We start from the raw sequence: 228,550 nt of genomic DNA, 5'->3' as shown, positions 1-228,550 counted from the left end.
GGAGAGCTGCACCAGCAGGCAATCGCGCAGATCGCGCGCGGCGACGCCGATCGGATCGAAACGCTGCACGCGCTTCAACACCGCCTCGACTTCTTCAAGGGTCACGTTCTCGTCGCCCAGGCTTTCCAGAATGTCTTCCAGCGGCACGGTGAGATAGCCGGTGTCGTCCACCGCGTCGACGATGGAGGTGGCGATGGCGGCGTCGGTATCGGAAAACGGCGTCAGATCTACCTGCCACATCAGGTAATCCTGCAGCGTTTGGGTGGTCTCGCCCTGATAGACCGGCAGCTCGTCGTCGCTGTAGTCGGTGCCGGTGCCGGACGGCGTGCCGGCGGTGTAGATCTCATCCCAGGTGGCGTCCAGCGGCAGCTCTTCCGGCATGTCTTTCTGTTCCAGCGCCTCGCGGGTATCGAGCCCCTCGGTTTCCTGGGTTTCTTTGGCGTCGATTTCGTCGTGCAGATCGGTCTGTTCAAGCAGCGGATTGCTCTCCAGCGCCAGCTGGATCTCTTGCTGAAGCTCAAGCGTGGACAACTGCAGCAGGCGGATCGCCTGCTGGAGCTGAGGAGTCATGGCCAGCTGTTGGCTGAGCCTGAGTTGCAAACCTTGCTTCATAGTTTTCTGTCTACTTCCGTTAACGGTGTCGCCCCGCAGGGCGCGCCGGCGCTTAGAGGCGGAACTCTTCGCCCAGATAAACGCGTTTTACCTGCTCGTCGGCCAGAATAGCATCCGGCGTGCCGTGGGCAATCAGTTTGCCCTGGCTGACGATGTAGGCGCGCTCACATACGTCCAGCGTCTCGCGCACGTTGTGGTCGGTGATCAGCACGCCCAGGCCGCTGTCACGCAGGTGCTCGATGATTTTTTTGATGTCGATAACGGAAATCGGATCCACCCCGGCGAAGGGTTCGTCCAGCAGAATGAATTTCGGGTTGGCCGCCAGCGCGCGGGCGATTTCGACGCGGCGGCGTTCACCACCGGACAGCGCCTGGCCGAGGCTGTCGCGCAGATGGGAGATGTGGAACTCTTCCATCAGCTCTTTGGCGCGGTCTTCGCGCTGTTCGCTGGTGAGATCGGGACGGATCTCCAGCACCGCCATCAGGTTGTCGTACACGCTCAGGCGGCGGAAGATCGACGCTTCCTGCGGCAGATAGCCGATGCCGCGGCGCGCGCGGGCGTGCAGTGGCAGCAGGCTGATGTCTTCTTCGTCGATCACGATGCGCCCGGCGTCGCGTGGCACGATGCCGACCACCATGTAGAAGGTGGTGGTTTTACCGGCGCCGTTCGGCCCGAGCAGGCCGACGATCTCGCCGGATTTCACTTTCAGGCTGACGTCTTCGACAACTTTACGGCCCTTGTAGGCTTTCGCCAGGTTTTCTGCGATGAGTGTTGCCATAAGTGATTAGTTACTCTTTTTTTGCTCGTTTTTGTCTTGCAACTGCGACGGTACCAGAACCGTTGTCACGCGTTTGCCTTTGTCGCTAAACGCCTGCATTTGCTGCTGTTGCACCAGATAGGTGATGCGATCGCCTTTCACGTTGCTGTCGAGCTGCTCCAGATAGGCGTTGCCCGTCAGGGTCACCAGCTGGGTCGCCACGTCGTAACGCACTTTCTGCGCGTGGCCTTTGACCGGCTTGCCGCTGTCCTGCATCTGGTAGAAGGTTACCGGGTTGCCGAACGCTTCAATATAGGTCTTATTCTGATCTCCGCCCGGGCGGGTGACCACCACCTTGTCGGCGCGAATATCGATGGTGCCCTGTTTGATCACCACGTTGTCGGTGAAGGTGCTGACGTTGCTCTGCATGTCCAACGACTGTTTGAGCGAGTCGATGCTGACCGGCTGGCTGGAGTCGGATTTCAGCGCCAGAGCGGGGGCGCTGGCGGCCAAAACTAAGCTGCCGAGCAACAGGTTACGGAGTTGGTTTTTGGTTCTGAATTTCATAGTTGGTCTTAACCTTATCAATCAGCTCAGCGGTTTTGGTCCGCAGGTTCCCACGCATTTTCATGCCGTTAGAGGTAAAATTGGTCCCGTAAAGCGTGACTTCGTCATCGGAGGTGACGTCCTGGGTGACCAGGTTTACCTGAGCGTTGTCCGTCTTAATTTTTTCCAGCTGCGAGGTGGTGGTCAGGCTGTTTACCTCGACGTGACCATACAGATACAGCATCCGGTCTTTAGTCAGTTTGGCGCGATCGGCGCGAACTGACCAGGTGGCCACCGCATTCTCATCGAACAGCGTCATTACCGGCTGGGTGAACCAGCTCAGTTCGCCGGCGGTGTAATACTTCGCGTCTTCCGCCACCAGTTTGTAATTCAGCTTGCCGGCCGGGTTGTACACCACGGTGACCGTGTGCTGGCTCTGGTAGGTCGGATCCTTATCGTTGACCGGGCCAGGGGCCGTGTCGTCGCTGAAGTCCGTCATGTTCCAGCCGATCAGCGCCAGAACGATCACCGTCAACAGGATGGTGATCCACAGTTTGGTTTTACTCATATCGACAGCCCTTTGGCGTCCTCCAGCTTATTTTGAGCCAAAAGAATGATGTCGCACAGTTCGCGCACTGCACCGCGGCCGCCGGCAATGCGGGTGACGTAGTGGGCGCGCGGCGTCAACAGCGGATGTGCGTCCGCCACCGCGACCGCCAGGCCGACCTGCGCCATCACCGGCCAGTCGATCAGGTCATCGCCGATATAGGCGACCTGATCCGCCGTTAACGACAGTTTATCCAACAGTTCGCGGAAGGCCAAAAGCTTATCGGACTGCCCCTGATAAAGATGGGTGATACCGAGCGTCTGCGCGCGGTCTTCCAGCAGCTTGGCGGAGCGACCGGTGATGATCGCCACCTCGATGTCCGAGGTTTTCAAGCAGCGGATGCCGTAGCCGTCGCGCACGTTGAACGCCTTCAGTTCTTCACCGTTGTTGCCCATGAAGATCAGGCCGTCCGACAACACGCCGTCAACGTCGCAAATCAACAGGCGGATGTTCCCGGCACGCGCCATAACCTCTTGTTCTACCGGCCCGTAGCAGGTTTCTACCATACCCATTCCGTTCTATTCCTTAATTAAACGACGCCGGCGCGCAGCATGTCATGCATATGTACCACACCCAGCAGTTGGTCGCCATCGGCAACCAGCAGCGCGGTGATGTGGCGTTGTTGCATCAGGTTCAATGCATCGACCGCCAGGATGTTGGGGCGCACCCGCACGCCGCCCGGCGTCATGACGTCGGCGATCTTCGCCTCGTGCAGGTTGATACCCATGTCGAAGACCCGGCGCAGGTCGCCGTCGGTGAAGATGCCGGCGATTTTCATCAGATCGTCGCAGACAACCGTCAGGCCCAGATTTTTGCGGGTGATTTCCAGCAGCGCGTCGCGCAATGAAGCGTCGGCGCTGACGTGGGGCATTTCGTCGCCGCTGTGCATGATATCGCTAACCCGCAGCAGCAGTTTGCGGCCGAGTGCGCCGCCCGGATGCGACAGCGCGAAATCTTCCGGCGTGAAACCGCGCGCTTTCAGCAGCGCGACGGCCAGCGCATCGCCCATCACCAGCGTGGCGGTGGTGCTGGTGGTCGGCGCCAGCCCCAGCGGGCAGGCTTCCTGCGGCACCTTGATGCACAGGTGGATATCCGCCGCCTTGCCCATCGAGCTTTCCGGATTATTGGTCATACAGATGAGGGTGATCTGTTGGCGTTTCAATACCGGGATCAGCGCCAGGATCTCGCTGGACTCGCCGGAGTTGGAGATGGCGAGCACGATGTCCTGCGGGGTGACCATGCCCAAATCGCCATGGCTGGCTTCCGCCGGGTGAACGAAGAATGAGGGGGTGCCGGTGCTGGCGAAGGTCGCGGCGATCTTGCAGCCGATATGGCCGGATTTGCCCATGCCCATCACCACCACTTTGCCGCCGCAGGCGGCGATCGTTTCGCAGGCGCGGGTGAAGTCTGCGTTGATGTAGCTGTCGAGCTGAGCCAGCCCTTCACGCTCTATCTGAAGCACTTCTTTGCCGGCCTGCTGAAAATCGAAGCCCGGTTGCAACTCAATGTTCGACATACTCATTCCCGTCGGTTTAGCCGAAAGTACTGAAAGGGTTAAAGAACAGCACCGCAAGATACGCAATAAAGCCGCATAATAACAGCGCGCCCGCCAGGTGGCCGATGCGGTGTTTGCGGCCAATGCACAGCACGCTAAGCAGCACGCTGGCCGCCAGCATCACCCAGTAATCGCGCTGGAAGGCGGCGGCGTCCACGCTACCCGGCGACAGCAGGGCGGGGACGCCCAGCACGATCACCGTGTTGAAAATATTGGAGCCGATGATATTACCAATCGCCATATCATCCTCGCCCTTCAGCGCTCCGGCGATGGAGGTGGCCAGTTCGGGCAGGCTGGTGCCGATGGCGATAATGGTCAAACCGACCACCAGTTCGCTCAGGCCGAAATAGTGCGCAATCACCGTCGCGTTATCGACCACCATTCTGGAAGAGAGCGGCAGAATGATAAACGCCAGCACCAGCCACAGCACCGCCACGGTGTTGCTGCTGTCCTGCGGCAGTTCGGCTATCTGCTCCATGGTCAGGCTGTCGCTGCCCTCGCGCTGCGCCAGCCGGGCGATTTTCAGCATCAGCAGGATGAAGCCGGCGGCGGCGGCCAGCAGCAGCACGCCGTCCAGCCTGCTCAGGGTGCCATCCATCAACACGAAACCGCACAATACTGTGACCGCTAACATCAGCGGCAGTTCGCGGCGCAGTATCTCGGAGCGCGCGGCCAGCGGGTGAATCAGCGCCGCCACCCCCAGGATCAATAAGATGTTGGTGATGTTGGACCCTAATACGTTGCCAACGGCCATATCTATCTGCCCGTTCAGCGCGGCGGTGGTGGACACGATCAGCTCCGGCAGCGAAGTGCCGATGCCGACGATGGTCATGCCGATGATCAACGGCGGTACGCCGAGCGAGCGGGAAATCACGGCAGCACCATAAACTAAGCGGTCTGCACCATACACCAGTAGAAATAAACCAACGATTAATAATGCTATCGCGAGAAACATGCAGGGTCCTTTGTCGGGTATTATCCCGGTTCGTTGGTTAAAGCCGTCAATGCGGCGGTATTGCTTGCCCTCCGTTGCGCGCGTTTGAGCCGCAGCAACGGTTTTTCCCGGCTAATAGTTGAACAGTTTCGTTTTTTTTCGTTATGGCGCCAATTTTGACCGGGTGGCGCGGAAAAGTAAAACCAATGGCACCATTGGTTGCGAAATGGCAGTAAGTTTTTGTAAAGATGAGACGGATTGCGCCCATTGCTTTAACATCACGGGTAGATTCAGCAAAAGATGAGTCGTAAAGGGTCCATTAACATGCTCCAAAAGGCAGATAATTTGGTCGAAGTGCGCGACATGAGCTTCTCGCGCGGCGACCGACGGATATTTGAAGACATCAACCTGACGGTGCCTCGCGGTAAGGTCACGGCGATCATGGGGCCATCGGGCATCGGCAAAACCACGCTGCTGCGCCTGATCGGCGGCCAGTTGGCGCCGGACAGCGGGGAGATTTGGTTCGACGGCGACAACATTCCCGCGTTGTCCCGCCGTCAGTTATACGACGCGCGCAAAAAGATGAGCATGCTGTTCCAGTCGGGCGCGCTGTTTACCGATTTGACCGTATTCGAAAACGTGGCCTACCCGCTGCGCGAGCACAGCAACCTGCCGGAGCCTTTGTTGCGCAGCACGGTGCTGATGAAGCTGGAAGCGGTGGGGCTGCGCGGCGCGGCCCAACTGATGCCCAATGAGCTTTCCGGCGGCATGGCGCGCCGGGCGGCGTTGGCGCGCGCGATCGCGCTGGACCCGGAGATGATCATGTTCGACGAACCCTTCGTCGGCCAGGATCCGATCACCATGGGGGTGTTGGTCAAGCTGATCGACGAGCTGAACCATGCGCTGGGCATTACCTGCATCGTGGTGTCGCACGACGTGCCGGAGGTGCTGAGCATCGCCGACTACGCCTACATCGTGGCCGATCACCGGGTGATCGCCGAAGGCACCACGCAGCAATTGCAGAACAATCCTGATGCGCGCGTGCGCCAGTTCCTGGATGGTATAGCGGATGGGCCGGTGCCGTTCCGCTATCCGGCCGGGGATTATCAGACCGAACTGCTAGGCTTAGGGAGTAAATAAGCTCATGTTATTAAGAGCGTTAGCGTCCTTGGGGCGCAGTGGCATCAACACCAGCGCCAGCTTCGGCCGCGCCGGGTTGATGCTGTTCAACGCGTTGATTGGCCGGCCGGAACCCGGCAAGCAGTGGCCGCTGTTGTTGAAACAGCTCTACAGCGTCGGCGTGCAGTCGCTGCTGATCATCATGGTCTCCGGGCTGTTCATCGGTATGGTGCTGGGCCTGCAGGGCTATATCGTGCTCACCACCTACAGCGCCGAGGCCAGCCTCGGCATGATGGTGGCGCTGTCGCTGCTGCGTGAACTGGGGCCGGTGGTGACGGCGCTGCTGTTCGCCGGCCGCGCCGGTTCCGCGCTCACGGCGGAAATCGGCCTGATGAAGGCGACGGAACAGATCTCCAGCCTGGAAATGATGGCGGTCGATCCGCTGCGGCGCATCGTGGCGCCGCGCTTCTGGGCGGGGCTCATCAGCATGCCGCTGTTGACCATCATTTTCGTGGCGATCGGCATTTGGGGCGGCTCGGTGGTCGGCGTGGACTGGAAGGGCATCGACAGCGGCTTCTTCTGGTCGGCGATGCAGGGCGCCGTAGAGTGGAAAAAAGATCTGCTCAACTGCCTGATCAAAAGCGTGGTATTCGCCATTACCGTAACCTGGATTGCCATTTTCAACGGGTACGACGCCGTGCCTACCTCTGAAGGGATTAGCCGGGCGACGACGCGTACCGTGGTGCATTCGTCACTGGCGGTGTTGGGATTGGATTTCGTGCTGACAGCACTGATGTTTGGGAATTGATTCGATGCAAACGAAGAAGAGTGAAATCTGGGTTGGGGCATTTATGCTGATTGCGCTGTGCGCCATCGTGTTTATCTGCCTGCAGGTGGCGAACCTTAAATCGATCGGCAGCGAGCCGACCTACCGCATTTACGCGACGTTCGACAACATCGGCGGCCTGAAGCCGCGTTCGCCGGTGAAAATTGGCGGCGTGGTGATCGGCCGCGTAGCGGACATCGAACTCGATTCGAAAACCTACACGCCACGCGTGGCGCTGGATATCCAGAAAAAGTACGACCAAATCCCGGATACCAGCTCGCTGGCGATCCGCACCTCCGGCCTGCTGGGCGAGCAATATCTGGCGCTTAACGTGGGCTTCGAAGATCCTGATATGGGCACCACCATCCTGAAAGACGGCGGCACCATTCAGGACACCAAATCAGCCATGGTTCTGGAAGACCTGATCGGCCAGTTCCTGTATAAAAGCGGCGGTCAGGACAGCGCCAAACCGGGAGACGCGGCCGCTGAGCCGGCTGCCGGCGCCACACCGCAACCCGCTGTTCCAAATCATTAAGAGAGGATACCTGCATGTTTAAACGTTTACTGATGGTGGCTCTGCTGGTGGTTGCACCGCTGGCGAGCGCAGCCGACCAAACCAATCCTTACAGCATGATGCAAGACGCGGCGCAGAAGACCTTCAGCCGTTTGAAAAACGAACAGCCGAAGATCAAGCAGGACCCGAACTACCTGCGCTCCATCGTCCACCAGGAACTGATGCCGTTCGTGCAGGTGAAATACGCCGGCGCGCTGGTGCTGGGGCGTTACTATAAAGAGGCGACGCCTGCGCAGCGCGAAGCCTACTTCACCGCCTTCCAGTCTTACCTGGAGCAGGCTTACGGCCAGGCGCTGGCGATGTACCACGGCCAAACTTATCAGATCGCGCCTGAACAGCCGCTGGGCAATGCCGACATCGTGGCCATTCGCGTCACCATCATCGACAACGGTGGCCGCCCGCCGGTGCGTCTGGATTTCCAATGGCGCAAGAACAGCAAAACCGGCTACTGGCAGGCGTATGACATGATCGCCGAAGGCGTCAGCATGATCACCACCAAGCAGAATGAGTGGGCGTCTACGCTGCGTACTCAGGGCATCGACGGCCTGACCAAACAGCTGCAGGCCGCCGCCGCGCAGCCTATCACGCTGGACAAGAAAAACTGATGTCGGCAGCGCTCAGCTTCGAATCAGAGCAGCAGACGCTGATCCTGCGCGGTGAACTGGACCGGGAAACGCTGCAGCCGCTGTGGCGGCAGCGCGACGCGTTGATGGCGGATAAAACCGCGATCGACGTGGCGCAACTGCAGCGCGTGGACTCCGCCGGGCTGGCGCTGTTGCTGCATTTGCAGGAAGAGCAGCGCGAGCGCGGCGTAGCGTTGAAAATTTTCGGTGCCACCGAGCGCCTGAAAACGCTGATCGCGCTCTACAACCTGCAGGCGATAATGCCTGTCGATACCGCCGGTTAGCGGCGTTTCACGACGCCCTTGCGTGGTAAAACGATACAAAGCCCCTGTTATGCAGGGGCTTTTTCTTTAGTTTAAGAAAACATCGTATTCCACTAAGATACTAGGCTGTTTATGATCCTTTAGCGGCAGAACTGGATACTATGGAAACCAACGAGATTAAAGACGTGCTGATGCAGGCATTGGCACTGGATGAAGCACATGTGACGGGCGACGGCAGTCATTTTCAAGCGATTGTGGTCGGTGAACTGTTCGCCGGCATGAGCCGCGTCAAAAAACAGCAGACGGTTTACGCACCGCTGATGGAATACATTGCGGACAACCGCATTCATGCCTTGTCTATCAAGGCGTACACCCCTGAAGAGTGGCAGCGAGACCGCAAACTCAACGGATTTTAAGGCTGTTTGCCCTGCCGGGCGGGCAGCTTCAGATTAGATAACAGAGAGTAGTCAGATGGATAAATTTCGTGTGCAGGGTCGGACCCGCCTGAGCGGTGAAGTGTCTATTTCCGGGGCCAAAAACGCCGCCCTGCCGATCCTGTTCGCCGCCCTGTTGGCGGAAGAGCCGGTCGAGCTGCAGAATGTCCCCAAGCTGAAGGACATTGACACCACCATTAAACTACTCAACCAGTTGGGTACCAAGATTGAGCGCAACGGTTCGGTCTTCGTGGACGCCAGCGGCGTGAACGAGTTCTGTGCCCCTTACGATCTGGTGAAAACCATGCGCGCATCCATCTGGGCGCTGGGGCCGCTGGTGGCGCGTTTCGGCCGCGGCCAGGTTTCCCTGCCGGGCGGCTGCGCGATCGGCGCGCGTCCGGTCGATCTGCACATCACCGGCCTGGAGCAGCTGGGTGCCGAGATCAAGCTGGAAGAAGGTTACGTCAAGGCGTCCGTCGAGGGCCGCCTGAAGGGCGCGCACATCGTCATGGACAAGGTGAGCGTGGGCGCGACCGTAACCATCATGAGCGCCGCGACTCTGGCGACTGGCACCACCGTTATCGAGAACGCCGCGCGTGAGCCGGAAATTGTCGATACCGCCAACTTCCTCAATACGCTGGGCGCGAAGATCAGCGGCGCCGGCAGCGACAAAATCACCATCGAGGGTGTCGAGCGTCTGGGCGGCGGCGTGTATCGCGTGCTGCCTGACCGCATCGAGACCGGCACCTTCCTGATCGCCGCCGCAGTTTCCGGTGGCAAAGTGATGTGCCGCAACACCCGTCCGGATACGCTGGATGCGGTGTTGGCCAAGCTGCGCGAAGCCGGTGCCGATATCGAAGTGGGCGAAGACTGGATCAGCCTGGACATGCACGGCAAACGCCCGAAAGCGGTCACCGTGCGCACCGCGCCGCACCCGGGCTTCCCGACCGACATGCAGGCCCAGTTCAGCCTGCTGAACCTGGTGGCGGAAGGCACCGGCGTCATCACCGAGACCATCTTCGAAAACCGCTTCATGCACGTCCCGGAACTGATCCGCATGGGCGCGCACGCGGAAATCGAGAGCAACACCGTAATCTGCCATGGCGTTGAGCAGCTGTCCGGCGCTCAGGTAATGGCGACCGATCTGCGTGCTTCCGCCAGCCTGGTGATCGCCGGCTGCATCGCCGACGGCGTGACCGTCGTCGATCGCATCTACCACATCGATCGTGGCTATGAGCGTATTGAAGACAAGCTGCGCGCGCTGGGTGCGAACATCGAGCGCGTGAAAGGCGAGTAAGTGATTCGCGCCGGCGCGGCTGCGTCGGCAGGATGAAAATCAAAGGGCCGGCTATCAATGCCGGCCCTTTTTTTAATTGCTGTCTTCCGGGAATTCACCCACCGTCATTTTCAATGTAATACGCTTGCCGTCGCGCAGCACGATGACCGGTATCTCGGTGCCCGGCCTGATCTCCGCCACCTGGTCCATGGTCTCCAGCACGGACACCGCCGGTTTGTTATCCACGTTGATGATGATGTCGTTGATCTGGAAACCGGCGCTGCTCGCCGGGCCGTTCGGCGTAATTTCGGTCACGATGATGCCCTGCAGGCGATCGATGCCGGAGTTGGACGAGCGCAGTGGAATAATCTCCTTGCCCTGAATACCGAAATAGCCGCGGATCACGCGGCCGTCGCGGATCAGCTTGTCCATGATTTTGGTGGCCAGTTCGATCGGAATGGCGAAGCCGAGGCCTTCCGGCGTTTCGCCATCGGTGATTTTGTCATAGGTCAGGGTATTGATACCGATCAGCTCGCCCAGCGAGTTGACCAGCGCGCCGCCGGAGTTGCCGCGGTTGATTGAGGCGTCGGTCTGCAGGAATGTTTGCCGGCCGGTGGTGCTCATACTGATTCGCCCGGTGGCGCTGAGGATACCCTGAGTCACGGTTTGCCCCAGGTTATACGGGTTGCCGATCGCCAGCACTACGTCGCCGACGTGGGCAACGCGGTTTTTGTTGGTCGGGATCACCGGCAGGTTGCCGGGATCGATCTTCAGCACCGCCAAATCGGTCAGGCCGTCGGAGCCGACCAGCAGCGCTTCGTAGCGGCGGCCATCCTGCAACACCACGGTGATCTGCTGGGCGTCTTTGATCACGTGGCGGTTGGTGATGATATAACCGCGCTCGTTCATGATCACGCCGGAACCGAGCGACAGCACGTTGGTGGCGCCGTTCAGGTTGCGGTTGTAGATGTTCACCACGGCGGGTGCGGCGCGGCGCACCGCCTTGTTGTAGCTCACCGGTGTTTCGTCGCTGGTATTCTCGGTTTTCTCTGCAAACAGGCCGTTGGAAGAGCGCAGCATGGGCAGGGCGACCAACAGCAGGCCGGCAACGATGAGACCGATAACGACGGAACGCAAGAGCTTAGCAAACATGGAGTTTTCGTGGTGTGGTGAACGATGTTCGGAGGATAGCATGAGTTAACCGGGCGCAGTATGTCACCGAGCCCGGTTTTTGCACAAATTAACGCAGCAGCAGATAAATGGTTTCGTTACCGCGCACGATATTGAGCGCCATCACCGGTGGTTTGGTTTCCAGCACCTTGCGCAGCGCGGTGATGCTGTCCACGCGCTGGCGGTTGACGCCGATGATCACGTCGCCTTTTTGCAAGCCGATCTGTGCCGCCGTCGAGCCTTTATCCACGTTCTCCACCTTCACGCCCTTGTCGCCAGTCGGCAGTGCGCCATTGCTGAGGGAAACCCCCTGCAGCGCCGGCGACAGCGTTTCGGCGTTGGTCGAGGCGCTCTCGCTGTTGTCCAGCGTGACCGAGACTTCCTGCGGTTTGCCATCGCGCAGCAGGCCCACTTTGAGGGTTTTGCCCGGTGCAGTGGTGCCGACTTTGGCGCGCAGCTCGGCGAAGCTGTTCACCGGCTTGCCGTCGACGGAAACCAGAATATCCCCGGCTTTGATGCCGGCCTTGGCGGCGGCGGATTTCGGCAGCACTTCGCTGACGAAGGCGCCGCGCTGCGCGTCGGTGTTGAAGGCTTTGGCCATGTCCGGGGTCATTTCACTGCCCTTGATGCCAAGCAGACCGCGTTTCACTTCGCCGAATTCAATCAGCTGCTGGCTCAGGTTCTGCGCCATATTGCTCGGAATGGCGAAGCCGATGCCGACGTTGCCGCCGCTCGGCGCCAAAATGGCGGTATTGATACCGATCAGTTCGCCGTTCAGGTTAACCAATGCGCCGCCGGAGTTGCCGCGGTTGATCGAGGCGTCGGTCTGAATGAAGTTTTCCAGCCCCTCCAGATTCAGGCCGGTGCGGCCCAGCGCCGAGATGATGCCTGAAGTGGCGGTTTGGCCCAGGCCAAACGGGTTGCCGACCGCCACGGCGAAGTCGCCGACGCGCAGCTGGTCGGAATCGGCCATCTTGATGGCGGTCAGGTTTTTGGTGTCGCTGAGCTGCAGCAGAGCGATGTCGGATTGCTCATCGCGGCCGACCAGCTTGGCGTCCAGTTCACGGCCGTCGTTCAACTGCACGCGGATTTTATCGGCGTTGTTGATGACGTGGTTGTTGGTCAGCACGTAGCCTTTGGCAGCGTCGATGATGACGCCGGAACCCAGCCCTTCAAACGGGCGGGAGCTCTGCTGCTGGCCGGGGAAATTGGGGCCGAAGAAGCGTCTGAACTCTTCCGGCAGCTGTTGACGCTGCACCTGGGTGCCTGCGACATGCACGCTCACTACGGCGGGCAAGACTTTTTCCAGCATCGGCGCCAGGCTCGGCAGCGGCTGCCCCTGAACAGCGACGGGCAGGGCCGCGTTGGCCACCGGTACAGCGCTGAGCGCCAGGCCGAGGCTCATTGCCAATGCACTAAGAATTAAAGACTTTTTCTTCATTGATGATAACTCTCTCAATACCTGCCGATGAAAATTTGATGATAAGGCAATCACCTTGTCATAGTGAAGGGTAAGACCGTGAATTTGCGTGCAAAGTTCAGTAAAGGTAATGCGAAGGAAGGTCAATAAGGCACAAAGGGGGAATAAACCCGCGGGTGGCCCCGCGGGCGAAGAAGGGATATCAGTCGCGGCGCGCGCTTTGGCCGCGCAGCAGGCCGGAGGCGCCTTCCGAATAGTCGCGCGGCATTTCCACCGGCGCCTGATCGTTGTCTGCTTCCGCTTCGGTCAGGCGATAGCGGAACGGGTTCTCCTGCATCGGCAGATCCGGCAGCAGGTTGTTGGAGCTTTTCGCCATGTGCTGATACAGCTGGCGATAGTCGCGAGCCATGTTGTCCAGCAGCTCGGCGCTGCGGGCAAAGTGGCCGACCAGCTCCTGACGGTACTCTTCCAGCTCGGTTTTGCTCTTGTCCAGCTCGTTCTGCAGGACTTGTTGTTGACGTAATTTACGGTTGCCAAAACGCATCGCCACCGCACCAATCACGATACCGACGACCAAACCAATCAGCGCATACTCCCAGGTCATGATGACTCCTATTTTGACTTCGTTGTTCCGCAGGGATTTTTCACTTAATAATATCCACTATAACCGTTAACCTTGTCCGAGTGGAATCCTGATGCGCTTCCACCTAATTTTTACAGGGTTTTCAGCGGCGCCCGCAGCGGGCATTTGTGGCGATAACGGTGCGAATCGGCATCAACTTGCCGCCAACGTTGGCTAAATAATTTCTAAGCGTTCTTAGGGAACATCGAACAGATGCAGGCACTATCACCGTTATCTCGCTACCAGCAGGCGCTGGACGCGGGGGAATATCAGGCCGATGAGGTTCAACGTCGGGCCATGACTCAACTGGATCGCATTTATCAGGCCCTGCTGCAAAAGCCCGCGGCGAGCGCGCCGGCCGGCGGGCTGCGCGGCAAGCTCAGCCGTTTGCTGGGCAAGGGCGGCGAAACGGCGCCGCAGCGTCCGGTGCAGGGGCTGTATATGTGGGGCGGCGTTGGGCGCGGCAAAACCTGGTTGATGGACATGTTCTTCCACAGCCTGCCGGGCGATCGCAAAATGCGCCTGCACTTTCACCGCTTCATGTTGCGAGTGCATGAAGAGCTGACCGAGTTGCAGGGGCGGGAAAACCCGCTGGACATCGTTGCCGACGGCTTCAAGGCCGAGACCGATGTGTTGTGCTTCGACGAATTCTTCGTGTCCGACATCACCGACGCCATGCTGCTGGCCACGCTGCTGCAGGCGCTGTTCGCGCGTGGTATCACGCTGGTGGCCACGTCGAACATCCCGCCGGACGATCTGTACCGCAACGGCCTGCAGCGGGCGCGTTTCCTGCCGGCTATCGATCTGATCAATGAGTACTGCGACGTGATGAACGTCGACGCCGGTATCGACTATCGTCTGCGTACCCTGACCCAGGCGCACCTCTACCTGACGCCGCTGAGCGACCAGACGCGCGAGACCCTGGATCGGATGTTCGTCAAGCTGGCGGGCAAGGCGGGGGAGGACGCGCCGGTGCTGCAGATCAACCATCGGCCGCTGCAGGCGATCCGTTCGGTGGACGGCGTGCTGGCGGTGGATTTCCACACGCTGTGCGAAGAGGCGCGCAGCCAACTGGACTACATTGCGCTGTCGCGGCTGTATCACAGCGTGATCCTGTATAATGTGCAGGTGATGGGGCCGTTGAAAGAGAATACTGCGCGCCGCTTCCTGGCGCTGGTGGACGAATTCTACGAGCGACACGTCAAGCTGGTGATCGGCGCCGAGGCGTCGATGTTCGAGATCTACCAGGGGGAGCGGCTGAAGTTCGAGTACCAGCGCTGCCTGTCTCGCCTGCAGGAAATGCAGAGCGAAGAGTACCTTAAGCTGCCGCATCTGCCCTGAGTCCGCCGGGCCTATCGCCGGTTGCCTGCCGCCGGCGATAAATTTATTTTCCATTCAAAAACCGTTCGATCTTTGTGAGCGACTTCTCTATAATCTTGCGACCCCACGTTACAACAAAGTTTTTTTTCCCAAAAACTTTATAGTGCCGGCAATGGCTATTCGAAGGGGTAGGTTTGCTGGACTTGTATGGTCGTGTGAGCCTCAACTGTTTTCGAGCGTTTGGGTGTTCACCAACGTGTAACTAATTATTGGGTAAGCTTTCTAATGAAAACTTTTACAGCTAAACCAGAAACCGTAAAACGCGACTGGTACGTTGTTGATGCAGATGGTAAAACTTTAGGCCGTCTCGCTACTGAACTGGCTCGTCGCCTGCGCGGCAAGCATAAAGCGGAATACACCCCGCACGTGGATACCGGTGATTACATCATCGTTCTGAACGCTGACAAAGTTGCTGTAACCGGCAACAAGCGTACAGACAAAGTGTACTACCACCACACCGGCCACATCGGTGGTATCAAGCAAGCGACCTTTGAAGAGATGATTGCCCGCCGTCCTGAGCGCGTGATTGAAATCGCGGTTAAAGGCATGCTGCCAAAGGGCCCGCTGGGTCGTGCTATGTTCCGTAAACTGAAAGTTTACGCGGGCACCGAGCACAATCACGCGGCACAGCAACCGCAAGTTCTGGACATTTAATCGGGATTAATGGCAATGGCTGAAAATCAATACTACGGCACTGGTCGCCGCAAAAGCTCCGCCGCTCGCGTCTTCATCAAGCCGGGCAACGGTAACATCGTTATCAACCAGCGCAGCCTGGAACAGTACTTCGGTCGCGAAACTGCCCGCATGGTAGTTCGTCAGCCGCTGGAGCTGGTCGACATGGTTGGCAAACTGGACCTGTACATCACCGTTAAAGGTGGTGGTATCTCCGGTCAAGCTGGCGCTATCCGTCACGGTATCACCCGTGCACTGATGGAGTACGATGAGACTCTGCGTTCTGAACTGCGTAAAGCTGGCTTCGTCACCCGTGACGCTCGTCAGGTTGAACGTAAGAAAGTCGGCCTGCGTAAAGCACGTCGTCGTCCGCAGTTCTCCAAGCGTTAATTTTCGCTGCCTCGGCAGTGCGATTTACGCAAAAAACCCGGTGCTTCACCGGGTTTTTTTATGCCTGAAATCCGCCGTCCCCGACTAAAATCTGTGGCATATCAGACAATTCAACATGAATTCGCCGCACCGCCCCCACAAAACAAGCAAAATCTGGTAAACTATCACCCACTTTTGCGCCTGTTCGCCGTGCAGTTGACCTCCTGAGCCGGTTTTTCATGGGCTCGGGTCGCGCTGCGTGCTGCCGGCCTGCGGCAAGATTATTCAGGATAGCAGCCTGTCAGTTGGCTATTCGCAGTATTTTCTAGATAACTTGGAGGTTTTCATGGCTGTCGCTGCCAACAAACGTTCGGTAATGACGCTGTTCTCTGGCCCGACCGACATTTTTAGCCATCAAGTACGTATCGTACTGGCGGAGAAAGGTGTCAGCGTCGAGATCGAGCAGGTCGAAATGGATAACCTGCCGCAAGATCTGATTGACCTCAACCCCTACCAGACGGTGCCTACGCTGGTCGATCGCGAACTGACCCTGTATGAATCCCGCATCATCATGGAATACCTGGATGAGCGTTTCCCGCACCCGCCGCTGATGCCGGTTTACCCGGTTGCCCGTGGCGAGAGCCGTCTGATGATGCTGCGCATCGAGAAGAACTGGTACTCGCTGATGGACAAGATCGAGAAGAGCAGCGGTCAGGAAGCGGAATCCGCCCGTCGCCAGCTGCGTGAGGAGCTGTTGGCGATCGCGCCTATCTTCGGTCAGACGCCGTATTTCATGAGCGAAGAGTTCAGTCTGGTGGATTGCTACCTGGCACCGCTGCTGTGGCGTCTGTCGCAGCTGGGCATCGAATTGAGCGGCGCCGGTTCCAAAGAGCTGAAGGGCTACATGACCCGCGTCTTCGAACGCGACGCTTTCCTGGCTTCCTTGACCGAAGCCGAGCGTGAAATGCGCCTGCAAACCCGGGGCTAAGCGCGATGGACATGTCTCAGATGACGCCGCGTCGCCCGTATCTGCTGCGGGCGTTCTACGACTGGCTGCTGGATAACCAGCTGACGCCGCACCTGGTGGTCGACGTGACTCGCCCGGACGTGCAGGTGCCGATGGAGTTCGCGCGTGACGGCCAGATCGTGCTGAATATCGCGCCGCGCGCGGTAGGCAACCTGGCGTTGGGCAACGAAGACGTGCAGTTTAACGCACGTTTCGGCGGCGTGCCGCGTCAGGTTTCGGTGCCGATGGCCGCCGTGCTGGCGATCTATGCGCGTGAAAACGGCGCCGGCACGATGTTCGAACCGGAAGCCGCCTACGACGAAAGTGAAGGCGTGTTCGAAGGTCTGGATAATGAGACGATCCCTTCGGAAACCCTGATGTCGGTGATCGACGGCGATCGCCCGGATACCGCGGAAGATAACGGCCCGGACGATGAGCCGCCACAGCCGCCGCGCGGTGGCCGCCCGGCGCTGCGCGTGGTGAAATAACCCCGCGCGAACAAACGAAAAAGCACCCCTGGGGGTGCTTTTTTTTTGCCCGGCAGAGGCGGATCAGCCTTTCAAAGCGGCAATGCAGGCATCGCGCGGCGCGCTGAGATCGCCAACGCGCACGGTGGACAAGGCGTGGGTTGCGCGCTGGCGGAAACTGGTGATGGCGGTGTCGCCTTGCACTTCCGGCGGCGCGGTGCAAATGTCATTGAGCGGCAGATCGTTGCCTTTGTTGAGCGCCTGCAACACCGCCGCCGGATTGTAGATCAGGGCGGCGGAGAGGGCCGATTTGATGCCGGCGGTAAAGCCGGCATTGCCGCCGCCGGCCAGCTTGGGCGCCAGGGCAATCCAGCTGTCGTCCCCCAGCCTGATGCTGTTTTCCACGGCGTTGAACTGCCCGGCCTTGCCTAACTGAGCCACGACCGGCCGCGCGCCGCGTGCTTCGATATTGTAACCGACCTCCTGCGAATCCAGCGCCATGGCCGAAGTGCTGAAACTGACGGCCAGCAGTGCGCCGGCCAACAGGGAAATGGAGCATTTCATGTTCGCTATCCTTATCTCGGTGTCAGGCGCAGCCGCGCCCCGCAATGGTGCTAACTCAATACTATAGCGCGTTGAGACGGTGAGGAGAGGGGAGGTTGTTACAAAGCGTGGCAGGCTAAAACAGAGGCCCGGCAACGTGCCGGGCCTTTGGCGGTACGGAAGGTTTACACTTCCAGGTAGTTCATGATGCCGTCTGCCGCCTTGCGGCCTTCGGCGATCGCTGTCACCACCAGGTCTGAGCCGCGCACCGCGTCGCCACCGGCGAAGATTTTCGGGTTACTGGTCTGGAACGCGTTGTCGCTGCCTTCCGGTGCCAGGATGCGGCCCTGTTTATCGAGCTGCACGTCGTGCGCCGCCAGCCAGTCCATGCGGTGCGGGCGGAAGCCGAACGCCATCACCACCGCGTCGGCGTCGATCACGTGTTCGGAACCCGGCACCTGCTCCGCCGCCTGACGGCCGTTGGCATCCGGCGCACCCAGCTGAGTGCGTACCATTTTCACCCCGGCCACGCGGCCGGCGCTGTTCAGTTCGATGCTCAGCGGCTGCAGGTTGAACTGGAAGTCTACGCCTTCTTCCCGGGCGTTCTTCACTTCGCGCTTGGAGCCCGGCATGTTGGCTTCGTCGCGGCGGTAGGCGCAGATGACCTGCGTCGCGCCCTGGCGCACCGAGGTACGCACGCAGTCCATGGCGGTATCGCCACCGCCCAGCACCACCACGCGCTTGCCCTCCATGCTGACGTAAGGCTCGTGCTGCTCGGTTTCATACCCCATCAGCTGTTTGGTGTTGGCGATCAGGAACGGCAGCGCGTCGTACACGCCCTGCGCCTCCTCGTTCTCCAGGCCACCGCGCATCGACTGATAGGTGCCGACGCCGAGAAACACCGCATCGTACTCGCTCAGCAAGGTCTCCATGCTGACGTCTTTGCCCACTTCGGTGTTCAGCTGGAACTCGATGCCCATCTCGCTGAAAATGCCGCGGCGTTTGACCATCACTTCCTTTTCCAGCTTGAAGGCCGGGATACCGAAGGTCAGCAGGCCGCCGATCTCGGGATGACGGTCATACACCACCGCTTTGACGCCGTTGCGGGTCAGCACGTCGGCGCAGGCCAGCCCGGCAGGGCCGGCACCGACGATCGCCACGCGCTTGCCGGTCGGCTGCACGTGCGACATGTCCGGCTTCCAGCCCATTTCGATGGCCTTATCGCTGATGTAGCGCTCGATATTGCCGATGGTGACCGCGCCGAACTCGTCGTTCAGGGTGCAGGAGCCTTCGCACAGGCGATCCTGCGGGCACACGCGGCCGCACACTTCCGGCAGGCTGTTGGTCTGATGCGCCAGGTCCGCCGCTTCCATGATGCGGCCTTCGTTGGCCAGCTTCAGCCAGTTCGGGATGTAGTTGTGCACCGGGCACTTCCACTCGCAATACGGGTTGCCGCAGGACAGACAGCGGTCAGCCTGGGCCTTGGCCTGGGTTTCCGAAAACGGTTCGTAGATCTCGACGAACTCGATTTTGCGGATCTTCAGCGGTTTCTTTGGCGGATCAACACGCTGCAGGTCGATAAATTGATAAACGTTCTGGCTCATTAATGACCTACCTCTTACTGCGCCTGCACCCGCAGCTCGGCTGCGGAACGGCTACGGTGACCCAACAGCGCTTTGACATCGCTGGACTTCGGTTTGACCAGGGCGAACTTCGGCGCCCACTCCGGCCAGTTGGCCAGGATCTCTTCCGCGCGGGAAGAGCCGGTCGCCTGCACGTGTTCGGTGATCAGGCCGCGCAGGTGCTCCTCGTGGATCGCCAACTGATCGACATCCAGCACTTCCACCAGTTCCGGGTTCACGCGCTTGCGGAACTCGCCGTCTTCGTCCAGCACGTAGGCGAAGCCACCAGTCATGCCGGCACCGAAGTTGATGCCGGTTTTACCCAGCACGCAGACGATGCCGCCGGTCATGTATTCGCAGCCGTTGTCGCCGATGCCTTCCACCACGGTGATAGCGCCGGAGTTGCGCACCGCGAAGCGTTCGCCCGCGCGGCCGGCGGCGAACAGCTTGCCGCCGGTGGCACCGTACAGGCAGGTGTTGCCGACGATGCTGGCTTCATGGCTGCGGAAGGCGGAGCCGATCGGCGGACGCACCGCGATGCTGCCGCCGGCCATGCCTTTGCCGACATAGTCGTTGGCGTCGCCGGTCAGGGTCAGCTCGACGCCGCCGGCGTTCCAGACGCCGAAGCTCTGCCCGGCGGTGCCGGAGAAGTGCGCCTTGATCGGATCGGCTGCCATACCCTGATCGCCGTGCACGTCGGCGATAGCGCCGGACAGCATGGCGCCTACGGAGCGGTCTGTGTTGCGAATGTCGAAGTAGAAGGTTTTACCCTGCTTCGCTTCGATATACGGCTGCGCCTGAGCCAGCAGCTCTTTGTTCAACAGGCCCTTGTCGAACGCCGGGTTGCTGCTTTCGGTGCAGTACACCGCTTTGCCCGAATGCGGCGTGGCGGTTTTCAGCAGCGGCGACAGATCCAGCTTGTTCTGCTTGGCGGAGATGCCGTCCAGCTCGGTCAGGAACTCGGTGCGGCCGATCAGATCCACCAGTTGGCTCACGCCCAGCTGCGCCATGATCTCGCGGGTTTCACGCGCGATAAACTGGAAGTAATTCGTCACGCGTTCCGGCAGGCCGTGGTAGTGATCGCGGCGCAGCTTGTCGTCCTGAGTCGCAACGCCGGTCGCGCAGTTGTTGAGATGGCAGATGCGCAGGTATTTACAGCCCAGCGCCACCATCGGCCCGGTGCCGAAGCCGAAGCTTTCCGCGCCCAGGATCGCCGCCTTGACGATGTCCACGCCGGTTTTCAGGCCACCGTCCACCTGCAGGCGGATCTTGTGGCGCAGGCCGTTGGCCACCAGCGCCTGCTGGGTTTCCACCAGGCCCAGTTCCCACGGACAGCCGGCGTATTTCACCGAGGACAGCGGGCTGGCGCCGGTGCCGCCGTCGTAACCGGCGATGGTGATCAGGTCGGCATAGGCTTTCGCCACGCCGGTGGCGATGGTGCCGACGCCCGGCTCGGACACCAGTTTCACCGAGATCACCGCTTTCGGGTTGACCTGCTTCAGGTCGAAGATCAGCTGCGCCAGATCTTCGATCGAGTAGATGTCGTGGTGCGGCGGCGGGGAGATCAGGGTCACGCCCGGCACCGAGTAACGCAGTCTGGCGATGTACGGAGTGACTTTATCGCCCGGCAACTGGCCGCCTTCGCCCGGCTTGGCGCCCTGCGCCACCTTAATCTGGATCACGTCGGCGTTCACCAGATAGGCCGGCGTCACGCCGAAGCGGCCGGAGGCCACCTGTTTGATGCGCGACACCTTGTTGGTGCGGTAGCGCGCCGGATCTTCGCCGCCTTCGCCGGAGTTGGAGAAGCCGCCGAGGCCGTTCATGGCGATCGCCAGCGACTCGTGCGCTTCCGGGCTCAGTGCGCCGATCGACATCGCCGCGGTATCGAAGCGTTTGAACAGCGACTCCGCCGGTTCAACCTGATCGACCGGGATCGGTTCGCCTTTCGGCGTGATGGCCAGCAGATCGCGCAGCATGGCGACCGGCCGCTCGTTCACCAGCTTGGCGTAGGCCTGATAGTCGCTGTATTCCCCGCTGTGCACCGCTTTTTGCAGCGAGTTCACCACGTCCGGGTTGTAGGCGTGGTATTCGCCGCCGTGCACGAACTTCAGCAGGCCGCCTTGCTCCAGCGGTTTGCGTTTCAGCCAGGCGCGCTTGGAAAGGTTCTGCAGATCCTGCTGGAAATCGCTGAAGCTGGCGCCGCCGATGCGGCTGACCACGCCCTGGAAGCACAGATCCGCCAGATCGCGATGCAGGCCGACCGCTTCGAACAGCTTGGAGCAGCGGTAAGAGGCGATGGTCGAGATGCCCATTTTGGACATGATCTTATACAGGCCTTTGTTGATGCCGTTGCGGTAGTTCAGCATCACGTCGCGGTATTTCTTGTCGATCGCCTGGCTGTCCACCAGCTTGGCCAGGGTTTCATAGGCCAGATACGGGTAGATGGCGGTCGCACCGAAGCCGAGCAGCACGGCGAAGTGGTGCGGATCGCGGGCGCTGGCGGTTTCAACGATCAGGTTGGCGTCGCAGCGCAGGCTTTTCTCCACCAGGCGGGTTTGCACGGCGCCAACGGCCATCGGGGCGGGTACCGGCAGGCGGCCGGGCGTGATAGCGCGGTCGGACAACACCAACAGCACCGCGCCTTCGCGCACCTTGCGTTCCGCTTCGTCGCACAGGGCGCGAATGGTCTGCTCCAGATCCTGCTGCTGCGGATCGAAGGTCAGATCGAGCGTCTCGGCGCGATAGTATTCGCCTTCCAGCGTGGTGAGCTGTTTGAAATCGGAGTACAGCAGGATCGGCGATTTGAAGCTCAGGCGGTGCGCCTGGCCTTCGGCTTCGCAGAACACGTTCATTTCACGGCCGATACTGGTGGCCAGCGACATGACGTGCGCTTCGCGCAGCGGATCGATCGGCGGGTTGGTGACCTGCGCGAACTGCTGGCGGAAATAGTCGTAAACGATGCGCGGCCGGCTGGAGAGCACGGCAAATGGGGTATCGTCGCCCATCGAACCGGTGGCTTCCTGGCCAATCTCGCCCAGTACGCGGATCACCTGATCCAGTTCTTCGCTGCTGTAGCCGAACTGTTTCTGATAGGTCTCGAGCTGCGCGTCGTCGAGCTCGCGGCTGCCGACCTGATCGTCCGGCAGATCTTCGAACGGCACCAGACGTTTGACGTTTTTCTCCATCCACTCTTTATACGGGTGGCGGCTTTTCAGATCGTTGTCGGTTTCCGCCGAGTGCAGGATGCGGCCGCTGCGGGTGTCGATCACCATCAGCTCGCCGGGGCCGACGCGGCCTTTTTCCACCACTTCGTCCGGCTGGTAATCCCAGATGCCGACTTCGGAGGCGCAGGTGATCAGCTTGTCTTTGGTGATGACATAGCGCGCCGGGCGCAGGCCGTTGCGATCGAGGTTACAGGCGGCGTAGCGGCCGTCGGACATCACGATGCCGGCTGGGCCGTCCCACGGCTCCATGTGCATCGAGTTGAAGTCGAAGAAGGCGCGCAGATCGCCGTCCATGTCCGGGTTGTTCTGCCAGGCCGGTGGCACCAGCAGGCGCATGGCGCGGATGAGATCCATCCCGCCCGCCAGCAACAGTTCCAGCATGTTGTCCAGCGAGCTGGAGTCGGAGCCGGTTTCGTTGACGAACGGCGCGGCGGCTTGCAGATCCGGGATCAGCGGCGTTTGGAATTTGTAGGTACGGGCACGCGCCCACTGGCGGTTGCCGGTGATGGTGTTGATTTCGCCGTTGTGCGCCAGGTAGCGGAACGGCTGCGCTAGCGGCCAGCGCGGCACGGTGTTGGTGGAGAAGCGCTGGTGGAACAGGCAAATGGCCGATTCCAGGCGCAGGTCCGCCAGATCGAGATAGAAGCGCGGCAGATCCGCAGGCATGCACAGGCCTTTATAGATCGTCACCAGGTTGGAGAAGCTGCAGACGTAGAAGCTGTTGTCCTGCACGCGTTTCTCGATGCGGCGGCGCGCCACGAACAGGCGGCGTTCCATATCGCGCGGGCGCCAGCCGGCCGGGGCGTTAACGAAGATTTGCTCGATGCGCGGCAGGGAGGAGAGGGCGATTTCACCCAGCACGTCCGGGTTGGTCGGCACTTCACGCCAGCCGACGATCGACAGCGTTTCGTTTTGTAGCTCTTCTTCCACGATGCGGCGGCTGAGGCGCGCTTCCTCTTCATTCTGGCTGAGGAACATCATGCCGACGGCGTAGTTCTTGGCCAAACGCCAGCCGCGCTCTTCCGCCACCATGCGGAAGAAGCGATCGGGTTTTTGCAGCAACAGGCCACAGCCGTCGCCGGTCTTGCCGTCGGCCAGGATCGCGCCGCGGTGCTGCATGCGGGCCAGCGCGTGAATGGCGGTACGCACCACCTTGTGGCTAGGTTCGCCTTCTATGTGGGCGATCAGGCCGAAACCACAGTTGTCCCTCTCTTGGGATTTATCGTACAACATATCGTGAACCTCCCCAGGCTCTGCGTGACTCTCACAACCTACTGCGAGGGGGCTTCCCAATTTCAGGCAGAAGTCCAATCAGCAAGTTAACCCCGCCAATCTGCTTTTCCGCCCTCCATCAATGGCCTCTCGTGACGGTCTCACAAGTGGTATAGGACTTGTTTTAAGAGGGAGTCTTCAATTACTGCATAAATATGACGAGACGTTTGCCCGTCCAGAAAGCTTCCAGCGGACTTCCAACTTAGCGAGAAAGAATTCGCAGGTCAAATGTGGGCTTAAGATAGATTCTTATCGAATTGATGATGTTTATTTATTTGAAAGATAAGGTGTTTAATGCGTTTTTGCACTATCGTGGGGCAACGCCGATCCCCACAGAAGTGTGAGCTGTCTCACTATAGTGCAACCCCTTAATCTCTGCACCATGCTAGTGCGGGGGTTAATGGCAGAATTTTATTCTATAAGATATTTCTTTGTTGATGTTTGTCACTGTTTTTCACCGCATTGTCATATTGCCGTTAACGGTTGCGCGACGATTAGAATAATTCATCAGAATTATAGTGAATTGATTTGCGTTTATGGTGAATAGTTATGCCTGGTGGCGCCTTGCGGGGAAAGCGTTGATCTCTGTCATCGCGGGAAAAGCCGTTTCTTATTAGCATCGCGGCTTTGAACACAGAGAATCACCAAGATTATGCAGTTGCCGCAATTAGTCAATATGTTTGGCGCAGATCTCCAGCGCCGCTATGGCGAAAAGATCCATAAACTCACGCTGCACGGCGGATTCAGCTGCCCTAACCGCGACGGCACGTTGGGGCGCGGCGGCTGTACGTTTTGCAACGTCGCTTCATTCGCCGATGAGGCGATGCAGCGGCAAAGTATCGCCGAACAGCTGGCGCGGCAGGCCGCGCGGGTCGACCGGGCGCAGCGCTATCTGGCCTATTTCCAGGCCTATACCAGCACCTATGCGGAGGTCGAACTACTGGCGTCGATGTATCGGCAGGCGTTGGCACAGAGCGAGATGGTCGGCCTGTGCGTCGGCACCCGGCCGGATTGCGTGCCGCCCGCCGCATTGGATCTGCTGACGGGATATCGCGAACAGGGTTACGAAGTGTGGCTGGAGCTGGGGCTGCAGACGGCGCACGATAAAACGCTCAAACGCATCAACCGCGGCCATGATTTCCGCTGCTATCAGCAGACCGCGCAACGGGCTCGGCAGCGCGGGCTGAAGGTGTGCTGCCATCTGATCGTTGGGTTGCCGGGCGAGACCCAGCGCGATCATCTGCTCACGTTGCAGCGGGTGGTGGAGTCCGGCGTGGATGGCATCAAGCTGCATCCGCTGCACGTCGTTACCGGCAGTACCCTGGCCCGCGCGTGGCGAGCCGGGCGTTTGTCCGAACTGGTGCTGGAAGACTACGCCGCCAGCGCCGGGGAAATGATCCGCCACACGCCGGGCGAGGTGGTGTATCACCGCCTGTCCGCCAGCGCCCGTCGGCCCACGCTGCTGGCGCCACTGTGGTGTGAAAACCGCTGGCGCGGCATGCAGGCGGTGGGCGCTTATCTGCAGCAATACGGCGGGCAGGGCAGCGCGCTGGATGAAAAGCGGCGCTACCGCCCCGGAATGCCACTCTGAAGTGCAATCTTTGCCACACTTCGGCGTTTGCCGCCTTATCTCACCGCTGTTTTACGGTATGATTCAAAAGATTGTGTCTGATGGGAGCCGCTATGAAGCAAATCCGGGTGTTGGCCCAGTACTACGTCGATTTAATGGTGAAACTGGGGTTGGTACGCTTCTCGCTGCTGCTGGCCTCGGCGCTGGTGGTGCTGGCGATGGTGGTGCAGATGGCGGTGACCATGCTGCTGCGCGGCGAAGTGGAAAGCATCGACGTGGTGCGTTCGATCTTCTTCGGCCTGTTGATCACCCCGTGGGCGGTCTACTTCCTCTCGGTAGTGGTGGAGCAACTGGAGGAGTCGCGCCAGCGGCTGGCGCGGCTGGTGGACAAGCTGGAGGAGATGCGCCACCGCGATCTGGAGCTCAATCAGCAGCTTAAGGACAATATCAGCCAACTGAACCAGGAGATCGCCGACCGTATCAAGGCGGAAGAAGAGCGCCTGCAGGTGATGGACAAGCTGACGGAAGAGATGGAACAGCGTGAACTGGCGCAGATTGAGCTGGGCCAGCAATCGGCGCTGCTGCGCTCCTTCCTCGATGCCTCGCCGGATCTGGTCTACTACCGCAACGAAGACAAAGAATTTTCCGGCTGCAACCGCGCGATGGAGCTGCTGACCGGCAAGAGCGAGAAGCAGCTGATCGGCCTGACGCCGTTCGACGTCTACGGCCAGGAGATCGCCGAAAAGGTCATTGAAACCGACGAGAAGGTGTTCCGCCACAACGTCTCGCTGACCTACGAACAGTGGCTGGTGTATCCCGATGGCCGCAAGGCCTGTTTCGAGCTGCGCAAGGTCCCGTTTTACGACCGGGTGGGCAAACGCCACGGGCTGATGGGCTTCGGCCGCGATATTACCGAGCGTAAGCGCTACCAGGACGCGCTGGAGAACGCCAGCAGGGAGAAGACCACCTTTATCTCCACGATCAGCCACGAGCTGCGTACGCCGCTTAACGGCATCGTTGGCCTGAGTCGCATCCTGCTCGATACCGAGCTGAACGACGAGCAGTTGAAATACCTGAAGACCATTCACGTCAGCGCCATCACCCTCGGCAATATCTTCAACGACATTATCGAAATGGATAAGCTCGAGCGGCGCAAGGTGCAGCTCGACAACCAGCCGGTGGACTTCACCGGCTTCCTGGCGGATCTGGAGAACCTCTCCGGCCTGCTGGCGCAGCCGAAAGGACTGCAGTTCATCATGGAGCCGCAGACGCCGCTGCCGCAGCAGATCGTGACCGACGGCACGCGCCTGCGGCAGATTTTGTGGAACCTGATCGGCAACGCGGTGAAATTCACCCAGCAGGGGCAAATCGTGGTACGCGTGCGGCGCGAGGCGCAGGAGAAGCTGGTGTTCGAGGTGGAAGATTCGGGCATGGGCATCCCTCAGGACGAGCAGGACAAGATCTTCGCCATGTATTACCAGGTGAAAGATCAGCGCGGTGGCCGCCCGGCTACCGGCACCGGCATCGGGTTGGCGGTCTCCAAGCGGCTGGCGCAGAGCATGGGCGGTGACATCACCGTGCGCAGCGAACAGGGGCACGGTTCTTGCTTCACTCTGACCATCCAGGCGCCGGCGGTGCAGGAAGCCGTCAGCGAGCTACCGGAGGAAGAAGAGCTGCCGTTGCCGGCGCTACATATCCTGCTGGTGGAGGATATCGAACTGAACGTGATCGTGGCGCGCTCGGTGCTGGAGAAATTGGGCAACAGCGTCGAAGTGGCGATGAACGGCCACGATGCGCTGGCAATGTTCGATCCGGACGAGTTCGATCTGGTGCTGCTGGATATCCAACTGCCGGACATGACCGGGCTGGACATCGCCCGGGCGCTGCGCGAACGCTACGCCGGGCAGGCGCTGCCGCCGCTGGTGGCCCTGACCGCCAACGTGCTGAAAGACAAAAAAGAGTATCTCGAGGCGGGCATGGACGATGTGCTGAGCAAGCCGTTGTCGGTGCCGGCGCTGACCCAGGTCATCAAACACTATTGGGATCATCAACCTTCTCACACTTCAAAGAAAACGGAGCACAAGGCGATGCAGATTAATGAGTCGTTACTCGATACCGCGATGCTGGAGCAGTACATGGATCTGGTTGGCCCGCAGCTGATCCACCAAAGCCTGGAGATGTTCGAACAAATGATGCCGGGTTATCTGGCGGTGCTGGACTCCAACATGACGGCGCGCGATCAGAAAGGCATCACCGAGGAAGGTCACAAGATCAAGGGAGCCGCCGGTTCGGTCGGTCTGCGCCATCTGCAGCAGCTGGCGCAGCAGATTCAAACGCCGACGCTGCCGGCCTGGTGGGATAACGTGCAGGATTGGGTGGATGAGCTGAAGCAAGAGTGGCGCAACGATGTGCAGGTACTGCGGGCTTGGGTAGAGAACGCTGAAAAAAAATGACCCCGACCTAAGCCGGGGTGCGCGAATATTGCGCCAACACCAGGGAAATTGTGAACCTGCGTATTGGTTTCAGTGTTCTGGTCGAGCAGGTTGTTGCGAATTCCTAAACATCATACAGCCAACAACATAGCAAATGTAAGCGCTCTTGTTAGAAGATTCATTAAAATGTGTGATGTAGATTAGTGTTTGTCAACTCCGAGCACGAACCAGTTGACAGCGACGACAGGAGTAAGAGTGATGAAAAAGGTGGGTGTAGTCCTCAGCGGCAGCGGCGTTTATGACGGTACGGAGATCCATGAAGCGGTGCTGACGCTGCTGGCGTTGGACCGTGCCGGCGCGCAGGCGGTGTGCTTTGCGCCTGATAAACCACAACGCCATGTTATTAATCACTTATCTGGTGAGGAGATGGCGGAGTCGCGCAATGTCCTGATTGAATCGGCGCGCATTGCCCGCGGCGCGGTGCAGCCGCTGGCGCTGGCGGAGGCCGCGCAGCTGGATGCGCTGATCGTGCCCGGCGGCTTTGGCGCCGCCAAGAACCTCAGCAATTTTGCCGAAGCCGGCGCGGAATGTTGGGTTGATGAAGATTTGGCGCGTCTGACGCGTGAGATGCATAAGGCCAGCAAACCAATTGGCCTGATGTGCATCGCGCCGGCGCTGTTGCCGAAACTGCTGGATCAACAAGCGCGGCTGACCATTGGCAACGATCCGGACCTGGGAGAAGTGATTGACGCCATGGGCGGCGAGCCGGTGATTTGCCCGGTGGACGATATCGTGGTGGACAGCGAACATAAAGTCGTGACCACGCCGGCCTATATGCTGGCGCCGTCGATCGCGCAGGCGGCCCTCGGCATCGATAAGCTGGTGGCGCGGGTGCTGGAACTGGCTGAATGAGAAAATCGCTCGGCGGATGGCGGTGGCTGCGCCCGTGGTATTGGCTGAAGCGCGGGGTCATCGCGATTCTCGGCCTGTGGGTGTTGGGCATTGTGGCCTTCGCCTTCCTGCCGGTGCCGTTTTCCGCCGTGATGGTGGAGAGACAAGTCAGCGCCTGGCTGAGCGGCGACTTCGGCTACGTCGCCCATTCGGACTGGGTGTCGATGGACGACATCTCGCCGCAGATGGCGCTGGCGGTGATGGCGGCTGAGGATCAGAAGTTTCCAGACCATTGGGGCTTCGACGTGGCGGCCATTGAAAAGGCGCTCAGCCACAACGAGAAGCGCCCGACGCGCATCCGCGGTGCGTCCACGCTGTCGCAGCAAACCGCCAAAAACCTGTTTCTGTGGGATGGCCGCAGCTGGCTGCGTAAAGGTCTGGAGGCCGGATTGACGTCGGGCATCGAGCTGGTGTGGACCAAGCGGCGCATTCTGACGGTGTATCTGAACATCGTCGAGTTCGGCGACGGGGTGTTCGGCGTGGAGGAGGCTTCACAGCGCTTTTTCCATAAGCCGGCCAAACGGCTGAGCGCGGCCGAAGCGGCGCTGCTGGCGGCGGTATTGCCGAATCCGCACCGCTTCAGGGCCGATGCGCCGTCCGGCTATGTGGTGCAGCGTCAACAGTGGATCATGCGCCAGATGCGGCAGCTGGGCGGGGAAGGTTTCCTGAAAGAGAACAAGCTGGATTAAGCGGGCGGGAACGGCACGGCGCCGCTCCCGCCAGAGCGGATTACTTCACATAGGTAAAGGCGGTGGTGACGTGCTTCACGCCGCTGACCTGGCTGGCGATCTGCGCCGCCGACTGCCCTTCCTGCTGCGTGACCAGGCCCAGCAAGAACACTTCGCCGTTTTCGGTGGTGACCTTCACGTTGGACGATTTCACCGTATCGCTGGTGAGCAGCTGCGAACGCACCTTGGTGGTGATCCAGGTGTCGGAGGACGCGGTGCTCAGGCTGACCGGCGTGCCCTGACGGATTTCGTTATACACTTCGGTCGTGCCTTCCACGCCCATGGCGATCTGCTTGGCGCGCGCGGTGAGATCGGCGTTAGGCGACTGGCCGGTCAACAGCACTTTGCCCTGATAGGCGGTGGCGACCACTCGGGCGTCTTTCTTCAACTGCTGGTCTTTGCTTAGGGCGCTTTCGACCCTGGCTTCCAGCGTGCCGTCATCCACCTGGGTCCCGACGCTGCGCGGGTCGGTGGCGGTTTTGGTCGCGACGGCCGCACTGCCGACGACGACGCCGGCGATACAGCCTTGCAACAGCAGGGCGCTGGACAGCACTGCAAATGTGGCTTTTAGCTTCATCTCAGTTCCTTAATCGTCCTGGTGGGGGAATAACGTATTGTCTATCAGGTCGCACAGGCAGTTTACGGTCAGCATATGCATTTCCTGAATGCGCGAGCTGCGGTGCGACGGGATGCGGATTTCGACATCCTGCTGGCCGAGCAGCCCGGCCAGCTCGCCGCCGTCGTAGCCGGTGAGCGCGACGATGGTCATATCGCGCGTGACGGCCGCCTCGACCGCTTTCACAATATCACGGCTGTTGCCGCGGGTGGAAATCGCCAGCAGCACGTCGCCGGTGTGCCCGAGCGCGCGCACCTGCTTGGCATACACTTCGTCGTGCAGCCGATCGTTGCTGATCGCCGTCAGCACCACGTTGTCGGCGTTGAGGGCGATGGCCGGCAGGCTGGGGCGCTCGGTTTCAAAACGGTTGATCATGCTGGCGGCAAAGTGCTGCGCGTTGGCCGCCGAGGTGCCGTTGCCGCAGCACAGGATTTTGTTGCCGTTGAGTAAGGATTGAACCAGCGTCATCGCAGCGCGGGAAATGGCGTCCGGCAACGCTTCCGCCGCCGCAATCTGGGTTTGGATGCTTTCGGTAAAACAGGCTTTAATTCTATCCAGCACGTTGTATTAATCCACTAAGTCAAAGGGCCGGTCTGCGCCGCAAAACCCCGATTAATCCGCATTGAAGGCGTTGGGTATCCATTCTAACTGGCTACCGGTAATGGCCAAAACATCAAAACGGCAAGATGATGTGTCAAAACTGGCTCCGCGCCCCGCCAGCCAGACGGCGGCAGCATGCAGCAGCCGCTGTTGTTTGCGAGAGGTGACGCTGGCGGCCGCGCCGCCGAAGGCGTCGTTGCGGCGGTAGCGCACTTCGACGAACACCCAGGTGGCACCGTCGCGCATGATGAGGTCGAGCTCACCGCCGCGCACCGCGACGTTGGCGGCGCAGAAGGTGAGCCCGGCGTGTTCCAGGTGACGGCGGGCCAGTAACTCATAGCCCGCCCCGGAGGCGCGTGGGTTCAAGAGACCGGCACGACCGTGCCCTGACGGTATTGCAGCCAAGGCAGCTTACGGTTGATCACGCAGTTCGGCGACGCGCTCAGCGTACCGGTGGTGCCGGAAACCTGGAAGCCCGGCAGCTGGCGCATTTCAGCAAAGTGGTTGGCCAATGTCCAGGCATCCATTCCCATCGCATACAGGCGCACCAGCGAGTAGTCGTTACGGAAGCGCGCGCTGGCCTGCTGCAACAGCTGAGGGTTTGAGCCGGCCAGCAGCGGGATATCGCTGAACTGCAGGCCTTCCATTTCCAGACGGAAGTCCGGGCCGGCGCCGGCCTGGTAGCTGCGCGAGCTGGCGTACATCGCCGGCTTGCCGCGCGAACTGGTGGCCATGTCGATCATCGGTTTAATCAGCGTCAGCTGGGACTGGGTAGCAACGATATACACCGCGTCGACGCTGCCGCCGGTCGCGGCGGGCACGTCGCTCGGCGGCGCCGGAATGGTTAGCCCGGCGATGGTGACGCTCTGCGGCGCCGGGGCGCTCGACATCGGCGTACCGGTCATGCGGATGCCGCCGCTGTTGACCATTTGGCGCAGCTCGCCGGCGGAGCCGATGTCCTGACGCAGTACGGTTTGCCCGCCTTGCTTCTGCCATTCCTGGTTAAAGGCCTTGGCGACGCGATCGCCGAAGGCGCCGCGCGGGACCAGCAACAGCGGTTGACGCTTCTGCTGTTCCCAGATGTGGCGGGCGGCGTCGCGCGCTTCATCTTCCGGCGACAGGGCGAAGTAACAGATGTTCAGGTTGTCCTTCGGCGTTTCCGGCTGGTTGAGCGCCAGTACGTTCAGCGTGGTGGTGCTGGCGGACAACTGATCGACGTTCTCTTTCAGCAGCGGGCCGACCACCAGGGTGGCGCCATCCTGCTGCGCCTGGCTCAGCAAGGCGGCCAGCGGTTGGCTGGTGGTGTCGTACACTTTGACCTGCGCGTTGGCGGCCTGCAGCGGCGTTATCGGCGCGCTGGACGGCGCAGTGGGTTGCGCGGCGGTCACGGCAGGCTGGCTCTCTTGCGCCGAAGGGCTGACCGCGCCGTTGGCGTTGATGTCGCCCGTGGCGGCCTGATCGGCCGGCGCCGTTTGGGCCGGCGCGCTGGCCGGTGGTGCGGCTTGAGGCTGCGGCGCCGGCATGGAACCGCCGTTTTTCGCCGCTTCGAAGCCTTGCTGGATGGCGTCGGCGAATACTTTCGCCTGGCCGTTCAACGGCAGCAGCAGGGCGATTTTCGAGGTGGAGGCTTGGGTGAAGTTCAGCACCTGGTTCAGGCGAGCCGGCAGCGTTTTGGCCGCCGGGTTCTTCGGATAACGGTTCTGCCAGTCTTTGATACCGGCCTTCAGCAGATCGGGATCCTGCTTATTGTCCTGATAGACGCGCAGCAGATCCAGCCAGCCTTGCAGCACGTTCTCGTCGGCGTTGATCACCAGGCTGTTCATCTCCTGCGGCGTCAGCTGCAGCAGCGCCTGCCAGGTCTGATCCAGGTTGTCCTGGTGCGGTTTGCCGGTCAGCAACGGCTCCTGAGCGATATAGGCGCGGATCAATGGCAGCGATGCTTTGCCCTGATTGGCGGCGATTTGCGCCTGGTAGTAGCGCACCTTCTGATTCGGCGACAGCGAACCGCTGTCCAGGTGGCCCAGCGTGCTGCGGGCGCTGACGTAGCTCTTGTTGGCGATCTGCAGTTCGGCAGTCAGCAACTGGCGTTCAGTCTGCTGTGCGCCACTGAGATTTTTCGGCAACTGGTTCAACTGGTCGCCGGCCTGCGGCAGTTTTCCTTCACGCAGCAAGGCGCGAATAGCAAGTAATTGCCAGTCAGCCTTGTTATCATCGCTGCTTTGCTGCAACTGCTGCAGGTAGTAATCGGAGCTGGCGCTCGCTTCGTCCTGTATATTGGCGGGCGGCGTTTGCGGGGCCCGACTTGGACAGCCTGCCAGGAAAAGGGCGGCCGCGATGACTGCAGTAAGTCGGACAGGCTTGGAACGCCCTGCTTTGGTACGAACGAATGTTGAGGAAAGCATACTGTATCCAGTGATGTTTTTTTCAAGATGCTCAATATTAAATCGGCAACCCGGATGAAACAATGAATCAACACCAACAATCAGTCATTTCTGCATCAACGCTGTATGTGGTGCCCACTCCCATCGGCAATCTGGGCGATATCACCCACCGCGCGTTAGAGGTACTGAAAAGCGTTGATCTGATCGCGGCGGAAGACACGCGCCATACCGGATTGCTGTTGCAACACTTCGCGATCAAGGCGCGTCTGTTCGCGCTGCACGATCACAACGAACAGCAAAAAGCCGATCAGCTGCTGGCGAAACTGCAGGAAGGCCAGAGCATCGCGCTGGTGTCCGACGCCGGCACGCCGCTGATCAACGATCCCGGTTATCACCTGGTGCGCCGCTGCCGCGAGGCCGGCATTCGCGTGGTGCCACTGCCGGGCGCCTGCGCCGCCACTACCGCGCTGTGCGCCGCGGGCGTTGCTTCCGACCGCTTCTGCTACGAAGGCTTCCTGCCGGCGAAAACCAAGGGGCGCAAGGATACGCTGATGGCGCTGGCGGAGGAACCGCGCACGCTGATTTTCTACGAATCCACTCACCGCCTGCTGGAAAGCCTGCAAGACATGGTCACCGTCTGGGGCCCGCAGCGCTATGTGGTGTTGGCGCGCGAGCTGACCAAAACCTGGGAATCTATCCACGGCGCGCCGGTGGGCGAACTACTGGCGTGGGTGCAGGAAGATGAAGTGCGCCGCCGTGGCGAGATGGTGCTGATCGTCGAAGGCCACAAGGCGCAGGAGGATGCGCTGCCGCTCGAGGCGCTGCGCACGCTGGCGCTGCTGCAAAAAGAGCTGCCGCTGAAAAAGGCGGCAGCGCTGGCGGCGGAAATCCACGGCGTGAAGAAAAATGCGCTGTATAAGCACGCGCTGGAGCAACAACAGCCGTAAAGCGGTTGACCTGCCGCTGCCGCGACGCTACTATCCGCGCCGGAGTTGACCAGACAGTCGCCGCTTCATTGCCGTCCTCTTCGGGGAGACAGATGGAGGGGAGGAAAGTCCGGGCTCCATAGGGCAGGGTGCCAGGTAACGCCTGGGAGGCGCAAGCCTACGACTAGTGCAACAGAGAGCAAACCGCCGATGGCCCGCGCAAGCGGGATCAGGTAAGGGTGAAAGGGTGCGGTAAGAGCGCACCGCGCGGCTGGCAACAGTTCGTGGCACGGTAAACTCCACCCGGAGCAAGGCCAAATAGGGGTTCACATGGTACGGCCCGTACTGAACCCGGGTAGGCTGCTTGAGCCAGTGAGCGATTGCTGGCCTAGAGGAATGACTGTCCACGACAGAACCCGGCTTACCGGTCAACTCCCTCGACAAAAGAAAACCCCGCGCAATGTCAGTTGCGCGGGGTTTTTCGTTTTCCGGCCGGTTTACACCGGCAGGTCAATCAGCAGTGCGCGCAGCGGCGTCTCGGCGCGGATCGTCAGGCGATTCTCCTCGCGCACGAAGGCGCCGTCGCCGCAGGTCAGGCGCTGCGCTTCGTGGCGCTCGCCGGTGGCGGCGATGGTGCCGTGAATCGACTGCAAATAGGCGCGTGGCCCGTTAATCGTCAGCGTTTGTTCTTCGCCCGGCTGCAGATCGAGATGGTGGATCCAAACCTGCTGGCGCAGCTGCAGGCTGCCCTGCGCGCCGTCCGGCGAGGCCAGCAGCAGGTTACCTGCCGCCGGCAGCGTCAGGCGCTGCACCCGCTCGTTGTTACGTTCCGGGCAGGCGTCCAGCCACAGCTGCAGGCGGGTCAGCGGCGTATCGCTGCTGACGTTTTGTTCGCTGTAGCTCAGGCCCGGCTGGGTGGCCAGCAGCAGCGCTTCGCCGGCTTTGGCGCGCGCGGCGTTGCCGTCGCTGTCGCGGTATTCCGCCTCGCCCTGCAGGATCAGGTTCAGGATATCCACGCTGGGATAGGTGCGCGGCTGGAACGACGCGCCCGGCGCCAGCACCTCCTGATTCAGCACCCGCAGCGACGCGTAGCCCATCAGTTTGGGATCGAAGTAGTGACCAAAGGAAAAGGTGTAGCGAGCCTGCAGCCAACCAAAGTCAGCTTGCCCGCATTGTTGTGCTGTTCTGCATGTAATCATGGCAATCGGCTCTCTAAATTCATTATCCAAATGGTAAGCATCTGGACGTCGGATTGTTAGCCAGTTAATCTGGTCGGCATATTCAAATTTCCTGACAGAGGGATGTGATGGCCAGAGATCGGGCGCTCACGCTTGAGGCGCTGAGAGTGATGGACGCGATCGACCGGCGCGGCAGCTTCGCCGCGGCCGCCGACGAACTGGGCCGGGTGCCGTCGGCGCTCAGCTACACCATGCAAAAATTGGAAGAAGAATTGGACGTGGTGCTGTTCGACCGTTCGGGCCACCGCACCAAGTTCACCAATGTGGGGCGCATGTTGCTGGAACGCGGGCGGGTGCTGCTGGAAGCGGCCGACAAGCTGACCACCGACGCCGAGGCGCTGGCGCGCGGTTGGGAAACTCACCTGACCATCGTCAGCGAAGCGCTGTCGCCGCCGAGCCTGCTGTTCCCGCTGGTGGACAAGTTGGCGCTGAAGGCCAACACCCAGGTGTCGATTTTCACCGAGGTGCTGGCGGGCGCCTGGGAGCGGCTGGAGCAGGGGCGCGCCGACATCGTGATCGCGCCGGACATGCATTTTCGCGCGTCGTCGGAGATCAACACCCGCAAACTGTACAAGGTGATGAGCGTTTACGTCGCCGCGCCGGATCATCCTATCCACCAGGAGCCGGAGCCGCTGTCCGAGGTGACCCGCGTGAAATACCGTGGCATCGCGGTGGCGGATACCGCCCGCGAGCGTCCGGTGTTGACCGTGCAGCTGCTGGATAAGCAGCAGCGTCTGACGGTGAGCACCATCGAAGACAAGCGTCTGGCGCTGCTGGCCGGGTTGGGGGTGGCGACCATGCCGTATCCGATGGTGGAGAAAGATATCGAAGCCGGGCGGCTGCGCGTGGTGGGGCCGGAATACAGCCGCGAAGCCGATATCATCATGGCCTGGCGACGCGACAGCATGGGGGAGGCGAAAGCCTGGTTCCTGCGCGAAATTCCGCGCCTGTTCGCGCAGCGCTAACATCGCTTGGATGACATCCCCTTGCCGGGCGGCAAGGGGATTTTTTTTGCCTTAGCCGAAGCGCTGGTCGCGGCCGTGCGGCTCGTCCAGATCCTGCGCCGGCCCGATGGAAATGATGCCGTGCGGGTTGATGGTGGCGTGGCTGCGGTAGTAGTGGTTGCGAATGTGCGGCAGGCTGACCGTTTCGGTGATGCCCGGCATCTGGTAGATGTCACGCAGGAAACCGTACAGGTTCAGGTAGTCGCTGATGCGGTGCTTATCGCACTTGAAGTGGGTGACGTACACCGGATCGAAGCGCACCAGCGTGGTCCACAGACGCAGGTCGGCTTCGGTCAGCCGATCGCCGGTCAGGTAGCGGTGTTGCCCCAGGATCTGCTCCAGGCGTTCCAGCGCGTTGAAGACCCCGTTGACCGCGTCGTCATACGCTTCCTGGCTGGTGGCGAAACCGGCCTTGTACACGCCGTTGTTCACTTGATCGTAAATCCAGCCGTTCAGCTCATCGATTTTGCCGCGCAGCTCGGCCGGGTAGTAATCGCCCGCGCGGGCGCCCACGCCGTCAAACGCGCTGTTGAACATGCGGATGATGTCGGCGGATTCGTTGCTGACGATGGTTTGCCGCTGTTTGTCCCACAGTACCGGTACGGTCACGCGCCCGCTGTAGTGCGGATCGGCACGCAGGTAGATCTGGTACAGGAAGTCGGCGTGATACAGCGGATCGCCGGTGGTTTCAGGAAAATCCTGGCCGAAGGTCCAGCCGTTTTCCAGCATCAGCGGGTGCACCACCGAGACCGGAATGATCTGCTCCAGCCCTTTCAGTTTGCGCATCAGCAGCGTGCGGTGCGCCCAGGGGCAGGCGAGAGAAACATACAGGTGATAACGGCCCGCTTCTGCCTGAAAGCCGCCCGTGCCGTGTTCGCCCGGCTGACCGTCGGCGGTCACCCAATTGCGAAACTGAGCGGTTGAACGTTTGAAACGGCCGCCGGTAGATTTCGTGTCATACCAGATGTCTTGCCAAACGCCATCGACGAGTTGTCCCATGGGAATCTCCTTGGTGTCCGAGTTAAAAAACGACAGGGCCCGGCATGCCGGGCCCTGAATGACAGTTTAGATTACCATTTCTTATTCAGAAGACGGTCGATGCTGAAGCCGCCCGGGCCTGCAACCGCCAACACGATGAAACCGCCGGCGATGGTCAGGTTTTTCATGAACATCAGCTGGTTTACGCCTTCTGCAAAGTCAGTGTGGAACAGCAGCGCGGTCAGAATGGTGAAACCGGCAGTGAACAGCGCTACGGTGCGGGTCAGGAAACCGAACAGGATCGCCAGACCGCCGCCAAATTCCAGCAGGATGGTCAGCGGCAGCAAGAAGCCAGGCACGCCCATCGATTGCATGTACTGTTGGGTACCGGCATAAGCGTCACCCATTTTGCCGTAGCCTGCCACGATAAACAGAATTGGCATCAGAATACGAGCAACCAACAAACCTGTATCTTCTAATTTTTTCATCATCTACTCCAAAGTGTTTTTGTGCGCCTGTTCGGCGGTAGTCATATCAACGGGCGGCGTAGCGGGTCTCTTACCCTGTCCGCTCCGTCTCAAATTGATGGAGTGAATGTTAAGCGGGAAGTGCTCAGGTTGTTAGCAAGTAAAACTGTCGTAATTTTTCAAAAAATCTGAATCTTTAGCGTGCTAATAAACTGACGCTTGTCAGCAGGTTGCCCGGCCCTCGGGATAAGCCGCGCTGTTTTAGGGGGAAAATGAGGGCGGAGCAACAGGATGTTTGAAGGAAAAGCGCGGCGCTTACTTGGCGGAGAAGGTCTTTTTAAACAGGCGGATAGCGCTCCATGCGCCGAAAGCACGGCGCGACCAGCGGATCATCTTGCTGGGGTGGCGGATGCCGTACAGCGCCATGACGCTGGAACCGAGCACCAGATAGCGGCGCAGGCCAAACACCGTCTGCCAGCCGCGGTCAATGCGTTCGGTCTTTTCCAGCCACAGAGACTTGTGTTCGGCCAGATCCAGGCGTTGCTGCTGGATCTGGCGAATCAGCCTCTCTTTTTTCCATTCCAGGTAGCGGCGGCGGCTCATGGCTCGCGCTCCAGTTCGGCGCGGTCGAGTTCCAACTGCTTGCGCGTCGCGCCGAGCAGCGTGGTGCGACGGGCCTTGACCAGCGTCCAGATAGTGCCGACCACGGCCAGGAACAGCAGCACGCCGGTCGTGGCGCCCAGCGCCACCAGCCGGTAGACCGGATCGATGGCCCAAAAGATCAGGATCAACAGGCTCATCAAACCGAAGGCGGTGAACAGCAGCGTCATACCGGCCATGATCAGCAGTTGAATGAGGTTGGCTTTCTCCTCCTCCAACTCGACCACCGCCAGCCGGACACGGGTTTCCACCATGCCGACCAGGATCGTGATGATGCGCTGACCGATATCCAGGACCCCTTTGGCGGGGCCCTGCGCGCGCACTTGCGGTTGTTCAGCCATGATTAGCGACGCGCGAGCAGCACGCCCAGCACGACGCCAACCGCCGCACCGATACCGATGCCGGTCCACGGGTTGTCGCGCACGTAGTCGTCGGCCTGGCCTGCGATCTGTTTGGTTTGCGAAGCCAGCTTGTCACCGGCGTCGCTCAGGCGAGCGCGGGTCTCTTTCAGCGCGCCTTCCGCTTTCGAACGCAGCTTCTCAAGCTCGGCTTTCGGCTTGTCGGTGGAGGAGTTCAGCACTTCCTCCAGCGTATCGGCTAAGGACTTCAGTTCAGCGCGTAAGTTTTCTGCATTTGAATCATGTGCCATGTGATTATTCCTTAACGTTTATTTCGACAGACTTTTAACATAGCGGATTTTTTCGCCGGAGCAAAGGGGTGATGGCCAGCAGATAACACCAGACATCAATTCCATATGCTTAAGAAATCCCGTGTGATGGGGCTCTCATCGATAAATCCGCTGGTGTAAAAAAATTATTCCGCCTGGGCGCGTTTCAGCTCAGCCTGCGCTTCCGCCAGCTTTTGCTGCTTCTTGGCGACCTTGTCCAGCTTGCCGGTTTGCTGCGCTTCTTTCAGCTCCTGCCGGCGCTCGTCGACCTTGCGCTGTTTCTCCGCGATATTTTTCTCACGTTCGGCCTGCAGGCCGGCTTCGGTGCAGTGAGTCTGCACTTCGCTCAGCGCTTTTTTCAGGCCGTCCACGCGGTGGGTGTTGCCGTGTTGGGTGGCATAATCGATTTGCTGCTGGATGTCTTGCGCTTTGGCGGCGCAACCGCCCTCGGCGGCCGCAGCGAGCGCCGGCAGCGTGCAGAGTGGCAACAGCAGTAACAGTGAGTGGCGTAATTTCATCTTTCAGTTCCTTTTCATGGGATGCCTGAACAGGCATCCGCTTTCCTGACTGCCGAAGGCGGCAGCGCGAGAGGAGGGCGTTCATCGCCGGCTGAAGTTACCCTTCAGCATAGTCATGAAACCGGCGGGCCCCCAAAGAATCAGCCGTGACTCAGTGCTGACTGATTAATTCTTGAGCTAATCGGTGCGAATGAAAATGAAGATAATGGCAATGAAAGGAAACCCCTTCATATGAAGGGGGATTATCCCAGATTGAGTGGGGAACGCGCAAATTCGCGTACCCAATGCGACGGCACGGGGGACTCGCTCAATGCGATGTGGTAACCGGGCGGCAAAATGGTTTGCAACGCTTCGCGCGCCAGCAATTGCTGCTCCGGCGAGTCCAGACGGATGACCAGGCCATCACCTTCCGGCGTAATGCTTTTGATGCGGATGCCGCGCTCATCCAGGCGCTGGTAGACGTAAAAACCGTCGGGCAGCGACAGCCCTTGCTGGCTGGCGCGAATGCGCAGCTCGCTCTCGGTGCGCACCATGCAGGGCACCAGCAGCGTCGCCAACGCCAGCAGGGCGAGCGCGATCAGCAAGACGTATTGCCAGCGCGGGCGCTTTGCTGTCACGCCCCTTTCCCCGGGTTCTGGCTGCTGGCGCGTTTCTTGCGCCACAGCACGATCAGCGAGCCGACCAGCCCGACCACCAGCAACACCAGCGGCAACATCATCAGGCAGAACATCAGCTGATCTTCATACTTGCGGAACACCGGGGTTTTCCCCAGCGCGAAGCCCAACGTTGTCAGGATCAAGACCCACAGCAGGCCGCTCATCCAGTTGAAAAACTGGAAGCGCGCGTTGCTCAGGCCGGACAGCCCGGCGATGGTCGGCAGCAGGGTGCGCACGAAGGCCAGGAAGCGGCCGACCAGCAGAGCGGAAAGCCCGTGGCGGTGGAACAGGTTGTGAGCGCGTTGATGGTAGTGGGCCGGCAGGTGCGAAAGCCAGCCTTGCACCGTTCGCGTATTGCCGAGCCATCGGCCCTGTATATAGCTGACCCAGCACCCCAGGCTGGCGGCGACGGTCAGGATAACGATGGTCAGCGGGAAACCCATGGTGCCTTTGGCGATCAGCACGCCGACCAGGATCAGCAGGCTGTCGCCCGGCAGGAAAGCGGCCGGCAGCAGGCCGTTCTCCAAAAACAGGATCATGAACAGCAGGATGTAGAGGGTCCACACCAACGAAGGGTTCGCCAGCGTCTCAAAATCCTGCTGCCACAAGGCATGTATCAGTTCTTTAATGATGTCCATCCGGTGTTCCTAAAACGTCATTGTTTATTTTTATCTCAGCGGCGGAACGGGCGTGGGCTGAAAGCGCGCGGCGATCCTGAATGCTGATAACGATGAAACGGCGTTGCTTTAAGGTTTCTTAGCGGTGCGACACCGGTCATAGGTGGTAAGTCAGCGTGCCACGGTACTGCATGTTACTTTCTTTCCAGCCGGCCTGCCGACTCTGTTGCCTGGAGGCGTCCAGCATCCAGTCGACCTGGGCAAGCCGGTTGGGCGCCGGACTGTCCTGGCGGGGGAAGCGAATTCGGTAGCCCGGCTCTGCAGCCAGGGTATAGACCGGCGCCGGCAGGGAGGATACGAGCAGCGAACCGGGGAAAGAGTGCGCTCTGGGCAGCAGCAGCAGCAACTTACCGGGGGCTTTGCGGCGCGCTTCGGCCGGCGCCCGATACACATGATCATAGGGGGAAAGCGCCGGCTCCGCCAGCGGTGACAGGCTGCTCAGCGCGCTGGGGGTGGGCTTGGGTGACGCCACGCATAGCTGTTGGCCGGAGACCGAACCGGTCCAGCAGAAAACAGCAATCAGCATGGCAAACAACCAGCGCATTTATTCGCGTCCCGCCCCCGCAGCAATGGGTAAAAAAGTGGGCTAACTCTACCAAAATAGCACGATTGGCAACAGGGAAATCTACGTTGCCGACGGTGAAATAGTACACGGCAAACGGCGGTTCCGGCATCGATTCAGCGGATTTTACATTACCTGACATAAGCCGACGGTTTTTGACCGCCGTGGCTATTTCGGTTCGTGGCTCACGCCATCCAGATGCACCACCGGATTCTCGGCGAACAGGTAGCGGTCGGCGTTGTATTCGAAATCGTCGCTGGTAGCGTTGAACAGCATCTGCTTGGTGTTTTCCAGATGCTGCCACATCGCCAGTTTGGCGGCGTAGGGATCTTTGCGCATCAGCGCCTTGAGGATCTGATCGTGATCGTCGCACCAGCTGGCGATCGAGCGTTCGTCGATATGCTCGTGCAGTTTTTTCCAGTAAGGGTTGTTGACCCGCTGTACCCACATTTTTTCCACGATGGTGGCCATGGCTGTGTTCTGGGTGGCCAGCGCCACCTGTACGTGGAACTTCAGATCCCACTGCGAGTCGCGGAAGCGATCCTCTTTGCGGGCGTGCTCCTGGATCTCCATCAACTGCACGATATCTTGTTTGGTCACCTGGGTGGCGGCGAATTCGGCGATGTTGCTTTCGATCAGCTGGCGCGCCTGCAGCAGCTCAAACGGGCCGGCGGTGGCGAACTCGATGCTGTCGCCCGGTACCACCAGGTGTTTTTGCTGGTTGGACACCACGTGGATCCCGGATCCCTTGCGCACGTCCACATAGCCTTCCACTTCCAGCATGATGATCGCTTCGCGCACCACGGTGCGGCTGACATTCATCTCTTCGGCGATGTATCGCTCGGCCGGCAGCTTGTCGCCCACCGGGTAGCGGCCGCTTTCGATGCGTTGCTTAAGCTCGGCGGCCAGTTGCTGATACAGGCGTCTGGTTTCAGTGAATTCCATAGTGAATGCTCTATACGGTGCGGTGGGAAGGGGCGCGTAGCCATCGGATTTGTTATACCACTTATTCGGCACCGCTGCCAGAGGAGCAGGAGGCCCGGCGCGGCGGCCGGGCGACGGGATCAGCTGCGCGCCGGGGTCGGTTGCAGCGCGGCGGGTTGCGGTTCGGCGGCCGGGCGGTTTTGCAGCACCGTCCAGATGACGATGGCACCGAGAATGTCGAAGACCGACAGCGCGGCGAACAGCGGGCTGAAGCCGAGGGTGTCTGCCAGGGCGCCGACCACCAGGGCGAACAGCGTGCTGGCGGTCCAGGCCGCCATGCCGGTCAGGCCGTTGGCGGTCGCCACTTCATTGCGGCCGAACACGTCGGAAGAGAGGGTGATCAGCGCGCCGGACAGCGCCTGATGGGCGAAGCCGCCAACGCACAGCAGCGCAATAGCCGCATAAGGGCTGGTGAACAGGCCGATCATGCCGGGGCCGATCATCAACACCGCCCCCATCGTCACCACCAGCTTGCGCGAGACGATCAGATTGACCTTGAAATACTTCTGGAACAGCGGCGGCAGGTAGCCGCCGACGATGCAGCCGAGATCGGCGAACAGCATCGGCATCCAGGCGAACATGGCGATCTCTTTCAGGTTAAAACCGTAGGCCTTGAACATGAACAGCGGGATCCAGGCGTTGAAGGTGCCCCAGGCCGGTTCCGCCAGAAAGCGCGGCAGCGCGATGCCCCAAAACTGGCGGTTGCGCACGATCTGCCAGGCGGACATCTTTTTGGCGTTAGAGGTCTGGTGCTGCGCTTCCTGCCCTTCGAGGATGTAACGTCGCTCTTCCTGGCTCAGTTTCTTCTGATCTTTCGGGTGCTTGTAGAACAACAGCCAGCAGATGGCCCAGATCAGGCTCAGTACGCCGGTGATGATGAACGCCATCTCCCAGCTGTGCGCCACGATGGCCCACACCACCAGCGGCGGGGCGATCATGCCGCCGATCGACGAACCGACGTTGAAATAGCCGACGGCGATCGAACGCTCTTTGGCCGGAAACCACTCGCTGCTGGCCTTCAGCCCGGCGGGGATCATCGCCGCTTCGGCCATGCCGACCGCGCCGCGCGCCAGCGCCAGGCCGCCCCAACTGTTGGCCAGCGCGGTACCCATGCAGAACAGCGCCCACAGAATGGCGAACATGGCGTAACCGACCTTGGTGCCCAGCACGTCCAGCACATAACCTGCCACCGGCTGCATCACGGTATAGCAGGCGGAATAGGCGGCAACGATATAAGAATACTGTTGGGTGGTGATGTGCAGCGTATCTTCCAGCGTCGGCGCCGCCACGGCGATGGCGTTGCGGGTCAGGTAGCCCAGCACGGTGCCGACGGTCACCAGCCCGATCATGTACCAGCGTAACCCTTTAATTTTACGCATCCGAAATGTCTCCCCGTTTGAAGGTATGGCCGTCGATGCGGCTGGCGAGACAATAACCTGTCATACAAGTTTAAAAGTTGAGTGATATCACAAAAGGAATTATTCGCCTGAGCGATACTGTCGCCGGTGAAATAGGGCGTTTATGCCACACGCATGCCGTAAAAATGAGCGAAAAAGGGATTAAAGGACAGCAAAATGACAGATGGCGGGAAAAATTTGCTGGACGCTCGCTAAAATTGGTGTGATAACTTTTGTGATTCGATCCCTGTGCCGCACGGCAAGTAAGGTAAGGAGCCCGAGATGGCGACGTTTTTGAGCGAAGATTTCCTGCTGGACAGCGAATTTGCCCGGCGTTTGTATCACGACTACGCGGCGCACCAGCCGATTTTCGATTACCACTGCCATTTGCCGCCGCAACAGATTGCGGAGAATACCCGCTTCAGCAATCTGTACGATATCTGGCTGCGGGGGGATCACTACAAATGGCGGGCGATGCGCACCAACGGTGTGGCGGAGCGGCTGTGTACCGGCGATGCGGGCGATCGCGAGAAATTCGACGCCTGGGCCGCCACGGTGCCGCACACCATCGGCAACCCGCTCTATCACTGGACGCACCTGGAGCTGCGCCGGCCGTTCGGCATCACGGGAACACTGCTGTCGCCGGCCACGGCGGATGAGATCTGGCAGCGCGGCAATGCGCTATTGGCGCAGGATGAGTTTCGCGCGCGCGGCATCATGCGGCAGATGAACGTGAAAATGGTCGGCACTACCGACGATCCGATCGACGATCTGCGCCATCATCGGGCGATCGCCGACGATCACAGCTTCGATATCAAGGTGTTGCCGAGCTGGCGGCCAGACAAGGCCTTCACCATCGAAGCGCCCGGTTTCAACGACTATCTGCGGCAGCTGGAGGCGGCGGCGGACACCGCGATCGGCCGCTTCAGCACGCTGTGCGACGCCCTGTACAAAAGGATGGATCACTTCGCCGCCCACGGTTGTAAGGTGGCCGATCATGCGCTGGACGTGGTGGTGTTCGGCGAGGCCGATGAAGTGACGTTGGATGCGATCCTGCTGCGTCGCCTGAACGGCGAGCTGCCGACGCCGGAACAGAGCGCGCAGTTCAAAAGCGCGGTGCTGCTGTTCCTGGCCGGCGAATACCGGCGCCGCGGCTGGGTGCAGCAATATCACATCGGCGCGCTGCGCAATAACAACAGCCGCATGTTGGCCGCCGTCGGGCCGGATATCGGCTTCGACTCGATCAACGATCGGCCGCTGGCGGAGCCGCTGTCGCGGCTGCTGGATGCCCAGGCGCGGCAGGGCGGCCTGCCGAAAACCATTCTTTATTGCCTCAACCCGCGCGATAACGAAGTGATCGGCACCATGATCGGCAATTTCCAGGGGGAAGGCACGCCGGGCAAGATGCAGTTCGGCTCCGGCTGGTGGTTCAACGATCAGAAGGACGGCATGCAGCGCCAAATGACGCAGCTGGCGCAGCTCGGGCTGCTGAGCCGCTTCGTCGGCATGCTGACCGACAGTCGCAGCTTCCTGTCGTACACGCGCCATGAGTACTTCCGTCGCATCCTTTGCCAGATGATCGGCCGCTGGGTGACGGACGGCGAAGCGCCGGCGGATATCGCGCTGCTGGGCGGGATGGTGAAAAACATCTGCTTCGACAACGCCAAAGACTATTTCGCCATTGACCTGGCGTAGCCGTTATCCGGGACCGGTTTATGCAAAGTACGATAAAGATTCACGAACAGGATAACGTGGCGGTGGCGCTGCGCGACCTGGCCGCTGGAGAAACGGTTGAGCTGGCAGGCGTCGCCGTTCCGCTGGTACAGCCGGTGGCGCGCGGGCACAAGTTTGCACTCGGCCCGATCGCAAAGGGCGAGGACATCATCAAATATGGCCAGCCGATCGGCCATGCGCTCGCGGCTATCGGCCCTGGGGAGCATATCCATTCGCAAAACGCCAAAACCAACCTGAGCGATCTGGACAGCTACCGTTACCAGCCGCAGTTCCCGGCGTTGCCGCCGCAGGCGGCGGATCGCGAGGTGCAGCTGTACCGCCGGGCCGGCGGCGACGTGGGGATCCGCAACGAGCTGTGGATCGTGCCGACCGTCGGCTGCGTCAACGGCATCGCCCGCCAGATCCAGCAGCGCTTTTTGCAGCAAACGCAGGCGGAGGGGATCGACGGCGTGCATCTGTTCAGCCATCCGTTCGGCTGCTCGCAGCTGGGGCAGGATCATGCCAACACCCGCATCATGCTGCAGAACATGGCGCGCCATCCCAACGCCGGCGCGGTGCTGGTGATCGGGCTGGGGTGCGAGAACAATCAGGTGGATGCCTTCCGCGCCACGCTGGGGATGGTGGACGAGCGGCGGCTGCGCTTTATGGTGTGCCAACAGCAGGACGACGAGGTGGAGGCCGGGCTGGCGCTGCTGCACGAGCTGTACCGGGAGATGCGCCACGATCGCCGCGAGCCGGGCCGCCTGAGCGAGCTGAAGTTCGGCCTGGAGTGTGGCGGTTCGGACGGATTGTCGGGTATCACCGCCAACCCGCTGCTAGGGCGCTTTTCCGACTATGTGATCGCCAATGGCGGCACCACGGTGCTGACCGAAGTGCCTGAGATGTTCGGCGCCGAGCGCATTTTGATGAGCCGCTGCCGCGATGGGGAGACCTTCGGCAAAACCGTCGACATGATCAACGATTTCAAACGCTATTTCATCGCCCATCAACAGCCGATATACGAGAATCCGTCGCCGGGCAACAAGGCCGGCGGCATTACCACGCTGGAGGAGAAATCGCTCGGCTGCACCCAAAAAGCGGGCCTGAGCCAGGTGGTGGACGTGCTGAAATACGGCGAGCGGCTGCGCGTGCCGGGGTTGAATTTGCTCAGCGCGCCGGGCAACGATGCGGTGGCGACCAGCGCGCTGGCCGGCGCCGGCTGCCATATGGTGCTGTTCAGCACCGGGCGCGGCACGCCGTACGGCGGCTTTGTGCCGACGGTGAAGCTGGCGACCAACAGCGAGCTGGCGGCGAAGAAACCGCACTGGATCGATTTCGACGCCGGCGGCCTGATCCACGGCGTGGCGATGGAGACCTTGCTCGGCCGCTTCGTCGATCTGATCGTCGAGATCGCCAACGGCCGCCCGGCGCGCAATGAAGCCAACGACTTCCGCGAGCTGGCGATCTTTAAAAGCGGGGTAACGCTATAAGGCTGACAAAAAAGGCGCTCGAAAGAGCGCCTTTTCGATGCCGACAGGTGGGATTAACGCACCTTCAGCGGGTCTTCGTTCGCCAGCCGTTGATCTTCCGCCTGGCAGGCCGCGGCGGTGAACAGCACGTCGGTGGAGGAGTTAAGGGCGGTTTCCGCCGAATCCTGCAGCACGCCGATGATAAAGCCCACGGCCACTACCTGCATCGCCACGTCGTTCGGAATGCCGAACATGTTGCACGCCAGCGGGATCAGCAGCAGCGAGCCGCCGGCCACGCCGGAGGCGCCGCAGGCGCAGAGGGCGGCCACCACGCTCAGCAGCAGGGCGGTCGGGACGTCCACCGCGATGCCCAGCGTGTTCACCGCCGCCAGCGTCAGCACGGTGATGGTGATCGCCGCGCCGGCCATGTTGATGGTAGCGCCCAGCGGGATGGAAACCGAGTAGGTGTCCTCATTCAGGTTCAGCTTCTTGCACAGCTCCATGTTCACCGGGATGTTGGCGGCCGAGCTGCGGGTGAAGAAGGCGGTCACACCGCTTTCGCGCAGGCAGGCGAACACCAACGGATACGGATTGCGGCGGATTTTCCAGTAAACGATCAGCGGGTTGAGCACCAGCGCCACCAGCAGCATGCAGCCGATCAGCACCATCAGCAGCTGGGCGTAGCCCCACAGCACGCCGAAGCCGGTTTCCGCCAGCGTGGAGGCCACCAGGCCGAAGATGCCGAGCGGCGCACAGCGGATCACCGCGCGTACCACCAGCGTGACTGCATGGGACATGTCGTTGATCAGCCCCTTGGTGGTTTCGGAAGCGTGGCGCAGCGCCAGCCCCAGCCCGACGGCCCAGGCCAGAATACCGATGTAGTTGGCGTTAATCAGCGCATGGAACGGGTTGGCCACCACGCTCATCAACAGACCCTTCATCACCTCCACAATGCCGCCCGGCGGGGTAATGTCCGTCGCGCCGGTGGTCAGCGCCAGCGTAGAAGGGAAGATAAAGCTGACGACGACCGCCACCAGCGCGGCGGCAAAGGTACCCAGCAGGTAGAGGAACAGGATCGGGCGAATGTTGGTCTTCTGCCCCTGTTTATGGTTGGCGATCGAGGCCATCACCAGAATCAGCACCAGCACCGGCGCCACGGCTTTCAGCGCGCCGACGAACAGGATGCCGAGCAGGCCGACGGCCGCAGCGGCTGCCGGCGAAACCAGCGCCACCAGAATGCCGGCCACCAGGCCGACCATGATTTGTTTGACCAGGCTACCCTGCATGATCCTTTGTAATAGTTTTTGCATAGTGCTTTCTTCCTGATGTTATCTGGCCGCCGCGGCGGGAACGACGCCGGGTAGCTTTATATGATTCTGTAACTAAGTGTGTTTGCCGAATCAGTATTCAGCAATCGAATGATGTTGGAAAGAGGCGAGGGTGAAATTCTGAGCGCGGATCAACACTTGATAACATACTGGTTACATTTGTGTGATCGCAATAACGTTTGGCGTTTTGGGGGAATTGCCAAACAATCGCGGGGCGACTAGCGCCCCGGATAACAGATTGTGGTTATTTCTTCGCCAGGCGATCGTTGCGGCGATTGACCCAGGCGTTGATCAGCAAGGTAAGCGTCAGGATGCCCGCCACCACGCCGAGCGACACGCCGATCGGGATGTGGAAGAAGTCGATAATCAACATCTTGATGCCGATAAACACCAGGATCACCGACAGGCCGTATTTCAGCATCGAGAAACGCTCCGCCACGTTGGCCAGCAGGAAGTACATGGCGCGCAGGCCCATGATGGCGAACAGGTTGGAGGTTAGGACAATGAACGGGTCAGTGGTCACGGCGAAGATCGCCGGGATGCTGTCTACCGCGAAGATCACATCGCTCAGTTCGACCAGGATCAGCACCAGCACCAGCGGGGTGGCGAACAGGATGCCGTTGCGGCGCACGAAGAAGCGCTCGCCTTCCAGGCTGTCGGTCATGCGCAGCCGGCTGCGCAGCCATTTCACCAGCGGCTTGTCGCCGATCGCCGAGTCATCTTCCTTCGCCAGCGCCATCTTGATACCGGTGAACAGCAGGAAAGCGCCGAACAGATACAGCAGCCACTGGAACTGGCTGACCAACCAACTGCCGGCGAAGATCATGATGGTACGCAGCACGATCGCCCCCAGCACGCCGTAGATCAGCACCCGCCGCTGCAGGTTGGCCGGCACGGCGAAGTAGCTGAACAGCATCAGCCAGACGAACACGTTATCCACCGCCAGCGCTTTTTCGATCAGGTAGCCGGTCAGGAAAGCCAGCGCCTGGGTATCGGCGACGGCGCGCCCGGCGGTTTCATTCAGGTAGTACCAAAAACCGAAATTGAACAGCAGGGAGAGGCTGACCCACACCAGCGACCAGCTGGCGGCCTGCTTCAGGGTCATGGTGTGCGCGCCTTTACGGCCCTGCAACAGGAGGTCGATTGCGAGCATCACGACTATGACGGCGGCGAAGCTGCCCCATAACCACGGTGTGCCAACGGAATTCATCATCAGAGGTATCCTTCAAAAACAAAAACGGCCAACGTCGGAAGACGCCAGCCGCTTTGTGAACGCTGCAAGCAAACCTCGCCTTCCGGCAAGGTCTCACTTACAACGTTGATGAAGGTGGTTACACCTTTGACATCAGGTTGCCCGGTAACCGGATGCTTGCGCATCGTAATGACGATTGACCGGCAATGAAGTTACTCCCCTTTGCACAGCAGAAAGTAATGCAAAATGTGTCGGCGGTCAACGTGAATCGCGTTAGCCGGCCATCGCTTTTTGCGCGCCCAGGCTGACGACGAATCCCTGCAGCAGCAGACGGCTGAACGGCGTGTCGCTAACCTGTTGTTGTTGCTGTTGATAGCGGGCTTGCTGCTCGGGATGCAGTTCGCCGAGCCACTGCAGATACTGGCTCATCACCGCGCCGTTGAATTCCGGGTGGAACTGGGTGGTCAGGGCGTGATCGCCATAGCGCAGGATCTGGTGCGCGTCCTGCTGCGAACGCGCCAGCGTCTGCGCGCCGGCAGGCGGCGTCAGCACGCTCTGCGAATGGATAAGGTTGGCCTTGAAACGCGGCGGCAGCAGGGTGAGCCGCCGGTCTTCGGCTGCGGCGGGCAGCAGTTCGATCTCCAGCGTACCCACCTCCATGCCCTGCGGGTGGTAGCCCACTTCGCCGCCGAGCGCGTAGGCCAGCAACTGGTGGCCGTAGCAGACGCCGAACAGCGGCAGTTTGATCGCCATCGCCTGACGCAGCCATTCGGCGGCTTCCTCGCTCCACGGCAGCTGTTCGGTCACCATCGCCGGCGATCCGGTGATGATCACGCCGCAATAGGCGGCCGGCGGCAACAGCCGTTCGCCGGCGGGCAGATGCACGATGTGCGCGCGTTCGGCATCGATGTTGCCCTGTTGCAGGAACATACCTTCAAAGTTGGCCAGTTCCTGGCGAATGGCCTGCGGCGCGTCGCCGGTTTGCATCACGAGCAGCGGTTTCATTTCATTCTCCGTCGGCGGGGAAGACGACGCCGGTCTGGCGGCGGATGTCGGTCAGCAGGCGGGCGACGATCAGCGAATTCTCCAGCCCCGGATGTTCCACCTGGTGCTTCTCAACCAACTCGGCGAAGGCCAGCGCTTCATACAGCATGGTGTTGATGTGCTGCGGTTGGCTCAGATCTTGGCGGTTGCCGCCGCGCGGCGTCAGCGCCACGCCCTGACACTCGGAAATCTTGTCGATAATCAGCGTGCCTTCCTCTCCCTGGATCTCGCTGGGGATCGCCGAGTCGCTGACCTTGGAATGGGAAAGCGTGACGTCGAAATCGCCGTAGTTCAGGCAGACGGTGCCGTGGGCGTCCACGCCGGTCTCCAGCAGCGTGGCGCTGGCGAGCACCGACTGCGGCGCGCCGAACAGTGCCACTGCACTGGCCAGGCAGTAGTAACCGATATCCATGATCGAGCCGTTGGAGAACTGCGGGTTAAAGGTGTTGGGATTCTCGCCGGCGAGATAGCGCGGATAGCGCGAAGAGTATTGGCAATAGTTGATGAAGGCTTTGCGCAGCCGGCCGACTTTCGGCAATGCCTGCTGCAGCGCCAGGAAATTCGGCAAGTAGGCGCTTTTGAACGCTTCGAACAGCACCACCTGATTTTCCCGCGCGCAGGCTACCAGTTGTTCCGCTTCGCGCTGGTTGGAGGCCAGCGGTTTTTCGCAGATCACGTGCTTGTTATGGCGCAGGAACAGCAGCGATTGCGGGCAGTGCAGGGAATTGGGGCTGGCGATATACACCGCGTCTATAGCATCGGACTGGGCCATTGCCTCGAGTGAGTCGAAAAACTGCGTGACCTGATAGTTGGCGCCAAATGCCTGCGCCTGTTCCAGCGAGCGTGAATATACGGCGCTCAGCGTGAGTTTGCCGCTTTCATGGGCGGCATCGATAAAACGTTCCGTAATCCAGTTGGTGCCGACAACGGCAAAGCGAATCATGGCGAGCTCCGGTCCAGGCTTAAAACCGCAGATTATCACGCCCTCACTCGCTATGCATACAGCTCGCCGAACAGCGAAAGGTGCGTCAGATACAGCCGGGTATCGAACTCCAACTGGTGGTAATCCGGCTCCATATGACAGCACAGGCTGTAGAACGCCTTGTTGTGATCTTTCTCTTTCAGGTGCGCCAGCTCATGCACCACGATCATGCGTAGGAACGGTTCGGGTGCGACTTTAAACACCGTCGCCACGCGGATTTCTGCTTTGGCCTTCAGCTTGCCGCCCTGCACGCGTGAGATAGCGGTATGCAGGCCGAGTGCGTGCTTCATGACGTGGATCTTGCTGTCGTAGGCCACCTTGCTCAGCGGCTGAGCGTTGCGCAGATACTGGTTTTTCAGATCGACGGTAAACTGATACAGCGACTTGTCGGTGGTGCAGTCGTGCACCTGCGGATAGCGCTGCAGCAGCACGTCCCCCAGCCGATTCTGATGGATCAGTTGTTGCACCTGGCTTTGCAGATGCGTTGGGTAGCCTTGCAGGTAGGTCAATTCAGACATTCTTGTTCCGTATCAACGGCCATTCAGTCGGTCATTCTATGCTGTTTTTTCGCTCAAATCCTGACATACGCAATTTATCCGAAAAAACATTTTACTGACGGGCGTTTTTAGGGGATAAACAGCCCAAATTTTATCAGTCAGGAGGGGCAATGAGCCAACTCGATCTGGGAACACAGCAACTTGAGCTGGAGCGTTATCCCCAACAGGAAGAATCCACCCAACTGCAGGCGTGGGAAGCGGCGGACGAATATCTGCTGCAACAGCTTGAAAACGTAGATATCGGCGGCCGCCCGGTGCTGATTTTCAACGATAACTTCGGCACCCTGGCCTGTGCGCTGCACGCGCATCGCCCTTACAGCGTCAGCGACTCGTACATGAGCCAGCTGGCGACGCGCCACAACCTCAAGCTCAACGGTCTGGATCCTGAGCAGGTCACGCTGTTGGACAGCCTGGCTGAGCTGCCGGCGGCGCCGGCGGTGGTGCTGATTCGCGTGCCGAAGGCGCTGGCGCTGCTGGAGCAGCAGCTGCGCGCGCTGCGCCACGTTGTGACCGAAGACACGCTGATCGTCGCCGGCGCCAAAGCGCGCGACGTGCATACCTCGACGATGCAGCTGTTCGAAAAGGTGCTGGGCCCGACGCGCACCAGCCTGGCGTGGAAGAAAGCGCGCCTGATCTTCTGCCAGGTGGCGGACATCGTCCCGCCGGCGGCAGCGGAAACCACCGACTGGACGCTGGACGGCACTGATTGGCTTATCCACAACCACGCTAACGTCTTCTCGCGCGGCAGCCTGGATATCGGCGCGCGCCTGTTCCTGGATCATCTACCGCGTGGCCTGAACGGCCATATCGTCGATCTGGGCTGTGGCAACGGCGTGATTGGCCTGACGGCGCTGGCGCAAAACCCGGAAGCGCAGGTGACCTTTCTCGATGAATCTTACATGGCGGTGGCCTCCAGCGAGCTGAACGTGGAGCACAACCTGCCGCAAGAGCTGGATCGTTGCCAGTTTGAGGTGAACAACGCGCTGGCGGGCATCGAGCGCGAAAGCGTGCAGGCGGTGCTGTGTAACCCGCCGTTCCACCAGCAGCACGCCATTACCGATCACACCGCCTGGCAGATGTTCTGCGACGCCAAGCGCTGCCTGCAGGTGGGCGGCGAATTGCGCATCGTCGGCAACCGCCACCTCGACTATCACCAGAAGCTCAAGCGTCTGTTCGGCAACTGCACGCTGGTAGCCTCGAACAAGAAGTTCGTGATCTTGAGAGCGGTGAAATCCGGCGCGCGTCGCTGAGCGTGATGACCAAGGGGCGCTGTGCGCCCCTTTCTTACAGCGCCATCGCCAGCCGCGTACCCTGATCGATCGCGCGGCGGGCGTCCAGCTCGGCGGCCACGTCGGCGCCGCCGATCAGATGTACGGTTTTCCCCATCGCCAGCAGCGGTTGCTGCAGTTCGCGGCGCGGTTCCTGCCCGGCGCAGATGACCACCGTGTCTACCGGCAGGCAGCTGTCCTGCTCGGCGCGGGTGATGTGCAGCCCTTCGTCGTCGATCAGTCGATAGCTGACGCTATTGAGCATCTTCACGCCGCGCATTGCCAGGCTGGCGCGGTGGATCCAACCGGTGGTTTTCCCCAGGCCTTCGCCCACCTTGCTGGTTTTGCGCTGTAACAGGTAGATTTGCCGCGCGGCCTGTGGCGCCTGCGGCCCTTGCGCCGCCAGCCCACCGCGCTGCTCAAGGCGGCCGTCGATGCCCCATTCGCGGTTGAATTCCGCCTGATCCAGGCTGCTGGACACGCCATGCTGGCTGAGGTACTCGGCGGTGTCGAAGCCGATGCCGCCGGCGCCGACGATCGCCACCCGCTGGCCGACCGGTTTTTTATCGCGCAGCACGTCCAGATAGCTCAGCACCTTGGCGTGCCCGATGCCGGGAATATCCGGGGTGCGCGGCACGATGCCGCAGGCGAGGATCACTTCGTCGAATTCGCTTAAATCCGCCGCCTCGACCTTGACGCCCAGCCTGACCGTCACTTCGCGCAGCGCCAGTTGGCGGCGGAAGTAACGCAGGGTTTCATGGAATTCTTCCTTGCCGGGGATCTGCTTGGCGATGTTGAACTGGCCGCCGATCTGCTCGGCGGCGTCGAACAGCGTCACCTGATGGCCACGGCTGGCGGCGGTGGTGGCAAAGGCCAGTCCGGCGGGGCCGGCACCGATCACCGCCAGCTTTTTCGGTTTTTCCGCCATCGTCAGCGGCATTTCGGTTTCACGGCAGGCGCGTGGGTTGACCAGGCAAGACGTCAGTTTGCCTTCAAAAATCTGGTCGAGACAGGCCTGGTTGCAACCGATGCAGGTATTGATCTCGTCGGCGCGTCCCTCGGCGGCTTTCCGCACAAAGGCGGCGTCGGCGAGGAACGGGCGCGCCATCGACACCATGTCGGCGCAGCCGTCCGCCAGCACCTGCTCGGCCACCGCCGGATCGTTGATGCGGTTGGTGGTGATCAGCGGAATACCCACCTTGCCCATCAGCTTGCGGGTCACCCAGCTGAACCCGGCGCGCGGCACCATGGTGGCGATGGTCGGGATGCGCGCCTCGTGCCAGCCGATGCCGGTATTGATGATCGTGGCGCCTGCCTGTTCGACCGCCAGCGCCAGCTGTTCGATCTCCTGCCAACTGGAGCCATCCTCCACCAGATCGAGCATCGACAGCCGGTAGATCAGAATGAATTCCGCGCCCACCGCCTGGCGCACCGCCCGCACGATCTCGACGGCGAAGCGCATGCGGTTGGTGAAGCTGCCGCCCCAGCGATCGTCGCGCTGGTTGGTGCGCGCCGCCAAAAATTGGTTGATCAGGTAGCCTTCGGAACCCATCACCTCAACGCCGTCGTAGCCGGCCTGTTGCGCCAGCGCCGCGCAGTGGGCGAAGTCGGCGATGGTCTGCTCGATCTCCGCTTCACTCAGCGCGCTTGGCGCGAAGGGATTGATCGGCGCCTGCAGCGCGGAAGGGCCCACCGGGTGCGGTTGATAGCTGTAGCGGCCGGCATGCAGGATCTGCAGCGCTATCTTGCCGCCCGCGCGATGAACGGCCTCGGTGACCGGCCGATGGTGAGGCAGCTGCGCCTCGCTGTTGAGGGTGGAGCCGCCGCGATACACCACGCCTTTGTCGTTGGGCGCGATGCCGCCGGTGACGATCAGGGCCACGCCGGCGGCGGCGCGCTCGGCATAGAACGCGGCCAGGCGCTGCGGGCCGTCGGGCAGCTCTTCCAAGCCGGTATGCATCGATCCCATCAGCACCCGGTTTTTCAGGGTGGTGAAGCCGAGATCCAGCGGCGCCAGCAGGTGAGGGTAATTGCTCATTGCACTCTCCATCGTTCATCCCCCGCCTCTTTCAACCTGCAGCGTTGTTGCCTGCGTTCGCTCGCCCCAGTCACTTACTTGAGTAAGCTCCTGGGAACGCCCGAACTTGCCACCTAGCTGCAGGTTGAAAGCGATTGGGGATGAGCATCTGTTATTATTATGTGAACACAAGTGGTCGGATGAGATAAATCTAGCCGTTGTCGCGCCGCTTGGGAATCTGCGTTGTGCCGAATGTGATAGACGTCATGAATCTCAGGCAACGTTTGCATAACCAACAAAAGATCGGTTAACCTTTGCGCGTTGCAAATTCCTTCTCTCTGCGGAGCCATAACCGAAAATGAACAACCACACCTGTTGATATCTGGTCCCACGCTGTGCGCTCCCGCGCCCTGTGGGGATGTTTTTGATCTCATTCAGGAGTGCTTATGGCTCATTTTGCGCAGTCCCCTTATTTCGTTTTACATCAACTGACCTGCCAATTTGCTGACGGCGAAACGCTGTTCGGCCCGCTGGATCTCGCTTTCGATCGGCAGCGCTGCGGCCTGGTGGGGCGCAACGGCGTCGGCAAAACCCAGCTGCTGCGCCTGATCGCCGGGCGGGATCGGCCGGGCAACGGGCACGTTGAATCCCATGCCGCATTGGCTTACGTTGCGCAGCAGCCGGAGATCGCGGCGGGCACCACGCTGGCGCAGCTGCTGGGCTACGGCGAGGTCTTCGCCGCGCTGGCGCGCATCGAGCAGGGGCGGCCGTTGGCGGACGATATCGATCGTCTGGAAGGACGCTGGGATCTCAAAGATCGTCTGCAAAGCGCCTTCGCCGCCGCCGGGCTACCAGCCTTCGATCCGCTGCGAGCCGCGTGCGACTTGAGCGGCGGCGAACGGATGCGCGCGGCGCTGTGCGGCGCTTTTCTAGGGGAGGCGGATTATCTGCTGTTGGACGAACCGACCAATCACCTCGACAGCGCCGGGCGCGCCTGGCTGTATCAGCAGTTGGATCAGTGGCGCGGCGGGCTGCTGATCGCCAGCCATGACCGGCAGCTGCTGGGGCGTATGGAGCGCATTGTCGAACTGACGCCCGGCGCGCTGCGCAGCTACGGCGGCAACTACGACGACTACCGGCGCCAGCGCGATACGGAGCAGCAGGCGGCGCGCGCCGATCTGGAGCATGCGCGCGAGGAGCGCCGCCGCACCCGCGCCCGCCAGCAGAAAGAGCACGACATGAGCCAGCGACGCTCGGCGCAAACGCTACGCGTCGTCGATACGCTGAATATCGCCTCTTTCGAGCGGGTGGCCTACAAGTCGGCGGCGAAGGAGAGCCTCGGCACGCTGCGCAAACAGCATCAGGAGCAGCGCGACAGCCTCGATTCGGCGGTGCGCGAGGCCTATCAGCGGGTGGAAGACGAGCAACCGGTGTTGCTGGCGCTGCCGGGCAGTGAAGTGAGCGCGAACAAGCAGGTGCTGGTGCTCGAGCAGCTGCAGCTGCCGTTCGTCAGCGCGCCGCCGCTGGATCTGCGGATCGACGGCCCGATGCGCGTGGCGTTGACCGGCCCCAACGGCTGCGGCAAATCCACCTTGCTGAAGACCATCCTCGGTCAGCTGGCGGCGCTTTCCGGCCATTGTCATTGCCCGCTGTCGACGGCCTACCTCGATCAAACCCTGTCGCAGCTCGACCCGAGTCTGTCGGTGATGGACCATCTGGGGCTGCAGGATTCGCCGCTGGTGGAAGGCGCGTTGCGTACCCGGCTGGCGCAGCTGCAGCTTGGTGCGGATCGCATCGCGCTGCCGCTGGGCTCGCTGAGCGGCGGCGAACGGCTCAAGGCGGCGCTGGCCTGCGCGCTGTGGCGGCGACAACCGGCGCAGCTGCTGTTGCTGGACGAACCGACCAACCACCTGGATCTGGCGTCGTCGCTGGCGATCGAAACCGCCCTGGCGGATTTCCCCGGCGCGATGCTGGTGGTATCGCACGACGAAGACTTCCTGCAGGCGCTGCGGCCGACGCACCGCCTGAACCGGCAGGCGGACGGCTGGCGGCTTAAGGCCTGGTAACGCGGGAAGGCGGCCCTAAGGGGCCGCCTTTTTCATCTCGGGCGCGTTAATGCACGCCAGCAGCTGGGTGAAGGCCGCGGCCATCTGCTCTTCCGGTACGCAGGCAAACCCCATCAGCAGGCCGCGCCGGCGGTTGGGCAGCATATAGTAGCGCGACAGCGGCCGCACCAGCACCCCGTGCGCGGCGGCAGCGGCGGCGATCGCCACGTCGTCGGCCTCGTCCGGCAGATTGAGGATCAGGTGCAATCCGGCGTTGCTGTTGAACTCGCTGAGCGCCTGTTTGCCGAGGTGCTGTTCGATCAATCCGGTCAGAAAGGCGCGCCGCCGGGCGTACAGCAACCGCATGCGGCGGATATGCGCGGTGTAGTGCCCCGCCTGAATAAACTCCGCCAGCGCGCTCTGGATCAGCAGGTGCCCGCCGCGGTACAGCTCGGCGTGGGCGGTTTTCAACGCCTGCACCAGCGGCGGCGGCAACACCACATAGCCGAGGCGCAGCGCCGGGTAGAGCGTCTTGCTGAAGGTGCCGATGTAAATCACCGGCGCATCGGCCTCCAGCCCTTGCAGCGCCGGGATCGGTTGGCCGGAAAAGCGAAATTCGCTGTCGTAGTCGTCCTCGACGATCCAACCACCGGCGTTGCGCGCCAGCGCCAGCAGCCGTTGGCGCCGCGCCAGGCTCATCACCGAGCCGAGCGGATACTGGTGCGACGGGGTCACGAAGATCAGCCGCGGCGGGGTGGTCGGCTGCTCCGGCGGAACCAGCCCGGCTTCGTCCACCGCCAGCGGGCAGATATTCAGCGCATTGATGCGCAGGATATTGCGGATCCCCCAATAGCCCGGCTCTTCGATCCAGGCGTCATCCCCCGGATTGCACAACATGCGCGTCACCAGATCGATCGCCTGATGGATGCCTTCGGTGATCAGGATCTGTTCCGGCGAGCAGTGCACCGAGCGCGCCACCCGTAAATACTCCACCAACGCATGCTGCAGCTCCGGGCTACCGCCCTGATTGCTGTAGGTCAGCCGTTGCGGCGCCGGACGGCGGCTGAGCCTCGCCTGGATCTTGCTGAACAGCTGATGGGGAAAGGCGTTGACGTCGGGCACGCCGGGAATGAACGCCCCCCACTGTTTGGGGCTGGCGCTGGCGTGGTGCAGCAGCGTGGCGCCGCGCTCCGACAGTTCGACGCGGCGCGGTTGCCCGCTGCCGTTCGCCGGGGCGCCGCCGGTGGAGAGGCAGCTGTCCGGCACCGTGTCGGCGACGAAGGTGCCGCTGCCGGCGCGCGCCGACACGTAACCTTCCGCCAGCAGTTGTTCATAAACGGTTAATACAGTGTTGCGGGATAGGCTGAGCTCCTGCGCCAGATCGCGCGAGGCGGGCAGGCGGCTGGAGGGCGGCAGGCTGCCGTCGAGAATGCTGGTGCGGATCGCGTTGTAAAGCCGCTTGTGCAGCTTGTCATCGGGCTGTTCGCCAAGGCGCTGCAGCAACAGGTCACCACTCAATGAGCGCAATTGGATCCCTCAATTATTCGTAACTGGCACTCGATTATAGGGCCACATCCTGTGTAAATAAACGTCATTGTTTCACGAATGTGAACGAAACGTGTAACTGGCACCGACCGGAGAGAACAGCATGAAAAACGCAGAATTGAACCAACGCCGTCAGGACGCCACCCCGCGCGGAGTGGGCGTGATGTGTGGTTTTTACGCCGAGCGCGCAGAGAACGCTACGCTGTGGGATGTGGAAGGCAAAGAAGTGATCGATTTCGCCTCGGGGATCGCCGTGCTGAACACCGGCCATCGCCACCCGAAGGTGATCGCCGCGATTGAAAAGCAGCTGCAGGCCTTCACCCACACCGCCTATCAGATCGTTCCTTACGAAAGCTATGTCTCGTTGGCAGAGCGCATCAATCAGCGCGCGCCGATCGCCGGCCCGTGTAAAACCGCCTTCTTCACCACCGGCGCGGAAGCGGTGGAAAACGCGGTGAAGATCGCCCGCGCTTACACCGGCCGCCCGGGCTTGATCACCTTCGGCGGCGGTTTCCACGGCCGCACCTACATGACCATGGCGCTGACCGGCAAAGTGGCGCCTTACAAACTGGGCTTTGGCCCATTCCCCGGCTCGGTGTTCCACGGCCAGTACCCGAACGCGCTGTACGGCGTGACCACCGAAGACGCGATGAGCAGCCTGGACCGCCTGTTTAAAGCGGATATCGATCCCAAGCAGGTGGCGGCGATCGTGCTGGAGCCGGTGCAGGGCGAAGGCGGCTTCAACGTGGCGCCGGCCGAATTCATGCAGGCGCTGCGCGCGCTGTGCGACCAGCATGGCATCCTGCTGATCGCCGACGAAGTGCAGACCGGCTTCGCCCGTACCGGCAAGCTGTTCGCCATGGAGCACTACAGCGTTAAACCGGATCTGATCACCATGGCGAAAAGCCTGGCGGGCGGCATGCCGCTGTCGGCGGTGGCGGGCCGCGCCGAGGTGATGGACGCGCCGGCGCCGGGCGGGCTGGGCGGCACCTACGCCGGTAACCCGCTGGCGGTGGCCGCGGCGCATGCGGTGCTGGACGTGATCGAAGAAGAGCAGCTGTGCCAGCGCGCCCAGCGCTTGGGGCAGCACCTGGTGGAAGTGTTGCAGCAGGCGCGCAAAACCAGCCCGGCGATCGCCGATGTGCGCGCACAAGGCTCGATGGTGGCGGTGGAGTTCAACGATCCGGCCACCGGCAAACCATCTGCCGATATCACCCGTCAGGTGCAGCAGAAGGCGATGGAAGAAGGGCTGCTGCTGCTGAGCTGCGGCGTGAACGGCAACGTGATTCGCTTCCTGTACCCGCTGACCATCCCGGACGATCAGTTCACCAAGGCGATGGGCATCCTGTCTCGCGCGCTGGCCCACTAAGGAGCGAACGGCATGAAATTGAACAATCCCGAGCTGCTGCGCAGCCAGTGTCTGATCAACGGCGAATGGTGCGATGCCCTGAGCGGCAAGCGCGAAGCGGTGATCAATCCGGCCACCGGCGCCGAACTGGTCAGCATTCCGCTGGTCAGCGAAGAGGAAACCCAGCAGGCGATCGCGGCGGCGCAGCGGGCGCAAAACGAGTGGAAACAGCTGACCGCCAAGCAGCGTTCCGCGCTACTGCTGGCCTGGGCCGACAAGGTGCTGGCCGCACAGGAAGATCTGGCACAGCTGATGACCGCCGAGCAGGGCAAATCGCTGGCGGAAGCGCGCGGCGAAGTGGCGTACGCCGCGTCGTTCATCACCTGGTTCGCCGAAGAGGCCAAGCGGGTGGACGGCGCGGTATTGCAGGCGCCGCAGGCTTCGCAGCGCCTGGTGGTGGTGAAGCAGCCGATCGGCGTGTGTGCGGCCATCACCCCGTGGAATTTCCCGGCGGCGATGATCACCCGCAAGGTGGCGCCGGCGCTGGCGGCCGGTTGCGCCATCATCGTCAAACCGGCCGAGCAAACGCCGTTGACCGCGTTGGCGTTGGCCAAGCTGGCGCAGGACGCCGGCATTCCCGCCGGCGTGTTGCAGGTGGTGACCGGCGAGGCAGCGCAGGTGGGCAAGGTGCTGTGCGACAGCCCGGTGGTGCGCAAGCTGAGCTTTACCGGCTCGACCGAGGTCGGCCGTATCCTGATGGCGCAGTGCGCGCCGAGCATCAAGAAACTGTCGCTGGAGCTGGGCGGTAACGCGCCGGTCATCGTGTTCGACGACGCCAATCTGGACGCGGCAGTGGCGGGCATCATGGCCTCCAAGTTCCGCAACAGCGGCCAGACCTGCGTCTGCGCCAACCGCATCTACGTGCAGGACGGCATCTACGAACGACTGGCGGAGAAACTGGTGGCGGCGGTCGAGCAGCTGAAAGTCGGCGACGGCAGCCAGGAAGGCACGACCCAGGGGCCGCTGATCGACAGCGATGCGGTGGCGAAGGTGCAGAGCCATATCGACGATGCGCTGATCAAAGGAGCGCAGATCGCCACCGGCGGCCAGCCGCACGCGCTCGGCGGCACCTTCTTCCAGCCGACGGTGGTGACTGGCGTGACGCAGAAAATGCGCTTCGCCAAAGAAGAGACCTTCGGGCCGGTGGCGCCGCTGTTCCGTTTCCATGACGAGGCGGAAGCCATCGCCATGGCCAACGACACCGAATTCGGCCTGGCCGCCTACCTGTTCACGCAGAACGCTGCGCGCCAGTGGCGGGTGCCGGAAGCGCTGGAGTACGGCATGGTCGGCATCAACACCGGGTTGATTTCCAACGAAGTGGCGCCGTTCGGCGGCGTGAAACAGTCAGGGCTCGGGCGTGAAGGATCGCGCTACGGGATAGAAGAATATCTGGAGCTGAAATACCTGTGTATCGATGTGAGCTGTTGAGCGTCAGGACGTTAACCCATCCCGGCGGCCAGCGTCGCCGGGCGATAAAGGATGATGCATGTCTGATAATATCTCTGTTTCTCCGGCGCTTGCCGCCGGGGTGCGAGCACCTGCACCCGCCAAATCGTTAAGTTTCCTCGAAGGGGTGGCGATGATCGTCGGCACCAACATCGGCGCCGGCGTGCTCTCCATCGCCTACGCTTCCAGCAAGGCCGGTTTCCTGCCGCTGCTGTTCTGGCTGGTGCTGGTGGGGAGCCTGACCACCATCACCATGCTGTACGTCGCCGAATCCACGCTGCGCACCCGCGCGCATCTGCAGCTGAGTGGGTTGGCGAAGCGCTACGTCGGTGGCCTGGGCGCCTGGCTGATGTTCGCTTCGGTGTGCGTCAACAGCGTCGGGGCGCTTACCGCTTATATGACCGGCAGTGGCAAGCTACTGCAATCGCTGTTCGGCATCTCGCCGGCGCTGGGCAGCTTGCTGTTCTTCGTGCCCGCCGCCGGCGTGCTGTACCTTGGTTTGAAAGCGATCGGCCGCGGCGAGAAGTTCATCAGCATCGGCATGGTGGTGATGTTGACCGCGCTGGTGGCGGCGACGCTGCTGAAAGACACCACCCAGATGCGCAACCTGCTGGACGGCGACTGGCGCTATATGGTGCCGGTGTTCAACGTGGTGGTGTTCTGCTTCTCGGCGCAGTATATCGTGCCGGAGATGGCGCGCGGCTTTGCCGACAAGCCGGAGCAACTGCCGAAGGCGATCATCGTCGGCATGGTCGTGACCTTCATTTTGCTGGCGGCGGTGCCGATGTCGGTGATCGCGCTCAGCGGGCTGGATGGCATTTCCGACGTAGCCACCATCTCCTGGGGCCAGGCGCTGGGGCAGTGGGCGTTCTTCTCCGCCAACATCTTCGCGCTGTGCGCGATGCTGACCTCGTACTGGGGATTGGGCGGCAGCTTCCTGACCAATATTTTCGACAAGTTCCGGCTGGGCAACGACGAGCTGCCGCTGCGCCGCTTCGGCGTACTGCTGCTGGTGGTGGTGCCGCCGTTCGTACTGGCCTACAGCGGGCTGGTGTCGTTCGTCAACGCGCTCTACTTCGCCGGGGTGTTCAGCGGGGTGATCCTGTCGATCATGCCGATGCTGATCCTGCGCGGTGCGCGCAAACAGGGCGACCAGACCCCGCGCTGGCAGTGCAACTGGATCACGCACCCGTTGCTGCAGGTCAGCATTGTGTTGCTGTACCTGGCCAGCGCGGTGTACGCCATCGCTTCATTGTTAGGCTATCTGCCCTCTGGATGGTGATTTGCCTTCCCTCAAGCAGTGATGTTGTTTCTCGGCATTGAGAACGGCGGCGTCGTGGCCGCCGATTTTTTTCTCAGGCGCGCCGTTTTTCCGACAACGCCAGCCAGGCCTGCACCGACGGGCGCTGCCACTGCTTGTGCGCATAGTGGCGCACGCGCTCCGGCACCACATCACCGTGCATCACCAGCCGGTTGAGCATCAGCGCCAGATCGGTGTCGGCGATGCACCACTCCCTGAACAGATTGTCTTGCCCGTGGCTCAGCAGTTTTTCCACGGCGGCGATCAGCTTGCGCGCGGCCTCTTGCGCGGCTTCGGACAGCGGCGGGAACTTGCCGTTGTTGAACACCACCTCGGTCGAACGCTCGGCGCGGATCGGCAGCAGATCGCTGCGCAGCCAGGCCTGGATCTCGCGCGCTTTGGCGCGCAGCTTCACGTCGCGCGGGTATATGGCGTGGGCCGGGTGGATGTCTTCCAGGTATTCGGCGATCGCCGAAGACTCTGAGAGCTGGAATTCGCCGATCGCCAGCGTCGGCACCCGGCGGGTCAGCGACAGCGCCGCGTAGGCCGCCTCTTTGTTCTCTTCCTTCGCCAGGTCCACCGTCTTCACGGTGAACGGAATGCCTTTTTCCGTCAGCACGACAAAGGCGGACATGGCGTACGGGCTGAAAAATTCACTGTCGGTGTAAAGCTCGATGATCGGTTGAGACATCGGCGGTTCCTCGGGGTTAAAGGGGGAACATTCATCATTGTCGAGGGGAGGCTAAAAATCAATCTGTTAGCTAAAAGTTCTTGGGCGGCGTGGTTTACGGCGCCGTGAGTTCCTTCAGGATGATGTGATATATTTGTTGCCAACACGTGAATTGAGCCGTATTGGGTAACATGAAGACGCAGTGGATAGAAAGAGTGAAAGTGGGATGCGCGCGCCTGTGGCCGCACCCGCTGGCGGTGGGCAAGCGAGAGATGCTGATTTCCAGCGTCGGCGCCGGTTTGGGGCTGATGCTCGCCGGCTGGATCAGCCACTTTATTTTGGGCGAGGTGAACCTGTGGTTTATCGCGCCGATGGGCGCTTCGGCGGTGCTGCTGTTCGGCGTGCCCAACAGCCCGTTGGCGCAGCCCTGGTCGATCGTCGGCGGCAATGCGCTGGCGGCGACGGTGGGCGTCAGCGCCGGTCTGCTGATCCCCGATCCGGGCCTGGCCTGCGGCGTCGCGGCGGCGGTGGCCATCGGCCTGATGTTCAAGCTGCGTTGCCTGCATCCACCCGGCGGCGCGGTGGCGTTGACCGCCATCCTCGGCGGCCCCGGCATTCACCAGATGGGCTATGACTTCGTACTGTATCCGGTGCTGCTGAACTCGGTGCTGCTGGCGGCGCTGGCCATTCTGTTCAATAACCTGGCCGGGCGACGCTACCCGCACGCGCTGGCGCCGGCGGAGGCCAAGCCGGCCAATTTGCCGATCGATGCCGTTTCCATCACCCGCGCCGATTTGCATGAGGCGCTGATGGAGGGGGATCTGTTCGATATCGACGAGGACGATCTGCAGGAGATCCTGCTGCGCGCCGAGCAGTTGGCGCATCAGCGGCAAAGCAAAATCGCCTGATCAGCCCAGCGTTTTGCGGTAAAACACCACCCGCTCCGTTTCGGCAAAGCCCAGCGCCACGTGCAGGCGCTGGGAGTCCAGATTAGCGATGTCGGTATCCGACGCCAGCTCGCTGCACCCCTGCTGCTTCGCCCACTCCTGCACCTGCGTGATCAAGCGCGCCGCCCAACCCTGGCGGCGCGCGCGCTCGACGGTATAAATCCCTTCCAAAAACGCCACCGGTGACGATTCGCAGCCGTTGACGTAATCGTAACGCAGCGCGACCTCGGCAAAGCCAACGAAAGCGCCGTCCAGCCCCCGCGCCATAAACGCGGTGTGGTGTGGCGAAGCCAATATTTCGCGCATCTCCGCGCGGTGCACTTCCTGCGGGCAGGTGGGCCACAGCGCCGAGCGCAGCGCCAACCAGGCGTCGAGGTTGTCGTGGTCGCAGTTGACGATCATGCAGGGGCCTTATGAGTCAGAATAAATCAGGAATGCCGAAAGAGAAGTGTGGCACGGCGGCGGGAAACAAAAAAGCCATTATGGCGGGGCTCTCTAAGAGGATGAAAGAGATGTGTTAATATTTTAAGCGAAGTTGCTATAGGGTACGGCCAGCTCACTGATAAGGGATTGCTATGGATGCGAAAGCCGTAGCTCAAGGAATTATTGAACAGGCCGCCGTTTCTTCGCGTCGTTTGCGGGAACTGTCTCCCTCAACGTACCATAAGCTCACCCCACGAAATCTGGACATGATCTACTTTCTGGCGGAGGAGTATCTTGAACCCTTTGTTGCCTATACCAGCAAATCGAAAATGTTCTGTGAAGGTATGAATCATGGGCTATCTAAAGTCTTGGGGCAGTAAGCTCGGTAAAGGATTGTCGCACCTTGTGGAAGTGATTTTGGGCGGGGTATTTTCTGTCGCTGCGTTTGGCTCACTGTTCTGGTTCGACGAAGGGTGGCAACGAATTCTGAGCGCGGCAATATTCCTGTTGCTGGTGTTTGTCACTATTGCTTTGTGTAGCCTTGTGAGAAGCGAGCGATAGCGGATTGATCAATCAAAAGCCAGCGGTTGGATTTTAACTAATGATCAAGTGATGATGACTTCCTATCGTTAAGTAAGAAAATCAATGAACTGGCTAAAATCCTTTCTTGTGAAGTTCACTAAGTTTGTTGGTCACCAAACGGCCGATCTGGCCGAGTCCGTTATCATTGGCCTTTTCTCCATTGCGGCCTTTGTTGCCTTGTTCTGGTTTGACGAGTGGTGGAAATCTATCGCTGCGGCTATCGTGATTTTCTTTGCCGGCTTTCTGGTGAGTCTGGCTATAGGCTGGTTAAGAGGGGAAAGATAACTGATAGTGCCGGCATACTGCCGCCATTTTGCCGCCACTGTGAGCACGAAATAAAAAAGCCACTTCGAGAAAAGTGGCTTTTTTATATGATTTTAAAGCTAAAATTTGGTGGCCCCTGTTGGGTTTGAACCAACGACCAAGCGATTATGAGTCGCCTGCTCTAACCACTGAGCTAAGGGGCCAAGCCGCGAGATTATAGGGAATCCTTAAGCGGCGGTCTACTGTTACCCGCCCGTATGTTGCTTTTCTGCACAGTTCTAGCCTGTTGTAATTGCTGGCGGATTTTGCGATAACCGCAGTAAATCCCTGCAATGGACTCACGACACTCATGGAACTTCTGGCGCCCAATCTGCGGGTGGTGTTTTGCGGCATCAACCCCGGCCTTTCTTCCGCCCATCAGGGCTATCCTTTCGCCAACGGCAGCAATCGCTTCTGGAAGGTGATCCATCAGGCCGGCTTTACCGAGCGCCAGCTGGCGCCGGAGCAGTGGCAGCAGCTGAAGGACAACGGCTGCGGCATTACCGCGCTGGTGGCGCGCCCGACGGTGGCGGCCAGCGAGCTGTCGCGCGACGAGTTGCGCAGCGGCGGTGAGGCGCTGCAAGAGAAGATCCTGCGCTATCAGCCGCGCGCGCTGGCGATTTTGGGCAAGCAGGCGTTCACCACCGCCTTCGGGGTGAAAAACGCGCCCTGGGGCAAGCAGACGCTGATGCTGGGGGAAACCGAGGTGTGGGTATTGCCCAACCCCAGCGGATTGAACCGCGCCACGCTGGAGCAACTGACCGCCAGCTATCGCGAGCTGTTCCTGGCGCTGCAATGACATAAAGGAGTATGCTATGACATCGATGATGAAAGGTTGTGTGATGGCGCTGTTATTGGTGACCGGCGCTGCACAGGCGGGGCATTCGCCGCAGGAAGCGCGCAACAAGCAGAACGTGCTGGAGTTTTATCGGCAGGGGCTGAACAACAAGGATTTTGCGGCCGCGCGACCATTTTTAGGCGAGCAGTACAAGCAGCATAACCCTAATGCCAAAGACGGCGTGGCGGGCTTTCGTCAATTTGTCGAGCTGCTGAAAACGCGTTACCCCAACTCGCACAGTGAGGTTAAACAGGCGTTTGTCGACGGCGACTATGTGATCCTGCATGTCGAGGTCAGCGGGCGCGAGGCCGGCAAGACCGCGGCGATCGTCGATATCTTCCGTCTCGACGCCGCCGGAAAAATCGTTGAACACTGGGACGTGACGCAGCCGGTGCCGGAGAAGACCGCCAGCGGCAACAGCATGTTCTGAGGCATAAAAAAACCCCGGCAGGCCGGGGTTTTTGTTTTTTGGGGCGGCAGCCGGACTTAGTCGTCCAGGAAGCTGCGCAGCACTTCGGAGCGGCTTGGGTGACGCAGCTTGCGCAGCGCCTTGGCTTCGATCTGACGAATACGCTCACGGGTTACGTCAAACTGCTTGCCGACCTCTTCCAGCGTGTGGTCGGTGTTCATGTCGATACCGAAACGCATGCGCAGCACTTTCGCTTCGCGCGCGGTCAGGCCGGCCAGCACGTCGTGGGTAGCGGAACGCAGGCTTTCCGACGTCGCGGAATCCAGCGGCAGCTCGAGGGTGGTGTCCTCGATGAAGTCGCCCAGATGCGAATCTTCGTCGTCGCCGATCGGCGTTTCCATCGAGATTGGCTCTTTGGCGATCTTCAGCACCTTGCGGATCTTGTCTTCCGGCATCAGCATGCGCTCGGCCAGCTCTTCCGGCGTCGGCTCGCGGCCCATCTCTTGCAGCATCTGGCGCGAAATACGGTTGAGCTTGTTGATGGTCTCAATCATATGCACCGGAATACGGATGGTGCGCGCCTGATCGGCGATGGAGCGGGTGATAGCCTGACGGATCCACCAGGTGGCGTACGTCGAGAATTTGTAGCCGCGGCGGTATTCGAACTTGTCTACCGCTTTCATCAGGCCGATGTTGCCTTCCTGGATCAGATCCAGGAACTGCAGGCCGCGGTTGGTGTATTTCTTGGCGATGGAAATAACCAGACGCAGGTTGGCCTCAACCATCTCTTTCTTCGCGCGGCGGGCTTTCGCTTCACCGATCGACATGCGACGGTTGATGTCTTTGACCTGCTCGATGGTCAGGCCGGTTTCTTCTTCGATCTGACGCAGTTTCTGCAGGCTGCGCTGCACGTCTTCAGCCACGTCTTTCAGTTTTTCCGACCATGGCTTGGCCATCGCCAGTGCGGCTTCGAACCAGGAATCGCTGGTTTCGTTGCCGGCGAACAGGGTGACGAAGTTCTTCTTCGGCATTTTGCACTGTTCAACGCACAGCTTCATGATGATGCGTTCCTGGGTGCGAACGCGATCCATCATGGTGCGCATGCTGTTGACCAGGAAGTCGAACTGCTTCGGCACCAGGCGGAACTGCTTGAACACTTCAGACAGCTTCAGGATCTCTTCCGCGGCGCTGGCATGGCTGCGGCCGTTCTTCTTGATCACCAGACGGGTCGTTTCGTACTGATCGCGCAGATCGGCGAACTTCTGACGCGCCAGCTCAGGATCGATGCTGTTGTCGTCTTCGGTGTCGTCGTCTTCGTCGTCTTCATCTTCTTCGTCGTCGTCTTGCTCTTCGCTCGACAGCTCAGAACCGATGTGGGTGGCGGTAGGGGCGATGTCCTCTTCCGCGTTAGGATCGACGAAGCCGGTGATCAGATCGGACAGGCGCGCTTCGCCCGCTTCGACGCGATCGTACTGCTCAAGCAGGTAGGTAATGGCTTCCGGGTATTCGGCAACCGAGCACTGCACCTGGTTGATGCCGTCTTCGATGCGCTTGGCGATGTCGATTTCGCCTTCGCGCGTCAGCAGTTCGACGGTACCCATTTCGCGCATGTACATGCGCACCGGGTCGGTGGTGCGGCCGATTTCGGATTCCACGCTGGACAGAACCTGTGCGGCGGCTTCTTCCGCATCTTCGTCCGTGCTGTTCGAGTTTTCGGCGAGCAGCAGGTCATCGGCGTCCGGTGCTTCTTCCATCACCTGGATGCCCATGTCGTTAATCATCTGGATGATGTCTTCGATCTGATCGGAGTCGACGATATCTTCCGGCAGATGGTCATTGACCTCAGCATAGGTCAGATAGCCTTGCTCCTTACCACGGGTGACAAGTAGCTTCAGCTGTGACTGCGGGTTTTGCTCCATAAGACGGTATCCACACTTCAGAGTATTTAGGTTGGTGTCGGTCGGCGAAACCGCCAACAATAGCATTTGGGGCGTTTTCGTTATCGCCGCGGCCCACTATGGCGGCACTGTGCAGGGCTCTGCCCTCGCAATTATCGGCACTTAAGCCGTTTGGTATTCAGTTTTTCTTTCCAGCTCTTGACTCGTTGATCATACGAACTTCTTCTCGCTCTGAGGGGCTCAAGCCCTGCGTACGGGAGAGTGCCAGTAACTCTTCTAACCGTTGTTCGAGCACAGAGTCGAACATATGATTCAGGGAGTCCAGAAAGGTTCTTTCTGCAATCTCTGTATCTGATATATCGTTCCAGGCAGACAAAGTTTCAAGGTTAGCGCTGAACTTTGTATCCCGATATTCTTCCAGAATCTGGCCCGTTTTTATTCCAGGTTGAGCCAGGCAAAGGCTCACCAGCTCGCTGAACAGCGGCAGGCCTGGTAGTTTGGCGTGTTGCAACCCTTCAAGAGAAGGTACAAGTGTAGCCAACTGCGGATTTTGCACCAGTAACCCTATCAGTATACGCATGGTTGTGCGTTTTAGCTGGGGCGCCTGATAAGGATGCGCATTTTCCGCCTGCTTGGGCATCAGCTTGTCGAGCTGGCTGTCGTCCAGCAGCCCCAGCTTGTTGCCGAGCTCCTGGCGCAGGTACAAGCGCAACGTTTCGCCCGGCACCTGAGTAATCAGCGGCAGCGCCAGCGTGCTCAGCTTGGCGCGCCCGTCCGGGCTGCTCAGATCCACCTGCGGCAGCAGGCTTTCGAACAGGAACGTGGACAGCGGCTGCGCCTGCTCCATTCGCTGTTCGAAGGCTTCTTTGCCTTCCTGGCGCACCAGGGTGTCCGGATCTTCGCCGTCAGGCAAAAACATGAACCGCAGCTGGCGCCCGTCGTTCAGGTACGGCAGCGCGGTTTCCAGCGCCCGCCAGGCCGCTTCGCGGCCGGCGCGGTCGCCGTCGTAACAGCAGACGACGTTGTCGGTGGCGCGGAACAGCAGCTGAATGTGTTCAGCCGTCGTCGAGGTTCCGAGCGAGGCGACGGCATAATCGATGCCGAATTGCGCCAACGCCACCACGTCCATATACCCTTCCACCACCAGCAGCCGCTGGAGGGTAGGGTGGTTCTGCTGTGCTTCATACAGGCCATACAGCTGGCGGCCCTTATGGAAAACTTCGGTTTCCGGCGAGTTCAGGTACTTCGGCATACCGTCGCCCAATACGCGGCCGCCGAAGGCGATCACGCGCCCGCGTTTGTCGCGGATGGGGAACATCACCCGTTCGCGGAAACGGTCGTACGAACGCCCCTGATCGTTAGTCACCAGCATGCCGGCATCGTTCAATGCGCGGCGCGAGTCGGCGTCGCGGCCGAAACGCTTCAGGGCGTTGTCCCATCCCGCCGGCGCGAAGCCAATGGCGAAATGGCGAATAACGTCGTCACTTAATCCGCGCTGCTGCAAATAGCTGCGCGCCGGTGCCCCGGAGGACTGCTGCAGTGACTGTTGATAGAACGCGCTGAGCTGCTCCATCAGTTGGTACAGGCTCTGGCGCTGATGGCGTTCGATCTGGGTTGGCCCGGTGCCCGCTTCGTAAGGCACTTCCAGCCCGTGCATGGTCGCCAGCTCTTCGATGGTTTCGACAAACTCGAGTCGGTCGTAATTCATCAAAAAATCGACGGCGTTGCCGTGCGCACCACACCCAAAACAGTGATAAAACTGCTTTTCGCCATTAACGGTAAAGGAAGGCGTCTTTTCGTGGTGGAACGGACAGCACGCGTGGTAGTTCTTGCCTTGCTTCTTGAGCTTCACGCGGGCGTCGATCAGATCGACGATGTCGGTGCGAGCCAGCAAGTCATTGATAAATACGCGCGGAATTCGTCCAGCCATAAGCCCTTACTTCATTAGCCTATAAACGAGAACAAGCCGCGCATTCCTTTCGGAAAGCACGGCCTTCGTATGCAACTACTCGGTCTGCGCGATTTTGAAAATCAGAAATTCACGCGGTGGGGTTGCCCCCGAAGAATTAATACAGACGAGTGCGGCGTGCGTTTTCGCGAGCCAGTTTCTTCGCGTGACGTTTCACAGCAGAAGCTTTAGCGCGTTTACGTTCGGTAGTTGGTTTTTCATAAAACTCACGACGACGAACTTCAGCTAAAACACCCGCTTTCTCGCAAGAGCGTTTGAAACGACGCAGAGCAACGTCAAATGGCTCGTTTTCACGTACTTTAATTACCGGCATGTGCCTCTCACCTCAATAAAATTCGGTTTGTTGCTGGCCAAGCGCCAGCCTTTTCAAAATGGTGCGGAATTTTACTCCAATGGATGCTGCTTTGTAAAGCACCACAGCAAATTGAAACCCGCGTCGCTCTGCCGCAACGTGCGCAATTTTGCACCGGGCGCTGATTATAGACTAATCAGAAAAAAATGCTCGTCTTTAATCGCCTGGGCCTTTTCTGGATGAATCATCGACATAGGTGCGAGCCGGTGACAAGATGCGCCGCGCTGGCGGTAAATGCGGCGGAATGTGGTAGACTGGCGGCCGCACGTGAATGATGGGAAATGTAATGCGAGTACTGGGTATAGAAACGTCCTGCGATGAAACCGGAATTGCAGTGTATGACGATCAAACCGGTTTGTTGGCCAACCAATTATACAGTCAGGTGAAGCTGCACGCCGACTACGGTGGCGTAGTGCCGGAACTGGCCTCTCGCGATCACGTGCGCAAAACCGTGCCGCTGATTCAGGCGGCGCTGAAAGAGGCCAACCTGACCCCGGCCGACATCGACGGCGTGGCCTATACCGCAGGGCCTGGCCTGGTGGGCGCGCTGCTGGTCGGTGCTACCGTGGGGCGCGCGCTGGCGTTCGCCTGGAACGTGCCGGCAGTGCCGGTGCATCATATGGAAGGCCACCTGCTGGCACCGATGCTGGAAGACAATCCGCCGGCGTTCCCGTTCGTCGCGCTGCTGGTCTCCGGCGGCCACACTCAGCTGATCAGCGTCACCGGCATCGGTGAGTATGAACTGCTGGGCGAGTCGATCGACGATGCCGCCGGCGAAGCGTTCGACAAAACCGCCAAGCTGCTCGGCCTGGATTATCCCGGCGGGCCGATGCTGTCGAAGATGGCGCAGCAGGGCACGGCGGGGCGCTTCACCTTCCCGCGGCCGATGACCGATCGTCCGGGGCTGGACTTCAGCTTCTCCGGGCTGAAAACCTTCGCCGCCAACACCATTCGCTCCAACGGCAACGACGATCAGACGCGTGCCGACATCGCCCGCGCTTTCGAGGATGCGGTGGTAGATACGTTGGCGATCAAATGCAAACGTGCGCTGGAGCAAACCGGCTTCAAACGCCTGGTGATGGCCGGCGGCGTGAGCGCCAACCGCACGTTGCGCGCCAAGCTGGCAGAGATGATGCAGAAACGCGGCGGGGAAGTGTTCTATGCTCGCCCGGAATTTTGCACCGACAACGGCGCGATGATCGCCTATGCCGGCATGGTGCGCCTGAAGAGCGGCGCCAACCCGGAGCTGAGCGTTTCGGTGCGGCCGCGCTGGCCGCTGGCGGAACTGCCTGCGGTATAAAGCAAAGGGCCGGATAATCCGGCCCTTCTGTTATTCGTCTTTCGGCTGGTCGCCGTTATCCGCATCCGCGTCGTTTTTCTTCTTGCGGAACTTGCCCCAAATCTTGCCTTCCTGGCCGCGCCACAGGCGCTGGATATTGTCGTGATGCCGCATCAGGATCAGGCAGGAGAGCATCGCCACCGGGAAGGTGAACTGCGGTTTGAACCACCAGACGTAGAACGGGGCGATCAGCGCACTGACGATAGCGCCGAGCGAAGAGTAGCCGCTGAGCAACACCGTCAGCAGCCAGGTGCCGGTCATCAGGCCGGTCAGATCCCAACCGATAGGCGCGATGGCGCCAAACGCCGTCGCCACGCCTTTACCGCCGCGAAAGTGGAAGAATACCGGATAGATGTGCCCCAGGCAGGCGGCGATCGCCGTCAGGCCGAGGTACAGCGGCGGCACATCGAGTTTGTAGGCCAGCCAGACCGGCAACATCCCTTTCAGAATATCGAACACCAACACCGCCGCCGCCGCCAGCCGGCCGCCGATGCGCAGGACGTTGGTCGCCCCGGGGTTTCCTGAGCCATGCTCACGCGGGTCCGGCAGCCTGGCGATCCGGCAAACCAGGATCGCGCTCGAAATCGAGCCGCACAGATACGCGAAGATAATCATGCCAAGCGCGGTAGCACTCATAACGCGGTTCCGTTTAATAATGGTCGTTTTACTCGCAACATCTATGGATAATACGCACATTCCGCTGGAAGTGGTATCCGGCAAGGCCAAAAACAGAGAATGACGTGATGGATATCGTATTTATTGAAGAGCTTACCGTAATTACCACCATTGGCGTTTATGAGTGGGAACAGGGCATTCGTCAGAAGCTGGTGTTCGATATCGAAATGGGCTGGGATAACCGGCCGGCCGCCGCCAGCGATGACGTAACCGACTGTCTGAGCTATGCCGACGTCAGCGACGCCGTGATCCAGCACGTGGAGTCGAACCGCTTCGCGCTGGTGGAACGCGTGGCGGAGGAAATATCCGAAATTTTGCTTCAGCGCTTCAATTCCCCCTGGGTCCGTATTAAGGTCAGCAAACCGGGCGCTGTAGCACATGCCAGTCGGGTCGGCGTGATCATTGAGCGCGGCACTCGTCCCGCATAATTTTATGTCATCTGCTTGCAACGAAAGACCGTTAACCTGGTCTTAATCCTGAGAATTGTTTTAGCGGCATTGTCTTTAAGCATTGCCGCTTTTTTATGTGATAGCCGTTATTTTATGGGGTGATCGAAGCACATGGCTGACATGCATTCACTGTTTATTGCGTTTGTTCTTGGGGTTGTTGAGGGGTTAACCGAATTTCTGCCGGTGTCTTCCACCGGGCATATGATTATCGTTGGCGAGTGGCTGGGCTTTACCGGCGACAAAGCCAAAACCTTTGAAGTCATCATCCAACTGGGGTCGATCCTGGCCGTGGTGGTGATGTTCTGGCGCCGGCTGTTCGGCCTGATCGGCATCCATTTCGGCGGCAAGCCGGTGGAGCACGAGGGCAAAACCAGCGGCCAGCTGAAGCTGGGGCACATCCTGTTGGCGATGATCCCGGCGGTGGTGCTGGGTCTGGCCTTCCATGATTTCATCAAGTCGCTGTTCGCGCCGAAAAACGTGATGTACGCGTTGGTGGTCGGCGGCCTGCTGCTGCTGGCAGCGGAATGGCTGAAGCCGAAGAAACCGAGCGCGGAAGGGCTGGATGACATCACCTATCGCCAGGCGTTCATGATCGGCTGCTTCCAGTGCCTGGCGCTGTGGCCGGGCTTCTCCCGTTCGGGTTCCACTATCGCCGGCGGTATGCTGGTGGGCGTGAATCGCTATGCGGCGTCCGAGTTCTCCTTCATTTTGGCGGTGCCGATGATGATTGGCGCCAGCGGCCTGGATCTGTACAAGAGCCTGCACTTCCTGACCTGGGGCGATCTGCCGATGTTCGCCGTCGGTTTCGTTACGGCCTTCGTGGTGGCGCTGATTGCGATCAAGACCTTCCTGTCGCTGATCAAGCGCATCTCGTTCGTGCCGTTCGCCATCTACCGCTTTATCGTGGCGGCCGTGGTTTACATGGTATTCCTGTAAGCCCGACGCCAAGAAAAAACCCCGCTCTGCGGGGTTTTTTTATGCCTGATCGTTGAGGATAGTTTGATTGAGCTTCCAGTCGGCCAGCGCCTGCTGGCGGCGGCGTTTGAGCTCATCGCGGATCGCGGTGCCCTGCAGCCCGCTGGCGACCACTTCTTTAATAGATACCGCGTTCGCCACCTGATACGCCTGGCGCAGATAGTCTCCCTGCGGATAAGGGTTCTCCTCAAAGCCGGTGCGGCCACGCGCGTCCGCTTCGCTGGTCAGGATCATCTGCTCCAGCCTTTGGGGCTTGCGCCAGACGTCGATGGCGTCGAACAGCTTCAGCAGGGTTTCCGGCCGCAGCTTGTTCACGGTGTGGATCAGATCATGGTACTCGGCCACCAGCTTGCTCAGATCGCGCACCGGGTTGGGCACCCGCAGTCGCTGGCACAGCGCTTCGACCAGCCGCACGCCCGCCGGGCCGTGGCCGTGGTGATGCGGCCAGAACTCTTTCGGCGTCAACCCCTTGCCGAGGTCATGGCACAGGGTGGCGAAGCGCACGTCCACCTCCGGCGTGAGGCGGGCGGCAATCGCCAGCGCCATCAGCGTGTGCACGCCGGTGTCGATCTCCGGGTGCCACTTGGCGGGGGCCGGAACGCCGAACAGCGCGTCGATTTCCGGGAACAGCACCGCCAGCGCATCACAGTCGCGCAGCACCTGAAAATAGACCTGCGGGCTCTGGCTTTGCAGCGCCTTTTCGGTTTCCTTCCAGACGCGTTCGGCGGTCAGCGCAGCCAGTTCACCGCCGTGCGCCATTTGGCGCATCAGGGCGAGCGTTTCGTCGGCAATGTGAAAACCCAGGTGGGCGAAGCGGGCATTGAAGCGGGCCACGCGCAGTACGCGCAGCGGATCTTCGCCGAACGCGTCGGAAACGTGGCGCAGCACGTGCGCCTGCAGATCGGCCACGCCGCCGTAAGGGTCAATCAGTTCCCCTTCGGCGGAGCGGGCGATGGCGTTGATGGTCAGATCGCGCCGCAGCAGATCTTCTTCCAGCGTGACGTCCGGCGCGGCATAGCAGGTAAAACCGGTGTACCCCTGGCCGGATTTGCGCTCGGTGCGCGCCAGCGCGTACTCCTCATGAGAATCGGGGTTGAGGAACACCGGGAAATCTTTGCCGACCTGTTGGTAGCCCAATGCCAGCAGCTCCGCCGGCGTGGCGCCCACCACCACCCAATCATGATCGACTACCGGGATGTTGAGCAGGCTGTCGCGAACGGCGCCGCCGACCAGATAAATCTGCACTGTTGACTCCTGAATATCGTGTAAGGCTCTGTCTATCAGATTACATGAATTGGCCGCGGGATGTCGGCACCAATGAAAAGGGCGCCCGCAGGCGCCCATACTCAAACTGAACGATACTGAGATCAGTTCATCCAGCGGTTGTTGTTCTTGCGGCGCGGGATCAGGTGCGGCAACAGCAGGCCCAGCAGCAAACCGACGCCGGCGACGCCGCCGCCGTACATGAACCACTGCAGGATAATGGTGCGCTGCTTGTCGTCGAGCTGCAGGTTAACGGCGTTGACCTTCTTCTGCGCGACCACCAGCTGGTTTTTCAGATCCTGGTTTTCCTTCTGCAGGCTGCTGATGGTGCTGTCGCTGCCCGCGACTTTCTCCTGCATTTCCGAGGTGCGCTGGTTCCAGGTGTTGTCGATGTTGGCCAGCTTGTCGGTCAGGGTTTTCACCTGCTGTTCCAGCTCGGGCACGCGAGTGCGCAGGCTTGGCATCTGGCTGAGCTGGTCGAGCGGGATCCAGGTGGTGCGGCCTTTCGGATCGCGGATCTGGCCGTAGTTAGTGCTGTCGTTGACGCTCAATAGGGTGACTTCTTCACCGGCGTTCAGAGTGCCGACAATACGGTACTGATTACCTGGGCCGCTATGGACGTAAGTGCTTAACTCATCGGAGATATAGCGTTTATCTTCGGCATGTGCGGCCCAAGTGATGCTGAAGCTCAGCGCGGCAAGGCAAATCAGGCGTAATTTCTGCATTAGTTCATCGTTTCTGGGTGAATTTATGGAACGATAGTAGAGGGTTCAGTCTGACGACGCAACGCCAAAACCGGAATGAGAACTATCTTACTGTGGCTGATTCTGTGAGTTGCGCAGCGTTTTATAACGTAACAGGTTTTTTCTACAGTTAGCAGGGTTAAGGCGCCGGGAATCGCGGTAAGATAACGGCAACTGTGCGTCAGTGGGCAGCATACGGCGGGCCGAACGCGCCGCGCTGAAACCGACGTGAATGCATAACTTATTGGTGTTAAAGAATTATGACCGTTGAAATTGAACTGAAATTCATCGCCGCGCCGCAAGCGGTGGCCGCTCTGCCGCAATGGCTCGCCGCCTGGCCGCATCAGCATTCCGCGCCGCAAAAGCTGACCAACATTTACTTCGAAACGGCCGACAACGTCCTGCGCCGTCACGACATGGGGCTGCGCATTCGCGGTTTCGACGATCGCTATGAGATGACCATCAAAACCGCCGGTAAAGTGGTGGGCGGCCTGCACCAGCGCCCGGAATACAATGTCGCTATCGCCGAGCCGCAGCTGGCGCTGGCGCAGTTTCCTGCCGACATCTGGCCGCAGGATTGCGATATCGCGGCGCTGCAGCAGGCGTTGCAACCGCTGTTCCGTACCGATTTCGTGCGTGAGAAGTGGGTGGTTACTTACGGCAAAAGCGAGATAGAGATTGGCCTGGACCAGGGCGAGGTGCGTGCCGGTGACCTCAGCGAAGCCCTGAGCGAGATCGAGCTGGAGCTGTTGAAAGGCGATACCGCCGATCTGCTGGCGTTGGCCGGTGAGCTGGCGGCGCACGACGGGTTGCGTCAGGGCAGCCTGAGCAAGGCGGCGCGCGGTTACCACCTGGCGCAGGGCAATCCTCCGCGCGAGGTGCGCCCACTGCAGGTGCTGAAGCCGGCGGCCAAGGCGACCGTGGAGCAGGGGATGATCGCCGCCTTCGAGCAGGCGCTGAGCCACTGGCAGTACCACGAGGAGCTGTGGCTGCGCGGCGACGCGCAGGCGCGCGCTTCGGTGATTGAGGCGGTCGGAACGATCCGCCAGGCGCTGGTGATCTTCGGTGGCCTGGTGCCGCGCAAGGCCAGCGCCGATCTGCGCGCCCGCCTGACCGAGCTCGAACCGCTGTTGGCGGACAAAGCCGCACAGCCAGAGACCCTGTGCTACAGCACGGCCTATCTGCAATGTAAGTTGGCGCTCACATCATGGCTGGTGAGCGGCGCCTGGCGGCCGTTTATCGATGCCAAAGGGCAGGCCAAGCTGGACGGTTCTTTCAAGCGCTTCAGCGACATCATGCTGGGGCGCAGCGGCGCGGAGCTGAAAGAAGCCTTCAGCCGTATGCTGAACGAAGATGAATATCAGGAACAATTGCCGCGCCTGACGCGTCAGATTTCGGCGCTGGTCCTGCTGTCGGGCGCCTACCCCGACGAGCAGACCGGGCCTTATATCGAGGCCTGGCGCGAGCTGCAGGCAGCGCTGAGCGAGCGCCGCCAGGGCTGGTATGAAGCCAGCCGCAAACAGGCCTTATCGCATGCGCCATTCTGGTTAAACGGCGCGCTTCGTTAATCCAGCCGGCCCGCCAGCCGTGGGCCGCAGAACGGGTCATACACTATGTCGCCACTTTCAGCCGCGTTACAGGCTCAGGCACAGCAGGTTGTGCAGCGTTTTCAGGAAGTTCACGGCGCGGACTGCGCCTTTAGCGAACAGGAGCAGTGGGTGCTGGCGTCGAGCGATTTCGTCAGCGACGCGCTGTTCGCCCAGCCGGCCTGGCTGGCGACGCTGCGCGAACAGCCGCCGGCGCCCGGCGAGTGGCAACACTATGCCGCCTGGTTGCAGGACGAGCTGGAAGAGGTGCGCGATGAGGCCCAGCTGATGCGCACGCTGCGTCTGTTTCGCCGTGAAACGCTGGTGCGCATTGCCTGGGCGCAGGCTCAGGGGCTGTGTTCGACCGAAGAAACGCTGCTGCAGCTGAGCGGATTGGCGGAAACGCTGATCGTCAGCGCGCGCGACTGGCTGTACCAAACCTGCTGCCGCGAGTGGGGCACGCCGTGCAACGCCGCCGGTGAACCGCAGCCGCTGCTGATCCTCGGCATGGGCAAGCTGGGCGGCGGCGAGCTGAATTTCTCGTCGGATATCGATCTGATCTTCGCCTACCCGGAAAACGGCCAGACCCAGGGCGGGCGGCGCGAGCTGGACAATGCCCAGTTCTTCACCCGCCTCGGCCAGCGGCTGATCAAGGCGCTGGATCAGCAGACCATCGACGGCTTCGTTTATCGCGTCGACATGCGGCTGCGGCCGTTCGGCGACAGCGGCCCGTTGGTGATGAGCTTCGCGGCGCTGGAAGATTACTATCAGGAGCAGGGGCGCGACTGGGAACGTTATGCGATGGTGAAGGCGCGCCTGATGGGCGGCGCAGAAGACGCCCACAGCCAGGAGCTGCGCAAAACGCTGCGGCCGTTCGTGTTCCGCCGCTATATCGATTTCAGCGTCATTCAATCATTGCGCAACATGAAGGGCATGATCGCCCGTGAAGTGCGGCGTCGCGGCCTGAAGGACAACATCAAGCTGGGTGCCGGCGGCATTCGGGAAATCGAATTCATCACCCAGGTATTCCAGCTGATCCGCGGCGGCCGCGAGCCGGCGCTGCAGGGGCGTTCACTGTTGCCGACGCTGCAGGCGGTGGGTGAGCTGGGGCTGCTGGAGGCCGAGCAAGTGCGGGCGCTGAGCGCCGCCTATCTGTTCCTGCGGCGGCTGGAGAATCTGCTGCAGGCGATCGGCGATCAGCAAACCCAGACGCTGCCGCAGGATGCGCTCGATCAGGCACGGCTGGCCTACGGCATGGGGCTGGCGGATTGGCCGGCGCTGATGGCGACGCTGGAGTTGCACATGCAGGCGGTGCGGGCGGTGTTCGACGACCTGATCGGCGACGATAGCCCGGATGTCGGCGAAGATCCCGACTACCAACACTACCACAGCCTATGGCAGGACGCGCTGGAGGAAAATGAGCTGGCGCCGTTGACGCCGCACCTGGACGAAGAGGGGCGCCGACAGATGTTGCGCACCATCGCCGATTTCCGCCATGACGTCGACAAACGCACCATCGGCCCGCGCGGCCGCGACGTGCTCGATCAGTTGATGCCGCGCCTGTTGGCGGAAGTGTGCCCGCGCCAGGACGCGCCGACCGCGCTGGTGCGACTGGCGCAGCTGCTGCTCAGCATCGTCACCCGTACGACCTACCTCGAGCTGCTGGTGGAGTACCACGCGGCGCTCAGCCATCTGATCCGCCTGTGCGCCGCGTCGCCGATGGTTGCCAACCAGCTGTCGCGCTATCCGCTGTTGCTGGACGAACTGCTGGATCCGGCCACGCTGTATCAGCCGGTGGCGCTGGATGCCTACCGCAGCGAGCTGCGCCAGTACCTGCTGCGGGTGCCGGAAGACGACGAAGAGCAAAAGCTGGAGGCGCTGCGCCAGTTCAAACAGGCGCAGCAACTGCGCATCGCCGCGGCGGATATCGCCGGCGCGCTGCCGGTGATGAAAGTGAGCGACCACCTGACTTATCTGGCGGAAGCGATCATCGACGCGGTGGTGCAACAGGCCTGGAGCGACATGGTGGCGCGCTACGGCCAGCCGACCCATCTGCAGGAGCGTGAAGGGCGCGGCTTTGCGGTGATCGGCTACGGCAAGCTGGGTGGCTGGGAGCTGGGTTACAGTTCCGATCTCGATCTGGTGTTCCTGCTGGATTGCCCGCCGGAGGTGATGACCGACGGCGATCGCTGCATCGACGGCCGTCAGTTCTACCTGCGGCTGGCGCAGCGGGTGATGCATCTGTTCAGTACCCGCACCTCCTCCGGCATTCTGTATGAGGTGGACGCGCGCCTGCGGCCTTCCGGCGCCGCGGGGATGCTGGTCAGCACCGTCGAGGCGTTCGCCGACTACCAGCAAAATGAAGCCTGGACCTGGGAACATCAGGCCCTGGTGCGTGCGCGCATCGTGCATGGCGATCCGGCGCTGCATCAGCAGTTCGACGCGATCCGGCGCGAGATCCTGTGCAAAACGCGCGATGCGGAGATCCTGAAGCGCGAAGTGCGCGAGATGCGCGAAAAGATGCGCAACCATCTCGGCAACAAGCAGCGCGATCTGTTTGATATCAAAACCGATGAGGGCGGCATTACCGACATCGAATTTATCGCCCAATATCTGGTCTTACGCTATGCGCCGGGTGAACCGCGGCTGACGCGTTGGTCGGACAACGTGCGCATCTTCGAGCTGATGGCCAATTACGACATCATGCCGGAAGAGGAGGCGCGCGCGTTGACCCAGGCCTATGTCACCATGCGCGACGAGATCCACCATCTGGCGCTGCAGGAGCATTCCGGCAAGGTCGGCAGCGAGCTGTTCGCCGCCGAGCGCGAGCAGGTGCGTGCCAGCTGGGCCAAATGGCTGGATTAATACCTTTTTGCGGGTATTCCGGCGGTCTGTGGTAATATCTGCGCCACTAAAATTTTGTACTTTTTTGGAGTTATCGGATGAAAGTTACGCTGCCTGATTTTCGCCGCGCCGGTGTGCTGGTGGTCGGTGACGTCATGTTGGATCGCTATTGGTATGGGCCGACCAGCCGCATTTCACCGGAAGCCCCGGTGCCGGTGGTCAAGGTCGATACCATCGAAGAGCGTCCCGGCGGCGCGGCTAACGTGGCGATGAACATCGCTTCGCTGGGAGCCACTTCCCGCCTGGTGGGCCTGACCGGCATCGACGATGCGGCGCGGGCGCTAAGCGCCAAGCTGAATGAAGTCAACGTGCGCTGCGACTTCGTCTCGGTGCCGACCCATCCGACCATCACCAAGCTGCGCGTGCTGTCGCGCAACCAGCAGCTGATCCGTCTCGACTTCGAAGAAGGCTTCTCCAACGTCGATCCGCAGCCGATGCTGGAGCGTATTCAGCAGGCGCTGCCGCAGATCGGCGCGCTGGTGCTGTCCGATTACGCCAAGGGCGCGCTCAGCCAGGTGCAGGGCATGATCCAACTGGCGCGCGCCGCCAAAGTGCCGGTACTGATCGATCCGAAAGGCTCTGACTTCGAGCGCTATCGCGGCGCGACGCTGCTGACGCCGAACCTGTCCGAGTTCGAAGCGGTGGTGGGCCACTGCAAGGATGAGGCGGAGCTGGTGGAACGCGGCATGAAGCTGGTGGCGGATTTTGAGCTGTCGGCGCTGCTGGTTACCCGTTCCGAACACGGCATGACGCTGCTGCAGCCGGGCGTTGAACCGCTGCATTTGCCGACCCAGGCGCAGGAAGTGTTCGATGTGACCGGCGCGGGCGACACTGTGATCGGCGTGCTGGCCGCCTCGCTGGCCGCCGGTAATTCGCTGGAAGAGTCCTGTTTCCTGGCTAACGCCGCCGCCGGCGTGGTGGTGGGCAAGCTTGGCACCTCTACCGTGTCGCCCATCGAGCTGGAAAACGCGGTGCGCGGCCGTGCCGAAACCGGTTTTGGCGTGATGACCGAAGCGCAGTTGAAGCATGCTGTCGCGCAGGCGCGTCAGCGCGGCGAAAAAGTGGTGATGACCAACGGCATCTTCGACATTTTGCATGCCGGCCACGTCTCTTATCTGGCCAACGCCCGCAAGCTGGGCGACCGCCTGATCGTGGCGGTGAACAGCGATGCGTCGACCAAACGCCTGAAAGGGGAAACACGCCCGGTCAACGCGCTGGAGAATCGGATGATCGTGCTGGGCGCGCTGGAAGCGGTGGATTGGGTGGTGCCGTTCGAAGAGGATACGCCGCAGCGCTTGATCGCCGACATTCTGCCGGATCTGCTGGTGAAAGGCGGTGATTACAAACCGGAAGAGATTGCCGGCAGTGCGGAAGTGTGGGCCAACGGCGGGGATGTCAAAGTGCTGAACTTTGAAGACGGGCTGTCGACCACCAACATCATCAACGCGATCAAAGACGGTCGCGGCTAACGCCGGGCAATCTAAAGAACAAGGGCGCGCGGTTCTGGTGCGCGCCCTTGGCGGGAATTTATTCGTCTTCCTGTTTGGCTGCCGGTGCCGCGCTCAGTTTGCTTTCCAGCTCGGCCATGCGCTGTTCCAACAGCGCCAGTTTCTCGCGGGTGCGCAACAGCACCTGAGTCTGTACGTCGAACTCTTCGCGGTTAACCAAATCCAAGCGGGTCAGCTGCGACTGCAGGACCTGACGGATTTTTTTCTCAACGTCTTCCCCGAATTCACGAACGCCTTTAGGCATGGACTCATGAACCTGGCGTGCGATTTGTTCGATTTTTTTCGGGTCAATCATGGCGTATCCCTTTCAGAGTTTAATAGCTGCCGCTTAGTGTAATGCGAGTTGCCCGCCGGATAAACCATTAAGCGCATTCGCCGTGCGTGGCCGAATTGTGCTTTTGCCAATTGCCCTGCCTACCCATTAGCGCTATAGTCAACCTGCTTATTCTCAGGGCGGGGTGAAAGTCCCCACCGGCGGTAAATCACCTTCTACGGTGAAAGCCCGCGAGCGCTCAGCCAGCCCGTAAGGGCCGGTTAGAGGTCAGCAGATCCGGTGTAATTCCGGGGCCGACGGTTATAGTCCGGATGGGAGAGAGTAACGGTATCTGCCGGGCTTGTGCCCGCTTGCGTTATTTTTTTAGCTATTGCTAGCTACTCCTCAAGATCGCCCTGGTTCTGGTAATCCATAATTTTTTAATGAGGTTTTTTACCATGAATCAGACGCTACTTTCAGACTTCGGCACGCCGACAGAACGCGTTGAACGCGCGATCGACGCACTGCGCAACGGGCGCGGCGTAATGGTGCTCGATGATGAAAACCGTGAAAACGAAGGTGACATGATCTTCGCCGCGGAAACCATGACCGTTGAGCAGATGGCGCTGACCATTCGCCACGGCAGCGGTATCGTGTGCCTGTGCATCACCGAAGAACGCCGTCAGCAGCTTGAGCTGCCGATGATGGTGACCAACAATTCCAGTCAGTTCCAGACCGCCTTCACCGTGACCATTGAAGCGGCGCAGGGCGTGACCACCGGGGTTTCCGCTTCCGATCGCCTGACCACCATCCGTGCGGCGGTGGCAGACAGCGCCAAGCCGAGCGACCTGAACCGTCCGGGCCACGTGTTCCCGCTGCGTGCGCAGCCAGGCGGCGTGCTGAGCCGTCGCGGCCACACCGAAGCGACTATCGATCTGGTTTCCATGGCCGGTTTCAAACCTGCCGGCGTGCTGTGTGAGCTGACCAACGACGATGGCAGCATGGCGCATGCGCCGGAAGTGATTACCTTCGCCAAACAGCACGACATGGTGGTGCTGACCATCGAAGATCTGGTGGCCTACCGCCAGGCGCACGAGAAAAAAGCCAGCTGACAGCCGGCCGCTTTTCAACGATAAAAAAGCCGCGTTACGCGGCTTTTTTTTATCTACCGTTCTGACAGGCGTTCGCCGATGCGGCTGGCGTAATTCATCACGTGGAAGGTGTAGTTTTCCTCCACCGTGCCCTGGAACAGATGCGCCCAAGGGCCGATGGCGTAGATGCCGAGATCTTCCCCTCCGTGGGTCTCGCTTTTCAGCGGCACCAGCGCCGGCTGAATAAAGTCGGGCGCGGTGGCCTGTTCCATGGTCAATGCCGGGCGTTCGGTCAGCGGGATCGTGCCGCCGGGGCCATTGGCGAAGCCGACGGTGGTGTAAGGCTTGCCGTCGCTGCCCAGTCGCGGTTTGCCGTCGACGCCGACGGAAATGCCGAGGATAGGATTACCTCGCTTGGCATAGCCGGCGATGGTCAACGTGTGGCTGTGATCGCCGGTCACGATCACCAGGGTTTCGTCCAGATTGACCTTGTTGACGATGGTTTTCACCGCCTCGTTCAGGGCGACCGCGTCGCTCAGCGTGCGGTAGGCGTTACCGTTGTGGCTACCGTGATCGATGCGTCCCCCCTCCACCAACAGCAGGTAGCCTTCGGGATTCCTGGCCAGAATATCGATGGCCTTGCCGGTCATTTCCGCCAGCGAAGGCTCTCCCGCTGCGTCTTGCCGCCGATCGTGCTCGAAGTTCATGTGCGATGGCTCGAACAGGGCCAACAGGTGGTCGACTTTGGCCGGTTCGATTTTGGCGAACTGCGCCTGATTCCAGACATATTGCCCACGCTCGCCATAGCGTTGTAGCCAGGCCTGCGTCAGATCGCGGCCATCCTTTCTGGCGCCTTTTTTACCGGGGTATTCCGGATCGCTCACGCTGTCGGGCAGGAAGTTGGCGCGCCCACCGCCCATCGCCACGTTGAGGCCGTTACCGTACTTCATTTCCACCAGCTGGCGCGCGATGTCGCGGCAGCCTGCGGCCAGGGCCGCTGCCGGCATTTTTGCGTCGGATTCCCAATCGCGGTTGGCGATATGGGCATAGGTGGCGCCCGGCGTGGCGTGGGTGATGGTCGCGGTCGTCACGGCACCGGTGGCCATGCCAAGCGTTGCGGCCATCTCCCACAGCGTGGTGACGGCCTTGGTTTGCTGGTCCTCGCAATTGCTGAGGGTCGCCGTATGGTTGAGGCCCATCAGATCGTTGATGGTTTTGACGCCGGTGGTCATCGCCACTGCGCTGGGCGCGGAGTCGGTGATTTGGGCGTCGGCGGAGTAGGTTTTGGCCGCCGCCAGATAGGGGAAGGCCTCCCAGGCCAGCACGTTGGATTCGCCGTCCACGCCGCGCTGCTGCCCTTCAAAAATGCGGGCAGCGGTCACGGTGGAAAATCCCATGCCGTCACCGACCACCAGAATGACGTTTTTGGCGCGGTTGGTGTTTGGCGTCTGTTTTAGCCGCTGTTGCAGCTGAGCTTGCGCCTGAAGGAAGTAAGGGTCTTCGCGCTGCGTCAGCTGCGCGTTGTCCGCCGCGCCGGCGGTTGCCGTCCAGCCGGCGCATAAGGATATGGAAAGTGCCAGGCGGGTTGCCAGTGTGAGTCTGAACATGAATTCCTCCTTGGTGAGACGTAGTTCCCATTGCGCGGCGGGGCTGTCGGCACCCGTCGGCAGAGGAGGAGTGTATAGATTACGTTAACAAAAAATACATAAATTGTTCACAAATTGGATCTGTGTGGCAGTAATGCCATGACATTCATGCTTGTTATTAATCTATTGAAATATATAAATTTTTTATCTTTCTGTTTACCGGCGTATTCCTCCGTTTTTAATTCAAATTTATTGAATATCTTCATCACGGTTATCCGGCTGTGTTGGTGTGGCAAAGCGCGTAATGTAGCGGCATAGCACAATTTGAACTAAGGATCTCCCTATGAACACCTCTCGTATGCCTGCACTGTTTCTTGGCCACGGTAGCCCGATGAACGTGCTGGAAGACAACCGTTACACCCGGGCATGGCGTGCGTTGGGTGAGTCATTGCCGCGCCCGAAGGCGATCGTGGCGGTTTCCGCACATTGGTATACCCGCGGCACTGCGGTTACCGCGATGGAAAAACCCAAAACCATTCACGACTTCGGCGGGTTCCCGCAGGCGCTGTTCGATACCCGTTATCCGGCGCCGGGCTCTCCCGCGCTGGCTGCGCAGCTGCAGCAAATGCTGGCACCGGTGCCGGTGACGGCCGATCTCGGTGAGTGGGGGTTGGATCACGGCACCTGGGGCGTCTTGATCAAGATGTATCCCAATGCCGACATTCCGGTGGTGCAGCTCAGCGTCGACGGTACGCAGCCGGCGGCCTATCACTATGAGCTGGGTCGCAAACTCGCTGCGCTGCGTGATGAGGGCGTGATGATTGTCGCCAGCGGCAACGTGGTGCACAACCTGCGCATGGTGAAATGGCAGGGCGATACCAGCGCCTACCCGTGGGCGGAATCGTTCAATAACTTTGTCCGGGATAACCTGCGTTATCGGGGCGAAAACCATCCGCTGGTGGATTTCATGCGCCATGAGGGGGCGGCGCTGTCGAATCCGACGCCGGAACACTATCTGCCGTTGCTGTACGTGCTTGGCGGTTGGGATGGCAAAGAGGCCATCAGCGTGCCGATCGACGGTATCGAAATGGGAGCGCTGAGCATGCTGTCGGTGCAGGTGGGCTAAAGAAAAACGCCAGTCAGAGACTGGCGTTTTTGTCTTCGGCGGGGCGATCAGCCGAGGATGGTGTGCGGATAGAAGCGCGACAGATCCTGCGTGATCAGTTCGCGATCTTCGCGCAGGCCGATACCGCAAGGCTGATCGTTCACCAGCCAGCTGCCGATCAACGTATAGCTGTCTTCAAACTTCGGCAGCGGGTGGAACTGCTGCACGATCATGCCTTCTTCACCATAAGGTCCGTCCACACGCGCCACTTCCTGACCGTTTTCGACGATCTGGATATTGGCGCCTTCGCGTGAGAACAGCGGCTTGGTGACGTAATGATCCATCGGCGGATGATCGTCTTGCGCGAAATAAGCCGGCAACAGATTCGGGTGGTTCGGGAACATTTCCCACAGCAGCGGCAGCAGCGCTTTGTTGGAGATGATGCTCTTCCAGGCCGGCTCCAGCCAGCGCACGCCGGCGTCTTCGAGCTTGGTGGAGAACATCTCGCGCAGCATGAATTCCCACGGGTAGAGCTTGAACAGGTTGCCAATCACCTGATCCTGCAGATCGGTAAACTGGCCTTTCTCGCCGAGACCAATCTCTTCCATGAACAGGAACTCGGTCGGCAGACCGGCTTCCTGCGCGCAGTCCTGCAGATATTGCACCGTGCCGCGATCTTCTTCGCTGTCCTGGCAGCAGGCCAGGTGCAACAGGCCGAAGCCGTGATGCGCTTTCAGCTCGGCGAAACGCTCGATCAGCTTTTCCTGCAGGCTGTTGTACTGATCCGACTCCGGATCCAGTTTGCCGGCGTTGATCTGGTCTTCCAGCCACAGCCACTGGAAGAAGGCCGCCTCATACAGCGAGGTTGGCGTATCGGCGTTGTTCTCCAGCAGCTTCGGCGGGTTGACGCCGTCGTAGGCCAGATCGAGACGCGAGTACAGCGACGGCTGGTTGGTGCGCCAGGAGCTGCGTACGAACTCCCAGGTGTGTTTCGGGATGCAGAACTTGGTCATCAGCTCGTCACTGCCGACCACTTTTTCCACCACCTGCAGGCACATCTGGTGCAGCTCGGCGGTGGCGTTTTCGATCTCTTCAATCTGCGCCAGCGTGAACTGGTAATAGGCGTCTTCACACCAGTACGGCTCGCCGTACATGGTGTGGAAACGGAAACCGAACTCGGTCGCTTTTTCACGCCAGTCCGGGCGCTCGGTAATAGCAATACGTTTCATGCATCAACCGCCCATGCTGCGAGAGCCGGAGTTGGAGGTGGCGCTGCTGCGCTGCATGCTGGTCTGCTTGGCCACGCTCTCGCCGAAGCCGCCGCGAGTCACGGTGTTGGTGACTGCAGGCTTCGGCGCCATGGCGGTTTTCGGCACCGTCATGGTGCGGCCGCCGGCGGTGGCCGGGCCGTAGCTCTTGCCGCTGGCGTCGACAAACTTGCCGTTCGCCGGGCTGGCGGCGTTCTTGGAGGTGAAGAGCGGCTGCTGCGCGAAGCCGGAGCCGCCCATCAGGCGGCCCATCATGTAGCCCGCCATCAGCGGCATCCAGAAGCTGCCGCTGCTTTGCGATTCCGCCGCCATGCCGGCCTGCGCCGGAGCCGGCGCCTGGGTGCACTGCGCTTCGCCGAACTCGGCGACGCAGTCTTCGCGGGTAGCGTATTTCGGCGCGGTTTTCGCCGCTTCTTTCAGGGCGTTGTTGTAGGAGGTGGTGCACTGCTCGCTCATCGAAGGATTGGCGCGCGAACAGTCATCGGCATTCTGATACAGGGAGACCGTTTCATCGCTCTTCTCGCAGCCGGCCAGCATAAAGACAGCGCTGATCGCCAAAGCCACGGGCGCGACACGGTAGCTGCGCCAGGATTTGCGGAACGTCTCTTGGTTGATGTTTTTTGTCCGTTTCATCGTTATCAATCCCATCATGCGGGCTGTTTTCGCCCTTTCCCAGTAGTGGCGCTAAGGATAGGGGAAACATGGTCAAAATTAAAGCTGAAACGCCCGCAGAATCGACTCTTTACGCAGTTATACGTTGGGGTGTGCGCCAGTTCGCTTTCGCGGCGAAAAAACGCGCATTGGCGTTTCATCATGAAACGTTGTCGCTATGCTGATGTTCCATAATGGAACAAAAATCGCGAGGCTCGCCAGGCGGGCGGCGGGCGCTCATAGTCGAAGCACAACAACAAGCCGGCGGCGAAGTCGGCGCGTCATCACCTGATATCTGAACGTTACCATCGCCAACTCCCTACAAGGATCCGGTTATGTTGAGAATCATCCAGTCACCAGGCAAATATATTCAGGGCGCCAATGCGCTGGCCGCCGTCGGCGAATATGCCAAATCCCTCGCCGATCACTACCTGGTGATCGCAGACGACTTCGTGATGCAGCTGGCGGGCGACACCCTGATGGGCAGCCTGCAGCAGCACGGCGTGAAACATCACGCGGCCCGCTTCAACGGCGAGTGCTGCCGCAAAGAGATAGACCGGCTCGGGCATGAGCTCCAGGCCCACGGTTGCCGCGGCGTGATCGGCGTCGGCGGCGGCAAGACGCTCGACACCGCCAAGGCCGTGGCGCACTACCAACAGCTGCCGGTGGTGCTTATTCCCACCATCGCCTCCACCGATGCGCCGACCAGCGCGCTGTCGGTCCTCTACACTGAACAGGGCGAATTCGCCGAATACCTGATTTACCCGCGCAACCCGGACATGGTGGTGATGGACAGCGCCATCATCGCCAAAGCGCCGGTGCGCCTGCTGGTGGCCGGCATGGGCGACGCGCTCTCCACCTATTTCGAAGCCCAGGCCTGTTTCGACGCCCAGGCCACCAGCATGGCCGGCGGCAAATCGACGCTGGCGGCGCTCAGCCTGGCGCGGCTGTGTTATGACACGCTGCTGGCGGAAGGGGTGAAAGCCAAACTGGCGGTCGAGGCCGGCGTGGTGACGGAAGCGGTGGAGCGCATCATTGAGGCCAATACCTATCTGAGCGGCATCGGCTTCGAGAGCAGCGGTCTGGCGGCGGCGCATGCCATTCACAACGGTTTTACCGTGCTCGAAGAGTGCCACCACCTGTATCACGGCGAGAAAGTGGCGTTCGGCACCCTGGCGCAGCTGGTGCTGCAGAACAGCCCGATGGCGCAGATTGAAACCGTGCTGGCGTTTTGCCATGGCATCGGCTTGCCGATCACGCTGGCGCAGATGGGCGTCACCGGCGATGCGACGGCGAAGATCATGGCGGTGGCCGAGGCCAGCTGCGCGGCCGGCGAAACCATTCACAACATGCCGTTCAAGGTCACCCCTGCGGGCGTGCAGGCGGCGATCCTGACGGCGGATAGGCTGGGCGCCGCCTGGCTGCAGCGTCATTGATACCCTTGGGGCGCGGTGCGCCGCGTCCCTGTTCTTACAGAGGAAACCATCGTGAAAAAACTGATTAATCAGGTCGAGTCGGTGTTGGAAGAGCAGTTGCAGGGGCTGGCGGAGGCCCATCCCGAGCTGCTGGTGCACGCGGATCCGGTCTTCGTGACCCGCGCCGACGCGCCGGTGGCGGGCAAGGTGGCGATCCTGTCCGGCGGCGGCAGCGGCCATGAGCCGATGCACTGCGGTTTCGTCGGCGAAGGGATGCTCGACGGCGCCTGTCCGGGCGAGATTTTTACCTCGCCGACGCCGGATAAAATGTACGAGTGCGGCCAGGCGATCGACGGCGGTGCCGGGGTGTTGCTGCTGATCAAGAACTACACCGGCGACGTGCTCAACTTCGAAACCGCCACCGAGCTGCTGCACGACAGCGGCGTCGCGGTGGCGACGGTGCTGGTGGATGACGACGTGGCGGTCAAAGACAGCCTGTTTACCGCCGGGCGGCGCGGGGTGGCCAACACCGTGCTGATGGAGAAGCTGTTGGGCGCCGCCGCGGCGCGCGGCGATGATCTGGACAGCGTGGTGACGTTAGGGCATCGCATCAACAACCACGGGCACTCGATCGGCATCGCGCTGGGGGCTTGCACCGTGCCGGCCGCCGGCAAGCCGTCGTTCACCCTGACGGAAAACGAAATGGAGTTCGGCGTCGGCATTCACGGCGAGCCGGGCATTGCGCGCCGCCCGTTCACCACGCTCAACGCGGCGGTGGACGACATGTTCCATACGCTGATCGACCACGGCCACTATCAGCGCACGATCCGCGTCTGGGATCGTCAGCAGGGCGAGTGGCGCGACGAGATGCAGACCAAACAGCCGCTGACGCGCGGCGATCGTGCGATCGCGCTGGTCAACAACCTGGGCGCTACGCCACTGTCGGAGCTATACGGCGTGTACCATCGGCTGGCGGAGCGCTGCGCCGAAGCGGGCATCATCATTGAACGCAACCTGGTGGGGTCTTATTGCACCTCGCTCGATATGCAGGGCGTGTCTATCACGCTGTTGAACGTGGACGACGAGCTGTTGTCCTTGTGGGATGCGCCGGTGAAAACACCTGCGCTGCGTTGGGGTTGCTGAGGAGGAATCATGGCGTTGACCAAACAACAGGTTGTCGATTGGCTGATGCGTTGCGGCGAGGTGTTCAGCCGGGAGCGCGATTTTCTGACCCGGCTGGACACCGAGATCGGTGATGCCGACCACGGTTTGAACATGAATCGCGGTTTCAACAAGGTGGTGGAAAAGCTGCCGTCGGTGGCGGACAAGGATATCGGCTTTATCCTGAAAAACACCGGCATGACGCTGCTGTCGAGCGTGGGCGGCGCCAGCGGCCCGCTGTTCGGCACCTTCTTCATCCGCGCGGCACAGGCGGCGAACGCCAAGCAAAGCCTGGATCTGCCGGAGCTGCATCAGATGATGCAAGAGGGGGTGGAAGGCGTGGTGATGCGCGGTAAGGCGGAGCCGGGCGATAAAACCATGTGCGACGTCTGGTGGCCGGTGGTGGAAAGCCTCGGCCAGTCCGCGCAGCAGAACCTGAGCGTGGCGGAAGCGCTGCAGCGCGCCGCCGACAGCGCCGAGCGGGCGGTGGAGAGCACCATTACCATGCAGGCGCGCAAGGGGCGGGCCAGTTATCTGGGCGAGCGCAGCATCGGCCACCAGGATCCCGGCGCCACTTCGGTGATGCTGATGATGAAAACGCTGGCTGAGGTCGCCGGTAGTTAGCCGTAGCAGGAGGCGAGATGATTAATATCGTGGTGGTTTCGCACAGCGCGTTGCTGGCGCGCGGCGTTGAGCAGTTGGCGCGGCAGATGATGCGCGGCGATGGCTGCAAGCTGGCGCTGGCGGCGGGCGTAGATGACGAGGAACACCCGATCGGCACCGACGCGGTCAAAGTGATGGAGGCGATCGAAGCGGTCGCCGACGGTGACGGCGTTCTGGTGCTGATGGATTTGGGCAGCGCGCTGCTCAGTGCCGAAACCGCGCTCGATCTGCTGGACCCGGACGTGGCTGTCAAAGTGCGGCTGTGTGCGGCGCCGCTGGTCGAAGGCACGCTGGCGGCGGTGGTGGCCGCCAACTCCGGTGCCTCGCTGGAACAGGTGGTGGCGGAGGCTCAGGGCGCGCTGCAGGCCAAACAGGCGCAGCTGGGCGAAGGCTCGCCGGCCGCGAAAAGCGCGGCTTTGCCGCTGGCGCAGGGCAAAAGCGCAACCTGGACGGTGCAGAACCCGCACGGGCTGCACGCGCGCCCGGCGGCGCGGCTGGTCGAGACGCTGGCGCCGTTCAAGGCCGAGCTGGTGCTGGAAAAGCAGGGGCAGTGCGTCGATCCACGCAGCCTCAATCAGCTGGCGCTGCTGCAGGTGCGCCACGGCGATACTATTCGCCTGATCGCCGACGGCGCGCAGGCGGACGAGGCGCTGGCGGCGTTCAACGCGCTGGCGAAGCAACATTTCGGCGAGACGGTCTCCGAGCGGCAGCAGCCTTCGCTGCACGGTATCCCGGTGGCGGAAAGCGTCACCAGCGGGCCGGTGTTTCAGGCCCACAGCTTCTGGCCGCCAACCGCCGATCGACGGATTGGCGCGGACGAGGTGTTGGGCGAACAGCAACGCCTGCGTGAGGCGCTACAGCACACGCTGAGCGATCTGAACCGGCTGGCGGAACGCACCGGCACGCTGATCGGCAAGCCGCAGGCGGCGATCTTCGGCGCCCACAGCATGCTGCTGGACGATCCGGATCTGCAGCAGGCGGCGTACACCCGCATCGCGCAGCAGTTGTGCAGCGCCGAACAGGCCTGGCGGCAGGTGCTGGAGGCGATCGCCGAAGAGTACCGCGAGCTGGATGACGACTACATGCGGGCGCGTGAACTGGACGTGCGCGACATGCTGCGCCGCACGCTGTGCCATCTACAGGGGCTGCCGCTGCCGGCCATCGCGCTGGCAGAGCCGTCGATACTGGTGATGGACGAGCTGATGCCTTCGGAGGTGGTGATGCTCGACAGGCGGCTGGTGCTCGGCATCTGCCTGAGCGGTGGCAATGCCCTGTCGCACAGCGCCATTCTGGCGAAGGCGATGGGCATTCCGATGGTGGTCGGTATGCAGGATTGCCTGAGCAAAACCCGCAGCGGGCAGAAGGCGATGCTGGACGCCGCGCGCGGGGTGTTGCAGCTCAGCCACTAGGCGCGCAGCTTGAACTGTCGAATGTCGATCCCGTGCTGTTTGATCTTCCGCCACAGCGTGGTGCGGCCGATGCCCAGCAGCTGCGCCATCTCCGTCAACTGACCACGGCTGACGGTCGCCGCGCGCAGGATCGCCTGGCGCTCCATGTCCGTCAGCGTCAACAGCGGCGCGCCGGGCTGCGGATCGCTCTCCAGCAGCGACGGCTGGCCGAGCAGGTGTGTCGGCAAATCTGCTAACTGGATGTGGTGGCCGTGGCAAATCATCGCTGCGCGCTCCACCACCCCTTTCAGTTCCAAATCGTTGCCCGGCCACAGGTAGAGCGCCAGTTGGGCCATCACTTCGTCATCCACCCGAAAGCGACACTGAAAGTGTTGCTCCAGCGCGCGCAGATGGTGTTTGACCAGCAGCGGAATATCGCTCAGCCGCTGGCGCAGCGGCGGGATCTGGATCTCGAAGGCTTGCAGGCTGTAAAACAGCTGGCGGCGGAAGCGGTTTTGTTGCACCAGCAGCGGCAGATCGGCGGCGCTGCCGGCGATCACCCGCACATCGACCGGGATCACTCGGCTGGAATTGAGGCGGATCACCACGCCGGTTTTCAGCACCTGCAGCAACGCCGACTGCATCTCCGCCGGCAGGTATTCGATCTGTTCGAGATACAACGTGCCGCCGTTGGCCAATTCGAATTTGCTGAGCTGGCCCGCCTCTTCTTCGCTGGCGTCGCTGCCCAGCAGTTCACGCAGCCCCTGCGCCTGTGGCAGCAGCTGGCAGTTGAGGGCGATATACGGCCCGGCGGCACGTTCGCCGGCGTTGTGGATAGCCTGGCTGAGCCGCTCTTTGCCAACCCCTTCCTCCCCGCGCAGCAGGATCGGATGCTGGCCCTTGGCCGCCTGCTGCCCGTAACGGATCAGTCGCCGCATTTCCAGCGAGGCGGAGGGCATCTGTTCGAAGCTGTGGCTGACGCGCCCCAACTGGCTGCTGACATATTGGCGCAGCCGCTCGAGTGGGTGCAGCAGGGCGATGAAACTGCAGCGATCGCCGTCGAAAATCGGCTTGAGCGTCAGCAAGGCGGCAATAAACTGCCGCTGGCTTTCGAAGGTGACTTCGACGTGTTGCAGCGGCTGCCGGTCGGCGATGGCGCGCTTGAGCAGGGCGGGCAGCGTCAGCAGCTGCGCCAGCGGTTTGCCCTGGCTCTGCTGCTCGTCCAGCTTCAACAGGGCGGCGGCGCGCTGGTTGATATATTGCAGGTAGCCACGGTGATCCCAGGCCATGACGCCGTCGTCTACGCCGTCCAGCAGGCCGTAAAGCTGGTTAAGATGGCGGTTGGATTCCGCCAGCAGGCCGTCGGCGTTCAGCGAATTGCCGATTTCGCGAGCGATGGCCAGCGTCAGCGACAGATCGCCGGCGGCGCAGTCGGCCAGCAGGCAGCCCAGCGCGATCGAGCCGCGTTGGCGGCCGCTGTTGTCGTAGACCGGCGTCGCGCAGAATGACCAGCCGTGCAGCGCCCGGCGCACGTGCTCCTCGCCGCTCACCCGCACCGGGTGGCCTTCTGCCGCCGCCAGCGCCGGGGCGTTGGTGCCGATCTGCCCCTCGGCCCAGTAAGCGCCGGGGGCGAACCCCAATGGCTGCAAAAGCTCCCAGGTTTGGGTGTCGCCGCAGCGCCACAGCATGCAGCCGCTCTTGTCGAGGATCATCAACAGGCAACGACGCGGCTCCATGTATTCGCAGGCGTCCTCCAGCGCCGCCTGGCCGAGCGTCAGCAGGTCGTTCTTGCGGCGGCAAATCGATTCGAAGGTGGCGCCCTGGGCGCGGTGCGGTGCTTGCCAGACGTCGGGCTGCATCAGGCTGCGGCAGCGCAGCCAGGAGGCGTAAACCGCCTGTGTCGGGCGCAGTGGCGGCGGCAGTTCGCCGTCGTTAATCAAGCGCTGCCAGCGTGAATCGTTGTCCATCGAACCTCACCAGACTGCGAAAATGAGAGTGACGATGATACCACCTGGCACAGCGGCGGCTGTGAGGCGGCGGGCAGAAGCGGGGGAAATCGGGGCAAAAAAAAAACGGGGTGCGGCGCAGGCCGGACCCCGTATTTATCAACGCGTGCGCATCAGTTGCGGAATGGGTTGCCGCTGTTGCGAGCCGGTTGGCTGGTGGTGACGGCCGGCGCGGATGCGCGAGTGGCCGCCGGTACCGGCGCTGCGGTTTGCTGCATTGGCGCATTGTCCTGATAACCGTCCGCATAGGCGTCCTGCGCACGGTTCTGCGGCGCCACGGCGTCAGGTGCGGTCGACACCGGTTTACCCAACGCGCCATTCAACAGCAGCAGATCGTTCTGGTTCAGCGTGCCGAGCGCCGACTTGATGTTCAGCTGGTTGATCAGATAGGTGTAACGCGCGTCGGACAGCTGACGTTTGGCGTTATACAGGGTGGTGGTGGCGTCCAGCACATCGACGATGGTGCGGGTACCAACCTGATAACCGGCTTCCATCGCATCCAGAGAGCTCTGCGCGGAAATCACCGCCTGTTTGTAGGCGTTGATGCTGCTGATCGAGGCATTGACGTTGTTGAACGACGAACGCACGGTCTGCACCACGCTGCGGTGTGAGCTTTCCAACTGCTCGCTGGCGCCGACGAAGCCATACTGCGCTTGTTTCACCTGGGAATTGGTCGCGCCGCCGCTGTACAGCGGCAGGTTGAAGCTGATGCCGACCTTATTTTGGCCCGCATCGGAGTCGCTGTAGCGCGCGGCATTCGCGCCGCCGGTGTTGGATCCGTTGTATTTGGTATTGCTGATGCCGGTTGACGCGCTGACGTCAATCGTCGGCATATAGCCGGTTTGGGCTGCGCGGATTTGCTCGCGCGCCAGATCCTGGCTCAGACGGGCGGACAGCAGGCTCAGGTTGCGCGCTTCCGCTTCTTTCAGCAGATTGTTCACCGCTTCCGGGCGCTGGGTACTGAAGCGATCGGTATTCAGAGAGGCCAGCTCCGGGTAGAAGGCCCCGGTCACCTGGCGCAGCGTTTCCAGCGCATTATCCAGATCGTTGCGGGCGGAGACTTCCGCCGCCAGCACGGTGTCATAGTTCGAGCGGGCGTTCTGCACGTCAGTGATCGCCACCAGGCCCACGTTGAAGCGCTGGGTGGTTTGATCCAGCGTGCGGTATACCGCATCTTTCTGCGCCTGGGTATAGGACAGCGTGTCGATCGCTTTCAGCACGTTGAAGTAGGCGGTGGCGGTGTTGAGAATCAGCGACTGCTCGGCGGTTTGGAAGGTGACGTCGGAGATGCCGGCGGTTTTTTCCTGCAGCGTCAGCTGGCGCCATTTCGACATGTCGAAAATAGTTTGCGTCAGCGCCAACGAACCGCTGGTCACGTTGCTGTTAACGCCATTGCTGTCACGATAACCGTTGGTGTAATCGTAACCTGCGGTTAAACCGAGCTGCGGCAACAGCGGGCTGCGCGCTTCATTGATCTTTTCGAATGCGGCATCGCGGTCAGCTGCACTTTTGCGCAGATCCGGGTTACTTTCCCTGGCCTGTTTGTAGACCTGCAGCAGGTTCTCTGCCTGGCTCATTGCACTGAAGCCGCCCAGGCTCAGTCCGATAAGAAGGGGGAGCAGTTTCTTCATTTGCATTCCTTGTTGTGCAGCAATATTGCTATGTTAGCGCTGACGATAGACGAAATAGTTGCCGATTCTAGCAGAGTCTGCGGTACGCATCAGGTGGCTGAATGTGCCATCTCACGTAACTTTTACCTTTCAGGCCGCCCATTTACCTTGGCGTACTGCCCGGGCCGACTGCAGCTGATATTATGGCTGACAATCCGGATTGTTTCCCGCTATTACCTGCGAGCGCACAAACGTGCCGCATCCGGCGGCGAAAAACAGCCTAACATAAAGCCGCGGCGGAGAGTCCCGCTGTTTCTGTCATCAAAACCGTTTATTTTATCGGCATACTCAAGCAGGAGAATTCGCGCATGAACCGTTCGCAGCCATCGCCCGTTACTTTCGATAAAAAAGATGTAGAAATTATTGCACGCGAGACGCTGTACCGTGGTTTTTTTTCACTCAATTTATACCGGTTTCGCCATCGGTTGTTCAATGGCGAAATGAGCCCTGAAATCACGCGTGAAATTTTCGAACGCGGCCATGCGGCGGTGCTGCTGCCCTACGATCCGGTGCGCGACGAGGTTGTGCTGATTGAACAACTGCGCATCGCCGCGGTCGATACCAGTAATTCGCCCTGGCTGCTCGAAATGGTGGCGGGTATGATCGAAACCGGCGAAAGCGTCGAGGACGTGTGCCGCCGCGAAGCGCAGGAAGAGGCCGGCGTGGTGGTCGGGCGCTGCAAACCGGTGCTGAGCTACCTGGCCAGCCCCGGCGGCACCAGCGAACGTTTGTCGATCATGGTCGGCGAAGTGGACGCCGGCACCGCCGAGGGCATTCACGGCCTGGCGGAAGAACATGAAGATATCCGCGTCCACGTGGTCAGCCGCGAGCAGGCTTACCGCTGGGTGGAGGAGGGCGCGATCGATAACGCCGCATCAGTGATTGCATTGCAATGGCTGGCGTTGCACCATGAATCGTTGAGAAAAGAGTGGGCCAACTAATGAAACAGCGCTATACCCCTGATTTCCCCGAAATGATGAGATTGTGCGAAACCAACTTCGCGCAATTGCGCCGCTTGCTGCCGCGCAACGACGAAGCGGGCGAAACGGTGACTTATCAGGTGAACGGCGCCGGCTATCGTTTGACCATCGTTGAGTCCACGCGTTACACGTCGCTGGTGGAGATCGAGCAGATCTTTCCGGCGGTCAGCTACTGGAGCCTGCCCGCGATGACGGTGCGGTTGTACCATGACGCCATGGTTGCGGAAGTGTGTTCCAGTCAGCAGATCTACCGCTTTAAAGCGCGTTATGATTATCCTAATAAAAAGTTGCATCAACGCGACGAAAAGCATCAAATTAACCAGTTTCTTGCTGATTGGCTGCGCTACTGTTTGGCGCATGGAGCGATGGCGGTTCCGGTTTGTTAGACAGACTGAAATAACAAAGGACACCATTTGGAAAGCCTGTTTAAACTGCCCGTGGCGAGTGGGGCTGCGGTCAGGATTCTACAAATAACAGATACCCACCTTTTTGCCGGCGAACACGAGACGCTGCTCGGCATCAATACCTATCGCAGCTATCACGCGGTGCTGGACGCCATCCAGGCGCAGCGCCGCGACGTCGATTTGATCGTCGCCACGGGAGATTTGGCGCAGGATCATTCGCAAGAGGCGTACCGCCACTTCGCCGCCGGCATCGCGCAACTGCCGGCACCCTGCGTGTGGCTGCCGGGCAACCATGATTTTCAACCGGCGATGGTCGACGCGTTGGCCGCCGCCGGCATTGCGCCTTCCAAACAGGTGCTGCTGGGCGACAGCTGGCAGGTGCTGATGTTGGACAGCCAGGTGTTCGGCGTACCGCACGGCGAATTGAGCGAATACCAGCTCGAGTGGATGGAGCGCTGCCTGCAGGCTCACCCCGAGCGCTATACGCTGTTGCTGCTGCACCATCATCCGCTGCCGTCCGGTTGCACCTGGCTCGATCAGCACAGCCTGCGCAACCCGCATATGCTGGGCGCGATCCTGCTGCGTTATCCGAAAGTGAATACCGTGGTGTGCGGGCACATTCACCAGGATCTGGATCTGGAATGGCAGGGCCGGCGCCTGTTGGCGACGCCGTCCACCTGCGTGCAATTCAAGCCGCACTGCACGAACTTCACCATCGACGACGTCTCCCCCGGCTGGCGCTACCTCGATCTGCTGCCGGACGGCCGCGTCGAGACGCAGGTGTTCCGCCTGGAAAACGACGATTTCCGCCCCGATATGGACTCGGATGGATACTGATGCCTTCGACACTGCTCTACCTGCACGGTTTCAATAGTTCGCCGCAGTCGGCCAAGGCGGTGGCCTTCAAGGCCTGGCTGGCCGAGCACCATCCCGACATCGAGATGCTGGTGCCGCAGCTGCCGGCCTTTCCGGCGGAGGCCGCCGAGATGCTGGAAAATATGGTGTTGGAGCGCGCCGGCCAAACGCTCGGGCTGGTCGGCTCATCGCTGGGCGGCTATTACGCCACCTGGTTGTCGCAGTGTTTTTCCCTGCCGGCGGTGGTGGTCAACCCGGCGGTCAAGCCGTTTGAGCTGCTGGTGGACTATCTCGGCGCCAACGAGAACCCCTACACCGGCCAGCAATATGTGTTAGAGTCTCGGCACGTTTACGATCTGAAAGTGATGCAGATCGATCCCTTGGAGTCGCCGGATTTAATCTGGCTGCTGCAGCAAACGGGCGATGAAATTCTCGATTACGGCCAGGCAGTGGCGTATTACACCGCGTGTCGGCAAACGGTGGAGTCGGGTGGAAACCACGCCTTCGTCGGTTTCGAGCACTACTTCCCCCAGATTGTGGATTTTTTAGGGCTAAACGCGGTCTGACGGACCGTTCCGGCACCTCCCTTTAACCACGAAAAAATAATCAACGATGACTCAATCCAGCTATAACGCTGATGCCATTGAAGTACTCAGCGGTCTAGAACCAGTGCGCCGTCGTCCCGGCATGTATACCGACACGACGCGCCCAAACCACCTCGGCCAAGAGGTGATCGATAACAGCGTCGACGAAGCGTTGGCCGGTCACGCCAAGCGTATCGACGTGATTCTGCACGCCGATCAGTCGCTGGAAGTGATCGACGACGGCCGCGGCATGCCGGTGGACATCCACCCGGAAGAGGGTGTGCCGGCGGTTGAGTTGATCCTGTGTCGGCTGCACGCCGGCGGTAAATTCTCGAATAAAAACTACCAGTTCTCCGGCGGCCTGCACGGCGTTGGGATCTCGGTGGTCAACGCCCTGTCGAAGCGGGTGGAAGTCAACGTGCGCCGCGACGGTAACGTCTACGGCATCGCCTTCGAAAACGGCGACAAGGTGCAAGATCTGACCGTGACCGGCACCTGCGGCAAACGCAACACCGGCACCAGCGTGCACTTCTGGCCGGACGAACAGTTCTTCGACAGCCCGCGTTTCTCGGTATCGCGCCTGACTCACCTGCTGAAAGCCAAAGCGGTGCTGTGCCCTGGCGTCGAGATCTATTTCATCGACAAGGTGAACAACACCGAACAGCGCTGGTGCTATCAGGACGGCCTGACCGACTATCTGATGGAAGCGGTCAACGGCCTGATTACCCTGCCGGAAGCGCCGTTCGTCGGCAATTTCGCCGGTGATACCGAAGCGGTGGACTGGGCGCTGCTGTGGCTGCCGGAAGGCGGTGAACTGCTGACCGAAAGCTACGTCAACCTGATCCCGACCATGCAGGGCGGCACCCACGTCAACGGCCTGCGTCAGGGGCTGCTGGACGCGATGCGCGAGTTCTGCGAATTCCGCAATATTCTGCCGCGCGGCGTGAAGCTGTCGGCGGAGGATATCTGGGATCGCTGCGCCTACGTGCTGTCGGTGAAGATGCAGGATCCGCAGTTCGCCGGGCAGACCAAAGAGCGTCTCTCCTCGCGCCAGTGCGCGGCCTTCGTTTCCGGCGTGGTGAAAGACGCCTTCAGCCTATGGTTGAACCAGAACGTTCAGGCGGCGGAACAGCTGGCCGAGCTGGCGATCTCCAGCGCCCAGCGCCGCCTGCGCGCCGCCAAGAAAGTGGTGCGCAAGAAGCTGACCAGCGGGCCGGCGCTGCCGGGCAAGCTGGCGGACTGCACCTCGCAGGATCTGGCCATGACCGAACTGTTCCTGGTGGAAGGGGACTCGGCGGGCGGATCGGCCAAACAGGCGCGCGATCGCGAATATCAGGCGATCATGCCGCTGAAGGGCAAGATCCTGAATACCTGGGAAGTTTCCTCGGACGAAGTGCTGGCCTCGCAGGAAGTGCACGACATTTCCGTGGCGATCGGCATTGATCCGGACAGCGAAGATCTCAGCCAGCTGCGCTACGGTAAAATCTGCATCCTGGCGGATGCGGACTCCGACGGCCTGCACATCGCCACGCTGCTGTGCGCGCTGTTCGTGCGCCACTTCCGTTCGCTGGTGAAAGGCGGCCACGTCTATGTCGCCATGCCGCCGCTGTACCGTATCGATCTCGGTAAAGAGGTGTTCTACGCGCTGGATGAAGAAGAGAAAGCCGGCGTGCTGGAACAGCTGAAGCGCAAGAAGGGCAAGCCGAACGTGCAGCGCTTTAAAGGGCTGGGCGAGATGAACCCGCTGCAGCTGCGCGAAACCACCCTCGATCCGAACACTCGCCGTCTGGTGCAACTGACGGTGGCAGAGGATGACGTCGATCAGACGCTGGCGGTGATGGACATGCTGTTGGCCAAGAAGCGTTCGGAAGATCGCCGCAACTGGCTGCAAGACAAGGGCGACATGGCCGAACTGGCGGTCTGAGCTTGACCCTGGCCCGGTGAAACGCCGGGCCTGCTTTCCCGCAGGGCGTTGCATGCGGCGCCCGTCAACCTGGGGCGAACCGCGTGAAGATCACCCTCGAAGAGCTGCTGGCGTTCACGGCGGTGGTCGACAGCGGTTCGGTCACCGCCGCCGCCGATCGGCTCGGCCAAACCACCTCCGGCGTCAGCCGCGCACTCAGCCGCCTGGAAACGAAACTCGACGCTACGCTCTTGCGCCGCACCACGCGTCGTCTGAGCCTGACCGAAGAAGGGCAGAGCTTCCTGGTGCCTGCGCGCGAAATCCTGCGCTCGGTGGATCAGGCCGAAGCGCTGATGGCGCTACGGCGCCAACTGCCCGCCGGCCGGCTGCGTGTCAACGCCGCCGCCCCTTTTATGGCGCACGTGCTGGTGCCGATGGTGGCGGAGTTCCGCCGCCGTTATCCGCAGATTGAGCTGGAGCTGGACACCGACGATCGCAATATCGACCTGTTGGAGAAACGCGCCGATATCGCGATCCGCATCGGCGCGCTGCGCGACTCCACGCTCCATGCGCGCCTGCTGGGGCATAGCCGGTTGCGCATCCTCGCCAGCCCGGATTACCTGCAACGGCATGGCGAACCGCGCGGCGTGGAAGATCTGCACCGCCATTGCCTGTTGGGATTCACCTACCCGGAGTCGCTGAACCAGTGGCCGCTGCGTCACCGGCAGGCGCGGCATTTTGCCATCGAACCGACGATCTCGGCCTCCAGCGGGGAGACGCTGCGTGAGTTGGCGTTGCGCGGGGCGGGCATTGTCCAACTGGCGGATTTCATGACCCGACGCGATCGGGAAGCGGGCAGGCTGGTGCCACTGCTGGTGCGGGAGACGCTGGACGTGCGTCAACCGATCAACGCGGTGTATTACCACGACGCCCAGCTGGCGGCGCGCCTCACCTGTTTTCTCGACTACGTCAGCGCTCGCCTTGAGGGAGAACCTCCAGAGGCCGCAGAGGGCCTCTGAAGGGATTACAGCGCGTTTTCCAGCACGTAGATCTCGGTACCCAGCACGTAGTCCTTGATGGTTTCGCGGTGCTTGAGCATATGGTCTATCTGCAGGTGCTTTTCCAGATGCGCCTGGCTTTGCCATTTTTCCAGCATAAACACCGAATCCGGCGACAGTTTCTGCCAGGTGGCCTGCGTGTGGCTGTCTATCATCGGCGTGTATTCGCCGCAGCCTTCTTCTGCCAGCACCAGCGGCACCAGCTTTTCAATGGCTTGTAACACGGTGGCGCGGTGGCCGGGTTTGACTTTGATTTCTGCGATTACGGTGATCATCATTACCTCGTTGGTTAAGCCGTTCGCTGCCAGTTAAGCAAAAATTTCCGCCAGATGCTCGCGATAACGTGCGATGTCCGTTTCGATATCCGGTTGTTTTATCACGTCATTGCAGATAAAGGTCGGCAAGGCTTCCATCCCCAGGAACTGGTTGGCCTTGTGGAAGTGCAGGTAGACGCCGTCGACGCCGACGCCGTGGAAGAACTGGTTCGGATCGGTGAAGGCCTCGAGCGGGGCGTTCCAGGTCAGGCTCAGCAGGTATTTTTTGCCCTGAATCAGGCCGCCGGAGCCGTACTTCTTGCCGGCGTCGGAGCGGGTGCGGCCATCGCTGGCGTACAGGCTGCCGTGGCCGGCGGTGAACACTTCGTCGATGTATTTTTTCAGGATCCAGGGTTCGCCCATCCACCAACCCGGCATCTGATAGATGACCGCATCGGCCCACAGGTATTTCTGTACTTCGGCTTCGATGTCATAGCCGTCGTCGACCACCGTGACCTGCACATCGTGCTGCAGATCGCGCAGGAAGCTTTCCGCCACGTCGCTCAGGGTTTGGTTGAGTTCGCCGTTGGAATGGCCGAATTGCTTTTTAGCGTTGATAATCAGGATATTGCTCATCTTTTGCGGCTCCCGTCAGAGTTAAGATAGATGCCGTTTTCCGCTGCGGTGCGCAAAAACAGCTTGCTGAACGAGAGTGTAATCGTTGGCCAGGCAAGTAAAAACGTGACGGCAGGCACAACAGTCTTGATTCTTAATCAACAATAACGGTGGAGTTTTGCCTAAACGCCCCAGCGACAGCGCCTTCGGCCGGCGATCCTTGCGCCAACTGTGACAGCCACCCCGCAGATGGGTTACTATCGCGGGCAGAATCGACAAGCGATGCCTTATTGTCGTCCAGGGATTGCCAAGCCACGGTCTGAGGATAATTGAGTAATGAGTGATCTGACTCATGACGGTGTAGAGCGTTTACCGCTGCACACATTCACTGAAAACGCCTATCTGAACTATTCCATGTACGTCATCATGGATCGGGCGTTGCCGTACATTGGCGACGGTTTGAAGCCGGTACAACGCCGCATCATCTACGCCATGTCTGAGCTGGGGCTGAATAACAGCGCCAAATTCAAGAAATCCGCCCGTACCGTGGGCGACGTGCTGGGTAAATACCACCCGCACGGCGACAGCGCGTGTTATGAGGCCATGGTGCTGATGGCGCAGCCGTTCTCGTACCGCTATCCGCTGGTGGACGGCCAGGGGAACTGGGGGGCGCCGGACGATCCCAAGTCGTTTGCGGCGATGCGTTATACCGAATCGCGCCTCTCCAAATACGCCGAAGTGCTGCTGGCCGAGCTGGGGCAAGGCACCGTCGACTGGATCCCGAATTTTGACGGCACGCTGCAAGAGCCGAAGATGTTGCCGGCGCGTCTGCCGAACATCCTGCTGAACGGCACCACCGGCATCGCCGTCGGCATGGCGACCGACATTCCGCCGCACAACGTGCGCGAAGTCGCCGCCGCTGCGGTGGCGCTGCTCGACAAGCCGGGCGCCTCGCTCGATGACCTGCTCGAATTCGTGCAGGGGCCGGACTTCCCGACCGAAGCCGAGATCATTACCCCGCGCGACGAAATCCGCAAAATTTACCAGAGCGGCCGCGGCTCGGTGCGCATGCGCGCCGTGTGGAAGAAAGAAGACGGCAGCGCGGTGATCACCGCCTTGCCGCATCAGGTGTCCGGCGCCAAAGTACTGGAGCAGATCGCCAGCCAGATGCGCGCCAAGAAGCTGCCGATGGTCGAAGATCTGCGCGATGAATCCGACCACGAAAACCCGACGCGTCTGGTGATCGTGCCGCGCTCCAACCGCATCGATCTGGAACAGGTGATGAACCACCTGTTTGCCACCACCGATCTGGAACGCAGCTACCGCATCAACATGAATATGATCGGTCTGGATAACCGCCCGCAGGTTAAAGGGCTGGTGGAGATCCTCACCGAATGGCTGGCCTATCGTCGCGACACGGTGCGCCGCCGCCTGAACTATCGCCTCGAGAAAGTGCTGAAACGCCTGCATATCCTCGAAGGTTTGCTGGTGGCGTTCCTCAATATCGACGAGGTGATCCACATCATCCGCAGCGAGGATGAGCCGAAGCCGGTGCTGATGGAGCGTTTCGGCATCTCCGATACCCAGGCGGAAGCGATCCTCGAGCTGAAACTGCGTCACCTGGCCAAGCTGGAAGAGGTCAAGATCCGCGGTGAGCAGGATGAGCTGGCGAAAGAGCGCGATCAACTGCAGGCGCTGCTGGCGTCCGAACGCAAGCTGAACACGCTGATTAAGAAAGAGATCCAGGCCGATGCGCAGACCTACGGCGACGATCGCCGTTCGCCGCTGACCGAGCGCGCGGAAGCCAAAGCGATGAGCGAGCACGACTTCGTGCCGTCCGAGCCGGTGACCATCGTGCTGTCGGAAATGGGCTGGGTGCGCAGCGCCAAGGGCCACGACATCGATCCGGCCGGCCTGAGCTACAAGGCCGGCGACAGCTTCCGTGGCGCGGCGCGCGGCAAGAGCAACCAACCGGTGGTGTTCATCGACTCCACCGGGCGCAGCTATGCGCTCGATCCGATGACGCTGCCTTCGGCGCGCGGGCAGGGCGAGCCGCTGACCGGCAAGCTGACGCCGCCGCCGGGCGCCACCATTGAGCAGGTGCTGATGGCGGCCGACGATCAGAAGCTGCTGATGGCGTCCGATGCCGGTTACGGCTTCGTTTGCACCTTCAACGATTTGGTAGCGCGCAACCGCGCCGGCAAGGTGATGATCACGCTGCCGGATAACGCCAGGGCGCTGCCGCCGATGGAGATCCACGGCGCAGACGACATGCTGCTGTCGATCACCGCCGCCGGGCGCATGCTGATGTTCCCGGTTGCCGATCTGCCGCAGCTGTCGAAGGGCAAAGGCAACAAGATCGTCTCGATTCCGGCAGCCCAGGCGGCGGCCGGCGAAGACAAGCTGGCCTGGCTGTTCGTGCTGCCGCCGCAGGCGTCCGTCACGCTGCACGTCGGCAAACGCAAGCTGACGCTGCGGCCGGAGGATCTGCAGAAGTTCCGTGCGGAGCGCGGTCGCAAGGGCACCCAACTGCCGCGTGGCCTGCAGCGCATCGATCGCGTCGAAGTGGATGCGCCGGTGCGGGCGTCGGGCGGCGACAGCGAAGAGTAAGCGTTGGCGTTAGCGTTAACGGGCGGTCGCAGCATGCTGTGGCCGCCTTATTTATTTTTGCTGGCGTTTATTTTCCAAATAGTTAACATTTCTGCGCATAAAATTATTGTGCGTACTGCCGGCTGGCGGGAAAATAGCGAGAAAGGCAGGCGACATCGGCGTGCTTATCGCCTGGCCGGCAAATAATGAGTAAAGGAATCTGCGCAGCGAAGTAAACTGCGTTGGCAGTGTGCTAATGAGGTTGTTATGTTATTGATTTTGCGTGCCGTTCTCGCCACTCTTTTCTGTATTCTGGTGTGTATTTTCGGTTCTGTTTATTGCTTGTTCAGCCCGCGCAATCCCCGCCATGTGGCGACCTTCGGCCACCTTTTCGGCCGCCTGTCGACGCTGTTCGGCATCAAGGTTGAAACCCGCGTGCCGGCCGATGCGGCCAACAACGGCAACTGCATCTATATCGCCAACCACCAAAATAACTACGACATGGTGACGGCCGCCAATATCGTGCAGCCGCGCACCGTGACCGTCGGTAAAAAAAGTCTGGTGTGGATCCCGTTTTTCGGCCCGCTGTATTGGCTGACCGGTAATCTGCTGATAGATCGTGATAATCGCGCCAAGGCGCACGGCACCATCGCCCAGGTGGCGGAGCAGTTCAAAAAGAAAGACATTTCGATCTGGATGTTCCCGGAAGGGACCCGCAGCCGCGGTCGCGGACTGATGCCGTTTAAAACCGGTGCCTTCCACGCGGCCATCGCCGCCAGCGTGCCGATTGTGCCGATCTGCGTATCGACCACCAGCGGTAATATAAATCTTAATCGCTGGAATAACGGTCATGTGATCGTCGAGATGTTGGCGCCGGTGGATACCAGCAAATACGGCAGAGAAAACGTGCGCGAGCTGGCGGCCCATTGCCGCGAGCTGATGGAGGCGAAGATCGCCGAATTGGACGCCGAAGTCGCCCAGCGCAACGCCGCCAAAAAATAAGAGTCTACCGGCTTCAAAGAATACGTTTTTAATTGGCGTTCAGCGCCGTTAACGCCTGAGCGCCTGCTAATCTTGATTGGCGGGCGTTTGGGTTTTGCACACGGTTTAGTTATTGCTTTTCATGGAGAAAATATGTCACTCAGTCGACGTCAGTTTTTACAGGCATCGGGCCTGGCGCTGTGCGCGGGCGCCGTGCCGCTGAGGGCAGAGGCGAGCGGAACGCAGACCCCATTACCCATCCCTCCACTGCTGGAGTCGCGCCGCGGTCAGCCGCTGTTCCTGACCCTGCAGCGCGCCCACTGGGCGTTTATGGATAACCGCAAAGCGGCGGTGTGGGGCATCAACGGCATGTATTTGGGGCCGACGGTGCGGGTTTACAGCGGTGACGACGTCAAACTGATCTACAGCAACCGCCTGCAGGAGCCGGTGGCGATGACCATCAGCGGTCTGCAGGTGCCGGGCACATTGATGGGCGGCGCGCCGCGCATGATGTCGCCCAACGTCGACTGGTCGCCGGTGCTGCCTATTCGCCAGGCGGCGGCCACCTGTTGGTACCACGCCAACACGCCGAACCGCATGGCGCCGCACGTATACAACGGGCTGGCCGGGCTGTGGCTGGTGGAGGATGCCGTCAGCAAAGCGCTGCCGCTGCCCAACCACTATGGTGTCGACGATTTCCCGCTGATCATTCAGGACAAGCGCTTCGATAACTTCGGCACGCCGCAATACGATGCGCCGTCGCAGGGTGGTTTCGTCGGCGATACGCTGTTGGTCAACGGCGTGCAAAACCCGTATGTCGAGGTGTCGCGCGGCTGGGTGCGTTTGCGTCTGCTCAACGCCTCCAACGCGCGCCGCTATACCTTGCAGCTCAGCGACGGACGACCGTTCAACGTGATCGCCAGCGATCAGGGCTTTCTGCCTGCGCCGGTCGCGGTGCAGCAGCTGTCGCTGGCGCCGGGCGAACGCCGGGAAGTGCTGATCGACATGTCGAAGGGCGAGGAGGTGACCATCACCGCCGGTGAAGCGGCGGGCATCATGGATCGCCTGCGCGGCCTGTTCGAGCCGTCGAGCATTTTGGTGTCCACCCAGGTGCTGACGCTGCGCCCGACCGGCCTGCTGCCGCTGGTGACCGACAACCTGCCGATGCGTCTGCTGGCGGATCAGCTGTTGGACGGCAGTGCCAGCCGCACCCGAGATTTCCGCCTGGGCGACGGCGGCGTCGGCATCAACGGCGCGATTTGGGACATGAACCGCATCGACGTGCAGGCGCAGCAAGGCACCTGGGAACGCTGGAACATTCATGCGGATACGCCGCAGTCGTTCCATATTCAGGGCGTGCAGTTCCTGATCAAACGCGTCAACGGCGCGCAGCCGATGGCGGAAGATCGCGGCTGGAAGGACACCGTCTGGGTCGATGGCGACGTCGAGCTGCTGGTGTATTTCAACCAACCTACCTCCGAACACTTCCCGTTCCTGTATTACAGCCAGACGCTGGAGATGGCCGATCGCGGCACCGCCGGCCAGCTGATGGTGCAGCCGACGATGTAATCTGCGCTGCGGGCCGCTTACGGCGCCCGCAGTCTTTCCAGGAAGGCCTGCACCACCGGCGTCACGCTGTCGGCGCGGTAAACCGCGTACAGATCCGCCGGCGGCGCCTGTTGCAGCGAGCAAAAGCGCACGCCGGGCCACGGGATGCGGCCGTAGCTGTCCGGCAGCAGCGTAATGCCGCAGCCTTCCGCCACCAGCGCCAGCAGGGTTTGCGGCTCGTTGACCTGATAAGCGACGTCCGGCAAAAATCCCTGCTGCAGACACAGATTGTGCAGATACAGCCCCAGGCTGGCCTCGTGCGGCGGCAATACGATGAAGCTGTCGTTCTGCAGCGCCGCCAGCGGGATGTTTTCCTGCTGCGCCAGCGGATGAGCGATCGGCAGCACCACGGCGATGCTTTCGCACGCCAACCGTTGGCAGGTCAACCCCGGCAGCGTCTGTTGCTGCGCCTCTCGCCAAACCCCGATATCGATATGCCGCTTTTGCAGCGCGGCGATTTGCTGGCTGGGCGTCAGCTCGTTCAACGACCAGGTTACGCCGGCGTTTTGCTCGCTGAACCGCCGCAGCGCAGCGATCAGGCCGCCCCAGGCCGACGTGCCGACCATGCCGACCACCATGTGGCCGCCTTGGCCGCGCCCCATCTGTTGCACCTGATGCAGCGCGCTGTCGGCCTGATCCAGCAGCCGCTCGACGTTGCGCAGCAGCGTGCGGCCGGCCGGCGTCAGCGTCATGGAGCGGGTGGTACGTTTGAACAGCACCACCCCGAGCTGGCTCTCCAGCTCCTTGATGTGCTTGCTGAGCGGCGGCTGTGACATATTCAGCCGCCGAGCGGCCTGGGTGAAGTTCATCTCTTCCGCTACCACGCGGAAATAGTGCAGCAGACGGAAGTTAATCCGGCCGGGATCGGGCAGGGCATGGGGCGGGTTCATCCGGGGTATTGTCTCCTTGTGACGCAGCTCAACTTATAGGTAAATGGAATAAATCGGCCGCCAAGAATGTATTGGTCTCGGCCGCGCCTCGCTCTCTACTATGGGGATTATTGTCCCCTGCTGAAAGAGAGAATACGATGTTTAATCAAGAAGATGCTTTTACCTGCGCCGATGTTGTCCGTGCACGCCTGCCGGGTTTCCAGCCGAAAGCGGCCTTGATTCTCGGCTCCGGGCTCGGCGCCCTGGCGGAGGTGATGACCGAAACCGTCACCATCGACTACGCTGAGCTGCCGGGCTTCCCGGTGAGCGGCGTCGCCGGCCATGCCGGGCAACTGGTCGCCGGCAAGCTGGAAGGCGTGCCGGTATTGTGCATGAAAGGGCGCGGTCATTTCTATGAAGGGCGCGGCATGCAGGTGATGACCACCGCGGTGCGCACCTTCAAACTGCTGGGCTGCGAATTCCTGCTGGCGACCAACGCCGCCGGTTCGCTGCGCCGCTCGGTGGCGCCGGGCAGCCTGGTGGCCATTACCGATCACATTAACTTCATGCCGGAATCGCCGCTGGTCGGTGCCAACGACGAGCGCTTCGGGCCGCGCTTCTTCAGCCTGGCGAACGCCTACGATCGCGATCTGCGCGCCCAGCTGGCGGCGGTGGCCGAAAGCGCGGGCATCCCGCTGGCGGAAGGGGTATTCGCCGCCTACACCGGGCCGAATTTCGAAACGCCGGCGGAGATCCGCATGATGCAGACCCTGGGCTGCGACGTGGTGGGCATGTCGATCGTGCCGGAAGTCTTGACGGCGCGCCACTGCGGCCTCAAGGTGCTGGTGGTGTCCGCGATGACCAACTATGCCGAAGGGCTGTCGGATACGCCGCTCTCCCATGAACAAACGCTCAGCTGCGCGGCGCTGGCGGCGGACGATTTCATGCGCCTGATCCGCGAGCTGTTCAAAACGCTGTAATAGCGCAAGCAAACCGGCGGCGGGCTGCAGGGGGCCTGCCGCACCAATCATCGTTGAAAGCATAATAACAAGGTGATGGCGATGGCGATAAAAACACGATTGAAAGTCATGATTTTCCTGCAGTTCTTTATCTGGGGCGCCTGGTTGGTGACGCTGGGCTCCTACATGATCAACACGCTGCATTTCAGCGGCATGCAGGTGGGGATGGTTTACAGCGCCAAAGGCATCGCCGCGCTGATCATGCCGGGGCTGGCGGGCATCATCGCCGATCGGTGGATGAAGGCCAACTCTCTGTATGCGCTTTGCCACCTGTTCGGAGCGCTGGCGCTGTACTGCGCGGCGCAGGTCGAGCAACCGATGCTGATGTTCTGGGTGATGCTGTTCAACGCGATGGTCTATATGCCGACCATCGCGCTCTCCAACGCCATTTCCTATTTTTGCCTCGAGAAGCACGGCTTTGACACGGTGAAGGACTTTCCGCCGGTGCGGGTGTACGGCACGGTGGGGTTCATTCTGGCGATGTGGCTGGTCGGTTTCAGCCAAATCGAGCTCAGCAATCTGCAGCTGTACCTGGCTTCTGCGGCGTCGCTGCTGCTGTCCGCTTATTCGCTGACGCTGCCGCGCTGCCCGACCAACCGCGCGGCCGAGTCGAAGAGCTGGGTGAGCGTGCTGGGGCTGGATGCGCTGGTGCTGTTCCGCCAGCGGCGCATGGCGCTGTTTTTCCTGTTCGCCATGTTGCTTGGCGCGGCGCTGCAGATAACCAATACCTTCGGCAACCCGTTCCTGCACGATCTGTCGCTCAATCCGCTGTATCAGGACAGCCTCAGCGTCCGGTATCCGGCGGTGCTGCTGTCGCTGTCGCAGATCTCCGAAGTGTTCTTTATCCTCACCATTCCCTTCTTCCTGCGCCGTTACGGCATCAAGCAGGTGATGCTGATCAGCATGGCGGCCTGGACGCTGCGTTTCCTGTTCCTGGCTTACGGCACGCCGGTTGGCTTTGGTTTCGTTCTGCTGCTGTTGTCGATGATCGTCTACGGCTGTGCGTTCGACTTCTTTAATATCTCCGGTGCCATCTTCGTCGAGAAAGAGGCCGATCACCGCATCCGCGCCAGCGCGCAGGGGCTGTTCATGACCATGGTGAACGGGTTGGGCGCCTATCTGGGGGCGCTTGCCAGCGGCGAGGTGGTGGACTTCTTCAGCCATGACGGCGTGAAAGACTGGCAGAGCATCTGGCTGGTGTTTGCGCTGTATACGCTGGTGCTGGGGATCGTGTTCGCGTTGAGCTTCAACTATCGCCACCCGCCGCAGGAGAGCGCGGCGGCGGCGCAGTAAGGCAGAAGGCGCCGCGTGACGGCGCCTTGAAACCGTCAGGCCTGCGGGAAGCGCTGTTGCAGCTGCTGCCGGTCGGGCGGATTGGCGGCGCCGAGGCTGGCCACCACGCAAGCGGCGACCCGGTTGGCCAGATCGACCGCCTGCGGCAGCGGCCAGCCGGCAGACAGGCCCGCCAGCAAACCGGCGCAGTGGGCATCGCCCGCGCCGATGGTGTCGACGATGTCTACCGGATAAGCAGGAACGTGCAGCGGCGGCGTGCGGCCGTCGCAGATCCACGCACCATCGCGATCCAGGCGGCAGATCAGCGTCAGGTTACGGGCAGCGGCATAGCGCTGCGCGGCCTCCACGGCGTCGCCGGCGCCGCACAGCGCGGCCACTTCGTCGCGGTTGAGCGTCAGCAGAGTGTGGCTGTCGCTGAGCATGGTGAAGAAATCTTCGCTGAGCTGGGCGATGCGCGGGCCAGGATCGATCAGACGCGGCTGATCGAACGGCATGCGCGTCAGCCACTCGCGCAGCGCTTCGCCGCTTTCGCCCGCCAGCTCGTAGCCGCTGGCGTAGATCAGAGTGTGTTCCGTCAGCGGCAGCGTCGCCAGCTGCGCTTTATTCCATTGGCTTTCGCAACCGGAAACCGTGATGAAGGTGCGTTCACCGTTCGGCTCCACCAGCGCCAGGCACCAGCCGTTGTCCATCTGGCCGTGGCGCAACAGCACCTCCAGCCCCAGCTCGCCCATGGCGGCTTCGACAGCCGCGCCCCATTCGCCGTTGCCAACCGGCATGCCGTTAATCACCGGCGTTTCCAGGCGCACCAGCGCGCGCGCCACGTTGAACGCGCAGCCGCCGATTTGCCGCGCCTGCTGCTGGGCTTCGATATCTTCGCCGCTGGTCGGCAGGCGCGGCAGCGTCATCACCAGATCGCCGACTGCGCCCCCAATAACCAGGACAGGTGTTACAGCTTCCCACTCACTCATTGATGTTCTCTGCGTTGGGTCAGGTACAGACCGTAAGCGATCAGACTCACCGCGAACGACACAAACAGCCCCAGGCTGGAATCGGCGAACAAGCCTTTGGCCAGCGGGCCGTCGATAAAACCGGTTTTGGTGACCAGCAGGCCGCACAGGGCGCCGAGGAACCAGCAGAACAGCGGGGCTTTGCGCACGCCGCGGTTCTGGCCATGCAGGCCGTACAAAGCGTTGCCATCATACCCGTGACGGCGGCGCAGGCACAGGTAATCGAGCAGGAAAATCGCCTCCCAGGCCGCCAGGAAGACGCCGCAGAACACCAGGAAGGAGATGAACGGCCCCATGAAATCGCCGGAGATGAACAGCACATACAGGGCGATGCCCAGCACCACCACCGCGTCGAACGACACCGCCAGCCACTGTTTGACCTGCACGCCGATGGTCAACAGGTTAAGGCTGGCGGAATACAGGCTGAGCACCGCGATGGTGACGATGCCGGCGGTGGCGGCCAGCAGATAAGGGATCGCCATCCAGGCGGGCAGCACCGAGCCTATCAGCGCGATGGGGTTGGCGGCGCTGGCCAGATCGGGCAACTGCACGGAAAGCAGAATACCGGCCAGCATCAGCAGCATCAGCGGCAAACAGGCGCCGCCCATCACCGCGGCGAAAATGCTTTTGCTCGATGAGCTCGGGCTTTGATAGCGGCTGTAATCGGCGCCGGCGATCGCCCAACTGATGCCGGTGCCGGCGGCGATCACCGATACCGCAGGCAGGAAGCCGGTCAACCAACTGCCGGAAGGCAGCGCCAGCACCTGGCTCCACTCGGTGTTGAACAGGATATAGAGCACCACGATCAGCGTCATGGTGCCGAAGATGCGGCTGAACCAGCTTTGCATCCAGACCACGGTATTCTGCCCCAGCAGGCTGACGACGACAGTGAGCCCGCCGAACAGCAGCAGGCTGAGCGCGGTCAGCAGGTGGCTGGTTCCCAGTCCGAAGGCCTCGAACAGCGCCGCCAGCGTCAGGGTGCCGGTGATCACGTTGACCGCTTCCCAGCCCATCAGGTTGATCCAACTGAACAGGGTGGGTGCCACGTTGCCCTTCAGGCCGAAAATCACCCGCGAGAGCGTCAGCGTAGAGGTGCGCCCGCGCTTGCCGGCGAAGCTGGTGAGGCCGACCAGCACGAAGCTGGCGACGCCGACCAGCGCGGCGAGCACCGATTGCAGGAAGGATAAGCCGAAGCCGACGATAATGGCGCCGTACACCACGCCGAGAATGCCGATATTGGCCGCCGACCAGATCCAAAACAGCTCGATGGGCTTGCCGGTCTGTTCCGCGTCCGGCACCCGATCGATACCGGTGCTTTCTACCTTCCATGCTTCATTGCGATTGATATCGGTCATAGCAAATGATCCCTGTTGCGCAGGGCCGCGAGGGCCGCCGCAGTTGACTGAAAATCGATTCCGTTGGCGCGGTTGACGCCGGCTATTCCGTTGTCGGTGAAGACGCCAATTCCGCGCAGTGTGTAGCGGCTGATCCCGCCGGGTCTGTCAAAGTAAGGGCGGTATCCGCCTTATCGAGTGAGGCACGTCGGCCGCACGGCGCCAATGAGTGTAGTCAAAGAGTGGGTCTGCAGCGGGGTTAGGCGAAGCGGGAACGTTTCTATTTGCCGACATCGATCCGTTTCGCCCACCGCGATGGGATCCTGTGATGTGGCTATGAGCAGTGAGCAAGCTATCCATTAGCTACGTTGCTTATTATCGGCCGGTTTTGCTGGCAGTATATGCCCGCTGCCGGCCTTCAAGGGCATCCTTTAGGGCTGGCAGCGGGTTTTTTATTGTTTTTAAAGTGGGTCCCTGGTGTTGGTGCGATTGATGTATCAACATCAATAAGCACAGATTACGCGCGATCTAGATCCAATGAAAGTCCATTAGGCAAAAATTGTGATGCCACTCTGAAAACATTAGCGATATTTTAGTTAAGGTGAGGAGCTTATTGCCGGAGCGGCGATAGGATAAAAAACGAAATCCAGACAAATGGCATAGGTAAGAGGGCGGGCGAATGACGGATTTTATGGCCTGGCTGCGTGGCCATCTGGCGCAGGGGGCGGTAGCGCCGCGTTATATTCAGCTGGCGACGGCGATAGAAACCGCAATCAGGCAGCAGGTGTTGGCGGCCGAGGCGTTCTTGCCGCCCGAACGGCAGATGGCGGAAGGCCTGGCGCTGTCGCGCGTCACCGTCAGCAAGGCGATGAAGCTGCTGGAGGAGAAGGGGCTGATTTCGCGGCAGCAGGGCGTTGGCACCCGCGTGGCGATGCGCATCGGCTATTCCCTCGATAAGGACAGCGGTTTCACCGCTCAGGCGCTGCGCCACGGCAGCAGCGTCAGCAACCGATGGCTGCTGCGCACCCGGGTCGGCGCGCCGGCCAAGGCCGCGGCGGCGCTGGGGCTGGCGGAGGGGGATGAGGTGATCAAACTGCGGCGTTTGCGCTTGCTGAACGGCAGCCCGGTCTCGCTGGAAACCACCTATATTCCGCCGCGCTTCCTGCCCGAACCGGGGCAGCTGGAGCATTCGCTGTATGCGTTATGGCAATCGCGCGGCATCGTGCCCGAAGATAAACACTTTCTGTTGAAGGCGGTATCCTGCAGCGACGAGGTCGCCGAGCTGCTCAACGTGCCGTGCGGCGCGCCGCTGTTGCACATCACCCAAACCAGCCGCAACGCCCAGGGTGAGGCGCTGGAGTTCAGCGATATCTTGTGCCGCAGCGACGTTTATGAATTCGAAGTGAACGGTTAGCGAAATAACCATGCTCTTTTTGCAGCTAGTGCGTATAATCGCCGCCCGGCGATTAATTAACCTGTAAAAAGAGCAGCAGAATGAGCACCACCAGCCTGATCCAACCCGATCGTGAACTGTTTTCCTATAAGCCTTATTGGGCGGAATGTTTTGGCACCGCGCCGTTTTTACCGATGTCGCGAGCAGAGATGGATCAACTGGGCTGGGACAGCTGCGATGTGATCATCATCAGCGGCGACGCCTATGTCGATCACCCGAGCTTTGGCATGGCGATCATCGGCCGCATGCTGGAAGCGCAGGGCTTCCGCGTCGGCATCATCGCGCAGCCGGACTGGAGCAACAAAGAAGATTTCATGCGGTTGGGGAAACCGAACCTGTTCTTCGGCATCACCGCCGGCAACATGGACTCGATGATCAACCGTTATACCGCCGATCGCAAACTGCGCCACGACGATGCTTACACCGCCGGCAACGTCGGCGGCAAGCGCCCGGATCGCGCCACCCTGGTCTACAGCCAGCGTTGTAAAGAAGCCTACAAAGACGTGCCGATCGTGCTGGGCGGCATCGAAGCCAGCCTGCGTCGCATCGCCCACTACGATTACTGGTCAGATACCGTGCGCCGCTCGGTGCTGGTGGATTCCAAAGCCGACATGCTGATCTACGGCAACGGCGAACGCCCGCTGGTGGAAGTGGCGCATCGCCTGGCCGCCGGTGAGAAGATCGGCGACATCCACGATATTCGTAATACCGCGGTGATGCGTAAAGAAGCGCTGCCGGGCTGGAGCGGCGTGGATTCCACCCGTCTCGACAAGCCGGGCCGCATCGAAGCTATCCCGAACCCGTACGGCGACGATCTGCCGTGCGCCGACGGCGCCAAGCCGAAAGAGCCGGAAGCCAAGCCTGTCACCGTGCGCGCCGCCAAGCCGAAGCCGTGGGAGAAGACCTACGTGTTGCTGCCGTCCTTCGAGAAAGTGAAGGGCGACAAGGTGCTGTATGCGCACACCTCGCGCATTTTGCACCATGAAACCAACCCGGGCTGCGCCCGCGCGCTGATGCAGAAACACGGTGACCGTTACGTGTGGATCAACCCGCCGGCGATCCCGCTGACCACGCCGGAAATGGACAGCGTCTTTGCGCTGCCTTATCAGCGCGTGCCGCATCCGTCCTACGGTCAGGATCGCATTCCGGCCTATGACATGATCCGTTTCTCGGTGAACATCATGCGCGGTTGCTACGGCGGCTGTTCGTTCTGTTCGATTACCGAGCACGAAGGGCGCATCATCCAGAGCCGTTCGGAAGATTCGATCGTTCGCGAAATCGAAGAGATCCGCGACAAGGTGCCGGGCTTTACCGGCGTGATCTCCGATCTGGGCGGCCCGACCGCCAACATGTATATGCTGCGCTGCACCAACCCGCGCGCCGAGCAGACTTGCCGCCGCGCCTCGTGCGTGTATCCGGAGATCTGCACCTACATGGACACCAACCACGAGCCGACCATCAAACTGTATCGCCGCGCGCGTTCGCTGGAGGGCATCAAGAAGATCCTGATCGCCTCCGGGGTTCGTTACGATCTGGCGGTGGAAGATCCGCGCTATATCAAGGAGCTGGCGACCCACCACGTCGGCGGCTATCTGAAGATCGCGCCGGAACACACCGAAGAAGGCCCGCTGTCGAAGATGATGAAGCCGGGCATGGGCAGCTACGATCGCTTCAAGCAGCTGTTTGATCACTATTCGAAGCAGGCGGGCAAAGAGCAGTATCTGATCCCGTACTTCATCTCGTCGCACCCGGGCACCCGCGATGAAGATATGGTGAACCTGGCACTGTGGCTGAAGAAGAACCGTTTCCGCCTCGATCAGGTACAGAACTTCTATCCTTCGCCGATGGCCAACTCCACCACCATGTATTACAGCGGCAAAAACCCGCTGAGCAAGGTGGGGTACAAGAGCGAAGACGTGGTGGTGCCGCGCGGCGATCGCCAGCGCCGCCTGCATAAGGCGCTGCTGCGTTACCACGATCCGGCCAACTGGGCGCTGATCCGCACCGCGCTGGAAGAGATGGGGCTGAAGCACCTGATCGGCAGCCGCCGCGAGTGTCTGGTGCCGGCGCCGAGCATCGACGAGCAGCGCGAAGCGAAACGCCTGCAGCGCCATACCCGGCCGGCGCTGACCAAACATACCGATATCAATCGGCAGCGCACGCCGTCCAACCGGCCGCCGCGCAAACCGATTCGCAAAGCCAAGCCGTAACGGCCACGCCGCATGCGCAAACAAAAAGGAGAACCCCCGGGTTCTCCTTTTCACTTTTGATCATCACAGCTGCTCGTAGGCGGCTTCCACTTTCATTAAATGACGCGGCGCCTGCGGAGCGGGGTGGTATTTGCGCACGTGCCAGTTAAAGGCTTCCGGCGACAGGTTGTTGATCATCGCGATGGCCTGCTGACGGTTGCTGGAGAAGGTGCGCAGCAGCGCGCCGGTGCCGTTGACGTAGGCGATGATGGTGGCGTAGCGCAGTGTAACAGGATTCGCGATCCCTTTAAGCTGCTGTTTTTGCAAGGTGGCCAGGTAGGCGGCGCCGAGATCGATATTGGTGTCGGGATCCAGCAGATCGTCATCGTCCGGGCAGCCGCGTTTGCCTTTGTAGCGATAGGCATCGCAGCCGGCGGTATCGGCTTTCAGCTGCATCAGGCCGATAGCGTTGGACCTGCTCACCGCAGCGGGGTTGAAGCCGGACTCCACCTGGATCATGGCGGTGATCAGCTTGGCGTCCACGCCGTATTCGCTGGCGGCGTCTTTAATGGCGCTGTCGAAAGCGTGGCGATCGTAGCTGATGCGCTGTTTCTTGCCGGCGCAACCCGCCAGCACCAGCATGACGCAAAGCATGCCCAGCCTTAACCCGTGTGAGAAAGAGAATTTCATGGTGCTCCGTGCTTGTCTGTTTTTTTAACGGCGTTAACCGGCGGGCGAGGCCTCCGGCGTGGTCATCATAACGTCAGGCGGCGCAAGGGAGCAATGTGCGGGAAGGAAAAGCCCCCTCCGGCGGGAGAGGGCTTGGGGAGGAATTACAGGGTATCCGGATCCAGCCCGAGGCGGTTGCCGACGTCCAGCTTGGCGATCTCGCCCAGTTCGTCCTTATCGAGTTTGAAGTCAAACACCTCGAAGTTTTCGCGGATGCGCGACGGCGTGACCGATTTCGGGATCACGATAAGGCCGCTGTCCAGGTGCCAGCGCACCACGATCTGCGCCGGGGTTTTCTCGTATTTCTCGGCCAGCGCCTTGATCAGCGGCTGGTCGAACACCCCTTCACCGCCCTGCGCCAGCGGGCTCCAGGATTCGGTGGCGATGTGGTGCGTGGCGTTCCAGGCACGCAGCTGGCGCTGTTGCAGCAGCGGATGCAGCTCTATCTGGTTGACGACCGGCGCCACGTTGGTTTCATCCAGCAGGCGCTGCAGGTGCGGCGTATGGAAGTTGCATACGCCGATGCTTTTCACCAGGCCTTGCTCGCGCAGTTTGATCAGCTCGCGCCAGGCGGAGACGTATTGATCCTGCTGCGGGCGCGGCCAGTGGATCAGGTACAGATCCACATAGTCCAGTTTTAGCTTCTCCAGGCTGGTTTCCAGCGCCGCCAGCGGATCGCCCTGATCGTCGTTCCACAGCTTGGTGGTGATGAACAGCTCGCTGCGCGGCAGCGAGCTGGACTGCAGCGCGGCGCCGACGCCTTCCTCGTTCTTGTAGATCGCGGCGGTGTCGATGGAGCGGTAACCGATCTCCAGCGCTTTGCTCACCGCGCGGGTGGTCTCTTCAATACTCGCCTGCCAAACGCCGAGACCCAACTGCGGCATCAGATTACCATCGTGGAGTTTGATGATGGGTTGTTGCGTTGTCATGCGCATCTCCTTGTGTACGGATTGCGGCGCCTGCGGCACCGAAACGGCTATAGATAAATTCTAGTTGGCAAAATGGGCGGTTGCCGGGTTTGCCAGCCTAATTTCAGCGGTGGCGGGAGGGCGACTTTCTCCCCGCTCTCCCTGCGAATGAGCGGTCGGACGGGTGGTGCGAAACGATCGGCGGCGCGCTAAGGCGCCTGACGGCGCCCGGTGATCGGCCGGGCGCCGGATGCGGTGAAAAATGGCTGACGGAGACTAAAGCCTAGCAAAAAATCGCCGTTTTGCGATTAACGCGCCGCTTCATAAATGCGGCGGCTGACGTCCAGGGTAATGTCCTGATGCTCGCCCAGGGCGGTCATGCCGTGCTGATGCAGCTTGTCGAGCAGCGCCGGAATGCTGCTGCCGTCGAGCTGATAATCCGCCATGCGGGTCGGTACGCCCATCTGCTCGAAGAAGGCGCGAGTGGCGGCGATGGCCCCGTCGATACGGCTGTCTTCGCTGCCTTCGCGCAGGCCCCAAACGCGGTCAGCATACTGCAGCAGTTTTTCGCGCTTCTGCGCTTTCTTCTCGTGCAGCAGCGCCGGCAGTACGATGGCCAGCGTTTGCGCGTGGTCGAGATCGTGCATGGCGGTCAGCTCGTGGCCCAGCATGTGGGTCGCCCAGTCCTGCGGCACCCCGGCGCCGATCAGGCCGTTCAGCGCCATGGTGGCGCTCCACATCACGTTGGCGCGCACCGCATAGTTTTCCGGTTCGGCCAGCGCGCGTGGGCCGTCCTCCAGCAGGGTCAGCAGCAGGCCTTCGGCGAAGCGATCTTGCACCTTGGCGTCGACCGGGTAGGTCAGATACTGCTCCAGGGTGTGTACGAAGGCGTCGACCACGCCATTGGCGATCTGGCGTGGGGGCAGCGAGTAGGTCACCACCGGATCCAGCACGGCGAAGCGCGGCTGCACCAGTGGCGAGAAGAAGTGCTGCTTGTCGCCGCTGCTTTTACGGGTGATCACCGCGCCGCTGTTGGATTCGGAGCCGGTGGCCGGCAGCGTCAGCACGCAGCCCATCGGCACCGCGTCGGCGATGTGGCTGCCGACGGTCTGCAGGATATGCCAGGCGTCGCCGTTGGCGGTATAACGGGCCGCGGCGGCGATGAATTTGGTGCCGTCAACCACCGAACCGCCGCCGACCGCCAGCAGGAAATCGATGTTTTCCGCCTTAACCACCTCGACCGCTTTCATCAGCGTTTCGTAAGTCGGGTTCGGCTCGATGCCGGAGAACTCCCGCACATCGCGGCCGGCCAGCGCGCTATACACCTGGTCAAGCACGCCATTTTTCTTCACGCTGCCGCCACCGTAGGTGATCAGGATGCGTGCGTCCACCGGGATCTGGCCGGCTACTTCGGCAATTTGGTCCTTGCCGAACAGGATTTTGGTTGGGGTATGCAGAATGAAGTTTTGCATGGATGATTTCTCTCTTTCTGTCAGGCGGGCGCCAACGTGGCGCAAAGGTTTCTGGCCCGTATTGTCAGGAACCTGGCGGCAACGCACAATGCACATTCCTGTTTGGTTCTTGCCTATTTCTACAACTGGCTGTAGAAATGGCGAGTTTTAAATTATGATTTATGCCGAATCGTTCTGACTGTAAGAGGGTGTTTCCGTGACTGAAATCGATGCGCTGCGCAGCCGCATGGCGCGCCAGGCGATGGCTATCGCTACCGGCAACGGCTACACGCCGTCACCGGTGCCGCGGGTGAAGATCCTGTATGTCGATCGCCACTGCCCACGTCAACCGGTGATGTACGAACCGGGGATCGTCATCATCTTTCAGGGGCACAAGGTCGGCTATTGCGGCAACAAGGTGTTCCAGTACGATCCGCGCAACTACCTGCTGATGACGGTGCCGCTGCCGTTCGAGTGCGAAACCTTCGCCAGCCCGGAACTGCCGCTGGTTGGATTGGCGGTCAATATCGATACCCAAATGCTGCAGGATTTGCTGATCGACATCGGCGACGACGACTACCTGATGCAGCCGCGGGCGGAGAGCAACGGGGTGAACCTGGCCGAGCTGACGGAAGCGTTGCTGTGTGCCACCGAACGCCTGCTGGACGTGATGGCCAAGCCGCTCGATGCCCGGGTGCTGGGGCCGCAGATCGTGCGCGAGATCCTCTACTACGTGCTGCGCGGCACCTGCGGCGCGTCGCTGCAGGAGTTGGTCAACCGCCATACCCACTTCAGCCAGATCGCCAAGGCACTGCGGCGTATCGAACATCAGTATGCCGATAACCTCAACGTCGAGCAGTTGGCTAGCGAGGTCAACATGAGCGTCTCGGCGTTTCACCATAACTTCAAGGCGGTAACCAACACCTCGCCGCTGCAGTACGTGAAGTCGTACCGGCTGCATAAGGCGCGCCTGCTGATGGTGCATGACGGCCTGAAGGCCAGTACGGCGGCGATCCGCGTCGGTTACGAGAGCGCGTCGCAGTTCAGCCGTGAATTCAAGCGGCTGTTCGGCATGACGCCGAGCGATGAAGTCGCCCGGCTGCGCGACGCCAATCCGCTGCTGCTGGAGGGCTGAGCCGCGTTTACGGGGTCAGGACGATCTTACCGAACGGCCCGCGATCGAGGTGATCCAACGCCTGCGGCAGCTGATCGAAGCGGTAGACCTGGTCGATCACCGGCTGCAGGTTGACGGCGTCCACGGCGCGCACCAGATCTTCCAGCGCGCGACGATGGCCGACGCCGATGCCCTGGATCTGCGCCGATTTCAGCAGCAGCAGGCCGGCAGGCGCGGAAATCTCGGCGCCCGCCAGCACGCCGATCACCGAGATGCGGCCGCCCACCGCCACCGCGCGCACCGAATTGCCCAGATTCGGGCCACCGACGGTGTCGATCACATGGTCGATGCCGCGATCCTGCGTCAGCGCATATACCGCTTCGACCCAATCACCGTTCAGCCGGTTGATGCCGTGACTGGCGCCCAGCGCCCGGGCGCGCACCAGCTTTTCATCGCTGCCGGAGGTCACGTACACCTCGGCGCCGTGCGCTTTGGCGATCTGCAGTGCAAACAGCGCCACCCCGCCAGTGCCTTGCACCAGCACCGTCTCGCCGGCATGCAGCTTGCCTTGCTCCACCAGCGCGAACCAGGCGGTCAGCCCGGCGCACGGCAGGGTGCTGGCCTGCACGTCGTCCAGCGACGCCGGCGCCGCCACCAGCCAGTCTTCATGCAAAATCACATATTCCGCCAGCACGCCCGGATAGAAGCCGCCGAGGGTGTGGTAAGGCACCTGGCGCGCATCGCCGTACGGCTTTTGCCGGCCATCGAGCCAGCCGGGACTGAAGGTGGAGATCACCCGGGCGCCGGGTTGGAAACGGCTGACGCCGGGGCCGATGGCGTCGACCTCGCCGGCCATGTCCGAGGCGGGGGTGAACGGCTGCGGCAGCGTCAGCCCCATGCCGCTTTCAATCATCAGTTTATCGCGGTAGTTGAGCGCGACCGCCTTCACTTTCACTCTGATCTCGTGTGGCCCCGGCTGCGGGATCGCTTCGGTGGTCAGCTGCAGGTGTTCACGTCCCAGGGCATCCATTGTCCAGCGTTGCATCGTGTCGGTCATGATGTTCTCCAAAGTCAGCGATTAACGACCTGTCGATAATATCGTTGATAGAGGTTCGCCAGTGGCGATAAGATTTCCGCAGATTGTTTCTTTCAGAGCGACAAATCATGAGCGATCGATTGAGCGGCATTTCGGTATTCGTCACCGCCGTGGAGGCGGGCAGTTTTGCATTGGCGGCCAGTCGGCTGCACCTGTCACGTTCAGCGGTGGGGAAAACCATCGCCCGGCTGGAACAGCGGCTGGGTGTGCGGCTGTTTCATCGCACCACCCGCAGCCAGAGCCTGACGGACGACGGCGCGTTGTTCTATGAACGCTGCCTGCGGGCGCTGGAGGAGATCCGCAGCGCGGAAACGTTGCTGGAGTCGGGCAAGCGACAGGTCAGCGGCCGGCTGCGGGTATCGATGCCGGTGCTGTTTGGCCGCATGTGCATTGCGCCGCTGCTGACTGAGCTGACGCGCGAGCACCCTGGCCTGGAGCTGGAGCTGTCGTTCAGCGATCGGGTGGTGGATCTGATTGAGGACGGTTTCGATATGGCGATCCGCAACGGCACGTTGGCCAACAGCGGCGGGCTGGTGGCGCGGCGTATCGGCGATCATCGCATGACGCTGTGCGCCTCGCCGGCCTATCTGCAGCGGTGCGGCGAACCGCGCAGCATCGAGCAATTGGCCCAGCATGAGGCGGTGACCTATATGCGCGCCGGTGCGCGGCGCAGCTGGTTGGTATTGGATAGCGACGGTAAGCCGCAGGAAGTGATGCCGAATAACCGGCTGCAAATGGACGATCTGCAGGCGATTGCGGATGCGGCGACGGCGGGGTTCGGCATTGCCTGGCTGCCGTGCTGGCTGGTGCGTGAGCAGCTGTTGAGCGGGGCGCTGGTGCGCTTGCTGCGCGACCGGCCGGGTGCCGCCTTTGACGCGCATGCGGTGTGGCCGCACACGCCTCACCTGCCGCTGAAGGTGCGGCTGGCGGTGGATACGCTGGTGAGCAAACTGCCTGCCAGCCTGGCGTTGGTCGAGAAGGCGCTGTAGTGCGCCTGGCTCAGGAGGAGGCGGCGCGTTTTTTACGCCAGATCACCAGCATGGCGCCCAGCAGGCCGACGAACAGCAGCAGCAGCGGCAGCAGCATCAGGCCGGTCATCACCTGGCTTTCGTAGCGCTTCACCAGCGGGATTTGGCTGAAAGCATAGCCGAGGCCCACCAGCGCGCAAACCCAGATCGCCGCGCTCAGCCAGTTGAACACCTGGAAGCGTGAGCTGTTGAGCCCGGAAATACCGGCCATGGTCGGCAGCAGGGTGCGCACAAAGCCGAGGAAACGGCCGATCAGCAGCGCCGTCAACCCGTGGCGGTTGAACAGGTTGTGTGCGCGCTGGTGGTACTGTGCCGGCAGCTGCAGCAGCCAGCTCTTCACCAGGCCGGTGTGGCCCAGCCAGCGGCCCTGGATATAGCTCAGCCAGCAACCGAGGCCGGCGGCGGCGGTCAGAATCAGCAGGGTGGGGGCAAAGCCCATCACGCCTTTGGCGATCAGTGCGCCCGACAGCAGCAGCAGGCTGTCGCCGGGGAGAAAGGAGGCGGGCAGCAGTCCGTTTTCCAAAAACAGAGTGGTGAAAAGTACGGCGTAAACCACCCAAATTACGCTGGGATCGGCGAGGGCGGTAAAGTCCTGCTGCCAAAGCGCATGAATAATCTCTCGTAATACATCCATTTTATGTCCTGTTGCATGCCGGTTGCGCCCGGGGTCACGTTCTCCAGGGTGCGGCGGTTACCGTATCTGACAGTTACCCGGATAGTGTACCGCTAATAGCTTAAGCCGACATTAAACGAGACGAAGAAAATTAGCGGAATCCGCCTTAGCGCACGCCGTTGAGGCGATCGAAGCCGGCAGCCAGATCGGCGATCAGGTCTTCGACGTTCTCCAGGCCGATGTGCACGCGCACCAGCGTGCCGGAAAAATCGACGCCGCCCGCCGGACGGATCGCTTCCAGCTCTTCCGGTTGGTTGGCCAGGATCAGCGACTCGAAGCCGCCCCAGGAGTAGGCCATGCTGAAGTGGCTGAAGTTGTCCAGGTAGGCGGCCAGCTGCGCATCGTCCAGCCGCTCTTTCAGCACGAAAGAGAATAGCCCGTTGCAGCCGCTGAAGTCGCGGCGGTAGAACTCGTGGCCCTTGCAGCTGGGCAGGGCCGGGTGATTGACCGTCGCCACCTCCGGCCGTTCGGCCAGCCAGTTGGCGACCTCAATGCTGCTGCGCTCGTGCTGCTTCAGGCGCACGCTCAGGGTGCGCAGGCCGCGGCTCGCCATGTAGGCGGTGTCGGCATCCACCATCTGCCCCATCAGATAGGAGTACTCGCGCAGTTGATCCCAACAGCGCGCGTTGGCGACGGCGGTGCCGAGCATGTAATCGGAATGGCCGATCAGGTATTTGGTGCCGGCCTGAATAGAAATGTCGATGTCAAAATCCAGCGCCTTGAACAGCACGCCCGCCGCCCAGGTGTTGTCGATCATGATCACCACCTCCGGCGCCACGGCGCGAATGGCCTGCACCATCGCCGGAATGTCCTGCACTTCCAGGGTGATGGAGCCGGGGGATTCCAGGAACACCACGCGGGTATTGGGTTGGATCAATGTGGCGATATCGGCGCCGATCAGCGGATCGAAATAGGTGGTGCTGACGTTCATGCGACCGAGGATGTGGGTGCAGAAATCCTGGGTCGGTTCGTACGCCGAACCGGTGACCAGCAGGTGATCGCCGGCGCCGACGAACGACAGGATCGCATTGGCCACCGCCGCCGCACCGCAGGGGTACAGCACGCAGCCGGCGCCGCCCTCCAGCTCCACCATCGCATCCTGCAGGGCGAAGTGGGTCAGGGTGCCGCGTCGGCCGTAAAACAGCTCGCCGTGGGCGCGTTGCGCGGTGGCGTGCTTTTTGGCAGCGACGGAGTCGAAGACCAAAGAAGAGGCGCGTTGCGTGACGGGATTGACGGAGCCCTGGGTGTAGCGTTTGCCGCGGCCGGCGCCGATCAGCGTGGTTTCGATGTGTTTTGACGTCATGGTACCTGGCTCACCTTTGGTTGCTCTGCACGTGCCCGTTTGCGATAGCCCTTACGTTAGCATGAGTTTATATAGCCATCCAGACGTTTTAACTTCCAGATACAGAAACGGCTATTATTGGCTGCCAGGTGTGCCTTTCTCGCCTCATCCTTCTGCCCTGGTGCGAGAGAGAAGCCCATTCCTCGGTCAAGACGCCGTTCGGCAGCGTGGCGTTGTTGCGTCGTTGTGGAAGAAAAGTAACGAAATAACCCTATAAAAGGGGCGTTTGGCGGTGAACGGGCGCGGATTGGCGCTTTGCGGCGGGGTTGGCTAAAATTTTCTCGTTTATTTGGTAAATAATAATGAGAACTACTATCAATCCCCGGTTGGTTTGATATGATCGCACGCTGAATTATTCCTTAATTTTGATCGGTAATGGGTGGAGGCACAGCGTGAAAACGGCTGGCAAGAATTTAAATCAAGGATCGTTCGGCCAGGGCCGGGCGCAGTGGGGCAAGGCCTTTGGCCGCAGCCTGATGGCTTCTATGGTGCTTGTCGTGGGGCTGGCCGGCAGCGCGAAGGCAGCGCCGGCGGCCAATCCGGCCGTTACCGAAAGCGTTGCGCCGACCACCGCGCCTGCACCTGCAGCCGCCGCGCCGGAAAGCATCACGCCGGTGAACCCGGCACCGACGATCCAGCCACCGGAAACCCGCGGCATGGACCTGTCCATTTGGGGCATGTACCAGCACGCCGACGCGGTGGTGAAAGCGGTGATGATCGGCCTGGTGCTGGCGTCTATCGTGACTTGGACCATTCTGTTCGCCAAAGGCAGCGAACTGCTGCGTGCCAAACGTCGTCTGCGTCGCGAGCAGTTGGCGCTGGCCGAAGCGCGCTCGCTGGATGAGGCTTCCGAACTGGCGCAAAACTTCTCCCCGGAGAGCGTCAGTGCGGTACTGCTGAACGATGCGCAAAATGAGCTGGAGCTGTCTGCGGAATCCAACGACAACAACGGCATCAAGGAACGCACCGGTTTCCGCCTCGAGCGCCGCGTGGCGGCCTACAGCCGCAACATGGGCCGCGGTAACGGCTTCCTGGCCACCATCGGCGCCATCTCGCCGTTCGTCGGCCTGTTCGGTACCGTCTGGGGCATCATGAACAGCTTTATCGGCATCGCCCATTCGCAGACCACCAACCTGGCGGTCGTGGCGCCGGGCATCGCAGAGGCGCTGCTGGCGACTGCGATGGGCCTGGTGGCGGCGATCCCTGCGGTCGTTATCTACAACATCTTCGCCCGCGTCATCAGCGGCCATCGCGCCCAGGTGGGCGACGTGGCGGCGCAGGTCTTGCTGCTGCAGGGCCGCGATCTGGATCTGGCCGCAACGGCGGAAGCCAAGCGCTCACAGCACGCACACCAACTGCGGGCGGGGTGAGTCATGGCGATGCGCTTAAATGAAGATCTGGACGACAGCGGCGAACTGCATGAAATCAACGTGACGCCGTTTATCGACGTCATGTTGGTGCTGTTGATCATCTTTATGGTGGCCGCGCCGCTGGCAACGGTAGATATCCGCGTCGATCTGCCGGCTTCTTCCGCCAAACCGCAGCCGCGGCCGGAGAAACCGGTGTTCCTGTCGGTGAAGGCTGACAAGCAGCTCTACGTTGGCGATCAGCCGGTGAATGCCGATCAGCTGACTTCGGTGCTGGATCAACGCACTCAGGCGAACAAAGAAACCACCATCTTCTTCCAGGCGGACAAGAGCGTGGACTATGAAACGCTGATGAGCGTGATGGACACCCTGCGTAAAGCCGGCTACCTGAAAGTGGGGCTGGTGGGCATGGAAGGCGCCGCCAAGTAGCGGCAGCAAAACGATAAAGGGCGCTCAGGCGCCCTTTTTTATTGATTCAGAGATATCACTCCCCGGCCAACAACGCCCGGGAACCGGCATGGCGCCAGTGGATACGGCCCGGTAGATAAAGCGCATTCTGTTCCAGCGGCCGCTCGTCGATGAGCGCGGTGACCTGGCTGAAGCTATGTTGCGCCAGCGCCCGGCAGTCCTGTGCGACCGTGTCTATCTTCAGCGTCATGCAATCGAACAGGTAGTGATCGTCGAAGCTGCACAGGTGGATGTCGCTCTCCATCAGCTGATGCTGAGTCAGATAACGCAATACCCCTTCCAACAGGCCGCAGGCGGCGGTAAACAGCGCTTTGGGCGGACGCCCCAGCTGTGCGCACAGCTGAGCGAACATCTCGTAACCCGAGCTGGGGTGGTAGCTGCCGTTGATGATCCATTCCGGTTTGCACGATACGCCGGCGCGCTCCAGGCCAAGCTGGAAGCCGGCCAGCCGATCGCGGGTCGGTGAAATGCGCGGCTGCCCGCCGAGAAAATAGATCTCATCCGGATGTTGGCGCGCGACCTTTTCCACCAGGTCGGCGGTCGCATTAACCGAGTCGGTGATCACCAGCGGCAGTTCGGAACCAGCGATCAGGCGGTCCATCTGCACCACCGGTAGCCCGGCGTTGATCTTCTGGTATTCCGCGTCGTTCAGCTGGCTGGAGGCGACGATCAGACCGTCGACCTGCCGCTGCACCAGACTGTTCACCGCCATCATCTCCTGCGCCGGGTTTTCATCGGTGCAGGCGATCAACAGCTGCAGACCGGCTTCGCGGCACAGCGTTTCCAGCTCGCGCGAGATCACCGCAAAGCCGTAGTTGGTCATCTCCGGCACCACCAGCCCCAGCGTATGGCTGCGGTTGGATCGCAAAGAGCGGGCGTGGATGCTGGGCTGATAATGGTGTTCGTGCGCCAGCGCCAGAATGCGATCGCGGGTGTCGTCGGACACCCGGTATTCCTTGCTGCGGCCGTTCAGCACCAGGCTGGCAGTCGATTTCGACACCCCGGCCAGCGTGGCGATGTCACTGATGGTAATGCGTTTATTTTTTTTCACTGACGCCATCTGAAGTCATCGGAGGATGCGTCATTCTAGCATGCATGGCGTCAGCGGCCAGTATTCCAACGCCAGCGGTGCGCTCCCGTTCAGCCGCAGTTGCGGTTCACCTGCCGGGAAGTAGCGCGCGCTCATCACCGCCTCGCCGCGGTTGATGAAGATTTCCACGCTGGAACGATCGAACAGCAGCTGCAGATGCGTGACCGGGCCGCGCCAGTAACGGTGCTCCGGCCGGCCGTCGGCCAGGGAAGCGCGCGTCAGTTGCAGCCGATCGCCGTCCCAGTTCAGCGTCATGGCATCGCCAAAGGCGGCGCTGAACGCACCCTGCGGCGATATTTGCAGCTCCGCGGCCCCCAGCGCATAGGTGGGGGCGTCATCGGCGCGGCCTTGCCAGTCTTCTCGCTCGCCGCGCAGCTGTTGCAGCTCGCGCGCCGGGCGTTGGTGGAGGCGGCCATGCCGCAGCGACAGCTCGCGTGGGCAGGTCATGGTGTGGATCCAGCCGTAACGGCGCGTCGGATGGGCTTCTTCATCTTGCTCGGGCACGCCCATCCAGCCGAACAGCAGGCGGCGGCCATCTTCCGCCAGCGTCGTCTGGGGCGCGTAGAACTCGAAGCCGGCGTCCAGCTCGCGAAATTCGCCGTGGCTGAAGGCCGCCTGCCGGTAATCCAGCTTGCCGAGCAGATAGCCGGCCTGATAACGGTTGAGATAGCGTTCCGCCTGCGGCGCCAGCCCCTGCGGGCAGCAGATCAACACGTCGCCGCCGTCCAGCGAGAACAGGTCCGGGCACTCCCACATGTAGCCGAATTCACCCAGGTCGTTCAGGCCGGAACCGGCGATCTCTCCCAGCGTTTGCCAGTCGCGCAGATCGCTGGAACGCAGCAGCAGCACCTTGCCGCGATCCTGCAAGTCACGCGCGCCGAGCACCATGTACCAGGCATCCTGATGACGCCACACTTTTGGATCGCGTACGTGGCCGCTGTAGCCCTCCGGCAGCGGCAGCACCGGCCCGAGTTTGCGGTATTCGCCCCGATCGCTTTCCTGAGCCAGGCATTGGTAAGCCGTGCGTGAGCCGTCGGGAAATTTCACGTTGCCGGTGTAGATCAGCGTGATTTTGTTTTCCGCCACCACCGCCGAGCCGGAGTAACAGCCGTGGCTGTCGTAGCAGGCGCCCGGCGCCAGGGCGATCGGCTGATGTTCCCAACGCACTAAATCGAGCGACTGCCAGTGTCCCCAGCACTTGTTACGATGATCGCAGCCCAGCGGGTTCCACTGATAGAACAGGTGATAAACGCCGTTGTGCTGGATAAAGCCGTTGGGATCGTTCAGCAAGCCAACGCTGGGTGCCAGATGCCAGGCCGGGCGGTGCGGATCGCGCAGCGCGAGTGGCTGGCCGCCCATTACGGCCCGCAGCGCCTGTTTGATTAAGCTGAGTTCTTCCATCATTGCGCGTCCGTTTTATATTTCAGCAGCAGGGAGAGCACGAAGGCGCTGCCAAAGGCGATCGCCAGGCCGATGATATAGCTGACCAGCGAACTGGCCTGCACGATCGCCATGCCGGGGATCGCCGTCAGCCCGACCGCGTTCATGCCGACGTGGTTGGCCACCACCCAGGCGCCGCCGAGCGCGCCGCCCGCCAGTGCCGCCAGGAAGGGCTTCACGAAGCGCAGGTTGATGCCGAACAGCGCCGCCTCGGTGATGCCGAGCATGGCGGAAAAGGCGGAAGGCACCGCGATGGCTTTGATTTTGGCGTCGCGGGTTTTGAAATACACCGCCAGGCAGGCGCCGCCCTGCGCGATGTTGGCCATCGACCAGATCGGCAGCAGGAAGTTGACGCCGATATTGGGGTTGCCGAGCAGTCCGGCTTCTACCGCATGGAAACTGTGGTGAATGCCGGTGATGACGATAGCGGAATAGAGGCCGCCGAACAGCAGCCCGGCGAACCACCCCGCATGGGCAATCAGCGTGCTGAGCACGAAGGAGATGCCGTCGCCCAGCGCGCGGCCGGCGGGGCCGATAAACAGCAGGGCGACAAAGCCTGAGATGACCACCGTCAGGAACGGCGTCAGGATCAGATCGAGCGCGTTGGGGATCACCTTGCGCAGCCGCTTTTCCAGCACGCTCATGAACCACACCGTCAGCAGCACCGGGAACACGGTGCCCTGATAGCCGATCATGGCGATGTCCAGACCGAAGAGGTTCATGGTGTGGAACCCTCCGGCGACGCCCCAGGCGTTGGTCAGCGCCGGATGCGTCAAAATGCCGCCGAGCGTGGCGCCCAGGTAGGGATTGCCGCCGAATTCTCGTGCGGCGGTGAAGCCGATCAGAATCGGCAGGATAATGAACGCCGCCGAGCTGAACATATCCAGCATGATAAACAGCGCGCTGTTGGCATCGGCCCAGCCGTAGGTTTTCACCATGCCGAGCAGCCCCATCAGCAGGCCGGAAGCGACGATCGCCGGGATGATGGGCACGAAGATGTTCGACAGCAGGCGGGCGATGCGCTGCAGCGGGTTGAGCTTTTTCGCCGCGATATCGGCGGCTTCAGCCTTGCTGGATTCGCTGACGCCCGCCGCCTTGATGAATTCCGCATGCACCTTGTTGACCAGCCCGGTGCCGAAGATCACCTGGATCTGACCGGCGTTGCTGAAGCAGCCTTTGACGCCGTCCAGTTTGCCGATGGCCTCTTTGTCCACCTTGCTGTCGTCCACCAGCACCAGGCGCAGGCGCGTGGCGCAGTGGGCGGCGCTGGCGATGTTCTCTTTACCGCCGAGCAGCGGCAACAGCGCGTTGGCGGTTGCGGTAATGTCCATGTTGTCCCCTTGCTAAATAAAAATGCCGCCGCGCAGTTTGCGGCGCAGCGCCGTGAATCGATGTCAGAAGAAATACTTGAATCTGGCGCGCATGCCGTAACGTTGATCGTTGTCGCCGTTGGCTATCTTGTTGTCGGCGTTGGCTTCCAGCAGCGACACATAGGCGCCTAAATACAGATTGAAATTCTTCATATTCATAATGTTAGGTATCTGATACGACGCGTGAACGGTGTGGATGTCGTAGTTGCCCGGTTCGCTAAGCGGGTTGTGGATATCGGCGGCGATCCCGGCGGTATTGAACTCTTTGATATTGTTATGGGCATAGATATAACCCAGTTCGAAGCGCCGCCACAGCACGTTGACGCCGGCGGTGAAGTCTTGCTCGCCTGAGGCATCCAAATAGGCGGTGCTCAGGTTGGCCACCACGCCGTTATCCGGATCGGCGGCGCTGTTGTTCCAGCTCATCGTCATGCCGTAGCCGTTGCGTTTGGACTGATCGACGAAGCGGCCCTGGCCGTCCTGATAGCCGTAGGCGTTATTCACCACGTTGCTTTCCATTGCCGCCGCGATGCTGAAGGCGTCTTTTTTCCAGGCGATCACCGGGCGCAAATAGGCGACGTTTTTCTTATTGTCCAGAGCGTTGCCGTGGTAGCTGTTGTCCTGGAACAGCGAAGTGCCGTCCTCCACCAGCGTGTTCAGCTCGAAATAGACATCACCGGCGTATTTGCTCAACATCAGGTTGCCGCCGCTGCTGCTGCGGCCGCGGCCTTCTTTCATCATGTAGATATAGCCGAAGCCGTCGGCGTACAGATCGTTGGCGGTATTGCCGGAGTATTGAATGAAGGTGTCCTGATTCAGCGGGAACATGTCGTAGGCTTCAAAGCGGCCGATTTTGGTTTGCCAGTTCTTTTCATTGCCGAAGAAGAAGGCGGCGTCGTCCAGGTTCATTTTGCCGGTCATGTCCGCCAGCGGCTGCACGCTGAAGCCGGAGAAGTTGCCGTCCTGATTGCGGCGGTAGCCGTCCAACCCGACCAGAATGCGGCCGTTGATATCCCAACGTTCTTTGTTGCCGGGCTTCCAGTCTTTGTGGTCGCTGCCTTTCAGCGACGTCAGCTGGCCGCTGCGGCTGGCGCCGTCCAGGTTGAACTCCACGTCGCCGTACAGCTTCAGGTCATTGAATCCGCTCAGTTGCAGCACGCTGGCGTTGGCAATCGGTGTTTCCGGCGTGGCGGCATGCTGCACAATCTGCGCGGTTTGCCGTTCGGTGTTGGCGGTGCGTTGTTCCAGCTGTTGCGCCCGACGTTCCGCCGCCGTCGCGCGGGTTTCAGCCTGTGCGGCGCGCCGTTCCGCCTGCGCCAGACGTTGTTCCAGCGCGTTGAGACGCGCCTCGGTGCTGCCGCTGCCCGAGGCCGCTGCGCTGGAAGCAGAGAGGAAAAGCCCTGTTGTTATCGCTAAATAGCTGAGTTTTTTCATCATCGTCTATCATCCGGGTAAGGGTTGTTATTATTGTTTGCTAAATTGCTAAACCGGTTTTTCATGGCGAAAGATAACGAGAGGGAAGCGCGCTGGCAACTCAGTTAGCTAACCCGATTCAGCTATTGTGATCGAGCGCGCAAATCGTGGACAAAAAGACCACGGCGAACCTTAGGCTCGCCGTGGAAGCAGAGGATCAACGCAGGAAAGCTGCCAACTCGTCGGCGTGGGGCAGGGCGGTCATGGCGCCTTTGGCGGTGGTGGCCAGCGCGCCGCAGGCCTGCGCCTGGGCGATAACCGCCGGCCATTGCGCTTCCTGCGGCAATTCGTGAAGGCGTGCCAGTGCCGCTAACAGCCCGGCGACGAAGGCGTCGCCGGCGCCGGTGGTATCGACCGGAACGACAGGCGCCGCGCGGAAATGGCGCAGCCGTTGGCCATCATGCACATAGACGCCGTCGCCGCCCAGCGTCACCAGCAACAGGCGCAGCGGATAGGTTTGCATCATCCAGCGAATGGCGTTCTCCAGATCGTCAAGATGGCTGATGAAAGCCAGCTCTTCGCGCGACAGTTTCACCACGTCCGCCAGCAGCAGCGCCTTTTGCAGGCAGGGGCGCAGTGCTTCCGGCTGGCGCCAGACCTCTTCGCGGATGTTGGGATCGAAACTGACCCGGCCACCGGCCGCCCGAATGCGCTCCATCGCCGTGAAGGCCGCACTGCGGCTGGGCTCCTGCGAGAGCGCGATGGAGCAGAGGTGCAGCCATTCACCCCGTTGGAAAGCCGGCAGATCGTCGGGCTGCAAAAATAGATCGGCGCTGGGCTGCACCATAAACGTGAATGAGCGCTCACCCTGCAGATCGAGATCCACCACGACCGTGGAGGTGTGGTGTTCGGGGTCTGGCCGCATATGGCCGATATCCACCCCTTCATCGCTCAGCACCTGCTGCAGAAAGGCGCCGAAGCCGTCTTGCCCCACTCGCCCGATAAAAGCGCTGTCGCCACCGAGCCGGGCGATGCCCACCGCTACGTTAGCCGGCGCGCCGCCGGGGCATTTGAGATAACCGTTGGCATTTTCCGGCACCAGGTCGATCACGGCGTCGCCCAGTACCCATACGCGATTCATCATGCTTAATCCCTGTTTTTGTCCTTGTCAGATGGGGTGCTAAAATAGAAGAACCGGTTTAGCAAGGCAATGAAATAATGCGTTGGGGCGTTTGGAGGGTGAGGAAGATCAATTTTTCTTCTGGGCTCGGGGGGAAGAGACCCGCGCCGCGCGAGCCGGCTCGGGGCGAGATAGCGGGGGGTTAGCCCAGTTTCGGATACACGCCCGGGCCGATTGGCAACCCAAGCGCATACCAGACCAGCAGCAGCAAAATCCACACGCTGAAGAACACCACAGGATAGGGCAGGATCAGCACGTAATAGGTGCCGAGCTGCGCGTCTTTGCGGTAGCGCTGCAGGAAGCTGAGGAACAGCGGCAGGAACGGCGACATCGGTGCCAGCGGCAGCACCGCGGAGTCGGCGATGCGAAAGATCATCTGGGCGAACGCCGGGTGGAAACCGAGCAGCATAAACATCGGTACGAAGATCGGCGCCAAAATTGACCAGATCGCCGAGCCGCTGGCGATGAACATGCACAGGAAGGCGGAGAGGAACATCAGGCCGAGAAATGCCGGTGCGCCACTCATGCCGGCGGCTTCCAGCATATCGGTGAGGCCGACGGCCATAAACTTGCCCATGTTGCTCCAGTTAAAGAACGCCACGAACTGCGACAGCGGAAATACCATCACGATAAAACCCGCCATGCTTTTCATCGGATCGAGCAAGTGGTGGGGAATGTCATCCGGCCGCCGGATCTGTTTGGTGACTACGCCATAGGTAATGGCGACGGTGAAGAAGAACAGGATGATGATCGGCACTATACCCTTGATGAACGGGGAAGGGATCACCGAACCGGTGTTCGGGTCACGCAGCGGCGCGGCCTCCGGCACCACCAGAGCGGCGATGATGGCGATAAACACCAGCGCGGCGATGCCGCTCATCATCAGTCCCCGGTTCTGCAGCGGGGTCAGCGCGGCGATTTTGTCTTCGGCGCTGCCTTGCCACTTCGGCAGCCGGGGCTCGATAAACTTGTCGGTGAGCAGCGCGCCGGCGATGGTCAGTACGATCACGGAGGTGGCCATAAAGTACCAGTTGTCGATCACGCTAACGTGAATCGCGCCATCCACTGCTTTGGTGGCTTCGGTGCTGATGCCGGAAAGCAATACGTCGGTGGTGACGATCAACAGGTTGGCGGTAAAGCCGGAGGCGACGCCGGCGATCGCCGCCAGCAGTCCGGCTATTGGGTGGCGGCCCACCGCCACAAACATCAGCGCGCCAAGAGGCGGCATCACCACCAGGGCGGCGTCCGACGATATATGGCTGAAGAAGGCGATAAACAGCACCATATAACTGGCGTAGCGGGCGCTGACGCGCGAGGCCATTTTGTACATCAGCGCCTGCAGCAGGCCGACCTTTTCCGCCAGGCCGGCGCCTATCACCAGCGCCAAAATAGCCCCCAGCGGCGCAAAGCTGCTGAAGTTATGGATGATGTTGGGAAATATCCACTGCATGCCCGCCACGCTCATCAGGTTATTCACCTTGATAAGCTCGCCGGTGGCCGGATTTTTTACCGCTACATCGAGCCAGGAAAACAGCGCGGTGGCCAGCATAAGCACCAGGATCAAATAGACGAACAGTAAAAACGGATTGGGGATCTTATTGCCGATGCGTTCCACCCAGTAAAAAACGCGTCCGGGGCTTTTATTGATTGGCGTTGTGGCCTCACTCATGATTTTACCCTCTGTGTTTGCTCTGTTGTGTGATTGTTATTATTTGATTTATTTATAATTATTCTTAGTGACCCGGTGAGCCGGGCCCTGTCTGTTCATGCTATTTCAATGGGGAGGGTTTCACCCCCTGCGGGATTGGGCAGCGGTACGGTTGTTCGGCGCGCCGGCGATCAAACTCGCTGCGGCAGCGCGCCAGCAGGGTACTGTCGCTCAGCAGATCGATGGCGGTCGCCGCCATTACTTTGCCGGCCAGGCACATGCCCTTATGGGCGATAGCGGTGCGGCCCTGCGCCACCAGTTGCCAGGTGTGCAGAGGCGTGCCGAGTGCGAAACAGGGGCTAAAGCATTGGGCGGTCGGCGCCACCCAGCTCACGTCGCCAACGTCGGTAGAACCGTACAGCAGGTCATCGGACTCCACATAAGGAGCGACCTCATCCATCAGCATCTTATCTCCCAGCCGCTGCACCCACTCGCGCCCGGCTGCGCCGCCGGTGCGGGCAATGTTGAGTTTGGCGTTGCGCAGATCGTCGCGGCTCAGCGTCTGGCGGATTTCCTCGGCGAAGCAGCGTTCGGCGTCGCTGTACTCGGGCAGACCGAAATCACACAGGTTTTGATACATCGCGCGTTCCAGGCTGCGGTTCGGCACATAGTTGGAGCAGGCCTTGTCGAAGCGCACTTCCATCTGGGTGTCAGTCATCAGCGCTGCGCCCTTGGCGATGTTAATCACCCGTTGGTAAATGTCCTGCGCCTGATCGAGCTGCGGCGCGCGGATCAGGTACAACACCTCGGCGTCGGCCTGCACCACGTTGGGGGAGCTGCCGCCGGTGTTGGTGACCGCGTAGTGCAGCCGCGCTTCTTGTACGATATGTTCGCGCAGGAAGTTGGCACCGGTATTCATCAGCGTCACCGCGTCCAGCGCGCTGCGCCCCAGGTGCGGCGAGTTGGCGGCATGGGCGGCGACGCCCTTGAAGTGAAACGCCGCCTGAATGTTGGCCAGCGTACTGGTATTGAACATGCCGCTGAAGCCTTCCGGGTGCCAGGTGAGGGCGGCGTCGACGTCGTCGAACAGGCCTTCGCGCACCATAAAGGTTTTGCCGGAGCCGCCTTCTTCGCCCGGGCAGCCGTAGAAGCGTAAGGTACCGGTCAGCCGGTTCTGCTGCATCCACGCCTTGGCGGCGAAGGCGCCCGCCAGCGCCGCAGTGCCCAGCAGGTTGTGGCCACAGCCATGGCCGTTGCCGTTTTCCACCAGCGGCTGCGGCGTAGCGCGGCCCGCCTGCTGGCTCAGCCCGGCCAGCGCGTCGTACTCGCCCAGCAACGCGATGACCGGGTGGCCGCTGCCGTAGCTGGCGATAAACGCCGTCTCGATGTCGCCCACGCCGCGCTCGACCGAGAAGCCTTCCTGCTCCAGCGCATCGGCCAGCAACGTGGCGGAATAGGTCTCGTTGAAGCGCGTTTCCGGGTGGTCCCAAATCGCGTCGCTCAGCGCGCTGAAGCGAGGCTGACGTTGGTCAATGTAGTCGTCGATAAATGCCTGTAGTTCTGAGTTGCTCATGATCCGCTCCCGAATGTCGGCAGGTTCAGCGCCAGCGACGCCAGCGTTTTCACCGCCACTGCCATCACCTGCTCGTTGAAGTCAAATTTCTCGTTATGGTGTCCGGCGCTCAGCTCGGTGCCGAAAATGACGTATGAGGCCTGGCCGCCGCGGGATTTCACCCGTTCCATCATGTAGGTGGCGTCCTCTGAACCCGCAGCCTGTTCGCGGCGATCGACCACCGAGGTCAGCTCGGTTATCTGCTGTGCCTGGCGACGGATGTAATCCACCCACGGTTGGGTCGGTTTGCTGCTCTGCGCAGCGCCCATCAGCGCGATGTCGCAGGCGACGCCGTGCATCTTGGCTGCGCCTTCGATGGCGTTCAGCGCCTGTTGATAGACGAACGCGTTGATCTCATTGGTGGCGCCGCGCGTCTCCACCTTCATAAACGCCCGATCGGCGATCACGTTGCGGCCGGTGCCGGCCTGCAGCACGCCGACATTGATGCGCGAGCTGCCTTCGCTGTGGCGCGGGATGGCGTAAAGCCCCAGCGCAGCCTGCGCCGCTGCGAGCAGAGCGTTGCGACCGTCTTCCGGCTTGGCGCCGGCGTGGGAGGCGACGCCGCGGAAGGTGACGTCCAGCTTGCTGGTGGCCATAAAGCTGTCGCTGCCGCATACCAGCTCACCAGCCGGCACGCCGGTGCCGATATGCACCGCGGTGAAGAAATCGACGTCGTCCACCACGCCGGCCTCCACCATCGATTTTGCGCCGCGTGTGCCTTCTTCCGCCGGCTGGAAGATCAGTTTGACGGTGCCGCGAAGCTGGGACTCCAGGCTTTTGAAGACGTGCGCCAGCCCCAGGCCGATGGTGGTATGGCCGTCATGACCGCATGCATGCATCATGCCGCTGTTGCAAGAGGCGAAGCCTTCACGGAACGGCAGGTGTTCGGGTTCCAGCAATTCGTTGAGATCGAGGGCGTCCATATCCACGCGGTAGGCGATAGTTGGGCCGGGGCGGCCGGTATCGAGCGTTGCGACGATGCCGGCGAAGCCGCCGGAAAAGTGCGGCAACCATTTTTCCAACGCCCCCTGATTGCGGGCGCGCTGTTCCTGCGCTTCCAGCTCATCGGACGAGGGGAGTCCCATGCGCGCTTCGGCCTTGATTACCTCGCGGCCCAGCTGCAGGCGATAACCCAGCCGATCGAGTTCTTCCGCCACCAGGGTGGCGGTGCGGAACTCAAACCAGCCGGATTCGGCATAGCGATGGAAGTCGCGGCGCCAGGCCTGCAATTGCGGGTACAAATCGGCCACCAACATCGTAAGCGAATTAGTCATAGTGATATCTCATAAGTTATCGCGCGCTGGATCGCTCCAGGCAGCAGTTATGCTCTGAACTGAAATCAGACGGTGAAGCTATTGCAAAGAAAAAGGTATATTTGGTTACTAACTGCCGTGAATGGCGCTTATTGGCGCAGAAAATGCGCTTAATTAAGCGAAATAAGAATTTGGTTATTTATTATGTTTTTTCCGAATGTACACAATGGAATCTGGCTAAATAAGATGCCAATATCTTGCTATTGATAAATAACGGTTATCGCCTTTCGCCTATGCCAGCCTCGATAAAATTGCACCAATTACGTGCATTTGTGGACGTTAGCCGCCAAGGCAGCATCCGCGCCGCTAGCCGCACCTCACGCCTTTCCCAGCCTGCACTGACCAAGGCCATTCAGGAGCTGGAAGAGGTGCTTGGCGCCAAGCTGTTTATTCGCCGTAGCCAGGGTGTGGTATTGACCGACTGCGGCGATAACTTTTTCCAGCATGCCAGCCTGATCCTTGAAGAGCTGCGGGTGGCGCAGGAAGATATCCAACAGCGGTTGGGGTTGGCGGGCGGCACGGTGAATATCGGCGTTGGTGGCAGCATTGCGCGTACCGTGATGCCGCAGGTGGTCACGCAGTTTCATCGTGAGTATCCCAACGTGAAGGTACGCATCGTCGAGGGGCAGCTGGTGTCGATGATCCCTGAACTGCGCCAGGGCGAGCTGGACTTTACCGTCAATACCTACTACCCCAGCAGCCTCGACAACGAGTTGCAGTACGAACGGCTGATGGAAAAAGAGTATCGGGTGGTGGTACGCAAAGGGCATCCGATGGAGCGGGCGACCTCGCTGAAACAGCTGCAGCACTGCGACTGGACCATGCCGACACCGAAAGGCAGCTATTACCGGCTATTGCACGATCTGTTCGGGGACTTGGGCATGGCGCCGTCTATCAGCGTGACCTGCGAGACCTTTATGGCTTGTACCAGCCTGGTGGCGCAGAGCGATTTTGTTAGCATTCTGTCGGTGGACGTGATTTCGGATCCGATTCTGGGCAAGCATTTGGTGCCGCTCGAGCTGGAAGAGAGTCTGCCGAAAGCGACGTTTTATCTTATCCAACGCAAGGACACCACCCTGACGCCGATGGGCGCGCACCTGGCGCGCCTGTTTCGCCTTTACTGTCGGTGATACCGAGGCCCCGGCGGGGCCTCGGTATCAGAAAGCGATCGACCCCTGCACGAAGAAGGTGCGCGGTTCGCCGACGTACTTGCCGAAGTTATTGTCGTTGGAGCGGGTGAAGTAGCGCTGGTCGAACAGGTTTTTCACCCCGGCGCCCAGCGTCAGGTTCGATAGCTGCGGCCCGAAATTATATTCCCCGCGCATATTCCACACCATGTAACCGGCGATATCGCCGAACTGACCATCGGCGCTTTCCTGCGTGACGTACTCCGGCCCGGTGCCCGGCGAATGCTGTTTGGACTGCGCGTAACCGTCCAGATTCCATACCCAGCTGCCGGTGGCGTAGCGAGTGCCGACGGTATACACCTGGCGCGAGTAGAACGGCAGATCTTTACCGGCGAAGTCGCCCTTGTCGGTGCTGGCTTTGGTGTAGGTATAGCTGGTGTAGACGCTGGCACCGTCGAGCGCCCGGTTCAGCTCGCTGAGATCGTAGCTGAGCGCCAGCTCGATGCCTTTATGCTTGGTGGCGCCCATATTGGTCCAGCCCACGTCGTTGCTGATGTACTGCAGCTGGTTATCGAAGTCGATGTAGAACAGCGTGGCTTCGGCTTTGACCACGGTATCATCGTAGCGGGTGCCGAATTCATAGGTGTGCGCTTTTTCCGCCGTCAGCCCCGGCGCAGGTTGGTTGCCGTTGCCGCCTTTGGTCAGTTGGAAATACTGCATGCTGCCGAACGACGTGTTGGCGTTGGCGAACAGCTTCCAGGCATCGGACAGGTGGTACATCACGTTCAAGGACGGCAGCGGTTCGCTGTAGCTTTTCTCGCGGCTGATGTTGTTGAACGAATCGTCCACGTGGGTGCGGATGCTTTCATAACGCAAGCCCGGCGTGATCGTCCAGTTGCCGACGTTGATGGTGTCGTCGATATAGAACGCGTTGGCCGCGGTGCCGCCGGAGGTGTGCTGGTAATAGTCCGGGGTATCCGGCGTCGAGCCGATATTCGCCGGGTTATACCAGGCCGAACGCGACGCCTTTTCGTCCATGGTTTCATTCAGGTAACGGTAACCGAGGGTGATCTCGTGCGCCATATCCCAGAAGCGGAAGACCTGCGAATAGCTAGGTTCGATAGCCCAGGTTGAATAGTGACGCGGATAGGAGACCATGCGCCGCTGGCCCGTGTTTTTGCCGGTGCCTTCCGATTCGATGTTGCTGCCGCGGTAGCTGTCGGTGAAGTAGGTCAACACTTCGAACTGCTTGTCGTCTTCCTGATGTTTGTACTTGAACGACATATCCTTGCGGCGGCCTTCGAACTGGTCCCACGGCCGCGTGGACTGGAACGGGTTCTGCGCGTACTGCGCGGTGCTCAGCCCGCCCGGCATGCCGGCTTTGGCGTCGTAGTAGTGGAAATTGGCCAACAGTTCGTCGCGATCGGTAAACGCATAACGCGTTTTCAGCATGAAATCGTCGATGTCGGTGTTGTCGTTGTTGTCGCGGTAGCCCTGGCCGTGCAGGCCGGAGTAGAGCAGCTCGGCACCGAAGCCGTTGTCTGCGGTGCCACCCACGGAGGCGCTGGTCAGGGTCTTCAGGCCGCCGTGGCTGGCGCCCTGGGTTTGTACGCCGGCGGTGCCGCCAAACGTTTTGGGAATGTCTCGGGTAACGAAATTGATCACGCCGCCGACGTTCTGCGGCCCGTAGCGCACCGCGCCGCCGCCGCGCACCACGTCCACCGATTGCAGATTACCGATAGACAGCGGAGCCATCGACAGCTGCGGCTGGCCGTAAGGCGCGACCGCCAGCGGGACGCCGTCCATCAGAATGGTGGAGCGTGGAGAAAGACGCGAAGTCAGGCCGCGCACGCCGACGTTGAGCGAGATGTCGCTGCCGCCGGTGCCGTTGCTGTCGCGCACCTGCACGCCGGGCACGCCGCGCAGGCTATCGGCGATGGTCTGGTCGCCTTGCTCGTGCATCTGCTGCTGGGTGACGATGGAACGCGCGCCCGGATGGTTGAGCAGCACCGAACTGGTATCAGGGTTGTCCAGCCAGTTGCCGACGACGGTCACGGTGTCGGTATCGTTTTGAGATGAGTTATCAGTAGCAAGGACAGGGAACGCGACGGCGATGGAAGCCGTCAGCAGGGAAAGCCGAAAAAGAGATGACATAATAATGCCTTAAGAGTTTCAGACCCGGATGTGTTTTTTTAGAAAAGACAATCTTAATGATAATTATTGGCGAGTAAATAGAATTGTTACGGGATAGTTAAGCGGGTAACTAAATAATGAATGCGGGAAACAGGGCCCGGCTGGCGGGCCCTGGCGGGGGTTATTGCGGCGTAAGCCAGAAGACGCCGCTGTAATCCAGCGCGGTGAATTTCTGGTGCACCATTTCGATATCCGCTTGCGGATCAATATCTTTAAACAACGCCGGGTGCAGGAATTTGGCGATCGCCTCAACGGCGATAAAGTTGAGCGGCGTGTCGTAAAATTGATGGTAAATCGCCATCACGCGTTTTTCTTTCACCGCTTTCAGCACGTTAATGCCGGTGCGATCCAGCAGATGCGCCAGTTTCTTTTGGCTGGTGGCCATATCGGTGGTGTAACCTAGCGGCACCGCCAGCGTGCTGCGATGCCCGCGACTCCAGTCGGCGCCGGTCAGCAGATAGAAATCCGGGTTGCTGCTAATCACCTGCTCGACATTCACTTCACCGCCCATGTCTGAAAACAGCTTACTGCCGATATTCTTGCCGCCGGCGGTATCGATGAACTGCCCGAAGCTGCCCTTGCCGAAGGTGTTGCAGCACTGTTCGCCTTTGATGCCGGCGCTGCGCTCGATAAAGACGCTGGGGCGTTGCTCCGGCTTCAGCGTGGCGACCCGCTGCCGCACCAGTTCGAGGCGCTGCTGATAGAGACGGATAAAGGCGTCGGCGTTGGGCTGCTCGTCAAACACTTTACCCAATAGCGTCATGCTGGCGACGGTATTGGTCAGCGGCTGCTGGCGAAAATCGATGATCAGCACCGGGATGCCGACTTTTTCCAGCTGGGTCAGTACGCCGCTGTCTTTCAATTTGCTCAGCAGGCCGATGTCGAAAATGATCAGATCCGGTTGGCGCACCACCGCGCTTTCCACGCTGAAATCACTGGTGTAGGGATTGTCGAAGGTAGGGATTTGCATGACCTGCGGAAATTTTTTCGCGTAGGCTTCAACCAGATCCGGCGCTTTGACCTTCAGCGAGTTGTCCCAGGCGATGATGTTTTTCAGCGGCTGCTGCGGGTGCAGAATATTCAGCGCCAGCAGCGCGCGAGCGTCGGCCAGAATAACGCGTTTGGCCGGTTGCGGCAGGGTGACCTGGCGGCCGGCGACATCGGTGACGACGATCGGCGCGGCTTGAGCGGCGCCGGCCAACAGCAATACACAGGTGGCCAACCAGCGGCCGGCTTTGGCGATAAGAACAGCGGGCATGAAGATCCTTGGGTAATCGGCGAAGAACGAGAGCGCAATGATAAGCGATATCCTTTCGCTTTTTGAACTCCCTTGATGCCGATCGGTTACCCCTGGCCCATCAGCGGGTCGCTGACGCTGTGTTCGCCATCCTCCAGCCGCCCCGCCAGGCGGCGCAGCCAACCTCCCTGGCTTTGCAGCGTAAAATCGTACCAACCGCCGCCGGCGTGAGCGTCAAACGCTTGCTGGTGGCTGCCGCCCGCAGGCAGCGTGATAGGCCACGGGCCTTGCTGCGTGTAAGGGCAGCGTTCGAGGGTGACCGCTATCGCTTCGGTGCCCGGATTATTCAGCAGCAGCAGCAGGCTGCGGCCCGTCGGGCGCAGACGCACCTCCGGCTGCGGCCGGCTCAGGGCGCCGCGCAGCTCGCGATGAAAGCCGTTGGGGCCGAGCAACCACAGATGGTACTCATCCTCCATCTGCCAGTCATCGCTGACCGCCTTGCCGGCCTCGACGGTATAGCGGCGCGGGATCTGCGTGAGGTCCCGGCGATCATAGACGTGAAACACCGCTCCCTGCTCGCCGGTATTGAACAGGTTGAGCGTCACGCGACGCTGCTCGGCTGCGACGGCGGCCTCGACGTGCAGCTGGTAGGGCAACGCGCGGGAAGGGCGCGCCAGGCGGCGTTGGTGCGGCAAACGCTGGTGGGTGGGGGGCGGCAGGGGCACTTGCGGCAGCTGTTCCTGGCGCTGGCGCAGGCCATCGGCGGCGTGGCGATTGGTGGCGGGCAGGCTCGGCAGCGCTTCGCCGTTAGGATCGACAAAGTTGAACGCCGAGGTGAGATCGCCACATACCGCGCGGCGCCAGGCGCTGATGTTGGGTTCATGCACCTGAAAGCGCTTTTCCAGGAATTGCAGCACCGAGGTGTGATCGAAAACCTGCGAATTGACCCAGCCGCCGCGGCTCCAGGGCGACAGCACCAGCATCGGCACCCGTGGGCCGGGGCCGTAGATGCGGCCGTCCGGCGGCGGCTGATCCTGCGAACCGGGCGGCGCCACGTGCTGGAAGATCTCGGTGTCGAACGGCACCGTCGATTTACCGGCGAAGCTGCCGTCTTCGCGCAGCGAGGGTGCGGAAGGCGAAGGCATATGGTCAAAAAAGCCGTCGTTTTCGTCGTAGTTGACCAGCAGGACGGTTTTACTCCACACCTCCGGGTTGTCGGTCAGCGCGTTGAGGATCTCTTGGGTGAACCAGCCGCCCTGCACCGGGCTGGAGGGATCGGGGTGTTCCGAATAGGCCGCCGGCGCGATGATCCAGCTGACCTGCGGCAGTTTGCCCTGCTGTACGTCGGAGCGGAATCCGGCCAGCATGGCATCCAGATCGTTGCCGTCGGCGGCCGGCAGGGTGTTGCCGTTGCCTTTGTACAGCGGCGCGGCCTCGTTGAGCGCCTCGCGATAGGGCACGAAAGCGTTGAAGTCTTTCGGCGGCCGCGCCGGGTTGCCCACCTGAATGCTGGCGGCGCGGTATTGACGAAAACCCGCCAGCGGGTTGTCGGTAAAGTTGTCCGGCAGGAATTGGTACACCTTCCAACTGACGCCGCTCGCCTCCAGCCGTTCCGGATAGGTTGTCCACTGGTAGCCGATCTCCGCCGGGCCGGGGCTGTCCCATTCGTTGACCACCACCGCCACGTCGGCGGCGGACGGGCCGTTGGTGCCGGTCCAGTGGAACAGTCGGTTGGTATTGGTGCCGGCGTGAATAGCGCAGTGATAGGCGTCGCACAGGGTAAAGGCGTTGGCCAGCGCGAACTGGAACGGCAGCTCCTGCTGACGGTAATAGCCCATCGAGGCCGGCGTTTTGTAGGTGGGCCAGGCGCTCATGCGGCCGTGATCCCAGGCGGCTTGCTCATCTACCCACGAGTGCGGCGTGCCGGTGACGCGCTGGGCGTTGCCGCGTTTGCTGTCAAGGTGGTAGGGCAACACCAGCCGCTCGGCCCCCTGCTGCTGCCAGACGTGGCGGCCGCCGGGCAATGGGATGGTAAAGCGATCGCTGAAGCCGCGCACGCCCGGCAGGGTGCCGAAGTAGTGGTCGAAAGAGCGGTTCTCCTGCATCAGGATCACCACGTGTTCGACGTCGCGCAGGGTGCCGGTGCGGTTATTGGCGGGAATGGCCAGCGCTTTGCGAATCGAGGCGGGCAACAGCGAGAAAGCCGATCCGATGGCGGCAGCCCGCAGGATGTCTCTGCGTGAAAGGTCAGGCATGCGTCGTTAATCTCCGTCAGTGTGCTTTGAAGATAGCCGCTGACGACGATAATGGCGAAAAATAACAGGGAGATGAAAGCGAGGGAAACAATGCTCCCCGGCGGGAGCATTGGGGGATAACGCTTACTGTCTGATCAGGCGGCCGAGCGCCGGCGCCGTTTCGAAATCGCTGCGGAAGGGGTTGATGTCCAGGCCGCCGCGGCGGGTGTAGCGCGCGAACACGCTGAGCTTTTCCGGGCGGCAGCTCTGCTTGATGTCGTTGAAAATGCGCTCGACGCACTGCTCGTGGAATTCGTTGTGCTGGCGGAAGGAGATCAGGTAGCGCAGCAGGCTTTCACGATCGATTTTGCGGCCTTCATAGCGGATCACCACGCTGCCCCAGTCCGGCTGGTTGGTGACCAGGCAGTTGGATTTCAGCAGATTGGAAGACAGCGTCTCCGACACCGGTTCCCCTCTCTCGGCCGCGCCGCTCAGGTATTCCGGTTTGAAGGCGAAGTCGTCGACCGCGATATCCAGATCGTCGATGTTGATGCCCGGCAGGCGCTCGATCTGCACCGGGTAACCTTCCAGCCCCGGATAGAGCTTGACGGTGACCTGGCCGTTGGCCGCCTGCGACAGATCTTGCTGCATGGCGGCGCTCACCTGTTCCACGCTGTCGAAGCGCGTTTGGTTGAAGCTGTTGAGATACAGCTTGAACGACTTGGATTCGATCAGGTTCGACGACGAGTGCGGGAAGGTAAATTCGCCGATGCCCACCACCGGCTTGCCCTTGGCGTTGAGCCAGGACAGCTCGAAGGCGGTCCACAGATCAAAGCCGCTGAACGGCAGCTGCCGCTCGTCCACGCCGATCAGATCGCGGCCGCGCGCACGCGGCAAGGCTTCGAGCAATGCGGGAGCATATTGATCCGGATAATCGGAATTGGCGCCAAGATGGGTGATTTTATCTTGCTTTTGGATATGCATATTCATTGCCTTTTGCTTGTTCGGTATTGATGTAGCGGTTAAACAGACTGCGGGTGGCGTAGATCGGCCCGACGCCCAGCAGGGCGTAAACCACCTTGATCAGGAACTGCGACAGGATCATGGTTTTGATAATGTCCCAGCTCAGCACGTTGTAGAACGCCAGCGTACAGAACACCACGCTGTCGATGGCCGACGCCACTACGGTGCTGGTGATCACGCGCACAAACAGGTAGCGGGAGTTGGTCAACTCTTTGATTTTGCAGAGCAGGTAGGAGTTGACATTCTCGGAGATCAGATAGGCCGCCGACGAGGCCACCAGCACCGCCATGATGCTGTGCACGATGCCGTTGTAGGTCTCGCTGTACTCCCACTGCGGAATGCTTGGCACCAGCGTCGTTACCCAAACTCCCAGGACGAAGGTCAGATTGGCGATAAACGAGATGATGATGGTGCGCCTGGCCAGCCGTAAGCCATAGAATTCGTTGAGGATATCCACCAGAATGAACGTGAGCGGGTAAATGAAGATCGCCGGCGGCGTGATGAGATTCAGCACCGGGATTTGGATCGGTTTGACGCCGCACAGCGTTGAGAAAATATAAATCACGCTGAGCGCCACGGTAATAATCAGGTAGGCGTACCAGGAGCGTTCGTGGCGATCGCTGAGCTCGTAGGCGGTTTTTTGTTGGTTGTCGCCATAGAGTTTGCGGTACAGCGCCTGCAGCTCGTGCCGGCTCAGATCTTCTGATATTTCGCTGTCGGCCAGCTCATTCAGCCCCATGGTAATGGTTTTGCCGGTGGCCAAGACCATGACATTGGCCGCGATGGTGCCATGCCGGGTGAAGCCCAACAGCTTGAACTTCTGATTCGGTTCCATTTATAACCTTTCTCCAACGATGTAACCCAGGAATTGCACGGTGTCCTGAGGGCGTTTGTCCATGCTTTCGCTGTCTTTGTCGTCAACCACAAAGAAGCCACTTTTTCCCGAGTGATACAGCAAAGGCGAATCGCAAATCAGTACCGGCGGTCGTTTGATGATGATGACTTCGCCGGGAATAAATGACCCTTTAATTTCGGTCTCTATTTTCATTGCCAACATGTTCGACTCATCGCCGAAGAAATAAGTCAGAGGAAACTCGGTGACCAGTTGCCCGATTTTGCGCTGCGAGACGGCCAGATAGCGCGACTGCGGGATCACCGGAATGGCGGAAGGGTTCTTGTTGCCTTCGGTGGACAGCGTTTCGTTGAGCAGCTCCAGCTTTTCCAGATCGTAATCTTCGATCTCTTCACAGGAGACACCGAAGAAATCGGAGATCCGATTCACGGTGGATTGCTGAACGTTGTTCACTCTTCCGTCAAGAATTTTGTAGAGAGTCGTGCGCGTCAGGCCGCTGCGATTGGAAAAGGAAGCCTTGGTTTCACCGCGTGTACGCATCAGATATTCAATATTTTTAATGATGTTGATTTTGCGCTGTGCGTTGGTGGTTTTCATTGGCTGTCCTTACAAACATTACGCAGGCTTCACTATATCCTACGCATTGGCGTTGTCCAGATAAAAAGGCGCTAAGGAGTAGGTAACAGGCTGATTATTGGCGGTAATTATTGTTTCTCGTCAGCCGTTTAGCGCAGTGATATCAGCGGGGAGGCTTGCCTTCTCTGCACGAAAGATAAAGCCGTGTAAATCAATTGATTAGGTTTTGCTTATGGAAAAGTGAACACAAAAGCCGGTTTTATGTTTACTTTTATGTTGACCAAAGCCGATTTCATGGGCTACTGTTCATGCAAGCTGAAGTTTTTCTTTATGATAAAAACACGGAAGCCAACAATTTTTATAATAAAAAGCCCAGAGGGGGCGTTGCCACGCTCTGAGCATAATGGATAGCTTGCTACCGACACCAGGGACCCTAACTACCACGGCCGTTTGTCTGCGCGATCGGCCCCTCCTTTTGCACTGAATCTCCCTTCTCTAGCGTCAAACACTCCCCCGTCACCGGAGGAGTGCATTAGCGCGTGCGCGAAAATCAGAGCGACTTCTGCGAGGCCAGCGGTTGTTGCGCCCGGCGGAAGGCCAGTTTAAGCACCCAATACAGCAGGCTGGCGGCTACCAGGGAATTGATGGTCGGCACGCCCCATTCGGTCGCCAGGCCAACGACGCCGCCGGCGATGCTGGCGACGATCGCCGCCCAGCCGATGGTTGGCGTTTCGCTCGGCAACTGGCCGGTACGGCGGCTCTCGTCCAGGAGCTTGCGGTGGCTGCGCAGCAGATAATAGTCCACCAGCATGATGCCGATAATCGGCGGGAAGACCACGCCAAGCACCGTCAGGAAGTCGACAAAGCGGTCAAGAATGCCCAGTACCGACAGCGTGGTGCCCAGAATACCGATCACCAACGTGGTGTAGGTGTACTTCAGCTTTTTGCCGGTGATGCCTTCTACCGCGTTGACGATGCCGAGCGAAGAAGAGTAAAGGTTGAGATCGTTGACGCGCAGGGTGGAGAACACCACCACCAGCAAACCGGCGCCGCCGGCCGCTTGCGACATGATGGTGACCACATCCGCAGTGCCCAGGGTTTTGGCTATCAGGATCGCCAGGCCGTTCACCACGAACTCGCCGGCGATGATGGTGAAGAGCGTGACGCCGAGCACATGCTTGCCGTTTTTGGAGTAACGGGTCAGATCGGGGGTCATCAGGCTGGCCACGATGGCGCCGCCAACGACGATGGTGATGCCGGCGCTGATGGTCAGCGGTTCACCCGGCGGCGCCAGCTGGATGATCTCCTGCAGGTTATGGCCGGAAAGCGCGGTCACCGAAATAAAGGCCACCAGCATGATAAACATCGGTACCGCGATACGGGCGGCGATGCGCAGTGCCTTGAAGCCGAATGCCACTAGGATGGTCAACAGCGTGCCCGAGAGCCCGGCGGCCAGGCCGAAGCCCAGCTTGTTGCCGAGCGCGAAGTCGAGCGACTTGGCGAAAATGGCGTTCTGAATGCCGAACCAACCCAGCAGGCTGACGGCCACCACTACGCCGATCAGCACCGAACCCAGACGGCCGAAGCCGCACCAGCGCGCCAGCAGGCTGCCGGAAATGCCTTCGCGCATGCCCGCCAGCCCCAGGCCGTAGGTCACCACGCCGAAGATCAGGCTGCCGACGAAAATGGCGGTGAAGGCGTCAATCAGCGTCATGGAGTTGCCGAGCACGGCGCCGAGCATGAACTGGTCCAGCGCGGTCAGCATGCCCATATGCACGATGGCCACGCTTAAAAACGAAACTCGTTTATCCTGCGGCACCCGGGTGAGCGGATAATCTTCGATCTTTATCACGGTGAGATCTTCCTTGCGGTTCAAATAAACTGAATGCCTTTGGTTATCAGGCGATCGGGAATGTAGTTATCCAGGTTGGCGTATTTGCAGTACTCTTCAAATTGCTGCTGAGTATGCACGTTGGCCTTCTGGTAAATGTTATAAATGCGGTTTTCGATGGTCTTATTGCTGACGTTATAGATTTTGGCGATCTCTTTCACTGTAAATCGTTGCAGCATAAGAAAAATGACATCGAGTTCGGCTCGGGTGAACAGCTCGTTATTGACTTCGGTGGTCAACACGCTGGGTTTTTGCTGATTGATGTATTTCAGCGGCGACAGGCTGTTCATCGGCTTGGCGTTCCAGATCACGCCAATCACCTGTTTGTCATCGTTGTACACCGGCAGCTTTTCGCTGATAAACGGCGTCAGGCTGTCTTTGCCGTACCAGTAGTGCGTTTCTATGACAGTGACCCGATCGCGCGCCGCTTCGGTCATCTTGTCATGTTCGATAAAGTCGGCGGCGGAGTCGGCCCAGTCGGCGGGGAACTCGTGGTCATATTTGCCGGCGACGTCGAAATTCAGCGGCGTATTGGTATAGAGATAAGCGGCGCGGTTCATATAGAGGTGGCGGGACAGTTGGTCTTTGATGCCCCAGGGTTCGCTCAGGTGCTCCATCATGGTGATGAGGCCCTTAAAATAAGATTCATTATTTTTATGCGATGACCCCATACCCACCTCTGTGCCGCTCAGGCCGCGTTACAGGCTTTTAGCCAGGTAATGGCGGGTGTGGCGATGTGCATAGTCGCCCAGCTCGCCGTAGACCCGGTAGCCCAGTTTTTCGTAGAAGCCTCTGGCCTGGAAATCGAAGGTGTCGACATAGGCCATATGGCAACCGCGCTTGCGGGCTTCTTCTTCGGCCAACTCCATCAATTGGCGGCCGTATCCGCATTTGCGGCATTGATCGCCAACCCACAGATACTGCACTTCCAGACCGCCCCACCAGGTGCGTGCGACCAGGCCGCCGACGATCTGCTGATTGTCGTCGGTGACGGTCAGGAACAGCGGGTGAATGTCTACGGGCTGGGTTTTGTGATTGTGCGCCCAAAGGCTGTCGATAACGAACTCTTCATCCTGCGGGTTGGGTTTGTCGGTGATATTAATATTCATTTTTAATATAATTCCCTGATTTAATTATTCAAAACTGAACTAGGCGCTTTTGCCCCAACCGCTTCTAATATCACTTTCATTAATGTATTTCAAGGGTGGTTTTCACCCTTTTCCACCCGGTGAGCGGGCGCTTATAGTAGGCGTCACAGGGAGAAGAAAATAGTGAAACAGGCGGTATTAAAACGCTGAAATGCCCTGCTTACACCATCTTTTCCTAACTTGCGCCTCACCAGGGCCCCACCGGGAAAACTGCAGTACTGTATGGCTCCACCGGATAGAGCAAGCTCACTTGCCGACGGGGGAGCCACTTTGTTTTTTGACGCGCCCACCCACGGCCGTCATTCCCTGTCTCAGATAGTAAACACTCTTCTTGGCAGAAGATATGCGCCGCAGATGAAAATGTGGCCGACACCTTCTGATCCGCGGACTCAGTCCTCTGCGATGACGCTGCTTAGCGCCGGCTCGATGGCCGCACCCAGCATAGCGCCGTGCCCCAAGGCGGGCCATTCCCGATAGCCGACGGTGAGACCGCCGAGCTGCGTCAGCTGTTCGGCCAGCAAATGCACCGCGTCTGCCGGCAGAATGGGGCTCTTCACGCCGGGCGGGGTCGCGCGATCGCGTTCCGCCAGGCCAACCCACAGTTGTAACCTTGTCTCCGTCTCCGGCACCGCACGTCGTTCCGTCATCTGCTGCGCTTCTTGCAAGATCATGCCGTTGCCCCACCACAGCGAGGGTTCTACGGCGATGTAGCGCTGGAAGGTGGTGGGATGGGTGAACAACGTGTGCAGAACGAAGAGCCCGCCATAGGAGTGGCCCCACAGCGTTTGCCGCTGCGGATCGACCGCCAGTTTGGCGGCAATCGCCGGTTTGATCCGAGTTTCAATCAATTGCAGGAACGCATCCGCGCCTCCGCTGGCCCGCGGCGGTTTCTTCATGCCTGCCGGCAGAGGGAGCGTATAGTCGTAGGCGCGGCCGGCGGCATCGATGCGCAGATCGTTGTCATAGCCGATCATTATCAGCACCGGCGGCCGCTTCGCCGCGGCCAATTTGGCCAGTAAGGCGGCGTTTAACTCCATCAGTACCGCATTGCCGTCGAGGAAATAAACCGTTGGATAGCCGCCAGGCGCAGGCGCCCGACGCGGCTGGGCGATGCGAACGCGGTAATGCCGTTGGCCATCGGCGGAGGTGAAGCGCAGATCGCTGAAACGGTAATCCGCAGAATCGCTATCGGCTACGGTAGTGCCGATCTTGCGTTCCAAATCGGGCCTGGCCAGCGCGGAGCCCGGCAGCCAAAGGCCGATGGCGAGTGCCAGAAGCGCGGAGATAAAATGCCGGTTGGACAAGAACATGCGGATCAACATCCTCGAAAAAGGCTGATAGTAGCATCCGTGCGGGGCCGGTAAAAACCTACCTTTAGGGCGGACATTCCGGCCGCGAAAGGCGGCCAAAACCCGGAAGAGGGCTACCAGTTACTTTGCCGGGTTAATAGCAACCCCTTGTTATTATTGATAAGTCAGGAATAAGAGAGATTACAATTAATTAGAAATGGTTATGATTTCTATAGGGCGGGGAATAGCGAAGGCAGGTAAAAAATCACGGTTATCAACGATATTTGGCAAAAAAAGCCCTATAAAATAGGGCAAAGACACACAACAACACCAGGGAAACTTTCCTGTATCTTATATTATAGCTTCCTATACATATAGAACATTTTATTATAAATATGTAAGTGATTCTTATTAATCTCTCAATATCATTGTTTTTCAAATGGTTATGCAACCTGGTTGAGGTATTGCCCCTGGGTCGGTTGCGGGCAGCCAAGGACGGGAGGCTAGGGATGTCGCCGTCACGGCGGCAGAACAGGTGAGAGCCTCGGCCCGATAACCCCCAAGGTAATACCGACTGGCGGGCGGCAAACGTACCGGCCGGTATTTTTCCTCAGGCGCGGCCAATCTTCACCGTGGGGCCAGGTGAAAATCAGTGCTGTTGCAACGTCAACATCTCGCCAAGCAAAACATCGGTCGGCGGCAGGATATCCGTATCCAGCCCGGCGGAAGGGGTAAAGGTCAGCTCGCCGAAAATGATCTGGCCTTTGGAGATGTAGAAATCAACGCGAACAAACTCGAAGGGCGCGGACAAGCGTGAGGCGTACTCAAACAGCTCATCGTAGCCTTCTGGCTTCACGAAGGCGTCTATTTCTTCCTGGCTCAAAGCCAGGCAGTCATCGCTGTAGCACAGAAACTTGAAATCTTTGTCGAAGAAGTAATATTTCGGCGACCCGGTATCTCTGCCGACACACAGCAACGTGCAGTAAGGCACACCGCGAAAACAATAGATTTTATAGTCTTCAGGCCCGTGACCATTGGCCGATTCGATATATTTCTCCCCAATGATCTTTTTTTGTATCCCTTTGTAGTTGAGTTCTACATAGGTTTTCCAATAATCGTCTTTCATCCAGCCATCGATCAATTTTTTGGCGCTCGTGATATTCAGCAATTTTTTATTCTGGCAAATCAGGTTATACCCGGAACCGTGATTTCCTTTGATCACAAACTTGTCCGGTAATGCGTCCCACGGAATATCGTTTACTGAGTCACAGGCAAAGTACAATTCATTAAGGATCTCTTCGCACCCTTTTTCTTTGATGTACTGTCTTACCGCATATTTATCTGCACACTGCTTCACCAACGCATTTTGACTATAACCATTCAACTTCAGGTGATTGATCTTTTCATTCCAGGTGGATGGCGCCTGCAAGTTTAACGGTTTGCCAAATGCTTTTTTGTAGAGCAATCTGGCCTTGAATTCGGGAGCCAATACGGCCAGCTGCTTTACAATAAATTTAATGACTTGTCTTTTCATATACGTAATTCCATCAAAGCGTAGTGACAATGATTAAGACGTTCTTGTATTTAAAACGCGTATGGCACGCTTTCACTGCGCCATTGAATGGCCGTCGGCGTGGTTCCCAGATCAAATGGCTTGTGGTCTAACGCCCGATTAAGAATGCGGGCCGATCGCCATGCCATCAGGCTCAACTGCGGATCGGCGATGCCGTGATTGTGCATGCTGGCGTTCATGGCGAATAAGCAGTTCTCTGCCGGGCCTTCCCACTCAAAGGTAAAGTCTGGGGCGATGCGGTATTCGCCATCCGCAGTGGTCAGCAAACGGTGGGCCAAAGGCTCAAGGAACTCTGGCGTTGCCGATTGGTAACCGGTGGCGAAGATCACCACGTCCGCCTTGAAGGCTTCTTCGCCGTGATCGAGATGATGACGCGTTTCGAGTTGGTAGGCGTTATCCAGCGTGTGTTTCACGGCCGTCAGCGAACGGCTGGGCAGCAGGCGCACCCATAATTTCTCGCGCAGGACATCGAAGCGGTGGTACATGGCGCGATAAATCGCCAACAGCGACTCACTGGTGATGCCGTCTGAGGTCATCTTCTGTTCGGCCAGCATATGCCGCTTGGCCGCGCTATCCAGCGAGTAAAAGCTCTCGACGTAATCGGGCGTGAAGTATTCGTTGGCAAAGGCCGCTTCATCGAGCGCGTTGTAATTGTTGCGGCGCGATATCCAGTCGAGCTGCTCCGGCTGCCCCCATTCCCCTTTAAAAATATTCAGGAACAGGTCTGCGCCGCTCTGGCCGCCGCCGACGATCGCCACGCGTTTGCCGGTCAAATCGGGATTGCGCAGCATCATTTCGCTGGCGTGGAAACAGCGATCGCTTTGTGCCGTCACACAATCCGGCAACTTTATTTTCTTGCCTATACCTATGCTGACGTGTTTGGCGTGGAAGACCTTATTCGAGGTGGTCACCACGAACTGGCGCTGCCGATCGTCAAATTCGACCCGCTGAACGTCTTGATTGAAGGCCAACGATCCCATTCCGCCGGCGGCCCAGGTGAGGTAATCGGCGAACTCTTCACGCGATGCGGTGCGCTGTTCCGTTGTCAGGAAGCGGTAGAACTTTCTGTTTTTTACCAGATAGTTGAGAAAGCTGTAGCGATTGGTTGGGGCAACCGCGCTCACCAGATCTTTTAAAAAGTTGGTCTGCATGCTGCAATCTGCCAGGATCATCCCTGGGTGCCAGGAGAAATGGGGTTTGCGTTCAAGAAATTGCCCTGTAAACCCCTCTATTTCACTTCCTAAGGCCGCCAGGCTAAGATTCGACGGGCCAAGGCCAATACCGATGATATCCAAACGCTGATTCATTAATAAGCTCCAGTATAATGAGAGTAATACCCAGAAATACGGCTGCAGATAGGGTGGCTTATAGCAACCAGGCTGCCTTTTTCTTATAAGTAGGCTTCGTTAATTAAATGTAATTTAAAGGTGTGCGGGCCTAAAATACCGCATTTTTAAATGCCCGTTTAGAATTCGATAGCACATCAGGTAAAGGCTACGGGCGTATTTCTTTCCATGAAAAATACCTATAAAATTTTTCGTGTGTTTTTAATGAATAGTCCTAAGTAAAAATCTGACATGCCTGATTTCTCGCGCCATGAAAACGGGCGTCATGGAAGATGCCCACCGTGTGAGTTCTTATCTGCTTTTCTGGTGTATATGCCATTGCATTGCCAGGATCAGGTATTCGTCGCATAGAATAGCCCTAAAATAGGCTCTGGGAAGGTGAAATAACGTGATATTAGAAGCAGGGCGCTTTTTGCAAAGATGAAATCGGAAGTGAAATTATGAAATCTGCGCGTTATGAATTGTTTTTTATCATTTAATTCAATGTGTTATTCGTTGCGACGTATCACGTTCGTTCACTAAGGTGCTCCGCATAGTTCTGTGCCTTTATCTCCTCTTATTGCCGCCCCGAACGGTAAGATTTTACCCCGAGTTACATCACCCTGTGGGTGCGGATGGCTCGCGTTACCTATCGGGTTTAGGGTTCGTTTAATTAATGCCGGACAAAAGCTGGCCGGAGAGGGCGCTTGCTCGAGCCGAGTGTGAAAAACCTGGCCGCGGTGGCGAACGATTGAATCCGATCCGGCAATCTGGCTTGTCATCGTCATTGGCCATTCTCACCGACAATAAAAATCGCTTGGTCAGCCCGGGGTATTTTTGCACCTTGGGCAGAATGAACAACCGTTGCGCCACAAGCGTGAAGACCTGCCAGATTGATCAGTCACGGGAGCTTCAAATTGCTGAGGTAATCATACTGGGCTTGCGAAATGTCCAGTTCTCCATCGCTGAAAAAGACTTTTATAAACATATCGCCCTGGCCGACGATATCGACACGTTGGTAGGTTCCCGTTATAAAACGGCGCACGATGGCCTGAATGGCATCGGTATAGTTGGCAGGAACTGCATTGTTATCCGTGACTTTTTGTTCAAAAGTAATAGGGTGCTCTGCCTGAGGATCGGGGCTGTATTGTGCGCGTTTGGCTGCGCTTTCAAACTTGAAATCATTAAAGGCATTGTGGGTAGAGTTAAACATATCGGCAAGGTTTTTGATATGCGCCGCCATCTGATTCACGACCATGGTTTTATTGGTCACGAAGCGTTTACCTAAATAAGAGCCTGTCACTACAGCGAGCTGGGCGGCATTTCTGCCTAAAATGCTGCCAACGCCAGAACCTGCTCCCGTCCATAATCCCGCGATCAAAACCAGTCCGGCCCCGCCTACGGTGCTCGACGCGATATTCTCAAAATGCTGAACACGGGCTCCCATTTGCCATGAGGTTCCGGGAAAAGAGACATTAATTCGGTTATCCAGGTGATTAATTCTGCCGCCTGGTCGTTGTCCTGACTCAATATTATTGGCTGTCAACCGGCGGTTGTTTTCATCTTTGAGTTCACCCAGCGTAAACGCGATCTGGCCGGTCTCTGTTTTTGTCAATCGAAAGACTTCTTCTGGTGACAGAGACCTGACGAGGATCAGCGCCTCATTCAAAATCTCACGGGTCAAAAAGTTGGCTGACACCCGATTATTCGATTCGTGTTGCGATGTCAGAGCTAAAATTTCATGTGACTTAGGAAATGCCATAATGCCCCCGTCATTACGATATGCACCGTAATGTGATTAGCTTTCTTTATTTTGCTTAATGTCCCAGCCCATCTGCACCGAAGCCCCTTTACTGCCTTGCTTCGCTTGCTCCCAGTATTCCATCGACACTTTACCGGCCTGAAAAGAGTATTCAATGCCTAGCGTGGAACCGTGCTCGACACCGATGAAGTCGGTATGAGTCACCAATACATCTTCCAAGGTAATGCGGGTATACTCCACTTCCTGCCCACCGGCTTTGCAAAGAGACAACTGTACCTTGGCGAGATGTTTACCCGCCGAGCAGTATTTCAATAAGGCAGGTGTCGCTTTATCTATCAGAGCCTGTACGGTCAGATCGCGAAAGTTCACTTTACCTGCACCGCCGCCGCCGCCAACGGCCATATTGCCAGGCTGCCGCGCGCCCCAGTTAAAGGAGAAGACATCGATCCATTGCCTGTGATTCGCATTTTTCGATTCACCATTAATGCCTTCAACTTTTAAAAACATATCCATTGCCATGATTTTATCACCCGATCATTAACGTATTGTTAGGTGCCCGAATGCGCTCAGCTCTCTTTATTCTGCTTGATATCCCAACCAGATTTGCTTTCCGCGCCTTTAGTGCCGCTGCTGCCTTGTTCCCAGTAACTCATAGTGACTTTTGACGCCTGGAAGGCGTAATCAACCACGATCGCATCATTTTGACCTACACCATTAAAATCGGTTTGTGTCACCAGCACGTCTTCGAGAACGATTTTGGAATACTCCACCTGGTTGCCGCCCGCTTTGCATACGGAAAGCTCTATTTTCGCGACATGTTTTCCACTGGAACAATATTTGAGAATGGCGGGCGTAGATTTGTCGATAAGCGCTTGAATACGGAGGTCTTGATAATTCACTTTTCCGGAGCCGCCGCCACCGCCGACAGCCATATTTCCTGGCTGTGAAGCGCCCCAGTTAAACGAAAGTACGTCGGTCCATCCTTTATGATTGCTGTCTTGGGACTCGCCTGTCATTCCTTCAACTTTCATATACATATCAATTGCCATTGTCGTCGGATCCTCCATTATTTCGCGTTGGCAGCGGAATAGGTTAAAAATGTCTTATCAATGGGTAAAATTCAGCATAGCCTTATATGAATGAATTAACAGCAATGTCGTTTTTATTCGGAATGTTCCTAATTTTTTCCTAATATGTTGTTATTTAACAAAGTGATATGGCTATTGATTCGTAGCTGTATCCCATCACCGCTCGACAATAAAAACACACAATAAACACGGAATGTGAGCGTGCTCGTTTGACGTCCGGATAGTCGGGAATTGGGGGGCTTTCGAGAGAGTCCAGCTGTAATGCGGAGTTGCACACCTATCGGATGATGCGGTGGCGCTTCAGCGCTGGCCCGTAGGGTGAGGCCTCAGGCCGAATAATCGAACGCAGTTCGATGGAGAGTCCGTACCCCAGCAAGCGAAAAACCCGCCTTCTGGGCAGGTTCTCTAAATAGGGCGACCGGACTCGGACAACCGGCGCTGGCGCCGCGTTGAACGGCGCTTTAGCGCTGGCCCGCAGGGTGAGGCCTCTGGCCGAATAATCGAACGCAGCTCGATGGAGAGTCCTGTCCCTGAAAAGCAAAAACCCAGCCATAAGCTGGGTTCTCTAAATATGGTGCCCGGACTCGGAATCGAACCAAGGACACGGGGATTTTCAATCCCCTGCTCTACCGACTGAGCTATCCGGGCAACGGGGCGCATTAAACCGTATTGGCCGGATGGCGTCAATCGCTTTCTGTCACAAAGCCGATCGGTTGCTCTATTTTCAGGCAGCGAACCCGGCGGAGTGGGGGATGGGAGGGTATCGTCACTCAATAAATATGCATATAAAACGTGTATTTATACCGGTATTTAGATGGGTTTTTATATATTTTTGTTTAAATAACAATGCATTGCGGTTCAATTGATGCGCATTAAATCAAGGCGATTCTTGCTTGAACCCCGCAACGAATCATGCAATCATTGCGCAAATTTTAGCACTCTCCGTTCCCTGACGGTGTTCCCGCTTCTTATAAGCCAGAGGGTTATTGGCATGACTGGTTTTGTTGCTCAAGCGCTGCTGCGCACCAGACATCTTACGCCGCCACCGTTCCGCCGTTGTTTCCTTCGCACGTCATCCGCCCGAATACGCCTACCGGCCATGCGGTAAAGCCGCCTGATGCTCGCTGTTAGGCATGCGTAAAGCCAGCGCTGCGGCCCTGATTTTACTGATGCCTGTCGGACGCTGCCAAGACCAGTTCCCCCGATAGCCGCCTGATGATCCCCGATCATGAGCCGGTCACGCACGCCGCTTATGCTGCCGTGCCGGGGTATCGCTTTACCGGGATAACCGCGTTATCTCATTACCGTGCCGGTGGCACACCCTCATCCTTCACCGTTTGAGAGTCAGCATGATGAAAGAATTGAAAATCGCGACCAGCGCCAGCCTGGTCGCCACCATTGAGACGCTGCGCCAGATCGTGCGCGTAGAGCAGACGGACTACACCGACGTGGCGGCGGCGGTGGTGTCGGTCGCCGACGTGAACGCCGGCATTCTGGCGCGCTTGCAGGCGACGGGGTTCGACATTCCGACCTTCGTGGCGGTGGAAGGGGACGAGCATCTCTCGCCGGACTATCTGCCGTTTGTCAGTGGGGTTTTCGCGCTGCTGGCTGGCGCCAGCAAGCCGTTCTACATGGCGCAGCTGGAGGCCGCCGCCGACGCCTACGAGCAGGCGCTGCTGCCGCCGTTCTTCAAAACGCTGAAGACCTACGTCGAGATGGAAAACTCGACCTTCGCCTGCCCAGGGCATCAGGGCGGCGAGTTCTTCCGCAAACACCCGGCCGGCCGGCAGTTCTTCGATTTCTACGGTGAAACCCTGTTCCGTTCCGATATGTGCAACGCCGACGTCAAGCTGGGCGATCTGCTGATCCACGAAGGCTCGGCCAAGGATGCGCAAAAGCACGCGGCGCGGGTGTTCAACGCCGATAAAACCTACTTCGTGCTCAACGGCACCTCGGCGGCCAATAAGGTGGTGACCAATGCGCTGCTGACCCGTGGCGATCTGGTGCTGTTCGATCGCAACAACCACAAATCCAACCACCACGGGGCGCTGATCCAGGCCGGCGCCACGCCGGTCTACCTGGAAACCGCCCGCAACCCGTTCGGCTTTATCGGCGGCATCGATGCGCACTGCTTCGACGAACGCTACCTGCGTGAGCAGATCCGCGAAGTGGCGCCGGAGAAGGCCGCGGCGGCGCGGCCGTTCCGGCTGGCGATCATTCAGCTCGGCACCTACGACGGCACGATTTACAACGCTCGCCAGGTGATCGACACCATCGGCCATCTGTGTGACTACATCCTGTTCGACTCCGCCTGGGTGGGCTACGAAGGCTTTATTCCGATGCTGAAAGAGTGCTCGCCGCTGCTGCTGGAGCTGGACGAGCACGATCCAGGCATTTTCGTCACCCAGTCGGTGCATAAACAGCAGGCGGGGTTCTCGCAGACCTCGCAGATCCACAAGAAAGACGATCATATCAAAGGGCAAAAGCGCCACTGCAACCACAAGCACCTGAACAACGCGTTCATGCTGCATGCGTCGACCAGCCCGTTCTATCCGCTGTTCGCCGCGCTGGACGTCAACGCCAAGATGCACGCCGGCCCCGCCGGGCGCCGCATGTGGATGGATTGCGTCAAACTGGGCATCGAGACCCGCAAACAGCTGCTCACGCGCTGTTCGCAGCTGAAGCCGTTTATTCCGCTGCAGGTGGCGGGCAAAGACTGGCAGGATCACGATACTGACCTTATTGCCAACGACGCGCGCTTCTTCACCTTCGTGCCGGGGGAAACGTGGCACGGCTTCGAAGGCTATGCCCAGGATCAGTATTTGGTGGATCCGTGCAAGCTGTTGCTGACCACGCCGGGCATCGACGCCGCGACCGGCCAATACACCGAGTTTGGCGTGCCGGCCACCATTCTGGCCAACTTCCTGCGCGAGAACGGCATCGTGCCGGAGAAGTGCGATCTCAACTCGATCCTGTTCCTGCTGACCCCGGCAGAAAACCCGGCCAAGATGGAGCACCTGGTGGCGATGCTGGCGCAGTTCGAGCGCTATGTTGCAGAGGACGCGCCGCTGAGCGTGGTGCTGCCGACGGTGTACCGCAAGAACGAGCAGCGCTACCGCGGTTACAGCATTCGCCGGCTGTGCCAGGAGATGCACGATCTGTACGTCAGCTTCGACGTCAAACAGCTGCAAAAGGAGATGTTCCGCCAGGATCATTTTCCGCCGGTAGTGATGAACCCGCAGGACGCCAACGTGGAGTTTATCCGCGATAACGTCGAGCTGGTGCCGATCGGCCAGGCGGAAGGGCGCATCGCGGCGGAAGGGGCCTTGCCGTACCCGCCGGGCGTGCTGTGCGTGGTGCCGGGCGAAGTGTGGGGCGGCGCGGTGCAGCGCTATTTCCTGGCGCTGGAAGAGGGCATCAACCGCCTGCCGGGCTTCTCGCCGGAGCTGCAGGGGGTCTACATCGAGAAAAAAGATCACGGCTGGAAGCGCATCTTCGGCTATATGATCAAGCCATAGAAAAAGGGCCGGTTCGCACCGGCCCTTCTCATTTATCCACGCGGAACGCGTTACTTTCTGCGGTAACTCTTCTGCGCGGTATTCACTTTCACCAGATAGCGGCGTGACTCGGCGGCCGGGTGCTTGGTGGTCAGCGTTTGGTACACGTCGCCCGGCTGCATGCCGTTGATGATGCCCACCGCGCGCGTTCTGTCGCTGGAGAACACCCGCAGCACGCTGCCTGCACCGCCGTTGTAGGCGGTGATCACCGCATAGCGGCGCGAGGTCGGGTTCTGAATGCCGCCCAGGTAGTTGTTCTGCAGGATAGCCAGATAGGCGGTGCCGGTGTCGATGTTGTTTTCCGGATCGAACAGGTAGCTGCGGCTCGGGGTGCCCCATTTGCCGCGCATCTGGAACACATCCTTACCGGCGGTGTGCTGTACCACCTGCATCAGGCCCAGTGCGTCCGAACCGCTCACCGCATACGGGTTGAAGCTCGATTCGGTCTGCATGATAGCCAGGATCAGCGATTCGTCCACGCCGTATTTTTCCGACGCCTTGCGCACCATCGGCAGGTATTTGTGCGCACGTTTGTCCAGGTGGTTCGGCACCAGTTGGATGGTGACCGAGTAGATCACGTGCAGGCCGGAGGTGCGCTTTTGCAGCTTGGTCTGCAGCAGGTAATCGGCGAAGTGCGCCGCGCGCCATTCCCAACGGATCGGCGCGCCCTTGTTATCCAGCACCTGGCCGTACAGGAACGGCTCTTTGCTGATCTGGATATCGTTGGCGTCGGAATAGAGGTCGATGGACCCCGGATCGTCACCCATCAGCAGCGTGCTGATGATCGCCTGGCGCAGGTGCGCGGCCGGGTCGGTGGTGGCGATGGTCTCGATGGTAATGGCGCCGGTGTCGAAGTTGATGTGGCTGCGGGTTTGGTATTGGTCGGTATATTTGACGTAGTCTTTCGGCCCGGCGATCAGAACTTCGTTCAGACCCCAGATGTTCTCGATATTGTGGGCGAATTGGCCCATCAGAATGTCGAAGCCGTTGGTATCTTTGATCCAGGCTTCGTTGATATCTTCACTTTTTTTGCCGGAACAGGAGATCAGCAAAGGCGCTATTACGAGCAAAGCTAAAATTTTCTTCATCTTAAAGCCGTTTGGAAGAAGTATAAGAGGATTGAAGCGGGCCAGCGCCTGGCCCCAACAGCGTTATTCGCTCGGCGGCGTATAGCCTTCGATGTGCACGTCGTGCCCTTCGAACAGGAACTTGATCATTTCCTCTTCCAGCAGTTTGCGGTCGTCCACGTTCATCATGTTCAGCTTCTTCTCGTTGATCAGCATGGTCTGCTTCTTCATCCACTCGCCCCAGGCTTCCTTGGAGATCTCGTTGTAGATGCGCTTGCCGACGTCGCCGGGATAAAGCTGGAAGTCCTGGCCTTCGGCGTCGCGCTGCAGGAAAGTACAAAAAATGGTGCGGCTCATGCTAATTCCTCATCGATGGCGCTATCGCCATATAAGTTTTGTTGGATCGGGGGCTGTTTCGCCAGCTGTTGCAACAGGCGATCTACCGGCGCTGCCAGCCCGACCGACGGCGGCTGCGCTAAGTTATACCAGAGACCTGCGCCCTCATCCATGCCGCTGCCCGCCGAGTCGAGCGACAGCCACATCGGCACGATATCGAGATGGAAATGGCTGAACGTGTGGCGAAACGCGGTCAGCTGTTCCAGGCGCTTGCCTTTCAGACCGCGCTGCTGCAGCCAGAGTTCCAAATCCACGCGCGCGCTGAACTGCGGGAAGCAGAACAGGCCGCCCCACAGCCCCACCGCCGGGCGCTGTTCCAGCCACACGCGGTCGCCGTGCTGCAGCAATAAGAAGTAGGCGGTTTTTTCCGGCAGGGTCTGCTTGGGTTTTTTGCCGGGGTAGTTGGCCCAGCTGTGGTTGGCGTAAGACAGGCAGCCGACGTTGAGCGGGCAGAGTTCACACTTGGGCTTGGAGCGGGTGCAGACCATGGCGCCCAGATCCATCATCGCCTGGTTGAACTGGCCGACGCCCTGCGCCGGGGTGACCTCTTCGCTGATTTTCCACAGCCGGTTTTCGACCTCTTTCTTGCCAGGCCAGCCTTCCACCGCGTAGCAGCGGGCCAGCACGCGCTTCACGTTGCCGTCGAGGATCGGATAGTGTTGGCCCAGCGCCAACGACAGCACCGCGCCGGCGGTGGAGCGGCCGACGCCCGGTAAATCGGCGATTTCTGAGAAGGTTGTCGGGAACTCGCCGCCGTGCTGTGCGACAATGGTCTGCGCCGCCTTGTGCAGGTTGCGGGCGCGGGCGTAATAGCCGAGCCCGGTCCACAGATGCAGCACTTCGTCGAGCGGGGCCTCCGCCAGCGCGCGCACGTTGGGAAAACGGGCCATAAAACGCTGAAAATAAGGAATGACGGTGGCAACCTGGGTCTGTTGCAACATCACCTCGGAGAGCCATACTTGATAGGCGGTTTTTTCCAGCTGCCACGGCAGGGTCTTGCGGCCGTAGCGCTGATACCAGTCAAGCACCACCTGTGCGAATTGTTGTGCTTGCATCATGAGCAGCGTCGTTATCCGGCAGAAAATGAAGCGAGATTGCAGCATAGAGTCATGGTGCTGTAAACCGGAACTTTCCGACGCCGCACGGCGGGTACAGAAGATGAACACTTGCTAAACCAATGTATCTTTGCATAATGCGCGTTTCCCTAATTGGCAGCCAAACAGACAGAAAGCACTATGATTAATGACGTCATCTCCCCGGAATTTGATGAGAACGGCCGCGCGATGCGCCGTATCCGCAGTTTTGTCCGCCGCCAGGGGCGGCTGACCAAAGGCCAGCAGCACGCGCTGGAGAACTATTGGCCGGTGATGGGCGTGGAGTATCAGGCTGACGCTGTCAATCTCGCCGCGCTGTTCGGCCGCGACGCGCCGACGGTGCTGGAGATCGGTTTTGGCATGGGCGCCTCGCTGGTGACCATGGCGGGCAACAACCCGCAGCAGAACTTTTTAGGGATCGAAGTGCACTCGCCGGGCGTGGGCGCCTGCCTGGCCGACGCCCACGAGGCGAAGCTGAGCAACCTGCGCGTGATGTGCCACGACGCGGTTGAGGTGCTGGAAAACATGATCCCGGACGGCTCGCTGGACATGGTGCAGCTGTTCTTCCCCGATCCGTGGCACAAGGCGCGTCACAACAAGCGCCGCATCGTGCAAACGCCGTTTGTCGAACTGGTGCTGCGCAAGCTGAAGACCGGCGGCGTCTTCCACATGGCTACCGATTGGCAACCTTATGCGGAACATATGTTAGAGGTTATGAACGGGGTCGCAGGCTACCGTAATCTTTCCAGCGATAATGATTACGTGCCGCGTCCGGATTCGCGCCCACTGACGAAATTTGAATTACGCGGCCAGCGCCTGGGACATGGCGTTTGGGACTTGATGTTTGAGAGGAAAGAATAATGGCTAAGAACCGCAGTCGTCGTTTACGTAAAAAGTTACACATTGAAGAATTTCAGGAGCTGGGTTTCTCCGTAGCCTGGCGCTTCGCCGAAGGCACGTCGGTGGAAGACATCGACAGCACGCTGGATACCTTCATCGATGAAGTGATCGAGCCGAACGGCCTGGCGTTTGACGGCAGCGGCTACCTGCAGTGGGAAGGTCTGATCTGCCTGCAGAAGATTGGCCACTGCACCGATGAACAGCGCGAGCTGGTGAAAAACTGGCTGGAAGCGCGCAAACTGACTGACGTTAAGGTCAGCGATCTGTTCGATATCTGGTGGGATTGATCGCGCTTGCCCGATGAGCGCGGCTTCGCGCCGCGCCGTTTTATTGATCTCAGGTGCCTTAACGGCGCCTTTGTTTTGCCCGGAGTGTGACCGCGGTGGTAACAACATTGGATAACGCGTTGCTGGAGGAGATCCTGCAACAGGTACGCCCGCTGATTGGCCAGGGGAAAGTGGCCGACTACATCCCGGCGTTGGCGGAAGTGCCCGCCGATCGGCTGGCGATCGCCGTCTGCACGGTGGACGGCGAACTGTTCCAGGCCGGCGACGCCGCGGAGCGCTTCTCCATTCAGTCGATCTCCAAAGTGCTGAGCCTGACGCTGGCGTTGACGCGCTATCAGGAGCCTGAGATTTGGCGGCGCGTCGGCAAAGAGCCTTCCGGCCTGCCGTTCAACTCGCTGCTGCAGCTGGAGATGGAGCAGGGCAAACCGCGCAATCCGTTTATCAACCCCGGCGCGCTGGTGGTGTGCGACATGCTGCAAACCCGGCTCAGCGCCCCCAAACAGCGCATGCTCGAGGTGGTGCGCCAGCTAGCCGGCGAAGACGACCTGGCCTATGATCTGCGGGTGGCGCGCTCCGAGTTTGAACACTCCGATCGCAATGCGGCCATCGCCTATCTGATGAAGTCGTTCGGCAACTTCGAGAACGACGTGATCACCGTGCTGCAAACCTATTTCCACTACTGCGCGCTGCGCATGAGTTGTGTGGAGCTGGCGCGCAGCTTCGTCTATCTGGCCAATCACGGCCGCGATCTCAACGGCGAGGCGGTGATCAGCCCGCTGCAGGCCCGGCAGATCAATGCTCTGATGATGACCAGCGGGATGTACGACGGCGCCGGCGAATTCGCCTATCGGGTGGGAATGCCGGGCAAGTCCGGCGTGGGCGGCGGCATCGTGGCCATCGTGCCGGGCGAGTTGTCGATCGTCGTCTGGTCGCCGGAGCTGGATGCTTCCGGCAACTCGCTGGCGGGAACTGCGGCGCTGGAACTGTTGTCTCAACGTATCGGTCGTTCGATTTTTTAATCCCAATCTGGATGGGAGTCAGGAGAAGCTATGTTGAAGAAAACCGGGTTAGCCTTACTGCTGCTGGCGGCGACTGCCGTGCAGGCCCACGCCGAGTACCAATGCAGCGTTAAACCCCAGGATGATGTGATCATCAGCCCGCAGAGCGTGCAGGTGAAAGGCGCCAGCGGCGACCTGCAAATTTCGCCGGATGGCGACGTGATCCGCAATGGCCAGGCGCTGAGCCTGAACGACAGCCAGCGGCAGAAAGCCTTCAGCTACCAGAGCGCGCTGCGCAAACAACTGCCGTGGATCGACGACGGCGCGCAGCAGCACCTTGAGAAAGCCCGTTCGTCGCTGGATAAAGTGATCGTCAAAGAGCTGGGCAGCAACAGCAACGTGCGCAACCGGCTGACCACTCTGAACGGCCAGTTGAAACAGCAGATGAACCGCATCATCGAACACCGCAGCGACGGCCTGACCTTCCACCACAAGGCGATCGACCAGGTGGAACAGGACGGCCGCAACATCGTGCAGCAGAGCATGGGCGGGGTGCTGCAGGACAGCCTGAACGAGATGGGCGTCAAACAGGCCGCCAACAGCGGCGGCAACCCGCTGCAGGCGATCATGGGCAATCTGGGCGGCTTGCAGAAGGCGATCCAGAACGAATGGAACAACCAGGAACAGGACTTCCAGAACTTCGGCCGCGACGTTTGCAACCGCGTCACCGCACTGGAAACCCAGCGCAAGGATCTGCTGAAGGCGTTGAAGTGATTTAAGAACCTTCTCGGTAGTATGTTTTTTGACCTTCTGAGGCTTGTCTGACAGACTGGTCAAACTACGTACAGATTTATGGATGTTTACGGAGGACGCTATGAGCCATACACGTTACGAAACCGATGTTGTTGCCTGGGCAAATGAACAGGCCGCTCTTTTGCGCTCCGGAAAATTGTCTGAGATCGATATTGAAAAGATCGCCGAGGAGATTGAGGACGTGGGGAAGAGCGAGCAAAGGGAACTTGCTAGCCGGATGACGGTGCTGATTGCACATTTGCTTAAATGGAAATATCAGCCGGCCAGGCGTGGAACCAGCTGGGAGAGAACGATTAAAGCGCAGCGTAAAGAGGTGCTTTACAGCTTGAAAGAATCGCCCAGCCTAAAAGGTAAACTGAGCGATGCTGATTGGCTGGATGTCGTCTGGTCGAAGGCCGTTGCGCTCGCTACGGCCGAAACTGGGCTGGATGTATATCCGGAAAACGGCATCTGGGAAACTCAGCAGATTCTGTCTCAGACGTTTTACCCGGATTAACACCAATAAAAAAGCGCTGATTATTCAGCGCTTTTTTTTACTCGTCGTCCGCCAGGAACAGTTCCAGCAGCGAGTTGAGGAACAGTTTGCCCTTCTCGGTGATCTGCCAGTGCTCCGCGGTTTCTTCCAGATAGCCTTTGGCCAGCGCTTCGTCCAGCTGTGGGCGAATGACGCTTTCCGCCAGCCCGGTGTAGTTGACGAAGTCGGCGCGCGGCGCGGCTTCCAACAGGCGGAAGCGGTTCATGAAGAATTCGAACGGCCGATCCGCCGCCGCCACCTCATGCTGCTTGTCCATGTAGTCGCCGCGCATAAAGCCGCGCGGGTGCTTGGTCTTGGCGGTGCGCAGGATGCGCCCGTCGCTGAAGGTCACCTTGCCGTGCGCGCCGCAGCCGATCCCCAGGTAGTCGCCGAAGCGCCAGTAGTTGAGGTTGTGCTGGCATTGGAAGCCCGGCTTGGCGTAGGCCGAGGTTTCATACTGTTGATAGCCGGCGGCGCTCAGCAGCTGGTGGCCGCGTTCGAAGATATCCCACAGCGCGTCGTCGTCCGGCAAAACCGGCGGGCGCGAGCTGAACAGGGTGTTCGGCTCGATGGTCAGCTGATACCACGACAGGTGCGGCGGATTGAGGGCGATAGCCTGGCGCAGATCGTCCAGCGCCTCTTCCAGCGACTGATCCGGCAGGCCGTGCATCAGATCGAGGTTAAAGCTGCGTAGGCCAAGACCGGTCGCCAGCGTCGCCGCGCGCTTGGCCTCTTCCGGGCCGTGGATGCGCCCTAAGCGGGTCAGCTTCTCGGCGCTGAAGCTTTGCACTCCGATGGAGATGCGGTTGACGCCGGCGCGCTGGTAGCCGTTGAAGCGATCGGCCTCCACGGTGCCGGGGTTGGCCTCCATGGTGATTTCGGCGTCGTCGGCGACGCGAATGCGCGCCCGCACGCCGTCCAGCAAGGCTTGCATCGCCTCGGCGCTCAGCAGGCTGGGGGTGCCGCCGCCGATGAAGATGGTGCTTATCTCCCGGCCGCCGGCCAGCGGCAGATCGGCATCCAGATCCGCCAACAGATGATCGACATACTCCTGATGCGGCACGTCACCCTTCAGCGCATGGGAGTTGAAGTCGCAGTACGGGCATTTCTGCACGCACCACGGGATGTGAATGTAGAGACTCAGCGGGGGCAGCTTAAGCATTGCGCATGGCTTCCAACATCAGCGTCAGCGCTTTGCCGCGGTGCGACATCGCCCGCTTCTCGTCGCGGCTCAGCTCGGCGGCGGTGCGGCCCAGCTCCGGCACGTAGAAGACAGGATCGTAACCGAAGCCGCCTTCGCCGGCGGCCTGCTCGGTGATTTCGCCGGCCCAGCTGCCGTGGAACACCAGCGGCGTCGGATCTTCTGCATGGCGCAGATAGACCAGCACGCAGTGGAATTGCGCGCCGCGCCGGCCCGGCGCTACGCCTTTCAGCGCCGCCAGCAGCTTGTCGAGGTTCTGCCGATCGTCGGCGTCTTCACCGGCATAGCGTGCGGAGTAGATGCCCGGCGCGCCGCCCAGCGCGTCGACCGCCAGGCCGGAGTCGTCGGCGATCGCCGGCAGGCCGGTGACCTGTGCCGCATGGCGCGCTTTCAGAATGGCGTTTTCGATAAACGTCAGCCCGGTTTCTTCGGCGGATTCCACGCCCAGATCGGTTTGCGCGACCACGTCCAGGCCGAAATCGGCCAACAGGTCGGCGAGTTCGCGCACTTTGCCCGGGTTACCGGTGGCAAGAACGACTTTTTGCATAATGACTACCTTGAAAATTATTCGATGAGCGCCGCGACCACGGCGGGGATCTGTTGCGGATTCACGATGCGTAACTGTTTATGCCGCCCCAGTTCGCCTTTCTCGATGGTGACGTTGCTTTTCGCCACTTTGAACTGCTTGGCGATAAACTTGATCAAATGGGCGTTGGCTTGGCCGTCGACCGGCGGGGCGGTGATGGCGACTTTCAGTTCGTCGCCATGCAAGCCGATAATTTGGTCGCGGCTGGCTTTCGGCTGAATATATAGCCTGATCGCCAGCCCGTCCAGCACCGGAGTGACTGCACTCACAGCAGGAACCAGATCTCGCCGAACAGATCCATGCCCAGGTAGTTGATCAGATAGAGGATCAGGATCACCACCATGGCGGAAAAGTCGATGCCGCCCATCGCCGGGATGATGCGACGGATCGGCGCCATCAAGGGTTCGGTCAGCTGGTACATCACGTAGTCGATCGGGCTGCGGCCCTGACTGATCCAGCTCATCAGCGCACGAATGATCATCACCCAGAAGATCAGGTAGCCGGCAGACTTCACCAGCGAGATCAGGCCGAACAGCAGGTTATAGGGGCTGAGCGATATCGCGCCGCCCTGGATCAACAGCAGCAGCGGGTACTTGATGGTCATCAGCAGGAACGCCAGCAACAGCGAAGCGCTGTCGATAGGCCCCAGCGACGGGATGATGCGGCGCAGCGGGCCGACGACCGGCTGAGTGATCTTCACCACAAACTGCGAGAACGGGTTGTAAAAATCGGTGCGCGTCCATTGCATCCAAATGCGCAGCAACAGCACCATCACGTACAGATCAATAACGGTCTTGACCAGGAAAGTCAGCGTTAGCATGAAGTGGTCCTTCTCCTTAACTCATGGTTATTTAAAATAATTTTTCCATCTCTTGGGCGCGGGCAACGGCGGCCTGCATCGCTTGTGCCACGGTTTCCGGCAACTGGCGTTCGTTGAACACCCGCAGCGCTTCGGCGGTGGTGCCGCCTTTGGAGGTGACCTGCTCGCGCAGCGTGCCCAGCGGCGTATCCGGGTTGGCTTCTACCAAGGCGGCGGCGCCGGAAGCAGCCTGCTGCACCAGATCGCGCGCGGTCTGGCTGTCGAAGCCCATGCGTTCGGCCTCTTTTTGCATCGCTTCCATAAACAGGAAGAAATAGGCCGGGGCGCTGCCCGCGGCGGCGATCACGCCGTTGATGCCATTTTCGTCATCGACCCAGCAAACTTTACCGACCGATGCCATTAAATCGCCGGTGTAATCGCGATCCTGCCGGCTGACCTGCGCCGGCGCGTACAATCCGCTCATGCCCTTGCCGACCAGCGACGGGGTGTTGGGCATGATACGCACGATGTTCAGCTTGTCGCCGAGCAGCTGATAGAAACGGCTGACCTGAATGCCGGCGGCGATCGACAGCACCAGTTTGCCGCCGAAATCGACCTGCTCGCGCAGTGGTTGGCAAACGTCGGCCATCAGCTGCGGTTTGACCGCCAGCACCACTACGTCGGCCTCGCGCGCGCAGGCGACGTTGTCGCCGCTGCTGACGATGCCGTAGTCCGCCGCCAGCGCGTCACGGTTTTTCGGTGAAGGGGCGCAGACGCTGATGGATTTGGCCGGATAGCCGCCCGCCACCAGGCCGGCGATGATTGCACGCGCCATGTTGCCGGCGCCGATAAAGGTAATCTTGCGATATTGCATCAAATCCCTCGTCTGTTTGTCAGGCCTGCGAGTAGTCGCGGGCGCCAAAAATTGCGGTGCCAATGCGCACCAGTGTGCTGCCTGCGGCGATCGCCGCCGCCATATCGTCCGTCATGCCCATCGATAGCGTATCGGCCTGCGGATAACGCTGACGCAGGGCGAGAAAGGCGTCGTTCATCCGGCTGAATACCGCCAGCTGCCGCTGGTAATCCGCTTCCGGCGCCGGAATGGCCATCAGGCCGCGCAGCGTCAGGTTCGGTAGTGCGGCAATCGCTTCCGCCAGCGCCGGCAGCTCGGCCAGCGCGATGCCGGATTTGCTTTGCTCGTCGCTGATGTTGATTTGAATCAGCACGTTGAGCGGCGGCATGTCGACCGGGCGCTGATCGCTCAGGCGCTGGGCGATGCGCAGCCGATCTACGGTATGGCACCAGGCGAAGTGTTCCGCCACCAGCCGACTCTTATTGGATTGCAGCGGGCCGATAAAGTGCCACACCAACTCGCCGCCCTGCGAAGACTCGGCGAAATGCCGGATCTTGTCTACCCCTTCCTGCACGTAGTTCTCGCCGAAGGCGCGTTGGCCGGCGGCGATGGCTTCTTCGATCGCCGCCACAGGTTTGGTTTTGCTGACTGCAAGCAGGGCAACTTCTTCTGGCGCCCGCGCGCAGTTTTGCGCGGCGGCCGCGATGCGGTTTCTGACATCCTGCAGGTTCTGTTGGATAGTGCTCATTATTGACCCAGGAGAGTGATATGGATATCGATGAATTCGTGGCCCTTAGTGTAAAGCATAACGCTTCCGATCTGCACCTTTGTGCCGGCCATCCGCCGATGTTGCGCATCGACGGCGAACTGCACCCGCTGGCAGCGGTGCCAATGCTGACGGCGCAAGGCGTGCAGACCCTCTGCGACGGATTGCTGAATGCGCAGCAGCGCGAGAGCCTGCTGCGGCTGGGGCAGGTCGATCTGGCACTGCACAGGCCGGGTGGGGAGCGACTGCGGGCCAACGTTTTTCAGCAAAACGTGGGGATGTCTCTCGCATTGCGGCGTGTCGCCGGGCAGGCGCCTTCGCTTGCCGAGCTGGCGGCGCCGGCCATCGTATCGGCGCTGCTGCGGCGCGACGATGGGCTTCTCCTGGTCACTGGTGCCACCGGCAGCGGCAAGTCCACCACGCTGGCGGCGATGATCGACGAGATCAACCGGCACCAGCCGCGGCACATTTTGACGCTGGAGGATCCGATCGAATTCCTGCACCGCAGCCGACGTTCGCTGATCCAGCAGCGGGAGATCGGCCGCGACACTCACAGCTTCGATGCGGCGTTGCGCGCCGCGCTGCGTGAAGATCCGGATGTGATCCTGCTGGGTGAGCTGCGCGATATCGCCACCATCCGGCTGGCGCTCACCGCGGCGGAGACCGGGCATCTGGTGCTGGCGACGCTGCACACCCGCAGCGCGCCGCAGGCGGTGGAACGGCTGGTGGACGTGTTTCCGGCGGAAGAGAAACCCTATGTGCGCGCCCAACTGGCCGGCAGCCTGCAGGCGGTGATCGCGCAAAAGCTGATGAGGCGGCCCGGCGGCGGGCGAGTGGCAATCTTTGAGGTGCTGACGGCGACGGCGGCGGTCAGCAACCTGATCCGCGAAGGAAAAACCCATCAGTTGGCGAGCGTGTTGCAAACCGGCGCGCAGTCCGGCATGCAAACCTTTGAGCAAGGTTTGCAGCAGCGGATCGACGCCGGCGTGTTGGGGGAGTGTGCGGGGGAGGGAACGGGGGATTAACCCAACTGCCGTTCGAACCAGCTTTCGAGGATCACCACCGCAGAGGCGGAGTCCACGCTGCCTTTGTCGAGCGCGCGGAAGCCGCCGCGATCGAACAGGTTGGCGCGCGCTTCCACGGTGCTCAGGCGCTCGTCATGCAGATCGATCTGGATGCCGAAGCGGCCGTGCAGGCGGTTGGCGAACTTGCGCGCCTGGGCGGTCACCGGTTGTTCGGTGCCGTCCATGTTCAGCGGCAGGCCGACCACCACCAGATCCGGCTGCCACTCCTTCAGCAGCTTTTCGATTTTCAGCCAGTCCGGCGAGCCGTCCTGCGCTTTGAAAGCCGGCAGGGCGCGGGCGCTGCCGGTCAACTCCTGGCCGACGGCCGCGCCGATGCTTTTGGTGCCGAAGTCGAAGGCGATAATGGTGCGGTTGCTCATCAGGCGTGTCCTGCGTGGTTGGCGATGCTGCGAATGTCGATACCCAGGAGGTTCCCCGCCTCGCGCCAACGGCTGGCGATCGGCGTGCGGAACAGAATGTCGGTGTTGGCTTCGATGGTCAGCCAGGCGTTATCCAACACCTCCTGCTCCAGCTGGCCCTTTTCCCAACCCGCATAACCCAGCGCCACCAGCACGTCGTCCGGTTGTTCCGGGGTGCCGAGCGTTTCCAGCACGTCTTTCGAGGTGGTGATCATGGTGTTGGGGGAGATTTGAATGCTGGCGCCGAAGCCGTGGCGCGGCGTATGCAGGATAAACCCGCGATCGTCCGCCAGCGGGCCGCCGGCGAACACCGGCTTGTCCAGGCTGATGGCCGGATCGCGCGCAGGTGGCATGATCTTCAGCTTGCTCAGTACCGTGGCTACCGTGAACTGCTCCACCGGTTTATTGATCACCAAACCCATGGCGCCTTCTTCGTTATGCTCGCAGACGTAAATCACCGAGCGCTTGAAGCGAGGATCCTGCAGGGTGGGCATGGCGATCAGAAAATGGTGCTGTAAATTCATGGCGTTAGTATAAGGTAATCAATGGGTGAGAAAATAAACAGCCGACAGTATGCGGCTATACCCGCTGCCTTTCAAGCCGCGTGCAAAGGCGCGCTTTGGCGGGCGCTATGCTGGATAGCGGGCGGCTTGCCGCCCGCATGCGCATTACTTCGCCGCCAGGCGCTTTTCAATCGCGTCCATCAGCATGCCGGTAATCGAGATGGGGAATGCCGCCTCAATTTCGCGCGCGCAGGTTGGGCTGGTCACGTTGATCTCGGTCAGGCGATCGCCGATCACGTCCAGGCCGACGAAGATCAGCCCTTTCTCTTTCAGCGTCGGCGCGACGGCGCGGGCGATTTTCCAGTCGCTCTCGCTCAGCGGACGCGCTTCGCCGCGGCCGCCGGCCGCCAGGTTGCCACGGGTCTCGCCCTGCGCCGGAATGCGCGCCAGGCAGTAAGGCACCGGCTCGCCGTCCACCACCAGGATGCGTTTGTCGCCGTCCTTGATCGCCGGCAGGAAGTTCTGCGCCATGCAGAAACGGCTGCCGTGTTCGGTCAGGGTTTCGATGATCACCGACAGGTTAGGATCGTCCTGCTTCACACGGAAGATAGACGCGCCGCCCATGCCGTCCAGCGGCTTCAGGATGACGTCGCCGTGCTGCTGGTGGAATTTGCGGATGTGCGCGGCGCTGCGGCTGACCAGCGTGTCCGGCGTCAGTTCCGGGAACCAGGCGGTGAACAGCTTCTCGTTGCAGTCGCGCAGGCTTTGTGGCTTGTTGACCACCAGCGTGCCTTTGACCTCGGCGCGCTCCAGAATGTAGGTCGCGTAAATGTATTCGGTATCGAACGGCGGATCCTTGCGCATCAGGATCACGTCCAGATCGTGCAGCGCCAGATCCTGCTCGGCGCCGAAGTTGAACCAGTTCTCCTTGTCTTCCTTCACGCTCAGCAGGCGGGTGCGGGCGCGCCCGTCACCGGCGTGCAGATAGAGATCGTTCATCTCCATGTAGTGCAATTCGTAACCGCGGCGCTGCGCTTCGAGCAGCATGGCGAAGCTGGTGTCTTTCTTGATGTTGATGGAATCGATAGGGTCCATCACGATGCCGAGCTTAATCATCTTTTCTCCTTTAACCCAGGTCGCCGAAACGGACCTGCAGAGCGGTAATGGCGGTGAGCGCTGTGGTTTCGGTACGCAGAACGCGTGGTCCCAACAGAATATCAGTAAATCCGTGGTCGGTGGTCATGGCGATTTCGTCGGCGGACAAACCGCCTTCCGGGCCGATCAGCAGGCGGACGCGGTCTACCGGCTGCGGCAGGGTGTTGATGCTGTGACTGGCGCGCGGATGCAGGTTGAGCTTCAGGCTGCCGTCCTGCTCGGCGCACCAGGCTTCCAGCGACATCGCCTCGCGGATTTCGGGAATGCGGTTGCGGCCGCACTGTTCGCAGGCGGCGATGGCGATCTTTTGCCATTGCTGGATTTTCTTCGCCAGACGCTCGCCGTCCAGTTTGACGCCGCAGCGCTCGGAAAACAGCGGGGTAATGACGTTGACGCCCAGCTCGATGGACTTCTGAATGGTGAACTCCATCTTCTCGCCGCGCGAGATGACCTGGCCCAGATGCAGGTTGAGCGGCGATTCGATGTCATCCACGCGGCCGTCGCCGAGGCGCACCAGCACGCTCTTTTTGTCCACCCGGACTATCTCGGCGTCGAACACCTGGTTGCTGCCGTCGAACAGCTGCAGCGCCTGGCCGGCGCTCATGCGCAGCACGCGCCCGACGTGGTTGGCGGCGTCTTCGCTCAGGGCGATCTCCGCCCGATCGGTCAACGGCTGCGGATGGTAAATGCGGGGTATGCGCATGGGTAGTCTGATCCTGACGAAACGGCGCCGCGGGTTGGCGGCGCCATGAAAGATAAAGGCTATAGTAGGTTAGCTTTTCTGCTGCTGACAAGCCTGTTGAATATAGGGGTTGTGGTTGCCCTGCACCTTGGCGATACGTGCTTCACGCTGACATTCCCATTGGCTCACCGGATATTGCCGGTTCCACACCTCGAACAGCTGGGTTTGCTGGCGTGACAGCCGCAGTTGGTAGCGATCGCGCATGTAGAAGTAGGTGCGGGCAATAGCGCCGCGTGCGCGGGCGGGCGGCTCCGCCTGTTTATGCTTGAAGTCCACCTTCATCGGGCATTGCCCGTATTGGCCTGCGCCGCCGTTCCATTGGCTGTACATGAAGTTATTGCGGTCGCCGTTCACTTCGCCAATCGCCGGCTGCAGGTTGTGCAGATCGGTTTCTATCTGGCGATAGGTGGCGTCTTTGTTACAGTTCTTGCGCCCGCCGTCCTGCCAGCACTGCAGCTGGTGGCCGAACTGCCAGGCCGGCACCACGTGTTCCCACTCGATGCGCTGCGCGCGCTGGGCATTTTTTCGCACCTGATAGCCGCAGCCGGCGAGATCCGGGATGCCTTTCTTGCCTTGCCAGTCGATGCGGCAGCCGCAGTAAAAACTGCCCGGCGCATCCTGGTTAATCTTGGCCGCTGCCGCCTTGGCCTGAGAAAAGTTATTGATGCCGTGCGCCTGAACGGCGCCTGCGGCGAAAACCGCCATAAACAAAATTCTGCGAAGCATATTCCAAAACAGCTCAAAATTGGAAAAGCAGGCAGGGTAACGGAACTTGCCGGCAGTGGCAAATGGCGATATTTGCTTGTTTTAACGTATAAATCGTTTAACTAAAGGTTCTCGCTAGCGAGAAATTTCAGTTTTTCGCCGCACCGGCGGCAGCGGTACTCGCTTTCGCCGCGCAGCACGCGGTTATGGCGGCGAATGGTGAGCTGGTGCTGCCCGCAGCCGCAGCGGTAGGGGAAGGTTTTGCTTTGCACCGAGGCGGTTTCGAAGCGGTGAGTGCGGCTGGCGGGGGTCAGCAGCACGCTTTCCATCATCCAGCGCCATTCGCGGCCGTGCGGCGCCACCCGGCCGAATTGGCGAAATACCAGCAGGTGCGCCAACTCGTGCGGCACCACTTCATCGATAAACGGCTGTTGGTTTTCCAGCAGCAGTACCGGATTCAGGCGGATTTCCCAGCTTTGCAGCCAGGCGGTGCCCGCGCTGGTGCCGCGTTGCTGATAGACGATGCTGGGTTCGGGGAACTCGACGGCAAAATGCCGGCGTGCCAACTGCAGCTTTTCTCGCAGGCAGCGCATCACCGCTTGTTGCAGCGCGATGGGGATTCTTGGTTTGTTCATTGCGGCCTAGCTTAAGCAATGGCGCGGCGGCTGACAATATGCCCCGGCCTAAATCCGCATCCGACGCTTTCTTGGCGCCGCGCGCCGGTTTTTCGCCACATTGATAAGGCGATCGCCGCCGATGGATTGTAATCAATGTGTTAACTGCGGGATAATAAAGCGTGCATGATGAGCCTGTACCCGCAGTTCTCACCGAGCAAGGTTGAAACGCCGCCTGTGGTAACCCCTTACGCAAAGAGCGGTTATTTTGCGATTTGGCGCAATAACTGACTGATTAAAAATACGTAAGGTGGAGGCAGTTTTTTGACAAGGCGCCGAGCCGTGCGCCGCAAGTGTGAATTTAACGCAGCTGATGTTGCAAGTGAGAGATCAATGTCGAATAAACCGTTCCACTATCAAGATCCGTTCCCGCTGAAGAAAGACGATACCGAATACTACCTGCTGAGCCGCGACCACGTTTCCGTGAGCGAATTTGAAGGCCAGGAAATTCTGAAAGTTGCCCCTGAAGCGTTAACCCTGCTTGCCCAGCATGCGTTCCACGACGCCTCGTTCATGCTGCGCCCGGCGCACCAGCAGCAGGTGGCCGATATCCTCGACGATCCGGATGCCAGCGAAAACGACAAGTACGTTGCGCTGCAATTTCTGCGTAACTCAGAAATCGCCGCCAAGGGTATTTTACCGACCTGCCAGGACACCGGCACGGCGATCATCGTCGGCAAAAAGGGCCAGCGCGTCTGGACCGGCGGCGGCGATGAAGCGGCGTTGTCGCGCGGGGTGTACAACACCTACATCGAAGAGAACCTGCGCTATTCGCAGAACGCCGCGCTGGATATGTATAAAGAGGTTAATACCGGCAGCAACCTGCCGGCGCAGATCGATCTCTACAGCGTGGACGGCGAAGAGTACAAGTTCCTGTGCATCGCCAAGGGCGGCGGTTCCGCCAACAAAACCTATCTGTATCAGGAAACCAAGGCGCTGCTGTCGCCGGGCAAACTGAAAAACTACCTGGTCGACAAGATGCGTACGTTAGGCACCGCGGCTTGCCCGCCGTACCACGTGGCGTTCGTCATCGGCGGCACCTCGGCGGAAGCGACGCTGAAAACCGTCAAGCTGGCCTCGACCAAGTATTACGATGGCCTGCCAACCGAGGGCAACGAGCATGGCCAGGCGTTCCGCGATCTGGAACTCGAAGCGGAACTGCTGCAAGAAGCGCAGAATCTGGGTCTGGGCGCGCAGTTCGGCGGCAAATACTTCGCGCACGATATCCGCGTGGTGCGTCTGCCGCGCCACGGCGCGTCCTGCCCGGTCGGCATGGGTGTTTCCTGCTCGGCGGACCGCAACATCAAAGGCAAGATCAACCGCGATGGCATCTGGCTGGAAAAACTGGAGCACAATCCGGGTAAATTCATTCCTCAGGAGCTGCGTCAGGCCGGGGAAGGTGAAGCGATCAAAGTCGATCTCAACCGCCCGATGGCCGAGATCCTCAAACAGCTGTCGCAGTACCCGGTTTCCACCCGTCTGTCGCTGAGCGGCACCATCATCGTCGGCCGCGATATCGCGCACGCCAAGCTGAAAGAGCGTCTGGATCGTGGTGAAGGGCTGCCGCAGTACGTCAAGGATCACCCGATCTACTACGCCGGCCCGGCCAAAACGCCGGAGGGCTACGCGTCCGGTTCGCTGGGGCCAACCACCGCCGGGCGTATGGACTCTTACGTCGATCTGCTGCAGTCCCACGGCGGCAGCATGATCATGCTGGCGAAAGGCAACCGCAGCCAGCAGGTGACGGATGCCTGTCACAAACACGGCGGTTTCTATCTCGGCAGCATCGGCGGCCCGGCGGCAGTGCTGGCGCAGCAGAGCATCAAGAGCCTGGAGTGCGTGGAGTATCCTGAGCTGGGCATGGAAGCGATCTGGAAAATCGAAGTGGAGGATTTCCCGGCGTTTATCCTGGTGGATGACAAAGGCAATGACTTCTTCCAGAAGATCCAGGCCGGCCAGTGCTCCAGCTGCCTGAAATAAGCGCTGCCCCCTTCGCCGCCTGCGGGCGGTGAAGGGGAGTGTGTAAAGTCCTGTAGCTTGCTGGACGTCGAGTTTTAACCTGTATACCCTACGCGGATAGCACTAAAATTCGACTAATGGAATATCGGCAACAGAAGGTTCGGCAAGCACATGGGAACGCAGGAAAGTCATATCAGGGAATTGCTGGTCTGGATTGAAGATAACCTGACCAATCCACTGTCGTTGGATATCGTTTCCGCCAAGTCTGGCTATACGAAATGGTACCTGCAGCGTATGTTTAAGAAGCAGACCGGATTATCGTTAGCCTCGTATATCCGCGCTCGCCGCCTCTACCTCGCCGCCTTCGCCTTGCGTTTCACGCAGAAGAGCATCCTCGATATCTCGGTCGAATACCAATTCGATAACCAGCAGACGTTCTCGCGCTGTTTCAAGAAACACTTCGCCGAATCGCCCAGCGTGTATCGCCATGCCCGCAAGCAGGACTTCAGCAATCTGGTGCGTTCGCTGGCGGCCAGCCAGCCCGGCGATATTCAGGTTGAACGCGTCAGCATTGCCAGAGGGCAATACGCCTTTCACGGCAAACAGTACGCTTATCACCTGGATATCGAGAAGCTGGACAAGTCGCACCTGCCGCAGCGCAGCGCGCTGCGGGGGCAGTTCTACACCTTGTTGGGCGAGCGCCCGACGCAAACCTATTCGTTTACCCAACTGGTACCGGACGGCGAGCGGGTCAGGGTCGATTATACCCTGGGCGTGACGACGGAATACCCGCTGCGCGAAGGCGTGGTGCTGGAGGCGCTGCCGGAGATCCACGGCGAGTTTTGCCTTTTTCGCTATTCCGGCAAGCCGGTGGCGCTCAACGACCACATCATTCAAATCTACACGCAGGTGTTGCCCGAAATGGGGCTGGCCCGCGGTGACGGGCCGGACATGACGGTGTTCAGCTATTCGCTGAGCGGGAAAGAGGAGCTGTATTTGGAGCTTCAACATCTGGTGCCGGTGGTGCCGCTGCATTGATCCCGTCGGCGGCCGGCAGCCGGTTTTTTTGCTGCACGATCGCCGCCATCACCGCCAGGGCGATCTCCGCCGGGGTTTTGCTGCCCAGCGGCAGGCCGATCGGCGCATGGATGCGTTCCAGCTCCTGCGGCGTGAATTCGGCAATCTGCTGCAAACGCTGGCGCCGCCGCGCGCTGTTTCTGAGCGATCCCATGGCGCCGATGTAAAACGCCGGGGTGTGGATCGCTTCCATCAGCGTCAGGTCGTCCATGCGCGGATCGTGGGTCAGCGCCACGACGGCGGTATTGGCGTGGCATCCCCCTTCCTCAATAAATTTGGCCGGAAACTGACGCAGCAGCGTCACGCCCGGTTTCAGCTCGGCGGCAAAGTTATCCAGTACTTCCGGACGGCTCTCGCACACCAGCACCTCAAACCCCAGCGCCACGGCGAAATCGGCGCAGTACAGCGCCACGCTGGACAGCCCGGCGATCAGCAGGCGCGGCGCGGCCGCGATGTGCAGGGTGATCTGCTCGAGCCGGCGTTCGACCTGCGTAGCACTGGTGAAGTGGCTCTGCTCGAGGCAGTGGCAGGCGTTGGGCAGCGTCAGGCGTTTGATCAACGCGTGATGCCCTTCCAGCGCGCCGGCGATGCGTTGCAGGTAAGCGATGCTGTCTTCACCCGCCGGCAGGTATTCGATCAGCACGTCCAGCACGCCGCCGCAGGGCAGCGCCACGTTGGGCGTCATGCCGCCTTCGCCGTAACGGATCACCTGGCTGGCCGCCTGATACTCCCCGGCGGCCACGCGGCGCAAAAAATCCTCCTCCACGCAGCCGCCCGACAGCGAACCACTGTAGCGGCCGTCGCGAGTCGCCGCCATCAGCGCGCCCGGCGACCGCGGCGAAGAGCCATAGGTACTGAGCACGGTGCATAACCAGACCGGCTGTTGCTGCAGCCAGCTTATCGCCTGGCTGACCACGGTGACATCAAGATGTTGCATAGGTGAATTTACTCGCTGGCCGGGAGTTGCGATGGAAGATCAATATCCTGCACGACGCCGGGGTGCTCAAGCGGCAGCAGGTGCAATGCCGCGCCTTGCAGCAGTTCACGCGCGCCATTATCGCCGCGCAGTTGGCAAAGGGGTTTGCGCAATAGGGCGGAAAAGCCGACCGGGTGGCCGGGCTGTTGCGCATAGCAGGGGCGCACGATCGCGTGCTGCCGTAAGGCATCCGCCACCTGCCGGAAAACCTCGGCGCCGACGAACGGCATATCGGCCAGGTGGATCAGCCAGCCCTGCCAGTGCGGTGTGGCCGCAACGCCCGCGGCGATCGAGTCGCCGAGGCCCGAACTGGCGAGCAGGGTGACCGGCACCTGATTGGCGGCGCACGCTGCCAGCACCGGCAGATTATCCGGCCGGGTCACCACCTGTACCGGCAGGCCGGAGGCCAATGCCTGGCGCAGGGTGTGTTCGAACAGCGATCGCCGCTCACCCGCCGCGTCGGCAAATCCGGTGTTCAATTTGTTGCCCTGGCCGCCGGCCTGAATAAAGCGCTCCCCGCGTCCGGCGGCGGTAATGACAATGCCCGTGGTCATGGTTGAAGTCCGCGTTTGCGCAAATTATTTATTAGCCTACAAACTACCTGTGTTTTGCAAATGTTTTTTTGTTGAAAACAGCCTGTTAATCATCACATAATTTTAGTTATAAGCATATGCTTATGACGTCTACGGCAAGGTCGTCAGCGTTTGCGCAACAACACCGCGAACAAAAACCAATTACAAGAAAGACGTGAAGGACTTATTTATGAGCAATTTCAACCCGTCGCGGCGCCGCTTTATCAAAAGCGCCGTGATTGCGGGGGTGTCTGTGTATCTCGCGCCCCTGTACAGCCGCGCCTACGCCGCGCTGTTCGAGCAAAAAATCCTCCAGTCACCCAACTGGGATCCGCAGACCAAACGCGTCCGTTTCCGCATCGACGGCCGCGCCAAGGTCATGGGGCAAAAAGTGTTCGCGCGCGATATCCGCGCGGTGGACATGCCGCACTGGCCGCAGAAACAGGCGCACGCCTTCATTCTGCGCGTCACCAAAGCCGACCGGCTGTTCGAAGGGATCGATCTGTCGCTGTTGGGGGATGACCTGCAGCCGGATCGCCTGGTGACGGCGGAAGATCTGGCGCGCGACGGCCTGGCCTTCCCGGCGTTCTACGGTGACGACATGCTGCTGCCGAGCGGCAAAACCCCGGCCTACCTCGGCCAGGCGGTGGCGATCCTGATCTATCACGACTTCGCCCGTTTCCGCTTCGCCAAGGACAAGTTGAAATTCCGCGAAGAAACCATCAAATACGGCGCGGTCACCGGCCCGCTGGAGCGCGATCCCTGGGGCAGCTTCCGCTATGTGCGGGTAGGGGGCGATCAACCGTTCGACGACGATCGCTTCTCCAGCCTGAAGGACACGCCAATCTTCCCGGTATCGATGAAAAAACACCTGCCGGTGTGGCCGGAAGGGCGCGAGGGCGGCAAGCTGGATCAGGAAGGCATGCGCTATGCGGGCCTGATCGCCGACGAGATGGCCAATCCGCCGGCCGATTGGCTGGTGATGTCGCGCCGCTACACCACGCAGTCGATCGACACCTCGGCGCTGGAGCCCGACAACGCCAACGGCTGGTTCGACGCGCAGACGCAAACGCTGCATCTGGTGGTGCCGACCCAGTCGCCGCAGGAAGTGGCCGACGAGATGCCGCGCATGCTGGCCAAGCGCAACCCGCCGGTGAAACAGCTGATCCTGCACCCGTGTTACACCGTGGGCTACGGTTCGAAAGATCACTACAACTTCCCGTATTATGGCGCGGTGGCGGCGATGTACGGCGACGGCCACCCGGTGCGCCTGGCCAATGACCGCTTCGAGCAGTTCCAGACGGCGCTGAAGCGCCATGCGTTCGATATGAATTACCGCATCGCGGTGAATCGCCAGACCGGCGTTATGCAGTCGTTCCTCGGCGACATGACGGCGGACGGCGGCGGCCGCAGCAACTTTACCCCTTCGGTGGTGATGGTCGGCGCGACCGCCGCCCAGTCGATTTACTACTTCCCCAAAAGCGATCTGTCGTCGGTCGGGCTGGCCTCGCGCGCCATCGATGCCGGCTCGGCGCGCGGTTACGGCACGCTGCAGAGCATGGCCGCCACCGAGATGATGGTGGACGAGCTGGCCGCCGAACTGAAGATCGACCCGATCGAATTCCGTCTGCGCAACGTGCTGAAATCCGGCATGAAAAACACCCAGGGAGCGATCCCGGCCGGTGCGATCCGCGCCGATGAAGTGCTGGAGAAGGCGGCGAAGCATGAGATGTGGCTCAAGCGCGCCGAACGCAAGGCCGAGTTTGAGAGCCGCCATCCCGGCAAGCGCTATGGCGTTGGCTTCGGCTGCGTGCAAAAAGACTTTGGCACCGGGGCGGAAACCTCATTCGCCCGGGTGGAGCTGAGCGAAGACGGCCGCATCACGCTGCATCACAGCGGCGCGGAGATGGGCACCGGCATGTCGACCTCGCAGTCGGTGCTGTGCGCACAGTGGCTGGGCAAACCGGCCGACGAAGCGCATTTCTCGGTCACCGACTGGTCGGTGCTGCCGATGGTCACCAGCGGCGATCCCTACCTGATGTCGCAAGAAGATCAGGACAAGCTGCAAACCAACCCTAACTGGACGCCGAGCTACTGTTCGCCGTCCAGCGCCAGCAACTCGGCCTATTACTTCTCGCACAGCACCCGCGAAGCGGCGCGCCTGATCTTCGATCACGGCCTGTGGCCGGCGGCGATGGCGTTGTGGCAGGCCGGCATCGGCGGCGGCCAGGCGGCGCCGCTGGTGGTGCGGCGTGAAGATGCGCGTTGGGTCGAAGGCGGCCTGACGGCGGCGGGCATGTCGGTGCTGAGCCTCGAACTGCTGGCCAAGACGGCTTATCAGATGGGCGGCGTCACCGGCGCGGCGGTACACGTCTTCAACCGCTGGCAATGGGCGGAGGCTGATTTCACGATGAACGGCAAAAGCGAACGCCTGCCGATCGACGGCATGGCGCTGCGCAATGCCGGCGGCGAATTCAAACCGCTGGCGCGTGGGCAGGTCTACTACCCGCCAACCCAGCGCAACAATGCGGCGGTGACCTACTACAGCGCCGTCGGCACGCTGGCGGAAGTGGCGGTGGATATCGCCACCGGCCAGGTGGAATTGCTGAATCACCATTCGATCATGGAGTGCGGCAACCTGATCGTGCCGGAACTGGTTTCCGGCCAGCTGCAGGGCGGGCTGGCGATGGGTATCGGCCATGCGCTGCACGAATATTTACCGCTGTACGAAGACGGCCCGGGCAACGGCACCTGGAACTTCAACCGTTACCATCTGCCGCGCGCCAGCGACGTGGCGGTGTGGAAGCAGAGCGGCGACATCCTGCCGGCGCTGTCGGAAACCGATCCGCCGAAAGGCATGGCGGAGGTGGTGATGATCCCGATCGTGGCCGCGCTGGTCAACGCCATCGCCGATGCCACCGGCCACCGTTTCCGTGATTTGCCCGTTCGTGCAGAAAATATTCGTGAGGTATTACAATGAGCATTAAAACCCAGCCGATTTCCCTGACCATCAACGAGAAACCGTACGGCCCGATCGAGGTGCCGGAAGGCTTGATGATGATCGATTTCCTGCACGAGTATCTCGATCTGACCGGTTCGCGCCTCGGCTGCGGGCAGGGCATTTGCCACGCCTGCGTGGCGATCGTCGATCACCCGAGCGGCACCAGCGAAGAGGTGCGCACCTGCATCACCGGCGCGCATTTCTTCAACGGCAAGAAAGTGCGTACCGTCGAAGGCCACGCCAAGGTGGACGAGCAGGGCGAGGTGGTTGAACTGTCGCCGATCCAGCAGGCGTTTCTGGAACACTACAGCTTCCAGTGCGGCTACTGCACGCCGGGCTTCGTCAACGCCGCCACCATTTTCGTGGAAAAGCTCAAGCGTGAGCCTATCGCTCGCGAGCAGCTGGAAAGCGCCATCGAGCAGGCGCTGGACAGCCACATCTGCCGCTGCACCGGCTACGTGCGCTACTACGAAGCGGTGCGCGACGTGGTGCTGAAAACGCCGGGCCTGCTGAAGGAGACGGCGCAATGAAAAAACGTCTCGCAGTGTTGATTTTGCTGGTGGCGATCGTGGTGATTGCGCTGCTGTGGTGGCGGGAAAACCGCCGTTACGACGGCCCGGTGCAGCAGGTGACCGCCGACGCCGAACAGATCGTCCGCGGCCGCTATCTGGCGCAGGCCGCCGACTGCGCCGCCTGTCATACCGCCAGCGGCGGGGCGCCGTTGGCCGGCGGCTATCCGCTGGAAACGCCGTTCGGTACGATTTACGGCAGCAATCTGACGCCGTCGGCCGACCACGGTATCGGGCGCTGGACCAAGGACGACTTCTTCCTGGCGCTGACGCAGGGCGTGGCACCGGGCGGGCGGCACCTGTACCCGGCGATGCCTTACACCTCGTACAAGGGCATGTCGCGTCAGGACGCCGACGACATCTACGCTTACCTGATGACGCGCCCGGCGGTGGACGTCGCCATTCCGGCCAACGAGATGCCGTTCCCGTTCAACCAGCGCATGGCGCTGATCGGCTGGAACCTGCTGTTCCGCAGCCAGGATCCGCTGCCGGCCAGTTCGCAGGGCAGTTCGCCGCAATGGCAGCGCGGCCGCTATCTGGCCGACGTGCTGGGGCACTGTGGCGAATGCCACACGCCGCGCGGCGCGCTGGGGCAGATGGATCTCGCCAAGCCGATGCAGGGCGGCGATCTCGGCCGCTTCATGGCGCCGGACATTACGCCGCACGGTCTGGCGCAGCGCGGTTGGACGCCGCAGGACGTCAGCCGCTTCCTCAGCACCGGCCTCGCGCCGCAGGGTTCCGCCTTCAGCGAGATGCACATGGTGGTGGATCTCAGCACCCGTCATTTGACGCCGGAAGATCATCAGGCGCTGGCGCTGTATCTGATGGGCGAGCAGCCGCCGGCGGCGGTGCCGGTGAAAATGGGCCAGGGCAGCGATGCCGGGCGCATGGCCTATCTGGATCAGTGCGCCGGCTGTCACGCGCGTGAAGGCGAGGGCAAACCGCACGTGGCACCGGCGATGCGCGATAATGCCACGCTGCGCCAGGCGGACGGCAAGAACCTGATCGTGTCGGTGCTGGACGGCCTCCCGGCCCAGCAGTTCCCGAACGATGAAAGCATGCAGAGCATGCCGGGCTTCGGCGAGCGGCTGAGCGATGCCGAAGTAGCGGAGCTGGTGAATTACCTGCGCGTGACCTGGGGCGGCTTGCCGGCGGATATCACCGCCGAGCAGGTGAAAGCGCTGCGCAAGTAAGCGGCGTTCAGGCGAAAAAAATGGCCCGCATCTGCGGGCCATTTTATTGCGCGGTCACGGGGGTCAACGACTGGTGACGCCATCGACGCGTTGGCTACGCTGTTTGATAGCGTAACCGACGGCCAGGATCGCCACCCACACCGGGATCAGCAGCACCGAGATTTGAATGCCCGGCGTCAGGTACATGATCACCAGGATGCCGGCCATGAACAGCAGGCACAGGTAGTTGCTGAACGGGTACCAGAAGGCTTTGAACTTCGGCACCACGCCTTCGCGGTTTTTGGCGGCGCGGAACTTCAGATGCGCCAGGCTGATCATCGCCCAGTTGATCACCAGCGCCGATACCACCAATGCCATCAGCAATTCGAAGGCCCGCCCCGGGATCAGGTAGTTAATCAGCACGCACAGCGCGGTGGCGAGGGCGGAGATACCGATGGCCACCACCGGCACGCCGCGGCCGTCGACCTTCAGCAGGCTTTTCGGGCCGTTGCCCTGCTGCGCCAGGCCGTACAGCATACGGCTGTTGCAGTAGACGCAGCTGTTGTACACCGACAGCGCGGCGGTGAGCACCACGATGTTCAGCACGGTCGCCACCAGGTTGCTGTTCAACGCGTGGAAGATCAGCACGAACGGGCTGCCGCCTTCAACCACTTTGCCCCACGGGTACAGCGACAGCAAAATGGCCAGCGAACCGATATAGAAGATCAGGATGCGGTAGATCACCTGATTGGTGGCTTTCGGAATGCTTTTTTGCGGGTTGTCGGCTTCGGCGGCGGTGATGCCGACCAGCTCGAGGCCGCCGAAGGAGAACATGATCACCGCCATCGCCATTACCAGGCCCATGACGCCATTGGGGAAGAACCCGCCCTGCGCCCACAGGTTGGTGACGGTGGCCTCCGGGCCGCCCATGCCGCTGAACAGCAGGTAGGCGCCGAACACGATCATGCCGATAATCGCCACCACTTTGATGATGGCGAACCAGAACTCCATCTCGCCGTAAACTTTAACGTTGGCCAGGTTGATGGCGTTGATCGCCAGGAAGAACACCGCGGCGGAGACCCAGGTGGGGATCTCCGGCCACCAATACTGCACATAGATGCCGACCGCGGTCAGCTCCGCCATCGCCACCAGGACATACAGCACCCAGTAGTTCCAGCCGGAAGCGAAGCCGGCAAAATTGCCCCAGTATTTGTAGGCAAAGTGGCTAAAGGAACCGGCGACCGGCTCTTCCACCACCATTTCACCCAGCTGGCGCATGATCAGAAACGCGATGAAGCCACCGATGGCGTAGCCGAGAATAACCGATGGGCCGGCCATTTTTATTGTTTGAGCGATACCGAGAAATAACCCGGTGCCGATTGCGCCACCTAAGGCGATGAGCTGAATATGGCGGTTTTTCAGGCCGCGTTTCAGCTGGTCACCATGCTGTTGACCATCCATCAATCTAACCCTCTGTCGTTGTGAATGCCCACATGCCCGTAAAGCAGTGGTTACGATGTGTGTTTTGTTTTATTTACGGCGTTATAGCTATTAATTCCACGGCGCCGCTACCGTTTGGCAGAGAATAATGTTATGCGCGTCGGTTTGCACCTGCTTTGTCGTGTGAGTGATTAAGATTGCAGCAGTTTAGGAAACAAAATGCGGGTTGTGTGACGGCAGGGGGGATTCAGTGCATGAAATAAGCAACAAATCACATAATGCGCAAAAATAACGTAGATCTGAACGGCGGCGTGCGTTCAAATAATGAACGAACTCCCGTTGCGCTGCTCGCCAAATAGTCATTCATCAAAGCGTCATAACCATGCAATAAAACTCGGGCAAAAAGTTTGCACTCTGCCTTGCGTAAGGTTTGGTAAAAGTTAAATCCCCAACCCGGCGCGTAAATGGTAATACCATCACGGCGTTACCGGTTTGCAGCGGGGTTTTCAGCGGGGTGTTAAAATGTGCGGGTAACCTGATTTCGATCAAGGCCCGTATGGACAGGAGGTGAATACTTTGTTACTTTACCGTCACGTTTTTGAAATTGGTATTACCAATTGACTCCGCGCCATTCGCAGAGAAGAATTCACTCATGGCCTACAGCAAAATCCGCCAACCCAAGTTGTCAGATGTTATCGAGCAACAGCTCGAATACCTGATCCTCGAGGGGACACTCCGCCCAGGCGAAAAACTGCCTCCGGAGCGCGAGCTGGCGAAACAATTTGATGTCTCCCGTCCTTCTCTGAGAGAGGCCATTCAGCGCCTGGAAGCGAAAGGGCTGCTCCTGCGCCGTCAGGGCGGCGGCACCTTCGTGCAAACTAATCTGTGGCAGAGCTTCAGCGATCCGCTGGCCGAGCTGCTGGCCGACCATCCCGAATCACAGTTCGATCTGTTGGAAACCCGTCACGCGCTGGAAGGCATTGCCGCCTATTACGCGGCGCTGCGCGGCACCGATGAAGATCTGGCGCGCATCCGCGACTGCCATATCGTGATTCAACAGGCTCAAGACAGCGGCGATCTCGACGCCGAAGCCGATGCGGTCATGCAGTATCAAATCGCCGTGACCGAAGCTGCCCACAACGTTGTGTTACTTCACCTGCTACGCTGCATGGGGCCGATGCTGGAACAGAACGTGCGTCAGAACTTTGAATTGCTCTACTCGCGCCGTGAAATGTTGGCAAAAGTGAGCAGCCACCGCGCCGGGATTTTTGAGGCGATTGTGGCACGCGAGCCGGAAAAGGCCCGTGAAGCCTCGCATCGCCACTTGGCGTTTATCGAGGAAATCTTGCTGGATCTCAGCCGGGAGCATACTCGGCGCGAGAGATCGCTACGGCGTCTCCAGCAACGCAAGGATTAAGAGCTGTCCTCTTCAGGGTACACCAGCCTGCGGGGGTTAAGTTCGAGGTACTTAGTTAAGTACTTAAGCGGCAACTAAACTGATGGGCCTGTCTTCGTGTGTTTTTGCACAGAACACAGGAAGACAGGCTCCAAACAAACCATTAGACAGATAAGGAATACCACCATGTCAGAACGTTTAAACAATGACGTGGATCCGATCGAAACCCGCGACTGGCTGCAGGCGATCGAATCGGTCATCCGTGAAGAGGGTGTTGAGCGAGCTCAGTTTCTGATTGATCAGGTATTGGGAGAAGCCCGCAAAGGCGGCGTTAACGTTGCGGCCGGTGCTGCAGCGCACAACTACGTCAACACCATCGCGGTAGAAGACGAACCGGCCTACCCAGGCAACCTGGATCTGGAACGCCGCATTCGCTCTGCGATCCGTTGGAACGCGGTCATGACCGTTCTGCGCGCATCCAAAAAAGACCTGGAGCTGGGCGGCCACATGGCTTCCTTCCAGTCTTCCGCGACCTTCTATGAAGTCTGCTTTAACCACTTCTTCCGCGCACGCAACGAGAAAGACGGCGGCGACCTGGTGTACTTCCAGGGCCACATCTCTCCGGGCGTTTACGCGCGTGCCTTCCTTGAAGGCCGCCTGACCGAAGAACAAATGAACAACTTCCGTCAGGAAGTGCACGGCAACGGCCTGTCCTCTTACCCGCATCCTAAACTGATGCCGGAATTCTGGCAGTTCCCGACCGTTTCCATGGGCCTGGGCCCAATCAGCGCCATCTATCAGGCGAAGTTCCTGAAATATCTGGAACACCGTGGCCTGAAAGACACCTCTGAGCAGACCGTTTACGCCTTCCTGGGCGACGGCGAGATGGATGAGCCGGAATCCAAAGGCGCCATCACCATCGCGACCCGCGAGAAGCTGGACAACCTGGTGTTCGTCATCAACTGCAACCTGCAGCGCCTGGACGGCCCGGTCACCGGCAACGGCAAGATCATCAACGAACTGGAAGGCATCTTCTCCGGCGCAGGCTGGCAGGTGCTGAAAGTGATCTGGGGCGGCCGTTGGGACGAACTGCTGCGTAAAGACACCAGCGGTAAACTGGTTCAGCTGATGAACGAGACCCTGGACGGCGACTACCAGACCTTCAAATCCAAAGACGGCGCTTACGTGCGCGAGCACTTCTTCGGCCGTTACCCGGAAACCGCGGCGCTGGTCAAAGACATGACCGACGACGAAATCTGGGCGCTGAACCGTGGTGGTCACGATCCGAAGAAAATCTTCGCTGCACTGAAAAAAGCGCAGGACACCAAAGGCAAACCGACCGTTATCCTGGCCCACACCATCAAAGGTTACGGCATGGGTGAAACCGCGGAAGGTAAAAACATCGCTCACCAGGTGAAGAAAATGAACATGGAAGGGGTTCACCACTTCCGCGATCGTTTCAACGTGCCGGTTGCCGATGCTGACATCGAAAAACTGCCGTACATCACCTTCGAGAAAGAGTCCGAAGAGTACAAATACCTGCACGAACGTCGCCAGGCGCTGAAAGGCTACGTGCCGACGCGTCTGCCGGAGTTCACCCAGAAGCTGGAAATGCCGGCGCTGGAAGATTTCAGCTCGCTGCTGGAAGAGCAGAACAAAGAGATCTCCACCACTATCGCCTTCGTGCGTGCCCTGAACGTGATGCTGAAGAACAAGTCGATCAAAGATCGCCTGGTGCCAATCATCGCCGACGAAGCGCGTACTTTCGGTATGGAAGGTCTGTTCCGTCAGATCGGTATCTACAGCCCGAACGGCCAGCAGTACACCCCGCAGGACCGTGAGCAGGTGGCTTACTACAAAGAAGACGAGAAAGGCCAAATCCTGCAGGAAGGCATCAACGAACTGGGCGCAGCCTCTTCCTGGCTGGCCGCAGCGACTTCCTACAGCACCAACGATCTGCCGATGATTCCGTTCTACATCTACTACTCGATGTTCGGTTTCCAACGTATCGGCGACCTGTGCTGGGCAGCGGGCGACCAACAGGCGCGCGGCTTCCTGATCGGCGGGACCTCGGGCCGTACTACCCTGAACGGCGAAGGTCTGCAGCACGAAGATGGCCACAGCCACATTCAGTCTCTGACCATCCCTAACTGCATCTCTTACGATCCGGCTTACGCGTACGAAGTGGCGGTGATCATGCACGACGGTCTGGTGCGCATGTATGGCGACAACCCGGAAAACGTGTACTACTACCTGACCACGCTGAACGAAAACTACCACATGCCTGCGATGCCGCAGGGTGCGGAAGAAGGTATCCGCAAGGGTATCTACAAGCTGGAAACGCTGGAAGGCAGCAAAGGCAAGGTACAGCTGCTGGGCTCCGGTGCCATCCTGCGCCACGTGCGCGAAGCTGCGCAGATCCTGGCGAAGGACTACGGCGTGGGTTCCGACACCTACAGCGTGACCTCGTTCACCGAACTGGCGCGCGACGGCCAGGATTGCGAGCGCTGGAACATGCTGCACCCAACCGAAACGCCACGCGTGCCTTACATCGCTCAGGTGATGAGCGACGCGCCGGCGGTAGCTTCTACCGACTACATGAAACTGTTCGCCGAACAGGTTCGTACTTATGTGCCGGCCAGCGACTATCGCGTACTGGGCACCGACGGCTTCGGTCGTTCGGACAGCCGCGAAAACCTGCGTCACCACTTCGAAGTCGATGCATCCTACGTGGTGGTTGCTGCTCTGGGTGAACTGGCTAAACGCGGTGAGATCGAAGCTTCTGTGGTTGCCGATGCAATCAAGAAATTCGACATCAACCCGGAAAAAGTTAACCCGCGTCTGGCCTAAGAGGTACTGAATAATGTCTATCGAAATCAACGTACCGGACATCGGTGCAGATGAAGTCGAAATCACCGAGATCCTGGTGAAGGTCGGCGATAAAGTTGAAGCGGAACAATCGCTGATCACCGTGGAAGGCGACAAGGCCTCCATGGAAGTGCCCTCCCCGCAGGCGGGTGTGGTGAAAGAGATCAAAGTGGCGGTCGGCGATAAAACCGAGACCGGCAAACTGATCATGATCTTCGAAGCGGCAGGCGCAGCGGAAGCTGCACCGGCGGCGAAAGCGGAAGAAAAACCGGCGGCAGCAGCGGCCCCGGCCGCCGCTGCGGCTAAAGACGTTGCCGTGCCGGACATCGGCGCTGACGAAGTCGAAGTGACCGAGATCCTGGTGAAAGTGGGCGACAAGGTGGAAGCCGAGCAGTCCCTGATCACCGTAGAAGGCGACAAGGCTTCCATGGAAGTTCCTGCGCCGTTCGCGGGCACCGTGAAAGAGATCAAGATCGCGACCGGCGACAAAGTGAAAACCGGTTCCCTGATCATGGTGTTCGAAGTGGCCGGCGCCGCTTCCGCTGCGGCCCCGGCTGCGGCGCAAGCACCTGCCGCCGCTGCAGCGCCTGCGGCCTCTGCGGCCAAAGACGTCGCCGTGCCGGATATCGGCGGCGACGAAGTCGAAGTGACCGAAGTGATGGTTAAGGTGGGCGACAAGGTTGCCGCCGAGCAGTCTCTGATCACCGTGGAAGGCGACAAGGCCTCCATGGAAGTGCCTGCACCGTTCGCGGGTACCGTGAAAGAGATCAAGATCGCGACCGGCGACAAAGTGAAAACCGGCTCCCTGATCATGGTGTTCGAAGTGGAAGGCGCTGCGCCTGCCGCTGCCGCCGCTCCAGCCGCTAAAGCGGAAGCTGCGCCGGCACCGGCCGCCGCTAAAGCCGCCGCACCGGCTGCGAAAGCTGACGACAAAGGCGAGTTCGCCGAGAACGCGGCATACGTGCACGCGACCCCGGTCATTCGTCGTCTGGCGCGTGAATTCGGCGTTAACCTGGCGAAAGTGAAAGGCACCGGTCGTAAAGGCCGCATCCTGCGCGAAGACGTTCAGGCTTACGTGAAAGACGCGGTGAAACGCGCTGAAGCGGCTCCGGCTGCTGCCGGCGGCGGTCTGCCAGGCATGCTGCCATGGCCGAAAGTGGACTTCAGCAAGTTCGGCGAGATCGAAGAAGTCGAAATGGGCCGCATCCAGAAGATCTCTGGCGCGAACCTGAGCCGCAACTGGGTGATGATCCCGCACGTGACTCACTTCGACAAAACCGACATCACCGATCTGGAAGCGTTCCGCAAACAGCAGAACGAAGAAGCGGCCAAGCGCAAGCTGGACGTGAAGTTCACGCCTGTCGTGTTCATCATGAAAGCCGTTGCTGCCGCTCTGGAGCAGATGCCGCGCTTCAACAGCTCGCTGTCCGAAGACGGTCAGAAGCTGACGCTGAAGAAATACATCAACATCGGCGTGGCGGTTGATACCCCGAACGGCCTGGTGGTTCCGGTGTTCAAGGACGTGAACAAGAAGAGCATCACCGAGCTGTCTCGCGAACTGATGGCCATCTCCAAGAAAGCGCGCGACGGCAAGCTGACTGCGGGCGAGATGCAGGGCGGCTGCTTCACCATCTCCAGCCTGGGCGGCATCGGGACGACTCACTTCGCGCCGATCGTCAACGCGCCGGAAGTGGCTATCCTGGGCGTCTCCAAGTCTGCGATGGAGCCGGTCTGGAACGGTAAAGAGTTCATGCCGCGCCTGATGATGCCGATGTCGCTGTCCTTCGACCACCGCGTTATCGACGGTGCCGATGGTGCGCGCTTCATCACCATCATCAACAACATGTTGTCCGACATTCGCCGTCTGGTGATGTAATGCAAAAGGGGCGCAGCATTCTGCGCCCCTGACGATTCTGTAGCAGTTTTGTCGGATTTTGCACAACTCGACAAAATTGTTGAGACACGGGTCACTCGAACACGCTTTGCAGATTATTAACAATTCTGTAAACTGCTCGCGGTGTAAGCGTCCCGGTGGATGAAGGGCGTTATGAGATCGATTAGCAATAAAAATGACGTCTGACCCGCCGGACAATCAATTAAGAGGTCATGATGAGTACTGAAATTAAAACTCAGGTCGTGGTACTTGGGGCGGGCCCGGCAGGTTACTCTGCAGCCTTTCGTTGCGCTGACTTAGGTCTTGAAACCGTTCTGGTTGAACGATATTCCACTCTGGGCGGGGTTTGCCTGAACGTGGGATGTATCCCTTCCAAAGCACTGCTTCACGTTGCCAAAGTGATCGAAGAAGCCAAAGCGCTGGCCGAACACGGCATCGTTTTCGGCGAGCCGAAAACCGACATCGACAAAGTGCGCGTCTGGAAAGAAAAAGTCATCACTCAGCTGACCGGCGGTCTGGCTGGCATGGCGAAAGGCCGTAAAGTGAAAGTGGTCAACGGCCTGGGCAAGTTCACCGGCGCTAACACCCTGGTTGTGGAAGGCGAAAACGGCCCAACCACCATCAACTTCGACAACGCCATCATCGCTGCAGGTTCTCGTCCGATCCAACTGCCATTCATTCCTCATGAAGATCCACGCGTGTGGGATTCCACCGATGCGCTGGAACTGAAAACCGTCCCAGAGCGTCTGCTGGTTATGGGCGGCGGCATCATCGGCCTGGAAATGGGCACCGTATACCATGCGCTGGGTTCACAGATCGACGTCGTTGAGATGTTCGATCAGGTTATCCCGGCGGCAGATAAAGACGTGGTGAAAGTCTTCACCAAGCGTATCAGCAAGCAGTTCAACCTGATGCTGGAAACCAAAGTGACCGCGGTAGAAGCCAAAGAAGACGGCATCTACGTCACGATGGAAGGTAAAAAAGCGCCGGCAGAGCCACAGCGTTACGACGCGGTGCTGGTGGCGATCGGCCGCGTGCCGAACGGCAAACTGCTGGATGCCGGCAAAGCCGGTGTTGAAGTTGACGAGCGTGGCTTCATCAATGTCGACAAACAGCTGCGCACCAACGTGCCGCACATCTTCGCTATCGGCGACATCGTCGGTCAGCCGATGCTGGCGCACAAAGGCGTGCACGAAGGCCACGTTGCCGCAGAAGTTATCGCCGGCATGAAGCACTACTTCGATCCGAAAGTGATCCCATCCATCGCTTACACCGAGCCGGAAGTGGCATGGGTGGGTCTGACCGAGAAAGAAGCGAAAGAGAAAGGCATCAGCTACGAAACCTCCACCTTCCCGTGGGCGGCTTCCGGCCGTGCGATCGCTTCCGACTGTGCAGACGGCATGACCAAACTGATCTTCGACAAAGAAACTCACCGCATCATCGGTGGCGCGATTGTCGGCACCAACGGCGGCGAGCTGCTGGGTGAAATCGGTCTGGCTATCGAGATGGGCTGCGACGCGGAAGACATCGCGCTGACCATCCACGCTCACCCGACCCTGCACGAATCCGTGGGCCTGGCGGCGGAAATCTACGAAGGCAGCATCACCGACCTGCCTAACCCGAAAGCCAAGAAGAAGTAATTCTGCTGGTTTGACCGGTTAACAAGCGGCTCCTGACAAGGGGCCGTTTTTTTGCTCAAATTCAGAAAGCGGTATTTTTGTGGCCGCAGCGCCAAATTCCGATCTCTCTTCTTATATCCATTCCAACTATATGGATATAATGCCCTGCTAGTCCGGCAGCCGATTACGCTGCGCTCAACGATTCAGCAAAGATTTAATGTTGCTTTTATGTGAACGAATTAACAACCGTTTCAAATCCTGATATGCTGGCTGAGCGGAACCGGGCACTGTACCTTACAGTCCAGGACATCGACAGCAGTGCCCCGTCAGGATAGATGGCATCAATATCGCCGTGCGCTCTACCCATCAGTCTTTCATGCTGTAACGCTGTTTGACCGTGCTTGTTTGCCCCAATCACCGTTTCGGGGCCTTTACGGGCCGATCGCCTAGCCACAGAGTGAAACCCCAAGGGTATAAACCCGGTTTGCATATACGCCAGGCACAATAAATGACAATGAGAGCGAGGAGAACGTCGTGCTAGAAGAATACCGTAAGCACGTAGCCGAGCGTGCCGCTGAGGGCATCGCCCCTAAGCCGCTAGACGCCACCCAAATGGCCGCGCTGGTCGAACTACTGAAGAATCCGCCAAAAGGCGAAGAAGAATTCCTGTTAGACCTGCTGATTAACCGTGTTCCACCGGGCGTCGACGAAGCCGCCTATGTCAAAGCAGGTTTCCTGGCGGCCATCGCCAAAGGCGAAGCGACATCCCCCCTGGTTTCCCCCGAGAAAGCCATTGAACTGTTAGGCACCATGCAGGGCGGTTATAACATTCACCCGCTGATCGACGCCCTGGACAGTGAAACGCTGGCGCCCATCGCCGCCAAAGCGCTGTCCCACACGCTGCTGATGTTCGACAACTTCTACGACGTGGAAGAGAAGGCCAAGGCCGGTAACCCGCACGCCAAGCAGATCATGCAGTCCTGGGCCGATGCCGAATGGTATCTGTCGCGCCCTGAGCTGGCGGAAAAGATCACCGTCACCGTGTTCAAAGTCACCGGCGAAACCAACACCGATGACCTTTCTCCGGCGCCGGACGCCTGGTCGCGTCCGGACATCCCGCTGCACGCGCTGGCGATGCTGAAAAACGAACGTGAAGGCATCGTGCCGGATCAGCCAGGCAGCGTCGGCCCGATCAAACAGATCGAGCTGTTGAACAAGAAAGGCTTCCCGCTGGCCTACGTCGGCGACGTGGTCGGCACCGGTTCTTCCCGTAAATCTGCCACCAACTCCGTGCTGTGGTTTATGGGCGACGACATCCCGCACGTGCCGAACAAGCGCGGCGGCGGCGTGGTGCTGGGCGGCAAGATTGCGCCTATCTTCTTCAACACCATGGAAGATGCCGGCGCCTTGCCGATCGAAGTGGACGTGTCCGAGCTGAACATGGGCGACGTGATCGACGTTTACCCGTACAAAGGTGAAGTGCGCAACCACGAAACCGGCGCGCTGATCGCCAACTTCGAGCTGAAAACCGACGTGCTGCTGGATGAAGTGCGCGCCGGCGGCCGTATCCCGCTGATCATCGGCCGCGGCCTGACCACCAAGGCGCGCGAAGCGCTGGGTCTGCCGCACAGCGACGTGTTCCGTATTGCCAAGCCGGTTGCCGCCAGCAGCAAAGGCTTCTCGCTGGCGCAGAAAATGGTCGGCCGCGCCTGCGGCGTCGCCGGCATTCGCCCTGGCGAGTACTGCGAACCGAAGATGACCTCCGTCGGTTCTCAGGACACTACCGGCCCGATGACCCGCGATGAGCTGAAAGACCTGGCCTGCCTCGGCTTCTCCGCCGATCTGGTCATGCAGTCGTTCTGCCACACCGCCGCGTACCCGAAACCGGTCGACGTGACCACGCACCACACGCTGCCTGACTTCATCATGAACCGTGGCGGCGTCTCGCTGCGTCCGGGCGACGGCGTGATCCACTCCTGGCTGAACCGCATGCTGCTGCCTGACACCGTCGGCACCGGCGGCGATTCCCATACCCGCTTCCCAATCGGCATTTCCTTCCCGGCCGGTTCCGGCCTGGTGGCGTTTGCCGCCGCGACCGGCGTGATGCCGCTGGATATGCCTGAGTCGGTGCTGGTGCGCTTCAAAGGCAAAATGCAGCCGGGCATCACCCTGCGCGATCTGGTGCACGCCATCCCTTACTACGCGATCCAGCAAGGGCTGCTGACCGTCGAGAAGAAGGGCAAGAAAAACATCTTCTCCGGCCGCATTCTGGAGATCGAAGGTCTGCCGGACCTGAAGGTCGAGCAGGCGTTTGAGCTGACCGATGCGTCCGCCGAACGTTCCGCCGCCGGTTGTACCATCAAGCTGGACAAGGCGCCGATCGAAGAGTACCTGAACTCCAACATCGTGCTGCTGAAGTGGATGATCTCCGAAGGTTACGGCGATCGCCGTACGCTGGAGCGCCGTATCCAGGGCATGGAAAAATGGCTGGCGGATCCGCAGCTGCTGGAAGGCGATGCGGATGCGGAATACGCGGCGGTGATCGACATCGATCTGAACGAGATCAAAGAGCCTATCCTGTGCGCGCCGAACGATCCTGACGATGCGCGCCTGCTGTCCGACGTGGCCAACAGCAAAATCGATGAAGTGTTCATCGGTTCTTGCATGACCAACATCGGCCACTTCCGTGCGGCCGGCAAGCTGCTGGATCAGCACAAGGGCCAACTGCCGACCCGTCTGTGGGTGGCGCCGCCAACCAAGATGGACGCGGCTCAGCTGACCGAAGAAGGCTACTACAGCGTCTTCGGCAAGAGCGGCGCGCGTATCGAGATCCCGGGCTGCTCGCTGTGCATGGGCAACCAGGCGCGCGTGGCGGACGGTGCGACGGTGGTCTCCACCTCGACCCGTAACTTCCCGAACCGTCTGGGCACCGGTGCCAACGTTTATCTGGCGTCTGCCGAACTGGCTGCGGTTGCGTCCCTGTTGGGCCGCCTGCCGACGCCGGACGAGTACCAGACCTATATGGCGCAGGTCGACAAGACGGCGGCGGATACCTATCGCTACCTGAACTTTGACCAGTTGGGGCAGTACACCGAAAAAGCTGACGGCGTGATCTTCCAGACCGCCGTGTAAGCCGCTATATTGCGCAACTGTTTAACGGGAGGCCTTGGCCTCCCGTTTTATTTTGCTCAGTTGCCAACTTTGCGAGCGCTCACTGAGTTAGCAATCAATTTATGTTTACACTAAGAAAAAGGGCTCAGGAGGGCATGCTATGGATTACGAATTTCTGCGTGACGTCACCGGTCAGGTGATCGTCAGATTTTCGATGGGGCATGAAGCGATTGGCCACTGGATCAACGAAGAAGTCAAAGGCGATTTCAACCTGCTGGACCGCATCGAAGCCGGTGCGGCCGAGGTCAAAGGCAGCGAACGTCAATGGCAGCTGGAAGGCCATGAATATACGCTGTTGATGGATGGTGAAGAAGTGATGATCCGCGCCAATCAGCTGGAGTTCGAGGGCGATGAAATGGAAGAGGGGATGAACTACTACGACGAAGAAAGCCTCTCATTCTGCGGCGTTGAGGATTTCCTGTTGGTGTTGAAGGCCTATCGTTCTTTCATGCTGAAGTACTAAGCATCAGGGCGCGGCGTGCCGCGCCCTTTCCATCACAGAGGCGGGATATTGCGGCCGTAATAGATTTCCTGCATCTCTTTCCATAGCAGATCGGTGATCTGTTTGCGTTCGGCGGCGCTCAGCGCTTCCGGCTCCGCGTTGAACAGGTAGTGCTTCAGATCGAAATCCTTCAGCAACATCTTGGTATGGAAGATATTTTCCTGGTAAACGTTCACGTCCATCATGTGGTACAGCGCCTTGATGTCTTCCGACATAAAGTTCTGGATCGAATTGATCTCATGATCGATGTAATGTTTCACGCCGTTCACGTCGCGGGTAAAACCGCGCACGCGATAGTCCATGGTGACGATGTCGGATTCCAACTGGTGAATTAAGTAGTTCAGCGCCTTGAGGGGCGAAATGACGCCGCAGGTCGAGACCTCGATATCGGCGCGGAAGGTACACAGTCCGCCTTCAGGATGGCTTTCCGGGTAGGTGTGTACGCAGATGTGGCTCTTGTCCAGGTGCGCGACGACCGTGTTCGGCAGCGGGCCGGGGTGTTCCGACGTATCGACGTCTTTCGGATCGATCGGCTCTTCGCTGACCAGGATGGTGACGCTGGCGCCCTGCGGCTCGTAATCCTGACGCGCGATGTTCAGAATATTGGCGCCGATGATTGAGCAGGTCTCGCTCAGGATCTCGGTCAGCCGGTTGGCGTTATATTGTTCGTCTATGTAGGCGATATAGCCGTCGCGATCGTCCGCGGTCTTGGCGTAACAAATATCGTAAATACAAAAACTCAGGCTCTTGGTCAGGTTGTTGAAGCCGTGCAGTTTTAGCTTATGCAATTTGGGCCACCTCCTTTATCTTCTCGCTTAACGTGTTACGTTCAGGGCATTGAGCAAATATTGCGGCAGGGCAAAGCTGCCGACGTGAATTGCCGGGTTGTAATAACGGCAGTGTAGGCCGCTTTGGTTAAAGCGCTGTTGCAGGGTAGGCAGATCGCGCTGGCGCAGCGCCGGGTTCTGGCTCGCCCAGGCAAAGGTCATGATGCCGCCGTAATAGGTCGGGATCGCCGCCTGATAGAAGCTGACGTCGCTAAAATAGCCGCTCAGTTTGGCGTGGCTGTTGACCGCTTCGTCCTGCTGCAGGAAACAGACGCCGTTTTGCGCGACGAAAATACCGCCCTCATTCAGGCAGCGGGCGCAGCCTTCATAAAACGCCGAGGTGAACAGGCTTTCGCCGGGGCCGATCGGATCGGTGCAGTCGGAGATGATCACATCGAAGGTTTCGTCGGTTTGGTTCACGAAGTTGACGCCATCGTCGATCACCAGCTTGAAGCGCGGATCGTCATAGGCGCCGGCGCTGTGGTTGGGCAGGTATTGGCGGCAGAACTCGACGACACCAGCGTCGATTTCGACCATGGTGATCTGCTCCACGCCAGGGTGCCGGCTGACTTCGCGCAGCATGCCGCCGTCGCCGCCGCCGATAATCAGCACTTTCTTCGCCGCGCCGTGCGCCAGCAGCGGCACGTGGGTCAGCATTTCGTGATAGATAAACTCGTCACGCTCGGTGGTTTGCACCACGCCGTCGAGCGCCATCACGCGCCCCAACACCGGGTTCTCGAAGATCACCAGATCCTGATGATCGGTCTTCTCGCGGTACAGCACCTTCTCTACCGAGAAGTACTGGCCGAAGCCCGTATGCAGCGTTTCGTACCAAATTTCTTTCTGGGTCATGTGCGGGAAACTCCGTAATAACAGCCATGAAAAATCGGCGCAACATCATAGCTAACTCTGTCTGGCGATGCACGGTTGAATTTCAGACAGAGAGAGCGAAAGGCGGGTGGGGGAGAGGGGCGGAATTAGTTGGCGTAGGCCAGCAGGCTCAAAGAGTCGCGCGCCAGCGATTTGCATTTTTTAGGCGTTGGAATGGCGATGCCGCTGAGATCGCGGTAGCTGTCTTCGCCCAGCGCCTTCATGTTAAAGCTGTTGTAGTTGCTCAAATCCCAGCGGTTTTGTTGCGCGAAATAGACGATGGCGCGTTTGATTTGCGCATTTGGCAAATCGTTGTAGCCGCAATCATTTTTCAAATAAATAAATACCGCCGTCAGATCGGCCAGATCTTCCGCCTCGGATTCATTCAGCGCCAGACTGGCGTTGGAGAAGCCCAGCATCGCCAGCAACAGCATCGATAACGTTGTTTTTTTCATCATGAAATAGGCCTGTTTGTCGTTTGCAGACGTTACCACACTTGCCTGTAAAGGCACCAAATTTTATTGCCGCTGGGCGCGGCCTCGCGTTCGTCAATGGCGCTCTCTTGATTGTGAGGCATAGCTTAAAATACCGCCAGGAAAGGCTTGACCTTCCGCCAGGGGGAAGGTTTAGGCTGGCGGCATTGAGTTATATCACTGAGAAAAGGGAGTCAGCGATGTTACGCCGTGATTTTATTAAATTAACCGCCGCGCTGGGCGCCGCGAGCGCATTGCCGTTATGGAGCCGGGCCGCCTGGGCGGCCGATCGGCCGGCCCTGCCGGTACCGCCGCTGTTGACGCCGGACGCGCAGGGAAAGATTGCGCTGGCGCTGCAGGCGGGGGAAACCCGCTGGTTGCCCGGCGCCGCCACCAAAACCTGGGGATTCAACGGCGCGCTGCTCGGGCCGGCGGTGAAGCTGCAGCGTGGCCAGCCGGTAACGGTCGATATCAAAAACAGCCTGGCGGAGGCCAGCACCGTCCACTGGCACGGCCTGGAGATTCCCGGCGACGTCGATGGCGGCCCGCAGGCATTGATTCATCCCGGCGCGACGCGCACGGTGAATTTCACCGTCGATCAACCGGCGGCCACCTGCTGGTTCCACCCGCATACGCACGGTAAAACCGGCAGCCAGGTCATGATGGGGCTGGCGGGGCTGGTGCTGCTGGAAGACGAAGAGAGCGCCAAACTGCCGCTGCCGAAAACCTGGGGACAGGATGATATTCCGGTGATCCTGCAGGATAAGCGGCTGGGCAAAGACGCGCAGATCGAATACCGCCTGGACGTGATGAGTGCGGCGGTGGGCTGGTTTGGCGACCGCATGTTCACCAACGGCGCGCAGTATCCACAACATCTGGCGCCGCGCGGTTGGCTGCGCCTGCGTTTCCTCAACGGCTGCAACGCCCGCTCGCTGAATCTGGCGGCCAGTGACAACCGCCCGCTGTATGTCATCGCCAGCGACGGCGGTTTCCTGGCGGAGCCGGTGAAACTGACCGAGCTGCCGATGCTGATGGGCGAACGCTTTGAAGTGCTGGTCGATGCCTCGGATGGGAAAGCGTTCGATATCGTGACGCTGCCGGTGAAGCAGATGGGCATGACGCTGGCGCCGTTCGATCAAGCGCTGCCGGTGTTGCGCATTCAGCCGTCGCTGGCGCAGGGCATCAAAACCATGCCGGACAGCCTGGTGAAGCTGCCGACGTTGCCTGCCACCACCGGCATCCAGGAGCGTTGGCTGCAGCTGATGATGGATCCGCAGCTGGATATGCTCGGTATGCAGGCGCTGATGGACCGCTATGGTCACCAGGCGATGGCCGGCATGAGCATGAATCATGGCGCGACGGGCGGCGCAGATATGAAAGGCATGGAGAAGGGCGGCATGCAGAGCATGGACCATGGCAACATGAAGGGCATGGATCATGGCAACATGAAGGGCATGGATCATGGCAACATGAAGGGCATGGAACATGGCAATATGGCCGGGATGGATCACGGTAACGCGCAGGGCAAAGCCAAACCGTTCGATTTCAGCCACGGCAACATGATCAACGGCAAGGCCTTCGATATGACCAAGCCGATGTTCGCCGCCAAACGGGGCCAGTATGAAAAGTGGACCATTTCCGGCGAGGGCGACATGATGTTGCACCCGTTCCACATTCACGGCACCCAGTTCCGCATCTTGTCGGAAAACGGCAAACCGCCGGCGGCGCATCGCAGCGGCTGGAAGGACACGGTGCGCGTCGAAGGGTGGCGCAGCGAAGTGCTGGTGCGCTTTGACCATCCGGCCAGCAGCGAACATGCGTACATGGCCCACTGCCACCTGTTGGAACATGAAGATACCGGCATGATGATGGGCTTCACCGTCGCCGATTGATCGCGGCCCGGTGCTCAGGTGGTGGCGCGCTCGCGTCGCCACCGCTTGGTTCAATGAAAGAAGCCGTTATACTGATTAAAATATCAGCTGTTGAGGAGTGCGTCATGCCGACAAAATTGGATCCCATCGTTTCTGAGTTTGAGACTCAAGAGCAGGCTGATAGCTACGATCGTTGGTTCAGAAGCACCGTGGAATCTTCCATCAATAGCGACTCCCCCCGTATTCCCCATGACGAAGTCATGGCCGGCGCTCGTCACATTATCGAGCAGGCGAAAGCCAAAAGAAAATCGGCCTGACCCTTATGTTAACCGTCAAATGGACTGACGAAGCAAAAACGGGTTTATATACGCTGCTGGCTTTTATCGCTGAGCGAAATCCACTTGCCGCGGAGGCTTTGTTGCAACGCATTGAATAGTCGGTTATCCCGTTAGCGGAACATCCTTATCTATTCAGGCCAGGCAGGGTGAACGGGACTCGTGAAATGGTTGTTCATCCTAATTACATTGTGGTTTACCGCGTGCTGGCTGCACATATTGAAATAGTGAGTGTCCCGCACGCTCGTCAGGAATACCCTTAATAAAGAAAACTCCCCTGTCCGGGAGAGAGGCAAGTCGTAACGGCCTATGCTAAACTCTGCGCCTTTCTTCCGGCAACTGACCTGAATACTATGAAACACACTGTAGACGTAATGATTTCCGAGCAGGAAGTTAAGACCCGTATCGCCGAACTTGGCCGCCAGATCACCGAACATTACCGCGACAGCGGCAGCGACATGGTGCTGGTCGGGCTGCTGCGCGGCTCCTTCATGTTCATGGCCGATCTCTGCCGCGCGATCGACGTGCCGCACGAAGTCGATTTTATGACCGCCTCCAGCTACGGCAGCGGCATGTCCACCACCCGCGACGTGAAGATCCTCAAGGATCTGGACGAAGACATTCGCGGCAAAGACGTGCTGATCGTGGAAGACATCATCGATTCCGGCAACACGCTGAACAAAGTGCGCGAGATTTTGGCGCTGCGCGGGCCGAAGTCGCTGGCGATTTGCACCTTGCTGGACAAGCCTGAGCGCCGTGAAGTGCAGGTGCCGGTCGAATATGTCGGCTTCTCGATCCCGGATGAGTTCGTGGTGGGGTATGGCATCGACTACGCTCAGCGCTATCGTCACCTGCCGTACGTCGGCAAAGTGGTGCTGCTGGACGAGTAATCGATGTGAGGCGCGGCCAGCCGCGCCTGCGGCGGGGTTATACGCCTTTATCCTGCTTCAGTTTGGCTATCGCTTTGCGGTAGCCCATCTCCAGGCTCTCGCGGCTGGTCGCCAGCACTTCCATATCGCGCAGGCGGCCGTCCTGAATGCCGTACACCCAACCGTGGATCATCACCTTCTGGCCGCGCTTCCAGGCGGACTGCATGATGGTGGAGTGGCCCAGGTTGTACACCTGCTCAATGACGTTGATCTCGCACAGCATGTCGAAACGCTGTTCCGGCGGCAGCTCGCCCAGCAGCGAGCTGTGCTTGTACCACAGATCGCGAATGTGCAGCAGCCAGTTGTCGATCAACCCCAGCTCCGGGTTTTCCACCGCCGCCTGCACGCCGCCGCAGCCCAGGTGGCCGCAAATGATGATGTGTTCGACTTCCAGCACATCTACCGCATACTGCACCACCGACAGGCAGTTAAGATCGGTATGGATAACGAGGTTTGCCACGTTGCGATGGACGAACAGTTCACCCGGCTCGAGGCCAGTCAGGCGTTCTGCGGGAACGCGGCTGTCAGAGCAACCAATCCATAAGAAGCGGGGCTTTTGCGCCTGGGCTAAACGTTCAAAAAATTCCGGGTCTTCCTGACTGATATTGGCCGACCAGGCCTGGTTGTTGGCGATAAGCGCTTCGATTTCTTTCATGGAGATGATTGACCCGTAACGAACAGATTGCGATGGGGTAATATAGGGTAAGCGTCACAATTTGGAAATCGGAACAGTGGTGCAGCCTCATTTTCCGCACGGATTCGACTCAGTGAAAACGTCGCCGATGCTAGGATTATCGTTAGTGTTTCAAGCCTCGCAAACAGGGGCGCGGCGGCATACTCATCGTCATAAGGTACTATTTTACATATGAATTATGCACTGGAATTAGCGCAGCTGACCAAGACTTACGCCGGTGGCGTCAAGGCGCTGCGCGGCATCGACCTGAGCGTCGAAGCGGGGGATTTTTATGCCCTGCTGGGGCCAAACGGCGCCGGAAAATCCACCACCATCGGCATCATCAGCTCGCTGGTGAACAAAACGGCCGGCAGCGTGCGGGTGTTCGGTTACGATATCGATAAAGACATCGTCAACGCCAAGCGCCAGCTCGGCCTGGTGCCGCAAGAGTTCAACTTCAACCCGTTTGAGACCGTGTTGCAGATCGTGGTGAACCAGGCGGGTTACTACGGCGTCACACGGCGTGAAGCGATGGCGCGCGCCGAAAAATACCTCAATCAGCTGGATCTGTGGGGCAAACGCAACGAGCGCGCCCGCATGCTGTCCGGCGGCATGAAGCGCCGCCTGATGATCGCCCGCGCGTTGATGCATCAGCCGAAGCTGCTAATCCTCGATGAGCCGACCGCCGGGGTGGATATCGAGCTGCGTCGCTCGATGTGGGGCTTCCTGAAAGAGCTGAATGCCCAGGGCACCACCATTATCCTCACCACCCACTATCTGGAAGAGGCGGAGATGCTGTGCCGCAACATCGGCATTATCCAGAACGGGGAACTGGTGGAAAACACCTCGATGAAGGGGCTGCTGGCCAAGCTGAAGTCGGAAACCTTTATCCTCGATCTGGCGGCGAAGAGCCCGCTGCCGAAGCTGGACGGTTACCACAGCCGCCTGACGGATACCTCGACGCTGGAAGTGGAGGTGATGCGCGAGCAAGGGCTGAACGGTCTGTTCGCCCAGCTGAGCGCGCAAGGGGTGCAGGTGCTGAGCATGCGCAATAAGGCGAACCGCCTGGAAGAGCTGTTTGTCACCCTGGTTAACGGCAATGGAGAGAAAGCATGACGCGTTTGTATTGGGTGGCCTTACAGAGCATCTGGGCCAAAGAGGTGAACCGGTTCGCGCGCATCTGGATCCAGACCCTGGTGCCGCCGGTGATCACCATGACGCTGTACTTCATCATCTTCGGCAACCTGATCGGCTCGCGCATTGGCGATATGCACGGCTTCAGCTACATGCAGTTCATCGTGCCCGGCCTTATCATGATGTCGGTCATCACCAACTCTTACGCCAACGTCGCCTCGTCGTTCTTCAGCGCCAAGTTTCAGCGTAACATTGAGGAACTGCTGGTGGCGCCGGTGCCGACCCACGTGGTGATCGCCGGCTATGTCGGCGGCGGCGTGGCGCGCGGCATCTGCGTCGGCGTGCTGGTGACCATCATCTCACTGTTCTTCGTGCCGCTGCAGGTGCACGCCTGGTGGGTGATTGCGCTGACGCTGCTGCTGACGGCGATCCTGTTCTCGCTGGCAGGGCTGATCAATGCGGTGTTCGCCACCACCTTCGACGACATCAGCCTGATCCCGACCTTCGTGCTGACGCCGCTGACCTATCTGGGTGGGGTGTTCTACTCGCTGTCGCTGCTGCCGCCATTCTGGCAGGCGGTGTCCAAGCTGAATCCGATCGTCTATATGATCAGCGGCTTCCGCTACGGTTTCCTCGGCATCAACGACGTGCCGCTGGCATTCACCATGGCGGTACTGGTGGCGTTTATCGCGGTGTTTTACCTGCTGTCCTGGTACCTGATCGAGCGCGGCCGCGGCCTGCGCAGCTGATCGTATCGCCCCCCCGTTTTCCCGGCGGGGGCGCTTTCTTTGATTTGGCGCAGGCGGCGCGTAAATCAATAGAATTGCTCAGATAACCGCTAGTTCCCCGTTGTTTAAATCGTGCTATGCTGGCGCTCCACATTTCCTTCACTTTTGTCATTACGCACTCGTAAGCAGAACATCATCATGCGGTCTCAATACACGTTAACGGCTGGGTTGCTCGGCATTCTGATGTCGTTGGTTTCCCCTGTGAGCCTGGCTAATCTGCTGTCGGAAGACGGCGCGGTTAAATCTGAATACATGGAAGCGCAGCGCGATAGCGAAGTCTATGCGTTGGTGGGCGAACACGTGATCCCGGTAGGGGAAGTGAAGCGCGGGCAGCTGATCCAGGTGTTCCCGGCCGATGCGGAATACTACGAATTCAAATTCGGTCACGGCACCGGTTTTATCGATAAAGACGACGTGCGTGAGCTGAAGAAGTCGCGCAAGGTGCAAGACGATCTGGGCGAGCTGAACAAACCGCTGACCAACCAGAATCTGATCACTCAAAAAACGATCGACGTTTATACCGCGGCGGACAAGGACAGTGACGTCTTGGGCACGCTGGAAGGCAACCTGCGTTATCCGATCATCGGCAAGCTGAAGGATCGCCTGAACAACACCTGGTACGAGGTCAACATCGGCGAGCGGCTGGGGTTCATCAATGAGCTGGACTGCGAGATCGATAACGGCATACCGGTGCTGACTTACCATCACCTGCTGAAAAACGAAGAGAACAAGCGTTTCCGCCACACCTCGACCACCACTTCAGACGTGGCGTTCAGCAACCAGATGACCTATCTGAAGCAGGCGGGCTACGACACCATTTCGCTGTATCAGCTGGAAGCCTATCTGAAGAACCAGATCAATTTGCCGGGCAAGGCGATTGTCTTGACCTTCGACGACGGGCTGAAATCGGTTTATCGCTACGCTTACCCGGTGCTGAAGGATTACGGTTTCCGCGCCACGGCGTTCATCATCTCTTCGCGCATCAAACGCCACCCGCAGAAATGGAACCCGGACTCGCTGCAGTTTATGAGCGTCTCGGAGCTGAAGCAGATTCAGGACGTGTTCGACGTGCAGTCGCATACCCACTTCCTGCATCGCACCGACGGCAACCGCCAGCCGATTTTGCTGAGCCGTTCGTTGCACAATATCGAGTTCGATTTTGAGCGCTCGCGTCGTGCGCTGTCGCAGTTCAACCCGCACGTGCTGTATGTGTCCTACCCGTTCGGCGGCTATAACCAGCGGGCGATCCAGGCGGCGCAGGACGCTGGTTTCCATCTGGCGGTGACCACGGTGCAGGGCAAGGTGAAACCGGGGGATAACCCCTATACGCTGAAGCGGCTATATATTCTGCGTACCGACTCGATTCAGACCATGGCGGATCGGATAGCCAACAAGCCGGGCACGGTGGTGGTACAGTAAGGAAGAACGGGCGCGCAAGGCGCCCGTTTTATTGTCAGGCGACCTGAACCGGCACGGCTTTCGCCTTGCGCTGCAGGTTGTTGTCACCTTCGAAATAGGCGACTTTCGGGTGGTGTTGGCGGGCGTCGGCGTCGGTCATTTGCACATAGGAGCAGATGATCAGTTTGTCGCCCACGCAGGCGCAGCGCGCGGCGGCGCCGTTGACCGAAATGATGCGCGAACCGCGCTCGGCGGCGATGGCGTAGGTGGAGAAGCGCTGGCCGTTATCCACGTTGTAAATATCGATCGCTTCATATTCCAGAATGCCGGCGGCCTCCAGGAAATCCTGGTCGATGGCGCAGGAGCCTTCATAGTGCAAGTCAGCCTGAGTGACTTTGACGCGATGCAGCTTGCCTTGCAGCATAGTACGTATCATAGCTTTACCTAACTGAATATCGGCCTTCACAGGCGCTGGGGTTGAACATCTCTCCTGCATCCCTGCAATTTCTATCGTCACCGATTGCTCCACTATTGTCTACCAATGGTCAGGGCTTCAGGGTGACGACAGTATAAAAAACGGGTCAGAGCGTCAGGTCGACCTGTTGGTTGTCGATAAGACGCGCCTTGCCCAGCCAGGCGGCCATCAGTACCACCGCCCGCTGGCTGTCCACCGTCAGCGGCTGCAGGCTGTCGGCGTCGCGAATAAACAGTTCATCCGGCGTAAAGCCGGCGGCGCGCAGCTGCTCGGCGGTCTGCTCCAGCAGCGCTTCGACCTGGCGTTCGCCATTGGCCAACTGCTGCGCCAGCGCGTTCATGATCTTGCTCAGCTGAGGCGCTACCTTGCGCTCTTCGGCGGTCAGGTAACCGTTGCGCGAGCTGAGGGCCAGGCCGTCTTTGGCGCGCACGGTCGGCACGCCGACGATGTCGATGTCGTAGCCCATGTCCGCCACCATTTTGCGGATCAGCGCCAGCTGTTGGTAATCCTTCTCGCCGAAACAGGCTAAATCAGGCTGCACCAGGTTGAACAGCTTGCTGACGATGGTGGAAACGCCGCGGAAGTGGCCCGGCCGGCTTGCGCCTTCCAGGATGCTGGAGATGCCCGGCACGTCGACGTAGGTCTGCTGCTCCAGCCCCTGCGGATAAACCGCGGCCGGGGCCGGCGCGAACACCAGATCGACGCCGCGGCGGGTCAGCTTCTCGCTGTCTTCCTGCAGCGTGCGCGGGTAGCGCGCCAGATCGTCCGGCCGATCGAACTGCATCGGGTTGACGAAGATGCTCACCACCACCACGTCGGCGCGGGCACGTGCTTCATCGACCAGCGTCATATGGCCGTCGTGCAGGTTGCCCATGGTCGGCACCAGCGCGATGCGTTTGCCTTCCTGGCGCCAGCGGCGGATCTGCTGGCGCAGCATCGGCAGAGTTTCGATAATAATCATTGGGTGACTCCTGGAACCATCGCTTAGTTAAAAGAGTGTTCAGCCGCCGGGTAGAGGCCTTGCTCCACTTCCTGAATGTAGTGCTGCACCGCCGTGCGGATATCGCCGCTCTGCGCCAGGAAGTTCTTGGCGAACTTCGGCGTGTGGCCGCCGGTGATGCCGAAGGCGTCGTGCATCACCAGGATCTGGCCGTCGGTGCCATTGCCGGCGCCGATGCCGATGACCGGAATGGACAGCGCTTCGGTGATCTGGCGCGCCAGTTCGGTCGGCACGCATTCCAGCACCAGCAGCTGAATGCCGGCCAGTTCCAGATTCTGCGCGTCCTGCAGCAGCTGTTTGGCGGCCAGTTCGTCGCGCCCTTGCACCTTATAGCCGCCGAACACGTTGACCGACTGCGGCGTCAGGCCCAGGTGGCCGCACACCGGCACCGCGCGCTCGGCGAGCATTTTCACCGTGTCGCACAGCCAGCTGCCGCCTTCCAGTTTCACCATGTTGGCGCCGGCACGCATCAGCTCGGCGGCGTTGGCGAAGGTCTGTTCCGGGGTGGCGTAACTCATGAACGGCAGATCGGCCAGCAGCAGGCAGGCCGGCGCGCCGCGGCGCACGGCGCGAGTGTGGTAGGCCACGTCGGCGACGGTGACCGGCAGCGTGGAGTCGTGGCCCTGCAGCGTCATGCCCAGCGAATCGCCCACCAACAGGACTTTGATGCCTTGCTCTTCAAACAGTTTGGCAAAGCTGGCATCGTAGGCGGTAAGGGTAGCAAACTTGCGCTGCTCCTGTTTCCACTGGCGCAAGTGGGTCACGGTGGTGGGTTTCATCACAACGTCTCCTGAAACGGGCCGTGCGGCGTACGCAGGCCCAGGCTGCAAAAAAGTGCAGTCATTCTACTGTAACCCGATCGGGGTGGGTAGCGCGGATCGCCATGCTTAAGCGGTTCTTAAGAACCTTGTGGTGCAATGGCGCCAAGACTCAAAAGGGATACTCATGCGAATTTTGCTGATCGAAGATGACAAACTGATCGGGGACGGCATCAAGGCCGGGCTGACCAAACTCGGCTTCAATCTGGACTGGTTCACCGACGGTGTCGTCGGCAAAAATGCGCTGGACAGCGCGCCGTACGACGCGGTGATCCTCGATCTCAGCCTGCCGGGCCTCGATGGCCTGGATCTGCTGCGCCAGTGGCGCCAGGCCGGGCAGGACGTGCCGGTCTTGATCCTCACCGCCCGCGATGCGCTGGAGCAGCGGGTCAGCGGGCTGCAAAGCGGCGCCGACGATTATCTGTGCAAGCCGTTCGCGCTGGCCGAAGTGGCGGCGCGCCTGCAGGCGCTGATCCGCCGTCGCCACGGTCAACTGATGCCGCAGCTGACGCACGGCAACGTGGTGTTCGACAGTGCCACCCGCAGCGTGAGCTGCAACGGCGAGCCGGTGACGCTGACGCCGCGTGAATTGGCGGTGCTGGAGCTGTTTCTGCACAACAAGGGGCGAGTGCTGGCGCGGCCGTTGATTCAGGAGAAGCTGTACAACTGGGACGACGAAGTGAGCAGCAACGCGGTGGAGGTGCATATTCACCACCTGCGGCGCAAGCTGGGTAACGGCTTCATCCGCACCATCCACGGCGTGGGTTACACGCTGGGGGATGCGCCGTGAAGCGTCTCAGCCTGCGACTGCGCCTGATCCTGATCTTCAGCCTGTTGGCGCTGCTGACCTGGAGCACCGCCAGCGTGGTGGCCTGGGTGATGTCGCGCAACACCATCAACGAAGTGTTCGACACCCAACAGATGCTGTTCGCCAAACGGCTGGCGACCGCCAACCTCGGCGATCTGCTGGCCGATGAAAGCGCGCGCAGCCTGCCGAAAACCAAGAAGCTGGTGCATCACGGCAAGCGCGGCGAGCAGGACGACGACGCGCTGGCGTTCGCTATCTTCGATCGCCAAGGCAAGATGCTGCTCAACGACGGCGAGAACGGCGCCGACTTCCTGTTTGACGGGGAGCGTGAAGGTTTTACCGACGGCGAGCGCAAAGGCGATGACGACAGCTGGCGCCTGGTATGGTTGACCAGCCCGGACGGGCGCTACCGCATCGTGGTTGGCCAGGAGTGGGATTACCGGCGCGATATGGCGCTGGGTATGGTGACCGGCCAACTGGTGCCCTGGCTGGCGACGCTGCCGGTGCTGATGTTACTGATCGCGCTGATGGTCGGGCGCGAGCTGAGGCCGCTGCGCGCGGTGGCGGCCGGTTTGCGCCGGCGCGCACCCGATGACGCGACGCCGCTGGACGCGCACCAGGTGCCGACCGAGGTGCGCCCGCTGGTGGATGCGCTCAATGCGCTGTTCGCCCGCATCAACGCTCTGCTGGTGCGGGAGCGGCGTTTCACCTCCGATGCCGCGCACGAGTTGCGCAGCCCGCTGGCGGCGCTGCGGGTGCAGACTGAAGTGGTGCAGTTGGCGGGGGACGATGCGCCGATGCGCGAGCACGCGCTGGACAACCTGACGCTCGGCATCGATCGCGCCACCCGGCTGGTGGATCAGCTGCTGACGCTGTCGCGGCTGGATTCGCTGTCGGATCTGGCCGAACTGGCGCCGATCGACTGGAACGATCTGGTGACGATGACCCTGGCGGAGCAGGATCGGCAGGCCCATGCGGCGGGCGTGACGCTACGCTATGAACATCGGGGAACGCCGCCGCCGCGTCAGGGGGAAACCTTGCTGCTGTCGCTGCTATTGCGCAATCTGCTGGATAATGCGGTGCGCTACACCCCGCAGGGCGGCGCCGTCACCGTGACGCTGAGCGAACGCTCGCTGACGGTGGAGGACGACGGTCCGGGGGTCACCACGGAGCATCTGGCGCGGCTCGGAGAACGTTTCTATCGCCCGCCGGGGCAGGAGCAAACCGGCAGCGGGCTGGGGCTCTCTATCGTGCAGCGTATCGCTGGCTTGCATGGTTTACAGATCGGCTTCGCCAATCGCCCGGCGGGCGGGTTCGTTGCGCGGCTGGCGCTGTAGGCGGGTCAGGACTTGGGCTGTGGTTGATGCCACAGCGCCATGCCGTTTTTCGGCACGCGCTTGAGGCAGCTGGCGAGCGGCTCGCCATCGGGGAAAATCAGGTCGGGGGCGATTTCCGCCAGCGGGTAGAGCATGAATTCGCGCTCTTTCAGGCCGTAATGCGGCACCGTCAGGCGCTCGGTATGGATCGCCTTGTCGCCGTACAGCATGATGTCCAGATCGAGCGTGCGCGGCCCCCAGCGTTCATCCTTGCGCACGCGCCCCTGATTGCGTTCTATCGCCTGGGTATGGTCGAGCAGCTGTTCGGGTGGCAGCAGGGTATCCAGCGCCACCACCGCGTTGAGGAAGTCCGGCTGGTTTTGCGGCCCCAGCGGCTTGGTGCGGTAAAACGAAGAACAGGTGACCAGCCGGGTGCGCGGGAGATGCTCCAGCGCCTCCAGTGCGGCTTTAACCTGTTGCAGCGGCTGCGCCAGGTTACTGCCCAGCGCGATATAAACGCGGATCATTATGCCCCTTCTTTACGCGGTGCCCGGCGGCGGGGGCGGCGTTGACGCGCGCGGCGCGGTGCCGGATCGTCCCCCAGGGTGCTCAGCATGGCTTTCTGCCGCGCCGGTGTGGCGTCCTGGAACTCGCCCCACCACTCGGCCAGACGCAGCATTTCCTGATTGTCTTCCACTTCCGCACGCAGCGCCAGCAGATCATAAGCGGCGCGGAATTTCGGGTGCTCCATCAGCTTGTGTGCACGTTTGCCTTGGCGGCGGGACAGGCGCAGCTGCAGCTGCCAGATATCGCGCACCAGCGTGGTGATGCGTTTTGGGATGGCCAGCGAGCGGCACTGCTCGTCGAGCACATCGTTCATCGCCAGCGCGAAGGCGTCGTAATACGCCAGGCCGCTTTCCTGCGCCAGCTTCTGCGCGTGCTCCAGCAGCGGGTACCACAGCATGGCGGCAAACAGGAAGGCCGGGTTGACGCGCATGTCGTTCTGCAGGCGGTGATCGGTGTTCTTCAGCACCTGCGCCAGAATGCGCTCCATCGGCGTATCGTGGTTCGGCGTGAAGTTACGGGCGATCAGCGGGAACAGCGGTTGGAACAGCTGGTATTCGCACAGCTTCAGGTAGGTCTGGAAACCGTAACCCGCCTGCAGCAGCTTGAGGGATTCTTCGAACAGGCGCGCCGGCGGGATCTCGTGCAGTAGCGAGGCCAGGCGCGGGATCGGCTCGGCGGTCTCTTCACTGATGCGCATATCCAGCTTGGCGGCGAAGCGCACCGCGCGCAGCATGCGCACCGGATCTTCGCGGTAGCGGGTCTCCGGATCGCCGATCAGGCGGATCACGCCTTGCTTCAGATCGTTCAGCCCGCCGACGTAATCGCGCAGGGTGAAATCCGCCACGCCGTAGTACAGGCTGTTGATGGTGAAATCACGGCGCTGGGCGTCTTCCTCGATCGAGCCGAAGATGTTGTCGCGCAGCAGCATGCCGTTTTGCGCCTGCTGGGACGAGTTCTTGTCGGACTCCTGATTCTGTTCGTGGTGGCCGCGGAAAGTGGCCACTTCGATGATCTCCGGCCCAAACATCACGTGCGCCAAGCGGAAGCGGCGGCCGACCAGGCGGCAGTTGCGGAACAGCTTGCGCACTTGCTCCGGCGTGGCGTTGGTGGTGATGTCGAAGTCTTTCGGCTTTTTGCCGAGCAACAGATCGCGCACGCCGCCGCCGACCAGATAGGCCTCGTAGCCGGACTTGTTCAGGCGGTAAAGCACTTTCAGCGCATTTTCGCTGATGTCTTTGCGGGAAATCGAGTGCTGTTCGCGCGGGATCACGGTCATCGAGTCGTTGCTCTCGGCGAGGGGAAAAGGCGGACGCTTGCGCGGCGTTGAGCGGCGGGCAGGGGCGTTGCTGCCGTTATCGGCGGCGCGCGGCTGCGGCGCAGGGCGGCTTGGCGCCGCGGCACGCTCTTCGCGGACTACGTTTTTATCGCCGGCCGCCGCGTCGTCGCGGGGCAGCTTGTCATCGCGGGTCAGTACCTTACGACAGAAGTTGGCTACTCGGGTAAAAATGGTACACCTCGATAGTGACTGATAAAAATGGAGCTAACAAAAAATAGCGGCTAATCATAGCTCACCATGGCTCCTTTGAGAATGCCGGCGTGTTTTCATCCAGAGGGATAGCCTCCTGACGCGGCACGTTTTCCAACCGCCAATGTGCGACCGCCCAGCTCAATAATAATGGCAGGTCAAGATCTTGCCAGCTTTCCGGCAGCGGTTGGCGCAGAAATTTCAGCGCGGCGATCAGCACCGGGCGCGGATCGCCTGCGGGCAACGCCGGCGCATGGTTTTGCTTCGACAGCTTAATGCCGTTGGCGCCCAGCGCCAGCGGCAGATGCGCATAGGTAGGCACCGGCGCCTGCAGCTGGCGGTAGAGGGCAATTTGGCGCACCGTCGGTTCGATCAGGTCGGCGCCGCGCACAATCTCGGTCACGCCCTGAAAATGGTCGTCGATCACCACCGCCAGGTTGTAGGCGAACAGCCCGTCGCGGCGGCGAATGATAAAGTCTTCCCCCGCCAGCGCCGGATCGGCGTGCAATTCACCCTGCAGGCGATCGTGGAACCTGTAGACGGGCGCGGTCTGGCGCAAGCGGATGGCGGCGCCCTGCGGGCCGAGTTGCAAATCGCGGCAGTGGCCGTCGTACAATCCGCCGATGTGCTGGATGCGGCTGCGGGTGCAGGTACAGTAATAGCTGAGCCCCTGGCGCTGCAACAGATCCAGCGCGGCGCGATAGGCGTCGTGACGTTGGGATTGATAGATGACCTGGCCGTCCCAGTGGAGACCATAATGTTCCAGCGCGGACAGGATGCGAGCGGCGGCGCCGGGGACTTCGCGCGGCGGGTCGATATCTTCGATGCGAACCAGCCACTGCCCGCGTTGGGCGCGAGCCTGAAGGTAGCTTCCCAGAGCGGCAATCAGCGAACCGAAATGCAGATCCCCGGAAGGCGATGGGGCAAAGCGCCCCACATAATGACTTTCTTGCATATCAGAGGGGAGAGGTTCCCTTTTCTCTGTGCGGCGCACGCAGGTGCGCACGCCGCAGCGGTAACATACTCGTTATGCTTGAAACTGCATCTGTGTTAGCTGCGCCTGCTTACCCGAATCACTTACTTGAGTAAGCTCATCGGGATGCGCATTCTTGCCGCCTTGATGCAGCTCCAATCATTTAGAGTAGCGGTATTAGCCGGCCATCTGCTTTTCGCGGATCTCAGCCAGCGTCTTGCAATCGATGCACAGATCGGCGGTCGGACGCGCTTCGAGGCGACGAATGCCGATCTCCACGCCACAAGATTCGCAGTAGCCGAAATCATCGTCTTCCACTTTCTTCAGCGTTTTCTCGATCTTTTTGATCAGTTTGCGTTCACGGTCACGGTTACGCAGTTCAAGGCTGAACTCTTCTTCCTGGGTAGCACGGTCGGCCGGATCAGGGAAGTTGGCTGCCTCTTCTTGCATATGCGATACAGTACGGTCCACTTCGTCCCTGAGCTGGTTGCGCCACGCTTCAAGAATGCGCTTGAAATGCGACAACTGGGCGTCGTTCATGTACTCTTCGCCCGGCTTCTCTTGGTACGGCTCCACCCCAGCGATGGCGAGAATGCTCAAGGACGAGGTTTTACGGTTTTGCCCTTCTTGCATGTTGCTTCTCCTACATACACACGCACTATCGAATCCCCAATGCGGGGGAAAAACAGGCCGCTATAAATAACAGAAGGAAGGTAGGTTGGCAATTATTCCTGTCGCCCGCTTGACAATCGTGTGAAGGAGGGCGTATTTGGCGATCGTGCTGGCCGGTTGTCTATTTATAGGGACCCGACTGCGCTAATCGATAAAAAACGGCAGCTTATCGCAGAGATAAATACCGTCAGGTGATAATTTTGCCCCGTAGCAAACCACTTCCACTCCCAACTGCCGGACCTGTGCCAACAGCGCCGCATAGCGCTCATCTATATGATGTGCCGGTGCGACCTGCTCAATACCGCTGTGTAACACGGCAAAGAACAACACCGCCCGTTGCCCGCTTTCAACCACGCTGAGCAACTCACGCAGGTGCTTTTGCCCTCTGAGCGTTACCGCATCAGGAAAGTAACCACGTTGTTGTTGCAGTAATGTGACTGACTTAACTTCAATATAGCAGTTAACCCGATTTTCTGCCTGTAATAACAAATCGATACGGCTGTTTTCACCGCCGTATTTCACTTCGCCGCTGATTTTACTGTAACCGGATAATTCATTGATTAAATTGTGTTCAATGGCCTCACGCACCAGCGCGTTGGCGCGCAGGGTATTGACGCAGATCCAGTGCCCCTGTTGGGTATGGGTCAACTCCCAGCTGTGGGCGTATTTGCGCTTGGGATTGTCCGAGGTGGAGTACCAAACGGTGTCGCCGGGCGTGGCGCAGCCGGTCATGGCGCCGGTATTGGCGCAGTGCAGCGTAAAGGTTTCCCCTTCCGGGGTGATCACGTCCGCCAGAAAGCGTTTGTAACGTTTGATCAGCGTGGCGGAACGCAGCGGTGGAGAGAAAATCATGCGGATGCCTGCTTGGCCAGCGGCCACTGTTCGAGGTGTTGATAGCGGGTGCGGCCGTTTTCGAACACCGACTCATATAAGGAAAAGGCATCGGCGCTGAATGCCCAGCCCGGCGTCGCCGGCGGGATCGCCACCGGCTGGGTGGCGGCGCGCAGCAGCGTGATGTGCGGATGGAACGGCAGCGCGCTTTGATGGCAGCCGTTGCGGGCGGCCTGCGAACGCAGCAGCTCGGCCAGCTGCAGCAGCCCGCGCGGCGCGCGGCGGGTGCCAAGCCAGACCACGCCGGGGCGCGGCCAATGGCCGAGATCGTCGAGCCGCATGCTGAAGCCGGGTTGAACGATGCGGCCAGCCAGTTTGCGTAGCGCCAGTTCTTTCTGCGCGGTGACCTCGCCGAGAAACGCCAGCGTCAGGTGCAAATTAGCCGCCGCCACCGGTCGACCGGCCTCTGGCGCAAACGCCTCGGCGCGCCAGCGGATCACCTGCTGTTGCAGGGCATCAGGCAAGGACAGGGCGAAAAACAGGCGGCGCGAATTGGACATGGGGGCTCGGTAAATAATGACAAATCCGTCGGGACAAATTCGTCAGGAACAGATTTGAATGCGACTTGCAGCGGTCTCGCGCGAAGCGGGACGCATGGACGAGCTCCGTACTATAGCTAACGCCGCCGCAGTTTGAAAGGCTACGGGGACAAAGCTAATGCTACACTGTACGCCGTTTAACGTTAACCACCACGGAGAGCTCAGTGTCTTCATTGCCCGTCAGCGCGGTGCTTGATGAGTTGCTGGCTGCATTGCAGTCCGCTCCTCAGGTGCTGTTGCACGCCCCGACCGGCGCCGGTAAATCCACCTGGCTGCCGCTGCAGATCCTGGCTAAGGCCGGGTTGCCGGGGCGTATTATCATGCTGGAGCCGCGGCGGCTGGCGGCGAAAAACGTCGCCTATCGCCTGGCGCAGCAACTGGGGGAGGAGCCCGGCCAGACCGTGGGCTACCGCATGCGCGCCGAAAGTAAAAGCGGGCCGCAAACCCGGCTGGAAGTGGTGACGGAAGGCATTCTCACCCGCATGCTGCAGCAGGACGCCGAGCTGCAGGGCGTGTCGTTGGTGATCCTCGATGAGTTCCACGAACGCAGCCTGCAGGCCGATCTGGCGCTGGCGCTGCTGCTCGACGTGCAGCAAGGGCTGCGCGACGATCTGAAACTGCTGATCATGTCGGCCACCCTGGACAACGCTCGCCTGTCGCAGCTGCTGCCGGAAGCGCCGGTGGTGGTGTCCGAGGGGCGCAGCTTCCCGGTTGAGCGTCTGTATCAGTCGTTGGCCAGCCATCAGCGGCTGGAGGATGGCGTAGCGGCGGCGGTGAAGCGCCTGTTGGCCGAACAGCCGGGATCTTTGCTGCTGTTCCTGCCGGGCGTGGCGGAGATCCATCGGGTGCTGGAGCGATTGACCGGCGAGGTGGCGAGCGATACCGATCTTTGCCCGCTGTATGGCGCTTTGCCTTTGGCGCAGCAGCAAAAAGCGATTCAGCCGGCGGCACCTGGCCGCCGCAAGGTGGTGCTGGCGACCAACATCGCCGAAACCAGCCTGACGATCGAGGGCATTCGGCTGGTGGTGGACAGCGGTCTGGAGCGCGTGGCGCGCTACGACGTGCGCAACGGTTTGACGCGGCTGGTGACGCAGCGCATCAGTCAGGCCTCGATGGTGCAGCGTGCCGGGCGCGCCGGGCGCCTGGAGCCGGGCATTTGCTGGCATCTGTTCGCCAAAGAACAGGCAGAGCGCGCGGCGGAACACGCCGAACCGGACATTTTACAGAGCGATCTCACCGGCTTCTGGCTCGAGTTGCTGCAGTGGGGATGCCACGATCCGGCGCAGCTGACCTGGCTGGATGCGCCTCCTGCCGCCGCATTGGCGGCGGCCAGGGCGTTGCTGCACCGGTTGGGGGCTACGGATGACGGTGACAAACTCACCGCACCGGGGCGCCAGATGGCCGCGCTGGGATGCGAGCCGCGGTTGGCGGCGATGCTGGTCACCGGCGCGGCGCTGAGTGCCGACGGCCTGGCGACGGCGGCGTTGCTGGCGGCATTGCTGGAAGAACCGCCGCGCGGTGGGCAGATGGATATCGGCTACTGGCTGAGCCGCCCGCAACCAAACTGGCGGCAGCGCGCCGTGCAGTTGGCCAAACGCCTGCCGCAACGAGCGGGGCAAGTCGACGTCGATCTGGCGCCGCGCCTGTTGGCGCAGGCATTTACCGATCGTATCGCCCAGCGGCGTGGGCAGGATGGCCGCTACCTGCTGGCTAACGGCATGGGGGCGGCGATGAACCAGGACGAGGCGCTGTCGCGCGCACCCTGGCTTATCGTCCCCAGCCTGTTGCAGGGCCACAACAGCCCCGATGCGCGTATCCTGCTGGCGCTGCCGGTGGACATCGAAGCGCTGGCGGCGCAGCTGCCGGCGATCGTCACGCAGCGCACTGCGGTGGAGTGGGATGAAGAGAAGGGCACGTTGCGCGCCTGGAAGCGCCAGCAGATCGGCCGTCTGACGCTGCGCGCCCAACCGCTGGCCAAGCCGGCGGACGAAGAGCTGCAGCAGGCGCTGCTCGACTGGGTGCGCGCGCAGGGGCTGGCGGTGCTCAACTGGGAGGGGGCCGCCGAACAATTGCGGGTGCGCCTGCAGTGCGCGCAAGCCTGGTTGCCGGAGGCGGAATGGCCGGCAATGGATGAAGAGCCGCTGCTGGCGGCGCTGGAGCAGTGGCTGTTGCCGTCGCTGAACGGCGTTCGCGATCTGCGCGGCTTGAAGCAGGTCAACATCGCCGAGGCGCTGTCCCGCCTGCTGGACTGGCAGCAAAAGCAGCGGCTGGATAATGCGCTACCCACTCATTACACTGTGCCGACCGGTAGCCGCCTGCCGATCCGTTATGAGGCCGGCAAACCGCCGGCGCTGGCGGTGCGTTTGCAGGAGGTGTTCGGCGAGCAGCGCAGCCCGATGTTGGCGGAGGGTCGCATCCCGGTGGTGCTTGAGTTACTCTCACCGGCGCACCGGCCGTTGCAAATCACCGGCGATCTGGCGGCCTTCTGGCAAGGCGCCTACCGCGAGGTGCAAAAAGAGATGAAGGGCCGCTATCCGAAACACGTTTGGCCGGACGATCCGGCCACGGCGGTACCGACGCGCCGAACGAAGAAATATCAGTAGGTCGCGATCATTCAAGGTTTGGAATTCAGATGTTTCTTCTGGTCAGCGCTGCGGCGTAGGCACAGATTAAGCGACTAATCATGGCCGGCAGTGTCGGCAAGCTCGGAGAACAACAGCCATGGCTGGGGATGACCGCGAGCCCATCGGGCGCAAAGGAAAACAACCAAAAAACACCGCGTCGCGCAAGCCGCCGCGCCGTCGCCGAGACGACGATTATGACGATTACGAAGAAGACGAGTATGACGATGATGAGTATGAAGAGGAGGAGGAACGCATGCCGCGTAAGGTAAAAGCGACTCCGCCGCGTAAAAAACGCCGCTGGCTTGGCCTGATAATCAAACTGATCCTGGTGCTCGCCGTGCTGTTGGCGATCTATGGCGTCTATCTGGATTCGCAGATCCGCAGCCGCATCGACGGCAAAGTCTGGCAGTTGCCGGCGGCGGTGTACGGTCGCATGGTCAACCTGGAACCGGGCATGCCGTACAGCAAGAAGGAGATGGTCAACCTGCTGGAAGGCATGCAGTATCGCCAGGTCAGCCGCATGACGCGACCGGGCGAATTCACCGTGCAGGCCAACAGCATCGAGATGCTGCGCCGCCCGTTCGACTTCCCGGATGGTAAAGAAGGGCAGATCCGCGCCCGTCTCGATTTCCAGAACAACCGTCTGGCGAAGATCGAAAACCTGGACAGTGGCCGCAGCTTCGGCTTCTTCCGCCTCGATCCGCGTCTTATCACCATGCTGCAGTCGCCGAACGGTGAACAGCGCCTGTTCGTGCCGCGCTCCGGTTTCCCGGATCTGTTGGTGGATACGTTGATCGCCACGGAAGACCGCCATTTCTATGAGCATGACGGCATCAGCCCGTACTCCATCGGCCGTGCGGTGCTGGCCAACCTGACCGCCGGTCGTGCGGTGCAAGGCGGCAGTACCCTGACGCAGCAGCTGGTGAAGAACCTGTTCCTGACCAACGAGCGTTCGCTGTGGCGTAAGGCCAACGAAGCCTATATGGCGCTGCTGGTGGATTACCGTTACAGCAAGGACCGCATTCTGGAGCTGTATCTGAACGAGGTGTACCTCGGTCAGAGCGGCAGCGACCAGATCCGCGGTTTCCCATTGGCCAGCCTGTATTACTTCGGCCGTCCGGTGGACGAGCTGAGCCTCGATCAGCAGGCGCTGCTGGTCGGCATGGTCAAGGGCGCGTCGCTGTACAACCCGTGGCGTAACCCGAAGCTGGCACTGGAACGCCGCAACCTGGTGCTCAAACTGCTGCAGAACCAGGGCGTGATCGACGGCGAGCTGTATGACATGCTGAGCGCACGCCCGCTGGGCGTGCAGCCGAAAGGCGGCGTCATTACGCCACAGCCGGCGTTTATGCAGATGGTGCGTCAGGAACTGCAGAGCAAGCTCGGCGATAAGGTGAATGATCTGTCCGGCGTGAAGATCTTCACCACGCTGGATCCGGTGTCGCAAGACGCGGCGGAAAAAGCGGTCGAAGACGGCATTCCGGCGCTGCGCGCTGCGCGTCACCTGCAGGATCTGGAGGCGGCGATGGTGATCGTCGATCGCTTCAGCGGTGAAGTGCGCGCCATGGTCGGCGGCGCCAACCCGCAGTTCGCCGGCTTCAACCGCGCGATGCAGGCGCGCCGCCTGGTCGGCTCGCTGGCCAAACCGCCGACGTACCTGACCGCGCTGTCCGAACCGGATAAATACCGCCTCAACACCTGGCTGGCGGATGCGCCGCTGTCGCTGAAACAGCCGAACGGCGCCGTCTGGCAGCCGAACAACTATGATCGCAAATTCCGCGGTCAGGTGATGCTGGTGGATGCGTTGGCCAACTCGCTGAACGTGCCGACGGTGAACCTCGGCCTGTCGGTCGGGCTGGATCAGATCAGCGCCACGCTGCAACGCCTGGGCATCCCGAAAGCGGAGATCAACCCGGTGCCGTCGATGCTGCTGGGGGCGATCGGCCTGACGCCGATGGAAGTCGCGCAGGAGTACCAGACCATCGCCAGCGGCGGCAACCGCGCGCCGCTGTCGGCGGTACGTTCGGTGATCGCCGAAGACGGCACGGTGCTGTACCAGAGCTTCCCGCAGGCGGAACGCATGGTGCCGGCGCAGGCCGCTTACCTGACGCTGTACGCGATGCAACAGGGCGTGGCGCGCGGGACTTCCCGTTCGCTGTCGGTGAAGTTCCCGAACTACAACCTGGCGGCGAAAACTGGTACCACCAACGATCTGCGCGACAGCTGGTTCGCCGGCATCGACGGCAAGGAAGTGGCGATCGCCTGGGTAGGGCGCGACAACAACGGCCCGGCCAAGCTGACCGGCGCCAACGGAGCCTTGACCCTGTATCGCCGTTATCTGGAAAACCAGACGCCGCTGCCGCTGATGCTGCAGCCGCCGGAAGGCATTAACCAGATGAGCATCGACTCTGCCGGCAACTTTATCTGCGGCGGCAGCAGCTGGCGCACCATCCCGGTCTGGACCGACAATCCGCAGGGATTGTGTCAGGCCAGCCAGGCGGCGGTGCAGCAACAGCAGCAACCGGCGGCGGGTGAGCAAAAAGATGGCGATGGCGTCGCCGGCTGGATCAAGGATATGTTCGGCCAGTAATCGCTACCGGGGCGTCGGCCCCGGTGAAAATTTTTTCTTTGTTATTAAGCCCGTAACCTTGGTTGCGGGCTTTTTTATTTTTCTGCTCGTTTTATTTCCCTGCTAAGTGCAAGGCTAAGCGCCTAATCCTTAACCTATTTGCCCTATGAATTCGGCTTGCAGTTTAATTTGGCTTCTGCATAAAATGCGACGCTTATAATAATTATTATCGTTTACATTCGTCATTTAATAATTCATCAGAGAAATCAACTATGCCGACCAAGCGTCTTTCATCATCCGCGGCCAAGCTGAGCCGTACCCCTGCCAGCGCGTTAGCGCTCACCGTCGCTGCGGCGCTGGGCACGTTGGCGATGCCGGCTTTCTCCGCCGACGCCAAGGAAGACACGATTACCGTTGTGGGCGGCAGCAATACCGCCCAGCAGGAAAGCGCCTGGGGGCCGGTCGGCACCTATGTCGCCAAGCGCAGCGCCACCGGTACCAAGACCGATACGCCAATCGAAAAGAACCCGCAGTCCGTTTCCGTGGTAACGCGTGAAGAGATGGACATGCGCCAGCCGGATACGGTGAAAGGCGCGCTGGCTTATACCCCAGGTGTGATGATTGGGAATCGCGGAGCCTCCACCGCTTATGATGCTGTGAACATTCGTGGATTCAGCTCTGTAGGTACCAATATGTACCTGGATGGTCTGAAGCTGCAGGACGATAACTATTCGATTTATCAGATCGACCCATACTTCTTGGAGCGAGCGGAAGTTCTGCGCGGGCCGTCTTCGGTATTGTATGGCAAAAGCAATCCAGGTGGGGTGGTCGCGCTGGTCAGTAAACGGCCGACAACAGAGACGCTTCGCGAAGTTCAATTTAAAATGGGGACAGATAATCTGTTCCAGACCGGTTTTGATTTCAGTGATGCCTTGGATGATGCGGGTGTTTATTCATATCGTCTGACTGGTGTGGCGCGCGATGAAGATCAGCAGCAGGTTGGCGAGAAAAGCAAACGTTATGCTATTGCTCCTTCCTTCAGCTGGCGACCTGATGATCGCACTTCTTTGACTTTCCTCAGCAGTTTCCAGGATGACCCTAGCGTTGGCTTCTATGGCTGGTTGCCGAAAGAAGGTACGGTGCAAAATGGCGTCAATGGTAAGCTACCAACCAGCTTCAACGATGGTGAGCCGGGCTATAACAACATTTCTCGCAAGCAGCAAATGGTGGGGTATGCCTTTGAACATGCTTTCGATGATGTTTGGACCGTGCGCCAAAACCTGCGCTATTCGAAAATGGATGTGGACTACCGTTCTATTTATGGTTTAGGCATTGATCCAGATAATTCCGCTGAGCTGAAGCGTGGCGTGATGAACTCCAAAGAGCATATGTCCAGCTTTGCAGTAGACACACAGGCGCAGGCTAAATTTGCTACCGGGCAAGTTGACCATATCGTGTTGATGGGCGTTGATTATATGCGTATGCGCAATGATGTCGTTTATCAATATGGCAGTGCATCCAATCTGAATGTCATTGCTCCACAATATGGCAATCGAAGCTATACCATTACCGGTGGTGCCAGTCAGGTTAACCGTCAGGAGCAGACCGGCCTGTATGTGCAAGATCAGGCTGAATGGAACAACTGGGTTCTGACGATGGGGGGGCGCTATGATTGGAGCGATACCAACAGCACCAATCGCCTGAACCAGAATTCCGTCTCTAAGCAGCAGGATAACCAGTTTACCGGCCGTGCTGGCTTGAACTATGTTTTCGAAAACGGCATCGCGCCTTATGTCAGCTACAGCGAATCGTTTGAGCCAACCTCGGGCACTGATTTTTCAGGTAATACGTTTGCTGCCTCTAAAGGCAAACAGTATGAGGCTGGGGTTAAATACGCACCTAAGGATCGTCCGATCACCGCCAGTTTGGCGCTTTACCAGTTGACTAAAACCAACAATAAAGTGGCCGACTTAGAACACCCGTTCTTTAGCGTCCAGGGTGGGGAGGTCCGTTCTCGTGGGATTGAGTTGGAGGCGAAGGCGGCCTTGTCGGCTAACCTCAATCTGTTGGGCTCTTACACCTACACGGATGCTGAATATACTAAAGATACTTCGCTACAGGGAAATACACCTTCCGCTATCCCTAAACACATGGCTTCTTTGTGGGCGGATTACACCTTCCATGAAACCGCGATCAGCGGCTTGACCTTGGGCTCCGGCGTTCGTTATGTCGGCTCCAGCTATGGTGACGAGGCCAATACGTTTAAAGTGAAGGATTACACGGTGTTTGATGCCGCGATAAAATATGATCTGGCGCGTTTCAATTTGCCGGGCTCTTCTATTGGCATCAATGTGAACAACCTGTTTGACAAAGAATATGTCTCCAGCTGCTTTGCTACCTATGGCTGCTACTGGGGCGCAGAACGCCAGGTGGTCGCCACCGCAACCTTCCGTTTCTAACCGGATAGCCGGGGCGGCGCTGCGTCGTCCCGGACAAAGCAGGATCTATGCAGGACAAACTTCTTAATCCCGGCGCGACCTTCGCGCTGGATAACGCCAGCTTCGCCGTCCCCGGCCGGGTGCTGTTGCAACCGCTGTCGCTCAGTTTTCCCCAGGGCAACGTCTGCGGCCTGATCGGCCATAACGGTTCAGGTAAATCCACCCTGTTGAAACTGCTCGGGCGGCACCATGCCCCCAGCAGCGGTCAGGTCTTGCTCAATCAGCAGCCGTTGGCGCAGTGGGACAGCAAATCCTTCGCCCGCCAGGTGGCTTACCTGCCGCAGCAGTTGCCGGCGGCGGAAGGCATGACGGTGCGCGAGCTGGTGGCCGTCGGCCGCTATCCGTGGCACGGCGCGCTGGGGCGTTTTGGTGCCAACGATCGCCAATTGGTCGAAGAGGCCATTTCACTGGTGGGGCTGAAGCCGTTCGCCAACCGCCTGGTGGACAGCCTGTCCGGCGGCGAGCGCCAACGCGCCTGGCTGGCGATGATGGTGGCGCAGGACAGCCGCTGCCTGCTGCTTGACGAACCGACGTCGGCGCTGGACATCGCGCACCAGGTCGAGGTGCTGGCGCTCATCCAGCGTTTGAGCCGCGAACGCGATCTCACGGTGATCGCCGTGCTGCACGACATCAACATGGCGGCACGCTACTGCGACCATCTGGTGGCGCTGCGCGGCGGGGAAATGATCGCCCAGGGCGGCCCGCTGGAACTGATGCAGGGGCCGGTGCTGGAGCAAATTTACGGTATTCCTATGGGCACGTTGCCACACCCGAGCGGTGGCGCGCCGGTGAGTTTTGTCTACTGATGTCTTCTGCATTCACTTCTTCTCACGATCCGCTGCGCCGCCGTTTGTTGATGGCGCTGGCGCTGTCGCCGCTGTTGGGCTCGTTGCCCGGCCGAGCGGCGGATGCGCCGCCGGATATCGCGCGCGTTGCGGCGCTGGAATGGCTGCCGATCGAGCTGCTGTTGGCATTGGGCGTGACGCCGCTGGCGGTGGCCGATGTGCATAACTACAACTTGTGGGTGGCGGAGCCGAAGCTGCCGGCGACGGTGGTCGACGTTGGTCAGCGCACCGAACCTAACCTCGAACTGCTGCAGCAGCTCCAGCCTTCGCTGGTGTTGCTGTCGCAAGGCTATGGCCCGACGCCGCGAAAAATCCAACCCATCGCGCCAACCATGAGCTTTGGCTTCAACGACGGCAGCGGCAAACCGCTAACCGTCGCACGCCAGTCGCTGATGGCGCTGGGCCAGCGGTTGGGCATCGAAAGCCGGGCGGTAAACCACCTGGCGCAGTTTGACCGCTTTATGCAGGATGCGCGTCAGCGCCTGCAAAGCTACACCCGGCAACCGCTGCTGTTGTTTTCACTGATCGACACGCGCCATGCGTTGATCATCGGCCAGAAAAGCCTGTTCCAGGAAGCGATGGACCAACTGGGCATTCGCAATGCCTGGCAGGAGCAAACCGACTTTTGGGGCACGGCGGTGGTGGGTATTGAACGGTTGGCCACGGTGCGTAACGCCCGGGTCATCTACCTCGATCACGGCAATCAGGCGATGATGGATAAGGTCAGTGCGACGCCGTTATGGCAGTCGTTGCCCTTCGTGCGGCAAAACCAGCTGCGGCAGGTGCCGGCGGTGTGGTTCTACGGCGCCACGCTGTCGACGATGCGGTTTTGCCGCCTGTTGGCGCAGGCCCAGGAGAGTGGGGCATGAATTCGGGCATCCGGAGATTACCGCTGACGCTGATCCTGCTGTTGCTGGCGGCGGCAGGTGGCCTGACGATATACAACCTGGCGCAGCAG

The 228,550-nt window shown here is 60.3% G+C and carries 209 protein-coding genes, 2 tRNA genes, 1 other RNA gene and 1 riboswitch (2 of these 213 running past the window's edge); of the genes, 95 read left to right on the top strand and 117 right to left on the bottom strand.

Annotation, left to right across the window (positions count from 1 at the left end; translation table 11 throughout):
• The 7 genes in view from rpoN to QDT79_RS01570 are tightly spaced (at most 52 nt apart) and all read right to left on the bottom strand, a layout consistent with a single transcriptional unit that may run on beyond the window.
• On the bottom strand, positions 1-612 hold the beginning of the coding sequence (gene rpoN, locus QDT79_RS01600) for an RNA polymerase factor sigma-54 (protein ID WP_107227087.1). The gene continues 822 nt to the left of window position 1, outside the view; the window shows 612 of its 1,434 coding nt (coding positions 1-612); it begins with the start codon at positions 610-612; the stop codon falls past the left edge of the window.
• A gap of 52 nt (positions 613-664) precedes the next feature.
• Positions 665-1,390 carry an LPS export ABC transporter ATP-binding protein gene (gene lptB, locus QDT79_RS01595; protein WP_004937040.1) on the bottom strand — a complete coding sequence of 242 codons (726 nt, stop codon included), beginning with the start codon at positions 1,388-1,390 and terminating at the stop codon, positions 665-667.
• A gap of 6 nt (positions 1,391-1,396) precedes the next feature.
• Positions 1,397-1,936: a lipopolysaccharide ABC transporter substrate-binding protein LptA gene (gene lptA, locus QDT79_RS01590; RefSeq protein ID WP_004937045.1), complete on the bottom strand. Its 540-nt coding sequence runs from the start codon at positions 1,934-1,936 to the stop codon at positions 1,397-1,399.
• On the bottom strand, positions 1,905-2,483 hold the full coding sequence (gene lptC, locus QDT79_RS01585) for an LPS export ABC transporter periplasmic protein LptC (RefSeq protein ID WP_063988600.1): 579 nt from the start codon (positions 2,481-2,483) through the stop codon (positions 1,905-1,907). The genes lptA and lptC overlap by 32 nt, the downstream gene beginning before the upstream one ends.
• Positions 2,480-3,034 (bottom strand): 3-deoxy-manno-octulosonate-8-phosphatase KdsC, encoded by a 555-nt coding sequence (kdsC, locus tag QDT79_RS01580; RefSeq protein WP_021505108.1) that lies wholly within the window; start codon positions 3,032-3,034, stop codon positions 2,480-2,482. The genes lptC and kdsC overlap by 4 nt, the downstream gene beginning before the upstream one ends.
• Before the next feature lie 17 nt (positions 3,035-3,051).
• Positions 3,052-4,038, bottom strand: a complete 987-nt coding sequence (gene kdsD / locus QDT79_RS01575) for an arabinose-5-phosphate isomerase KdsD (RefSeq protein WP_025304376.1) — start codon at positions 4,036-4,038, stop codon at positions 3,052-3,054.
• 16 nt (positions 4,039-4,054) lie between these two features.
• On the bottom strand, positions 4,055-5,032 hold the full coding sequence (locus tag QDT79_RS01570; protein WP_025160120.1) for a calcium/sodium antiporter: 978 nt from the start codon (positions 5,030-5,032) through the stop codon (positions 4,055-4,057).
• Positions 5,033-5,335: 303 nt separating this feature from the next.
• On the opposite strand from QDT79_RS01570, the gene mlaF reads away from it, so the two are divergent.
• The 7 genes from mlaF (at position 5,336) to murA (ending at position 10,147) form a co-directional block, all read left to right on the top strand.
• Positions 5,336-6,151 (top strand): phospholipid ABC transporter ATP-binding protein MlaF, encoded by an 816-nt coding sequence (mlaF, locus tag QDT79_RS01565; RefSeq protein ID WP_028127533.1) that lies wholly within the window; start codon positions 5,336-5,338, stop codon positions 6,149-6,151.
• A 4-nt stretch (positions 6,152-6,155) separates the two neighbouring features.
• Positions 6,156-6,938 carry a lipid asymmetry maintenance ABC transporter permease subunit MlaE gene (mlaE, locus tag QDT79_RS01560; RefSeq protein ID WP_004937059.1) on the top strand — a complete coding sequence of 261 codons (783 nt, stop codon included), beginning with the start codon at positions 6,156-6,158 and terminating at the stop codon, positions 6,936-6,938.
• A gap of 4 nt (positions 6,939-6,942) precedes the next feature.
• The gene (mlaD, locus tag QDT79_RS01555; protein WP_063988601.1) at positions 6,943-7,491 is read left to right on the top strand and encodes an outer membrane lipid asymmetry maintenance protein MlaD; all 549 of its coding nucleotides are present in this window, start codon (positions 6,943-6,945) and stop codon (positions 7,489-7,491) included.
• 14 nt (positions 7,492-7,505) lie between these two features.
• A complete protein-coding gene (gene mlaC / locus QDT79_RS01550; protein WP_063988602.1) occupies positions 7,506-8,135 on the top strand; it encodes a phospholipid-binding protein MlaC in 630 nt (209 codons plus the stop codon).
• Positions 8,135-8,437: a lipid asymmetry maintenance protein MlaB gene (gene mlaB / locus QDT79_RS01545; protein WP_016930202.1), complete on the top strand. Its 303-nt coding sequence runs from the start codon at positions 8,135-8,137 to the stop codon at positions 8,435-8,437. Before mlaC ends, mlaB begins: the two co-directional genes overlap by 1 nt.
• 140 nt (positions 8,438-8,577) lie before the next feature.
• Positions 8,578-8,832, top strand: coding sequence for a BolA family iron metabolism protein IbaG (ibaG, locus tag QDT79_RS01540; RefSeq protein WP_025304370.1), 255 nt, complete (start codon positions 8,578-8,580; stop codon positions 8,830-8,832).
• Between the two features lie 55 nt (positions 8,833-8,887).
• On the top strand, positions 8,888-10,147 hold the full coding sequence (gene murA / locus QDT79_RS01535) for a UDP-N-acetylglucosamine 1-carboxyvinyltransferase (RefSeq protein WP_004937068.1): 1,260 nt from the start codon (positions 8,888-8,890) through the stop codon (positions 10,145-10,147).
• Positions 10,148-10,219: 72 nt separating this feature from the next.
• Here murA and degS read toward each other — a convergent pair whose 3' ends face one another.
• The 3 genes from degS to zapG form a co-directional block, all read right to left on the bottom strand.
• Positions 10,220-11,278 carry an outer membrane-stress sensor serine endopeptidase DegS gene (gene degS / locus QDT79_RS01530; protein ID WP_063988603.1) on the bottom strand — a complete coding sequence of 353 codons (1,059 nt, stop codon included), beginning with the start codon at positions 11,276-11,278 and terminating at the stop codon, positions 10,220-10,222.
• Between the two features lie 88 nt (positions 11,279-11,366).
• Entirely contained in the window at positions 11,367-12,737 is a 1,371-nt protein-coding gene (gene degQ, locus QDT79_RS01525; protein WP_107227086.1) for a serine endoprotease DegQ, read from the bottom strand.
• A 181-nt stretch (positions 12,738-12,918) separates the two neighbouring features.
• Positions 12,919-13,320, bottom strand: coding sequence for a Z-ring associated protein ZapG (gene zapG, locus QDT79_RS01520; RefSeq protein WP_004937074.1), 402 nt, complete (start codon positions 13,318-13,320; stop codon positions 12,919-12,921).
• A 231-nt stretch (positions 13,321-13,551) separates the two neighbouring features.
• On the opposite strand from zapG, the gene zapE reads away from it, so the two are divergent.
• The 5 genes from zapE to sspB all read left to right on the top strand — a co-directional run bounded on the left by zapE (position 13,552) and on the right by sspB (position 17,253).
• On the top strand, positions 13,552-14,679 hold the full coding sequence (gene zapE / locus QDT79_RS01515) for a cell division protein ZapE (protein WP_107227085.1): 1,128 nt from the start codon (positions 13,552-13,554) through the stop codon (positions 14,677-14,679).
• Positions 14,680-14,943: 264 nt separating this feature from the next.
• Positions 14,944-15,372 (top strand): 50S ribosomal protein L13, encoded by a 429-nt coding sequence (gene rplM, locus QDT79_RS01510; protein ID WP_004937079.1) that lies wholly within the window; start codon positions 14,944-14,946, stop codon positions 15,370-15,372.
• 15 nt (positions 15,373-15,387) lie between these two features.
• Complete coding sequence (gene rpsI, locus QDT79_RS01505) at positions 15,388-15,780, top strand: 30S ribosomal protein S9 (RefSeq protein ID WP_004937080.1); 393 nt, start codon at positions 15,388-15,390, stop codon at positions 15,778-15,780.
• 325 nt (positions 15,781-16,105) lie between these two features.
• Positions 16,106-16,747 (top strand): stringent starvation protein SspA, encoded by a 642-nt coding sequence (sspA, locus tag QDT79_RS01500; RefSeq protein ID WP_063988752.1) that lies wholly within the window; start codon positions 16,106-16,108, stop codon positions 16,745-16,747.
• A gap of 5 nt (positions 16,748-16,752) precedes the next feature.
• Positions 16,753-17,253 carry a ClpXP protease specificity-enhancing factor gene (gene sspB / locus QDT79_RS01495; protein WP_004937084.1) on the top strand — a complete coding sequence of 167 codons (501 nt, stop codon included), beginning with the start codon at positions 16,753-16,755 and terminating at the stop codon, positions 17,251-17,253.
• A 63-nt stretch (positions 17,254-17,316) separates the two neighbouring features.
• Here sspB and QDT79_RS01490 read toward each other — a convergent pair whose 3' ends face one another.
• The 3 genes from QDT79_RS01490 to gltB all read right to left on the bottom strand — a co-directional run bounded on the left by QDT79_RS01490 (position 17,317) and on the right by gltB (position 23,854).
• Positions 17,317-17,796, bottom strand: coding sequence for a hypothetical protein (locus QDT79_RS01490; RefSeq protein ID WP_107227084.1), 480 nt, complete (start codon positions 17,794-17,796; stop codon positions 17,317-17,319).
• Positions 17,797-17,960: 164 nt separating this feature from the next.
• Positions 17,961-19,379 carry a glutamate synthase small subunit gene (locus QDT79_RS01485; RefSeq protein WP_063988608.1) on the bottom strand — a complete coding sequence of 473 codons (1,419 nt, stop codon included), beginning with the start codon at positions 19,377-19,379 and terminating at the stop codon, positions 17,961-17,963.
• A 14-nt stretch (positions 19,380-19,393) separates the two neighbouring features.
• Positions 19,394-23,854 carry a glutamate synthase large subunit gene (gene gltB / locus QDT79_RS01480; protein ID WP_063988609.1) on the bottom strand — a complete coding sequence of 1,487 codons (4,461 nt, stop codon included), beginning with the start codon at positions 23,852-23,854 and terminating at the stop codon, positions 19,394-19,396.
• Positions 23,855-24,545: 691 nt separating this feature from the next.
• Here gltB and mnmL point away from each other — a divergent pair.
• The 4 genes from mnmL (at position 24,546) to mtgA (ending at position 29,535) form a co-directional block, all read left to right on the top strand.
• The gene (gene mnmL / locus QDT79_RS01475; protein WP_063988610.1) at positions 24,546-25,484 is read left to right on the top strand and encodes a tRNA modification radical SAM protein MnmL/YtqA; all 939 of its coding nucleotides are present in this window, start codon (positions 24,546-24,548) and stop codon (positions 25,482-25,484) included.
• 92 nt (positions 25,485-25,576) lie between these two features.
• Positions 25,577-27,916, top strand: a complete 2,340-nt coding sequence (gene arcB / locus QDT79_RS01470; RefSeq protein ID WP_107227081.1) for an aerobic respiration two-component sensor histidine kinase ArcB — start codon at positions 25,577-25,579, stop codon at positions 27,914-27,916.
• 237 nt (positions 27,917-28,153) lie between these two features.
• Positions 28,154-28,807, top strand: coding sequence for an isoprenoid biosynthesis glyoxalase ElbB (gene elbB, locus QDT79_RS01465; RefSeq protein WP_130017725.1), 654 nt, complete (start codon positions 28,154-28,156; stop codon positions 28,805-28,807).
• Positions 28,804-29,535: a monofunctional biosynthetic peptidoglycan transglycosylase gene (mtgA, locus tag QDT79_RS01460; RefSeq protein ID WP_107227080.1), complete on the top strand. Its 732-nt coding sequence runs from the start codon at positions 28,804-28,806 to the stop codon at positions 29,533-29,535. Before elbB ends, mtgA begins: the two co-directional genes overlap by 4 nt.
• A gap of 40 nt (positions 29,536-29,575) precedes the next feature.
• Here mtgA and dolP read toward each other — a convergent pair whose 3' ends face one another.
• From dolP to QDT79_RS01440, 4 genes are read right to left on the bottom strand one after another with little or no spacing between them, the layout of a single operon-like run.
• Positions 29,576-30,151, bottom strand: a complete 576-nt coding sequence (dolP, locus tag QDT79_RS01455) for a division/outer membrane stress-associated lipid-binding lipoprotein (RefSeq protein WP_004937101.1) — start codon at positions 30,149-30,151, stop codon at positions 29,576-29,578.
• A 9-nt stretch (positions 30,152-30,160) separates the two neighbouring features.
• On the bottom strand, positions 30,161-30,751 hold the full coding sequence (gene diaA, locus QDT79_RS01450; RefSeq protein WP_063988614.1) for a DnaA initiator-associating protein DiaA: 591 nt from the start codon (positions 30,749-30,751) through the stop codon (positions 30,161-30,163).
• A 51-nt stretch (positions 30,752-30,802) separates the two neighbouring features.
• A complete protein-coding gene (locus QDT79_RS01445) occupies positions 30,803-31,156 on the bottom strand; it encodes a YraN family protein (RefSeq protein WP_019453117.1) in 354 nt (117 codons plus the stop codon).
• On the bottom strand, positions 31,153-33,192 hold the full coding sequence (locus QDT79_RS01440; RefSeq protein WP_308316140.1) for a penicillin-binding protein activator: 2,040 nt from the start codon (positions 33,190-33,192) through the stop codon (positions 31,153-31,155). The genes QDT79_RS01445 and QDT79_RS01440 overlap by 4 nt, the downstream gene beginning before the upstream one ends.
• Before the next feature lie 62 nt (positions 33,193-33,254).
• Between QDT79_RS01440 and rsmI the strand changes: the two genes are divergently transcribed.
• Entirely contained in the window at positions 33,255-34,118 is an 864-nt protein-coding gene (gene rsmI, locus QDT79_RS01435; RefSeq protein WP_308316139.1) for a 16S rRNA (cytidine(1402)-2'-O)-methyltransferase, read from the top strand.
• Between the two features lie 41 nt (positions 34,119-34,159).
• Positions 34,160-34,537: RNase P RNA component class A (rnpB, locus tag QDT79_RS01430), an RNA gene on the top strand.
• A 57-nt stretch (positions 34,538-34,594) separates the two neighbouring features.
• Here rnpB and QDT79_RS01425 read toward each other — a convergent pair.
• A complete protein-coding gene (locus QDT79_RS01425) occupies positions 34,595-35,296 on the bottom strand; it encodes a pirin family protein (protein WP_060424694.1) in 702 nt (233 codons plus the stop codon).
• A 107-nt stretch (positions 35,297-35,403) separates the two neighbouring features.
• Between QDT79_RS01425 and QDT79_RS01420 the strand changes: the two genes are divergently transcribed.
• Complete coding sequence (locus QDT79_RS01420; protein WP_004937113.1) at positions 35,404-36,300, top strand: LysR family transcriptional regulator; 897 nt, start codon at positions 35,404-35,406, stop codon at positions 36,298-36,300.
• A 51-nt stretch (positions 36,301-36,351) separates the two neighbouring features.
• On the opposite strand, the gene QDT79_RS01415 is transcribed toward QDT79_RS01420, so the two are convergent.
• The 11 genes from QDT79_RS01415 to QDT79_RS01365 all read right to left on the bottom strand — a co-directional run bounded on the left by QDT79_RS01415 (position 36,352) and on the right by QDT79_RS01365 (position 43,887).
• The gene (locus tag QDT79_RS01415) at positions 36,352-37,338 is read right to left on the bottom strand and encodes a glutathione S-transferase family protein (RefSeq protein WP_107227077.1); all 987 of its coding nucleotides are present in this window, start codon (positions 37,336-37,338) and stop codon (positions 36,352-36,354) included.
• Positions 37,339-37,409: 71 nt separating this feature from the next.
• Entirely contained in the window at positions 37,410-37,805 is a 396-nt protein-coding gene (locus QDT79_RS01410) for a DoxX family protein (protein WP_004937119.1), read from the bottom strand.
• A 294-nt stretch (positions 37,806-38,099) separates the two neighbouring features.
• Positions 38,100-38,387 carry a YqjK-like family protein gene (locus QDT79_RS01405; protein ID WP_004937121.1) on the bottom strand — a complete coding sequence of 96 codons (288 nt, stop codon included), beginning with the start codon at positions 38,385-38,387 and terminating at the stop codon, positions 38,100-38,102.
• A complete protein-coding gene (locus QDT79_RS01400; RefSeq protein WP_015379160.1) occupies positions 38,384-38,785 on the bottom strand; it encodes a phage holin family protein in 402 nt (133 codons plus the stop codon). Before QDT79_RS01400 ends, QDT79_RS01405 begins: the two co-directional genes overlap by 4 nt.
• A 2-nt stretch (positions 38,786-38,787) precedes the next feature.
• Positions 38,788-39,093: an ElaB/YgaM/YqjD family protein gene (locus tag QDT79_RS01395; RefSeq protein WP_004937125.1), complete on the bottom strand. Its 306-nt coding sequence runs from the start codon at positions 39,091-39,093 to the stop codon at positions 38,788-38,790.
• A 164-nt stretch (positions 39,094-39,257) separates the two neighbouring features.
• On the bottom strand, positions 39,258-39,629 hold the full coding sequence (locus QDT79_RS01390; RefSeq protein WP_063988618.1) for a DUF1090 domain-containing protein: 372 nt from the start codon (positions 39,627-39,629) through the stop codon (positions 39,258-39,260).
• 242 nt (positions 39,630-39,871) lie between these two features.
• Positions 39,872-40,246 (bottom strand): EnvZ/OmpR regulon moderator MzrA, encoded by a 375-nt coding sequence (mzrA, locus tag QDT79_RS01385; RefSeq protein ID WP_074181139.1) that lies wholly within the window; start codon positions 40,244-40,246, stop codon positions 39,872-39,874.
• The gene (locus QDT79_RS01380; RefSeq protein WP_063988619.1) at positions 40,243-40,923 is read right to left on the bottom strand and encodes a DedA family protein; all 681 of its coding nucleotides are present in this window, start codon (positions 40,921-40,923) and stop codon (positions 40,243-40,245) included. The genes mzrA and QDT79_RS01380 overlap by 4 nt, the downstream gene beginning before the upstream one ends.
• A 136-nt stretch (positions 40,924-41,059) precedes the next feature.
• Positions 41,060-41,506, bottom strand: coding sequence for a hypothetical protein (locus QDT79_RS01375; RefSeq protein WP_308316138.1), 447 nt, complete (start codon positions 41,504-41,506; stop codon positions 41,060-41,062).
• Positions 41,507-41,692: 186 nt separating this feature from the next.
• On the bottom strand, positions 41,693-42,469 hold the full coding sequence (gene exuR, locus QDT79_RS01370) for a transcriptional regulator ExuR (RefSeq protein ID WP_033636102.1): 777 nt from the start codon (positions 42,467-42,469) through the stop codon (positions 41,693-41,695).
• A gap of 119 nt (positions 42,470-42,588) precedes the next feature.
• On the bottom strand, positions 42,589-43,887 hold the full coding sequence (locus QDT79_RS01365; RefSeq protein WP_107227076.1) for an MFS transporter: 1,299 nt from the start codon (positions 43,885-43,887) through the stop codon (positions 42,589-42,591).
• 77 nt (positions 43,888-43,964) lie between these two features.
• On the opposite strand from QDT79_RS01365, the gene QDT79_RS01360 reads away from it, so the two are divergent.
• Genes QDT79_RS01360 through QDT79_RS01350 form a run of 3 tightly spaced genes read left to right on the top strand, consistent with a single transcriptional unit; the run spans position 43,965 to position 47,108 of the window.
• Entirely contained in the window at positions 43,965-44,132 is a 168-nt protein-coding gene (locus QDT79_RS01360; protein WP_154805948.1) for a hypothetical protein, read from the top strand.
• 55 nt (positions 44,133-44,187) lie between these two features.
• Positions 44,188-45,600, top strand: coding sequence for a glucuronate isomerase (gene uxaC / locus QDT79_RS01355; RefSeq protein ID WP_063988622.1), 1,413 nt, complete (start codon positions 44,188-44,190; stop codon positions 45,598-45,600).
• Between the two features lie 20 nt (positions 45,601-45,620).
• Positions 45,621-47,108, top strand: a complete 1,488-nt coding sequence (locus tag QDT79_RS01350; protein ID WP_149559059.1) for a UxaA family hydrolase — start codon at positions 45,621-45,623, stop codon at positions 47,106-47,108.
• 53 nt (positions 47,109-47,161) lie between these two features.
• On the opposite strand, the gene sstT is transcribed toward QDT79_RS01350, so the two are convergent.
• From sstT to QDT79_RS01325, 5 genes are all read right to left on the bottom strand, one after another.
• A complete protein-coding gene (gene sstT / locus QDT79_RS01345) occupies positions 47,162-48,397 on the bottom strand; it encodes a serine/threonine transporter SstT (protein WP_063988624.1) in 1,236 nt (411 codons plus the stop codon).
• A gap of 262 nt (positions 48,398-48,659) precedes the next feature.
• Positions 48,660-49,628: a TerC family protein gene (locus QDT79_RS01340; protein WP_063988625.1), complete on the bottom strand. Its 969-nt coding sequence runs from the start codon at positions 49,626-49,628 to the stop codon at positions 48,660-48,662.
• 252 nt (positions 49,629-49,880) lie between these two features.
• The gene (locus QDT79_RS01335; RefSeq protein ID WP_308316137.1) at positions 49,881-50,612 is read right to left on the bottom strand and encodes a glutamine amidotransferase; all 732 of its coding nucleotides are present in this window, start codon (positions 50,610-50,612) and stop codon (positions 49,881-49,883) included.
• A gap of 1 nt (position 50,613) precedes the next feature.
• Complete coding sequence (locus QDT79_RS01330) at positions 50,614-51,594, bottom strand: Gfo/Idh/MocA family protein (RefSeq protein ID WP_308316136.1); 981 nt, start codon at positions 51,592-51,594, stop codon at positions 50,614-50,616.
• 50 nt (positions 51,595-51,644) lie between these two features.
• Positions 51,645-52,151, bottom strand: a complete 507-nt coding sequence (locus tag QDT79_RS01325) for a M48 metallopeptidase family protein (protein WP_004937154.1) — start codon at positions 52,149-52,151, stop codon at positions 51,645-51,647.
• Positions 52,152-52,300: 149 nt separating this feature from the next.
• Between QDT79_RS01325 and rlmG the strand changes: the two genes are divergently transcribed.
• A complete protein-coding gene (gene rlmG, locus QDT79_RS01320) occupies positions 52,301-53,440 on the top strand; it encodes a 23S rRNA (guanine(1835)-N(2))-methyltransferase RlmG (RefSeq protein ID WP_107227071.1) in 1,140 nt (379 codons plus the stop codon).
• Positions 53,441-53,474: 34 nt separating this feature from the next.
• On the opposite strand, the gene QDT79_RS01315 is transcribed toward rlmG, so the two are convergent.
• A complete protein-coding gene (locus tag QDT79_RS01315; protein ID WP_308316135.1) occupies positions 53,475-55,496 on the bottom strand; it encodes an oxidoreductase in 2,022 nt (673 codons plus the stop codon).
• A 425-nt stretch (positions 55,497-55,921) separates the two neighbouring features.
• Here QDT79_RS01315 and QDT79_RS01310 point away from each other — a divergent pair, with 425 nt between their 5' ends.
• On the top strand, positions 55,922-57,541 hold the full coding sequence (locus tag QDT79_RS01310) for an ABC-F family ATP-binding cassette domain-containing protein (protein WP_308316134.1): 1,620 nt from the start codon (positions 55,922-55,924) through the stop codon (positions 57,539-57,541).
• Positions 57,542-57,556: 15 nt separating this feature from the next.
• On the opposite strand, the gene pdxR is transcribed toward QDT79_RS01310, so the two are convergent.
• A complete protein-coding gene (gene pdxR, locus QDT79_RS01305) occupies positions 57,557-59,047 on the bottom strand; it encodes a MocR-like pyridoxine biosynthesis transcription factor PdxR (protein ID WP_107227069.1) in 1,491 nt (496 codons plus the stop codon).
• A 121-nt stretch (positions 59,048-59,168) separates the two neighbouring features.
• Here pdxR and QDT79_RS01300 point away from each other — a divergent pair, with 121 nt between their 5' ends.
• From QDT79_RS01300 to QDT79_RS01290, 3 genes are read left to right on the top strand one after another with little or no spacing between them, the layout of a single operon-like run.
• Entirely contained in the window at positions 59,169-60,434 is a 1,266-nt protein-coding gene (locus QDT79_RS01300; RefSeq protein WP_063988632.1) for a 4-aminobutyrate--2-oxoglutarate transaminase, read from the top strand.
• Positions 60,435-60,446: 12 nt separating this feature from the next.
• Positions 60,447-61,901 (top strand): NAD-dependent succinate-semialdehyde dehydrogenase, encoded by a 1,455-nt coding sequence (locus QDT79_RS01295; protein ID WP_308316133.1) that lies wholly within the window; start codon positions 60,447-60,449, stop codon positions 61,899-61,901.
• A 58-nt stretch (positions 61,902-61,959) separates the two neighbouring features.
• Positions 61,960-63,201: an aromatic amino acid transport family protein gene (locus QDT79_RS01290; protein ID WP_063988633.1), complete on the top strand. Its 1,242-nt coding sequence runs from the start codon at positions 61,960-61,962 to the stop codon at positions 63,199-63,201.
• A gap of 73 nt (positions 63,202-63,274) precedes the next feature.
• Here QDT79_RS01290 and yfcF read toward each other — a convergent pair whose 3' ends face one another.
• Positions 63,275-63,910 (bottom strand): glutathione transferase, encoded by a 636-nt coding sequence (gene yfcF / locus QDT79_RS01285; protein ID WP_308316132.1) that lies wholly within the window; start codon positions 63,908-63,910, stop codon positions 63,275-63,277.
• A 170-nt stretch (positions 63,911-64,080) separates the two neighbouring features.
• Here yfcF and QDT79_RS01280 point away from each other — a divergent pair, with 170 nt between their 5' ends.
• Positions 64,081-64,797 (top strand): HPP family protein, encoded by a 717-nt coding sequence (locus QDT79_RS01280; protein ID WP_063988635.1) that lies wholly within the window; start codon positions 64,081-64,083, stop codon positions 64,795-64,797.
• Here the strand turns inward: QDT79_RS01280 and aac(6') are convergent, their stop codons facing one another.
• Complete coding sequence (gene aac(6') / locus QDT79_RS01275; RefSeq protein WP_308316131.1) at positions 64,798-65,238, bottom strand: aminoglycoside 6'-N-acetyltransferase; 441 nt, start codon at positions 65,236-65,238, stop codon at positions 64,798-64,800.
• 173 nt (positions 65,239-65,411) lie between these two features.
• On the opposite strand from aac(6'), the gene QDT79_RS01270 reads away from it, so the two are divergent.
• Positions 65,412-65,639 (top strand): hypothetical protein, encoded by a 228-nt coding sequence (locus tag QDT79_RS01270; protein ID WP_130017736.1) that lies wholly within the window; start codon positions 65,412-65,414, stop codon positions 65,637-65,639.
• A gap of 265 nt (positions 65,640-65,904) precedes the next feature.
• Entirely contained in the window at positions 65,905-66,126 is a 222-nt protein-coding gene (locus QDT79_RS01265) for a hypothetical protein (protein WP_063988638.1), read from the top strand.
• 106 nt (positions 66,127-66,232) lie between these two features.
• Here the strand turns inward: QDT79_RS01265 and QDT79_RS01260 are convergent.
• Positions 66,233-66,308, bottom strand: a tRNA-Ile gene (locus QDT79_RS01260).
• A gap of 146 nt (positions 66,309-66,454) precedes the next feature.
• Between QDT79_RS01260 and mug the strand changes: the two genes are divergently transcribed.
• Complete coding sequence (gene mug, locus QDT79_RS01255) at positions 66,455-66,943, top strand: G/U mismatch-specific DNA glycosylase (RefSeq protein WP_063988653.1); 489 nt, start codon at positions 66,455-66,457, stop codon at positions 66,941-66,943.
• A gap of 16 nt (positions 66,944-66,959) precedes the next feature.
• Positions 66,960-67,412: a nuclear transport factor 2 family protein gene (locus QDT79_RS01250; RefSeq protein ID WP_080473362.1), complete on the top strand. Its 453-nt coding sequence runs from the start codon at positions 66,960-66,962 to the stop codon at positions 67,410-67,412.
• A gap of 56 nt (positions 67,413-67,468) precedes the next feature.
• Here QDT79_RS01250 and rpoD read toward each other — a convergent pair whose 3' ends face one another.
• The 3 genes from rpoD to rpsU all read right to left on the bottom strand — a co-directional run bounded on the left by rpoD (position 67,469) and on the right by rpsU (position 71,571).
• Positions 67,469-69,310 carry an RNA polymerase sigma factor RpoD gene (rpoD, locus tag QDT79_RS01245; protein WP_063988654.1) on the bottom strand — a complete coding sequence of 614 codons (1,842 nt, stop codon included), beginning with the start codon at positions 69,308-69,310 and terminating at the stop codon, positions 67,469-67,471.
• A 157-nt stretch (positions 69,311-69,467) separates the two neighbouring features.
• Entirely contained in the window at positions 69,468-71,219 is a 1,752-nt protein-coding gene (gene dnaG, locus QDT79_RS01240; protein ID WP_063988655.1) for a DNA primase, read from the bottom strand.
• A gap of 136 nt (positions 71,220-71,355) precedes the next feature.
• Positions 71,356-71,571 (bottom strand): 30S ribosomal protein S21, encoded by a 216-nt coding sequence (gene rpsU / locus QDT79_RS01235; protein ID WP_001144069.1) that lies wholly within the window; start codon positions 71,569-71,571, stop codon positions 71,356-71,358.
• 325 nt (positions 71,572-71,896) lie between these two features.
• On the opposite strand from rpsU, the gene tsaD reads away from it, so the two are divergent.
• Positions 71,897-72,910, top strand: a complete 1,014-nt coding sequence (tsaD, locus tag QDT79_RS01230; protein WP_004937199.1) for a tRNA (adenosine(37)-N6)-threonylcarbamoyltransferase complex transferase subunit TsaD — start codon at positions 71,897-71,899, stop codon at positions 72,908-72,910.
• Between the two features lie 30 nt (positions 72,911-72,940).
• Here the strand turns inward: tsaD and plsY are convergent, their stop codons facing one another.
• Entirely contained in the window at positions 72,941-73,585 is a 645-nt protein-coding gene (gene plsY / locus QDT79_RS01225; RefSeq protein WP_063988657.1) for a glycerol-3-phosphate 1-O-acyltransferase PlsY, read from the bottom strand.
• A 107-nt stretch (positions 73,586-73,692) separates the two neighbouring features.
• On the opposite strand from plsY, the gene folB reads away from it, so the two are divergent.
• Together folB and bacA are read left to right on the top strand one after the other, a co-directional pair.
• Positions 73,693-74,052 carry a bifunctional dihydroneopterin aldolase/7,8-dihydroneopterin epimerase gene (folB, locus tag QDT79_RS01220; protein ID WP_019453081.1) on the top strand — a complete coding sequence of 120 codons (360 nt, stop codon included), beginning with the start codon at positions 73,693-73,695 and terminating at the stop codon, positions 74,050-74,052.
• A 132-nt stretch (positions 74,053-74,184) separates the two neighbouring features.
• Positions 74,185-75,009 carry an undecaprenyl-diphosphate phosphatase gene (gene bacA / locus QDT79_RS01215; protein ID WP_004937204.1) on the top strand — a complete coding sequence of 275 codons (825 nt, stop codon included), beginning with the start codon at positions 74,185-74,187 and terminating at the stop codon, positions 75,007-75,009.
• A 39-nt stretch (positions 75,010-75,048) separates the two neighbouring features.
• Here bacA and QDT79_RS01210 read toward each other — a convergent pair whose 3' ends face one another.
• Both QDT79_RS01210 and QDT79_RS01205 read right to left on the bottom strand, forming a co-directional pair.
• Entirely contained in the window at positions 75,049-76,293 is a 1,245-nt protein-coding gene (locus tag QDT79_RS01210; protein WP_197816945.1) for a multifunctional CCA addition/repair protein, read from the bottom strand.
• 122 nt (positions 76,294-76,415) lie between these two features.
• Positions 76,416-77,036, bottom strand: a complete 621-nt coding sequence (locus QDT79_RS01205) for a TIGR04211 family SH3 domain-containing protein (protein WP_308316130.1) — start codon at positions 77,034-77,036, stop codon at positions 76,416-76,418.
• A 278-nt stretch (positions 77,037-77,314) separates the two neighbouring features.
• Between QDT79_RS01205 and QDT79_RS01200 the strand changes: the two genes are divergently transcribed.
• The 3 genes from QDT79_RS01200 (at position 77,315) to hldE (ending at position 83,013) form a co-directional block, all read left to right on the top strand.
• Complete coding sequence (locus QDT79_RS01200) at positions 77,315-78,622, top strand: CYTH domain-containing protein (protein WP_063988659.1); 1,308 nt, start codon at positions 77,315-77,317, stop codon at positions 78,620-78,622.
• A 45-nt stretch (positions 78,623-78,667) separates the two neighbouring features.
• Positions 78,668-81,505: a bifunctional [glutamate--ammonia ligase]-adenylyl-L-tyrosine phosphorylase/[glutamate--ammonia-ligase] adenylyltransferase gene (gene glnE / locus QDT79_RS01195; protein ID WP_308316129.1), complete on the top strand. Its 2,838-nt coding sequence runs from the start codon at positions 78,668-78,670 to the stop codon at positions 81,503-81,505.
• A gap of 77 nt (positions 81,506-81,582) precedes the next feature.
• A complete protein-coding gene (hldE, locus tag QDT79_RS01190) occupies positions 81,583-83,013 on the top strand; it encodes a bifunctional D-glycero-beta-D-manno-heptose-7-phosphate kinase/D-glycero-beta-D-manno-heptose 1-phosphate adenylyltransferase HldE (protein WP_063988661.1) in 1,431 nt (476 codons plus the stop codon).
• 58 nt (positions 83,014-83,071) lie between these two features.
• Here the strand turns inward: hldE and ubiK are convergent, their stop codons facing one another.
• Positions 83,072-83,347: a ubiquinone biosynthesis accessory factor UbiK gene (gene ubiK, locus QDT79_RS01185; RefSeq protein ID WP_004937216.1), complete on the bottom strand. Its 276-nt coding sequence runs from the start codon at positions 83,345-83,347 to the stop codon at positions 83,072-83,074.
• A 145-nt stretch (positions 83,348-83,492) separates the two neighbouring features.
• Positions 83,493-83,653, top strand: a riboswitch (FMN riboswitch).
• A gap of 110 nt (positions 83,654-83,763) precedes the next feature.
• On the opposite strand from ubiK, the gene ribB reads away from it, so the two are divergent.
• A complete protein-coding gene (gene ribB, locus QDT79_RS01180) occupies positions 83,764-84,417 on the top strand; it encodes a 3,4-dihydroxy-2-butanone-4-phosphate synthase (RefSeq protein ID WP_004937218.1) in 654 nt (217 codons plus the stop codon).
• Between the two features lie 53 nt (positions 84,418-84,470).
• Here the strand turns inward: ribB and QDT79_RS01175 are convergent, their stop codons facing one another.
• Entirely contained in the window at positions 84,471-86,003 is a 1,533-nt protein-coding gene (locus QDT79_RS01175; RefSeq protein ID WP_308316128.1) for an alkaline phosphatase, read from the bottom strand.
• 322 nt (positions 86,004-86,325) lie between these two features.
• Between QDT79_RS01175 and ygiD the strand changes: the two genes are divergently transcribed.
• On the top strand, positions 86,326-87,108 hold the full coding sequence (gene ygiD, locus QDT79_RS01170; RefSeq protein ID WP_033654819.1) for a 4,5-DOPA-extradiol-dioxygenase: 783 nt from the start codon (positions 86,326-86,328) through the stop codon (positions 87,106-87,108).
• 47 nt (positions 87,109-87,155) lie between these two features.
• Here the strand turns inward: ygiD and QDT79_RS01165 are convergent, their stop codons facing one another.
• Positions 87,156-88,316 (bottom strand): glutathionylspermidine synthase family protein, encoded by a 1,161-nt coding sequence (locus QDT79_RS01165; protein ID WP_063988663.1) that lies wholly within the window; start codon positions 88,314-88,316, stop codon positions 87,156-87,158.
• A gap of 3 nt (positions 88,317-88,319) precedes the next feature.
• A complete protein-coding gene (locus tag QDT79_RS01160; protein ID WP_063988664.1) occupies positions 88,320-88,988 on the bottom strand; it encodes a DUF1190 family protein in 669 nt (222 codons plus the stop codon).
• 353 nt (positions 88,989-89,341) lie between these two features.
• Here QDT79_RS01160 and QDT79_RS01155 point away from each other — a divergent pair, with 353 nt between their 5' ends.
• Genes QDT79_RS01155 through dhaM form a run of 4 tightly spaced genes read left to right on the top strand, consistent with a single transcriptional unit; the run spans position 89,342 to position 93,654 of the window.
• The gene (locus QDT79_RS01155; protein WP_060424753.1) at positions 89,342-90,442 is read left to right on the top strand and encodes a glycerol dehydrogenase; all 1,101 of its coding nucleotides are present in this window, start codon (positions 89,342-89,344) and stop codon (positions 90,440-90,442) included.
• Between the two features lie 51 nt (positions 90,443-90,493).
• Positions 90,494-91,564 (top strand): dihydroxyacetone kinase subunit DhaK, encoded by a 1,071-nt coding sequence (gene dhaK, locus QDT79_RS01150; protein WP_197816949.1) that lies wholly within the window; start codon positions 90,494-90,496, stop codon positions 91,562-91,564.
• A gap of 9 nt (positions 91,565-91,573) precedes the next feature.
• Positions 91,574-92,206: a dihydroxyacetone kinase subunit DhaL gene (dhaL, locus tag QDT79_RS01145; protein WP_063988666.1), complete on the top strand. Its 633-nt coding sequence runs from the start codon at positions 91,574-91,576 to the stop codon at positions 92,204-92,206.
• A 17-nt stretch (positions 92,207-92,223) separates the two neighbouring features.
• Positions 92,224-93,654: a dihydroxyacetone kinase phosphoryl donor subunit DhaM gene (gene dhaM, locus QDT79_RS01140; protein ID WP_063988667.1), complete on the top strand. Its 1,431-nt coding sequence runs from the start codon at positions 92,224-92,226 to the stop codon at positions 93,652-93,654.
• On the opposite strand, the gene dhaR is transcribed toward dhaM, so the two are convergent.
• Positions 93,651-95,600, bottom strand: a complete 1,950-nt coding sequence (dhaR, locus tag QDT79_RS01135; protein WP_308316127.1) for a dihydroxyacetone kinase operon transcriptional regulator DhaR — start codon at positions 95,598-95,600, stop codon at positions 93,651-93,653. The two genes, dhaM and dhaR, sit on opposite strands and share 4 nt — an antisense overlap.
• Before the next feature lie 152 nt (positions 95,601-95,752).
• Positions 95,753-97,270 carry a multidrug efflux transporter outer membrane subunit HasF gene (hasF, locus tag QDT79_RS01130; protein WP_033654823.1) on the bottom strand — a complete coding sequence of 506 codons (1,518 nt, stop codon included), beginning with the start codon at positions 97,268-97,270 and terminating at the stop codon, positions 95,753-95,755.
• 347 nt (positions 97,271-97,617) lie between these two features.
• Between hasF and nudF the strand changes: the two genes are divergently transcribed.
• From nudF to QDT79_RS01100, 6 genes are all read left to right on the top strand, one after another.
• A complete protein-coding gene (nudF, locus tag QDT79_RS01125; protein WP_004937242.1) occupies positions 97,618-98,250 on the top strand; it encodes an ADP-ribose diphosphatase in 633 nt (210 codons plus the stop codon).
• Positions 98,250-98,675 (top strand): DUF1249 family protein, encoded by a 426-nt coding sequence (locus QDT79_RS01120; RefSeq protein ID WP_004937244.1) that lies wholly within the window; start codon positions 98,250-98,252, stop codon positions 98,673-98,675. The genes nudF and QDT79_RS01120 overlap by 1 nt, the downstream gene beginning before the upstream one ends.
• A 27-nt stretch (positions 98,676-98,702) precedes the next feature.
• Positions 98,703-99,530, top strand: coding sequence for a 3',5'-cyclic-AMP phosphodiesterase (gene cpdA, locus QDT79_RS01115; protein WP_033636061.1), 828 nt, complete (start codon positions 98,703-98,705; stop codon positions 99,528-99,530).
• Entirely contained in the window at positions 99,530-100,114 is a 585-nt protein-coding gene (gene yqiA, locus QDT79_RS01110; protein WP_025304306.1) for an esterase YqiA, read from the top strand. Before cpdA ends, yqiA begins: the two co-directional genes overlap by 1 nt.
• Before the next feature lie 46 nt (positions 100,115-100,160).
• Positions 100,161-102,056 (top strand): DNA topoisomerase IV subunit B, encoded by a 1,896-nt coding sequence (parE, locus tag QDT79_RS01105; protein WP_025304305.1) that lies wholly within the window; start codon positions 100,161-100,163, stop codon positions 102,054-102,056.
• An 83-nt stretch (positions 102,057-102,139) separates the two neighbouring features.
• Positions 102,140-103,054 carry a LysR substrate-binding domain-containing protein gene (locus QDT79_RS01100; protein ID WP_107227056.1) on the top strand — a complete coding sequence of 305 codons (915 nt, stop codon included), beginning with the start codon at positions 102,140-102,142 and terminating at the stop codon, positions 103,052-103,054.
• A 5-nt stretch (positions 103,055-103,059) separates the two neighbouring features.
• Here the strand turns inward: QDT79_RS01100 and QDT79_RS01095 are convergent, their stop codons facing one another.
• Both QDT79_RS01095 and QDT79_RS01090 read right to left on the bottom strand, forming a co-directional pair.
• Positions 103,060-103,368 carry a putative quinol monooxygenase gene (locus tag QDT79_RS01095; protein WP_308317169.1) on the bottom strand — a complete coding sequence of 103 codons (309 nt, stop codon included), beginning with the start codon at positions 103,366-103,368 and terminating at the stop codon, positions 103,060-103,062.
• Positions 103,369-103,401: 33 nt separating this feature from the next.
• Positions 103,402-103,983 (bottom strand): NAD(P)H-dependent oxidoreductase, encoded by a 582-nt coding sequence (locus tag QDT79_RS01090; RefSeq protein ID WP_038879461.1) that lies wholly within the window; start codon positions 103,981-103,983, stop codon positions 103,402-103,404.
• Positions 103,984-104,298: 315 nt separating this feature from the next.
• Here QDT79_RS01090 and parC point away from each other — a divergent pair, with 315 nt between their 5' ends.
• The 3 genes from parC to ftsP all read left to right on the top strand — a co-directional run bounded on the left by parC (position 104,299) and on the right by ftsP (position 109,101).
• Entirely contained in the window at positions 104,299-106,572 is a 2,274-nt protein-coding gene (gene parC / locus QDT79_RS01085; RefSeq protein ID WP_063988671.1) for a DNA topoisomerase IV subunit A, read from the top strand.
• A 246-nt stretch (positions 106,573-106,818) separates the two neighbouring features.
• Positions 106,819-107,553 (top strand): 1-acylglycerol-3-phosphate O-acyltransferase, encoded by a 735-nt coding sequence (locus QDT79_RS01080; protein WP_308316126.1) that lies wholly within the window; start codon positions 106,819-106,821, stop codon positions 107,551-107,553.
• A 132-nt stretch (positions 107,554-107,685) separates the two neighbouring features.
• Positions 107,686-109,101 (top strand): cell division protein FtsP, encoded by a 1,416-nt coding sequence (gene ftsP, locus QDT79_RS01075; RefSeq protein WP_063988673.1) that lies wholly within the window; start codon positions 107,686-107,688, stop codon positions 109,099-109,101.
• A gap of 17 nt (positions 109,102-109,118) precedes the next feature.
• On the opposite strand, the gene QDT79_RS01070 is transcribed toward ftsP, so the two are convergent.
• Complete coding sequence (locus tag QDT79_RS01070; RefSeq protein WP_308316125.1) at positions 109,119-110,030, bottom strand: LysR family transcriptional regulator; 912 nt, start codon at positions 110,028-110,030, stop codon at positions 109,119-109,121.
• A 137-nt stretch (positions 110,031-110,167) separates the two neighbouring features.
• On the opposite strand from QDT79_RS01070, the gene xapA reads away from it, so the two are divergent.
• Both xapA and QDT79_RS01060 read left to right on the top strand, forming a co-directional pair.
• Positions 110,168-110,989 (top strand): xanthosine phosphorylase, encoded by an 822-nt coding sequence (gene xapA / locus QDT79_RS01065; protein WP_047729825.1) that lies wholly within the window; start codon positions 110,168-110,170, stop codon positions 110,987-110,989.
• Positions 110,990-111,070: 81 nt separating this feature from the next.
• Positions 111,071-112,321, top strand: coding sequence for a nucleoside permease (locus QDT79_RS01060; RefSeq protein WP_308316124.1), 1,251 nt, complete (start codon positions 111,071-111,073; stop codon positions 112,319-112,321).
• Positions 112,322-112,356: 35 nt separating this feature from the next.
• On the opposite strand, the gene QDT79_RS01055 is transcribed toward QDT79_RS01060, so the two are convergent.
• Together QDT79_RS01055 and QDT79_RS01050 are read right to left on the bottom strand one after the other, a co-directional pair.
• Positions 112,357-113,289, bottom strand: a complete 933-nt coding sequence (locus QDT79_RS01055) for a PfkB family carbohydrate kinase (protein WP_308316123.1) — start codon at positions 113,287-113,289, stop codon at positions 112,357-112,359.
• A complete protein-coding gene (locus tag QDT79_RS01050; RefSeq protein ID WP_063988678.1) occupies positions 113,286-114,683 on the bottom strand; it encodes a purine-cytosine permease family protein in 1,398 nt (465 codons plus the stop codon). Before QDT79_RS01050 ends, QDT79_RS01055 begins: the two co-directional genes overlap by 4 nt.
• Before the next feature lie 658 nt (positions 114,684-115,341).
• On the opposite strand from QDT79_RS01050, the gene QDT79_RS01045 reads away from it, so the two are divergent.
• Together QDT79_RS01045 and QDT79_RS01040 are read left to right on the top strand one after the other, a co-directional pair.
• Entirely contained in the window at positions 115,342-116,076 is a 735-nt protein-coding gene (locus QDT79_RS01045) for a GntR family transcriptional regulator (protein WP_038879436.1), read from the top strand.
• 80 nt (positions 116,077-116,156) lie between these two features.
• Positions 116,157-118,325: a YgiQ family radical SAM protein gene (locus QDT79_RS01040; protein ID WP_060424780.1), complete on the top strand. Its 2,169-nt coding sequence runs from the start codon at positions 116,157-116,159 to the stop codon at positions 118,323-118,325.
• Between the two features lie 63 nt (positions 118,326-118,388).
• On the opposite strand, the gene QDT79_RS01035 is transcribed toward QDT79_RS01040, so the two are convergent.
• From QDT79_RS01035 to yqhD, 3 genes are all read right to left on the bottom strand, one after another.
• Complete coding sequence (locus QDT79_RS01035) at positions 118,389-118,994, bottom strand: transglycosylase SLT domain-containing protein (protein ID WP_063988679.1); 606 nt, start codon at positions 118,992-118,994, stop codon at positions 118,389-118,391.
• A 143-nt stretch (positions 118,995-119,137) separates the two neighbouring features.
• Complete coding sequence (dkgA, locus tag QDT79_RS01030; RefSeq protein ID WP_308316122.1) at positions 119,138-119,962, bottom strand: 2,5-didehydrogluconate reductase DkgA; 825 nt, start codon at positions 119,960-119,962, stop codon at positions 119,138-119,140.
• A 287-nt stretch (positions 119,963-120,249) separates the two neighbouring features.
• Positions 120,250-121,413 carry an alcohol dehydrogenase gene (gene yqhD, locus QDT79_RS01025; RefSeq protein ID WP_308316121.1) on the bottom strand — a complete coding sequence of 388 codons (1,164 nt, stop codon included), beginning with the start codon at positions 121,411-121,413 and terminating at the stop codon, positions 120,250-120,252.
• Between the two features lie 226 nt (positions 121,414-121,639).
• Here yqhD and QDT79_RS01020 point away from each other — a divergent pair, with 226 nt between their 5' ends.
• A complete protein-coding gene (locus QDT79_RS01020) occupies positions 121,640-122,527 on the top strand; it encodes an AraC family transcriptional regulator (RefSeq protein ID WP_369919428.1) in 888 nt (295 codons plus the stop codon).
• Positions 122,528-122,534: 7 nt separating this feature from the next.
• Here QDT79_RS01020 and QDT79_RS01015 read toward each other — a convergent pair whose 3' ends face one another.
• Complete coding sequence (locus tag QDT79_RS01015; protein WP_063988682.1) at positions 122,535-123,563, bottom strand: zinc-dependent alcohol dehydrogenase family protein; 1,029 nt, start codon at positions 123,561-123,563, stop codon at positions 122,535-122,537.
• 107 nt (positions 123,564-123,670) lie between these two features.
• On the opposite strand from QDT79_RS01015, the gene QDT79_RS01010 reads away from it, so the two are divergent.
• Positions 123,671-124,591: a LysR family transcriptional regulator gene (locus tag QDT79_RS01010; protein WP_063988683.1), complete on the top strand. Its 921-nt coding sequence runs from the start codon at positions 123,671-123,673 to the stop codon at positions 124,589-124,591.
• A 10-nt stretch (positions 124,592-124,601) separates the two neighbouring features.
• Here the strand turns inward: QDT79_RS01010 and QDT79_RS01005 are convergent, their stop codons facing one another.
• Together QDT79_RS01005 and metC are read right to left on the bottom strand one after the other, a co-directional pair.
• On the bottom strand, positions 124,602-125,264 hold the full coding sequence (locus tag QDT79_RS01005; RefSeq protein WP_063988684.1) for a DedA family protein: 663 nt from the start codon (positions 125,262-125,264) through the stop codon (positions 124,602-124,604).
• A gap of 145 nt (positions 125,265-125,409) precedes the next feature.
• Positions 125,410-126,606, bottom strand: coding sequence for a cystathionine beta-lyase (metC, locus tag QDT79_RS01000; protein WP_308316120.1), 1,197 nt, complete (start codon positions 126,604-126,606; stop codon positions 125,410-125,412).
• Between the two features lie 431 nt (positions 126,607-127,037).
• On the opposite strand from metC, the gene exbB reads away from it, so the two are divergent.
• Together exbB and exbD are read left to right on the top strand one after the other, a co-directional pair.
• Positions 127,038-128,015, top strand: coding sequence for a tol-pal system-associated acyl-CoA thioesterase (exbB, locus tag QDT79_RS00995; RefSeq protein ID WP_308316119.1), 978 nt, complete (start codon positions 127,038-127,040; stop codon positions 128,013-128,015).
• 3 nt (positions 128,016-128,018) lie between these two features.
• Entirely contained in the window at positions 128,019-128,441 is a 423-nt protein-coding gene (exbD, locus tag QDT79_RS00990; protein WP_004937307.1) for a TonB system transport protein ExbD, read from the top strand.
• A gap of 55 nt (positions 128,442-128,496) precedes the next feature.
• Here exbD and QDT79_RS00985 read toward each other — a convergent pair whose 3' ends face one another.
• From QDT79_RS00985 to QDT79_RS00950, 8 genes are all read right to left on the bottom strand, one after another.
• Complete coding sequence (locus QDT79_RS00985; protein ID WP_033654839.1) at positions 128,497-129,540, bottom strand: LacI family DNA-binding transcriptional regulator; 1,044 nt, start codon at positions 129,538-129,540, stop codon at positions 128,497-128,499.
• Between the two features lie 21 nt (positions 129,541-129,561).
• Positions 129,562-130,971 carry a sucrose-6-phosphate hydrolase gene (locus tag QDT79_RS00980; RefSeq protein WP_308317168.1) on the bottom strand — a complete coding sequence of 470 codons (1,410 nt, stop codon included), beginning with the start codon at positions 130,969-130,971 and terminating at the stop codon, positions 129,562-129,564.
• Positions 130,971-132,341: a sucrose-specific PTS transporter subunit IIBC gene (locus QDT79_RS00975; protein ID WP_308316118.1), complete on the bottom strand. Its 1,371-nt coding sequence runs from the start codon at positions 132,339-132,341 to the stop codon at positions 130,971-130,973. Before QDT79_RS00975 ends, QDT79_RS00980 begins: the two co-directional genes overlap by 1 nt.
• A gap of 63 nt (positions 132,342-132,404) precedes the next feature.
• Positions 132,405-133,814, bottom strand: a complete 1,410-nt coding sequence (locus QDT79_RS00970) for a carbohydrate porin (RefSeq protein ID WP_308317167.1) — start codon at positions 133,812-133,814, stop codon at positions 132,405-132,407.
• A 196-nt stretch (positions 133,815-134,010) separates the two neighbouring features.
• Positions 134,011-134,937, bottom strand: coding sequence for a fructokinase (cscK, locus tag QDT79_RS00965; protein WP_063988686.1), 927 nt, complete (start codon positions 134,935-134,937; stop codon positions 134,011-134,013).
• Between the two features lie 178 nt (positions 134,938-135,115).
• Positions 135,116-136,642 (bottom strand): p-aminobenzoyl-glutamate transporter, encoded by a 1,527-nt coding sequence (gene abgT, locus QDT79_RS00960; RefSeq protein ID WP_308316117.1) that lies wholly within the window; start codon positions 136,640-136,642, stop codon positions 135,116-135,118.
• Between the two features lie 100 nt (positions 136,643-136,742).
• Positions 136,743-138,194, bottom strand: a complete 1,452-nt coding sequence (locus QDT79_RS00955) for a M20 family metallopeptidase (protein WP_308316116.1) — start codon at positions 138,192-138,194, stop codon at positions 136,743-136,745.
• The gene (locus QDT79_RS00950) at positions 138,191-139,507 is read right to left on the bottom strand and encodes a M20 family metallo-hydrolase (protein WP_063988689.1); all 1,317 of its coding nucleotides are present in this window, start codon (positions 139,505-139,507) and stop codon (positions 138,191-138,193) included. The genes QDT79_RS00955 and QDT79_RS00950 overlap by 4 nt, the downstream gene beginning before the upstream one ends.
• A 272-nt stretch (positions 139,508-139,779) precedes the next feature.
• Between QDT79_RS00950 and QDT79_RS00945 the strand changes: the two genes are divergently transcribed.
• Positions 139,780-140,676 carry a LysR family transcriptional regulator gene (locus tag QDT79_RS00945; protein WP_063988690.1) on the top strand — a complete coding sequence of 299 codons (897 nt, stop codon included), beginning with the start codon at positions 139,780-139,782 and terminating at the stop codon, positions 140,674-140,676.
• A 27-nt stretch (positions 140,677-140,703) separates the two neighbouring features.
• Here QDT79_RS00945 and QDT79_RS00940 read toward each other — a convergent pair whose 3' ends face one another.
• The 16 genes from QDT79_RS00940 to QDT79_RS00865 all read right to left on the bottom strand — a co-directional run bounded on the left by QDT79_RS00940 (position 140,704) and on the right by QDT79_RS00865 (position 159,513).
• Positions 140,704-142,827 carry a TonB-dependent receptor family protein gene (locus QDT79_RS00940; protein ID WP_063988691.1) on the bottom strand — a complete coding sequence of 708 codons (2,124 nt, stop codon included), beginning with the start codon at positions 142,825-142,827 and terminating at the stop codon, positions 140,704-140,706.
• Positions 142,828-142,987: 160 nt separating this feature from the next.
• A complete protein-coding gene (locus tag QDT79_RS00935) occupies positions 142,988-144,124 on the bottom strand; it encodes an ABC transporter substrate-binding protein (protein ID WP_308316115.1) in 1,137 nt (378 codons plus the stop codon).
• Between the two features lie 86 nt (positions 144,125-144,210).
• The gene (locus QDT79_RS00930; RefSeq protein WP_308316114.1) at positions 144,211-146,358 is read right to left on the bottom strand and encodes a phosphocholine-specific phospholipase C; all 2,148 of its coding nucleotides are present in this window, start codon (positions 146,356-146,358) and stop codon (positions 144,211-144,213) included.
• Between the two features lie 123 nt (positions 146,359-146,481).
• Positions 146,482-147,321 carry an NADPH-dependent 7-cyano-7-deazaguanine reductase QueF gene (gene queF / locus QDT79_RS00925; protein ID WP_308317166.1) on the bottom strand — a complete coding sequence of 280 codons (840 nt, stop codon included), beginning with the start codon at positions 147,319-147,321 and terminating at the stop codon, positions 146,482-146,484.
• Positions 147,299-148,195 (bottom strand): queuosine precursor transporter, encoded by an 897-nt coding sequence (locus QDT79_RS00920; RefSeq protein ID WP_004937338.1) that lies wholly within the window; start codon positions 148,193-148,195, stop codon positions 147,299-147,301. The genes queF and QDT79_RS00920 overlap by 23 nt, the downstream gene beginning before the upstream one ends.
• Positions 148,196-148,810 (bottom strand): helix-turn-helix domain-containing protein, encoded by a 615-nt coding sequence (locus QDT79_RS00915; protein ID WP_004937341.1) that lies wholly within the window; start codon positions 148,808-148,810, stop codon positions 148,196-148,198.
• Between the two features lie 529 nt (positions 148,811-149,339).
• Positions 149,340-150,641 (bottom strand): cytosine permease, encoded by a 1,302-nt coding sequence (locus QDT79_RS00910; protein WP_308316113.1) that lies wholly within the window; start codon positions 150,639-150,641, stop codon positions 149,340-149,342.
• 20 nt (positions 150,642-150,661) lie between these two features.
• The gene (locus QDT79_RS00905; protein WP_033636032.1) at positions 150,662-151,351 is read right to left on the bottom strand and encodes a helix-turn-helix transcriptional regulator; all 690 of its coding nucleotides are present in this window, start codon (positions 151,349-151,351) and stop codon (positions 150,662-150,664) included.
• Between the two features lie 27 nt (positions 151,352-151,378).
• Positions 151,379-151,789, bottom strand: a complete 411-nt coding sequence (locus QDT79_RS00900) for a GNAT family N-acetyltransferase (protein WP_063988696.1) — start codon at positions 151,787-151,789, stop codon at positions 151,379-151,381.
• Between the two features lie 428 nt (positions 151,790-152,217).
• The gene (locus QDT79_RS00895) at positions 152,218-153,138 is read right to left on the bottom strand and encodes an alpha/beta hydrolase (protein WP_063988761.1); all 921 of its coding nucleotides are present in this window, start codon (positions 153,136-153,138) and stop codon (positions 152,218-152,220) included.
• Positions 153,139-153,766: 628 nt separating this feature from the next.
• A complete protein-coding gene (locus QDT79_RS00890) occupies positions 153,767-154,651 on the bottom strand; it encodes an ATP-grasp fold amidoligase family protein (RefSeq protein WP_308316112.1) in 885 nt (294 codons plus the stop codon).
• A 50-nt stretch (positions 154,652-154,701) separates the two neighbouring features.
• On the bottom strand, positions 154,702-155,997 hold the full coding sequence (locus tag QDT79_RS00885; RefSeq protein ID WP_149559035.1) for a lysine N(6)-hydroxylase/L-ornithine N(5)-oxygenase family protein: 1,296 nt from the start codon (positions 155,995-155,997) through the stop codon (positions 154,702-154,704).
• 919 nt (positions 155,998-156,916) lie between these two features.
• Positions 156,917-157,777 carry a hypothetical protein gene (locus QDT79_RS00880; RefSeq protein WP_253718931.1) on the bottom strand — a complete coding sequence of 287 codons (861 nt, stop codon included), beginning with the start codon at positions 157,775-157,777 and terminating at the stop codon, positions 156,917-156,919.
• A gap of 36 nt (positions 157,778-157,813) precedes the next feature.
• Entirely contained in the window at positions 157,814-158,296 is a 483-nt protein-coding gene (locus tag QDT79_RS00875; RefSeq protein WP_308316111.1) for an Hcp family type VI secretion system effector, read from the bottom strand.
• A 47-nt stretch (positions 158,297-158,343) separates the two neighbouring features.
• On the bottom strand, positions 158,344-158,826 hold the full coding sequence (locus QDT79_RS00870) for an Hcp family type VI secretion system effector (protein WP_025304260.1): 483 nt from the start codon (positions 158,824-158,826) through the stop codon (positions 158,344-158,346).
• Positions 158,827-159,437: 611 nt separating this feature from the next.
• Positions 159,438-159,513, bottom strand: a tRNA-Phe gene (locus QDT79_RS00865).
• A 704-nt stretch (positions 159,514-160,217) separates the two neighbouring features.
• On the opposite strand from QDT79_RS00865, the gene speF reads away from it, so the two are divergent.
• Positions 160,218-162,383, top strand: a complete 2,166-nt coding sequence (gene speF, locus QDT79_RS00860; protein WP_063988762.1) for an ornithine decarboxylase SpeF — start codon at positions 160,218-160,220, stop codon at positions 162,381-162,383.
• A 50-nt stretch (positions 162,384-162,433) separates the two neighbouring features.
• Here speF and mltC read toward each other — a convergent pair whose 3' ends face one another.
• The 3 genes from mltC to mutY form a co-directional block, all read right to left on the bottom strand.
• On the bottom strand, positions 162,434-163,510 hold the full coding sequence (gene mltC / locus QDT79_RS00855; RefSeq protein ID WP_063988701.1) for a membrane-bound lytic murein transglycosylase MltC: 1,077 nt from the start codon (positions 163,508-163,510) through the stop codon (positions 162,434-162,436).
• 63 nt (positions 163,511-163,573) lie between these two features.
• The gene (locus QDT79_RS00850) at positions 163,574-163,846 is read right to left on the bottom strand and encodes an oxidative damage protection protein (RefSeq protein WP_004937404.1); all 273 of its coding nucleotides are present in this window, start codon (positions 163,844-163,846) and stop codon (positions 163,574-163,576) included.
• Positions 163,843-164,943 carry an A/G-specific adenine glycosylase gene (gene mutY, locus QDT79_RS00845; RefSeq protein WP_308316110.1) on the bottom strand — a complete coding sequence of 367 codons (1,101 nt, stop codon included), beginning with the start codon at positions 164,941-164,943 and terminating at the stop codon, positions 163,843-163,845. The genes QDT79_RS00850 and mutY overlap by 4 nt, the downstream gene beginning before the upstream one ends.
• Before the next feature lie 177 nt (positions 164,944-165,120).
• Between mutY and trmB the strand changes: the two genes are divergently transcribed.
• The 5 genes from trmB to QDT79_RS00820 all read left to right on the top strand — a co-directional run bounded on the left by trmB (position 165,121) and on the right by QDT79_RS00820 (position 168,473).
• The gene (gene trmB / locus QDT79_RS00840; protein ID WP_063988703.1) at positions 165,121-165,840 is read left to right on the top strand and encodes a tRNA (guanosine(46)-N7)-methyltransferase TrmB; all 720 of its coding nucleotides are present in this window, start codon (positions 165,121-165,123) and stop codon (positions 165,838-165,840) included.
• Entirely contained in the window at positions 165,840-166,166 is a 327-nt protein-coding gene (locus QDT79_RS00835; protein WP_019456098.1) for a YggL family protein, read from the top strand. Before trmB ends, QDT79_RS00835 begins: the two co-directional genes overlap by 1 nt.
• Before the next feature lie 95 nt (positions 166,167-166,261).
• Positions 166,262-167,185, top strand: coding sequence for a glutaminase B (gene glsB, locus QDT79_RS00830; protein ID WP_047730848.1), 924 nt, complete (start codon positions 166,262-166,264; stop codon positions 167,183-167,185).
• A 30-nt stretch (positions 167,186-167,215) separates the two neighbouring features.
• Positions 167,216-167,938, top strand: coding sequence for a YggN family protein (locus tag QDT79_RS00825; protein ID WP_063988704.1), 723 nt, complete (start codon positions 167,216-167,218; stop codon positions 167,936-167,938).
• 100 nt (positions 167,939-168,038) lie between these two features.
• Positions 168,039-168,473 (top strand): DUF29 domain-containing protein, encoded by a 435-nt coding sequence (locus QDT79_RS00820; protein WP_016930094.1) that lies wholly within the window; start codon positions 168,039-168,041, stop codon positions 168,471-168,473.
• 37 nt (positions 168,474-168,510) lie between these two features.
• On the opposite strand, the gene hemW is transcribed toward QDT79_RS00820, so the two are convergent.
• Genes hemW through QDT79_RS00790 form a run of 6 tightly spaced genes read right to left on the bottom strand, consistent with a single transcriptional unit; the run spans position 168,511 to position 172,678 of the window.
• Positions 168,511-169,653, bottom strand: coding sequence for a radical SAM family heme chaperone HemW (hemW, locus tag QDT79_RS00815; protein WP_308316109.1), 1,143 nt, complete (start codon positions 169,651-169,653; stop codon positions 168,511-168,513).
• Complete coding sequence (locus QDT79_RS00810; RefSeq protein ID WP_308316108.1) at positions 169,646-170,239, bottom strand: XTP/dITP diphosphatase; 594 nt, start codon at positions 170,237-170,239, stop codon at positions 169,646-169,648. Before QDT79_RS00810 ends, hemW begins: the two co-directional genes overlap by 8 nt.
• Before the next feature lie 17 nt (positions 170,240-170,256).
• Entirely contained in the window at positions 170,257-170,547 is a 291-nt protein-coding gene (yggU, locus tag QDT79_RS00805) for a DUF167 family protein YggU (RefSeq protein ID WP_004948014.1), read from the bottom strand.
• Positions 170,544-171,098 carry a YggT family protein gene (locus QDT79_RS00800; RefSeq protein ID WP_063988706.1) on the bottom strand — a complete coding sequence of 185 codons (555 nt, stop codon included), beginning with the start codon at positions 171,096-171,098 and terminating at the stop codon, positions 170,544-170,546. Before QDT79_RS00800 ends, yggU begins: the two co-directional genes overlap by 4 nt.
• Positions 171,099-171,129: 31 nt before the next feature.
• Positions 171,130-171,951, bottom strand: a complete 822-nt coding sequence (gene proC, locus QDT79_RS00795; protein ID WP_308316107.1) for a pyrroline-5-carboxylate reductase — start codon at positions 171,949-171,951, stop codon at positions 171,130-171,132.
• A 19-nt stretch (positions 171,952-171,970) separates the two neighbouring features.
• Positions 171,971-172,678: a YggS family pyridoxal phosphate-dependent enzyme gene (locus QDT79_RS00790; protein ID WP_063988708.1), complete on the bottom strand. Its 708-nt coding sequence runs from the start codon at positions 172,676-172,678 to the stop codon at positions 171,971-171,973.
• A 20-nt stretch (positions 172,679-172,698) separates the two neighbouring features.
• Here QDT79_RS00790 and QDT79_RS00785 point away from each other — a divergent pair, with 20 nt between their 5' ends.
• Positions 172,699-173,721: a type IV pilus twitching motility protein PilT gene (locus QDT79_RS00785; protein WP_308316106.1), complete on the top strand. Its 1,023-nt coding sequence runs from the start codon at positions 172,699-172,701 to the stop codon at positions 173,719-173,721.
• Here the strand turns inward: QDT79_RS00785 and ruvX are convergent.
• The 6 genes from ruvX to QDT79_RS00755 form a co-directional block, all read right to left on the bottom strand.
• Positions 173,718-174,140, bottom strand: coding sequence for a Holliday junction resolvase RuvX (gene ruvX, locus QDT79_RS00780; protein WP_015379046.1), 423 nt, complete (start codon positions 174,138-174,140; stop codon positions 173,718-173,720). The genes QDT79_RS00785 and ruvX overlap by 4 nt on opposite strands.
• Positions 174,140-174,703, bottom strand: a complete 564-nt coding sequence (locus QDT79_RS00775; protein WP_308316105.1) for a YqgE/AlgH family protein — start codon at positions 174,701-174,703, stop codon at positions 174,140-174,142. Before QDT79_RS00775 ends, ruvX begins: the two co-directional genes overlap by 1 nt.
• Before the next feature lie 144 nt (positions 174,704-174,847).
• Positions 174,848-175,798 carry a glutathione synthase gene (gene gshB / locus QDT79_RS00770; protein ID WP_063988711.1) on the bottom strand — a complete coding sequence of 317 codons (951 nt, stop codon included), beginning with the start codon at positions 175,796-175,798 and terminating at the stop codon, positions 174,848-174,850.
• 10 nt (positions 175,799-175,808) lie between these two features.
• A complete protein-coding gene (rsmE, locus tag QDT79_RS00765; protein WP_049194742.1) occupies positions 175,809-176,540 on the bottom strand; it encodes a 16S rRNA (uracil(1498)-N(3))-methyltransferase in 732 nt (243 codons plus the stop codon).
• Between the two features lie 69 nt (positions 176,541-176,609).
• Positions 176,610-177,305, bottom strand: a complete 696-nt coding sequence (endA, locus tag QDT79_RS00760; RefSeq protein ID WP_107227032.1) for a deoxyribonuclease I — start codon at positions 177,303-177,305, stop codon at positions 176,610-176,612.
• Positions 177,306-177,406: 101 nt separating this feature from the next.
• Positions 177,407-177,919: a SprT family zinc-dependent metalloprotease gene (locus QDT79_RS00755; protein WP_016930082.1), complete on the bottom strand. Its 513-nt coding sequence runs from the start codon at positions 177,917-177,919 to the stop codon at positions 177,407-177,409.
• Positions 177,920-178,291: 372 nt separating this feature from the next.
• Between QDT79_RS00755 and fumA the strand changes: the two genes are divergently transcribed.
• Both fumA and QDT79_RS00745 read left to right on the top strand, forming a co-directional pair.
• Entirely contained in the window at positions 178,292-179,938 is a 1,647-nt protein-coding gene (gene fumA / locus QDT79_RS00750) for a class I fumarate hydratase FumA (RefSeq protein ID WP_033635936.1), read from the top strand.
• A gap of 150 nt (positions 179,939-180,088) precedes the next feature.
• On the top strand, positions 180,089-180,955 hold the full coding sequence (locus QDT79_RS00745) for a helix-turn-helix domain-containing protein (RefSeq protein ID WP_308316104.1): 867 nt from the start codon (positions 180,089-180,091) through the stop codon (positions 180,953-180,955).
• Here QDT79_RS00745 and QDT79_RS00740 read toward each other — a convergent pair.
• Together QDT79_RS00740 and QDT79_RS00735 are read right to left on the bottom strand one after the other, a co-directional pair.
• Positions 180,879-181,931 (bottom strand): XdhC family protein, encoded by a 1,053-nt coding sequence (locus QDT79_RS00740; protein WP_063988714.1) that lies wholly within the window; start codon positions 181,929-181,931, stop codon positions 180,879-180,881. The two genes, QDT79_RS00745 and QDT79_RS00740, sit on opposite strands and share 77 nt — an antisense overlap.
• 8 nt (positions 181,932-181,939) lie before the next feature.
• Positions 181,940-182,524 (bottom strand): nucleotidyltransferase family protein, encoded by a 585-nt coding sequence (locus QDT79_RS00735; RefSeq protein ID WP_308316103.1) that lies wholly within the window; start codon positions 182,522-182,524, stop codon positions 181,940-181,942.
• A 208-nt stretch (positions 182,525-182,732) separates the two neighbouring features.
• Between QDT79_RS00735 and QDT79_RS00730 the strand changes: the two genes are divergently transcribed.
• From QDT79_RS00730 to QDT79_RS00720, 3 genes are read left to right on the top strand one after another with little or no spacing between them, the layout of a single operon-like run.
• On the top strand, positions 182,733-185,522 hold the full coding sequence (locus QDT79_RS00730; protein ID WP_308316102.1) for a xanthine dehydrogenase family protein molybdopterin-binding subunit: 2,790 nt from the start codon (positions 182,733-182,735) through the stop codon (positions 185,520-185,522).
• Entirely contained in the window at positions 185,519-186,073 is a 555-nt protein-coding gene (locus QDT79_RS00725) for a (2Fe-2S)-binding protein (RefSeq protein ID WP_130017607.1), read from the top strand. The genes QDT79_RS00730 and QDT79_RS00725 overlap by 4 nt, the downstream gene beginning before the upstream one ends.
• Positions 186,070-187,305, top strand: coding sequence for a cytochrome c (locus tag QDT79_RS00720; protein WP_107227028.1), 1,236 nt, complete (start codon positions 186,070-186,072; stop codon positions 187,303-187,305). Before QDT79_RS00725 ends, QDT79_RS00720 begins: the two co-directional genes overlap by 4 nt.
• A gap of 63 nt (positions 187,306-187,368) precedes the next feature.
• Here the strand turns inward: QDT79_RS00720 and QDT79_RS00715 are convergent, their stop codons facing one another.
• A complete protein-coding gene (locus QDT79_RS00715) occupies positions 187,369-188,745 on the bottom strand; it encodes an amino acid permease (protein WP_048234660.1) in 1,377 nt (458 codons plus the stop codon).
• Positions 188,746-189,376: 631 nt separating this feature from the next.
• On the opposite strand from QDT79_RS00715, the gene pdhR reads away from it, so the two are divergent.
• The 6 genes from pdhR (at position 189,377) to yacL (ending at position 200,135) form a co-directional block, all read left to right on the top strand.
• Complete coding sequence (pdhR, locus tag QDT79_RS00710; protein WP_004937490.1) at positions 189,377-190,141, top strand: pyruvate dehydrogenase complex transcriptional repressor PdhR; 765 nt, start codon at positions 189,377-189,379, stop codon at positions 190,139-190,141.
• A 165-nt stretch (positions 190,142-190,306) separates the two neighbouring features.
• Entirely contained in the window at positions 190,307-192,970 is a 2,664-nt protein-coding gene (gene aceE, locus QDT79_RS00705) for a pyruvate dehydrogenase (acetyl-transferring), homodimeric type (protein WP_063988719.1), read from the top strand.
• Between the two features lie 13 nt (positions 192,971-192,983).
• The gene (gene aceF, locus QDT79_RS00700) at positions 192,984-194,864 is read left to right on the top strand and encodes a pyruvate dehydrogenase complex dihydrolipoyllysine-residue acetyltransferase (RefSeq protein ID WP_063988720.1); all 1,881 of its coding nucleotides are present in this window, start codon (positions 192,984-192,986) and stop codon (positions 194,862-194,864) included.
• Between the two features lie 233 nt (positions 194,865-195,097).
• Positions 195,098-196,522 carry a dihydrolipoyl dehydrogenase gene (lpdA, locus tag QDT79_RS00695; RefSeq protein WP_004937500.1) on the top strand — a complete coding sequence of 475 codons (1,425 nt, stop codon included), beginning with the start codon at positions 195,098-195,100 and terminating at the stop codon, positions 196,520-196,522.
• Between the two features lie 513 nt (positions 196,523-197,035).
• Positions 197,036-199,633 carry a bifunctional aconitate hydratase 2/2-methylisocitrate dehydratase gene (gene acnB, locus QDT79_RS00690; RefSeq protein ID WP_308316101.1) on the top strand — a complete coding sequence of 866 codons (2,598 nt, stop codon included), beginning with the start codon at positions 197,036-197,038 and terminating at the stop codon, positions 199,631-199,633.
• 139 nt (positions 199,634-199,772) lie between these two features.
• Positions 199,773-200,135 (top strand): protein YacL, encoded by a 363-nt coding sequence (yacL, locus tag QDT79_RS00685; RefSeq protein ID WP_004937507.1) that lies wholly within the window; start codon positions 199,773-199,775, stop codon positions 200,133-200,135.
• 32 nt (positions 200,136-200,167) lie between these two features.
• Here yacL and speD read toward each other — a convergent pair whose 3' ends face one another.
• From speD to QDT79_RS00670, 3 genes are all read right to left on the bottom strand, one after another.
• Complete coding sequence (gene speD, locus QDT79_RS00680) at positions 200,168-200,962, bottom strand: adenosylmethionine decarboxylase (RefSeq protein ID WP_063988722.1); 795 nt, start codon at positions 200,960-200,962, stop codon at positions 200,168-200,170.
• A gap of 27 nt (positions 200,963-200,989) precedes the next feature.
• Complete coding sequence (speE, locus tag QDT79_RS00675) at positions 200,990-201,853, bottom strand: polyamine aminopropyltransferase (RefSeq protein WP_130017605.1); 864 nt, start codon at positions 201,851-201,853, stop codon at positions 200,990-200,992.
• Positions 201,854-201,978: 125 nt separating this feature from the next.
• Positions 201,979-202,326 carry a YacC family pilotin-like protein gene (locus tag QDT79_RS00670; RefSeq protein ID WP_004937515.1) on the bottom strand — a complete coding sequence of 116 codons (348 nt, stop codon included), beginning with the start codon at positions 202,324-202,326 and terminating at the stop codon, positions 201,979-201,981.
• Between the two features lie 218 nt (positions 202,327-202,544).
• Between QDT79_RS00670 and cueO the strand changes: the two genes are divergently transcribed.
• The 4 genes from cueO to hpt all read left to right on the top strand — a co-directional run bounded on the left by cueO (position 202,545) and on the right by hpt (position 205,440).
• Positions 202,545-204,236 (top strand): multicopper oxidase CueO, encoded by a 1,692-nt coding sequence (gene cueO / locus QDT79_RS00665; protein ID WP_197816966.1) that lies wholly within the window; start codon positions 202,545-202,547, stop codon positions 204,234-204,236.
• Between the two features lie 104 nt (positions 204,237-204,340).
• The gene (gene relB / locus QDT79_RS00660) at positions 204,341-204,532 is read left to right on the top strand and encodes a type II toxin-antitoxin system RelB family antitoxin (RefSeq protein ID WP_049200097.1); all 192 of its coding nucleotides are present in this window, start codon (positions 204,341-204,343) and stop codon (positions 204,530-204,532) included.
• A 125-nt stretch (positions 204,533-204,657) separates the two neighbouring features.
• The gene (locus QDT79_RS25080; protein WP_373275483.1) at positions 204,658-204,813 is read left to right on the top strand and encodes a type II toxin-antitoxin system RelE/ParE family toxin; all 156 of its coding nucleotides are present in this window, start codon (positions 204,658-204,660) and stop codon (positions 204,811-204,813) included.
• A 90-nt stretch (positions 204,814-204,903) separates the two neighbouring features.
• Positions 204,904-205,440, top strand: coding sequence for a hypoxanthine phosphoribosyltransferase (gene hpt / locus QDT79_RS00650; RefSeq protein ID WP_048234659.1), 537 nt, complete (start codon positions 204,904-204,906; stop codon positions 205,438-205,440).
• Between the two features lie 37 nt (positions 205,441-205,477).
• On the opposite strand, the gene can is transcribed toward hpt, so the two are convergent.
• Positions 205,478-206,134: a carbonate dehydratase gene (gene can / locus QDT79_RS00645; protein WP_063988725.1), complete on the bottom strand. Its 657-nt coding sequence runs from the start codon at positions 206,132-206,134 to the stop codon at positions 205,478-205,480.
• A gap of 210 nt (positions 206,135-206,344) precedes the next feature.
• Here can and QDT79_RS00640 point away from each other — a divergent pair, with 210 nt between their 5' ends.
• The 3 genes from QDT79_RS00640 (at position 206,345) to QDT79_RS00630 (ending at position 209,493) form a co-directional block, all read left to right on the top strand.
• Positions 206,345-207,268 (top strand): ABC transporter ATP-binding protein, encoded by a 924-nt coding sequence (locus QDT79_RS00640; RefSeq protein ID WP_015379030.1) that lies wholly within the window; start codon positions 206,345-206,347, stop codon positions 207,266-207,268.
• A complete protein-coding gene (locus QDT79_RS00635; protein WP_063988726.1) occupies positions 207,265-208,035 on the top strand; it encodes an ABC transporter permease in 771 nt (256 codons plus the stop codon). Before QDT79_RS00640 ends, QDT79_RS00635 begins: the two co-directional genes overlap by 4 nt.
• 177 nt (positions 208,036-208,212) lie before the next feature.
• On the top strand, positions 208,213-209,493 hold the full coding sequence (locus tag QDT79_RS00630) for a polysaccharide deacetylase family protein (RefSeq protein ID WP_063988727.1): 1,281 nt from the start codon (positions 208,213-208,215) through the stop codon (positions 209,491-209,493).
• A 34-nt stretch (positions 209,494-209,527) separates the two neighbouring features.
• On the opposite strand, the gene panD is transcribed toward QDT79_RS00630, so the two are convergent.
• From panD to panB, 3 genes are all read right to left on the bottom strand, one after another.
• Positions 209,528-209,908, bottom strand: coding sequence for an aspartate 1-decarboxylase (panD, locus tag QDT79_RS00625; protein ID WP_004937544.1), 381 nt, complete (start codon positions 209,906-209,908; stop codon positions 209,528-209,530).
• A gap of 145 nt (positions 209,909-210,053) precedes the next feature.
• Positions 210,054-210,908, bottom strand: coding sequence for a pantoate--beta-alanine ligase (panC, locus tag QDT79_RS00620; RefSeq protein ID WP_025304227.1), 855 nt, complete (start codon positions 210,906-210,908; stop codon positions 210,054-210,056).
• A gap of 23 nt (positions 210,909-210,931) precedes the next feature.
• On the bottom strand, positions 210,932-211,726 hold the full coding sequence (gene panB, locus QDT79_RS00615) for a 3-methyl-2-oxobutanoate hydroxymethyltransferase (RefSeq protein WP_004937548.1): 795 nt from the start codon (positions 211,724-211,726) through the stop codon (positions 210,932-210,934).
• A gap of 166 nt (positions 211,727-211,892) precedes the next feature.
• Between panB and qseB the strand changes: the two genes are divergently transcribed.
• Together qseB and qseC are read left to right on the top strand one after the other, a co-directional pair.
• The gene (qseB, locus tag QDT79_RS00610; RefSeq protein ID WP_038872425.1) at positions 211,893-212,555 is read left to right on the top strand and encodes a quorum sensing response regulator transcription factor QseB; all 663 of its coding nucleotides are present in this window, start codon (positions 211,893-211,895) and stop codon (positions 212,553-212,555) included.
• Complete coding sequence (gene qseC / locus QDT79_RS00605; protein ID WP_130017602.1) at positions 212,552-213,910, top strand: quorum sensing histidine kinase QseC; 1,359 nt, start codon at positions 212,552-212,554, stop codon at positions 213,908-213,910. The genes qseB and qseC overlap by 4 nt, the downstream gene beginning before the upstream one ends.
• 5 nt (positions 213,911-213,915) lie before the next feature.
• Here qseC and folK read toward each other — a convergent pair whose 3' ends face one another.
• The 6 genes from folK to thpR form a co-directional block, all read right to left on the bottom strand.
• Complete coding sequence (folK, locus tag QDT79_RS00600) at positions 213,916-214,416, bottom strand: 2-amino-4-hydroxy-6-hydroxymethyldihydropteridine diphosphokinase (RefSeq protein ID WP_130017601.1); 501 nt, start codon at positions 214,414-214,416, stop codon at positions 213,916-213,918.
• Positions 214,416-215,963 carry a polynucleotide adenylyltransferase PcnB gene (pcnB, locus tag QDT79_RS00595; protein ID WP_074181146.1) on the bottom strand — a complete coding sequence of 516 codons (1,548 nt, stop codon included), beginning with the start codon at positions 215,961-215,963 and terminating at the stop codon, positions 214,416-214,418. Before pcnB ends, folK begins: the two co-directional genes overlap by 1 nt.
• A 61-nt stretch (positions 215,964-216,024) precedes the next feature.
• Positions 216,025-216,936, bottom strand: coding sequence for a tRNA glutamyl-Q(34) synthetase GluQRS (gene gluQRS / locus QDT79_RS00590; RefSeq protein ID WP_107227019.1), 912 nt, complete (start codon positions 216,934-216,936; stop codon positions 216,025-216,027).
• Positions 216,937-217,131: 195 nt separating this feature from the next.
• A complete protein-coding gene (dksA, locus tag QDT79_RS00585; protein WP_004937569.1) occupies positions 217,132-217,587 on the bottom strand; it encodes an RNA polymerase-binding protein DksA in 456 nt (151 codons plus the stop codon).
• Positions 217,588-217,770: 183 nt separating this feature from the next.
• A complete protein-coding gene (gene sfsA / locus QDT79_RS00580; protein WP_004937572.1) occupies positions 217,771-218,478 on the bottom strand; it encodes a DNA/RNA nuclease SfsA in 708 nt (235 codons plus the stop codon).
• Complete coding sequence (thpR, locus tag QDT79_RS00575; protein WP_060422688.1) at positions 218,475-219,017, bottom strand: RNA 2',3'-cyclic phosphodiesterase; 543 nt, start codon at positions 219,015-219,017, stop codon at positions 218,475-218,477. Before thpR ends, sfsA begins: the two co-directional genes overlap by 4 nt.
• Positions 219,018-219,220: 203 nt before the next feature.
• Here thpR and hrpB point away from each other — a divergent pair, with 203 nt between their 5' ends.
• The 6 genes from hrpB to fhuB form a co-directional block, all read left to right on the top strand.
• Complete coding sequence (gene hrpB / locus QDT79_RS00570) at positions 219,221-221,659, top strand: ATP-dependent helicase HrpB (RefSeq protein ID WP_308316100.1); 2,439 nt, start codon at positions 219,221-219,223, stop codon at positions 221,657-221,659.
• Positions 221,660-221,777: 118 nt separating this feature from the next.
• Positions 221,778-224,270: a bifunctional glycosyl transferase/transpeptidase gene (mrcB, locus tag QDT79_RS00565; protein WP_063988732.1), complete on the top strand. Its 2,493-nt coding sequence runs from the start codon at positions 221,778-221,780 to the stop codon at positions 224,268-224,270.
• 251 nt (positions 224,271-224,521) lie between these two features.
• Positions 224,522-226,708, top strand: coding sequence for a ferrichrome porin FhuA (gene fhuA, locus QDT79_RS00560; protein ID WP_308316099.1), 2,187 nt, complete (start codon positions 224,522-224,524; stop codon positions 226,706-226,708).
• A 47-nt stretch (positions 226,709-226,755) separates the two neighbouring features.
• The gene (gene fhuC, locus QDT79_RS00555; RefSeq protein ID WP_107227016.1) at positions 226,756-227,553 is read left to right on the top strand and encodes a Fe3+-hydroxamate ABC transporter ATP-binding protein FhuC; all 798 of its coding nucleotides are present in this window, start codon (positions 226,756-226,758) and stop codon (positions 227,551-227,553) included.
• Positions 227,553-228,461: a Fe(3+)-hydroxamate ABC transporter substrate-binding protein FhuD gene (gene fhuD, locus QDT79_RS00550; RefSeq protein ID WP_063988735.1), complete on the top strand. Its 909-nt coding sequence runs from the start codon at positions 227,553-227,555 to the stop codon at positions 228,459-228,461. Before fhuC ends, fhuD begins: the two co-directional genes overlap by 1 nt.
• Positions 228,458-228,550, top strand: partial view of a Fe(3+)-hydroxamate ABC transporter permease FhuB gene (fhuB, locus tag QDT79_RS00545; protein ID WP_063988736.1) — the beginning only. 1,896 nt of this gene lie beyond the right edge of the window; the window shows 93 of its 1,989 coding nt (coding positions 1-93); the start codon lies at positions 228,458-228,460; the stop codon falls past the right edge of the window. Before fhuD ends, fhuB begins: the two co-directional genes overlap by 4 nt.

Source organism: Serratia marcescens (genome assembly GCF_029846115.1).
GTDB lineage: Bacteria > Pseudomonadota > Gammaproteobacteria > Enterobacterales > Enterobacteriaceae > Serratia > Serratia marcescens_L.
This window is presented reverse-complemented; position numbering and strand designations above follow the sequence as displayed.

Excerpts from the sequence above, each read along its gene's own strand:
- dksA (WP_004937569.1), bottom strand. The coding sequence starts at position 217,587 with ATGCAAGAAGGGCAAAACCGTAAAACCTCGTCCTTGAGCATTCTCGCC.
- arcB (WP_107227081.1), top strand. The coding sequence starts at position 25,577 with ATGAAGCAAATCCGGGTGTTGGCCCAGTACTACGTCGATTTAATGGTG.
- QDT79_RS01395 (WP_004937125.1), bottom strand. The coding sequence starts at position 39,093 with ATGGCACATGATTCAAATGCAGAAAACTTACGCGCTGAACTGAAGTCC.
- xapA (WP_047729825.1), top strand. The coding sequence starts at position 110,168 with ATGTTTAATCAAGAAGATGCTTTTACCTGCGCCGATGTTGTCCGTGCA.
- ibaG (WP_025304370.1), top strand. The coding sequence starts at position 8,578 with ATGGAAACCAACGAGATTAAAGACGTGCTGATGCAGGCATTGGCACTG.
- zapG (WP_004937074.1), bottom strand. The coding sequence starts at position 13,320 with ATGACCTGGGAGTATGCGCTGATTGGTTTGGTCGTCGGTATCGTGATT.
- fhuC (WP_107227016.1), top strand. The coding sequence starts at position 226,756 with ATGCAGGACAAACTTCTTAATCCCGGCGCGACCTTCGCGCTGGATAAC.
- sspA (WP_063988752.1), top strand. The coding sequence starts at position 16,106 with ATGGCTGTCGCTGCCAACAAACGTTCGGTAATGACGCTGTTCTCTGGC.
- QDT79_RS00970 (WP_308317167.1), bottom strand. The coding sequence starts at position 133,814 with ATGAAAAAACTCAGCTATTTAGCGATAACAACAGGGCTTTTCCTCTCT.
- QDT79_RS00850 (WP_004937404.1), bottom strand. The coding sequence starts at position 163,846 with ATGAGCCGCACCATTTTTTGTACTTTCCTGCAGCGCGACGCCGAAGGC.
- QDT79_RS01200 (WP_063988659.1), top strand. The coding sequence starts at position 77,315 with ATGACCGTTGAAATTGAACTGAAATTCATCGCCGCGCCGCAAGCGGTG.
- folB (WP_019453081.1), top strand. The coding sequence starts at position 73,693 with ATGGATATCGTATTTATTGAAGAGCTTACCGTAATTACCACCATTGGC.
- QDT79_RS01265 (WP_063988638.1), top strand. The coding sequence starts at position 65,905 with ATGAACTGGCTAAAATCCTTTCTTGTGAAGTTCACTAAGTTTGTTGGT.
- QDT79_RS01325 (WP_004937154.1), bottom strand. The coding sequence starts at position 52,151 with ATGTCTGAATTGACCTACCTGCAAGGCTACCCAACGCATCTGCAAAGC.
- QDT79_RS01420 (WP_004937113.1), top strand. The coding sequence starts at position 35,404 with ATGGCCAGAGATCGGGCGCTCACGCTTGAGGCGCTGAGAGTGATGGAC.
- QDT79_RS00885 (WP_149559035.1), bottom strand. The coding sequence starts at position 155,997 with ATGAATCAGCGTTTGGATATCATCGGTATTGGCCTTGGCCCGTCGAAT.
- relB (WP_049200097.1), top strand. The coding sequence starts at position 204,341 with ATGCCGACAAAATTGGATCCCATCGTTTCTGAGTTTGAGACTCAAGAG.
- kdsD (WP_025304376.1), bottom strand. The coding sequence starts at position 4,038 with ATGTCGAACATTGAGTTGCAACCGGGCTTCGATTTTCAGCAGGCCGGC.
- hldE (WP_063988661.1), top strand. The coding sequence starts at position 81,583 with ATGAAAGTTACGCTGCCTGATTTTCGCCGCGCCGGTGTGCTGGTGGTC.
- exbD (WP_004937307.1), top strand. The coding sequence starts at position 128,019 with ATGGCGATGCGCTTAAATGAAGATCTGGACGACAGCGGCGAACTGCAT.
- QDT79_RS00630 (WP_063988727.1), top strand. The coding sequence starts at position 208,213 with ATGCGGTCTCAATACACGTTAACGGCTGGGTTGCTCGGCATTCTGATG.
- QDT79_RS00875 (WP_308316111.1), bottom strand. The coding sequence starts at position 158,296 with ATGGCAATGGATATGTTTTTAAAAGTTGAAGGCATTAATGGTGAATCG.
- QDT79_RS00955 (WP_308316116.1), bottom strand. The coding sequence starts at position 138,194 with ATGAGCAACTCAGAACTACAGGCATTTATCGACGACTACATTGACCAA.
- QDT79_RS00670 (WP_004937515.1), bottom strand. The coding sequence starts at position 202,326 with ATGAAAAAAACAACGTTATCGATGCTGTTGCTGGCGATGCTGGGCTTC.
- hemW (WP_308316109.1), bottom strand. The coding sequence starts at position 169,653 with ATGCTTAAGCTGCCCCCGCTGAGTCTCTACATTCACATCCCGTGGTGC.
- rlmG (WP_107227071.1), top strand. The coding sequence starts at position 52,301 with ATGAGCCAACTCGATCTGGGAACACAGCAACTTGAGCTGGAGCGTTAT.
- qseB (WP_038872425.1), top strand. The coding sequence starts at position 211,893 with ATGCGAATTTTGCTGATCGAAGATGACAAACTGATCGGGGACGGCATC.
- trmB (WP_063988703.1), top strand. The coding sequence starts at position 165,121 with ATGATTAATGACGTCATCTCCCCGGAATTTGATGAGAACGGCCGCGCG.
- dolP (WP_004937101.1), bottom strand. The coding sequence starts at position 30,151 with ATGAAGCTAAAAGCCACATTTGCAGTGCTGTCCAGCGCCCTGCTGTTG.
- QDT79_RS00870 (WP_025304260.1), bottom strand. The coding sequence starts at position 158,826 with ATGGCAATTGATATGTATATGAAAGTTGAAGGAATGACAGGCGAGTCC.
- QDT79_RS01050 (WP_063988678.1), bottom strand. The coding sequence starts at position 114,683 with ATGACCGATATCAATCGCAATGAAGCATGGAAGGTAGAAAGCACCGGT.
- dkgA (WP_308316122.1), bottom strand. The coding sequence starts at position 119,962 with ATGACAACGCAACAACCCATCATCAAACTCCACGATGGTAATCTGATG.
- rsmE (WP_049194742.1), bottom strand. The coding sequence starts at position 176,540 with ATGCGCATACCCCGCATTTACCATCCGCAGCCGTTGACCGATCGGGCG.
- rpsI (WP_004937080.1), top strand. The coding sequence starts at position 15,388 with ATGGCTGAAAATCAATACTACGGCACTGGTCGCCGCAAAAGCTCCGCC.
- nudF (WP_004937242.1), top strand. The coding sequence starts at position 97,618 with ATGAACCGTTCGCAGCCATCGCCCGTTACTTTCGATAAAAAAGATGTA.
- speF (WP_063988762.1), top strand. The coding sequence starts at position 160,218 with ATGAAAGAATTGAAAATCGCGACCAGCGCCAGCCTGGTCGCCACCATT.
- lpdA (WP_004937500.1), top strand. The coding sequence starts at position 195,098 with ATGAGTACTGAAATTAAAACTCAGGTCGTGGTACTTGGGGCGGGCCCG.
- rsmI (WP_308316139.1), top strand. The coding sequence starts at position 33,255 with ATGAATCAACACCAACAATCAGTCATTTCTGCATCAACGCTGTATGTG.
- fumA (WP_033635936.1), top strand. The coding sequence starts at position 178,292 with ATGTCGAATAAACCGTTCCACTATCAAGATCCGTTCCCGCTGAAGAAA.
- QDT79_RS01340 (WP_063988625.1), bottom strand. The coding sequence starts at position 49,628 with ATGATGAATTCCGTTGGCACACCGTGGTTATGGGGCAGCTTCGCCGCC.
- cscK (WP_063988686.1), bottom strand. The coding sequence starts at position 134,937 with ATGATGAATCGCGTATGGGTACTGGGCGACGCCGTGATCGACCTGGTG.
- mrcB (WP_063988732.1), top strand. The coding sequence starts at position 221,778 with ATGGCTGGGGATGACCGCGAGCCCATCGGGCGCAAAGGAAAACAACCA.
- plsY (WP_063988657.1), bottom strand. The coding sequence starts at position 73,585 with ATGAGTGCTACCGCGCTTGGCATGATTATCTTCGCGTATCTGTGCGGC.
- QDT79_RS00915 (WP_004937341.1), bottom strand. The coding sequence starts at position 148,810 with ATGAAAACCACCAACGCACAGCGCAAAATCAACATCATTAAAAATATT.
- QDT79_RS01160 (WP_063988664.1), bottom strand. The coding sequence starts at position 88,988 with ATGAAACGGACAAAAAACATCAACCAAGAGACGTTCCGCAAATCCTGG.
- QDT79_RS00790 (WP_063988708.1), bottom strand. The coding sequence starts at position 172,678 with ATGAGCACTATCCAACAGAACCTGCAGGATGTCAGAAACCGCATCGCG.
- QDT79_RS00920 (WP_004937338.1), bottom strand. The coding sequence starts at position 148,195 with ATGGAACCGAATCAGAAGTTCAAGCTGTTGGGCTTCACCCGGCATGGC.
- QDT79_RS01095 (WP_308317169.1), bottom strand. The coding sequence starts at position 103,368 with ATGATCACCGTAATCGCAGAAATCAAAGTCAAACCCGGCCACCGCGCC.
- lptA (WP_004937045.1), bottom strand. The coding sequence starts at position 1,936 with ATGAAATTCAGAACCAAAAACCAACTCCGTAACCTGTTGCTCGGCAGC.
- QDT79_RS00810 (WP_308316108.1), bottom strand. The coding sequence starts at position 170,239 with ATGCAAAAAGTCGTTCTTGCCACCGGTAACCCGGGCAAAGTGCGCGAA.
- QDT79_RS00895 (WP_063988761.1), bottom strand. The coding sequence starts at position 153,138 with ATGTTCTTGTCCAACCGGCATTTTATCTCCGCGCTTCTGGCACTCGCC.
- QDT79_RS00905 (WP_033636032.1), bottom strand. The coding sequence starts at position 151,351 with ATGGGGTCATCGCATAAAAATAATGAATCTTATTTTAAGGGCCTCATC.
- QDT79_RS01570 (WP_025160120.1), bottom strand. The coding sequence starts at position 5,032 with ATGTTTCTCGCGATAGCATTATTAATCGTTGGTTTATTTCTACTGGTG.
- cueO (WP_197816966.1), top strand. The coding sequence starts at position 202,545 with ATGTTACGCCGTGATTTTATTAAATTAACCGCCGCGCTGGGCGCCGCG.
- QDT79_RS01315 (WP_308316135.1), bottom strand. The coding sequence starts at position 55,496 with ATGAGCAATTACCCTCACCTGCTGGCGCCGCTGGATCTCGGCTTCACC.
- QDT79_RS01440 (WP_308316140.1), bottom strand. The coding sequence starts at position 33,192 with ATGCTTTCCTCAACATTCGTTCGTACCAAAGCAGGGCGTTCCAAGCCT.
- aceE (WP_063988719.1), top strand. The coding sequence starts at position 190,307 with ATGTCAGAACGTTTAAACAATGACGTGGATCCGATCGAAACCCGCGAC.
- QDT79_RS01330 (WP_308316136.1), bottom strand. The coding sequence starts at position 51,594 with ATGATTCGCTTTGCCGTTGTCGGCACCAACTGGATTACGGAACGTTTT.
- QDT79_RS00800 (WP_063988706.1), bottom strand. The coding sequence starts at position 171,098 with ATGCTAACGCTGACTTTCCTGGTCAAGACCGTTATTGATCTGTACGTG.
- QDT79_RS01415 (WP_107227077.1), bottom strand. The coding sequence starts at position 37,338 with ATGGGACAACTCGTCGATGGCGTTTGGCAAGACATCTGGTATGACACG.
- fhuA (WP_308316099.1), top strand. The coding sequence starts at position 224,522 with ATGCCGACCAAGCGTCTTTCATCATCCGCGGCCAAGCTGAGCCGTACC.
- QDT79_RS00930 (WP_308316114.1), bottom strand. The coding sequence starts at position 146,358 with ATGCCTGACCTTTCACGCAGAGACATCCTGCGGGCTGCCGCCATCGGA.
- QDT79_RS01425 (WP_060424694.1), bottom strand. The coding sequence starts at position 35,296 with ATGATTACATGCAGAACAGCACAACAATGCGGGCAAGCTGACTTTGGT.
- QDT79_RS00735 (WP_308316103.1), bottom strand. The coding sequence starts at position 182,524 with ATGACCACGGGCATTGTCATTACCGCCGCCGGACGCGGGGAGCGCTTT.
- hpt (WP_048234659.1), top strand. The coding sequence starts at position 204,904 with ATGAAACACACTGTAGACGTAATGATTTCCGAGCAGGAAGTTAAGACC.
- QDT79_RS01310 (WP_308316134.1), top strand. The coding sequence starts at position 55,922 with ATGGCTCATTTTGCGCAGTCCCCTTATTTCGTTTTACATCAACTGACC.
- queF (WP_308317166.1), bottom strand. The coding sequence starts at position 147,321 with ATGCATATCCAAAAGCAAGATAAAATCACCCATCTTGGCGCCAATTCC.
- bacA (WP_004937204.1), top strand. The coding sequence starts at position 74,185 with ATGGCTGACATGCATTCACTGTTTATTGCGTTTGTTCTTGGGGTTGTT.
- rpoD (WP_063988654.1), bottom strand. The coding sequence starts at position 69,310 with ATGGAGCAAAACCCGCAGTCACAGCTGAAGCTACTTGTCACCCGTGGT.
- yacL (WP_004937507.1), top strand. The coding sequence starts at position 199,773 with ATGGATTACGAATTTCTGCGTGACGTCACCGGTCAGGTGATCGTCAGA.
- folK (WP_130017601.1), bottom strand. The coding sequence starts at position 214,416 with ATGATCCGCGTTTATATCGCGCTGGGCAGTAACCTGGCGCAGCCGCTG.
- QDT79_RS01335 (WP_308316137.1), bottom strand. The coding sequence starts at position 50,612 with ATGAAACCGCTGCTCGTGATGCAAACCGGCGACGCGCCGCAGGCCATT.
- ftsP (WP_063988673.1), top strand. The coding sequence starts at position 107,686 with ATGTCACTCAGTCGACGTCAGTTTTTACAGGCATCGGGCCTGGCGCTG.
- QDT79_RS01410 (WP_004937119.1), bottom strand. The coding sequence starts at position 37,805 with ATGAAAAAATTAGAAGATACAGGTTTGTTGGTTGCTCGTATTCTGATG.
- sspB (WP_004937084.1), top strand. The coding sequence starts at position 16,753 with ATGGACATGTCTCAGATGACGCCGCGTCGCCCGTATCTGCTGCGGGCG.
- zapE (WP_107227085.1), top strand. The coding sequence starts at position 13,552 with ATGCAGGCACTATCACCGTTATCTCGCTACCAGCAGGCGCTGGACGCG.
- QDT79_RS00740 (WP_063988714.1), bottom strand. The coding sequence starts at position 181,931 with ATGCAACATCTTGATGTCACCGTGGTCAGCCAGGCGATAAGCTGGCTG.
- QDT79_RS00945 (WP_063988690.1), top strand. The coding sequence starts at position 139,780 with ATGCCAGCCTCGATAAAATTGCACCAATTACGTGCATTTGTGGACGTT.
- QDT79_RS01010 (WP_063988683.1), top strand. The coding sequence starts at position 123,671 with ATGAGCGATCGATTGAGCGGCATTTCGGTATTCGTCACCGCCGTGGAG.
- yfcF (WP_308316132.1), bottom strand. The coding sequence starts at position 63,910 with ATGTCTCAACCGATCATCGAGCTTTACACCGACAGTGAATTTTTCAGC.
- ygiD (WP_033654819.1), top strand. The coding sequence starts at position 86,326 with ATGAACACCTCTCGTATGCCTGCACTGTTTCTTGGCCACGGTAGCCCG.
- QDT79_RS00725 (WP_130017607.1), top strand. The coding sequence starts at position 185,519 with ATGAGCATTAAAACCCAGCCGATTTCCCTGACCATCAACGAGAAACCG.
- ruvX (WP_015379046.1), bottom strand. The coding sequence starts at position 174,140 with ATGAGCAACCGCACCATTATCGCCTTCGACTTCGGCACCAAAAGCATC.
- mltC (WP_063988701.1), bottom strand. The coding sequence starts at position 163,510 with ATGAAGAAAATTTTAGCTTTGCTCGTAATAGCGCCTTTGCTGATCTCC.
- QDT79_RS00730 (WP_308316102.1), top strand. The coding sequence starts at position 182,733 with ATGAGCAATTTCAACCCGTCGCGGCGCCGCTTTATCAAAAGCGCCGTG.
- tsaD (WP_004937199.1), top strand. The coding sequence starts at position 71,897 with ATGCGAGTACTGGGTATAGAAACGTCCTGCGATGAAACCGGAATTGCA.
- can (WP_063988725.1), bottom strand. The coding sequence starts at position 206,134 with ATGAAAGAAATCGAAGCGCTTATCGCCAACAACCAGGCCTGGTCGGCC.
- sfsA (WP_004937572.1), bottom strand. The coding sequence starts at position 218,478 with ATGATTTTCTCTCCACCGCTGCGTTCCGCCACGCTGATCAAACGTTAC.
- QDT79_RS01015 (WP_063988682.1), bottom strand. The coding sequence starts at position 123,563 with ATGACCGACACGATGCAACGCTGGACAATGGATGCCCTGGGACGTGAA.
- QDT79_RS01380 (WP_063988619.1), bottom strand. The coding sequence starts at position 40,923 with ATGGACATCATTAAAGAACTGATACATGCCTTGTGGCAGCAGGATTTT.
- kdsC (WP_021505108.1), bottom strand. The coding sequence starts at position 3,034 with ATGGGTATGGTAGAAACCTGCTACGGGCCGGTAGAACAAGAGGTTATG.
- QDT79_RS01175 (WP_308316128.1), bottom strand. The coding sequence starts at position 86,003 with ATGTTCAGACTCACACTGGCAACCCGCCTGGCACTTTCCATATCCTTA.
- QDT79_RS00720 (WP_107227028.1), top strand. The coding sequence starts at position 186,070 with ATGAAAAAACGTCTCGCAGTGTTGATTTTGCTGGTGGCGATCGTGGTG.
- QDT79_RS01070 (WP_308316125.1), bottom strand. The coding sequence starts at position 110,030 with ATGAACCCGCCCCATGCCCTGCCCGATCCCGGCCGGATTAACTTCCGT.
- QDT79_RS00775 (WP_308316105.1), bottom strand. The coding sequence starts at position 174,703 with ATGAATTTACAGCACCATTTTCTGATCGCCATGCCCACCCTGCAGGAT.
- QDT79_RS00940 (WP_063988691.1), bottom strand. The coding sequence starts at position 142,827 with ATGTCATCTCTTTTTCGGCTTTCCCTGCTGACGGCTTCCATCGCCGTC.
- QDT79_RS00755 (WP_016930082.1), bottom strand. The coding sequence starts at position 177,919 with ATGAACAAACCAAGAATCCCCATCGCGCTGCAACAAGCGGTGATGCGC.
- mlaB (WP_016930202.1), top strand. The coding sequence starts at position 8,135 with ATGTCGGCAGCGCTCAGCTTCGAATCAGAGCAGCAGACGCTGATCCTG.
- panB (WP_004937548.1), bottom strand. The coding sequence starts at position 211,726 with ATGAAACCCACCACCGTGACCCACTTGCGCCAGTGGAAACAGGAGCAG.
- mug (WP_063988653.1), top strand. The coding sequence starts at position 66,455 with ATGGAACTTCTGGCGCCCAATCTGCGGGTGGTGTTTTGCGGCATCAAC.
- QDT79_RS01055 (WP_308316123.1), bottom strand. The coding sequence starts at position 113,289 with ATGAGTGAGTGGGAAGCTGTAACACCTGTCCTGGTTATTGGGGGCGCA.
- QDT79_RS00635 (WP_063988726.1), top strand. The coding sequence starts at position 207,265 with ATGACGCGTTTGTATTGGGTGGCCTTACAGAGCATCTGGGCCAAAGAG.
- QDT79_RS00640 (WP_015379030.1), top strand. The coding sequence starts at position 206,345 with ATGAATTATGCACTGGAATTAGCGCAGCTGACCAAGACTTACGCCGGT.
- mutY (WP_308316110.1), bottom strand. The coding sequence starts at position 164,943 with ATGATGCAAGCACAACAATTCGCACAGGTGGTGCTTGACTGGTATCAG.
- gltB (WP_063988609.1), bottom strand. The coding sequence starts at position 23,854 with ATGTTGTACGATAAATCCCAAGAGAGGGACAACTGTGGTTTCGGCCTG.
- panD (WP_004937544.1), bottom strand. The coding sequence starts at position 209,908 with ATGATACGTACTATGCTGCAAGGCAAGCTGCATCGCGTCAAAGTCACT.
- gshB (WP_063988711.1), bottom strand. The coding sequence starts at position 175,798 with ATGATTAAGCTCGGCATCGTGATGGACCCTATCGATTCCATCAACATC.
- proC (WP_308316107.1), bottom strand. The coding sequence starts at position 171,951 with ATGCAATATCGCAAGATTACCTTTATCGGCGCCGGCAACATGGCGCGT.
- QDT79_RS01090 (WP_038879461.1), bottom strand. The coding sequence starts at position 103,983 with ATGAGCAATATCCTGATTATCAACGCTAAAAAGCAATTCGGCCATTCC.
- yqhD (WP_308316121.1), bottom strand. The coding sequence starts at position 121,413 with ATGCAAAACTTCATTCTGCATACCCCAACCAAAATCCTGTTCGGCAAG.
- ribB (WP_004937218.1), top strand. The coding sequence starts at position 83,764 with ATGAATCAGACGCTACTTTCAGACTTCGGCACGCCGACAGAACGCGTT.
- QDT79_RS00950 (WP_063988689.1), bottom strand. The coding sequence starts at position 139,507 with ATGACTAATTCGCTTACGATGTTGGTGGCCGATTTGTACCCGCAATTG.
- QDT79_RS00745 (WP_308316104.1), top strand. The coding sequence starts at position 180,089 with ATGGGAACGCAGGAAAGTCATATCAGGGAATTGCTGGTCTGGATTGAA.
- mlaD (WP_063988601.1), top strand. The coding sequence starts at position 6,943 with ATGCAAACGAAGAAGAGTGAAATCTGGGTTGGGGCATTTATGCTGATT.
- parE (WP_025304305.1), top strand. The coding sequence starts at position 100,161 with ATGACTCAATCCAGCTATAACGCTGATGCCATTGAAGTACTCAGCGGT.
- QDT79_RS01300 (WP_063988632.1), top strand. The coding sequence starts at position 59,169 with ATGAAAAACGCAGAATTGAACCAACGCCGTCAGGACGCCACCCCGCGC.
- fhuD (WP_063988735.1), top strand. The coding sequence starts at position 227,553 with ATGTCTTCTGCATTCACTTCTTCTCACGATCCGCTGCGCCGCCGTTTG.
- murA (WP_004937068.1), top strand. The coding sequence starts at position 8,888 with ATGGATAAATTTCGTGTGCAGGGTCGGACCCGCCTGAGCGGTGAAGTG.
- panC (WP_025304227.1), bottom strand. The coding sequence starts at position 210,908 with ATGATTATTATCGAAACTCTGCCGATGCTGCGCCAGCAGATCCGCCGC.
- speE (WP_130017605.1), bottom strand. The coding sequence starts at position 201,853 with ATGACCCAGAAAGAAATTTGGTACGAAACGCTGCATACGGGCTTCGGC.
- QDT79_RS01205 (WP_308316130.1), bottom strand. The coding sequence starts at position 77,036 with ATGCAGAAATTACGCCTGATTTGCCTTGCCGCGCTGAGCTTCAGCATC.
- mlaC (WP_063988602.1), top strand. The coding sequence starts at position 7,506 with ATGTTTAAACGTTTACTGATGGTGGCTCTGCTGGTGGTTGCACCGCTG.
- QDT79_RS01365 (WP_107227076.1), bottom strand. The coding sequence starts at position 43,887 with ATGCGTAAAATTAAAGGGTTACGCTGGTACATGATCGGGCTGGTGACC.
- QDT79_RS00975 (WP_308316118.1), bottom strand. The coding sequence starts at position 132,341 with ATGGACATTACCGCAACCGCCAACGCGCTGTTGCCGCTGCTCGGCGGT.
- ubiK (WP_004937216.1), bottom strand. The coding sequence starts at position 83,347 with ATGATTGACCCGAAAAAAATCGAACAAATCGCACGCCAGGTTCATGAG.
- QDT79_RS01080 (WP_308316126.1), top strand. The coding sequence starts at position 106,819 with ATGTTATTGATTTTGCGTGCCGTTCTCGCCACTCTTTTCTGTATTCTG.
- QDT79_RS00980 (WP_308317168.1), bottom strand. The coding sequence starts at position 130,971 with ATGGAAGAACTCAGCTTAATCAAACAGGCGCTGCGGGCCGTAATGGGC.
- hasF (WP_033654823.1), bottom strand. The coding sequence starts at position 97,270 with ATGAAGAAACTGCTCCCCCTTCTTATCGGACTGAGCCTGGGCGGCTTC.
- degS (WP_063988603.1), bottom strand. The coding sequence starts at position 11,278 with ATGTTTGCTAAGCTCTTGCGTTCCGTCGTTATCGGTCTCATCGTTGCC.
- dnaG (WP_063988655.1), bottom strand. The coding sequence starts at position 71,219 with ATGGCTGGACGAATTCCGCGCGTATTTATCAATGACTTGCTGGCTCGC.
- endA (WP_107227032.1), bottom strand. The coding sequence starts at position 177,305 with ATGCTTCGCAGAATTTTGTTTATGGCGGTTTTCGCCGCAGGCGCCGTT.
- QDT79_RS01060 (WP_308316124.1), top strand. The coding sequence starts at position 111,071 with ATGGCGATAAAAACACGATTGAAAGTCATGATTTTCCTGCAGTTCTTT.
- QDT79_RS01400 (WP_015379160.1), bottom strand. The coding sequence starts at position 38,785 with ATGGCTGAACAACCGCAAGTGCGCGCGCAGGGCCCCGCCAAAGGGGTC.
- parC (WP_063988671.1), top strand. The coding sequence starts at position 104,299 with ATGAGTGATCTGACTCATGACGGTGTAGAGCGTTTACCGCTGCACACA.
- QDT79_RS01045 (WP_038879436.1), top strand. The coding sequence starts at position 115,342 with ATGACGGATTTTATGGCCTGGCTGCGTGGCCATCTGGCGCAGGGGGCG.
- QDT79_RS01390 (WP_063988618.1), bottom strand. The coding sequence starts at position 39,629 with ATGAAATTACGCCACTCACTGTTACTGCTGTTGCCACTCTGCACGCTG.
- mnmL (WP_063988610.1), top strand. The coding sequence starts at position 24,546 with ATGCAGTTGCCGCAATTAGTCAATATGTTTGGCGCAGATCTCCAGCGC.
- rpsU (WP_001144069.1), bottom strand. The coding sequence starts at position 71,571 with ATGCCGGTAATTAAAGTACGTGAAAACGAGCCATTTGACGTTGCTCTG.
- thpR (WP_060422688.1), bottom strand. The coding sequence starts at position 219,017 with ATGTCCAATTCGCGCCGCCTGTTTTTCGCCCTGTCCTTGCCTGATGCC.
- QDT79_RS01155 (WP_060424753.1), top strand. The coding sequence starts at position 89,342 with ATGTTGAGAATCATCCAGTCACCAGGCAAATATATTCAGGGCGCCAAT.
- QDT79_RS00835 (WP_019456098.1), top strand. The coding sequence starts at position 165,840 with ATGGCTAAGAACCGCAGTCGTCGTTTACGTAAAAAGTTACACATTGAA.
- QDT79_RS00880 (WP_253718931.1), bottom strand. The coding sequence starts at position 157,777 with ATGGCATTTCCTAAGTCACATGAAATTTTAGCTCTGACATCGCAACAC.
- QDT79_RS00890 (WP_308316112.1), bottom strand. The coding sequence starts at position 154,651 with ATGAAAAGACAAGTCATTAAATTTATTGTAAAGCAGCTGGCCGTATTG.
- rplM (WP_004937079.1), top strand. The coding sequence starts at position 14,944 with ATGAAAACTTTTACAGCTAAACCAGAAACCGTAAAACGCGACTGGTAC.
- metC (WP_308316120.1), bottom strand. The coding sequence starts at position 126,606 with ATGACGTCAAAACACATCGAAACCACGCTGATCGGCGCCGGCCGCGGC.
- sstT (WP_063988624.1), bottom strand. The coding sequence starts at position 48,397 with ATGCAAAAACTATTACAAAGGATCATGCAGGGTAGCCTGGTCAAACAA.
- QDT79_RS01165 (WP_063988663.1), bottom strand. The coding sequence starts at position 88,316 with ATGAAACGTATTGCTATTACCGAGCGCCCGGACTGGCGTGAAAAAGCG.
- QDT79_RS01120 (WP_004937244.1), top strand. The coding sequence starts at position 98,250 with ATGAAACAGCGCTATACCCCTGATTTCCCCGAAATGATGAGATTGTGC.
- elbB (WP_130017725.1), top strand. The coding sequence starts at position 28,154 with ATGAAAAAGGTGGGTGTAGTCCTCAGCGGCAGCGGCGTTTATGACGGT.
- QDT79_RS00785 (WP_308316106.1), top strand. The coding sequence starts at position 172,699 with ATGGATATCGATGAATTCGTGGCCCTTAGTGTAAAGCATAACGCTTCC.
- abgT (WP_308316117.1), bottom strand. The coding sequence starts at position 136,642 with ATGAGTGAGGCCACAACGCCAATCAATAAAAGCCCCGGACGCGTTTTT.
- QDT79_RS01485 (WP_063988608.1), bottom strand. The coding sequence starts at position 19,379 with ATGAGCCAGAACGTTTATCAATTTATCGACCTGCAGCGTGTTGATCCG.
- QDT79_RS00985 (WP_033654839.1), bottom strand. The coding sequence starts at position 129,540 with ATGGCGTCAGTGAAAAAAAATAAACGCATTACCATCAGTGACATCGCC.
- QDT79_RS00820 (WP_016930094.1), top strand. The coding sequence starts at position 168,039 with ATGAGCCATACACGTTACGAAACCGATGTTGTTGCCTGGGCAAATGAA.
- QDT79_RS00715 (WP_048234660.1), bottom strand. The coding sequence starts at position 188,745 with ATGGATGGTCAACAGCATGGTGACCAGCTGAAACGCGGCCTGAAAAAC.
- glnE (WP_308316129.1), top strand. The coding sequence starts at position 78,668 with ATGTCGCCACTTTCAGCCGCGTTACAGGCTCAGGCACAGCAGGTTGTG.
- pdhR (WP_004937490.1), top strand. The coding sequence starts at position 189,377 with ATGGCCTACAGCAAAATCCGCCAACCCAAGTTGTCAGATGTTATCGAG.
- QDT79_RS01490 (WP_107227084.1), bottom strand. The coding sequence starts at position 17,796 with ATGAAATGCTCCATTTCCCTGTTGGCCGGCGCACTGCTGGCCGTCAGT.
- QDT79_RS01290 (WP_063988633.1), top strand. The coding sequence starts at position 61,960 with ATGTCTGATAATATCTCTGTTTCTCCGGCGCTTGCCGCCGGGGTGCGA.
- QDT79_RS01020 (WP_369919428.1), top strand. The coding sequence starts at position 121,640 with ATGGCGCGCCAGGCGATGGCTATCGCTACCGGCAACGGCTACACGCCG.
- QDT79_RS01250 (WP_080473362.1), top strand. The coding sequence starts at position 66,960 with ATGACATCGATGATGAAAGGTTGTGTGATGGCGCTGTTATTGGTGACC.
- QDT79_RS01005 (WP_063988684.1), bottom strand. The coding sequence starts at position 125,264 with ATGGATGTATTACGAGAGATTATTCATGCGCTTTGGCAGCAGGACTTT.
- aceF (WP_063988720.1), top strand. The coding sequence starts at position 192,984 with ATGTCTATCGAAATCAACGTACCGGACATCGGTGCAGATGAAGTCGAA.
- lptC (WP_063988600.1), bottom strand. The coding sequence starts at position 2,483 with ATGAGTAAAACCAAACTGTGGATCACCATCCTGTTGACGGTGATCGTT.
- lptB (WP_004937040.1), bottom strand. The coding sequence starts at position 1,390 with ATGGCAACACTCATCGCAGAAAACCTGGCGAAAGCCTACAAGGGCCGT.
- yqiA (WP_025304306.1), top strand. The coding sequence starts at position 99,530 with ATGCCTTCGACACTGCTCTACCTGCACGGTTTCAATAGTTCGCCGCAG.
- mlaF (WP_028127533.1), top strand. The coding sequence starts at position 5,336 with ATGCTCCAAAAGGCAGATAATTTGGTCGAAGTGCGCGACATGAGCTTC.
- uxaC (WP_063988622.1), top strand. The coding sequence starts at position 44,188 with ATGGCGACGTTTTTGAGCGAAGATTTCCTGCTGGACAGCGAATTTGCC.
- exuR (WP_033636102.1), bottom strand. The coding sequence starts at position 42,469 with ATGGAATTCACTGAAACCAGACGCCTGTATCAGCAACTGGCCGCCGAG.
- dhaR (WP_308316127.1), bottom strand. The coding sequence starts at position 95,600 with ATGGACAACGATTCACGCTGGCAGCGCTTGATTAACGACGGCGAACTG.
- mtgA (WP_107227080.1), top strand. The coding sequence starts at position 28,804 with ATGAGAAAATCGCTCGGCGGATGGCGGTGGCTGCGCCCGTGGTATTGG.
- QDT79_RS00935 (WP_308316115.1), bottom strand. The coding sequence starts at position 144,124 with ATGCCCGCTGTTCTTATCGCCAAAGCCGGCCGCTGGTTGGCCACCTGT.
- gluQRS (WP_107227019.1), bottom strand. The coding sequence starts at position 216,936 with ATGCAAGAAAGTCATTATGTGGGGCGCTTTGCCCCATCGCCTTCCGGG.
- QDT79_RS00900 (WP_063988696.1), bottom strand. The coding sequence starts at position 151,789 with ATGAATATTAATATCACCGACAAACCCAACCCGCAGGATGAAGAGTTC.
- QDT79_RS01035 (WP_063988679.1), bottom strand. The coding sequence starts at position 118,994 with ATGAAATTCTCTTTCTCACACGGGTTAAGGCTGGGCATGCTTTGCGTC.
- QDT79_RS00825 (WP_063988704.1), top strand. The coding sequence starts at position 167,216 with ATGTTGAAGAAAACCGGGTTAGCCTTACTGCTGCTGGCGGCGACTGCC.
- QDT79_RS01405 (WP_004937121.1), bottom strand. The coding sequence starts at position 38,387 with ATGAGCCGCCGCCGCTACCTGGAATGGAAAAAAGAGAGGCTGATTCGC.
- QDT79_RS01295 (WP_308316133.1), top strand. The coding sequence starts at position 60,447 with ATGAAATTGAACAATCCCGAGCTGCTGCGCAGCCAGTGTCTGATCAAC.
- QDT79_RS01350 (WP_149559059.1), top strand. The coding sequence starts at position 45,621 with ATGCAAAGTACGATAAAGATTCACGAACAGGATAACGTGGCGGTGGCG.
- mlaE (WP_004937059.1), top strand. The coding sequence starts at position 6,156 with ATGTTATTAAGAGCGTTAGCGTCCTTGGGGCGCAGTGGCATCAACACC.
- dhaL (WP_063988666.1), top strand. The coding sequence starts at position 91,574 with ATGGCGTTGACCAAACAACAGGTTGTCGATTGGCTGATGCGTTGCGGC.
- QDT79_RS01270 (WP_130017736.1), top strand. The coding sequence starts at position 65,412 with ATGGATGCGAAAGCCGTAGCTCAAGGAATTATTGAACAGGCCGCCGTT.
- QDT79_RS01375 (WP_308316138.1), bottom strand. The coding sequence starts at position 41,506 with ATGCGCTGGTTGTTTGCCATGCTGATTGCTGTTTTCTGCTGGACCGGT.
- degQ (WP_107227086.1), bottom strand. The coding sequence starts at position 12,737 with ATGAAGAAAAAGTCTTTAATTCTTAGTGCATTGGCAATGAGCCTCGGC.
- QDT79_RS01040 (WP_060424780.1), top strand. The coding sequence starts at position 116,157 with ATGAGCACCACCAGCCTGATCCAACCCGATCGTGAACTGTTTTCCTAT.
- dhaM (WP_063988667.1), top strand. The coding sequence starts at position 92,224 with ATGATTAATATCGTGGTGGTTTCGCACAGCGCGTTGCTGGCGCGCGGC.
- QDT79_RS01280 (WP_063988635.1), top strand. The coding sequence starts at position 64,081 with ATGAAGACGCAGTGGATAGAAAGAGTGAAAGTGGGATGCGCGCGCCTG.